A 229,605-nucleotide genomic window follows, 5' to 3' on the forward strand; every position below is an offset into this window, starting at 1 on the left:
TAAAGGCAATATTCTGCACGTTCGGCTCAAGTTCCCGCACAAACAGCGTCAGAATGGGGCTGATCGAGCCATTACACAGCTGGATAGTCAGGGTGGTCAGAAACAGGCTGATAATCAGGCCGGGATTGCCGAGTGACCGGAAGACCATGGTGCCGGAGAGCTTGTCCTCTTTTTTCACCCTCGGCTGGCCGCCCTCTTTGATCAGGAACAGCGTGATCAGAAAACTGGTCAGCAGTAATCCTGAGGTAATCAGGAACACCGCGCGTAGCCCAACCCAGTCCGCCAGGAAACCGCCCATCATCGGCCCCATGATCACGCCGCAAATTTGGGCGGTGGTCACCATACTCATCGCCCAGCCGCTGCGCTCACGCGGCACCTGGGTTGCCACCAGCGCCATGGCATTGGGAATATAGCCGGACGTCAGCCCCATCAACGCACGCAGCAAAAACAGCTGCCAGACATCGGTGACAAATGCTTGCAGAAAAATCACTATCCCCATGCCCAGAGAAGCACGGAGCAGCATCAGCTTGCGGCCTTTACGATCGGCAAGGCTGCCCCACATCGGCGAGACGATGGCCGAGACCATAAAGGTTACGCTAAAGATAAGTCCGGACCAGAGGGTCAGCGAGCTGGGATCGGTAACGCCCAGTTGCTCAACGTAGAGCGGCAAAAAAGGGATGATTTGACTGATCGCGAGGCCGGTAAAGAGGCAGCCGAACCAGACTGAGATGAGGTTAACCTTCCAGGATTCCATCTTGCTGTGCTGAGGGCCTTATAGCAGAAGAGCGAGTTGGCAGTGTAACAAGGACATTTTAGCAATGAGTGGCAAATAACGGGATGGGGTTAACTTTGAAGTTTTACCCTGTTGGCATAGCGTCTCCAGCCGCAAAATGGCGCTGGCGCTGGCATTTCATGCCGGATGCGCAGTATTTCTGACTGGTGAAAACGTGGCGGGAAAGTCCAGCATGTCGCAGCCAGGATTTAAAAGCCCCAGACGCAAAAAACCCGCCGTTAAGCGGGTTTTCGTATTCTCGCCAGCTCTACACGGAGTAAACTCCGGTTCGCCTGCGAAAAGTTCTCTAATTACAGAGCAGTTACGTTAGCAGCTGCTGGGCCTTTCTGGCCGTTTTCGATAGAGAACTCAACTTTCTGACCTTCTTCCAGCGTCTTGAAGCCGCCGTTCTGGATTGCAGAGAAGTGTACGAATACGTCTTTGCTGCCGTCGGTTGGGGAGATGAAGCCGAAACCTTTCTCAGCGTTGAACCATTTTACTAAACCAGTCATTTTGTTAGACATTTGTCTTTCCTTCAATAAGTATTAAGCCGCAAAGGGCACGGGTTTTTCAACAGGGTGGACTTATGAGGCACTTAAGAAGGAAGTCAGGAAGAGATATCAGAGATAACCTTTAACTGAAAACTGCTTTAATAAATTTGCTCGCATACGTTGTCTGTTTCAAAACCGACGATGCATTTACTCATAACGCAGGATGCAGTTCAATACCTGATGATTAAAAAAAACCAAAACCACCATCAAGTCACTGTAAAATAACTAAAAATAGTTTAGTTTTTTTCGTTAAGCGCCGAAATCATCCACTTTACCTTCTCATTTACCGTGGCAAACCCCAGTCAAAACCGGCCTGTGGGTCCGCTCTCCTCTGCGCCAGGGTAAAAAGCATAATGAAAAATATTTCTGATTGTTACTGGCTTTCCTGCGGCTGCCATCTAGAGTAATTAAAATCTTCGCCTGATTATTCGCAGGCTCAGTATCGATTGACCGTCCTGGTGAATCGACGCGTATTTAAAAATGATAATCCTGATCTCATCGGTTCGCCGCTGGGCGATCGGTGGTGCCTTTCTGGAGGTTAATCATGAGACATTCAACGCCTGGCGCTGGCCGCGCAATAACGGAATATTTTAACAGTCCGGCTTTTCATGCGCCGAAAGAGAGTGAACTGCTGGCGGCAATCCTGACCGAACTGATGCGCCGGGGACGGCCTACCCACAGCAAAGTGATTATCGCCACGGTGATTGCCAAGCTGGAAGGGGAAGTCGATGAGGCGCTGCTGCAAGGGTATCGCAATTTACTGACGCAGCTATTGGAAGAGAAAGAAGAGTAATTTCCGGCCTGCCCTCCTGCTTAATGAAAGGTGCCCACCTGCGTGTCGCTGCCTTGATTTCGCCTGCCTGATGCAAAAAAAATCCCGCACGAGGCGGGAATAAGACGAGCATTGCATGTTTCGCAGTGACCAGCAGATCACCTTTGTTAGCCCGATACCCTACAGCGCCCAGATTGCAATTCTGTGACATGCTGAACTTCCTTTTCCTGATATTACGTATGTTTACACGCGACCAGATTGCTAACCCTGACCACCCCGTTATCATTGGCGCACTCTTTTCAAAGGATTCGGCATGAACGCTCAGCGACGGCGCGCAACGGGATTATTAAGTCTGGCCTGTCTGGTTATCCTGCTCTGTCTGGGTGTGCGGATGGTTGGCGCGCCTGCGCCTGCGCCCGCGGTAACCTCCGTTTCAACACTCAGTGACGCTGCTGACTCTGATCTGTCTCCTACCCCTTGTGAACTGGGCGTGAAGTCCCTGCTCTCTGCCTTGCCCGAAATTGCCGCGATGGCGTTGCTGGCATTAGCGGTGGTGATCCTGCTGTTTACGCCATTGCTGATGCGCCTGCCCGTCCGCTACCTGCGTCCGCCACTGGCCCCGCCTGAACGAAGGCTCCATCTCTGCCACTGCGTCTTCCGTGAATAAGTCACCGCCCGATCGGATTGGTGTCTTTTACTTATTTACGGAGAAACAATGCAATATCTTTTCAGGACCTTACTGGTTGTCCTGCTGAGCCTGTGGCTGCCTGCGTTGCAGGCAGCAGACAGCGGCTGGCTGACCACCCCTCAGAACGATCACGCACAGGTTCGCGTTCGTGCCGATAATGCCAGCGAAGGATCCACCCGCGTGCTGCTGGATATCAAACTGCAGGACGGCTGGAAGACCTACTGGCGATCGCCTGGCGAAGGCGGAATTGCGCCCGAAATCCGCTGGGACGGTTCGCCTCCAGCAGCCAGATGGTTCTGGCCGGTGCCGCAACGCTTTGACGTCGCGGGCCTGACCACCCAGGGTTATCACCACCAGGTCGCGCTGCCCATTACGATGGCGGGCAAGGTGCGCGATCGCCTGAGCGGTACGCTGACGCTTTCAACCTGTAGCAACGTCTGTATTCTGACCGATTACCCGTTCAGTCTGGCTATGCAGCGCCCCTCAGACAAACGCTTTGCCCATGATTTTGCCGAGGCGATGGGGCAGGTTCCGGTGGCCAACGTGCTGACCGATACGCTGCAGGCGGGCTATCAGTCCGGCAAACTGCAGATCACCGCGACGCGTGCCGGCGGCTGGCGCCAGCCGGACCTGTTTATTGACGATCGCAGTGACGCCAGCTTTGGCAAACCGGCGCTGACCATCAAGGGTGACACCCTGCAGGCAGTGGTGCCCGTTAGCGATCAATGGGGCGAAGGTGCGCCGGATTTGCAGGGCGAAACGGTCTCTCTGGTGCTTGCCGACGGCGGTCTGGCCCAGCAGAGCGAATTAAAAATTGGCCCGCCCGTGGCGTCAATCGGCGGCGGCATTGCGCTGTGGCAAGTGGTGTTAATGGCGCTGGCGGGCGGCTTTATCCTCAATCTGATGCCCTGCGTGCTGCCGGTGCTGGGCATGAAGTTAGGTTCGATCCTGCAGGTAGAACAGCGCAATAAACGCACGGTGAGGCTGCAATTTATCGCTTCCAGCGCCGGTATTATCGCGTCCTTTATGGCGCTGGCGCTGCTGATGACCGTCCTTCGTCTGAGCAACCACGCGTTAGGCTGGGGAATTCAGTTCCAGAATCCGTGGTTTATCGGCTTTATGGTGCTGATTACGCTGCTGTTCAGCGCCAATCTGTTCGGCCTGTTCTATTTCCGTCTGCCCTCTTCTCTCTCCACGCGTCTGGCCACGCACAACGGCGACGGCATCGCCGGGCATTTCTGGCAGGGCGCCTTTGCCACGTTGCTGGCAACGCCGTGCTCTGCGCCGTTCCTCGGTACGGCGGTGGCCTTTGCGCTGGCGGCTTCCCTGCCGATGTTATGGGGAATTTTCATCGCGCTGGGGATCGGTATGAGCCTGCCGTGGTTGTTAATCGCCCTGTTCCCCGCACTGGCGCTGAAGTTACCAAAAGCCGGTCGCTGGATGAACGGCGTGCGTATTGCCATGGGCGTGATGATGCTGGCTTCCTGCCTGTGGCTGGTCAGCCTGCTGTTCAGTCATCAGGGCGTCAGCTTCACGCTGATGGATGACCACATCAACTGGCAACCGCTGAGCGAGCAAGCCATTACTGATGCCCTCGCCACCGACAAACGGGTGTTCATCGATGTCACGGCCGACTGGTGCATTACCTGCAAGGCCAACAAATTCAACGTGCTGATGCGGCCAGACGTCCAGCAGGCCTTACAGTCCGAGGACGTGGTGGCACTTCGCGGCGACTGGAGCCGTCCCTCTGCGGCCATCAACACCTTTCTGAAACGTCGCGGCAGCGTGGCTGTCCCGTTCAATCAGGTTTATGGCCCAGGCAATCCACAGGGAACCGTGCTGTCACCGCTGCTTGATCGTCAACAATTATTAACCGCGTTATCTGACGCAAAAGGAAAGGCGAAATGAAAAAGTTACTGATAACTCTGCTGCTGGCCAGTTCTCCGGTACTGGCTGCGCCACCGTTTACGCCCGAGCAGGAAGTGCGTATCCGGGAACTGATCCGCGAAACGCTGGTTGAGAACCCTAAAATCCTGGCGGAAGCGGCAGATGCTTATGATAAGCAGGCGCAAAAAGAGCAAGGCGCGGTGATTGCTCAGGTGATTGAACAAAATAAAGCGGCGCTGTTCGAGGATGAGAGCAGCCCACGGCTGGGATCGAAACAGGCCAAAGTGACGCTGGTTAACTTTACCGATTACAACTGCGTTTACTGCAAACAGTTCGATCCCGAGCTGGAGAAATTAGTCAAAAATTACCCGGATGTTGCGGTGGTGATCAAACCGTTGCCGTACCGCTCGGAAACCTCCCTGACCGCCGCACGCCAGGCACTGATGTTCTGGCGTGAAAAGCCGACGCAGTTTTGGGCACTCCACCAGCGGCTGATGGCGAAAAAAGGCTATCACGATGAGGCCAGCATCAAAGCGGCGGAGAAAAAAGTGGGGCTGAGCTTCATCGAACCCGATCGGCGCAGCACGGAAACCATCAACAGCAACCTGCAACTGGCTCAGCATCTCGGCGTTTCCGGTACGCCCGCCACGCTGATTGGCGAGCAGATGGTTTCAGGCGCGATCCCTTATGAACAGCTGGAAGCGGTGGTTAAAGCGCAGCTAGAGCAGGTGAAATAATGGCTAAGGGGCGACGCATTCTTCGCGATCTGCTGCTGATGATGATGATGATGGCGGTGCTGTTTACGGTGATTGATTTCTTCCGTGCCCCGCAGGCGCCGACAGGTTTTGCAGACATCCCGCTTCACACCATTGATGGCCGGGACGTGACGCTGGCCGAGCTGAGCATGAAAAAACCGCTGCTGGTTTACTTCTGGGCGAGCTGGTGTGGCATCTGCCGTTACACCACGCCGGACGTGGTGAAACTCAGCGATAACGGCAGCAACGTGCTGACCGTGGCCATTCGCTCGGGTGACGACAGTCGCGTGGTGCGCTATTTGAATGGCAAACATCTGACGCTGCCGGTGGTCAACGATCCGCAGGGAAGCATGGCGGCTAACTGGGATGTCAGCGTAACGCCGACGCTGCTGGTCGTCTCGAAAGGTCAGGTGGTGCAAAGCACTACCGGCTGGACCAGCTACTGGGGAATGAAGTTGCGCCTCTGGTGGGCGCAAAAAAAACATTAATACTGAACGGGCCGGAAATTCGGCCCTTTTTTTTAGCCGCAATAAACCCGGCTGATGTTGCTTTTGGCATCGCCCATAAAGTTCAGACGATTGAGGTTGAAGTCCATTGTCACCGCAGAATTATACGGAATCGCGCGAACAGGATGTTCGAAACGCAATCCATCTATGGCTGACAAGGGTTTGCCCACGTACTGCTGATATTCAGAGGCACCACAACGATCCATTTCCGGATCGACCGCAGCGGAACTGTTCCCATTCTTCGTCGCCGTCTGGCAACCGGATAACGCCAGCAGCGCTGCGATAGCGGCAATTTTTCCATAAAACTTCATAACTTCTCTCCTGTGCTTTTATCTTCGGCAATCAACAGGAAGCCTACCAGACCCGACGCCGTGATGATAATCGCTTTTCGTAACGCTGTTTGTTTCTGTGATCCGGGATAACGCGGCACAAAATGCCTCAGCGAGATGCCGTAGCCAGCGCTATAATTTAAGAATTATCTGAGATAGGAGGTTCTTATGGAACTGGTTGTGTTTGTGCTGTTCGCCGTCATCATGACGTTTGTTGCGGTTCGTGTCCGCTAACGTAAAAAGCCCGCTTAAGCGGGCTTTTTTGTGTCGGCGATCGTCATGCTACCGGTGAAACCTCCGTGTCCAGCAGCAGGCGGAACCGGTCCAGCGGCATCGGCCGGCCAAGGTAATAACCCTGGCCTTCCTGACAGGCAATCGCCTGCAACTCCTGCAGCTGCTCGCGGGTTTCAATCCCTTCTGCCGTCACCGTCAGGGCAAATGCCCTGCCGAGGCCAATGATGCCTTCGACGATCGACAGCGCCTGTGGCGAGTTCGGGAAGTCATTCATATAGGAACGGTCCATCTTCATGCCATCGAACGGGAAGGTTTTCAAATACCCCAGCGAGGCATAGCCTGCGCCGAAGTCATCCACCGTTAACCGTACGCCAAGGGTCTTCAGCGCCTGCATCACTTCCAGCGCGCTTTGGGGATTCTCCAGCGTGATATTTTCGGTGATTTCCAGTTCAAGGCGCTCCGGCGGCAGCCCGCTGCTGTGCAGGGCATTCGCCACGCGCTTCGCCAGATGGCCGCTGCGGAACTCAACCGGGGAAATATTCACCGAGACGTACATCGGCGACGGCCAGCTCATCGCGTCGGTGCAGGCGCGGTGCAACACCCAGGTACTGATATCGATGATTAAACCGGTTTCTTCCGCCAGCGGGATAAAGCTGTCCGGCATGATCATCCCGCTGGCCGGATGCTGCCAGCGGATCAGCGCTTCCGCCCCTTCCAGCCGCTCTTTTTTCAGGTCATAGCGTGGCTGATAGTACAACCGCAGTTCATCACCGCCGATGGCTTTACGCAGGTTGCGCTCCATCTCACGGCGTTTGACCAACAGTTCGGCCATTTCTGGCGTGTACCAGGTCCAGCGATTGCGCCCTTCCTGCTTCGATTTATACAGGGCAATATCCGCCAGCCGCAGCAGTTCTTCGGCCTGCATCGCATCGCGCGGTGCCAGCGCAATCCCCAGGCTTGCCCCAAGGAAAACTTCATGCTGGCCGAGCATAAACGGACGACGGAGTTCATCGATCAGCGATTTACAGCAGGCGGCAATTTCCGCTTCATCGGCCAGATTAGAGACGATCAGCACAAACTCATCGCCGCCCTGCCGTGACACCAGATCGCCCGCCTTCAACACGCTGCGCAGTCGGTGAGAGACCTCATTCAGCACACAATCCCCGGCCGCATGTCCCCAAGTATCATTGATCGGTTTGAAGTTATCCAGATCCAGGCTGATCAGCACCAGCGGCCGCTCCAGCGTCGGTTGCGCCTGCAGGCGACCGAGCAGAAACTCGCTCATATAGACGCGATTTGGCAGGCCGGTCAGCGCATCGTGCTGAGATAAATAGTGGATGCGCGCCTGGGCTTCCACTTCCTGGGTGATATCCGACACCGTGCCGCGATAACCGGCGATCTGCCCATTCACCGTCACCGGATTGGCAATCAGGCTACAGATGCGCTTCGCGCCCAGCGCAGTCACCGAGTAGCAGCGCAACGCATGGCGCAGACCGTCGGCACGCTGCTGGATGATCCAGTCAGAGACCAGATGCTCGTCGTGCTGCAATACGTCATCCAGCGAACGTCCCAGCATCTTCGCCACGTCGTAGTGGGTGACGGCGGCAAAGCGTTTGGAGAGGTAGGTCAGCGCGCCCTGGGCATTGGTTTCCCAAATCCAGTCCGAGGCGGTTTCTGCCACGTCGCGAAAACGGGATTCACTGTCCGCCAGTTCGCGCTGGCTGTGCATCAGCTGGGTAAAGCGATCGTCAGACAGCACGGCGTTATGCATGGCGTGATTAATCACTCTGCGCGCCACCAGCGCCAGGATCAGCGCGGTAATCAGCAGCATCGGCAATACAATAAACAGCAGGGTGCCGCCGGGCGCTAACGAATCCCAACGGATCACAATCGGCGGTTCATCAGCAATCTCTTCATTGAGCAGCGGCGGGACAAAGCTGTCATGTGCGCTGTCAGGGACCCGGGCGTTGATGACGCCAATACTGTCGCCAAACGCTTTCAGTTTTTCCGGCGTGAAGCGATTCACAAACACCATCACCGACGGCGGGCCGGGCATCGTTTTCAGGCCAGGGACTTTGCCGGTGGTGATCGGCGCAGCGGCAACAATTGCCGGTGTGGTGCCAATCATCGCATTGATGGTCAGCGCATTATCCTCGGCGGCGAGCGCGCGGGCGCTTTTGATCAGCGGCGCAGCATGAATGCCCAGCCAGCTTTCCAGCTTCAGGTCGGACAGCTTGCCGTTGATCACCGCATAACTTGTCCGCCCGTTTCCGTCCACCACAAACACCCCTTCGTAGTGATATTCGGTGAAAAGCCCCGGACCAAAGTTCTGCTGATCGTAAGCCCAGACCGGATCCACGGTCAGATGCAGATGGTTCCAGGCTTCGCCCCAGAAGGCATAGTCACGGATATCGGTCAGAATGTTCTGGCGGTTTTCCTTCCAGGCGTTGTGCAGCAAGAACGTCTCTTGCTTTACCGCGTCGGCATTCTGTCGCCAGGCAATGCCGACCACCAACAGCATCGCCAGCAGCATCACGATACTGAGCAACAGGGACAGCGACATCAGTAAGCGCCGGGTGAAAAACGTCGTTTTATGACCCTCGGCGGTAAGGTGTAGATTCAGGGTCGGTGGAAATTTCATGTACTCGGACCTTTTCAAGCAGGCTGACTTACTTCGCCTGTCGTTTATTGCCTGCATGGCGTAGTGGAATCGCTGGTCCTCTCGTCCTCAAGACGCGATCGTTAATGCACTATCGGCCTGGCGGGCAAACTGTTTAGCGGGTTTTTCCAGAAATGCGGGCGCCTCGACAGCCCCCAAACCGCTTGCTACCATCCTTTCACCCCGGACCGAGAGACCTTGCAATGAACAATCATGCCGACAGAGTGACCTGTACGCTGCTGTGCATGGGGATGTGCCTGGTCTGGTATTCGATCACCGTGATGATCAGCGCCCTGCCGGCCTATCCGGCGTTAAGGGAAACGGGCCTGTTGATGCCGGTGCTCTGTGCACTGGAGTTTTCCGCGCTGGTGCCGCTTTATCGCTGGTATGCCAGGCACTACAGCAATATCCCGTTCGGTAAAATCACCGTCCGCCAGGGGCTGATATTCAGCGGACTGCTGCTGTGCCTGATCCTGTCTCAGTCGTTATATCTGCAGCAGGAGAGCTGGACCGGCGGGCAGTTTGGCGAAGGGAAAAGCAAAATCCTGCTGTTCTCGCTGGCGGTGGTGCTGCTGGCACCGGTGTTTGAAGAGATCCTGTTTCGGGGATTTGTGCTGCAAGGTTTGCTGCTGTGGGCTCCCCGGCAACGGCTGGCGTGCGCCCTGCTGACCTCGATCGGTTTTGCCGCCATGCACACGCAGTACACCCATCCGCAAACGATGATTGCGTTGATCGCCCTCTCGCTGCTGCTGTGCTATGCGCGCTTAATCTCGGGTGGTTTAAAACTGCCGATTTTTCTGCATATGCTCAACAACCTGATTGGCGTGTCGCCGTGGCTGTGGCTGGCTCTGGCGGGATAACCTGCAGACGGTTTATAACCAATTCCCGCGCGTTATAACAATTTCATCTATCGATAGCCGATAATCTACTATTTGTCTTACCGGCGGGTACCTTACACTCGCCAGCAACTCACAGGTAAGGAAACGTCATGAAATCGTTTTACCCGTCAATTATTGCCCTTGCACTGACCGCCTCCTGGGCTGCTCACGCTGCAACCCCGCCAGATACGCTGGTGATTGCTCAGTCCATTGATGATGCCAGCAGCTTCGATCCGGCCGAAGGATTTGAGCTGACGTCGGTCCAGGCGTTTACCAACCTGTATCAGCGCCTGGTGCAATCCGATCCGCAGAATCCGACCGATCTGAAACCGACGCTGGCCACATCCTGGCAGCCGGGTAGCGATAACCGCAGCCTGACCTTTGCCCTGCGCGATGGCGCGAAATTTGCCTCCGGCAATCCGGTGCGTCCGGAAGATGTGATCTTCTCGCTGGGTCGCGTGGTGAAGCTGAACCTCGATCCCTCTTTCATCCTGACCCAACTGGGCTGGACCAAAGACAATGTGGATGCGCAGCTGAAGAAGGTCGATGCAACGCATGTGCAGATTAGCTGGACCGCTGACGTCAGCCCGACTTACGTGCTGAGCCTGCTGGCCGCCCCGGTTTCATCCATCGTTGATGAAAAAACCGCGATGGCCAATGCCAAAAACAACGATTTCGGCAACAAGTGGCTGGCGGTGCATTCTGCCGGCAGCGGCCCGTTCCAGATCCGCAAATACATTCCGCATGAAGTGGTGCTGCTGTCCGCCAACCCAACCTCACCGGGTGGCGCGCCGAAGCTGAAAAACGTGCTGATCAAAAACGTCCCGGAACCGGCAACCCGCCGCCTGCTGCTTGAGCAGGGCGATGTGGATATTGCCCGTAATCTGGGCGCCGATCAGATGGCCGGGCTGAAGGGCAAACCGGGCGTGAAGCCAATGGCGATCCCGATGGCGTCGCTCTACTACATGCAGTTCAACATTGATGCCAATCCGGCGTTGAAAAACCCGGCGTTATGGGAAGCCTCGCGCTACCTGTTTGACTACAAAGGCATTGCCGACGATCTGCTGAAAGGCCAGTTCCAGGTGCATCAGTCGTTCCTGCCGGAAGGCTTCCTCGGCGCGCTGAACGACAATCCATTCAGCTACGATCCGGAGAAGGCGAAAGCCATCCTCAAGAAAGCCGGTCTGAACAACTTCAGCTTTAAGCTGAGCGTCAGCAACCAGCCGCCGTATCTGGACATTGCCCAGGCCTTGCAGGCCAGCTTTGCCAAAGGGGGCATTAGGGTGGAGCTGATCCCTGGCCTGAGCAGCGAGATCGCCACCTCGGTTAAAGCCCACAAATATGAAGCCACCCTGAACGCCTGGGGCGCGGATTACTTTGACCCGAACACCAACGCCGCCGCCTTCGCCTATAACCCGGAAGATGGCAGCAAAACGCTGGCCTGGCGTTCAAACTGGCATATCCCGGAGCTGAACAAGCAGACGCTGGCCGCCACCGCGGAAAGCGATAAGGCTAAGCGCGTCGAGCTGTACCAGAATATGCAGCGCGAAATCCAGAAGAACTCCCCGTACGTGGTGGGTCTGCAGGCGCGTAACCTGATCGCCCTGCGCGATAATCTTAAAGGCTACGTCCAGGGCATTAACCCGGATATGGTTTACTACAGCCAGGTCACCAAGTAATGACGGTCACTGTTGCACAAGCCGGGTCCTCCCGGCTTTTCTGGTTAAAGAGCGGACGCCTGCTGACCGGGTTAGCCTCACTGCTGGTGACGCTGCTCGGTCTGCTGGCCTTCACCTTTATGCTTTCTCATCTGTCGCCGGTCGATCCGGCGTTGCAGATTGCCGGCGATCACGCCAGTGAATCGACCTACGCCCAGGTTCGTCACGATTTAGGGCTGGATAAGCCGCTGCCGGTGCAGTTCTGGCACTATCTGACGCACCTCGCGCATGGCGATTTGGGCATTTCCAGCCTGACCAATCAGGCCGTATCCAGCGATCTCTTGCGCACCTTCCCGGCCACCATTGAACTCGCCACCTGCGCGATGATCTTTGGTGCGTTCTTCGGCATTGTGCTGGCACTGCTGGCCGCGTGGAAGCCCGGTAGCCTGCTCGATAACCTTGCGCGGATGATTTCCCTGCTTGGTTACTCGGTGCCGGTATTCTGGCTGGGCCTGCTGGGTCTGCTGCTGTTTTATGCGGTGCTGCACTGGTCGGCCGGTCCCGGACGACTGGACGATATCTGGATTTACACGCTGGAGCCAAAAACCGGGCTGGTGCTGGTTGATAGCTGGCTGTCCGGCGATCCCGAGATGTTCCGCAATGCTGTCGCGCATTTATGGTTACCGGTGGTGGTACTGGGCCTGCTGGCGATGGCCGGCATAACCCGCTTGCTGCGCGCGGCGCTGCTGGAAGAGAGCAGCAAAGAATACGTCACGCTGGCGCGGGCCAAAGGGGCCAGCCGTGGGCGGATTTTACTGCTGCACGTATTCCCTAACGTTCGTGGCACGCTGATTACCGTGCTGGCCCTCTCCTACGCCACGCTGCTGGAAGGATCGGTTCTGACCGAAACGGTGTTTGCCTGGCCCGGCGTGGGACGCTATATGACCACCGCGCTGTTCGCCTCCGATACCCCGGCGATTCTGGGCTCGACGCTGCTGATCGGCAGCTGCTTTATCATCCTCAATGCGCTGGCAGATGCGTTAACCTGGCTAACCGACCCGAGAACCCGATGACGCAAAATCTTACCGACCTCGACAACGTGGCACCATCGCGCCGTCGCCGTCCCCGCCTGACGTCGCTGGTGATTGGCGGCACGCTGGTGGCGATCCTGCTGCTGGCGGCGCTGTTTGCGCCGTTACTGGCGCCGTTCGACCCGAATGCGCAGGAGATGTCCGCGCGCCTGCTGCCGCCTTCCTCCCTGCACTGGCTGGGAACCGATGGCTTTGGCCGCGACCTGCTTTCACGGGTGATTTATGGCTCGCGCCCGACCCTGCTGCTGGTGTCGCTGATCCTGGTACTGACCATTCCGGTGGGCATGCTGATCGGCATCTGTGCCGGCTACCTCGGTGGCTGGACGGAGCGCGTGCTGATGCGCGTCACCGATATTTTCCTGTCCCTGCCGAATCTGGTGATCGCGCTGGCGCTGGTCGCCATGCTCGGCCCCGGCCTGATGAACGGTGCGCTGGCGCTGGCGCTGACCAGCTGGCCGCCGTTTGCCCGTCAGGCGCGTGCTGAAACCCTGGCGCTGCGTCGCAGTGATTATCTGGCGGCGGCGCGGATGCAGGGCATCAACGGCTTACGCCTGATGTTTGGCCATATTCTGCCGCTGTGTATGCCGAGTGCCGTGGTGCGTGCCGCGCTGAGCCTCGGCGGCATCATTCTGTCTGCGGCCGGCCTCGGTTTCCTCGGGATGGGCGTTCAACCGCCGACCGCGGAATGGGGATCGATGGTGGCCGAAGGCAGTAAAGTGATATTCGATCAGTGGTGGGTAGCCGCCGCACCAGGCGGGGCGATTTTGTTTGCCAGCCTGGCGTTTAACCTGACGGGCGATGGCCTGCGTGACCGACTGGATACCCGAAATGGCAATTGAAACCTCTGACCTGATCGTCGCGGATAAGCTGAAAATCGCCAGTCCGGACGGCACGCCGCTGGTGAAAGAAATCAGCTTTACCCTGGGCCGCGAACGTCTGGCGCTGGTGGGTGAATCCGGCTCCGGTAAGTCACTGACTGCCCGCAGCCTGATGGGCCTGCTGGCACCGGGTTTGCAGCTGCAGGCGAAAACGCTGCAGGTGGCCGGGGAAAACGCCCTGCCCCTTAGCGAGCGCCGCTGGAGCCAGCTGCGCGGCAGCAAGCTGGCAATGGTGATGCAGGATCCGAAATATGCCTTAAACCCGATGCGCACCATCGGCTGGCAGGTGGCGGAGCCGCTGAAGCTGCACAGCAAGCTGGGCCGGGCGGAAATCAACGAGAAAGTCTGTGAGATGCTGGATGCGGTCGGCTTGCCCGATCCTAAGCAGTTGATGCAGCGCTATCCGCATCAGCTTTCCGGCGGGATGGGCCAGCGTGTGATGCTGGCGATGGCGCTGATTGCCGATCCCCACTGCCTGATTGCTGATGAGCCAACGTCCGCACTGGATCACGCGATGCGCGATCAGGTGCTGGCATTAATCCGCCGTCTGGTGGAAGAACGTAATATGGGCCTGCTGCTGATCAGCCATGATTTACAGCAGGTTTCCGAGCATTGCGATCGGGTGATGGTGATGTATCAGGGAAACATTCTCGATACGCTGCCCGCCGCTGAACTGCCCAATGCCACCCATCCTTATACCCGCACGCTGTGGTCCTGTCGCCCGAGTAAAGCCACTCAGGGCCAGGCACTGCCGGTACTGGATCGTGCTGCGCTGGAGGCCTGGCGTGAACATGATTGAACTGAACAAATTAAGCGTTTCCCATCGACAGGGTTATGAGCAGCGCACCGTGGTGCATGATGTCAGCCTGCAGGTGAAGGCCGGTGAATGCTTCGGACTGGTCGGCCCGTCCGGCTGCGGTAAGTCGTCGCTGCTGTGGGTGCTGGCGGGACTGAATCCCAACTGGCAGGGCGAAATGTCGCTGGCACAGCATCAGGTGAAGCCCGGTAAATCCTTTACCGGCCAGCTGCGTCAGGATGTGCAGATGGTGTTCCAGGATCCTTATGCCTCGCTGCATCCGCGTCATCGTCTGCGCCGCACGCTGGCGGAGCCGTTGGCGTTGCTGAAGAAGAGTGACATCAACGATCGTATCGATCGCGGCTTCCGTCACGTGGGATTGGATCCGGCGATGGCCGATCGCTATCCGCACCAGCTTTCAGGCGGACAGCGCCAGCGCGTGGCGATCGTGCGTGCCCTGCTGCTGGAGCCGAAAATCCTGTTGCTGGATGAGCCGACCTCGGCGCTGGATATGTCGGTGCAGGCTGAAATCCTTAACCTGCTTAACAGTCTGAAGCGTCAGGACCATCTGACCATGGTGCTGGTCAGTCACGATCCGGACGTGATCGATCATATGTGCGATCGCGCGGTGCATATGGAACGTGGCTACATCGTCAGCTGAACCTCAGGGGCCGGCCTGCAGGTCGGCCCCAATCTGCCTTTCCGGCTATGCTGTTAATCAGATTACGCTTGCCGGAATTGGCATTTCTCCCTCCTGCGCTTTCCCTCTATAGTCCTGAAATCACTCATTTTACAGGACCTGTTGATGCGTAAATTGTTGCCCGTAGCCCTTGCCTGCGCGTTAAGTCTGACGGCTGCTGCCCATGCTGCCACCCCAGCCGATACGCTGATTGTCGCCATCCCGCTGGACGGTATCATCAGCTTTGATCCGGCCGAAAGCTTCGAAACCGTCAGTACCAGCAGCCTGCTGAACGTCTATCAAAAGCTGGTTGATTCGGACCGTACCGATCCGCGCAAGCTGGTGCCGCAGCTGGCATCAAGCTGGCAGCCGGGAAGTAGCGAACATAGCCTGCTGTTTACGCTGAAGTCGGGGGCGAAGTTTGCCAGCGGCAATCCGCTGACGGTAGACGATGTGATCTACTCGCTGACGCGCGGCGTGAAGCTCAACAAAACGCCGGCATTTATCCTCAATGAATTTGGCTGGTCGGCCGACAATATTGACGCGCAGTTCACCCGCCACGGCAACAACCAACTGGAGATCCGCTGGACCTCGGCCATCGGTCGGGATTTGGCCTTGCGGCTGTTGAGCGCGCCGGTGGCCTCGATCGTCGACAGCAAACTGGCGGAGCAGCACGCGGTCAATCATGACTTCGGCAACGGCTGGCTGAAAACCCATTCGGCAGGCAGCGCGGCTTACGCCATCAAAACCTATGTGCCGCAGCAGGCGCTGGTGCTTGAGCAAAACCCCAATGCCCAACCTCAGCCAAAACTGAAGCGGGTGATCCTGAAAGGGGTCTCCGATCCCGGTTCACGCCGTCTGCTGCTGGAGCAAGGTGATGCCGACGTCGCTTACGAGCTGGGCGCCGATCAGTTTGATGCGCTGAAGAAAGTCTCTTCGGTGCGGGTTGCCAGCTTCCCTTCCAGCCTGATTTATTACCTCGGCTTTAACACCCAGGATAAAGCGCAGCCGGCGTTAGGCAACCCGGCACTGTGGCAGGCCGCCCGCTGGCTGGTTGACTACCAGAGCATTTCGCATGAGCTGCTGAAGGATCAGTATCAGGTGCATCAGGCCTTTTTACCGCAGGGATTTGACGGCGCGCTGGAGAACCAGCCGTTTAAGTACGATCTGGCTAAGGCGAAGGAGATTTTAAGCAAAGGCGGCATCAAGCCGGGCACGCAATTCTCGCTGACCATCGTTAATCAACCGCCGTATACCGATGTGGCGCAGGCTTTACAGGCCAGCTTCGCCAAGGCCGATATTCAGATCGCCATCAAGCCGGTTGCCGAGGCGGAGCTGTGGGCCAAGATGCGCAGCAGAAACTTCCAGTCGATCTTTATTTACTGGGGCGCTGATTACGTCGATCCCAACACCAATGCCAGCACCTTTGCCTATAACGTGCCAAACGGGCCGAAAACCCTGGCGTGGCGCGTCGGTTGGTCGATTCCCAAACTGAGTGCCGAGACGAAGGCCGCCGCCGCAGAGAGCGACGTGAAGACGCGCAACGCGCTGTATCAGCAGTTGCAGACCGAGGTTCAGCAAAATTCGCCTTACGTGGTGACGTTGCAGGGACAAAAACTGGTGGGATTACGCAGTAATATTACCGGAGCCAATCAGGGTATTGGTAACAGCATGCTGTATTACGATCAGGTCAGCAAATAGGGTTAAAGGGCGGCCTCAGGCCGCCTTTTTGCTATCAGGAGATAGCCGAGTCCGTGGAGTGCTTGTGCTTATCCGCTTCAAAGTGATCTTTAAACTGCTCGTAGATGGAGATCATATTGGCGGCATCGCCCTGCATTGGGCTCAGCTTACCGGCACGCACCAGTTCAATAACCAGTTGTAACGCGGCCTGCTTTGGGCTGCTGGCAGGATGGGAGATTTCAGTAGTCATCTTGGCTTCCATGAAAAAGGACGAAAGAGTAATTTTAACAACTTTCCCGCGCTGTGGTGAATTTTTTCCCAAGCCGCCCGACCGCCACCGAACCGCCCTTTTTCCGCCTAAGCCAAATTATCCTGCGCGTTGAAAACTTGATAAAAGAACTGGCCCTGAATTATGGCGCGCCCTGATAACTGAAAAAATAAATCCCTTTTCACTCAATTATCTCCAAACGGACTGCTTAACCGTCGCCAGATCACAGCCGTGGAATATAGACCAGGTAAAATAAGAAAACTCTGCTGGCTTACCCCCAGGCTTCGTCCGATATTGCATGCCGACGCTTGCAGTCGGCCAGGCACTGATGCGAGGGTCATGTTTTCTGACACCCTTTGCGGAGGGATTGCCAGAGCGGAACCCTTCTTTTCACTTTTTCTGGCTGTCTGATATGAATGGAATAATGAAAGTCATCTCACTGGTGGTGACGCTGGGCGTTAGCACCTTGTGGTCCTGTTTTGTGCCCGCTGAGCAAGTGGTCCTGACGCTGTCCCAGGAACAGGATGGCGGTGACGCTGGCCGGGCCTGCATGTACATCCATCAGGGGAAAGCGGAATACCGCGTTGTTCAGCCTCAGCAGGCCTGTCCCGCCACGCTGACGGTAGACGCAACGCGCCATTCGAGCTGAAAGCGCCCGGCCTTTTTCTTAGCAGAAGCTACATCGGCAACAGCGAAATATGATACCTTTAGCCAGGTGGCGACAGTCTGTTCCTTTCCGGCAGAGTGTGCTTTATGACAAGGAACCTGGCATTGAAAACGATTAATATAAAGCTGCTCACACTTGTGGCAACGTTTTTAGTTATTTTGTTGCATACGGCTGCTATCCCTTTTAGCTATTTCCATCTGGCCTGGTCGGTCTCGGTAATGTATGAAGCGCTTGGGCGCATCGCATTTCCGCTGTTCCTGCTGGTCGCCGGTTATGTTTCCCTCAATAAAAATGAGTCGCTACTCAGTACGCTGAAAACCCGCGTGCTGGATTTAGTGATCCCGCTGATTGCCTGGTCGGTGATTTATATTGTCTACGGGCAACAGGTGAAAATGAACCACTCGTCGGTCAGCGTGCTGGAGCTGCTGAGTACCCCGGCGTGGCCGCATATGTGGTTTATCTACACCATGATCCTGCTGTATCTGGTGACGCCACTGCTGAATACCTTTATCACCTATGGCAGCCAGCAGCGGGTTAACTACACGCTGACCATCTGGTTTGTGCTGGCCTCGGTGTATATGTTATTTGATAACGTGAAGGCCAATTTACTGGAAAACCGTCCGCTGCCGGATCCGAGTAATATCGATATGGTGGTGTATTTGTCCGGGTTTTATATTCTCGGTGGGGTGGTTCGCCGCTTTAAAATAAATCCGAAGGTGATCATTGCGGGCGTTATTTTTATTCTGTCCGTGGTGTTAACGGCGGTCATGACTTACTCCCTGTCGATCAGTACCTTCAAGCCTAACCAAATCTTCCTGTTTTACGCCGCGCCAACCATGGTTGTGGTGTCCCTGTCGTTCTTCTTTATGCTGCTGAATGCCCCGTTACGCTTCGGCAAATCGGCTATTGGGGTGATCCGCGCGCTGTCCAATCTCAGCCTCGGCATCTTCTTTGTGCATGCAATGGTGCTGGAAGTGCTGCTGAACCTGCTGCAGCTTAATTTCGAAGGCTACTATTCGATTCTGACCATTCCGCTGGTGGCGATCGCCTGCTTTGCCATCTCTGCACTGATTGTCTGGCTGATCAGACTGATCCCCTTCGTGCGCCGCATTACCTGAGCGCAATAAAAACGGCCACTCTGTGAGGAGCGGCCGTCTTTCCGACAATGTGCCGGTATGCCACGCGAGATTAGAAGGCTGCAGCAGCAAACCTGTGTGGCTGGTTGATTGCCTTCCGGGCAATCCAGTACAGTAAAATGCGTTCTTCATCGCCATCCTGATCTGCCATCGCCAACAGCTTGTGTGCCAGCGTAGCCTTATTGACAGGTTGCCCGGTGATACTCAGGTCAACCACTGCTTTGCCAATGATAGTACAGACTTCTTCATCACTTGAGGTGGGTAGGTCACTTTCAATACTCATTATTTCCTCCTGTTGTGGGTAAAGGTTAAGCCTGGCAGACCATACGGAGATTGCCATCTCTAAGTCACATTCCCTTCATCAGGGTGTGCTAACTCCCGCATTCTCCTGCGGTAAATTATCCAGCGAATGGCAGCGATACACCCATGCTGGCGGCAGATTGCACAGCACGCGGCTGCGGTTCCACGCAAAGTATTCGGATAGCAGCGGCTCAGAGAGCGAGGTGTACTGGAACTGCACAAAGACGCCCTGCGGGCTCAGCAGCGACGCGGCGCGCTCCAGAATGCCGTGACGGACCTCTTTCGGCAGCGACAGCAACGGCAAGCCTGAGAAGATCGCGTCGTATTCACCGCTCAGGGTTTCAGCGGATGCGCCGGTGACCCGCAGGCGGGGATCGTCAATGGTGGCCAGCTTGGGATGGAAGCGGCTGTTGGTCTCGAAGGCCAGCAGCTCGGCATCGGGCCGCATGCGCGTCAGCAGATGGCGGGTGACCACGCCGTCACCGGCCCCCAGCTCAGCAATACGCTGACACTGGTTCCAGTCGACGGCATCAGACATGGTTTTGCACAGAGACAAAGAGGAAGGAGCGATAGTGCCTGTTTTCCGTGGATCGGAGATGAATTCCTGTAAATACCCGGTTTTATCTTTGATATAGGAAAACGCAGATAACAACATAGTTGAGCCCCTGGCAAAAATGATTACGCCCAGTAAGCCACAAGACACTTAACAATTTCTTAAAACCTTTCAGCCCTGGGTTAAAACCAGGATTAATCGCATAAATGCCGCCGTATTTCGGGGTAATCATTTATATTTCGCAACAGATATCAATATAGCCTCACACTCAATTCGCTCCCGAGAAATTTGCTTTAGGGAGAAAAATCGAAAAAAAGGCGCCGGTATTTATTCTTAAAACGCAGGGTAAACTACAGCGCAGATTGGCTCATATTTATGGCCAGCATGAGCAATTTGTCCTATGAGATAAATTCCCGACCGTTTTAAGGATAATCTGGCTTTAATCACCTCGCTCTCAATCCCGACAGCCCTTCCGCCAGTCAAGCAACCCTAATCGGTCATTTTTACTGTGGTAATTACTGGCGCTAAACCGGTAACACCTTAATCAGAATAACAATAATTCCCTCCCGGGCGGCCACTATTCAATCCTGAACTTTGAAATTATGCTCTCAAGCGTTGTCTGGTTACCCCTTCCTGAGGAACGATAAAAATGAAAAAAATAACGACGCTTGCTCTGATTTTGACTCTGGCTACCAGCGCCAGCGTCTATGCCGCACCGACTACCGGAGCAGCAGCAGGAAGTGAAGCCACTGCGATGTCTGACGGCAACTCAAATGCTGTGGGTATCGGTGCTGTCGCTGCGCTGTTAGGTGTTGCCCTGGCGACTATGGGCGGCGGCGGTGGTGGTAGCGATGGCTCCAACACCGGCACCACCACGACCACAACCGGCACCATGGCGCATTAATTCGCGTTATCAGCACTGACTGGCAGGATGCGTAATGCGGATTGCAGAGGCCTTTCCTCACGGGAAGGCCTTTTTCATTGGCTAGTCCAGTTGTAAATCCCGCAGCACCATTTCCACTTTTTTATAATCCTCAGGCCGCAGCGGCAGTAGCGGACGTGGCAATACCGGCTGACAAATCCCCAGAATTTCCGCCGCGCTGACCATCACGCGCAGGCTGGTGAGGGTCTTGAATAAGGTCCACATTGGCTGAAGTTCAGCGTTGAGCTGGGCCAGCTGTTCGCCATCCTTGCGTAATGCGGCCTCAGTCAGCGCCATCGCCTGTTTTGGCAGCAATCCGCCCAACACGCTGAACCAGACGTCGCCACCGGCGTACAGGGCTTCTGGCGCATGCCAGTCGACGCTAAAGCCAAGGGCAAAATCGTCCGCGAAGCGTCCACGCAGATCGGCCACCAGATCCTTATCGGTTTTGTCGGATGACGGCTGCTTCAGCGCTTTCACCGTCGGCAGCGTGCCCAGGCGAGCCAGCAGGGTCGGTGTAAAGGTGAAGTGCGTGGTGCCCGGATTGTTATAGATGCAGATCGGCAGCGATGTGCTCTGGGCCACCGCCGCGTAGTGCTGGAACACTTCCTCTTCCGTCAGCGGCGTATAGGACACCGGCGCCAGCAGGATCCCATCTGCGCCCGCCGCCTGTGCATCCTCAGCCAGCTGGATGGCGTCATCCGTGCGCAGCGCACCGGCGCTGACGATAATCGGGATCTCGCCTTGCAGGCAGTCAACGGCGGCTTCAATCGCGCGGCGCTTCTCTTCCCGCCGCAGAAACGCATACAGCCCGGTGCTGCCGAGCAGGCCAACGGAATTGACCTTCGCCTGCTTCAGGCGCAGCAGAACCTTTTCCAGTGCAACAACATCAACCACACCCTGTTCACTGGCGGGTGTGATGGGGAAAGCGGAAAGACCGGTGAATTGCATCAGAAATCTCCCTGAAAGGATTACGCATGGTTGCCCTTTTTTATATCACCTCAGCACACAGGGTGATACCACAGCCGTCTCGCTGCTGGACTATACTGAACATTGGGTCTGATTCATCAAAGGAGTGAGCTATGTTAATTGGCTTCGTTTTACTGGTCAGCGCCTGTGGCCATGATGCCTGTGATGCATTGCCGGTTTCTGAGCACATTTTCCCCACGCAGGTCGCCTGTGAACAGATGGCCGGCCGTATTCACCAGCGTCGGCCGGATGCGGTGTTGCTGTGTGGTGAGGTCCACCGCAATGAAGGGACGACGATTACCCGCGTCAACGGAGAAAAATGACCGTCGGGTTCGGCGGTCAAGCAGTCAGTCAGCGTGCCATCAGAAGGCCAGCCTGCGGGGGAAATGCCAGGCTGACAGTGTCAGGAAGGGAGTTAATTAGCGACCCAAATTGGCGTCAAAGGTGTTCCAGCAGTCCGTCAGATCGATAACCGTCCGCGACTTACGCGCCTCATCGATTTTTATCGCCGTCAGTCCCGCCTCCAGCGCATCAATCACCGACACCTTCAGCAGCGAACCGGTTTTAATGTGCTTCACAATCTCCGCAGCCATCAACGCATCCGCGCCGTAATGGCCATCGTAAGCATTGCCTTCATACTCTGTTGCAACGGTTTTCTCGCCGGTGCGCGCGTCATGGACGCGGAAGTAGTTGCGTACAAAGTCACCTTCGGCCATGCCATCGGTGCCCATCACGCAGAAACGGCGGAACTCATCCGGCACGTTGAGGTTGGCGTGAAATGCCATGGTGGCACCGCCGGCGTACTCCACAATCGCCGTCTGATAATCAACAATATCCGCATCACTTTCGAACACCGCTTCGGTGCTCGACCAGCCGCTGGGCTTGATATGGTACAGCTCGGAATCGGCGGTAATCGCGCCCTGCGGTGCATGTTCCGGGGTGAAGGATTTGCGGCCACCGAAGCTGGCAACCCGCACCGGTCGTTCTCCCATTAATCCCTGATAAAGATCGATGTCGTGGCAGCATTTTTCCAGAATGTAGGGACCGGCATAGCGCTCGTAGCGACGCCAGTCGCGCATAAAGAACGCCCCGTGATACGGCTTGATGTGCTCGGTGGCTTCGATAGAGGTAATTTCACCCAGCCGGTTTTCCGCCTTGGCCTGCAACAGATCGTGGTAAAGCGGTGAGTAGCGCAGCACCAGCCCAACCAGAATATTCTCCTGACCGTACTGGCTGATCAGTTTTGCCAGCGCCATGGTCTGCGCTTCGTTGATCACCACCGGTTTTTCCGTGAACACCCGCTTGCCGGCCTTCAGTCCGGCTTCAATATGCTCAAGGTGCAGATAGTTAGGTGAGCCGACCATCAGCAGATCAAACCCGCCTGCTGCCAGCATTTCGTCCAGCGTGGCAAACGCTTTTCCGGCAGGAATACCAAACTTCTCAAGGTTAGGTATGCCCGCAGGTGCCGGATCGACATACCCGACAATACTGAAATCCGGGTCAGCTTTGTTGAACTCATTTACTACGTTCGACAGCCGAAAGCCCAGTCCGATGATCGCTACTTTCATATTGACCCCTGCCCATCTTGGTCACGGAAAAAGAAAAGCGTCCCTGATGCGGTGTGATCGGCATCCGGAATCGCGCAATTGTTGGACACCAACTTAGTACGACAGAAAAACTAATGTCAACAATGAAAGCTCAAACAAAAAACGCATTTTTTATTAAACACTTGATTTAAATCATTATAATATTAACAAACCCATCCATATTTATTTGTTATTGCGATTTAAGTTTTTTTATTTTATCGTTTCGAGCAAAATAGCCAGTAGTTTTTCGCCACACTGTGGGTCAACGCCGGTCACGGGAGGATCATGCAATCAGAATTTTTGATCGGAGTAGATGGCGGCGGCACGCATTGCCGGACCAGACTCACGACGCCTGACGGCAGGATCCTCGCGGAGTGCACCGGCGGATCGGCCAACGTCTATTCTGATTTCACCGGCGCGCTGGACCGCGTCAACACGCTGATCGAACAGACCTTTATCGCCGCTGACCTGCCTTTATCGGCGCGTAAAAACACCCACGCGGTATGGGGACTGGCAGGGGCGAATGTGCCGTCGGTCGACCAGCGTTTGCAGCAACATCCGTCTTCTTTCGCCCGACTTTCGTTATTCTCTGACGTCGATATCGCCTGCGCGGGCGCCCATCAGGGGCAACCGGGCGCGGTGCTGATTGCCGGTACCGGCAGCCAGGGCGCGGCCTGGGACGGCACGCGTTTTCACCGGGTCGGCGGCTGGGGATTTGCGCTTGCCGATCACGGCTCTGGCGCATTGCTGGGCCAGCGCGCGCTGCGAAAAGCCTTACAGGCTCATGATGGCATTATTGCCGTCACTCCGCTGACTGAGGCCGTGATGCGCCATTTTTCGCACTCACCGGATGCGCTGCTCAGCTGGACCCGGCACGCCACGCCCGGCGACTGGGGACATTTCTCGCCCTGGGTGTTTGCCGCCGCTCAGCAGGGTGATGAACTTGCCGCTGCGCTGATCGCCGAAAGCGCCGCAGAAGTGACGGTGATGCTGGATGCGCTGGCGCATGCCAGCCACGGCCCGCTGGCGCTGATGGGCGGAATGGCCGCCCCGCTTCTCCCCTGGCTGGCTGAAGCCACGCGCAATAAGATTGTGCCTGCACAGGAAGATGCACTGTCAGGTGCTTTGCGTCTGGCCAGCCTCTGTTGAGCCGGTCAACCGCTGACAGCCAGCCACTTACTTTTTGAGACCCGCACCTTTTATGATCGCACCGAACGTTACCTCCCGCATTTTGCGGCTGATTGTTGAGAACTCCCCGATCAGCCAGTCCGATCTGAAAGTCCGCAGCGGGCTGAGCATGTCGACCGTGTCCCAGGCGGCAAACCGCCTGCTGAGCCGGGGGATCATCATTGAAAAAGGGCTGCGCCGCGTCTCGATGGGCAGACCCAAAACCCTGCTCGGCCTGAATCCGGATTACGCCACGGTGGTCGGCATCCAGCTCAATGCGGAACGTAACCTGATTGTGCTGACCGATCTGACCGGCAACCTGATTGGCGAGCAGCAGATGCCCTCAGGCGAGCTGACGCCCAAGCAGCTCAGTGATGCGCTGGCAAAGTTCCTCAAAACCGTTGAGGACAAGCGCGTGGCGGCGATTGGTCTGGCGCTGGCGGGGCTGGTCGATCCGGTCAGCGGCCACTGCATCCGTTCGACGGTGCTGGACTGGACTCACGTGGCGATTGCCTCATTGCTGGAAGAGCGCTTTGCCATTCCGGTGTATATCGAGAACGATGCCAATGCGCTGGCCCTCGCCACGCTGGTCTTTGGTCAGCTTGGCGCAGCGCAGACGGCGATTATCGCTACCTACGGTAAAGGGATTGGCGCCGGGATTATTCTGGATCGGGCGCTGTATCGCGGCCGCACCGGCACCGCAGGCGAGATTGGCAATGCACTGCTGAACGATGGCTCAAAGTGCACGCTGGAAGAGATCGCCTCGTCCAAAGCCATTCTGAAGACCCTGCAGCAGGCCGGTGAAGCGGTGCCGGCCAATCTTCTGGCCCTGGATAAACACCCGTCGCCGCTGGCGCTGCAAACGCTGGCGACGGCCGGACAGCATCTCGGCCTGTCGCTGGCAAACCTGGCCGTGGCCTACGATCCCGATGTGATCTATCTGGCGATGGAGCCACAAATGGCTTCGCGCATTTTACTCGATCAAATCAGCCAGAGTTTCCAGGAGTATCGCCTGAAGCTGACACCGCAGCTGACGCCGCTGCAGTTCCTCACCGAATCCAGCCGCATGTGGGCTCTGGGCGCAGCAGGATTCACCGTAAACCGGCTGATTGACGTGCTGTCGGCGCAGGCAGATGAAGAAGGGTAACGGGGTTCGGGCAGGTTCTGGCGGCGGGATTAACCGACGCCAGGCTGAAATCTAGCGGATGCGCATGCCCTGCTCATCGAACAGCAAACAGTGCTGCGGGTTAAGCGCCAGCTGCACCTCTTCTCCCAACTCAACCTCCTCCATTTTCCGCGCTTCAATCACCAGCAAACTCTCGCGGCCAATATCCAGGTAGAGATAGTTGGTGTGGCCAAGCCGCTCGGCAAATGACAGCGTACCGGGGAATGACCAGTCACGGTTATCCTGTTCGGCGCTGACGAAATGCTCAGGTCGGATGCCCAGCGTCACCTTCTGCCCTTCCTCCAGCGCCGCGTGCACCGGCAATTCAATCGACGTCAGCTTCAGCTCCGGTACCGCCAGCCGCACCTTACCCGCTTCGACAGACAGCACGCGGGCGCTGACGAAGTTCATTTTCGGGGAGCCGATAAATCCGGCGACAAACAGGTTGTCCGGGTCGTGGTAGAGATCCAGCGGCGCGCCAACCTGCTCAATTTTGCCCTGCCGCAGCACCACGATGCGATCCGCCAGCGTCATCGCCTCCAGCTGATCATGGGTGACATAAATCATGGTGTTACCCAGCGATTCATGCAGTTTGGCAATCTCGATACGCATCTGTAAGCGCAGCTCGGCATCAAGGTTGGAGAGCGGCTCATCAAACAGGAAAATTCGTGGCTGACGAATGATCGCCCGGCCAATCGCCACACGCTGGCGCTGGCCGCCTGAAAGCGCGCGCGGATGGCGATCCAGCAGTTCGGTCAGGTGCAGTTTTTCGGCGGTGATCGCAATCTGTTCGGCAATTTCCGCCTTCGGCCGCTTGGCGACTTCCAGCGGATAGGCCAGATTGCCTTTGACCGTCATATTGGGATAGAGCGCGTATGACTGGAAGACCATCGCAATGCCGCGTTCGGTAGCCGACTGGTGGGTCATATCCTGTTCATCGATAAACAGTTCGCCGCTGCTGATCTCTTCCAGTCCGGCGATCATCCGCAGCAGCGTGGACTTGCCGCAGCCGGATGGACCCACGAACACGATAAATTCCCCGTTATCGATTTTCAGATCGATGCCGTGGATCACATTGACGTGCTCGTAAGACTTTTTGACGTTTTTTAAGTGCAGAGTAGCCATAGCGTCCTCAGTTCAGATCCTGGCCCATATAAATGGCATTGCTGCGGAAGAGCGGCTGAAAACCGAGTTGCTGATAGAAACAGGCAACCGCTTCATTTTGCAGACTAATACCGAGATAAACGCCGCTGACACCTGCGGCTTTTAATGCGGCAAGTTCATGTTCAATCAGCCGTTTCCCCCAGCCGCCGCGCTGGCCTTCTGGCAAAATATTGATATGCAGATGCGCGGGATAGCGGCGGGTCAGCGTCTCAGAGGCGGTTTCAGGCTGGCGAACCGCGTCGAGGATTTTACTGTCCAGCGGTTTAACCGGCTGACGGTCGGCAAAGCGTTCCACCTGCAGTGGCCACCACTCTTTCAGCAACTGCTGCTCAAACGCCACGGTATCGGGCGTTGCCACCACATAGCCGATCACCTTGCCTGCTTTCTCCAGAACAAAGGCGAAATCAGGGGCAAACAGCGCATAGGGCACGGCAAAGCGGGTGCCCGGATAATGAGGATCGGCATACAGATCGCTGGCATCTTTGCCTGCATCCGCGGTTTTTAGGCAGATCTCATAAAGGGCGTCGGTATCATCGGCGGTTGCCGGGCGGATCTTTCCTTCAAGCAAAGTCATCGTCCACGCTCATACAGTCGGTGAAGAAGAGATCACCAACTTAAATAAAGCCGACTTTGTTTTCAAGAAAAAATAATACCCCTGTGCCGCACCTGAGCTGCTGAGATTATGCAGTCGATCACAGTCTTGAACTTTAGTCTGGCGTAAGAACCCCCGCAGACGGCAATCTGACGGCAAAATCGCGCCATAATGCAGGCGCGGTGCCCTTCCCTGATAATATAGCCCCTGACGACATACTATTTTCATATGACCATTCAGTGGATTAGCTCACCCCAACGCCCACCAGACAGAACACCTGATCGAACCAGGCAACCCGGCGTTTAAGCAGGAAAAGCGCGATTCTGCAGTTTTTCACCCTGAGAAATGAAAAATTATCAGTTTTTCTGCTCTGCATCACCTTTCAGCAATGCGGAGGTGGGGATGTTTGACTTTATTTAATCATTAAAGTAAGTATGAACTAAGGCTACGTGATCATCTATAAACGCCCTCATGCAACCAGCGGGAAAGTCGGTTGCCATCATGAAAGGATGCTCTCTTGATGTTGGAGAAACAGATCCATGTTCACTGCTTCCAGGGTTACCCGTTCTTCCCGCACTGTCACTGCCCGCCCGGCGCTGTCGTTGCTGGCGGTTGGCTTACTTACCGCACTGTTCCAGCTGCCCGCGCAGGCGGACACCAAGCTGTCCGAGTGGGATATCTATAACTATCCGTCTCAGACCTCGGCCATCGATGAAGCGATCAAAGAGTTTACCGCGCAGAATCCGGGCGTCAGCATTGACCGTTCCGTTCACTCCTTTGACGATACCCGCATCCCGCTGAAACTGTCGCTGAACTCCGGTGACGGCCCGCAGGTTGCCCAGGTGAATCAGGGCGGCGGTGATATGGGTGCGCTGGTGAAAGAGAAGCTGCTGATCCCGCTGGACGGCTACGCCAAACAGTATGGCTGGACCACACGCTTCCCGGATTCGATGCTGAAGCGCAACCGCTGGTCTGATAGCCAGCAGTTCGGTAGCGGAAGTCTGTATGGCGTTGCCAGCCTCGGTGAAATGGTCGGGCTCTATTACAACAAGCAGCTGCTGGATAAGGCCGGGATTGCCGTGCCGAAAACCATGGCTGAGTTTGAAGCCGCGATGGCGAAGCTGAAAGAACAGGGCACGGCGCCACTGATGTTAGGCATCCTCGACGGCTCTGCCGGCCAGCAGATGCTGACCACGCTGTGGCAGGATCAGATCAGCAGCAGCGATCGCAAAGCGATGGATGACCTGATTTACGACGTCGGTGGCACCTTTAAAGATGCGAAACTGCAGAAAGCTGCCGCACTGATGCAGGAGTGGAATAAGAAAGGCTACTTCTTCCCGGGCTTCCAGGGCATTGGTAAAGACGATGCGGCCACGCTGTTCCAGAGTGGGCAGGCCGCATTCTTTGTCAGCGGCACCTGGTACATGGGGCAGTTCAAAGATAATAAAGATATTCACTTCGCTGCCTTCCCGCAGTTTGACGGCGTCAGCAAACCGCTGATGGTCGGCGGAACCGATTTGCCGTTCTCCATCACCCTGACGGCGAAAACCAAAGAACAGCAGGATGCGGCGGCCAAATACATTGATTACATCGTTTCCGACAAGATGGCTGAAAAATGGCTGAAGGCCGGCTTCCTGCCCGCCAGCGCCAACAAGGATGCCAAACTTCCGGCGGACAACCCGTTGCTGGCCGATGTGTATAACGTCTGGACCACGGTTAACGGCCACGATGGCCTTGGCCACTACGTGGACTGGGCAACACCGACCATGGGCAATGCGCTGAATGAAAATGTGCAGCTGCTGCTGGCCGACAAGCTTACGCCGCAACAGATGACCGACAAACTGGATACCAATTACCAGCAGTACCTCTCCAGCCTGAAAAAGTAATCCCTCTGCCCGGCGCTGAGACAGGCCGGGCCGTTATTCAGTTTGACGCGCGAGAACACCGTTATGCTTAATAAGTCACGACTGCAAAATGCGCTGTATATTTTGCCCTCAATGCTTATCTATTCGCTATTTTTGCTGTTCCCTTTGCTGGTCTCGGTCGGCGTCAGCTTTACCTCGTGGGACGGTGCGACCCGGCCGATTTTTATCGGGCTGAATAACTTTATCCAGATGTTTAGCGATCCGGTGTTCTGGGTGGCAATCAAAAATAACGCCGTACTGATGCTGTTCTACACGCTGTTCCCGCTCTGTATTGGCCTGGTGTTGTGCAGCTTCCTCAACGATACCCGCAATAACAAAGAGCGCAGCCTGCTGCGTATTCTGTTCTTCCTGCCTTATATCATGCCGATGGCGGTGCTCGGCGTGGTCTGGCGCTGGTTATATAACCCGGCCTTTGGGCCGATCGATCACTTCTTCCGCGCGATTGGATTGCCGCAGCTGGCGCTGTCCTGGCTGGGGGATTTTGACTGGGCGTTACCGGCGGTCGGCTTTGTCGCCACCTGGTACTTCTTCGGCTTCTGTCTGGTGCTGTTTATGTCCGGCCTGCAACGTATGGATCCGTCATTGCTGGAAGCCGCCGATCTGGATGGCTCGTCGCGCCGGCAGAAGTTTATGCGCATTACCTTGCCTGGCCTGCGGCCTGAAATTCGCGTCGCGCTGCTGCTGACGGTGATCTCCAGCCTGAAAGCCTTTGACCTGGTGTACGTGATGACCCATGGCGGACCAGGCACCTCCACGCTGGTGACCAACCTGTATATGTATCAACAGGGCTTTGATTTACGCCACTACGGTTACGCTTCGGCGGTGGCCATCGTCGGGATGATCATTGTGTTTGCGATCAACAGTATTATTCATTTTGCCATCCGGGAGCGTCACTGATGCGCGCTACGCCTGTTGTTTCACGTGCGGTTATCTGGCTGATCGCCATTGTCACCATTTTGCCTTTCCTGATGGCGTTGATGACCTCGTTCAAAACGCAAAGCGAGCTGTTTGCCGGGGTATTTGCCCTGCCCTCGCACTTCAGTTTTGCTAACTACGTTTCCGCCTGGCGGGAAGGCCATTTCAGCACCTATTTCCTTAACTCAGTGCTGGTGGTGTTTCCGGTGGTGATTATCAGTATCCTGGTCGGCATTCTGTCCGGGTTTGGTTTCGCCTTCCTGCGTATTCCGGGTAAAACGGTGTTTGCGGCGCTGATGGCGTTAGGCATGGTGCTGCCCAGCGAAGCCTTTATTATCCCGCTGTATCACGAATTGCACTGGATGGGACTCACCAACACCTACCTGGCGCTGATCCTGCCGCAGGTGGCGCTGTCGCTGCCGTTTACCACGCTGATGATTGCCACCGCTTTCCAGCAGGTGCCGAAAGAGCTGGTGGAAGCAGCGGTAATGGATGGCTCGAAACGCACGCGCATATTGTGGGGGATCCTGGTGCCGGCGATCGTGCCGACGCTGACCACTCTGGCGCTGCTGCTGTTTATCTGGACGTGGAATGAATTCCTGATCCCGCTGATTCTGGTCAACAAGGATGAACTGAGGACGCTACCGATCGGCATGATGTTCTTCCAGAACAAAAACACCATCAACATTCCGGTGCTGATGGCCGGCGCGATGATCGTGATTTTACCGCTGGTGGCGGTATTCCTGGTGTTCCAGCGTAAGTTTATCAGCGGCGTGACGGAAGGGGCGGTGAAATAATCGTCGCGCGTATGCGGCCTGGGGGAATGCACCGGTGCATTGTCCCAGGCACAGGCGCTTAGCTTTGCTCTTCAGTATCGGATTTCTCGTCAACGTAGCGGGTAACGGCCAGCAGGCGGTTAACGTGGGTCAACAGCAAATCAACATCCGACTGCATAAAACCCTGACCTGAACTTGAGGCGGTGACAATCGCATTCTGGATGTTTTCAGAAATGTTATTGGCCCCTTCTTTACCTGCAGTCAGCAACAGAGCAGCAATCAGCAGAGATTGGGCTTCGACTTGCGCGGTCAGTTCCTTCGCGTCTACATCGATTTTTGCAATCTTCATTAAGATATCAATAACTAACTGTTTCATGGCCTGCTCCTGAAATAATATGCCCCCGAAATTACCACCACCTCTGGTCACGAGTAAACAGGATTTCGCTGACTCTTATTCAGAACTGTTGGGATATTTCTGGCGGCATTACCCGCTGTATCAAACGCTTGCCGCGCTGCGTCCCTGCTTCTGAATGCGTAATTTTCCTAAAATCTCTTCATGCGGTGGCGAACAGGCCGATTTCGACTAGATTTAAGCTGCCAACCGGCTATCCCGCCGGGTTTGGCGCATTCCCTCTACTAATTACACGAATAACCCTGTTATTCCGCCCTCTGTCCAGGGCGTTTTTTTGATTACACACACAGAGAAAAAACGGAGAGGTTAATCCGTCATGGATAAAAATCATTTTTATGAGCGACTGACGCGCTGGCAGCATCTGCGCTTTAATGACGTCACCCTGCGTGAACGTCCCGACACACAAGCCTGGAATAAAAAGTACGAGATTTATATTCAGGACAAGAGCAAAACATCCGCGCAGCTTTACATCCGCACCACCCAGCCGGGTGAGGATATTGCGCAGGTGTTGGGCGAATACCTGAAGTGGTTGCAGGAGTACAACGGCAGCGACATCGCCGTGGCGGCACCACAGGAAATGCCGGTTGTTGCGCGTGGCATCACCAAAGAAAGCTGTCGGCCACTGACCGGCAACCACCAGCCCAGGCTGCATACCACTACCCCCGCTTCAAGGCTGACACGAAGCCTTTCCTAGCAGGCATCAGGCTGCCGGCATTATCCCGGTAGCCTGTCTGTCACTTCCCGCCCCGCCTGATTACCTCGCAAAAAATTAAAAATCGTCATTTCGCTGGCAAATTCGCATATCTGTCTTAAATTTAAGGGTCGTGTGATCTGCATCACACTACTAAAAACAGAATAATAACGTTTTTCCAGGGAGTGACTTGTGACTGACTCATCAAACAGTGGGACGACGGCGGCAAAAGCACCGCAGCCGACCGAACCGCTGGTAAAAGTAATTGCGTTTATTGCCACGCTGGGCGGCCTGCTTTTTGGCTACGATACCGGCGTGATTGCCGGTGCTTTGCTGTTTATGAAGCACGACCTGCATCTGACCTCACTGACCACCGGGATGGTCACCAGCTTCCTGATCCTCGGATCGGCGATTGGGGCGATCTGTGCCGGCCGCGTGGCCGATCGGTTTGGCCGCAAAAAGGTCATTCTGGTGATGGCGGTGATCTTTATGTGCGGCTCGCTGGGCTGTGCGCTGGCACCGAACGTGGTGCTGATGATCCTGTTCCGCTTTATCCTCGGCCTGGCGGTCGGTGGCGCAGCGGCTATCGTGCCAATCTATATTGCGGAAATTGTCCCGGCTAACCGCCGCTGGCAGTTTGTCACCCTGCAGGAACTGATGATTGTTTCCGGTCAGCTGATTGCCTACACCAGCAACGCGGCAATCAATGAAGTCTGGGGCGGCGAAACCACCTGGCGCTGGATGCTCGGCGTGGCCTGCGTGCCGGCGGTGATCCTGTGGGTCGGCATGCTGTTCCTGCCGGATACGCCGCGTTGGTATGCGATGCATGGCCGCTACCGCGAAGCGCGTGACGTGCTGGAGCGCACCCGCCATTCTGGCAGAGTCGAAAAAGAGATGAGCGAAATCCGCAAATCGATGGATTCGAAAAGCCAGAAAAATGCCCGCCGTCAGAAAACCATCTCGGTATGGATGAAGCGGCTGGTGGCGCTGGGGATCGGTATTGCGATGCTGCAACAGCTATCCGGCGTTAACACCATCATGTTTTATGCGCCGACGATGCTGCAGGCGACCGGCCTCGGTACCAATGCCTCGCTGCTGGCAACCATCGCCAACGGCGTGATTTCGGTGATCATGACCTTTGTCGGCATCATGTTACTGAGCCGCTTTGGCCGCCGTCCGCTGCTGCTGGTGGGTCAGATCGGCTGCACCTGCTCACTGCTGGCGATCGGTCTGGTGACCTGGCTGATGCCGGAAACGGTGCACGGGCAGCCTGACGTGCTGCGCAGTTACCTGGTGCTGGGCGGCATGTTGATTTTCCTCAGCTTCCAGCAGGGCGCGCTCTCTCCGGTGACCTGGCTGCTGCTGTCGGAAATTTTCCCGATGCGCATCCGTGGTATGGCCAACGGCATCTCGGTATTTGCCATGCAGATGACCAACTTCTCCATCGCCTTTATGTTCCCAATCCTGCTGGAAGCCTTCGGTCTGACCACCTGCTTCTTTGCCTTTGCGGTGATTGGCGTCGCGGGCGGGATTTTCGCGCTGATTTTTGCGCCGGAAACCCAGGGCAAAACGCTGGAACAGATTGAAGTCCACTTCAAAAAACACCTGCAGGACGATCCGGCGCCGCAAACCGGTAGCTGATAATGCGTGCCAGGGACGGCACATCAGGTCTAATTGTTGCATTTCATACTAATCTTATGGAGAGACGTCGGTTTGCCGACCAGGCTTAGTGCTTATTCTTAAGAAAGGATCGTCATGTTCAGGTTTTTATGTTCCCTGTTTTCCAGCCCCGAATTGCTGCTGCAAGTCATGAGCCAGCAAGATATTGAAGAATCCATTGAAGAAGGTGAGCGCATCCTGATTGATGAGGATGGCAGCGCAACCGTGAATATCTTCAGCCCGGATGTGCGTGAGGATTTTGCCCGGCACGTCAACGCGCTGAAGAGGGCTTAACATGGGAACGGCAATATTTATGGTGCTGATGGTGTGCGGCTACTGGTACACCAGTCGCGACCTCTCCACCCGGTTTAAGGTAAAACGCTCTTTCGGCTGGGATGTTTACTTCCTGGTGGCCCTTTACGGCTGTATTTTCGTGCTGCAAGGGGTGATCGCTACCGGAATTATCTGGCTAATCCTGCTGATTGTTTCCGCCGGGCTCAACGCCTTACCGCAGCTGAATGAAGGCTTACACCATCACTGGCAGGTCGAGTTTATGACCTGGAGCTTCCTGGGTATTCAGGCACCGGTGGTGATCATGCTGGCCTTTGCCGTGGCGTTCTGTCTGTATCGCTCCAGCTGGTCTGGCAGTGCCAAACTGAACAGCTCGGGCCGTAAAAAACTCTATAAGAAACTGTCGCGTTCGAACGGTGTTGAAGGGCTAATGTTCCAGTGCATGGAAGAAGGTGAGCTGGCCTGGGTAACGCTGAAATCCCGCCGCATCTATATCGGCATGATCCACACCGCCACCTATGACAATGCCACCACCGCCAATATCGTGCTGATCCCGATGCTCAGCGGCTATCGCGATGGCAAAACCCTCAGCCTGTGCATCGAGCACAACTACAGCAAATGGTATGACGAGCATGGGATCACGCTGGATTCAGAACCTAAATCCGCGATGGCGTTCCGTAAAGTGATCATGCTTGATCAGATTGAAAGCCTGTCGTTGTTTGATGCCGCCAGCGCCAGCGCGTTGGCAATGAAAAGCGACGAAGAACCGGCCTGAGGATCGCGGGCAGCAGCAGCGCGTTGCCGCCCGGTCAGTAAGTTGCGGGTCAGAACAGCAGAGAAATCAGCCAGAAGCCGGCAAAGGTCATCAGCAATGAGCCAATGACGTGGGTGAAGACCGAAATCATCGCCCACAGATAATTGCCGGACTGCATCAATCCGACGATCTCCATCGAGAAGGTGGAGAACGTGGTTAACCCCCCGCAAAACCCGGTAATAATCAGCAATTTCCACGCCGGATCGAGTTCAGGATTACGCAAGAAGTAGGCCATTGCCCCGCCGATGATAAAACCGCCCACCAGATTGACCGTCAGCGTTCCCGGCGGAAGGGACGGAAAAATCGCGTTCAGACGCACCGACAGCAACCATCGCAGGATACTGCCTGCGGAACCGCCCACTGCAATTGCCACTAACGTCTTAAGCATAACTCTCTCATTGTTGACCCATCACCCGGAACGTTAGCCTACTGAGCAGGCTCATTTTTTGCAATAAGCAAAGGTCAGCGGCGCCGGTGATGATCTGCCGGCGGTGGGCTGCTAAGCTTCAACGTTTCGTTAACCTTATTGTCAGCCCAGAGAGCCCGAATCCCGATGCGTCTTTCCGCCGTTTTAAAACACGATATGCTGCTTGGCCTGTGCTGCCTGCCCGCCATTGGGGTAATTTTTCTGGTCGGCTTCCTGTTTCAGCAGGTGCCTGCAGCCAGCATCATGGCCAGCGGTGCGCTGACCTTAGCCTTCGGTGCCAACAAAACCTGGGAAGGATCGTCGTTTTCACTGTTGCTGACCACCAGCCTTGGCCTCGCCTTCTCTTCCTGGCTCGGCTGTCTGACCGGCAACGTGATGCCGCTGTATATCGCCGTGGCGATGCTGTATGCCGGTGTCTATGTCGCGATGGCGAATATCGACAGCAGCGCCTGGTGGATGCTGTTGCAGTGGTCGATTGCCTATCTGGTCTCCGGCTATTATGCCGGCAACATGGCATACGCCGCCGAGCGCGCGGCGTTAACCGGCGCAGGCGGCCTGTTGCAAATGGCCTTTCTCTATCTGGTGTTCCGCCGCTTTCCCTTCCATTTACAGGACATCAGTCCGCGCTCCTGGCTGATGTTCTTCCGCGTCACGCTGAGAAAATACAAACACAAAATCCATCTGCAATGGTCGGTGTTTTATGCCCTGCTCACCATGTGCCTGGCGCTGAGTACGGTGGAAATTTTCCAGATGAAGAACGGTTACTGGGCGGGCATGACGCTGCTGTTCTGCCTGCGGAATAACTACAAGGATACCTTTTCCCGCGTTCAGGCCAGGGTGTTGGGCACGCTGATGGCCAGCATTCTGGCCGCAACCCTGGTGCGCTATTGGCACAGCCCGTTGTTCCTGGTGTGCAGCTTTATCCTATGCGGCTATATCGCCTTCACCTTCTCCTATTCACTGATTTCCAAATCCTATTTCGTCTTTACCTTCTTTGTAACGCTGATGGTGATCTTTATGATTTCAAGCCTGGGCGTGACGCAGACCGATGCGGTTGCCACTCACCGGCTGGAAGCCACCGCCATGGGCGGCGCATTTGCGCTGTTTGCCATCCTGATGACCCGCCTGTTTACCCGCAGGCAGATCGTCAGAAAATCGTCAAAGCCGTAAGCGCTAACGGGAAAGCGGATCCCAACGGTCACAAAACGCGTTGATGTCGGTGGCTTTAAAATCGGCCAGATGCGCCATGATCTCGCTCATCGGCCAGTCCCACCAGGCAATCCGCGCCAGCCGTTCCGCCACCTCGGGCGAAAAGCGCGCTTTGATCACTCTGGCCGGCACGCCGCCGACAATGGTGTAGGGCGCGACATCTTTGGTCACCACCGCACCCGCGGCAAGCACCGCGCCAACCCCCACCGTCACCCCGGGCAATACCGTCACCGCATGGCCGATCCACACATCGTGGCCAATCACCACCTTGTCCGCCCGTCGGGCGGCGAAAAAGTCACGGTCACGCTCGGCGGTGGCGCTGTAATATTCCGCGCAGTAGGTAAAGCGATGCTGTGAAGGCCGATCGATCGGATGGTTGGGTGCCCCTAAGCGGACGTTAGAGGCGATGGCGGTGAATTTGCCGATCTCGCTGTCAGCCACCGTGCAATACGGGCCAAGATAGCTGTAATCGCCGAGGCTGGCATACTCCAGGTGGCTATGGGCGAGGATTTCACAGCTGCGCCCAATCTCCACTTCACGCAGCGTGACGCTCTCATCGATAAAGGTGTCGGCTAACTTAGGCTGATGCAATTCAATGACGGTCATAAAGCCTCATCTGGTCGGATATCTGGATGAGTGCAGCGCGCACAAAAAGCACAACTGCCCTGCATCGGGTTAACTTCAGCAGAGACTACTCTGGCACAGCCAGATGACAGATTGGTGGAGCGGAGATGACAGACAGCCCTAAGTTAACATTTTGCTGAAAATTCATTTTTCAGCGGCGGATCTTGCGTGATAACGTCTTGCAATCAATCCCTTACTTGCGAACGATTATGCACAGCAGCCCACGACTGACGCTTCGCCCGGTCACCTCCGCAGATGCCCAGGCCCTGTTTGCTATCTATGGCGATCCGGCGACCAACCTGTTCAATCCCGCCGGCCCGTTTTCCAGCCAACAGGTTGCCGATGAGGTGCTGGATAAGTGGCTGGCACACTGGCAGCAATTTGGCTTTGGTAACTGGGCGCTGACGCTGACAGGCAGTGACGAGGTGATTGGCTTTGGCGGCCTGACGGTGCGCCAGGTGAATCAGCAGGATTTCATTAATTTGGGCTATCGCTTCAGCACGGTGGCGTGGGGAAAAGGGCTGGCCACGGAGTTTGCCCGGTGGGCTGTCGATTTTGGCTTTCGGCAGCTCGGCATGACCGAGATTTCCGCCACCGTCAGGGAGAATCACCTGGCATCGCAAAAGGTGCTGATCAAAGCCGGGATGCGCTGCACCGGGATGATCCTCGACGTGGAGGGCTTTCAGCCCAGCTTATTTTTTACGGTTCGTCAGGAGGCTGGGTAGCCTCTGGCTCCTCCGGCACATCGTCCGGGAGGAGCGCCTGTAAAAAGGATTTTTGCTTGCGGGTTAACGCCCAGCCGGCTAACGGCCCATCTTCTTCAACTTCCCGGTTGTCATCGTCCTTCCCTGCAGTCATGCCGCCATTCCCCACAGCAGGAGGAGTGCCCAGAAGGCAATACACCCGATGATAATCACCAGCCAAACCTTTCCTCTGGTCGACATTAGGATCCCTTATACTTGGCAATCAGTTTTAGACTGGTAGCCAGTATAAACAATCAGCACTGGTGATCAACTTTCGGATTATCCTTAACGGAATAATCACATTTTTAAACCTTATCTGATTTCGCTTTCACTATTTTCTAACTCCCCTTCCTCTTCGCTATTATGCTCAACATCGGTTTCTTCGGTATCGAACATCGCGGTCTGGATGTCTTCTTCGGCGATTGTCGGGTTAAGTGCCACCGCCAGCGGTGAGCTGGTCAGGCTGGCAGGCAACACCACGTGTGGGATCGGCGCGTCGGTAATAATCTGACGCTGTCTGCTGGCCAGCCAGCTGATCACCGCAATCACACAGCCACACAGGCAGAAGAAGACGTAAAGCATATTGCCGCCCAACGGCTGCATAATCGCGCCGGTGACCAACGGCCCGATACAGGCACCGACGCCGTAAGCCATCAGCAGACAGGCGGTCAGCGAGACCCGGCGTTCAGGCGCAACGATATCGTTAGCCATCGCCACAATCAGCGGATAGAGCGAGAACTGCATCATACTGGTGACAAACGCCACCACCACGATGGCGAAGAAACTGAAGTGGAAAGGCATGGTCAACGGCAGCGCCGCGAGGATATAGAACAGTGCGGTAAACAGCAGCAGGCGGCTGCGGTCGATGCGGTCAGACAGCCAGCTTAGCGGGAACTGAGAAACCAGCCCGGCAAAGATGGTGATGGCCATAAACAGGCCGGTTTGCTGGGTGCTGAAGCCCAACTGGCTGGTGTACACCGGGGCCATCGCGTAGAACGCACCGATGGCCATGCCGGTCGCCAGCGTCACCAGCAGAATGCGGGGAATGGCGCGGAAAAAGTAGCCCAGTTCCATTGGCGCAGGCGTCATTGGGTGCGGATTGGTGCGGGTGGTCAGGGCCATCGGCACCAGGCAGAGCGCAAAGCACAACGCGACAATCAGCAGGCTTGAGGGCCCGGAGCCAATCTGCGTCATCAGGATGATCTGCCCGGCGGAGAGGCCAAGGTAGGTGGCGACCATATAGAAGCCAAAAATCAGCCCGCGCTGCCCGGTTTCCGCCCCATCATTCAGCCAACTCTCCAGCACCATGTACTGGCACATCATGCACAGACCGATTACCAGCCGCAGGAAGATCCACATCGGCAGATAATCGGTCAGCCCGTGCCCCAGCACCGAAGCGGTAATGATCCCCGCACAGGATACGTAGGCCCGAATATGGCCGACGCGGGCAATCAGGTTGTGGCCGACTTTGCCACCCAGCACCAGACCAAAGTAGTTGGCGGCGGTGATGGCACCGATCATGCTGCCGCTGACCGCTTCATGGGCCAGCCGCAGCGAGACATAGGTGGTTAACAGGCCGGAGCCCAACAGCATCAGTAACGTGGTGGTGTAAAGCGGTAAAAAAGTGCCGAGGACTTTTTTCATGACGGCTCCCTGTCTTAATCGTTCCGGGAAAAACCCAACCTGAGCCGTCAACAGTAGTCGCTATTCCGCCCGACAGGCAAGTTAGCTAGCGATCTTGCGGAGGATTCCCACCGCGAGAGGGGAAAAAGAGCGAAAAATGGGTTTCTCCCGACTGACTCTGCACCGCATAACGTCCCTGATGCAGTTGCATAATGCCGCGCACGATCGACAGCCCCAGGCCGCTGCCCGTTGACGAGTTATGACGTGACGCGTCAGCACGATAGAAACGATCGAACAGCCGCGCCTGTTGCGCCGTTGAAATGGTTGCGCCCTGGTTCTCCACCGCTATCGTCACGCCGCCCGGCTCGCTCCGATGGCTAATGGCGATGGTGCTCCCCACATCGGCATAGCGGATGGCGTTGGCCACCAGATTCGCCACCGCGCGGCGCAGTAAATCGGCGTCGGCGTAAACCGTCCCCTGTTGCGGAAACACCAGCTGGATCTCGCGCTCTTCCGCCGGACCTTCAAAATAGTCGGCCAGCGGCTGCAGCACCTCAGATAAAGGCTGCTCCACGCGGTGGATCGCCTGGCTGGCATCCTCTGCCCGCGCCAGAAACAGCATGTTGTCGATCATCCTTGCCAGCCGCTGCAACTCCTCAAAATTGGAGCCGAGCAGCCCAAGGTAATAGTCATTGCTGCGTTTTTGCGTCAGCGCGACTTCCGTCTGGCCGAGCAGATTGGCGATTGGGGTGCGCAGATCGTGCGCCATATCGGCCGACACCTGGCTCAGCTGCTGAAAGCTGGTTTCCAGCCGATCCAGCATCTGGTTAAAGGCCGCCACCAGCGATAGCAGTTCATGCGGCACGTTGGTCAGCGTGATGCGCCGCGACAGATGGCGAACATCGATGGCGGCGGTTTCCTGCGCCAGCCGGTGCAAGGGCCGCAGGCTGCGGCGCGTCAGGAACCAGACCATCAGCGCCGCAATCAGCGTCGCCAGCACAATCAGCACGCCAATTTGCTGGCGATAGTCGCTGAGCGTGGCGGTGCGCTCGGTCATCAGCCTGCCGGTAATAATCTCCAGCTGGCCGGGGCCGTCACGGGTTTGCGCCAGCGCCGCCGCCGAGATAAACGGCGTCCCGTCATGGGTTAGCTGGTGATGCACGCTGGCCAGGCCAAGCGACTGGCCCTGCGGCACCGGCGTCAGATCCGGGATAGCCGCATGGCCAGGGTTGACTTCGATTAACGGCGGCTGACCGGGAAAACGCAGCACCAGCAGCGACTCGGTATTGCCCAGCATATTGGCAAACAGTTTGGGCTTGTCGCGGATCAGTTGCAGCGCGTCTTCGTTACGTAACAGCGTGCGGATCTGCTCCATCCGCGACAGCAAGGCGCCATCATCGCGTACGCTGATTTGCCGGGCCAGCGAGTGATACAGCGCCATACCGACGAGGATCATCACCAGCAGCACCATGCCTGAAATCAGCAGCGACAGGCGCGTGGTCAGCGAGAGCGGTTTCATCAGCATCCGTCACCTTCACAGCGATAACCGACGCCGTGCACGGTGTGGATCAGCGGCGTGGCAAAGGGCTCATCCACCTTCTGCCGCAGCCGGCGAACGGCCACGTCGACCACGTTGGTATCACTGTCGAAATTCATATCCCACACCCGCGAGGCAATCAGCGTGCGGCTCATCACCTGGCCGGGGTTCAGCATAAACAGCTGCAGCAAATTGAACTCTTTGTTGGTCAGGTCGATGCGTAACCCGGCCCGTTCGACGCGGCGTTTCGCCCTGTCCAGCTGCAAATCACCGACCTGCAGCAGCTCATCACGCTTGACGTTAGCGCCGCGCCGCAGTGCCGTGCGGATCCGCGCCAGCAGCTCGGCAAACGAGAAAGGCTTGACCAGATAGTCGTCGGCACCCAGTTCCAGCCCTTTGATCCGGTCTTCGACGGTGCTTTTCGCGGTGAGGAAAATAACCGGGATATTCTGCGCATCCAGCGTTTTCATCACTTCCCAGCCATCCAGCTCCGGCATCATCACGTCCAGCAGGATCAGGTCGTAATGATATTCCTGCGCCATGAACAGCCCTTCGCGGCCGTTTTCAGCCACATCAACCACATAGCCAGATTCGGTTAAGCCGCTGCGCATGTATTCCCGGGCTTTGGGCTCATCATCAATCACCAGAATTTTCATCGTCTTCTCCAGGATAGCGGGCGCAGCGGACAGGATTACTTCAGCGCGTGTTGTGCAGCCTGCTCGATCAGTGCGGCAACCTCTTTCGGGTGCGACTCATAGACCGAATGGCTGGCCCCGGCCACTTCCACCGTGGTGCTGTGGGCGCGTTTGGCGTACATGCGTTCTAAATCAGGATTAATGATCCTGTCGGCTTTTGCCACCATGTACCAACTTGGTTTGGTTTTCCATGCCGGATCGGGAATATTTGCGGTAAACACCGAGGCTGAGGTCGGCATTTGCGCCTGAGCTTCAAAATCCGCCTGCTTTGCTGAAAGGTCGGCGGCAAAGTCACTGTGGAAGTTTTGTGGCGCAATCATCAGGAAGCCGTCCGGCGTTTTCATAAATGGATGGGCGGCATTAGGAAATTTCTTGCCGTTGATTGCTTCGGTTTCGCCATTATCCAGCGCATGGGCAGCGATATAAACCAGACCCGCCACGTGCGAATTATTGCCTGCCTCAGTAATGATCGCGCCGCCATAGCTGTGTCCCACCAGGATTGCCGGACCCGTTTGCCGATCGAGAATGCGTTTAGTGGCGGCCACATCCTCCGGGAAGGAAGTCAGCGGCTCCTGCACCAGCGTCACCTTGTAGCCATCATGCTTAAGGATGTCGTACACCGGACGCCAGCCCGAGCCGCCAACAAATGCGCCGTGGACCAGCACGATATTGTTAACCGGTTGCGCCATCGCGGCGCTGCTTGCGCCTGCCAGCAGAAAAGCACTGGCGATCGCGGCCGATTTTACGTTTTTTTTCAGTGATGCGTTCATGTTGCGTTCCTCAGGAGAATGTTGGGTTTACGCTGAGGAGTTTACGGCCCGGCAACTGACGACGGCATGAGCGAGTTATGACAAAAGAATGACATTGGGAGGCAAGGGGCTGAGGTAATGGGGGTTGGAGGAATTCGGGACGGTAATGAGCAAAAAACCAGCCTCCAAGGCTGGTTTTTTGTGGGGCTCAGGAAGGGTCTGAGGGCGGAGATTTTCTGGCTTTGCGTTCATCTATTTTTGCGAAAACCCATATCCTTGCCCCTGAGGCTATACCTATTATTAAACTCACAACGCATAGGTAGCTCAATGATTTTTCTGAAAAATCGACTACTCCTGAAGTAATTAACTCAATAATTACGTTATTAACCAAAAAAATAAATGTAAAAAAACAAATGCCATAGTAGATTGCGGTTGAAATAAAAAGACTAAATGTTGCTCGCCTCTGGACAGTTTTAATTATCATTAACTTTATCCTTAAATTTATTACTAATTACTTCCCCTCCAATGCCACCAAATAGATCATTCATTTCTCCAGGAAAAGGAGCTAACTCTCCAAAAAAACCTCCTGCCAAAGCCCCTAAAGCAGCACCACCTACAGCCCCTACATCAGGCCCATCTGTGAACACTGCCCCACCTGCCGCTATGCCTACGTTTTTCCAGACACCACGTCCCGGAGCCAGTGCGCCAGTTATACCTGCTGATGCACTTCCCCAGTAATCCCAACCTTTACTCTCATTGCCCGGCTGATTTAAGTCAAACCATTGGTAAGAACCATTAGCAATTTCCGCGATGATAGCACCGCCCACGGCTTTACCTATCGATGCAGCAGGTCCTAAGTAAGCTGCGCCCGCTATTAGCACGCCATCCTTATATCCGTTTATTATCACTTTGGGAATATTGGCACCTTCGGGTAGGTCACCAGTAGCCAGCTTATGCAGCCCCGCCTCTTTTTGTTCCAACGTCAGGCCATTCGCCTCTACGTATCGGTTCCAAGAGCCTGCAGCGTCAATGGAACTCATCATCCCACCCGGTAAGCTCAGGTCATTATTCTCAATCGCATTCTTACCCGCAACCTGCGCCGTGGCATTAGCCGCAACGGAATTCCCTTCAAGTCCGCCAAGGATCCCTGATGAAATCTGGCTCAGGGCACTGACGATATGCTTCTGTTCTTCCGTAAGATTTTGCGCCTCAACACCGGGATACAACGTGGCGACAATGCTTCTTGCGATCAGCTCTCCACCCGCCGATCCTACTGCGCCTGCCGTTGCGCTGTTGCCCGCCATTTGGGCAAGTACCGCCCCCTCCACCGCATGCGCCATCGCGTTGGCAATCACGTTATCACCGGTGGCCGCTTTTATCTGCCGGGCGATATAAGGTGCCATTGCGCCACTGGCCGCCGCGCCAAGGTTGCCGGCAGTGATCCCGCTGAAGGCAGCCGTCACCGCAGTAATCGCCATTGGGACGGTACCGCCCACTCCCCAGGTTTTTATCTGTTCGTGATAGGTGGCATCGTCTGCCAGCATTGATGCCCGCTCAGCTGGCTTTGCCTGGCGGTATTTATCGCTGGTCAGCATCAGGCGATTTTCAGCCTCAGCTTTAGCATCCTGCACTTTATTCCTGCTCAAAACACTGCTGAACTGCCCGACCGGTTTTGCTTACGGTCCTTGCGCTGCCTGGTCTGAAGCTGCTTTTTCACTGACCGACCGCCTCCCGACCTGACCCCGACCGGGGGGCCGGCTGAGGCTCTGCCATATCCGACCGGTAAGCCTCTGACCCCGACCGGTACGCGCCGCCTTCGTTATCCTCCACGTCCAGCAGCCCGCACAGATGCGCCTCTTCACCGCTGCCCCCGTCCCACAACTGCTGATATTCATACGTTAAGCCGCGCCGGAACAGTATCAGGTATTCCATTTCAACCAGCCGCGCCAGATGGATTTTCAGCTGCGTGTCTCCCCATCCCAGCGCTGCCCGCATATCGCGCCGCGTGAAGTGCAGCTCGTCCGGCTTCACCGCCTGCGCCTCTGCCCATGCCTTCACCTGGTCACCCAGCAGCACCAGTAACTTACGCGTCTGTGGCGGCATTTCATCCAGCGTGCGCCCTAACACCTCATGCGCCAGCTGGTTCGCCAGCGCGATATCGGACGGCTGCACCTCGATATACTCAATGACCTGCCCGCGATGCTCTGCCCGCTTCACCGCCCCCGGATACTGGTGCAGCAGCGCTACCGCCTGGATAAGGGTAAGGTACTTCATATGGTCGCGCCGGGTGCGCGTTTTGTCGCTCAGGAACGTCAGCTGTTCAGCATACGGATTGAGCACTTTCAGCGGGCGAAGCAGCCGCTGCACGTTCTGGTGCAGGCGGGTCAGATACTGCTTCTCACTGGAGGCCAGCAGTACGGCCACCGTCTGCGCCTTACGCTGCATCGCATGTATCGCCTCGGTTTGGTCACGTGACTCGTTCACCCTCAGCACAAGGCAGCGGTTCAGCAGCTCTTCGTCCAGGTCCGATGCGGTAGTGGTTAACATCAGCATCACCGGACCCTGGACGCTGTACTCACGGGTGACCAGGTCGCCGCTGGATTCGTCCTTGCCGGTTGACGCTATCTTCAGCTCACCGTCCGACTGCAACAGTTTCAGCGCATACGCCGCCTGGTGCACGTAAGTCAGGGACAGGTATATCCACAACAACAAGGGCTTATACTGTGGGATACGTCCGGGATTCACGGACATTTGAACCGGCACCGGCAGTCACGCTAAAGGGGCACTGGCTGGAAAAGGCAGGCTTTGAGACCGGGACGCCGCTGGAGGTCAGGGTAATGGACGGCTGTATGATACTGACCGTTAAGCCGCCCTCGCCAGAGCCGGAAGTCATACAGACCCTGCGCCAGCTCGGCCCGTAAACAGCGCGAACTATTGGGGATGATTGAGATGATGGCGAAGCCGAAAAAGCGCGGGATAAGTGACTGAGTAACAGACAAAAAATCCCAGCAGTTCAGGGCTGGGATTGACTGGAGTTACTCAGGATTGGATGGGGTCGATTTACGGGCTTTGCGTTCATCTATTTTGGCGAAGAGCCACGATCTAAATGCTGCAGCTATTCCTGCAATGGCACTGACCACTAAAACATGCTCAATATCTGACTGTTTAATATGCACTTCATGGCTAATAACAAGCTTCACAGTTACCAGAGCCAAGGAGAAAAATATTAAGCAGCAGAAAAACATATATGCAACGCTCAGGAACAGTAAACTTACAGTAACTTTATTTTTGCGTTCCATTTATTTCATCCTTAACTGCATTGCTGATAAATTCACCACCTATGGCACCAATAATATCACCAGCAGGAGCTGCCCCAGAACCTAAAACAGGACCAAATACAGGCGGTGCAACTACTCCCACTACGGTACCAAACGCCCAACCAGCTCCTGTACCAGTTAAAGCTCCTTTATCAGATCCATCAGTAAAGAGCGTTCCACCTGCCGCGATCCCTGCGTTCTGCCATATATTTCGGCCTGGTGCCAGTGCCCCAGTAATGCCTGCCGAGGCGCTTCCCCAATAATCCCAGCCTTTATTTTCGTTGCCTGGTTTGCTCAGGTCGAACCACTGATACGTGCCATTAGCGATTTCCGCTATTACTGCTCCGCCCACCACTTTACCCACCGATGCCGCTGGCCCTATATAAGCTGCTCCTGCGATCAACACGCCGTCCTTATACCCATTCACGATAACTTTGGTGATATTGGCACCCTCCGGTAATTCACCCGTCACCAGCTTGTCAGTGGCATACTTAATTTGCTCTGGTGTTGCCGGATTCAGTACTTTCCCATTTTCATCAGTGAGATTGGTATTATTTACCAGCGATCCCTGGGCCTGGACATTATTCTGGAAGCCGGTACCGAAGCCTTCCAGACCACTCAGCGCATTATTCTCAACCGCATTCTTACCCGCAACCTGTGCCGTGGCAATAGCCGCAACCGAACTACCTTCAAGTCCGCCAAGGATCCCTGATGAAATCTGGCTCAGGGCACTGACGATATGCTTCTGTTCTTCCGTGAGATTTTGCGCCTCAACACCCGGATACAACGTGGCGACAATGCTTCTTGCGATCAGCTCTCCACCCGCCGATCCTACTGCGCCAGCCGTTGCGCTGTTGCCCGCCATTTGGGCAAGTACCGCCCCTTCCACAGCATGCGCCATCGCGTTGGCAATCACGTTATCACCGGTGGCCGCTTTTATCTGCCGGGCGATATAAGGTGCCATTGCGCCGCTGGCCGCCGCGCCAAGGTTGCCGGCAGTGATCCCGCTGAAGGCTGCCGTCACCGCAGTAATCGCCATTGGGACGGTACCGCCCACTCCCCAGGTTTTTATCTGCTCGTGATAGGTGGCATCGTCTGCCAGCATTGATGCCCGCTCAGCTGGCGTTGCCTGGCGGTATTTATCGCTGGTCAGCATCAGGCGATTTTCAGCCTCAGCTTTAGCACCCTGGACTTTATTCCTGCTCAAATCACTGCTGAACTGCCCGGCCAGTTCCGTGATGCCTTTTGCCTGATATTGAGGTTAAGCTACCCATGCAAGAGCAGGAGGTGTTACGGGCCCTGCGCCATCTCTGCCCGAAGCTCTCCATCCGTAAGCAGCGTGGGCTGATGGACGTGATTTAGGTGATGGCGGAGCCGAAGAAGCGCGGCGGTAGCTGACCGTTAAAGTAAAAATCCCGGCTCGACGGCCGGGATGGGTGAGGTTACTCAGGTTAGAGTGCGTTTTTTATGGGCTTTGCGTTCTTCACTAATTATTCACCCTGATCTTATTTACAGCATCTAATAACTCTTCAAGTTCTTTTCCATAATCATTTGGTTCAAAACTTTCAGTAATACCATTTAACATAAATTCATTGGATATCAAGCTGCACAACACCTCGACCTCGTTTGATGTAAGTATTCCTACAATTGCTTTTTCAGCGAGTGATTGTGTAGAAGCATCACTATCATTACATAAACTGACGATCAAATTCTGCTGGGAAGGATTTAGTAGATTATTCATTTTGCTGTCCCCGATGACGATTTGGCCCAACCTGTAACTACTTTTCCATCCTGATTTATAACAATAACTGCATCTTTTCCAGTATATCTAAACGTTGGACCATATTTTGACGGTACATATTCTATTTTCAGCGGACTCGACCAGGCATTATCTATTGCACTTTTACTTACCCCTATACCTCCATCTCTCCCAGCTATTTGCTCTAATGCATGTTGAGAATAACTGGTTATTTTAGTTGGAGCTCTGGTTCCGGCAGCCTGTTCAGCAGCAAGTTGCATATTCAATCGAGCACCGCTAGCTACGCTTTCTGCACCATTCATAGTTTCAGTAGCTGCAGCTTTCACCGCCGTTGCTTCAGCAGCTGCCTTTTCTGCACCTACCGCACCACCTGTACCATTAACAATATCATCAATAACAGAGGCAGGTTTACTTGCACTATTCGCCCCCACTATTGGCGTTTTCTCTCCACTTTTCGCGGGTTGATCTAACGTCAAAGCGATAATTGTTGAAGCCAGCACTGCTTTGGTCAGGTTATCCTTATGAAGTTGGGTATTATTCGCTATTGGCTCAAGCTGCGATATTGAGTAATTTGCCAACTTCCGGCATTGATCTACGCAATCAGAAGAAGCAGCGAGCTGCTTCAGTTTCGCAAGCTCTGATTTCTGGTCATTAACAGAAATACCTGTCGCCAGCGCCTTTGCCTGCTGTGCTGCGTCCAGCTTTTTCAGGTCAGACCGTAACTGTTCTTTCTCAGCATCTGTCTTCGCCTTCTCGTACTTTTCGGTGAAAGTGATGATGTCCCTATCACTCAGATAGTTATTCTCAACCGCATTCTTACCCGCAACCTGCGCCGTGGCAATAGCCGCAACGGAATTCCCCTCAAGTCCGCCAAGGATCCCTGATGAAATCTGGCTCAGAGCACTGACGATATGCTTCTGTTCTTCCGTGAGATTTTGCGCCTCAACACCCGGGTACAACGTGGCGACAATGCTTCTTGCGATCAGCTCTCCACCCGCCGATCCTACTGCGCCTGCCGTTGCGCTGTTGCCCGCCATTTGGGCAAGTACCGCCCCTTCCACAGCATGCGCCATCGCGTTGGCAATCACGTTATCACCGGTGGCCGCTTTTATCTGCCGGGCGATATAAGGTGCCATTGCGCCGCTGGCCGCCGCGCCAAGGTTGCCGGCAGTGATCCCGCTGAAGGCTGCCGTCACCGCAGTAATCGCCATTGGGACGGTACCGCCCACTCCCCAGGTTTTTATCTGCCCGTGATAGGTGGCATCGTCTGCCAGCATTGATGCCCGCTCAGCTGGCGTTGCCTGACGGTATTTATCGCTGGTCAGCATCAGGCGATTTTCAGCCTCAGCTTTAGCATCCTGGACTTTATTCCTGCTCAAATCACTGCTGAACTGCCCGGCCAGTTCCGTGATGCCTTTTGCCAGTTCCATGTCACTGGCGACCTTATCCTTGTCGAAAATCTTGCCGATGCTGCCGTTGGCATTGTCAGTATCGCGGCTGAGTTCAGAAACGTTTTGCTGCTGGGCGTTGCCATTTCTTATGGTAATTGTTCCGGCTGAAACGGCCGAGTTGGTGGTGCCCGAAGCGCTCCCGGAAGAAGACATCGCGAATGGCATGGTTGGAGAAGCATCGGTATCTTTGAGGCTGTTACCGTTTTTATCTTTCTTAACGTTGCCCTGATCGTCCCTTTGTTCGGTAACGCTGAATCCCCCCCCGGCAGAATACGAACTCGCCTTATAACTGGCCGCGTTCTCGATAGCCGACCAACCCAGCGTGCCGGTGGATAACGCATTATTCGCCGCCCCGGCAGTGGAAGCGATTACGGCACCATTAAGTTGAGTGTGATTACCGACGTACACGTCATATCCTGCGTCACCGGCAAACAGCCCGCTCTGGTCTCCGACGCTGGCATATTCACTTTTCGTTTTTGACTTGCTGACACTCAGATTCGCAGAGCCCGTCATTGTGCCAAAGGTAAAGCTGAAACCACCGCTCACGCTGGTTTGTTTGCTCTGGTAATTATCAATATCCTGCAGACTGGTTAAGGTCAGATTATTGCCCACATCCGCCACAATACGATTTCCCAGCGCCTGTGCACCGGAAAGAACGGTGTCATTGCCGCTGCTTAAGGTCAGCGTGTCTTTTGCGTTTACGCGGGTATTGACGTATTCCGTCGTGTTGCCATTTTCCTTACCGTCCATCATGTAGCCATTAGCCTGGACGCCAATACCCGTTTCCTGACCTATGGCAATGTGAACACCGGCATTCCAGCCGCTGGCTTTATTACTGCTTTTTTGCTCGGCATCATTGCTGGCGGCAACCAGATTCAGGTTATTTTGTGCCGCAAGAGTGACATTGTTGCCGGTAATTCCACTGCCACTTACATTGATGTCACCACTCTGGCCATTCGCCCCTGTCGCAACCACAGCGATATTTCCGCCCGCGTTAAGCGTGCTGCCGCTGACGGTATTTTGGGAATATTGCGAGGTGGATTTACTTTTATTGGCTCCCACGCTCAGCTGAATCTGAATACCGGCGTCCAACACCGGGCTGTGTGGAGGGACATGTCAAGCCCAGTTTAACTAAGGGATTAAACTGGCTCAGATGCTTGAGGTCTCGATAAACTAACTGGTGTTTGGTGAACAAGGGCGGAATGAGTCTGTTTTTAGCATTAAAAACAATAGGTTAAAGGAATTCAGAAAACAGGCAGATTTGTTAAAGCCTGAAGACCAGGCAGTGAAATGTCGTCTTATGGATATGGCAATCAAGCAGGATAGATTAAAACAGATTATCAGCTAGCCGGCTGATTATTAGCGCGTAACTAAGGTGCTGACACACCCCAGCCCGCTGACCACAGACAATTAAAAGGTCTGGTTACTATGGCTGCGCAACATCATAAGTCAGAACACGTTTCAACCAAAGCCCGGCGTTATACCGTGGGCTATACACGGGATCAGCGGAAGTTTCAGCCGTCGCCGTCCATCACCCTGAAGGGGCACTGGATGGGGAATCTGGGGTTTAAGACGGGGCAGAAGGTTGAAGTGCTTTGGGAGCACGGCGAGTTGATCATCCGGCTGGCTGAGAAGTAATCGGCAGGTAAAAATATCCCGGCCCAATGGCCGGGATATTTATTTAAATTATGCCGAGAGATTCAGGTAGTTCTCTAACATATTCACTTTTATCTCCCGTATATTCTTTAGATATACTCCGAAAAGTATTAGCCAGATCATTTCTATCCTGTACATCCATGAGTTGAAGCTCAGAAGCCATTTGCTCTAAGGCTTCCACTGCCAGATCAGGATCAAGCAGATCTTCATTTGTGAACTCTAAAAACACAGCAAGATCTGCAATGACTTTAACGAGTTTAATATTGTTATTCATTGACGACTTTCACCTCAATATTTTTAATACCTAACTCATCGAACATTTTTTGTTCCCGATTGGCTTGGGCTTGGTTAGGAACTTCCCATCGGCCGGTCATCCCATTATTTTTAAGGGCTTCCGACTGGCGAACTGCTTGATCTTTAGCTTTCTGAGTAGTTACAACAGATACTTTCCGATCAATCATTACATTGCCATTAACCCCATCAAAGCGAACTGGTTTATTAACACCATTTGCGTCAACTCGATCAATACTTGGAGCCTGTCCTTTCTGAGTTTCAATATTGGAACGAGCACCTGAAGCAGAGTCATTGTAGTCTCTGGCTCGCTGACTCATGCTTGCATTTTCATCGACCCATTTAACCTTAATTTCATCGCTGGCTTTATTGATTAACTTGGATGCTTCTGCAATATCGCCTTTAGCGAGCGCTTTTTCAGCCAGTTTAAGCGTTTTGCCTGCCACAACCCCCAAAACTGGTACGAGGCCGATTGTTGCGGCAAGATAATCAAGCGCGGATTCTGCCTCAGCAAAACTTTTGACATCACCGTAAACAGGAATGAAGTCGCTGCCAAAATCCGCGCCCGTAGAAAGGATTTCCTTCAGCTGCTCACGCCGCTCTGTGTACATTTTCACCGAGCAGGCTTCTGCGCTCATGCCCGCACAGTTTTCCTGAATATATTTTTCGTTTTGTTCCTGGACGCGCTCTTCAGCAACCTTTTGGGGAGTCTTGTTTGCCGCTAATGCATCGGTTAAATCACTCAGCGAGTTATTCTCAACCGCATTCTTACCCGCAACCTGTGCCGTGGCAATAGCCGCAACGGAATTCCCCTCAAGCCCGCCAAGGATCCCTGATGAAATCTGGCTCAGGGCACTGACGATATGCTTCTGTTCTTCCGTAAGATTTTGCGCCTCAACACCCGGGTACAACGTGGCGACAATGCTTCTTGCGATCAGCTCTCCACCCGCCGATCCTACTGCGCCTGCCGTTGCGCTGTTGCCCGCCATTTGGGCAAGTACCGCCCCTTCCACAGCATGCGCCATCGCGTTGGCAATCACGTTATCACCGGTCGCCGCTTTTATCTGCCGGGCGATGTAAGGTGCAATTGCGCCGCTGGCCGCCGCGCCAAGGTTGCCGGCAGTGATCCCGCTGAAGGCTGCCGTCACCGCAGTAATCGCCATTGGGACGGTACCGCCCACTCCCCAGGTTTTTATCTGCTCGTGATAGGTGGCATCGTCTGCCAGCATTGATGCCCGCTCAGCTGGCGTTGCCTGACGGTATTTATCGCTGGTCAGCATCAGGCGATTTTCAGCCTCAGCTTTAGCATCCTGCACTTTATTCCTGCTCAAATCACTGCTATCAAGGAGTTGATTATGGCTGAGCACGATACTAAGCAAGCACGGTGGATTAGCGCAACAGACCTTTTCCGATGCTACAGGCATCCACGTACAGCAGATTAAGCGCTACGAGGAAGGTAGCTCTTTGCCTACTGATGACGCAGTCAAGAAGTTGGCGATTGTGCCGCGCGTCACCTCGGATTTTTTGCTGTTCGAACCCGGAGAACGTGAGCCGGGAGATGATATGAAGTTGCGTTTTGTAGCGCTGGCGACCATGTGGGCTAAAGATCACGAAGTGGCTAAAGCGGTTCTGGATGCGATGATTGTAAAGAGTCAGATCTCGCAGGCCGTGGAGGGGATCGGTAAAACGCCGGTTAAAAAGAAGGATTAACATGGGCGCGGGCGGAAGGAGATGGGGTTTGATACCGGGACGGCGCTGGAGGTAAAGGTTTTGCCAGGCTGTCTGATACTGGCCGCGCAGGAGGAGCCGCCGGAACCGCCCACCGAACCGGAGGTGGTGACTACGCTGAAGCGGGCCTGTAAGAAGCTCTCTGACCGCAAGCAGCGGGAGATAGCGGCATTTATTGAGCTGGTTGTCACGCCGCAGAGACGGCTGAGAAGTGGCGGTAACTGACTAGTTATAAAGTAAAATCCCAGCCGATAGGGCTGGGATTGGTAAGTTTATTCGGTTAGCTCTTTTTTATCTTTTCGGGCTTGTAGCCAGGCTTTTATCCAGAGTCCAACCCCAAGAATAATTCCACCGGGTATTGCCTTTCGCAGTGCATATACTGATTCTTTTAATAAATTAAAATAAAAATCATTATCATTTTTTAAGTTAAAAATAAGAGCAATACTTAAGCTTAATAAAAAAATTATTAAAAATATCGCAGTTACCCAATAAAAAATGAGAAAAATAAGCATTGGAAACCCAACTTTTTTAAATCTCATTATTTTTTTCCTTCACTATGATCCAGCTGATCTTTAACTTTGTTACCAGCAACTTCAGATGTAAGGGAACCAATAGCTGCTTCAGCTACGTCAGAAGTCGTTTCTTTGACCGCCGGCTTCATTATCTCTGATGCAATTTTTCCAGCAGCACCGCCAGCCACACTACCAAAACCAGCACCAATGGTAGAGTTCGTCGGATCTTCCCCTTTAATTCCGCTGCCAATTGCTGCGCCACCCATGTTGATCGCCGCTGATCCCACGATACCTTTTCCGGTTGTTGCCACTGAGGTTATCCCGGCCATAATTGCATCAACATAACTGAACGGATCATTTCCGCTAAGCTGCACACCGGTATTTACGCCCACGCCAACCGCCGCATTCAGGGCCATCCCTTCTTTTATCGTGGTGCCAAGCACACTGCCGCCAAACATCAGCGGCGCATCACCGATACTGGCGTTGGATTTATGATAACCCCAGGTATTCATAATGCTTTGAGCTTTGCTCATCGCCTCCGAATCAGGATTCCGTTTCACATAATCCTGACCCGACAGCAGCCCTTTCACCAGCTCCTGCGACACTGCCGGACCATATTCTTTCTCCATTTCACTGGCATAAACGCGCAGATAACCCGCCAGTTCAGCCCGTTCTGTGCTGTTCATCTGCGACGGGTCTTTGGTGAACTTGCTGACCAGCACATCACTGTGTTTGTTAGCATTTTCGAGTTTTATCAGCTCATTAGCCGCCGCCAGTGATTTATCTCCCTGTTTTATCTTCTCTATGACTTTATCCAGCTTGTCGGAGGAGGTCACGCCCAGAAGATTATTCTCAACCGCATTCTTACCCGCAACCTGCGCCGTGGCAATAGCCGCAACCGAATTCCCTTCAAGTCCGCCAAGGATCCCTGATGAAATCTGGCTCAGGGCACTGACGATATGCTTCTGTTCTTCCGTAAGATTTTGCGCCTCAACACCCGGATACAACGTGGCGACAATGCTTCTTGCGATCAGCTCTCCACCCGCCGCTCCTACTGCGCCTGCCGTTGCGCTGTTGCCCGCCATTTGGGCAAGTACCGCCCCTTCCACCGCATGCGCCATCGCGTTGGCAATCACGTTATCACCGGTGGCCGCTTTTATCTGCCGGGCGATATAAGGTGCCATGGCGCCACTGGCCGCCGCGCCAAGGTTGCCGGCAGTGATCCCGCTGAAGGCTGCCGTCACCGCAGTAATCGCCATTGGGACGGTACCGCCCACTCCCCAGGTTTTTATCTGCTCGTGATAGGTGGCATCGTCTGCCAGCATTGATGCCCGCTCAGCTGGCGTTGCCTGGCGGTATTGATCGCTAGACAACTTCAAATCGTCCTTGCTGCGTATCGAGAGCATAAAGGTTTCCGTCCTGTCCACGATACAGGTCGCGCCTACCATTATTTAATTAGTTGATTATCTTAACCATGCGGTTGTCTGCGGCTCTTTTCAGGGCTCTCTGCTTTATGATAGCCACACGTTCCCCAGGAGGGAGGTTTGCCAGGTTTTTCTCAAAGGCACCGACGGCTTGCCCTGTTGCGATCTTGATGGTCGGGTCAACGGCTTTCAGACCACCGGGTATTTTCTTACTTGGTAATATAATCCCGGCAAGCATCCCGCCCGTGGCTTCCAGCGCCACCTGATTACCCTCAGATGCCTGTTTTAGCGTATCAGCTACCGATGACCACGTTTCATTATTTCTCAGCGCCTTAACATGCCCGCGACCGCCTGATTTTTCCCAGAAAAATCACCCAGTGCCTTATCGCAGTAGCCGCCTCTCGTTGTACATGACGCCAGCGCCATTGCTGTATCGGCAATGTAGTCCACTTATCCTAGTGCCGCATCACCGGTATCAGCAAGAGCATTGATAATACCGTTCGCGATGGAAGATGTTGTAACGTTGCCCAGCTTATGCGCGACCTGATCTTTCCAGAGTTCAGCACTTTTCTTCACCGACTCACGGGCTTTGTCACCAGCCAGCGAGTTATTCTCAACGTATAGGAACCCCATCCAGTAAACCAAGGTTCTGATCTCAGTTCAAAATACCCGCGGACACATTGCCAGTATCATAAAACTCTTTGAATGCCCTAACGACAAGATTAAAATCATTTGTTAGTTGCTGTTCAGGCCAGTAATCCCCATAAATCTGGATTTTTTTATTCTTACCAGATTTTGATTTATCCCAATAGGAACGGACCGCTAAATCAGATTCCGAACACTCTAGTAACGTCAGGAGATAGAAACCATCATCAGTAGCCATATCTAGCTTCATTGGTCCAATATCAGGTTCAGGTATGATACGGAGACTTACACCACCTGAACCTCCCTTTAACTTCATTAGAAATTCTTCTACATCACTCCATTTTGGAGTAAGAACCCGCTTAAAAGAGTTTCTACCGTAGAGATAGAAATCAACTTCGAACTTATTATTCATAAATTTATTTCCTAGTGAATTTTTTCATCCCTTTTTCCCAATACAAGGTGTCGCCGCTTTTCTCTTCAAAAATAGTAAGCGATTTCAAGCCAGATTTCTCAGCCATGCTTTTTATATCACTGAGACAGTAACCGCAAACTGGCTTACCAGACACACTCATTTCCATGCTACGACCGGCAGTCATACCTTGCTCATAGGCTTGTTGAATAGTACCTACTTCAGCATGAGCTGTAGCCATATTCCCATTTGGAAAGTTTTTATCCGGTTGATTAATTATCTTTGCCTGTACAACATCATTAATAAGAGTTGGCTTGCTAGCATCTCCCAAGAAGAAATCAGGTCTGTTCCCCTGATTTGTATCCGTAAAGACTTTCCCAGTTGTAGGGTCTGTCAATTCAGCAGTAACTTTCGGGATAGAAGAATGTGCATTCTTATCAAGAGACTGAGAATTCTCTGTCCACCCAGCTCCTTTATTTGGAGAAACTATAGCTGTTTCAGTTTTCGTGATTACGCTATTTCCAGCCACACCACCAAAGATAGCTGCTGTACCCAAGCCGATATTAAGTGCGCCTTCCCCGTATTTACCATCAACGACCTGACCAATTCCTATCCCCGTCTGATAACCACCACCGACTGCCAGAGTAGAACGAGCAATAATCCCTGGAGCGCCTGGCAATGCCAGTAAAGCATCAGTTCCTAATGCGGCCTGTCCAGACTGCACGCTGTACCCTTTCAGATAACTCAGTGCCTCATTATATGCTTGAGTATTATTGGTGGATGCCACAAATGCTGTACCAGACAGAAGTCCTTTTATAGCCTCCTCAGCCTTCTGCGGGGTATACCCATACATTGTCTGTAACTCGTACCCATATTGATTGAGTAAATCTGCCAGCTTCTGTTTCTGATCATCACTGAGCTGCTGGCCTTGCTGGTATTTTTCCAGCAAAAGGTTACTGGCCCGATCTTCATTCGTCAGTCTTAGGATAGTCTGCGAGGCTTCAACCAAGTTCTTACCGGCTTTCTGGTCTTCGATTGCTTTATTCAGCGTTTCAGCTTTGTATGGGCTAAGTAAGTTATTTTCAACCGCATTCTTACCCGCAACCTGTGCCGTGGCAATAGCCGCAACGGAATTCCCCTCAAGCCCGCCAAGGATCCCTGATGAAATCTGGCTCAGGGCACTGACGATATGCTTCTGTTCTTCCGTGAGATTTTGCGCCTCAACACCCGGGTACAACGTGGCGACAATGCTTCTTGCGATCAGCTCTCCACCCGCCGATCCTACTGCGCCTGCCGTTGCGCTGTTGCCCGCCATTTGGGCAAGTACCGCCCCTTCCACAGCATGCGCCATCGCGTTGGCAATCACGTTATCACCGGTGGCCGCTTTTATCTGCCGGGCGATATAAGGTGCCATTGCGCCGCTGGCCGCCGCGCCAAGGTTGCCGGCAGTGATCCCGCTGAAGGCTGCCGTCACCGCAGTAATCGCCATTGGGACGGTACCGCCCACTCCCCAGGTTTTTATCTGCCCGTGATAGGTGGCATCGTCTGCCAGCATTGATGCCCGCTCAGCTGGCGTTGCCTGACGGTATTTATCGCTGGTCAGCATCAGGCGATTTTCAGCCTCAGCTTTAGCATCCTGGACTTTATTCCTGCTCAAATCACTGCTGAACTGCCCGGCCAGTTCCGTGATGCCTTTTGCCAGTTCCATGTCACTGGCGACCTTATCCTTGTCGAAAATCTTGCCGATGCTGCCGTTGGCATTGTCAGTATCGCGGCTGAGTTCAGAAACGTTTTGCTGCTGGGCGTTGCCATTTCTTACGGTAATTGTCCCGGCTGAAACGGCCGAGTTGGTGGTGCCCGAAGCGCTCCCGGAAGAAGACATCGCGAATGGCATGGTTGGAGAAGCATCGGTATCTTTGAGGCTGTTACCGTTTTTATCTTTCTTAACGTTGCCCTGATCGTCCTTTTGTTCGGTAACGCTGAATCCACCCCCGGCAGAATACGAACTCGCCTTATAACTGGCTGCGTTCTCGATAGCCGACCAACCCAGCGTGCCGGTGGATAACGCATTATTCGCCGCCCCGGCAGTGGAAGCGATTACGGCACCATTAAGTTGCGTGTGATTACCGACGTACACGTCATATCCCGCGTCACCGGCAAACAGCCCGCTCTGGTCTCCGACGCTGGCATATTCACTTTTCGTTTTTGACTTGCTGACACTCAGATTCGCAGAACCCGTCATTGTGCCAAAGGTAAAGCTGAAACCACCGCTCACGCTGGTTTGTTTGCTCTGGTAATTATCAATATCCTGCAGACTGGTTAAGGTCAGATTATTGCCCACATCCGCCACAATACGATTTCCCAGCGCCTGTGCGCCGGAAAGAACGGTGTCATTGCCGCTGCTTAAGGTCAGCGTGTCTTTTGCGTTTACGCGGGTATTGACGTATTCCGTCGTGTTGCCATTTTCCTTACCGTCCATCATGTAGCCATTAGCCTGGACGCCAATACCCGTTTCCTGACCTATGGAAATGTGAACACCGGCATTCCAGCCGCTGGCTTTATTACTGCTTTTTTGCTCGGCATCATTGCTGGCGGCAACCAGATTCAGGTTATTTTGTGCCGCCAGAGTGACATTGTTGCCGGTAATTCCACTGCCACTTACATTGATGTCACCACTCTGGGCATTCGCCCCTGTCGCAACCACAGCGATATTTCCGCCCGCGTTAAGCGTGCTGCCGCTGACGGTATTTTGGGAATATTGCGAGGTGGATTTACTTTTACTGGCTCCCACGCTCAGCTGAATCTGAATACCGGCGTCCTGTAGATCGCCTTTGGCAAGAGAACTAACCGCGCTTTGGGTGCCCGTAGAGGTTGCTGATGCCCAACCACTTTCAAGTGCCTTCACGGCATACAACGCCTTTAGCCGATCGTCACCCGCATCCGAAGATTGTTTTAAGGTATCACCCAGTGCCAGTAGCGCATCGGTTACCGGGCTGGTCAGCTGCAAGGTCAAACCGCTCTGTTTTTGCTCAATAATCTGTTTGCGCGTCAAAGCGTCATTGCCCGCATCAATCGTGACGGATCCTCCTACAACGTTCAGATCCTGGCTGGCAATAACATCAGAGCCGCCAATATGCGCGTTTCCACCCGCAATCAGATTAACGTTTCCACCCGTACTGCCCACCGCACTGGCACTCTGGCTTTGCGTCGTCCCATCCAGATTAAGCTGCTGCTTCATTGACTTGCTACCGAAGGTGACGCCGATACCGCCGCCACTAAACATGCCGCCAGTTTTCTTCTCGGTCAGTCGGTAACTGGACTGCTCTTCAGTTGCTGCAGCGATCGCAAGATCTTTCCCTGCCTTGAGGGTGACATCCCCTTCACCGACCACCCTTGAACCCGTAACGCCCAGGTTTTGGCCAGCCACCATCGTCACGTTATCGCCACTGAGCGAAGAGGCACTCTGCGTTGTGGCGTAATCCTCCTTGACGGTGTGAGTGGTGGTTTTTGAGAACATCCCTTTCTTAACTTTGGTCTTCTCATCAAAGCGGTAATCGCTTTCGGCGGCCGTGCCAATATTGATATCACGGTCGGCCTGCAGAGCCAGATCGCCGAGGGCATTCACCGTTGCTGCAGCGGTGTTGATATCACGACCGGCCTTGATAGAGGTGCTGCCAGCGCTTCCCAATTCGGTCCCCTGCTGACGTACGCTCTCGGTGATATTGTGGCTCTGGCGGCCTTTGCGTTCGGTATTGCTGTCTGATTCGGCGGCATTGAGGTTCACATCTCTGCCGGCGTTCAGCGCCAGCTCAGATTTTGATTCAATAGCGGTGCCCTCGCTGGTGAGATCGCGCCCTGCGCGGAGAGCCATATCGCCACCACTGCTTAGTTGACTGTTAGCAACAGTCGTCGTGCTTGAAGATGTGCTGTTTTTGCCATTTTTACTGCTGCTGGCGTTCAGATTTTGCTCAGCCTTGAGCGTTAAATCATTCCCTGCTACCAGCGACAGCGCTCCGCCAGAAGCAATGGTACTGGCCCCTACGGTCAGGTCATGACCGGCTGTGGCGTTCACTGCACCGCCTGCGCTAACCTCGCTTCCCTGCCAGTGAGTGGACTCGCTGCTGCTCGCTTTACCCGCGCGTTTCCCCAAGTCCATGCTGCTGCTTTCAGTCACTTTATTGGCAGAGATCACCACGTCATTTGCGGCCGTCAGATTAAGGTCTTGTGTCGCTTTCAGGGTGGCGCCCTGGTTCACAATATTATTTCCCGCGCTGATGCTGACCGTATTACCACTGATTTCCGCACGCTGGGAAAGCAGCGTTTTAGTAAAGGTCTGGTCGTTTTTCCCCCACCAGTCAGTCAGGAGTTTTCCACTGACCGAGGATTCCATGCTGTCAGTTTTGTTGATTATGCTGCCGTTAGCGCTGTTTAGGGCAACGGTATTGCCCTGGATCGTTGCGCTGGTATTAGTGATATCGCTGAGCGCGGTAAGATTCAGGCTGCCGTCTGATTTCAGCAAGCCGTTGCTCTGATTCGCAAGCGTACCCGCATTAATATCAAGTAACTCTACGGCCTTAATGGCTCCGCTGTTGGTCACTGCACCGCTGCTGCTAAGGTTGACGCTGTTGGCGACAATAGCGCTTCCCTGCAAATCGCCGCTGTCGGCTTTCGCCAAATAGATTTTAGGCGCCAACACGGTTTGACCATCGAGGGTGACGCTCTCCCACCAGACGATACTGTGGTCGAGTCCAGCAATCTGATCCGCGTTCAGGCTGACACCCAGCGTCAGATTGAGAGATTTCTGTGCCGAAGCGGCGTTATCCATCAAATACTGCATTTGATCCAGATCGGAACCGATACCTTTCAGGTAGCGCTGTCCGGTCTGGTTGAGTACCGCATTACTGATATATCGGGTATCAAATGCCGCATCGCCGAGGAATCGGTAATCACTGTCGGCATTGAGGTTCAACTTGTCTAACAGATAGCTGGAGCCAAGGAATTGATCCACGTTGGTGTACTGAGATCGGGTCTCTACGGTCGCATTGCTGGCGGGTTTGGCTCCGGTCATCGCCTGAAGCTGACTGAACAGGCTGTTGTCGATCTGTCCGAGGGAATCCAGCTGTGGGTTAGTGCGGATCAGATAGCGGCTGCTCTTATCGCCATCCAACACAAATAAACCACTGTTGCCGGTAGGTAAAGGGTAATCAGAGAGTTGGGCTGGGGTAAAATTGCCTTTACTGGTCGTGAAGTTCGCACTCAGCTGATCGCGCAGATTACCGACTGAAACAGGCTGCTGCTGAACCAACTCGCTGGCTTTGATCGCCGCAGGATTGGTGAAATCAGCGCTGTTAATAGTCTGGCGATCGCTAACGCCATTCTGCAGCATCGCCTCACCATTCCCGACTAACTGGCGCGTGTTCTGTACTTTTAATGTCCCGGCACCGTTCAGCGCAGAGATCGTCGGAGTATTAACCAGTTGGGTAGCATAACCGGCATTGGGGCGAACGCTGGTATTACTGATATCTGAGTTAAAAGCCGCATTAATCGATCCACCCGCCTGGATAACAGCAGAATAGACCGTACCGCCGACCGTTTCATATTCGGGTGCGCCAGAAACCACGTAGGTGATACTGTCGATTTTACCTTTTATATAAGTTGATGTCGTATTTGGTCGAGTAACATGTTGCCCTTCAGCGCCGTAGTGGAAAGTCTGATATTCAGTCGTTGTCCCTTCGGTGTACGACGTGTTTTTTAACGAATCCCCTCGTAACGCTATGTTTCCGTTCGCCAGAATCGAGGATGCATTATTTTCCAGGTCATAGGTAACCCCTGAGATATTCCTCCCGGATGAAATCCTTGAGGCATTGCCGCCAGGATTGATAATCATCGATGTGGATTTAATGGCGACCTTTTGTATATCAGCAGTTTCATAAGGCGCATATCTGTATTCAGTGCGATATAAGTCATCGCCGTGACCATGTCCTTGCTGAACCTGATATTTGTATAATCCATAATCATCAGGATTTAACCATGATACCGGTATGTTGACGTAAGAATACTTCAGATCTCCAAGCTCATAATTCGCCACCTCGTTCGCCCAAGATGGAGAATTGAGAACTGCATCCTGTTGCGTAACTGCAAAGCCGTCGCGATCGTTCAGCAGATGGGCGGTATTGAGCGTAATATCGCCGTTGCGGGTTTCGATATTTCCTGAGCGGTTGAGTATTTCGCTGTTGGTGTTCCCCTGCGCATCGCGCTGCATCCACAGGCTATTTCCAGCCAACACATCGCCATGAAGGTTAGTGATACGGTCCGCATAAATTCGTAGGTTGCTTCCTGCATATAACAGGCTGGTATTTTGGAGTAACGAGCCAGCCTGAAGAGTCAAATCACCCAGCGTGCCAACAAAGCCATTGTTGGTCAGTTCACCGCTGCTGGTCAGGTTGAAGCTGCCCCCGCCCTGCACAGATCCGCTATCAGCCAGCTGGATATTTGCCGCACGCAGAGAGGAAGCACCGTTGCCGCTGGTGATTTTCCCCTGATTAGTCAGCGTGCCGCCACTGGTAATGTTGACGCTGTTACCCTGTAAAGTGCCCTGCTGATTCATATCGCCATCGACATGTAACGTCAGGGAATTGCCTGCGGCAATGGCGGTGTTAACGGTAAATGGACCTTTCACCGTCCCGGTAAGATTGCCCATCGCCAGCAGTTGGCCATTCTGCTGCAAACTGTTGGTGGTGAAAGTCAGGTCATTACTGCCCCAGAGCTTACCGTTGGTGTTATTGACAATCTGATTAGCTTGCAGAGCCAGTGAGGCCAGCCCCAACAGCGTGCCATCATTGCTAAGCGTATCACCCGTCCAGCGGGCAATATTTCCCTGGGTGATGCCCTGGTTATTCAGACGCGTGGTGTTGATTACCAGCGCGCCAGTTGCCAGCAGGGTATTATTTTGATCAAGCTGATTGCCATTAATGGTCAGGTTGCCACTTTGCAGCCAGCCATCATTTCTCAGCGAACTGGCGTGGAGTACTGAACTCCCCGTCGAAAGAAGCTGACCGGAGGATTGGTTAACCAGGCTATTGCCCGCCTCGACATTGACGCCATCCTTCCCCTGAATAATCCCGCTGTTATTCAATGAGGATCCAGTCAGAGCAACGTTACCTCCGGTAATATTCCCCTGATTGGTAATATTGCCTGCGTTGAGGGTCAGACCTCCATCACCCTGAAGATTTCCCTGATTGGTGAAGTCCTGGCTCAAGGTCAGCGTTAATGGCCCTGTCGCCTGTACAGAACCTTGATTGATAAAGCTGCCGGTATTCAATGAAGCAGAACTGCCGCTGAGAAGTCGGGCAGCCGAACGATTGGTGATTTGTTGAGTAAGGCCTAACTCCAGCCCTTGCTGCCCAAGCAATGTGCCGTCGTTATCGAACCTGTCGCCTGTCAGCGTCACTTTTTTTGCCAACAGACTTCCCGTGTTAACGATCGTCGGCGCATTGAGCGAACTGTTTCCTTCACCTTGCAGTTTGCCGCTGTTATCAATTTTTTGCGTGGCGTTGACGGTGAGCGACCTCAGGCCGGTGGTTGTCCCGTTATTAGTAAAATTCTCACCGGCAAAAGCCACGTCACCTGCCTGTAAAATCCCGCTATTGATAAAGGAGGGTGAAGAAATCGTCCATTGGTTTTGTGCCAGAAGCTGTCCGCTGTTATTAAGCTGCTGGGTTAGATGACTGTCGGCTGAATCCTTTGCGGTTACGCGTGCACGGTTCTGCCAGTTTGTACCCTGCCAGTCGAGGGTGTTGGCGGTAATCTCGCCGTCAGTATCAGCATCAGGTGCCGTAACGCTTAATTGCTCACCCGCTAACAGACGACCATTTTGCTGCTGGTGAAGTGACTCTGCCACCGTGAGCGACAGGTCGTGATCGGCTTGCAGGGTGCCATTATTGTTTAAGGTATTCAGGCTGGCGCTGAGCCTGTCACTCAACACAGAGCCGGTGTTTGCCAGCGTGAGGCCAATCATCGTGAGTGCCTGTCCCTGAATCAGACCGCTGTTTGTCAGCTCCGGCCCCTGCAACTTCAGCGCATTTATCGCCTGAAGTTGCCCCTCATTTTCAATCTTTGCCTGCAATTCGGCTTGCATACTGTCCAGTGCCGCCACCTTGCCACTGTTCTTCCAGCTGTTTCCCTGCCAGCTAATCTGGTTGCCCTGAACTTCACCCGCGGTATCACTCTTTGCAGAGGTCACACTTAGCTGGTTTCCAGCTAAAAGCTGTCCGCCCTCATGCTGAATAAACGTCTTTCCGACGGCGAGATTCAGGCTGTCGCTACCCTGTAACAGACCGCTGTTCTGCAATTCTGACGCTGTAAGAGCAATATTATTTGCCAGCAGCGATCCGGTGTTGGCGATATCGCCTGCCAGAAGAGAAATCTCATCGCCCTGTAACGATCCACCGTTCGTTAATGAGCCGACAGAAACATCCCAACGATGGTTGGCCAGCAACTGACCACTGTTATCCAGCGCGCCGGACAGAGTGATATCAGAGGCATCCAATACACTGACGTCAGCGGCATTTCGCCAGTTGTTACCCTGCCAGTTGAGCGTATCTGCCTGTAATTCGCCTGCGCTGTCAGCTTCATCTGCGTTAACCGTCAGGCCGCCTCCTGCCTGCAGCTTACCGTCCTTAGACTGAGTGAACTGTTTGGCCTGTAACGCCAGGGTATTGCTAACCTCAACCACCCCACTGTTGCTGAACATCTGACCGGCAGAACTCAGATCGCCTGCCAGCAACGTGCCCCGATTGGTCATTTGCCTGACGTTAGTACGAATATTTTCGGCCTGTAGCGTTCCTGCACTGTCGAGGCTGTCACTGTCGACAAGCAGTTGGTTGCCCGCGAACAGGGAACCGTCGTTGAGGAATTGTCCGGCGACAGAGACCGATGCATCCCCCTTGAGCGAAGCTTTTGCACCGTTATGCCAGCTGTTTCCCTGCCACGTCAGTGCGTTGGCCTGCAGATTTCCGTCAGTGTCAGCCTTAGCAGCGTCTATGCGCAAAGCGTTGCCAGCCGTTAACGAGCCGGAGGCTGACTGATTCAAATCCTGGTTGAGCTTTAGCGCCAGGTCCTGCTGTGCCTGAATCAGTCCGCTGTTATCAAGCCGGTCACCGGTCAGGGAAAGCTGATCCCCCATCATCGACCCGCTGTTAACCGCGCTGGCGCCGCTGAGTGAAAGGGTGCCGTCGGCAAGCAGCGATCCGCTGTTATTCAGGGTAAGGCTGTTTATTGTTAAATCCTGGCCGGAAAGCAGCGTTCCACTATTTTCCAGCTGCTGCGCACTCACCTTCATCTGCCGATCGGCCAGCATTTTCCCTTGGTTGGTAAACGTAGTTGTATCCACCGCAAGCTGCTGAGCCGCCACCATCCCTCTTTGAGTTAACGTCCCTGCGTTCAGATCAATGCTCTGACCGGCGGTCAATGTCCCTCGGGTGTCAGCCTCGCTCGCCACATTTAATCGCAGCGCGTTGTCAGCTTGCAGCGTGGCACTCTCCTGAGTGGCGAGTTGTTGCGCGTTCAGCACTATATCTGCGGCACCTGAGGTCCCGGCCAGCGACAGCTGATTACCCTGAAGTGATATTTTATTGGTCGCCTTCAAGGTATTGCTTTGATCCTGAGACAGCTTTTTCGCAGCCGCCAACGCAAGGCTGTCCGCCGACAGACTGCCGCCTGTGATATCGATCGAATTTGCCTGTAGTTCTACCCCCTGATTAGCACGGAGGGCGGCATGGTCGATAGCAAGCGTGCCCGTCGACGACATTTTCATTGCGTTAGCCTGCTGATCCCCGGCTAATGTGATGGCAGCAGCGGTTGCCTGCAGACCCGCTTTGGCGGAAGTGTCTTTTAGCGACAGCTGGCCGTTAACATCAAGTGTGATATCCCCTTCTCGTGCAGCCAAATTGCCAAGGTTGACGCCGACGCCCTTGTCACTGGCCACCAGCGAGATGCGGTTAGCATACATGCCGCCCAGCGAGCCGGTATCAATGGCCACCGCGGGATTATTTCCTGCATCATTGAGGGCTGTTACGCTGCCATCTGCAGCCACATGGTTCGCCCCAACAATTACCTTAAGGTCTTTAGCATGAATGCCGGCATTCACCTGCGAGGTACGCGAAATCAGGCTGAAATAATCGGACTGCGAGGCATCCAGCCCCTGACCATCAACCAGGATGTCACCGGATCGAACGTCCAGGCCATTCATCCTCCCCTGGGCATCAAACTGGGGTTTACCCGTCGTCAATGTGGCATTGGGGGTGTTTAAAAATCCGCATCCGCTGCAGGTTATGCCATAGGGATTCGCGACCATGACATTGGCAGATTTACCCGCGACTTCCATATACCCTTGCAGCTGGCTTCGGTTGGGAGAAACAACCTCATTGATGATGCTACTGGCGGCATTGCCTTTAAGGTTGCTATTGTTCTGGATTAACCCGCCCAACTGAGTTTGCGTTAATTGGGCAGTGCTATTGTTGAGGATGAGTCCCTCTTTACCCACGTTAAACTGTTGATAAGTATTATGCGAAACCCCCGCTCCATTGGGCTGGGCGATGTTGACGACCGGCACACCGTTGCCCGCATTATCCAGCGAGGTGTTACTTCCGGCGACCTGTACACCCGCAGCCATAGCGCTGACGAAAGGCTGTACGGTGAGCGTCCAGACCAACGTCCAGGTCAGCGCACGTTGGGCAACAGTAGTGGGTTTCATCTTTTCTCTCCCTGAAAATTAAAAGTTCAAGCCAACACGGTAATAAAACACCAGATGATCCGGTGCCAGGCTATCGGGGTAAGCCAATGGCAGACCGATGGTGAACTGATTGCTGAGCCAGCGGTTAGCACTGGCTACACCAACACTGGTTCCCCATAACGTGCCGTTGCTGTAAGGCTGCCGTTTGTCATGGGGCAGCCAGCCACCGTCCAGTGCAAGAGTGAAGCTGACATTGCCCGGTACGGATGCCGAGAAAGCTTGCCAGCTGACTTCGTTACGCCAATAGCCACCCCGATTGCCGGAAAGATATTGCTCCTTGAATCCCCGTACCGAACTTTCGCCACCCAGCGTCATCTGCTCGCTGCCGTACAACACGTCCTCGCTATACTGCCCATAAAGGCTGGTGAGGTAGCTAACGCTGCTGGTGATCGGATGGTAGTAGCTTGACGCCAGACTCCATTTCACAAATTCAGCACGTGGCGCATCATCGCTTTTACCGCGATCGCTTTCCGCGCCAAACCAGGTGGTGCCACGTGTCCATGCTGGGTTGAAAGTGGCAAGGCCGCCTAATAATTTCTGGCTTTGGTTAATACCCAGCGTAAAGCTACTGACTTGACGGCTGCTGGCGTCAAGTCGCGTCTCATTGAGCTGATTTTCACCCTCCCGATGAGTTACTCCCATCAGTAGCGCCGTTTTCATCTGACCATTGCGAAATAACACCCGCTGTACGCCAAGCCGTTGAGTCACCGTGCTCCCGGTCGATCGCCACTGATAAGAGCGGTTCCAGAAATAATTGCGGTAGTCGTTGTAGCTGTAGTCGTAATTAATCGTCCAGTAGCCATAAGGCACCGATACACCCGCCATAAAACTATTGGCATCGTGACTGGTACCGTAATTGAGACTGTTAGTCCCTCCGATATACCACTGGTCGGCAATACGCAGGAGGTTATCTGCAGTGAGGTTGGCAAAGAGCTGATTTTCACCGGTGCTTTTTTGTCCGCTGTTATCAATGCCGACTGAAGCCAGTAATGGAAAGCGTTTTTGCCGTGTCAATTGCACGATTGAATAACCGGTTTGACTACCAGGTTGAATATCAATCTGAACCTGATATGCGGATAAACGATTAATCTGTTCCATTCCCTGCTCTATATCCCGCAGGTTCAGAATCTCTCCCTGAAGATGAGGAAAGACTGTTTTCAGCATCAATGGCTGCTGGTGATCTAACTCGATTTTTTCCAACTTTCCCTCAAGGATGTCCAGCACCAGGACGCCTTTGGATAAATCCTGCGGCTGAATAAATGCCCGGCTGGTAATAAATCCACGTGAGATATATTCGTTACTGACAGCATGAATAAGCTGATTGATATCGGCCAATGTCATACAGCGTCCTGACCAGGGTTCGGTCAATGACTGCTGGACAGAACGAGAAAGAACCGTCGTACCTCTTAGCGTAATTGTTCGAATAGTAAAACAAGGGCCACTGGTATCTGACGGCTTACTGGCAGAAGCTTTGGTATCAGGCGTGAGTCGACGAAGCGCATCGCGCTGCTGGTCTGATTGTTGTAATAATAAATTCTGCTGCTGTTGTATTTCATTCCTGTCAACCGGAGAGACTTCCGCTAAGGCAATTACGGGGAAACAAAATAAAACAGAACAGAGGATGCTGATACCAACACGCATTATCTATTCCATTGATAAGAAGGATTCACGCTAAGAATAATCTCATTAATAAATCATCACAATACTTACAATTAACAAACAAACTTAACACCATAAATTTGAGTTAGCACCCTAAAACCACTCATCTTAAGACAGGAAACGTCATTAAAGCCGTCAAAAATTGCGACGCGCATGATAACAACATGTGAATTTATTTACACAGATAGCACGCAAAGTGCTACTTTCTCGTCACATTCCCCGCGTGTTAAAGATAAATCCTCACGACCAGCGCAAGCATATTCCTAAAATACAATCGATTTAAAATCACATGGCAAACAGTTTTATTAAAGTTATTCATTGTCATGCCGATAACAGAAGGTTTCAATAGAAAAATCATTCACTTTTTATACCGATCACATATTTAAACGAAAAAAAGCCGTCACCTAAATACAGGTAACGGCTTTCTGTTAATACAGTCGCTTACAGCCCGTAAGCCGTTAAATTCGGCCCGGCAGGTACAATGCCATTGGGGTTTAATGCCTTAATCGAGTAATAGCCCTGTTTAATATGATCGATATTGACCGTTTCACGCACACCGGGAATATCCAGCATTCGTTTGGTGTAAGCATCCAGTCCGGCATATTCGTTGAGCTTGCGCTGATTGCATTTGAACAGGCCATGATAGGCCGCGTCAAAACGGATCAGCGTGACGAACAGGCGGATATCCGCTTCGGTAAGCTGGTTGCCGGTCAAAAATGCCCGGCCATCGCTCAACCGCTGTTCCAGCTTATCCAGCATGGCGAAGACGTCATCGCTGGCTTCCTGATAACTGATCTGCGTGGTTGCAAAACCGGCGCGATATACGCCGTTATTCAGGCGTGGGTAGATTTCCGCGTTTAATGCCTCAATCTCACTCTGCCAGTCCGCAGGATAGAGGTCGAAACTGTGACTCGCCAGCTCGCCAAAGCCGCTGTTAAACATGCGCACAATATCGGCTGACTCGTTATTGACGATGGTGCGGGTTTTCTTATCCCACAGCACCGGCACCGTTGCCCGACCGGTAAACGTGGCATCAGCCTGGGTGTAAAGCTGATGCACCCACTCGGCCTGATTCAGTTCGTCCTTATTTGCGCCAGGATAGTCACCAAAGTGCCAGCCTTCATCCAGCAACCATGGCTCGACTACCGACAGGCTGACCACTTTCTCCAGCCCTTTCAGCTTGCGGGCAATCAGCGTGCGGGATGCCCACGGACAAATCAGCGCCACATACAGGTGATAGCGATCCACTTCGGCCTTGAAGCCCGCTTCGCCGGTCGGTCCGGCGGCGCCGTCTGGGGTGACCCAGTGACGAAAGCTTGAGGTCTGACGGACGAAACCGCCCTTCTCATCGGTAGCCTGCACCGGGTGCCATTCGGCCGTCCATTTTCCATTAACCAGCATAAATCCTCCCTTATCCTTTCAGCGGTGTTGGCTTCAGGGCATAGGGTGCGCTACGGGTATCAGTCATGGTGGTGTCCTCTCAGTAGTTGATGAGAGGACTCTATCTTATTTCCGGAATGATGATTATCCAGCGGTTCTGAGGATGTTTTATTCCATTATGGAAACAATCACCAGCCCTGCTCCCAAACGGGCTCGCCGGCAAAGGCTTCAACCAGATAATCGATAAAGGTGCGGGATTTATGGGCCAGGTATTTGGCCGGTGGATAGAGGGCGAACAGCCCGAGCGGCACAATCTCGCTGGCGGCGAGCACCGGCACTACCTCTTTATTCTTCAGGGCTTCGCCAGCGACAAAAGAGGGCAAGCGGGCAATGCCCAGTCCGGCAATGGCGGCTTTTAAGCACACCTCGGCATTGGAGAACTTCAGGCGTCCGTTAACCGGCTGCCCCTGCAGCGCCAGCTTCTCGTCCTGAAACGGCCAGCGCCAGGGATCGCGGAAGTTGGTATCAATAATGCAGTCATGGCTGGCCAGGGCTTCCCAGTGCTCGGGCGTGCCACGCTCTGCCAGATAGCCCGGCGAGGCAACGGTGATAATGCGGATATCGCACAGCTTTCTCGCCATCAGGCTGCTGTCCGCCAGCTTGCCGATGCGCAACGCCAGATCAAAGCCTTCATCCACCACGTTCACCGCACGGTCGGCAAAGCTGACGTCCAGTTCGATACCGGGATAGCGCCGCGCGAAGTCGATCAGATGCGGAGTCAGCTGGGTGGTGCCGAAGGTCACGGGCGCAGAGATACGCACTTTTCCGGCCGGGGCATCCGATGAATTGCGCACCGAGTCATTCAGCGCATCGTAATCCGCCAGCAGCACCCGGATTTTTTCATAATAGGCGCGACCCACGTCGGTGGCGGCCAGCGCCCGGGTGCTGCGGCGAAACAGCTGCACGCCGAGATGCTGCTCAAGGCGGGAGATAAGTTTAGATGCCTGGCCGTGGCTGGTGCCCAGACGCTGAGCGGCGGCGGTAAAGCTGCCGGTTTCCATTACCGCGATAAACATCCGGTCGCAATCCAGTCTCTCCATCTCTCGTCTCCTGACGCGAACATCAACCCCTAAAATAGCGGCTTAGCCGACTATTCCCAACATTTACCTGAACATCCACGCGCGTTGCGGCGGCAGGGGGGAATTCCCTCTTTTTGCTAGCAAAAGTAATCCCGAATTTGGCCTAAAGTTTCTGCCGTAATTACCGATGTATTGAGTACTTAACCTAAACACCTGCCAACATCATGACCTACTTTAAACCTGTCGAACTTATTTTATTATCCGTAACAATAGCTTACTGCTTTACCATGTCGTCATGGTTCTGGTAGTTGCGGATCACCGCACGCCGACGTAACGCAGCAGCGCGGTAACCACCGCCGCCGCCAGAATCACGCCGATTAACGGCACTTTTCGCCAGGCCAGAATCACTGCCACCGCCACGCCCGCCACGCGCGCGGTTCCGGCAAAATGCACGCCTTCATAAAACGTATTCCCTAACGCCACGGCCAGCAACAGCGTGGTGGCGGCATCGGACAGTAATGCCCGCGTGCGCTCCGACAGCGCCATACGGTTGCCCAGCTTCACCCCGGCAAAACGCATCAGGTAAGTGCCGACAGACAGTAAGGCGATCCCGGCAATAATTAATTCATTCGACGGCATTATTTTTTCCTCGTCAGTAAGCCCAGCATCGAGATCAGCACCGGCATCCCCACGGCGACAAACGGCGTCACCGCTAATGACAGTAGCGCCCCGGACGACGCCCTGATCAGCGTGGTTTTCGATTTCAGTGACGGGATCACCAGCGCCAGCAGGATCGCCGGAAAGACCGCATCCAGGCCGATCGCATTGATATCCGGCAGCAGTTTACCCACCACGCTTCCCGCCATCGCCCCAACCGGCCAGACGATCGCCACGCCCAGCCCACAGAGCCAGTACGCGTCTTTACGCTGTTTCGGAGTGGATTGCGACAGACCAAACACCACGCTTTCGTCATTCATAATGTGGCATCCCAACAGTCCCTTAAGACGGGTGCCGGCCAGATCCCGCACCGCGATGCCGAAAGGAAAGTGCCGGGCGTTAACCAGTAATCCCGCCACCGCCGCCGCCAGCGGATTGCCGCCGCTGGCGATGATGGCAACAAACATAAATTCCGATGCCCCCGCCAGCACAAACAACGTGGAGAACAGCGGCACCCATAACGGGAAGCCGTAGGCCGTGGCCAGCGAACCGTAGGAAGCGCCCACCACGCCGACGGCAAGGCACACCAGATAAATGGCTTTTTTAGTCTGAGAGTTCAGGCTGGAAAATGCGTGCATAAGCATAAAGTTTTACCATATCGAACGAAATCGCCATTATAATGAACGCAACAAACAGCGAGATCAAGCGAACGATTCGTTCGATTAAATGAACAAAGAGGTACACCATGACCCAGCCGATCAGCGTCATTGCCGCAAGCCTGGCACGGGAACGCACGCGTGCCGGGTTGTCGCTGGCCGAGGTCGCCCGTCGGGCGGGGATCGCCAAATCCACGTTATCGCAACTGGAATCCGCTAACGGCAACCCGAGCATTGAAACGCTGTGGGCCTTATGCGGCGCGTTGAATATCCCATTTGCCAAATTACTTGAGCCGGTCAGCGCCAGCACTCAGGTGATCCGCCGTGGTGAAGGCAGCAAGGTGGTGGCTGAAAAGGCCGATTATCAGGCGATTTTGCTGGCAACCTGCCCGCCGGGCGCGCGTCGGGATATCTACCTGCTGATGGCGCAGCCGGGATCGGAGCGTCAGTCTCACCCCCATCCGTCGGGATCGGTGGAGCACATTATTGTGACTCAGGGCCGCGCGCTGTTGGGGCTGAAGGCCGCGCCAGAAGAGTTAGGCGTCGGGGATTACATCTGTTACCCCGGCGATCAGGAACATATTTTTGTCGCACTGGAACCCGATACGCTGGCGATCCTGGTGGCCGAACAGAGCTAAACCCCCTTCCAGTAACTGCCCTGCTCACCCGCAGGGCAGCCCGCAGGCGTCTTATTACCGACCCAACCCGGCGAAAGCGCCAAGCGGTCCGGCGAGTTTTGTGATCCAGATCGGACTGCGCTGACGGCAGCAGATTTCTTTATGTTGACGACAGTCAGCTACCGCTTCGGCTGATTGTTCTCCGCTAAGTTAGCAGCACACTTACAGAGACTGCATTGAGGCTGAAATGGATAAGATCTGGTTTGGTACGGCGTATTACCGCGAATATATGCCAGAGGAGCGGCTGGAAAAAGATATCGCCATGATGAAAGCCGCCGGTATCAACTATGTCCGCATTGCCGAAAGTACCTGGAGCACTTTTGAACCTCAGGAAGGGGAATTTGATTTCACTTCGGTGATCACCGTGCTCGATCAGATGCAGGCCAACGATATTCGCGTGATTATCGGTACGCCGACCTACGCTATTCCTGGCTGGCTGGCAAAGAAATATCCTGAGGTGATGGCCGTGACGCCGCAGGGGCTGAATAAATATGGTCCCCGGCAGAAGATGGATATTACCAGTCCAGTCTATCGCTATTATTCCGAGCGTATTATCCGCAAGCTGTTAACGGCCACCGCGTCCCATCCCGCCGTGATTGGTTTCCAGGTCGACAACGAAACCAAATATTATGAAACCAGTGGCCCGGCGGTGCAGATCGCCTTTGTTAAATATCTGCGGAAAAAATTCAACGACGATCTGCAGGCGTTAAATCAGGCGTTTGGTCTGGATTACTGGAGTAATCGCGTGGATGCCTGGGAAGATTTCCCGTCGGTCCAGGGCACCATTAATGCCAGCCTCGGCGCTGAGTTTCAGGCCTTTCAACGCCAGCTGGTGATCGATTTTCTGCGCTGGCAGGTCGATCTGGTCGGCGAATATAAATCGGCCGATCGCTTCGTCACCCATAACTTCGATTTTGACTGGCGAAACTGGTCGTTTGGTTTGCGAAGCGAGGTCGATCACTTCGCGGCGTCTGAGGTCGTCGATATCACCGGCGTGGACGTTTATCATCCCGGCCAGTCGCGGCTGACCGGCGCCGAAATTGCCTTCACCGGGGATATTGCCCGCACCACCAAGGATAAGAATTACTTTGTGCTGGAAACCCAGGCTCAGGCCTTTAAGGACTGGACGCCTTACCCTGGCCAGCTGCGTCTGCAGGCGTTTAGCCATATCGCCAACGGTGCCAGCCTGGTGGGCTACTGGCACTGGCATTCGATTCATAATTCGTGGGAAACCTACTGGAAAGGCCTGCTCAGCCACGACCTTCTGCCTAATCCGGTGTATGACGAGGCCTGCGACATTGGCAAAACGCTGCAGCGCTTAACGCCCGAACTGAGCGGCTTAAGCAAAAGTAACCGCGTGGCGATGCTGGTCAGTAACCGTGGGCTGACCGCCATTGACTGGCATCCGTGGCGCGGACATCAGTTCGGCGGCGACAAAAATCACCAGTACAACGATCTGTTCCGCAGTTGGTACGATGCCCTGTACCGACAAAATATCGAGATGGATATTCTTGATGCCGACGATCCGCGTATCGAACGTTATGACGTGCTGATCGTCCCCTTGCTCTATGCGGCATCCGATGCGCTGCTTCAGCGACTCAATGCCTTCGTCGGGCAAGGCGGCCATATCATTTACTCCTTTAAATCCGGCTTTGCCAATCAGGATCTGAAGGTGCGCACGGCTATCCAGCCGGGCATTATCAGCGAAGCCTGCGGCGTGACCTATCAGCTGTTCGTTGAGCCAGATGAGGTGCAGCTGTCCACTGAGACCTTTGCGCTGACGGAGGAAACAGGTCAGGTGACCGACTGGATGGAGCTGCTGGAACCGGTATCGTCACAGACCGAAATTTTGGCCCGCTATCAGCATCCGCAGTGGGGAAAATATGCCGCCATCACCCGCAATCAGTTTGGCAAAGGGACGGCGACCTATATTGGCTGCAACCTGTCATCCGCCGGAATGGAGCAGGTTTTCTCGACCCTGTTCAGCACGCCAGCATTGAGCGCATTAAGGTCGGAGGTGAGTTTCCCGCTGATAATTCGACGGGCGCAAAGTAAAGCGCAAAAGGACCTGTGCTTTATCTTTAACTACTCTCAGACGCCTCAGCAGCTGCGAAACCCGTTGGGGCAAGCCACTTCGCTGATTGATAACCGGCAGGTTGAACCGGGCGAAACGCTGGAAATAGCCGGTTGGGATTTTGTCATTTTATCTGGCGGAGAAGCGGTATGAAGAGTGATGGCGTGGCAACCCAGCCGATTGGGCTGAAAGAGCGTCTTTCTTTTGGCCTCGGCGATTACGGCACTAACCTCACCTACACCACGATGGTGACCTTTCTCGCCTATTACTATACCGACGTGGTGGGCGTGTCAGCATTACTGGTGGGCTCGTTAATGTTCCTTGCCAGGGTGCTCGATGGCCTGCTGTGCATCTGGGTGGGTGTGCGTATCGATATGACGCAAACCCGGATGGGGAAAGCCCGGCCGTGGGTTCTCTGGACCGCCATCCCGTTCGGACTTTCCACCTTTCTGCTGGCCTGCGTACCGGACAGCAGCTATGCGGTTAAAGTCACCCGGGTGTGCGTAACCTATTTGCTGGCTAACATTCTTTTTACCGCCAATAACATCGCTTATGGCTCGTTGCTGGCGTTGATTACCCGCGATACCGTAGAACGCGGCGTGTTAAGCGTATTCCGCAAAGGCCTGTCGACCTGCGGATCGCTGACGGTCGGCGTCATTACGCTGCCGTTGGTGGCGTGGTTTGGTAACAGCAGCGGTGCGTGGATGACCATCTTCGCCATTTATGGCTTTTTCACCGCGCTGTTTCTTACCCTTACCGCACTGGGCACCCGTGAACGTATTAAGCCGGTACGGCAAGACAACCGCGAAAATATTGAGCTTAAGAAAGTGCTGCCGGCAATACGGGCGAATAAATACTGGCTGATGATCTTTATGTATTTAATGATCACCTTTACCAGCCTGACCGCGCTCAGCACCGTCAGTGTTTATTACACCAAATACATTCTGAAAGACCTGTCGATGATGTCGTGGGTCAGCGTGGCGCAATATTTACCGGGATTACTGACGCTGACAGTGATCCCTTTTTTAATTAAACGACTGGGCAAACGTAAGCTGGCGCTGAGCGGATTACTGGTCTGCTGTATTGGCTATCTTCTGCCGCTGTTTGATCGTCAGGATGCCTTCTTTGTGATTGCGGCGACGGTGGTCAGAAGCATTGGCTTCTGCGGTATTGGTGCCACTATGTTCGCCTTCCTTGCCGACACCATCGATTACGGCGAGTGGGTCTCCGGCTTACGTATTGAAGGGATTTTATTCAGTGCGGGCACGCTGGGCCAGACGGTTGGTATGGGGTTAGGAACGGCAAGCGTCGGGTGGTTGTTAAGCCTGGCCGGATTTACCAGCGGAGGCGGCATGCAACCCGCCAGCGCCATTCAGATGATCCAGTTCCTGTTTATATTCTTCCCGGTGATCCTCGCGGTAGCCAATATCGTCCTGCTCTATTTCTACAAGCTGGATGCTATTTATCCTCAGGTTGCCGCAGACCTGGCAGAAGGAAAGTTTGCGCAGCCGGTTGATTCCGGGTTATCCGCCACCTCACTGCAAAATTAGGCTGTGCTGAGCGCAGGTTTTCTGAATGTTGAGAAGATGTGAGCCGCATCGCGGCAGGGTTAATTCTCTGCGCTATGCTGCTCAACTCTTTATTCTGTCGGCAGGAAGCGCAGCGATGGCGCATAGTGAAGATACCGAGATGCTGAATTTTTCACCTCTCTACAGGCGCTTTACCTTCACAGCATGGATGGTGGCAGGATTCACCCCAATATCCCGCGGAAGTAAGCTCGACTTTTATATTAACCGGGCTGCCGGCATGAAGGGCCACGTGTTAAATATCACCCTAAAAGGTGAAGGGAAAATTCATACGTCTCAGGGCAGCTTTATCTGCAAGCCGGGCGAAGTGCTGCATTTTCCGGCTGGCGTACCGCATCATTATGGCCGCAGCGAACACAGCGAGTGCTGGGACCATTTGTGGATCTATTTTATTCCGCGAACCTACTGGATTGACTGGCTGCAGTGGGACAATGTTCGCGATGGCATCGGCCGCCTGACCTTTGCCGCCGCAGAAGACACCAGTCAGATGCAGGCGCGATTTATGGAAGTGATCCAGCTGAGCGTCAGTCAGGAACCGTTATCCGAAGCGCTGGCAATGAATGCCGTTGAACGGGTGATTCTGGAGTGCTTCCGCGCGCAGCCCAATTTGCACCGCCACAAGTGCGATCCCCGCATTGAAGCACTTTGCCAGTATCTGAACGAACATATGGCTGAAGAAACCACCATCGAACAGCTGTCCCGCCGCGCCTGCCTTTCCCCGTCACGTCTGGCCCACTTATTTAAAGAAGAGACCGGCCAAACTGTCTTTGCCTGGCGTGAGAAACAGCGTATTGCCCGTGCCTGCCTGTTGCTAAGCAAAACCAGTTTTGCCATCACCCATATTGCGTTAACGGTCGGCTACACCGATCCGCTTTATTTCTCCCGCCTGTTTCGAAATCATATGGGAATCAGCCCACGGGAATTCCGTAAGAAATAAGGTCTTTGCCGGGAGCTGCCGAACATGACTATCGCCGGCGCGGCCTGTCACGCTGGCCGAAAACGGCGGGAAAGGATCATCAGCAACACAATTCCGCCGCTCATTAACATCCATGCCGTATTCAGTGACGCCGTGCTGTCCAGCACCATGCCAGCGATCAATGGCATGGTTGCGGCGATGATATAGCCTCCGCCCTGAACAAAAGAGAGGAGTTTACCTGCTTCTTCCGGCGTTTTGGCGTGGTCAAAGGTCACGATCAGCGAAAGAGGAAACAGTGCGCCAATTCCCAGCCCCAGCAGCAACGTCGACAGGATCGCGGCCTTTCCTCCGAAGAACACCAGACAGAGCAGCCCGACCAAAATCATCAGCAACACCAGCAGTAAAGGCGCGCGTCTGTCGGTGAAACGGTGGATCACTGCCGAAACGATAAAGCCAGAAACCACTTCGGTTAAGGTCAGCGCGGCGAGCAGAAAGCCGCTGTTACGTGCGCTCCAGCCGTGCTCAATATAAAACGGCGGCAGCCAGACCAGCACCAGCGTGTAAGCGCCGGTCCCGATGCCAAAAAAAGCCAGCAGCAGCCAGGCGCGCGAGGTCGAATACGTTGACTGAACCGGTTGAGTCGCCGCCTGCGGCTGATTCTTTTCGGCGGCGAACCAGATGATAAAGGCCAGCGCTGCTGGCAACGCCGCCAGGCCGAGGGCATAATTCAGCCCCAACGAGACCGACAGCGGTTCTGCTGTTGCCGCCGCCACCGCCGCGCCGCCCATAATCCCGGTTGAAAACAGCGCCATCAGCGTACCGGTATGTCGGGCGCTGCGTCGCTTGATCAGGGCAGGCATCGCCGCCTGCACCAGGCCAATGCCCATTCCGCCCGCCAGCGCAGTTGCCATTAACACCCCGCCAGACGTATAAAATCCTCTGAACACGCAGGCAAATGTAATAATGCCCAGGCCAGTGGCGATGCCCCGCACGTAACCGATTCGGCGCAACACCTTACCGCTGGCCAGCGCGATGATGCCCATCATCAGCACCGGCAGGGTCGTTAACAGGCTGATAGTGGTGCCCGTCAGCTGCTCCTGGCGTTGTAACAGGGGCAAAAGCGGCCCGACAGCGGCCATCAGTGGCCGCAGATTAAGGCCGACCAACAGAACAAGCAGGGCAAACAGCGTAATGGCTGAGAATGCAGATTTCATAACCGACTCCTTCGGATAAGGTGTTGCTCAGCAGAGGTGTGCTGGCAGTGTGAACTGATTTATCTTAACGTTAAGATAAATTTCGCCTTGCCGATAGTCGGTGCGCACTAATGAACATGTTAACCACAAAGAATTAAGGGAAATGATGCCAGATCATGTTGATTTCGTTATCGCTCAATGGGCTGACGCCATGCCGGATCTGGATGCGTCGTCGATGGCGGTGTTCGGCAGAATGTTGAGGATTATGAAGCAGCTGAGTAAAGCTCGTGCCAGCGCACTGGCGCCGTTTGGCTTTCGTGAAGGTGAGTTTGATGTGCTGGCCACGCTGCGCCGTGCCGGAGAACCCTTCCGCCTGACGCCCACCCAGCTTTTCACTTCGCTGCTGGTGACGTCCGGGGCGATGACCAACCGGTTAAGTCGGCTGGAAGCCAGTGGGCTGATTGCGCGGATCCCGGACCCGGCGGACAAGCGCAGCATGATGGTGGGCTTAACGCCAAAGGGATTATCGCTGATTGAGCAGGCGCTGGTAGTGCATACGCAAACCCAGGACAGGATGCTGCAAGGGCTCAGTCAGCCCCAGCAGATCGCGTTGCAGGATCTGCTGCGCCAGATGCTGGCGGAAGAAGAGAGTGCGTCGAGGATTTAACGAGGCGCCGATCGATGAGTTCGATCGGCCGCGACGCTATTTTCTGCCATCCATCACCATGCGCAGGGCCAGTCCGGTCAGCACCATGCCCATCAGCCAGCGCTGGATTTTTTGCCAGGTTGGGCGCTGAGCAAGGAAGTTAGCGATAGTGCCTGCGGCGAAAATAATCAGGCCATTGACCAGCATACTGGTGACGATCTGCGTGATGCCTAAGGTCAGAGACTGGGCCAGTACGTGCCCCTGTTCAGGCCGGATAAACTGCGGCAGCAGAGTCAGATAAATCACCGCGGTTTTAGGGTTAAGCAGGTTGGTCAGCAGCCCCATGGTGAACAGCTTACGCGAACTGTCGGGCGGCAAATCGCGGACCTGGAACGGCGATTTGCCGCCGAAAACAGCCTGCCATGCCATGTACAGCAGATACGCTGCACCGGCGATGCGCAGCGCATCGTAGGCCAGCGGCACGGCCATAATCAGCGCGGTAATCCCCAGCGCGGCACAGACCATATAAAACATAAAACCCAGCGCCACGCCGGCCAGCGAAATAACTCCCGCTTTTCGTCCCTGACAGAGCGAACGGGAAATCAGGTAAATCATATTTGGACCGGGCGTCAGCACCAGACCGAGCGCGATGGCAGCGAAGGGAAGAATTTGCGACAGGGTAACCATGCAGAATGTCCTTACGATGTTGAGCAGCAACAGGCGACAACTTCTCCCTGGATACGACCAGAGCCCCTTCCCTGTGGCTCTGCTTGCCCGATAAATTCAGGCTTCAACGTCGGACTTTTGCTTACGCACGCACCGTGTCATTGCCGAAGGCCACCCACTTATAGGTGGTCAGCGCTTCAAGGCCCATCGGGCCACGGGCATGCAGCTTCTGCGTGCTGACCGCGACTTCAGCGCCCAGACCAAACTGACCGCCATCGGTGAAGCGCGTGCTGGCATTAACATACACCGCCGAGGAGTCGACCTCATTCACAAAGCGATCGGCATTGTGAATGCTGCGGGTCAGGATCGCATCGGAATGCTGAGTGCCATACTCACGGATATGGGCGATGGCCTGGTCAAGATCGTCCACCAGCTTAACGTTCAGATCCAACGCTAACCACTCGTCACGGTACTGCTCTTCAGTGACCGCGCTGACTTCAGCCGGGCCTTGTTGCAGCAGCGGCAGCGAACGCGGATCGGCATGCAGCGTGATGCCCTCTTCCGCCATGCTGCGGCTCAGTTCCGGCAGGAAGCTGTCGGCGATAGCCGCATGCACCAGCAGCGTTTCCACCGAGTTACAGGCGCTCGGACGCTGTTTCTTGGCGTTGATAATCACCGTCATGGCCGCTTCCAGCTCGCTCTGCTGGTCGACAAAGATATGGCAAACGCCAATGCCGCCGGTGATCACCGGAATGGTCGACTGTTCGCGGCACAGCTTGTGCAGACCGGCGCCACCGCGAGGGATCAGCATGTCGACATAGCGATCCAGTTTCAGCAGCTGATTAACCAGCTCACGATCCGGGCTTTCAATCGCCTGCACCGCACCCGCAGGCAGGCCGTGTTCTTTTAACGCGCCCTGGATAACCCGCACGGTTGCGCCGTTGGTGCGGTAGGTTTCCTTGCCGCCGCGCAGGATCACCGCGTTGCCGGTTTTCAGGCACAGGCTGGCGACGTCTACCGTGACGTTCGGGCGGGCTTCATAAATCACCCCCACCACACCCAGCGGCACGCGGCGGCGTTCAATGCGCAGACCGTTGTCCAGCACGCCACCGTCGATCACCACGCCCACCGGATCCGCCAGACGGCAGACCTGACGCACATCATCGGCAATGCCTTTCAGCCTCGCCGGATTGAGCATCAGGCGATCCATCAGCGCGGCACTCATGCCGTTCTGCCGCGCATCGGCCAGATCCAACGCGTTAGCCGCGAGGATCTCCGCGCTTTGCGCTTCAAGGCGATCGGCAATGGTCATCAAGACCTGATTTTTCTGCACGGTGGACAGCACCGACAGCTGGTAAGACGCGGCTTTCGCGGCTTTGCCCATTTCTTCAAGCATGTCTTACTCCTTAACTGACGATCATATCGTCGCGGTGAACGGCAACCGGACCATATTCATAACCGAGAATGTCGCTGATCTGCTGGGAATGGTGCCCGGCAATCATCCGCATCGCATCGCTGTTGTAGCGGCAGACGCCGTGCGCCACATCGCGCCCTTGCAGGCTGCGAATGCGGATCACTTCGCCACGCGAGAAGTTGCCGCTCACCTCGCGAATGCCTTTCGGCAACAGCGAGCTGCCGCGTTCCAGAATGGCGGAAAGCGCACCGTCATCAACGGTAATTTCACCCGCAGGCGGCGCACCGAAGATCCAGCGTTTACGGTTTTCCAGCGGGGTTTCCAGCGCATGGAAACGCGTGCCGACCGGCTTGCTGTCGATCACGTCAGCAATCACGCCAGCGCGATTGCCGGCAGCAATAATGGTGTCGATGCCCGCGCGGCAGGCCACGTCGGCCGCCTGCAGCTTGGTCGCCATGCCGCCGGTGCCCAGTCCGGAAACGCTGTCGCCGGCTAATGCCCGCAGCGCATCGTCGATCAGATGCACATCACCAATCAGTTCCGCTTCGGGATTATTGCGCGGATCGGCGGTGAACAAACCCGGCTGATCGGTCAGCAGCAGCAGCTTATCTGCGCCAGCCAGGATCGCCGCCAGCGCCGACAGATTGTCGTTGTCGCCGACTTTGATTTCAGCGGTGGCGACCGCGTCGTTTTCATTAATTACCGGCACGATATGGTTATCCAACAACGCGCGCAGGGTGTCACGGGCGTTAAGGAAACGTTCACGATCTTCCAGATCCGCGCGGGTTAATAACATCTGGCCGATATGGATACCGTAAATCGAGAACAGCTGCTCCCACAGTTGAATCAACCGGCTCTGCCCCACCGCAGCGAGCAGCTGCTTTGAGGCGATGGTCGGCGGCAGTTCCGGGTAGCCAAGGTGCTCACGTCCGGCCGCCATGGCGCCCGAGGTGACAATCACAATCCGATGGCCTGCCGCATGTTGCTGCGCACACTGGCGCACCAACTCGACGATATGTGCCCGATTCAGCCGACGCGATCCGCCGGTTAATACGCTGGTCCCCAGTTTCACTACCAGGGTCTGGCTGCTGCTCATTATTTCCTGCCGTTACGTAAAAAAAAGCGTGAACTGACTTTTTAACAGGTGTGGTGCTGGAAGCCAACAGGCGGCGGGAGAAAAGCCGGAATTTAGCCTGACAATCAGCTAGTTCAAAAGTTCGCAAATAACAAGAAGTGAGTCGAAATGTAATAAAACTTTAATCTCCTCAGGGTAAAACGTTCCTGCCTTCAGAGAAGTCTTAAGGCCACTTGAAAACTTACTCATTCGGGATTGATAGCAAAATGAAGAAAAGCGCACTGGCAATCTTAACCGCCGCACTGGCTCTGTCCACCGCTGCACAAGCCGCAGAAATCTATAATAAAGACGGCAACAAGCTGGATCTGTACGGTAAAATTAAAGGCCTGCACTATTTCAGCGACAACGACGGCAGCAACGGCGATAAGTCCTACATGCGTATGGGCTTCAAAGGTCAGACCCAAATCAACGATCTGATGAGCGGTTACGGCCAGTGGGAATATCAGTTCAACACCAACAACTCTGAAGGCAGCGATGCCAATACCGGTAACAAAACCCGTCTGGGCTTTGCCGGTCTGAAATTTGGCGACTACGGCTCAATCGATTATGGCCGTAACTACGGCGTGCTGTATGACGTGGAAGCCTGGACGGATATGTTCCCGGAATTCGGCGGTGACGGTACGGCGCGTGGGGATAACTATATGACCCAGCGTACCACTGGCGTGGCGACCTACCGCAACTCAAACTTCTTCGGTCTGGTTGATGGCCTGAAGTTCTCCTTACAGTATCAGGGCAAGAACGATGCGGGTTCTTCTAACGCGCGTACTGACGTCAGCAAGCAGAATGGCGACGGCTACGGTCTGTCTGCGGTATATGCGCTGGGCGACAGCGGCGTGAGCCTGAGCGGTGCTTATACCTCTTCAGACCGCACCAACGCACAGCAAGCGCGTGTCTGGGGCCAGGGCGACAAAGCCGATTCCTGGGGCACCGGTCTGAAATATGATGCGAACAGCGTTTACCTGGCCGCCATCTACACCGAAACCCGCAACATGACGCCAATCAGCGGCACGGCCGTGATCAACGGTGCCACCACCGCGGTCGCGGGTGCAGCCAACAAAGCACAGAACATTGAATTGGTGGCACAGTACCAGTTCGATAACGGCCTGCGTCCATCCGTGGGCTACGTGCAGACCAAAGGCAAAGACATCGAAGGACTGGGTGATGTTGACCTGGTGAAATACATCGACGTGGGCGCGACGTACTACTTTAACAAGAACATGAACACCTACGTTGATTACAAAATCAACCAGCTGGACGACGACAACAAACTTGGTCTGAACAACGACGACGTGGTTGCTGTTGGCCTGACGTACCAGTTCTAATCCGTTTTTTTATTCCCCGTAACACGCCACTGCTACGGTTGTTCCACCCTCGTTATGTGTCTAAAACAAAGGCTGGCAATTGCCAGCCTTTTTTAATGCTCAGGTTATGACTTACGCCGGGATCAGGCGGTCAGTTTGACCGGCGCATCCGCAAAGTCTGCAGCGGGTTTCAGCCCCAGCTCCATCTCTTCCAGCAGCGCTTTCAGCCGCACGTGGAAGTTGCGTAAGGTCTCTTCCAGCCGTTCGTTATTCTCTTTCCCTTTCACGGTCGACGGCTTCCAGTTGCCTTCTTTATCGAACAGACCGAAGTGGTACTCGTAGGTGAAGTGATCGCTTTGCGCTTCCAGCTCCATCCACCAGCCCCAGAACTCACGCAGCTCAGGTGAGGGTTTCACATTGACGCAGACCGCCAGGCAGTCAAAGAAAAAACGGTCGTCTTCACATTTCGCTTCGCGAATATAAGGCCCCAGCGATCCAAAGCGCTTCATTAAGCGGCTTTTGGGATGCCCACTCGGTAACGTCATCAGTAAACCTCCATCGTTGAGCCTGTTAATTAATCCTCTATGGCGCTTAAACGCGGCAACACAGCGGTTTAAGGCTTAAAGGTTATAGCAAAGGATTGAATTTTAGCAACTCATCGCGTCAGCCGTTTCGCTAACCAGTCGACAATATCACGTAATGCTTTATCAAAGTTGAGCATTGCAGGCGAGAGCGGGATCGGCATCAACTTCCCGTCAGCGGACGAGTTGACGATAAGCCGGGATTCCTCTTCCGGGCTGAACGGGTCGTTTGGCCAGTAGCCGGACAGCATCGGCGTTGGGCATCGACGTCCCAGCAAGCCCTGCATCTTCAGCGAATAACGATTAAGCTCAACGCGCAGTGCAGAGTCAGACGCGGTGGCCATGCCCAACCGGCTGGCCAGCACATCCATATACATCTCGGGAACGCTGTCCTGCTTCGCCTGATCGCACAGCAGGCTGTGCACCACCGGCCCCAGGCAGGCCACGGCCCGCAGGCGCGGCGCTTCCAGATAGGCCAGCCTGACGGCGACGTTCGCACCAAAGCGGTAGCCAAACGCGCCGACGCGCTGATGATCGACCCAGGGCACGTTCTCCAGCTGACGCAGAACATGCTGATGCAGGAAGCTGGCATCCTGCGTCAGCTTCCATTTGGCCGAGAAGCCTACCGACGGCATATCGATGGTCAGCATGGCGATGCCGCGCGGCGCCAGGTAGTCGTGGAACAGGCGATAATGGTCGGTTTGCAGCGAGTCGAGGCTGCCGCACAGCAGCACGGTAGGATAAGGCGCGCTGACGCCGGGCGGCATATGCAGGAAGCCAAAGATCGGGCTGCCGCCGGGAATGGCAAATTCCAGCTCCTTCAGTTCACCGGACAGGCGCGGCGTGGCTTCTTCATACGCGCGGTTCGCCAGTACCTGCGCCTGCTCGGCCAGCTCATCGCCTTTCAGATGCGGATAACCGGCAATGCCATACAGATTGGCGGCATGCAGCCAGCACTGGCCAGCCTCCGCATCGGTTTCAGCCTCACCGGCTTTCTTCTGCCACAGCGCCGCCTGTTTCGACCACTCATAAATCCAGTTCCCGCCCCGATAACCGACCACGGTATCCAGCAGCTGGTCGTCGGTGTGCTCAACGCGACTGACGGCGATGCGGGCCAGCACTTCACTGATTTCCTGCGGGGTGATGCCGCGCCACGTCCACAGCAGGCGGTTGATCATCCGATACCAACCGGCATTACTATCCCCTTCCAACGCGGAGTGGATGGGCAGCGGTTTATGGTGATGGAGACGGCGAACTAACGATGACGTTTCAGGATGCTTGAAGCGAGGTTTGAACAGCTCTTCGCTCAGATTTTTAGGTGACATGACGTAACGATCCTCCAGCACGGGGCATGGGATGAGTCTATCCCAGCCTCAGCCCTGACGCTCGTAAAAACGACAACGCCCGGCATAACCGGGCGTTGCTTTGACGTGCGTCAATCAGCCTTTAACAATTGGCGGCAGATAGACCACGCCCATGTCCCACGGCTGCTCAATCCAGGTGTTCTGCGGGATATCGACCACATAGTCGTCCACCAGCGGGCGACCGGCTGGCTTAGCGAAAATGGTGACGAAGTGCGCTTTTGGATACATATCACGGATGGCCTGAGCGGTGCCGCCAGTATCTACCAGATCGTCAATGACGATAAAGCCTTCACCATCGCCTTCTGCACGCTTCAGCACGGTCATTTCGCGCTGGTTGTCGTGATCGTAGCTGGAGATGCACACGGTATCGACGTAGCGGATGCACAGCTCACGAGCCAGCAAAGAGGCGGGAACCAGACCACCGCGGCTGACCGCGATAATGCCTTTCCACTGTTCAACAGGAAGCAGGCGCTGGGCCAGTTTACGGGCATGAATTTGCAGCATGTCCCAGGTGACGACGTATTTTTCACTCATAAAGGAGTCCCGACCAATGGTGTTGGCTTAAAAATGTACAATGGGAGAGGTTGCGCGGAATTATAGTGATCTGAGCCGCTAAAAACCAGCGCCGTGACCCTTTTTTCCTTCCGCGAAGTAAGCACGGCTGCGGAAACGATGATATTCTTTGCCCATCGCGTCAGAGCATCTGACGGGAGTCATCCACTCGCTAAACATCCTCGCCATCCGCAGCCCAGCTGGCCGATGGTGATGACACAGGAGATTTGTCGTGTCTGAATTATCTCAACTTTCCCCCCAGCCGTTGTGGGATATTTTTGCCAAAATCTGCTCGATTCCGCACCCGTCTTATCACGAAGAAGCACTGGCAGAACACATTCTGTCGTGGGCGAAAGAGCAAGGTTTAACGACCGACCGCGATGCAGTGGGTAACATTCTGATCCGCAAGCCTGCCACTGCCGGTCTGGAAAATCTGAAGCCGGTTGCCCTGCAGGCGCACCTCGATATGGTGCCGCAGAAAAATAACGACACCGTGCATGACTTCACGAAAGATCCGATTCAGCCATGGATTGACGGCGAATGGGTAAAAGCGCGCGGCACCACGCTGGGCGCCGATAACGGCATTGGCATGGCGTCCGCGCTGGCGGTGCTGGCCGACCCGAGCGTTGAGCACGGTCCGCTGGAAGTGCTGCTGACCATGACCGAAGAGACCGGCATGGTCGGCGCCTTTGGTCTTCAGCCGAACTGGCTGCAGGCCGATATCCTGATCAACACCGACTCCGAAGAAGAAGGTGAGATCTATATGGGTTGCGCCGGTGGCATTGATTTCACCTCGACGCTGGCCATCAGCCGTGAAGCCGTTCCGGCTGGCTACGAGCCGCTGAAGCTGACCCTGAAAGGTCTGAAAGGCGGCCACTCTGGCTGTGATATTCACGTCGGTCTGGGTAACGCTAACAAACTGCTATCCCGCTTCCTGTTCGCGCACGCTAAGGCGCTGGATCTGCGTCTGGTGGACTTCACCGGCGGCACGCTGCGCAACGCCATCCCGCGTGAAGCGGTGGCCACGCTGGCGGTACCGTCAGACAACGTCGACGCGCTGAAAAGCCTGGCACTGAGCTATCTGGAAACGCTTAAGTCCGAGCTGAGCCTGAAAGAGAAGAACATCAACATCGTGGTTGAGAACGTGGCGGCTGGCGACCAGGCGCTGACGGCGGCAAGCCGCGATACCTTTATTGCCCTGATGAACAGCACGCCAAACGGCGTGATCCGTAATTCAGACGTGATGAAAGGCGTGGTCGAAACCTCGCTGAACCTTGGCGTGGTGTCGTTGAAAGAGGATGAAGCGAAGATCAACTGCCTGATCCGTTCGCTGATCGACAGCGGGAAAGACTACGTGGTGGAAATGCTGACCGCGTTAGGCGAGCTGGCGGGCGCGAAAACCGTGGCCAAAGGCAATTACCCTGGCTGGCAGCCGGACGCGTCCTCGCCGGTGATGGCGCTGGTTGGTGAGACCTATAAAAAACTGTTTGGCAAAACGCCGAACATTCAGGTGATCCACGCGGGTCTGGAATGTGGTCTGTTTAAGAAGCCGTATCCGGACATGGATATGGTGTCTATCGGACCGACCATTACCGGCCCACACTCACCGGATGAGCAAGTGCATATCGAAAGCGTTGGCCTGTACTGGAAACTGCTGACCGCGCTGCTGAAGGCGATCCCGGCCAAGTCATAAGCCGGCTGACGGGCGGATGAGATTCCGCCCGTTTTCTTTCATCCCCCGGCAACCTCTGTCGATCACAACTCCGCCGTCTTACAGCCCCAGCAATAACTGCCTTTCCAGCTGCGGATTCAGCAGCGTAACGTGCAATCCCACCAGCCTGACGCCTCTTCCACCGCGTCGCTCTTCCCAGGTTTTGCGCGCCACCTCGATCAAATCCGCCTTATTCAGCATCGGCCAGATGTGCTCCTGAGTGGTTTGCTGGAAATCGGAGAACTTCAGCTTCACGCCCTGACGCGCAATCTGCCGGTCAGGTTTGATTTTGATCAGCCGACGCTCCAGCTCGTCATACAGGAAATCGATGATCTCCAGGCAGGCTTCCCAGCTGTGAATATCTTCCGACAGCGTGCGTTCCACGCCGAGTGATTTGCGTAAGCGCTCGGTCACCACTTCCCGCTCGTCGATGCCGTTGCTGCGTTCCCAGATCACCCGGCCAAACTTGCCAAAGCGTTTTAACAGCGCGGAGAGATCGGTGCTCTGCACGTCAGCGCAGGTTTGCAGCCCCATTTCCTCCAGCTTTTTGGCGGTGACTTTACCGACGCCGGGAATTTTCGCCAGCGGCAGCGTCAGCAGAAACTGCGGTAGCGAGTCGGGCGTAATCACATACTGCCCGTCAGGCTTGTTTAAATCGGAGGCGATTTTGGCGGCGAACTTGATCGGCGCAATGCCGGCGGAAGCGGTGAGATTGAGTTCGCGGGCGATGGTCTGGCGGATGTCGCGCGCCATCAGCGTGGCAGAGCCGTGACAGTGCGGGCTGTCGGTGACGTCGAGATAGGCTTCGTCCAGCGACAGCGGTTCAATCAGCGAGGTGTAGCGCGAGAAGATTTCACGAATATGCTGGCTGGCTTCTTTATAGGCTTCGAAGCGGCCAGGGATCACTTTCAGATGCGGGCAGAGCTTCAGCGCCATCGCGGTGGACATGGCGCTGTGCACACCAAACTTCCGCGCGGGGTAGTTGGCCGTGCTGATAACCCCGCGCTTCAGATGGCTGCCGCCAATGGCGATCGGGATATCACGCAGGCTGGGATCGTCGCGCATTTCTACCGCCGCGAAAAAGCAGTCCATATCAACGTGAATGATCTTACGCATATCCCCCCCAGATGCACTGGATAAGTATACAGTTAATCAGCCGGGTTTCAACATGCCGTTCGCCCGGTAAAGCGCAGCGGCATAGGCTTCCGGCAATTTTTTCTTTCTCAATTTGTTCACTGGCGACTTGATAAAAAAATAGACAATGCTAATGTGACGCAGCGATAGCGGATTTCTCCGATATTGCAAGTGACACTGCCCTCGGGCATAGCATCCAACCCTCTTTTTCAAGGGAACCAGAATGGGCAAAATCGCACTGCTGTTTGCGATGATTTTTCTGCCAGCCGTCGTCTTCGCCAGCGTACCAACGTCCCCGGTACTTCCGCTCGCGCCGGTAAGCAAAGAGTTAAAGAAACAATTACTCGGCACCCCCGTGTATATCCAGATTTTCAAAGAAGAACGTACGCTGGAACTGTATGGCAAAATCGGTAACGACTACCGCTTGCTGGACAGCTACCGCATCTGTAACTTTTCGGGCGGTTTAGGCCCAAAACGTCGTCAGGGCGATTTTAAAAGTCCGGAAGGATTTTACAGCGTGGGACTTTCCCAGCTGAAGCCTGACAGCCGGTTCTACCGCGCCATTAACGTCGGCTTCCCCAACGAATACGATCGCCAGCAGGGTTATGAAGGGAAATACCTGATGATCCACGGCAGCTGCGTGTCGATTGGCTGCTATGCGATGACCGATGCCAACATTGCCGATATCTATCAGTTTGTTGATGCGGCGCTGCGTAACGGCCAGCCGCGAGTGGAAGTGAGCATTTACCCGTTCCGCATGACCGACAGCAATCTGCAGCGTCATCGCAATTCGGTGTATTACAGCTTCTGGAAACAGCTGCAGCCTGGCTATGCCCAATTTGTGCAAAACCGCCTGCCGCCGTCAGTGAGTGTTAATGAAGGTCATTACGTGCTGAACCAGCCAGGTTCCCTGATCAGCGCGCCGGTTTCCGGATCAGCGCTCGCGCTCACCGAGGCAAAATAACGCCCAGTCACCTGGTTCAATCTTGTTCCAGGTTTCATTCCCCGTCAGGGGCTGAGTGGCGATCACCGTGACCACGTCGTTCGGCGTGGTCTGCTTTTGAAAATCAATCTCGACATCCTGATCCAGCAACGTGGCTTTGCCAAACGGTGCCCGTCGGGTGATCCAGAAAAGATTGGTCGAACAGAACGCCATTAAATACCGCCCGTCCGACAGCAGCATATTAAACACGCCCTTCTCACGCAGCTCCGCCGCCAGTTCAGCAATATAACGGAATACCGCAGGCCAGTTCCCCGGCGTACGCGGATAACGGGTGGTCAGCTTATGCAGCAGCCAGCAAAATGCCTGCTCGCTGTCCGTTTCACCGATCGGCCTGAACGGCCCGGTATCCATCCCTTTATAGCCTTTCAGCTGCCCGTTGTGCGCATAGGTCCAGTTGCGGCCCCACAGTTCACGGGTGAACGGATGGGTATTTTCCAGCGACACTTCGCCCCGGTTGGCCTGGCGGATATGCGCCACCACCGAACGGGACTTGATCGGGTATTCCTGCACCAGCCGCGCGATAGGCGAATTAAAGCTGGGCTCGGGATCTTTAAAGGTGCGGCAGCCTTTTCCCTCGTAAAAGGTAATGCCCCAGCCATCTTTGTGCGGGCCCGTTCCCCCACCGCGCTGCACCAGCCCGGTAAAGCTAAAACAGATATCCGTCGGAACATTCGCGCTCATCCCGAGCAATTCGCACATAGAAAATCCTCACGTAGCGGCCAGCCGCAGCTGGCCAGAAAAACTACTCGGCCATCTCTTTTTCAATCAGCAGGATCAGGATGTGGATCACTTTGATGTGGATCTCCTGAATGCGGTCGGCGTAACCAAAGTGCGGTACACGGATTTCCACATCGGCCATGCCGTCCATCTTGCCGCCATCTTTGCCGGTCAGGGTGATCACCTTCATGCCCTGAGCGCGAGCGGCTTCAACCGCTTTGAACACGTTGGCGGAGTTGCCGGAGGTGGAGATTCCGAACAGCACATCACCGGCTTTACCGACCGCTTCAAGGTAACGCGAAAAGACGAAATCATAGCCAAAATCGTTGCTGACGCAGGACAGGTGGCTGACATCAGAGATAGCAATGGCCGGATAGCCTGGACGGTTCTCACGGTAGCGCCCGGTCAGCTCTTCGGCGAAGTGCATGGCGTCACAATGGGAGCCGCCGTTGCCGCAGGAAAGCACTTTGCCACCGGCTTTGAAGGCGTCTGCCAGCAGCACCGCAGCGCGCTGGATAGCGTGAATATTGGCATCGTCACTGAGGAATTTATTGAGCGTTTCCGCTGCTTCGTTGAGCTCGGCGCGAATGATGTCCTGATACATAGGGAAAGTCCTTTAGAGGTGAGGTCGCCACCAGTTTACCAAGTTGGGAGAGGGGCGAAAAGCGCCCTGCACCTCAAGCTTGGGCTTTGACTTTTGGTGCGGCCGGTTTGTGAGCCAGGTTGTAATTATTATGTAAACAGATTGCTAACGCGCAGCTTCTCCATTAAACCTGTATTCAACAGGTCAGACCTCTTACAACTTACGGAGCGTTAGTTATGATGGTTCTCAGTATCGTGGCCACGATCGTGTTGATCGGCGCACTCTTTTATCACCGCGTTAACCTGCTGCTGAGCAGTGCGATCATGCTCGCCTGGACAGCTGCGTGGTCATTCGCGCATCTCTGGACGCCGTGGCTGTTGATCCCGCTGGCGATTATTCTGCTGCCGTTCAACCTTTTGCCACTGCGTCGGGCGATGTTCTCTAAATCCATGCTGCGCACCTTCCAGAAGGTGATGCCACCGATGTCGCGCACCGAAAAAGAAGCGATCGAGGCCGGCACCACCTGGTGGGAAGGCGACCTTTTCCGCGGGACGCCGGACTGGCAGAAACTGCACAACTACCCGCAGCCCCGGCTGAGCGAAGAGGAACAGGCATTCCTCGAAGGCCCGGTTGAGGAAGCCTGCCGGATGGCCAATGATTTCCAGATCACCCACGAAATGGCCGATCTGCCGCCGGAGCTGTGGGCCTATCTGAAAGAGCACCGCTTCTTTGCGATGATCATTAAGAAAGAGTACGGCGGGCTGGCCTTCTCGGCTTACGCCCAGGCACGGGTGCTGCAGAAACTGGCTGGCGTCTCCGGGATCCTGGCGATCACCGTTGGCGTGCCGAACTCACTCGGCCCTGGCGAACTGTTGCAGCATTACGGCACCGATGAGCAAAAAGATCATTATCTGCCGCGCCTGGCGCGCGGTGACGAAATTCCGTGCTTTGCCCTGACCAGCCCGGAAGCGGGTTCGGATGCGGGTGCTATTCCGGATACGGGCGTGGTGTGCATGGGCAACTGGCAGGGTCAGCAGGTGCTGGGCATGCGCTTAACCTGGAATAAACGCTACATCACTCTCGCGCCGGTCGCTACCGTGCTGGGCCTGGCCTTTAAGCTGTCGGATCCTGAGCATCTGCTGGGTCAGACCGAAGAGCTGGGCATCACCTGCGCGCTGATCCCGACCGATACCGCCGGCGTGGAAATCGGTACCCGCCACTTCCCGCTTAACGTGCCGTTCCAGAACGGGCCGACGCGCGGAAACGATATCTTTGTGCCGATTGATTACATCATTGGCGGGCCGAAAATGGCCGGTCAGGGCTGGCGGATGCTGGTCGAATGTCTGTCCGTGGGACGCGGCATCACCCTGCCATCCAACTCTACCGGCAGCCTGAAAAGTATTGCGCTGGCGATTGGCGCCTATGCGCATATCCGTCGTCAGTTCCGCCTGCCGATTGGCAAGATGGAAGGGATTGAAGAGCCATTAGCGCGCATTGCCGGCAATGCCTATGTGATGGATGCCGCCGCCACGCTGATCACCTCCGGCATTATGCTCGGTGAAAAACCGGCGGTACTGTCCGCCATCGTCAAATATCACTGTACCCACCGTGGGCAGCGCGCCATTGTCGATGCGATGGATATCGCCGGCGGGAAGGGCATTATGTTAGGTAAAAGCAACTTCCTGGCGCGGGCTTATCAGGGCGCGCCGATTGCCATTACCGTTGAAGGGGCCAACATCCTTACCCGCAGCATGATCATCTTTGGTCAGGGCGCGATCCGGTGCCATCCTTATGTGCTGGAAGAGATGGCCGCCGCACAAAGCAACGACGTGGTGAAGTTTGATAAAGCCCTGTTCAGCCATGTTGGTCACGTGGGCAGCAACCAGATGCGCAGCCTGTGGCTGGGTCTGACCGGCGGACGCACCAGCGTCTCGCCAACCCGCGATGCCACGCGCCGTTACTATCAGCATCTGAATCGCCTGAGCGCCAATATGGCCCTGCTGTCGGACATTTCGATGTCGGTGCTGGGCGGCAGCCTGAAACGTCGCGAGCGCATTTCGGCCCGTCTGGGCGATGTGTTAAGCCAGCTGTACCTGGCCTCGGCGGCGTTGAAGCGTTATGAAGATGAAGGCCGTAACGAAGCCGATCTGCCGCTGGTGCATTGGGGCGTTCAGGATGCGTTGAATCAGGCGGAAATCGCCATTGACGATCTGCTGCGTAACTTCCCTAATCGTCTGGTGGCGGGTGTGTTACGCCTGACCGTGTTCCCGCTGGGCCGTCACTGCCGTGCGCCTTCAGACCGTCTGGATCATCAGCTGGCGCGTATTCTGCAAATTCCATCGGCCACCCGCACCCGTGTGGGCCGTGGCATGTACCTGAAGCCGACCGAGCATAACCCTGCCGGTCAGCTTGAAGAGGCGCTGGCCGATGTGATGGCCGCCGAAACCATCCACGATCGCCTGTGTAAACAGCAGAAGAAACACCTGCCGTTTACCCGTCTGGATGAGCTGGCGAAGCAAGGCTTGCAGGAGAAATGGCTGAGCGAGGAGGAAGCGAGCGTGCTGATCCGTGCGGAAGCCAGCCGTCTGCGCTCCATCAACGTTGATGAGTTTGAACCTGAAGCGTTGGCGACCCAGCCGGTAAAAAAGGCGCTGCCGGTGGTGCAGGCTGAGCCACAGCAACCGCGCAAAACCGAAGCGGCCTGACCGCTAACATAATAAAAAAGGCCGGAAACTTTCCGGCCTTTTTTGATCCTGTCATTCTGTGGATATCATGACGACAGGGGGAATCCTCTGGCTCAGCCGTTCTGACGCACGCGGGCAATCAGCGCATCGCTGTCGGCGATATGATCGGCCGCCAGGATCAGTGTCCGGCCCAGCGTGATGCACTGGCGAACGCACTCAACGCGCATGGTGTCGTCTTTGATGGTTTTAATGTCGGCGATCTGCGAAATGCCCACGGTACGGCGGATCATTTCCACGCCACAGAAGCCCAGCGTATCCCGCCAGATTTTCTGCAAAAACGCCGCCGCATAGCCCGGATAAGCCAGCGCGCGATCGGTGGTTTTTTCCGCCGCCAGCGCGAGGAATCCTTCGGCAAAACTTTTCCACGCGGCACTGACGTCACGCAGACGCTTTTCGCGCACGTCTGCCGCTTCACGCGGTGCCAGCAGCCCCGGCAAGGCGCAGTAGTTCAACAACAGGTTGCCGAGCGCGCTGCCGACATCAAAGCCAATCGGACCGTAATAACCAAACTCCGCATCAATGACTTTCAGGCTGCCTTCGGCGACAAAAATTGACCCGCTGTGCACGTCACCATGCAGCAAGGCTTCAGCGTTCGACAGGAAGCGATGCTTCAGTGCCGCCACTTTCAGACGCAGCTCGTCGTCGGTCCGCAAGGAGGCGACCAACGGCTCAAGTGCCGGGGCATAGGCGTTACGCTCGTGAATTTCGTAAGGCTCATCGAAGAACAGGTCTTCGGTCATCTGGCACAGTTCAGGGTTAGTGAAGCGGATGACATCGGCTTTTTTCTGATGAGGATGCTGATGGAAATCAGAGGTATGGAACAGGGTCTGCGCCAGATATTCCCCGAGCTGCGAGGCGGCCTGAGGATAGTCCACGCCTTTAACCTGCTCACCGCGCCAGATGGCATGGCTGGAGAGATCCTCCATCACCATCACCGCCAGCACCGGATCGTAATGCAGGATTTTTACCGTATGCGCCGGGCAGAATGTGCCGTGCACCTTCAGCACTTCGGCTTCAATACGCGCACGGTCTAAGGTCAGCGGCCAGGACTCGCCGACGCAACGCACATACGGCAACGCCTGCTTGACGATCACCCGGCTGACGCCTTCGCTGTCGAAGATTTTAAAGACGAGGTTCAGGTTACCATCACCGATTTCCTGTGACTCCACCAGACTCTCTGGATTTTCAACGCCGCCGAACTGGCGGGCATAGTCCACGGCATCCGCTGCAGTGAAGGTACGGTATTGCGACATTAACTCATCCTCATCAAAACGTTCCAGTCTGCCCATCGCTTTTCGTGCGAGCCTTTTTCGCGCAAATTTGTTGCGCAAGCCGTTCAGACGTCTATACATCCGTTCCGCATGTTGGCACAATATGCCCTGATTACGCAACCAGGATTTAACCTTCATGCAGACACTGAGCACAACCAGCTTACAAGTTCGTGATAACCAGCTTTGGATCCTCGATCAGCAGGCGCTACCGCAAAAAAAAATCTGGTGCCCAACGCCAGACGTCGCTGAACTGGTTGGTCACATTAAAGCCTTGAGAGTGCGCGGTGCGCCGCTGATTGGCCTCTCCGCCAGCCTGCTGCTGGCCCTGTTAGCTGAAAACGGGCTGAGCAAAACGGAACTGGCCGAGGCGCTGGAGGTGTTGCGCGCATCACGGCCAACCGCCGTCAACCTGATGAACAATCTGGATCGCATGAAGCAGGCGTTAGCGCAGGAGAATTTTGTGACCGCGCTGACCTTTGAAGCCCTGCGCCTGGTGGAAGAAGACAAAGCCTTGTGTGACAACATTGCCACGGCTGGCGCGAAGTTGATTACGCCGGGTAGCCGCCTGCTGACCCACTGTAATACCGGTGGTCTGGCAACCGCAGGCGTGGGCACCGCGCTGGGGGTGATTTCGCGCGGCTGGCAGGAAGGCAACGTGGCGAACGTCTGGGTGGATGAAACCCGTCCGTTGTTGCAGGGCGGACGCCTGACCGCCTGGGAGCTGGGTGAGCTGGGCGTGCCGTACCGCCTGATTTGCGACAGCATGGCGGCCAGCCTGATGGCGCAGAAACAGGTTGATGCGATTTGGGTGGGTGCAGACCGCATTGCCGCCAATGGCGATGTGGCGAATAAAATCGGCACTTACAGCCTGGCGGTACTGGCGAACTATCACGGCATCCCGTTCTATGTTGCCGCGCCACATACCACGCTGGATCCCGCCTGCCCGGATGGCAGCGCAATACCTATCGAGCAGCGCGCGGCCAGTGAAGTGACCGGCGTTGCGGGCAGTTTTGGTGACGTGCAGTGGGCACCGGAAGATGCGCAGGTTTACAACCCGGCATTCGATGTGACGCCTGCGGCGTTGATCAGCGGTTGGGTGCTGGATACGGGTGTGGTCACGCCTGCACAGGTTGAGGCGGGCATTTTCCAGCCTTCCCGCCCGACCGCGTAACATTGCCCCTTTGCCATCCGCTGCTGGCAAAGGGGATTTCTCTGCGTGGCGATTAGCCAAACACCCCCACCACCACGGCGGCCAACAGGCAGTAGCCGCCAAACAGGTGCCATCTGCCGTGTTCAAGCCAGCGTGAAAGCCAACGCAGCGCCAGCAAACCGGACAGGAAGCTGAACACCATCCCCACCAGCGACGGCACCAGGATCCCGCTCATCGCCCCATGACCACCGGCAGCAGCGGCCTGCCCACCGTGCTGATAGACCCTGACCACTTCCTTAATAATCACCGGCGGCGTTAACGCTACCGCCAGCGCAAAGCTGAACTCTTCCGCCCGTTTGCGGGACACGCCAGACGCCATCCCGGCCGAAATCGTCGCACCGGAACGCGAAAAACCGCGAAACGGCAGGCAGAGTCCCTGAACAATGCCGACGATCATCGCACTCTTTGGGCTCAGCTCGCCGTCTTTATTCTCTTTCTGTCTGGACGAATAGAGGATCAACAGCCCCGCCGCCGCCAGTCCTCCCGCAATCAGTTTGGTATTACTGAACAGCTGTTCGATTTCAAAGTCCGGCGCATTTTTGGCATACAGCGCGGTAATCACTTTTAATAACACCAGCCCGACAATGCCGGTACACAGGCTGGCTAAAAATATCAGCAGCATATTCTTTTTAAATGCCCGAACTGAGCTGAAATAGGTTTCTACCCAACTCTTCCAGAAATAAACAATCACCGCAAACATGGTTCCGGCGTGAAGCATCACCAGGAGCAGCGTCATATCCGGGGCGGAAGGATCCAGCCCCAATAACTTCTCGGTCATGATCACGTGAGCCGAGCTGGACACCGGCAGCAGTTCTGCCAGCCCCTGCACGACGGCCAGCAGCAGTACATGGAATAAGCTCAAGACATTCTCCCTCTGTGAAATAAAGATGACGTTTTCATGGCAGGCAAATGCCCACAAAAAATAAACAACGACCCTTAAATTATCACAGCGGTTTTTTTCTGCTCCTGAGCTAAATCTTATTCACCCGGCACGTTTAACTCCCGGCTAGGTTGGCGGCCCGAATTAAGAAACGACCTGGGCGAAGTCCCAATGGCATGGTGAAATGATAGTAAGAATAAAGCGGGCGAAAGCCGCTTTCGCCCCTTTTATTTACCGCGAGTTAAGGCAGACGCGGATAGGCATCCGCGATGGTGTCGCCGGTGAAATTGGCGATCCACCCTTCCTGATTATCGAAAATACGGATGGCGGTGAAATGCGGGGATGACCCCATATCAAACCAGTGCGGCGTGCCGGCGGGCACGGAAATCAGATCGTTCTTCTCACATAGGATCTGATAAATGTGGCCATCCAGATGCAGACAGAACAAGCCCGCGCCTTCAACAAAGAAACGCACTTCATCTTCGCCATGCGTATGCTCGGACAGAAACTTGCCGCGCAGAACCTCTTTCTGTGGATTGTCGGCACGCATGCTGATCACGTCCCAGCTCTGATAGCCCTTTTCAGCCACCAGCTTGTCGATGGCGTGTTGATAGGCGTTAATCACCGTTTCCGCTGCCGGGTTTTCGCCCAGATCGCGGTCGGCTTCCCAGCGCTCGAAACGCACGTCTTTAGCGTTCAGCCGCTGGCGGATCTCTTCAGCATCGGTGCTGTGCCACACGGGGGTGGTCGCTTCGCTGTCAGTAAAAATAGTCAGTGCACTCATGAGGAAAACAGCTCCAGGTTGATCTGATCAAAACGGTTTACCTGACGATGGCGGCTTTCGGCATCCGCTTCGCCGCGTAGTAACTGCACGGTGTTCCAGCCCGCGTCCTGTGCGGCATCCAGCTCCTGGTGTATATCGGACAAAAACAGCAGCTCATGCGCTGGCAGGCCAATCTCTGCCGCGATATTGCGGTAAGACTGCACGTCACGCTTGGCGCCAACATGGGTATCAAAATAGCCGCTGAATAAGCTAGTGATATCACCCTCATCGCTGTAGCCAAATAATAATTTCTGCGCGGCAACCGAGCCTGAGGAATAAATATAGAGATCAACGTCTTGCTGCTTCCATTTTTCCAGGGCGGGCAATACGTCCGGGTACAGGTGGCCAGTGAAGCTGCCGCTGACGTAGCCATCGTGCCAGACCATGCCCTGGAGGGCCTTCAACGCCGTGGACTTCCGGTCTTCATCCATAAAGCCAAACAGCGCGGCGATCAGTTCATCGACCGTGGCCTGCGGCTGAGCCAGTTCGGCACGCAGATCGGTTAAGGCTTGCGCCACGTCTTCGCGGTGCTGGAACGCGGTGATAAATGCCGGCAGATTCTCGCGGGCATAGGGGAACAAGACGTTATGAACAAAGCGAATATCGCTGGTCGTTCCTTCAATATCGGTGATAATCGCGCGGATCATTTGGCCTCCAGCACACGACGTTGTAATTCACACTGGAACAGGAATTCCAGACCTTCAAGATGGCGACGTGCTTCATTGACATCCTTTCCCCAGCAGGTCAGCCCGTGGCCACGCAGTAAAAAGCCGTAACGCAGCGGCGTCTGTTCGGCAAACTGCGCAATCCGCACCGCCAGAGCATCAATATCCTGATCGTTATCGAACAGCGCAATCGGCACGGCATCAAGGTGCGAGGTCTGCCCGGCGAGGGTTTTCTGCATTTCATAGCCCTGCAACACTAATGCGGTGCCCTTCTCAACCCGGGAAAGTACCGTGGCGTTGACGGTATGGGTATGCAGCACGGCGCCGGCCTCAGGAAACAGGCGATAGATTAAGGTATGAAGCCCGGTTTCCGCCGACGGTTTACGCCCTGATGGCACCTGATTGCTGGCGATATCCACCTGGATAAAGTCGTCACGCGTCAACGCGCCTTTATCTTTGCCCGATTCACTCAGCAGGCAGTATTCACGGTCCTGACGCACCGACATATTGCCGCCGGTTGCCGGTGCCCACCCTTTTGCACCGATCCAGTGGCAGGCTGCCACCAACTGATCCAACTGCGGGGTTATGCTCATACCTTTCCTTATAGAGCCGGTTATTTTCCGGCCTTTTAGTGGCATTTAGACGTCTAAGCGTCTCGATTGCCAAATAGTAGCATCGACGCTATAGTGGCAGCAACACAGGGTTAACACATCATAAAAACCGTTATTCAAGGGTTAACATTCATGAGCCAGACACCACGCGTTCCCGAGAGCAAACTGCCTGCTCTGGGCACCACCATCTTCACGCAAATGAGCGCCCTGGCGCAGCAGCATAACGCCATCAATCTGTCGCAGGGTTTCCCTGATTTCGACGGCCCGGACTATCTGAAAGCCCGCCTGGCGCACCATGTCAGCCAGGGTGCGAATCAGTATGCGCCGATGAGCGGCGTCCAGCCGCTGCGTGATGCCATTGCGGCCAAAACCGCCGAGCTGTATGGCTACCAGCCTGACAGCAACAGCGAAGTGACGGTGACCTCTGGCGCAACCGAAGCGCTGTATGCGGCGATCACCGCGCTGGTGCGTCCGGGTGATGAAGTGATCTGTTTCGACCCAAGTTATGACAGCTATGCCCCGGCGGTGACGCTGGCCGGTGGCGTGATGAAACGCATTGCGCTGCAGCCGCCGGCATTCCGCGTCGACTGGCAGGCGTTCTCTGCCCTGCTGTCACCGCGCACCCGACTGGTGATCCTGAATACGCCGCACAATCCTTCCGCCACCGTCTGGCAGAAAAGCGATTTTGAGTCGCTGTGGCAGGCGGTAAAAGCGCAGGAAATCTATGTGCTGAGTGACGAAGTGTATGAGCACATCTGCTTTGATCCTGAGGGTCATGCCAGCGTGCTGGCGCATGCCGAGCTGCGCGAGCGGGCGATTGCCGTGTCGTCATTCGGTAAGACCTTCCATATGACCGGCTGGAAAGTGGGTTACTGCGTGGCCCCGGCGGCGCTGACCGCGGAAGTGCGTAAGGTGCATCAGTATCTGACGTTCTCGGTAAACACCCCGGCGCAGCTGGCGATCGCCGATATGCTGACCGCAGAGCCTGAGCATTACCGCGAGCTGCCGGATTTCTATCGTGCCCGCCGCGATGTGTTCGTGCAGGCGCTGGCCAAAAGCCGCCTGGAAGTGCTGCCGTGTGAAGGCACCTATTTCTTACTGGCCGATTACAGTGCGGTCTCAGACCTCAACGACGTCGAATTCTGTCAGTGGCTGACCAAGGAAGTGGGCGTCGCCGCCATTCCGCTGTCGGTGTTCTGTGCGGATGCCTTCCCCCATAAACTGATCCGCCTGTGCTTCGCCAAACAGGAAGCCACGCTGATTGCTGCTGCGGAGCGCCTGTGTCAACTTTAAACCTGACGGTATTACAGCAACCGCTGGTGTGGATGGATGGCGAAGCGAACCTCGCCTTTTTCGACACCTTGTTAGCGGATCTGCATGGCAAGGATCTGATAATCCTGCCGGAAATGTTCACCACCGGCTTCGCGATGGAAGCGGCCAAAAGCTCGCTGCCACAGGCGCGGGTGATCGAATGGCTGCAGGCGAAGGCGAAAGCCACTAAGGCGATGGTCGGCGGCAGCGCGGCGATTCAGACCGAAAAAGGCGCGGTGAATCGCTTCCTGCTGGTTGAGCCGGAAGGCAAGGTTCACCACTACGATAAACGCCACCTGTTCCGCATGGCCGATGAACATCATCACTATCTGGCCGGCGATCGCCGTGAAATCATTGAATGGCGCGGCTGGCGTATTCTGCCGCAGGTTTGCTACGACCTGCGTTTCCCGGTATTTTCCCGCAACAGCAACGATTATGACCTGGCGCTGTACGTCGCCAACTGGCCTGCTCCGCGTGCCGCGCACTGGCAGGCGTTGCTGCTGGCGCGCGCAATTGAAAACCAGGCGTATATCGCCGGATGCAATCGCGTCGGCACCGATGGCAATAACCAGCAGTACAGCGGCGACAGCCGGATTATCAACCCGCAGGGTGAAATCCTGTCAGCCGGCGAAGCTCATCAGCCAGCCATTCTGAATGCCGAGCTGTCGCTGGAGAACCTGCGCGAATACCGCGAGAGATTCCCCGCGTGGCGCGATGCCGATGCCTTTAGCCTGTAAGCGGTACGCGGGAAAGGCGTGCTGAATCAGCTCCCGCGGTAAGTGGACCACGACCAGGGTGAAATCAGGAACGGCAGATGGTAATGCCCACCCTGTTCGGGCAATACGAAGTCAATTTGCGCGCTGGCATACAGCGTTTCGCGCCCGCTGGCGGCAAAGAAGCTGGCGAGGTCGGCCACCAGCCGATACTGACCCGCACCCAGACCTTGCGGGGTTAAATCCTTGATACGGCCGTCAGCATCGGTAATGCCTTTGCTGACCGGCTGCCAGCCGTTGCTGCCGTGCTGCTCCAGTGAAATCGACACGCCGGTGGCCGGTTTGCCTACTGCGGTGTCCAGCACATGCGTGGTAATGGTGTTCATGCAAAAGTCTCCTTCAAACGCAGCAGCGTAATTTCTCGCAGCTGCTGCAGGGCTTCCTGCTGCTCCTGCTGCGGATCGTTCGTCAGCCGCCGGACCAGCTCTGAAAGCATCTCTTCGCCGCTACGGCCTTTCGCGCGGATCAAAAACACCCGGCCAAAGTGTTCTTCATAGGCGGTATTGCCCGCCTGAAGGGCCTGTTTAAGCGCCAGATCGTCTGCGTTAACGCTCGACTGCTCGCCACGGGAAAGCGTGGCTTCTTTACCTGTTCCCTGCGCTTTTTCACCAATGCGGGGATGGGCTGACAGCGCCTGGTTGAGCGCCTGCGCGTCCCACTCTCCGGCCAGTGCGTTAGCGGTGGTCAGCAGCGATGCCAGTGACGCGAACGGTCTGGCGGCCACCAGTGCCTCAGACCAGTCGGCAATCGCCACGCAGTGCGCAATCTGCTGCTTCGCGTCCGCTGCCGGGGCCTGATTAAACTGTTCAAGGCTCATTTCACGCCTCCGGATGCCACGTCAAACACCACCCGGGTATACGCCTGGATCGCCTGCGCCACATCCTTTTCCATTACCGCCTCGGCAGGATGATGGCTGATGCCGCGATCGTTACGCACGAACAGCATGCCGACCGGCCAGCGTTCGGCAATGGCGATGGCGTCGTGTCCTGCACCGCTCGGCAATGAGACGCTGCGACCCTGCACGCCGGAAACGGCGCGGCTTAACGCCGCCTGCAGGCCGTCATCACAGCGCGTCGCCGGGATATGATAATACTCTTCGGCGCTGAAGGTCAGCCCACGGCGCAGCGCAATGGCTTCGGCCTGAGTCAGCAGATCGGACAGCAGTTCCGCCAGCGGCAGATCTTCCGGCCCACGCACATCCAGCGTCAGGGCAACGTCGCCCGGAATCACGTTTACCGCGCCAGGTGAACACTGAAGCGTGCCCACCGTCGCCACCAGCTGAGGACTGTGTTTCGGCGTGGTCTGCTCGATAAACACCATCCATTCGGCCGCCGCCGCCAGCGCGTCTTTGCGGTGCGACATCGGCACCGTGCCAGCATGACCGGCTTCGCCGACAAACTGGCAGTTCAGACGGCGGGCACCGTTGATCGCCGTCACCACGCCCAGCGCCAGGTCTTCCTGCTCCAGACAGGGTCCCTGTTCAATATGCAGTTCCAGATAGGCGACAATCTCGCTGACATCGCGGGCCGCCTGCTGGATTTTTTCACCGTCCAGCCCGATATCGGCCATCGCCTGGGCGACGGTAATGCTGTTGCCATCCGGATGGGTGACCCAGCTTTCCGGCCAGGTGCCGGTAATGCCACGGCTGCCGAGCAGGGTGATACCGAAACGGGTGCCTTCTTCATCGCCAAAGCCGACGATTTCAATCGCCAGCGGCAGGCGTTGCTGCTGTTGATGCAGCGCCTGCACGGTTTCGATGGCGGTCAGGACGCCCAGCATGCCGTCATAGCGGCCCGCATTGCGTACGGTATCGAGGTGCGATCCCAGCAGCAGCGCCTGCGCCCCGGTTTCCAGCCCTTCGTAGCGTCCGCAGATATTGCCGACGCTATCCTGCCAGACGCGCATCCCGGCTTCGCGCATCCACTCGCCCACCAGCGCATTGGCCTGCATATGCTCAGGTGACAGGTAAACGCGCGTCAGCATGCCGGGCGTTTCGCTGATCTCCGCCAGCCGATCGCAACGCGCCATCACCCGGGCGGCCGCCTGCGCCGCACTGGCGGCATTCATCAGGCCGTCGCTCATCAGTTGCTCCCGTTGGCGTAATGATCCCAGGCGGACTGCATCGCCGCGCCCTGCGGGGTTTTGTAGCCCAGATGGGTCAGCACCGATTCCAGCGCGCTGAGGGTTTGCATCACGCAGTCTTTACGCGCGTTGTAGCCCATGGTGCCAATGCGCCAGACTTTGCCGTGCAGCGGACCAAACGAGGTGCCGATCTCAATGCCGAAGTCTTCCAGCATCAGCTTACGCGCCTGGTCGCCGTTGATACCTTCCGGGATCACCACGCCCAGCACGTTGTTCATTTTGTGTTTCAGGTTGCCGAAGGTGGCGAGGCCCATCCCCTGAATGCCTTTCAGCATCGCATCGCCATGCAGCTTGTGGCGGGCGATGCCGTTATCGAGGCCTTCCTGCAGGATCAGACGCGCGCACTCACGCGCACCGAACAGCGCGCTGGTGGCTTCGGTGTGGTGGTTTAACCGCTCCGGTCCCCAGTAATCCATGATCATCCCGAGATCGAAATAGTTTGAGTAGATCATCTCGTCATCGCCGTCCTGATGGGCCGCGGTACGAATGCCTTCCTCAACGCATTTGCGCTTGCGGATCGCCGCTTCCATCTCCGCGCTTAAGGTCACTGGCGAGGTGCCCGAAGGGCCGCCAAGACACTTCTGCATGCCCGCAGAGACCGCATCCAGTCCCCAGGCATCGGTTTCCAGCGCGTTACCGGCAAACGACGCCGTGGCATCGGTGTAGAACAGCACGCCGTATTTTTTACAGATCGCGCCCAGCTCTTCCAGCGGTTGCAGCATGGTGGTCGAGGTATCGCCCTGCACGGTGAGCAGCAGGCGCGGTTTCACTTTTTTGATCGCGTCTTCGATCTGATCCGGCGTGAAGACTTCACCCCATGGCACTTCAATGGTGTGCACTTCTGCCCGGCAGCGACGGGCGATCTCACACAGCAGATGGCCAAAGCGGCCAAACACCGGCACCAGCACCTTATCGCCAGGGCGGATCGCCGACAGCAGGATCGCTTCGATCCCGGCGCGTGAGGTGCCGTCGATCAGCAGGGTCCATTTGTTTTCGGTACGAAATACGCCGCGATACAGTTCCATCACTTCATTCATGTAATGGGTCATCGCCGGATCGTACTGTCCCAGCAGCTGGCTGGACATCGCGCGCAGCACGCGCGGATCGGCATTGATCGGTCCCGGCCCCATCAACAGGCGTTGTGGCGGGTTAATCTGTGGGTATTTGGTGATATCCATCTGCTCTTTCCTTTTTGGTCTGAACCGGCGCGGTTAACTTAAGCCACGCACCGAGGAGATAAATTGTTTAAGTTCCTGCGTCTGCGGATTGGCGAACAGGCTTTTGCTGTCGCCCTGCTCCCAGACCCGCCCCTGATGCATAAACACCACGCGGTCGCCCACTTCACGGGCAAAGTTCATTTCGTGGGTCACCAGGATTAAGGTCATGCCTTCTTTGGCTAACTGCTCCAGTACCTTCAGCACTTCGCCCACCAGCTCCGGATCCAGCGCCGAGGTGATTTCATCACACAGCAGCACTTTCGGCGTCATGGCCAGCGCACGGGCAATCGCCACGCGCTGCTGCTGTCCGCCGGACAGGTTGGCCGGGAAGTAATCCATACGGTCGCCCAGGCCGACTTTTTCCAGCATCTGGGCGGCCAGCGCGCGGCATTCCGCTTCGCTCTTTTTCAATACGCGGCGCGGGGCCAGCATCACGTTTTCCAGCGCGGTCATATGCGGGAACAGGTTGAAGTTCTGGAACACCATGCCGATTGAACTGCTGATTTCACGCGCCTGTGAATCGCGGTTGGTGATGGTCATGCCACCCAGCTTGATGCTGCCTTCCTGATAGCCTTCCAGTCCGTTCATACAGCGCAGCAAGGTACTTTTGCCCGAGCCGCTGCGGCCGATAATGGAGATCACTTGCCCCATATCGATATCGAGATCCACGCCTTTCAGCACGTGGTTCTCGCCATAATATTTCTGCACCTGATTAATGGTGATGAGCGGCATTGAATTTCTTCTCCAGGTACTGGCTGTAACGGGACAGCGGATAACACATCAGGAAGTAGCCCAGCGCTACCAGCCCGAAAACTTTGAACGGTTGATAGGTGACGTTATTCAGGATGGTGCCGGCTTTGGTCAGCTCGATAAAACCGATAATCGAGGCCAGCGCGGTGCCTTTAATCACCTGAACGGCAAAGCCGACGGTGGGCGCAATGCCAATCCGCAACGCCTGCGGTAATACCACGCGAAATAAGGTCTGACCAAAGTTCAGGCCCAGACAGCGTGAGGCTTCCCATTGCCCTTTTGGCAGCGCCAGAATGCTGCCGTGCCAGATATCCACCAGAAACGCGCTGGTGTAAAAGGTTAACGCCAGCGAGGCCGCGGTCCATGGGGACACATCAATGCCAAATAACGCCACGCCAAAGAACGCCAGGAACAGCTGCATCAGCAGCGGCGTGCCCTGAAACAGTTCGATGTAGCCGCGGATCAGGCGGTTCGGCCAGCGGCGGCGGGTTAACCGCACCATCACCAGCGGCAACGCGACCACCGTGCCGCCAAAGAACGCGGTCAGCGACAGTAAAATCGTCCAGCGGGCAGCCAGCAGCAAATTGCGCAGAATGTCCCAATCGGTAAAGGTATTCATCCCTGGGCGCTCCCTAACCATTTACGGCCTGCGGCCAGCAACAGCTGACGCATCACAATCGACAACGCCAGATAGATCAGCGTGGTCACCAGATAGACTTCAAAACTTAAAAACGTGCGCGACTGGATCAGGTTGGCGGCAAAGGTCAGCTCTTCATAAGAGACCTGCGACACCACCGACGAGCCGAGCATCACGATAATGCACTGGCTGACCAGCGCCGGGTAAATGCGCTTCAGCGACGGCGGCAGCACCACCCGCATAAAGGTTTGCAGTCGGGTTAAGCCCAACACGCGGCCGGCTTCCCACTGCCCTTTCGGCGTTACCTGAATGCCGGCGCGGATAATCTCGGTGCTGTATGCGCCGAGGTTAATCAGCATCGCCAGCAGCGCCGCCTCGCCAGCGGTCAGCTTCAGCCCCAGATTTGGCAGGCCAAAGACGATAAAGAACAGCTGAACCACAAACGGAGTGTTGCGGATCAGCTCGACATAGACGCCCCACAGGCGACTCACCAGCGAGGGCTTGCCGCTACGCAGCGCGGCGCCGAGGATCCCCAGCGAGACGCCACCCACGGTAGCCAGTACGGTCAGCTGGATGGTGACCCACAGGCCGGAAAGCAGTTCCGGCCAGTAGGGCCAAAGAGCGGGAAAGTTCAGTTGCCCAATCATTGCCTGCCCTTACGCGCCCAGATCTGCAGGCAGTGGCGCTTTCAACCACTCTTCAGACAGACCGTTCAGCGTTTTGTCTTTGATCGCCTGCTCAATCAGCGCGTCGACTTTGGTTTTCAGTGCCGGCTCATCTTTACGCATGCCGATAAAGCACGGTGAATCTTTCAGCATAAATTTCGCCACCGGCGCTTTGTCGGCATTCTGGCGGGCAATCGCCGCCACCACCAGGTTGCCGGTCGCCACGTACTGCACCTGACCCGACAGGTAGGCAGACAGCGTGGTGTTGTTATCTTCATAACGCTTCAGCTGGGTGTCTTTCGGTGCCACATCGGTCAGCACCATGTCTTCCACCGCACCGCGCGTCACGCCAATGGTTTTGCCGCTCAACGCCGCGGCATCTTTCAGCTGCGCGTCTTTCGGTCCAAACACCCCGAGGAAGAACGGTGCATAGGCCCGGCTGAAGGCGATAACTTTCTCACGCTCCGGGTTTTTACCCATGCTGGAGATCACCAGATCCACCTTGTCGGTCTGCAGATAAGGCACGCGGTTGGCGCTGGTCACCGGCACCAGCTGCAACTTAAGTTTCATCTGCTTCGCCAGGTATTTCGCCATATCAATGTCGTAGCCCTGCGGCTGCAAATCGGTGCCGACTGAGCCAAATGGCGGGAAGTCCTGAGGAACGGCCACGCGCAGAACGCCACGTTTTTCAATGTCCTGCAGCTGATCGGCCATTGCCTGCGTCACCTGCGTCAACATCAGTGCCGCGCCAACCATTGCCAGTAATGCTTTCTTCATTAGGTGTTCCCCGAGTAATAAAACATGAAACGAAAGATTCTTGAAGAATTTATTTGCAACTAATGTGCCAGCGAGAATAAAAGGCGGAGAATTTTTTGCGGCGGCGAGCCGCGTGCGGGATCGCGGGGAAAATCGGGCGATAAAAACCGCGTTGAAACCGGAAGTTAAGGTTTTAGTGGCAGTAACTTGCCAGGCAATCGTTTGCTATTGCGCCAGAAGCCCGCGTGAATCGGGCGGGTATGATGAAAGGGTTTAGCGATCGGCCAGCGCCCTATAAACAGGCAAAGCACCAAAATGGTGCCCCATTAGCGCTGTTCCAGCTCGTCCAGATGGCTGTAAAGGTCGGCGATTTGATGAATGCGCTGGCGTCCTTCGGTTAAAAGTTCATGCAGCACGGCATTGGCCAGCAGGTTGATTAAGCTGTTGGCCGAGGCGTAGCTGTCAAAGGCGGAGACGCTGTCCAGCGGAGCACAAAGCTGCCAGCGGGCCAGCGCAATAATGGCCTGCGCCTGCGGTTCACAGATCACCAGCGTGGGGATGCCGTCATGCTGCAGCTGTTGCAGTAACGGCTTGATAATACGGGGACGGCGACGGAAGGCCAGCACCACCACCATATCCTCCTGCGTCACTTCCACCAGCTCTTCAGACAGCGTCTGGCCTGGCTGCGGCAGCACCTGAATGCCGCCCCGCGCCTGCAGTAACTGCTGGCGGAAGTGCAGCGCCACCGGATAGGCGTTACGCAGCCCGACGACAAATACGCGCTTGCTGTTGGCCAGATGCTGAACCACTTCACCAAACTGAGCGGTATCCACCTCGTTAACCCACTGGGTGAGATTGGCCATCTCCTGCTTGTAGTGGCGGGCCAGCAGCGTGTTGCCCTGCACGGCGTCACGGTTGTCGGTTAACGGCATCCCGCTTTGACGCAGCGTGCGCAGTTCGTCGCGCATATCCTTATATTTTTCATAGCCTAAGCGCTTGAACAGGCGGCTGACCGTCGCCTTGGATACGCCGCTCAGGCGGGCCAGCTCGGCGCTGTTATAGCTGATCAAATCATCAAAGTGATCGAAAACAAAATCCCCTACCCGTTGCTCCTGCGGCGAGAGCTGCGGATAGTGACTTCTGAGACGTTCATCGAGCTGCTTCATGGTATTGACCTTGTAACTTTTGTTTCAGAGAACCTAACATATACAAATAACGTGCCCATCCGGGGAAGTCATTCTGCCGTCAGACGAGAAATTTGTCTCTCTCTTCCGCGCCGGCCGGCAGTTTTCCACGCTTAAGCGCCCTGATCCTGAAAAACTGGAACATCTCTTGCTTCCTTGTTCCCCTGTAACCCTAAAAAAAGAGACTGGAATGATTCAGAGTAATATCGCCCCGCTGGGCATGGCCGTGGCACCGCACCATCTGGCAAGTGAAAGCGCGCTGGCCGTCTTACGCGAAGGCGGCAATGCCATTGAAGCGATGGTGGCCGCCGCCGCGACCATTGCCGTGGTCTACCCGCATATGAATGGATTGGGCGGAGACGGCTTCTGGTTGATCGTGCCGCCAAAGGGTGACCCGATTGCCATCGACGCCAGCGGCGCTGCCGGTTCGCTCGCCGATCGCGCCTTCTACGAGGGCCTCGCGTCGATTCCGCATCGTGGTCCTAAAGCGGCGCTGACCGTGGCCGGCACCGTCAGCGGTTGGGCTGAAGCGTTAACGATTTCAGCTGAGTTTGGCGGCACGCCCACCCCGGTTGCCCGGTTACTGGCCGATGCCATCCGGTATGCTGCCGATGGCATTCCCGTCACCCAGTCACAGTCTGCCGCCACCGAAAGCAAATACCATGAGCTGGCGAAGCAGCCTGGCTTCGCTCACACCTACCTGCCGGATGGCGAAGTGCCGAAAGCGGGCAGCCGCTTCACCCAGCCGGAGCTGGCGAATACCCTCAGTCTGCTGACGGAAGACGGGCTGGAGAGTTTTTATCGCGGTCCGCTGGCCAATAAGCTGGCCAGCGAGATGTCGCGCCTGGGGATGCCGGTCACGCTGGAAGATCTGAATAATCACCGCGCTAAGCGCCGGGTGCCGCTGCGTATTCAGCATGAGTATGGCGAGGTCTACAATATGACGCCGCCAACCCAGGGGCTGGTGTCTCTGGCGATCCTTGGCATTACCGACCGCTTAAATATGGCGGAAGCCGATGAAGCCCAGACCGTGCACCGCATTGTCGAAGCGACCAAACTCGCCTTCAGCCTGCGCGATCGCTACATCACCGACCCGCTGCATATGCGCGAAGAGATGCAGGCGCTGCTGGATTCCGACGTGCTGGCCACCCTGGCGAACCAGGTCGATGAGCAGAAAGCCACGCCCTGGGGAACGGGCAAAGGTCCGGGCGACACCGTGTGGATGGGCGTGATGGACAGCAGCGGCATGGCCGTGTCATTTATACAGAGCATTTATCACGAGTTTGGCAGCGGCGTGGTGCTGCCCGACACCGGCATTACCTGGCAGAACCGCGGCGCGGCATTCAGCCTCGATCCTGACCATCTGTTAACGCTGGTGCCCGGCAAACAGCCGTTCCATACGCTGAATCCTGCCGCCGCGCGCCTGAATGATGGCCGCACCATGGTGTATGGGTCGATGGGCGGAGATGGACAGCCGCAAACGCAGGCCGCCATTTTCACCCGTCACGTGGTTCAGGGGATGCCGCTTCAGCAGTGCATCAGCGCGCCGCGCTGGCTGCTCGGCCGCACCTGGGGCCAGGCCTCCGATTCACTGAAGCTGGAAAGCCGTTTTTCTGAACACACCTTTGCACAACTTCGCGCATTGGGTCACGACGTTGAAGCGCTGCCCGATTACAGCGAGGCCGTTGGTCACGCCGGCGCCATCGTCCGTCATACCAACGGCATGTTGGAAGGGGCATGTGACCCAAGAAGCAACGGCAGCGCTGCCGGTTTTTAACAGGAGAGGATCATGAAGCAAACTTCGCCCGACTGGGCAGCCTACGTGGCACAAATGGAACAGGTTCTAGGCGTGCCGCTGGACGAGCAGCGACGTGCCGAACTGTTAGTGCAGTTTACCCGCATCGCCGGAATGGCCGCCCCGTTGATGGCGTTCCCGCTGGATGACCGTCTGGAAGTGGCAGGAGTGTATAAAGCATGAATCCGGCCTCATTATCCATTACCGACATTCAGGGCGCGCTGGCGAAAGGCGAGCTCAGCGCCCGCGAAATCGCGCAGCAGACGCTGAGTCATATTGAAGCCGCCAACCCGGCGATCAACGCCTGGACGGAAGTGACGCAGGATCGCATGCTGAACGAAGCCGATCGCCTCGATCGTCTGCGTAAAGAAGGCCGTGCGCTGCCGCCGCTGGCCGCGGTGCCGTATGCGGTGAAAAATCTGTTTGATGTTGCCGGGCACGCCACCCTCGCCGGTGCCAGCCTGTTCAGCGATCGTCAGCCGGCAAAGCAGGATGGCTTTGCGGTGAATAAACTGAGCGAATCGGGCGCCCTGCTCTCCGGCATGCTGAATATGGATGCCTATGCCTACGGTTTCACCACCGAGAACACCCATTATGGCGCGACCAAAAATCCCCGCGATCTGCAGCGGATCGCAGGCGGATCGTCCGGTGGTTCCGCTGCCGCCGTTGCGGCAGGTCTGGTTAACTTTTCGCTGGGCACCGACACCAACGGTTCGATCCGCGTACCGGCTTCGCTGTGTGGCATTTTTGGCCTGAAACCGACCTTTGGTCGCCTGTCCCGCAGCGGCAGCCATCCGTTTGTCGCCAGTCTGGATCACATCGGTCCGTTTGCCCGCTCGGTGGAAGACCTGGCGGTCGTCTACGATGTGCTGCAGGGACGCGATGTGCAGGACAGCTTCCAGGCGGAGAAAGCCATTCATCCCGCCCATCGCCTGCTTGAGCATGGCCCTGAAGGCCTGCGCTGCGGCGTGCTGGGCGGCTATTTCCAGACCTGGTGCAGTGAAGACGCCCGCGCAGCGGTCGCAATTGCGGCTAACGCATTGAACGCGCAGGATGAAGTGCTGTTCCCGGAAGCGGAGCTGGCGCGCACTGCCGCGTTTATCATTACCGCCTCTGAGGGCGGCAACCACTATCTCCCGGCGCTGCGTACCCAGCCTGAACGCTTTGAACCGCTGTCGCGCGAGCGTTTACTGGCGGGTGCGATGATCCCGTCAGCCTGGTATGTGCAGGCACAGCGGTTCCGTCATCACTTTAAGCAGCAGATCCTGCCGCTGTTTGAGCAGTTCGACGTGCTGATCGCGCCCGCGACGCCGAGTACCGCAACGCTTATCGGCCAGGAAACTATGCACATCAATGGCACCGATCTGCCGATCCGCGCCAGCATGGGTATGCTGACGCAGCCGATCTCGTTCCTCGGCTTGCCGGTGACCACCGTGCCGCTGCAAACGCCGGGCGGTTTACCGATCGGTCTGCAGCTGATTGCGGCACCGTTCAAAGAAGAGGCCTGTCTGCGTGCCGCATGGGCACTGGAAAAAATGGGCATTGCGCAAGCAGCCCCCGTCAACGTGAGCGCAAACTAATGAAGAGTGAATATATCGATCGCCCGGCGATTCTGGCTGAAGTCACCACCGCGTTTTACCGCTATGAAGAAGCCCTGATCAGCAATGATACTGGGGTGCTGGATGAGCTGTTCTGGCATGACGATCGCACCGTGCGTTTGGGTGCCGGTGAGAATCTGTATGGCATTGAGGAGATCAGAGAATATCGCGCGTCACGCCCGTCAGCCGGCTTGAACCGCGATCTGCGCAATACGGTGATCACCACCTTTGGCGAAGATTATGCGGTGTGTAGCACCGAATTCACCCGCGAAGGAACGGATAAAATTGGCCGTCAGCAACAGACCTGGGTCAAGCTGCCGTGCGGCTGGCGCATCGTGGCCGCGCAGGTCAGTTTGATGGTATAAAGCAGGCGAATCCGGGCCGGATGTAACCATCTGGCCCGGATAGCCGATCCCGGTGGCCCGATTTCTCAGGCCACCCGCTTGCAGACTCACTCCGTCGGCGCGGGATGGGTTTTGACCCAATGCTCGGCGATTTGCTGACGCGTACAAATCCACACGTTTTCGTGCTGCTGAATATGATCCAGGAAGCGCAACAAGGCCTTGAAGCGACCCGGACGGCCCAACAGGCGGCAGTGCATGCCAATCGACAGCATCTTCGGTGCGGTTTCGCCCTCTTCATACAGCACATCAAAGCTGTCTTTCAGATAGGTATAAAACTGCTCTGCGGTGTTGAAGCCCTGCGGCGTGGCGAAGCGCATATCGTTGGTTTCAAGCGTGTATGGGATGATCAGATGCGGCTTCACCGTGCCATCCTGACAGGTGACCTGCGTCCAGAACGGCAGGTCGTCGCCATAATAGTCGCTGTCGTAAGTGAATCCGCCCTGCTCAACCACCAGCCTGCGGGTGTTCGGGCTGTCGCGTCCGGTGTACCAACCCGTCGGCGCTTTGCCAAACAGATCTTTTAAGGTATCCACCGCCTGCTGCATATGCTGACGTTCCGCTTTCGGATCCATCGACTGGTAGTGGATCCACCGCCAGCCATGGCTGACCACGTCGTAATCGGCAGCCTTAATAGCATCAACAATCTCGGGATGACGCGCCAGCGCCATCGCCACGCCGAACACCGTTAGCGGCAATCCGCGCTTTTGGAACTCATTATGGATGCGCCAGAAACCGGCACGAGAACCGTATTCATACAGCGAGTCCATCGACATATGACGCTCGGGATAGCTTGCCGCGCCGATAATATCGGACAGGAACTGTTCGGAACCCGCATCGCCATGCAGCACGTTGTTCTCTGCACCCTCTTCATAGTTCAGCACAAACTGCACGGCGATCCGCGCGTTGCCCGGCCAGGCCGCATGGGGTGGATTGCCGGCATAGCCACGCAGATCGCGTGGGTAGTTTTTGTTAAAGCTGTACTCTTTTTTCTCTACGGCATCATTCATGGTCAAAGTCCTTGTGTCGGGACGACTTAATCCAGTTTAAGAGAGGCAAACTGACCCGACAGGGTTTTTCTTACAGGATAGTCCAGGTCACCGTGTTTACTGGTCGATAACCCCAGCGCCACCAGCGACTCCACCATTTTTACTGCGGCTCCCACGCCATCAATGACCGGGATACCCAGTTCCAGCGTTAACTCACGCGCCAGCGTGGCCATGCCACCACAGCCGAGCACAATGGCACCGCTGCCGTCTCGCTTCATCGCTTGTATACAGCCTTCGCGCACTTTCTCCTGCGCCAGACCGGTGCCATCTTCCAGTGCCAGCACCGGCAAATCGATGGCATGCAACGCGGCGCAATGCTGTTCAAAGCCATACTGCTGTAGCAAATGCCGTGCAATGATTAAGGTACGCGGCAAGGTGGTGACGATAGAGAAGCGGGTCGCCACCATCGTCGCCATATGCATCGCCGCTTCGGCAATACCAATCACCGGTCCCTGAGCCAGTTCGCGGGCGGCTAGCAGCCCCGGATCGCCAAAGCAGGCAATCACGTGCCCACTGACGCCCAACTCACGGCCCGCCTTGATCTGTTCCAGCACGCCGATGGCGGCGATAGCCTCGTCAAAATGCCCTTCGATAGACGGCACGCCCTGCGACGGGCACACCGCGAGGATCTCGGTTCCCGGCGCGGCCACGGCGCGTGCTGCGGCTCCGATTGTCGCGGTCATCGCCTGGCTGGTGTTCGGGTTAATCACCTGAACGATCTGCTTCGCGCTCATGCTTTCGCTCCAAAGCCGGCAAACAGGCGGCCAAAGTCAGGCAGCTGCTCGCCGCTGCGTTCAAAGTGCAGACTGTCTACGATATGCGCGAAATGTTGCTGCATTGCGTCAGTTAGCGGTTGCAGCGCTTTTTGTCGCAACAGTTCAATCAGCCGATCGTGATCGTCACAGCGGCAGCCCTGCTGCCACGGCGCGCCATACGCCGCAATCACCAGCGACGATCGCTGCGTTAATCGCGTCACCATTTCGGTCAGTACCTGATTGCCTGAGATAGCCTGCAGCTGAATATGAAAAGCGGCGGAAAGGCGGATAGCGGCCGGGCCATCGTGCGCCTCGTGCGCCTGTTGTTCCTGGCGATTGAGTTTCTCCAGCGCCACCAGGTGCGTCGACTGGCAACGTGCGAGGATCGCCGGCAGATTGGCACATTCAAGTAAGGCTCGGGTGCGGAAAATATCCTGAGCCTCTTCCACTGAGGGTGTCGCTACCTGTGCACCACGTTTGGGCGTCAGGACGATCATTTGCACCGCGGCGAGGCGCTGAAGCACTTTGCGGATCCCGGTGCGGCTGATGCCAAACACCTCCGCCAGCGCTTCTTCCGGCAGCTTACTGCCCGGTGGCAGCTGGTGCTCCACAATGGCCGACATCAACGCCTGATAGATCGGCTCGTCCTTGTCGTTCAGGTCAGAGGCCGTTTTCAGGCCGGTTTCACTCTTCATTACCCACTCCGGTAAACATCAGTTCCGTAAAGAATCGTACACATGAATCTCAAGTTTTGTATACAAAAAAACGATTCTGGCCTGATTCCTGCAATGTCTTCCTAAACCGATTTGCGTTTAGTGACCTACACAGGAGCAGGTTTCATGCCAAATAGTCAGAATGTCAGCCAGGCGTCGGCGGTTGAAGCCCACGCAAACTACAGCCCACGGCTGTGTAACAAAGACCTGGCGCCGACTCGCGACCAGAACTGGAGCTGGTACAACATCTTTTCTTTCTGGATGTCGGATGTACACAGTATGGGTGGCTATGTGGTCGCCGCGAGCTTCTTTACGCTCGGGCTGGCAAGCTGGCAGGTGCTGCTTTGCCTGCTGGTGGGCATCTGCATCGTGCAGATTTGTGCCAACCTGGTCGCCAAACCGAGCCAGATGGCCGGCGTACCCTATGCGGTGATTTGTCGTCAGGCCTTTGGTGTGTTTGGTGCCAATATCCCGGCGGTGATCCGCGGGCTGATTGCGTTTGCCTGGTACGGTATCCAGACCTATCTCGCCGCCAATGCGCTCATGCTGGTGTCGCTGAAGTTCTGGCCGTCGCTGGCCGCCATGACCCACGCGTCCTGGCTGGGTCTGTCTCAGCTGGGCTGGATTTGCTTCGGCATTATGTGGCTGGCGCAGGCCATGGTGTTCTGGCACGGCATGAGCGCCATTAAGCGCTTTATCGATATCGCCGGTCCGGCGGTGTATGTGGTGATGGTGGCGCTGGCCGGTTGGATTGTGTACAAGACGGGCTTTGACGGTATTTCGCTGACGCTGGCCAGCAAGCAGCTCACCGGTGGCCAGCAGGTGTGGGAAATGATTACCGCGACCGCGCTGGTGGTCTCCTACTTCTCTGGCCCACTGCTGAACTTCGGTGACTTCTCGCGCTACGGTAAGAGCATGAATGAAATCCGTCGCGGCAACCGCTGGGGCTTACCGTTCAACTTCCTGCTGTTTTCCGTGGTAACGGTGGTGATTGTTTCCGGGACTCAGTCGCTGTTCGGCCATATGATCACCGATCCGATTGAAACGGTGAGCCGCGTCGGCAACGATCTGGCGGTCGCCATTGGTCTGCTGACGATGATCACCGCCACGATCGGCATCAATATCGTCGCGAACTTTGTTTCCCCGGCGTTCGACTTTTCCAACTGTTCGCCGCAGAAAATCAGCTTCCGCACCGGCGGCATGATCGCGGCGGTCGGTTCGGTGCTGTTAACGCCGTGGAACCTGTTCCAGTCCCCTGAGCTGATCCACTACACGCTGGACGTACTGGGTGCCTTTATTGGTCCGCTGTTCGGTATCCTGCTGTGCGACTTCTATCTGATTAAACGCAGCCAGATTTCCGTGAAGGATCTGTTTGATGATACGCCTCAGGGCCAGTACTGGTATCGCGGTGGATTCAACCCGAAAGCCATCGTCGCCCTCGTCCCGTCGGTGTTGATTGGGTTGGTGATCAGCTTTATTCCTTCGCTGCATGACGTGGCAAACTTTAGCTGGTTTATTGGCGTGGCGTTGGCTGGCGGGTTCTATCGCTGGATTGCGCGTGAAGATCGGGTGGTCAGCAGCCAGAGCTATGGCCGTAAGGTGGCGGTAGAGAAGCGTTAATAAAAGAGGGGACGGCGTTTTACCGTCTCCAAAAACGACAAAAGCCTGATTCATTGCTGAATCAGGCTTTCTGAATACTTGGCGGAACGGACGGGGCTCGAACCCGCGACCCCCTGCGTGACAGGCAGGTATTCTAACCAACTGAACTACCGCTCCACCGATGTTCCCCGTCGGGAACGGGGCGAATATTACGGCCAGCCCTTCCCCCCGTCAACGCTTTTTATCGGGGTTTTCAACCGACTGCCTGTTTTTTCGCCTTTTCGCTGATTTAATCCGTGATTTTCAGCACTTATGCGCGCCAGAGGCAGCTTCCGCCCTTCTTCATCACCAGATCCAGCCGCTCTTCGTGGGCCATATTTTCCGCCTCACTCGCCGATAACACCACCAGCCCCGAGGCCGGACGCGTAATGCGATGAATGGTGTCGCCGTTGCTTTGCTGCTGCTGATCGCCTTCCATCGAAAACTTCAGCAGCGTCTGGCCACCGGTCATCGCCAGGAACACTTCCGCCAGAATTTCGGAGTCCAGCAGTGCGCCGTGCAGGGTTCGCTTGGTGTTATCTATCTCGTAGCGTGAGCAGAGCGCATCAAGGCTGTTACGCTTGCCGGGAAACATTTTGCGCGCCATCGCCAGGCTGTCGGTAATGCGGCAGAAGGTTTCGGTCTTCGGAATATTGCGCCCAAGCTTGGCAAACTCGTAGTCCATAAAGCCGATATCAAACGACGCGTTATGGATCACCAGCTCAGCGCCATCGATGTATTCGAGGAACCCGTCGGCGATGTCGGCAAAGGTGGGTTTGTCGGCGAGGAATTCATCAGCAATACCGTGAACGCCAAAAGCTTCCGGATCCACCAGCCGATCGGGCTTCAGATAAACATGGTAGTTATTGCCGGTCAGACGGCGGTTTATGACCTCAACGGCACCGATTTCAATGATGCGATGCCCTTCATAGTGCACCCCAATCATATTCATACCGGTGGTTTCAGTATCGAGTACGATCTGACGCGTTGTATTTACTGTGCTCATAGGACCCGTTTATGTCAGACTTGGCGTTTTTCAGCAGGGAGTCTACCAGAGATGACTAAGCAGGTAGAAATTTTCACCGACGGTTCTTGCCTTGGCAACCCCGGACCGGGCGGTTATGGCGCTATCTTACGCTATGGTAAGCACGAAAAAACCTTCAGCGAAGGCTATTTTTTAACCACCAATAATCGCATGGAGTTGATGGCTGCTATCGTCGCGCTGGAAGCCTTAACGCAGAAGTGTGAAGTGGTGCTCAGCACCGACAGCCAGTATGTTCGCCAGGGCATCACCAGTTGGATCCATAACTGGAAAAAACGCGGCTGGAAAACCACCGATAAGAAACCGGTCAAGAATGTCGATCTGTGGAAGCGGCTGGACAGCGCCCTGAGCCACCATGAGATCAAATGGGAATGGGTTAAAGGTCATGCGGGACACGTCGAGAACGAACAGTGTGACGAGTTAGCCCGCGCGGCCGCAGGCAACCCGACTCAGCAAGATGTGGGCTACACGTCAGAATCCTGATGTCCCTGCCGCGAGCGAAACTGGCTGGTTGCGCCAACCGCCGAGGTGATCCTTCTTTTCGCCGCGGCCCGTTTGGCCGGATTCATGATCAGCGGGAAGGTGCGCTTACGCGCGACAATGATGCTCAGGCAGCCCAGCGCCGGAAAATGCGTGCTGATGACCTTGCCGCCCTGCCGGTTCCACGGCACGACCTGGAACCGCGTCCGCTGAACCACTTCGTAATTCAGCAGGCTCAGCCAATCCATTAACCTCATCTGCGTAAACATCCGACTGTTCCACGGCACGCGCTTGTGGATGCCCGGTATCAGTTTGCCGATCCCCAGCACGCTAAATGGGTTAAAGCCGCTGATAATGATCCAGCCATCGTCGATCAGTACCCGATCCACTTCCCGCAGAATGCGGTGCGGATCGCTGCTCCAGGCCAGACAATGTGCCAGCAGACAGGCATCAACGGATTTCGATTCAAACGGCAGGCTCATCGGATCCGCCTTGACCTGCAGCCCTTCGCCGCTTAATCCCACGTTAACCTGATGAGAGATGGCGCAGCTTTCGGTGTCGATTTCGGCGCTAAGATGGCCCACTTTTAACAGATGAAAACCGTAGAGTTTGGCGAGGCAAGGCTGGAGATGCTTGTTGAGGGCATCACGATAAAACTCTCCCCATGGGATCTCTGCCCACGAGTCTGGCACCTGACGAATTTGGCGTGTTTTAGCGGGCTTCATGCTTTACCATTCTCTTTCCATTTCAGCCAATAAAAGAGGCGATGATGAATCTTACCAGCATTCCGGCACTTCAGGACAACTACATCTGGACATTAAATAATGAACAGGGCCAGTGCCTGATCGTTGACCCAGGCGAAGCGGCGCCGGTGCTCTCCGTTCTGGCAAAAAACCAGTGGCAGCCCGTGGCGATCTTGCTTACTCATCATCATCACGATCATGTTGGCGGCGTGAAAGAATTGCTGGAGAAATATCCGGGAATGACGGTCTATGGGCCGAATGAAACCGCCGATAAAGGGGCGACATCGATCGTCAGTGAAGGGGATAGAGTTACCGTGCTGGATACCGAATTCAGCGTGATCTACACACCCGGTCACACTTTAGGACACATCTCATATTTCAGTCACCCTTACCTTTTCTGCGGCGATACGATGTTCTCTGGTGGTTGCGGTCGATTATTCGAAGGCACGCCGGAACAAATGTTTGAATCATTTCAGAAGCTTAACGAGCTACCCGCCGATACACTGATATGTTGCGCGCATGAGTATACTTTATCGAATTTAACCTTTGCGCATGCCGTTTTACCGCAGGATGCGAAGATAGAGAGCTATTACCGTGAAATTAAGGAGTTACGCGCGAAAAACGGCGTTTCCGTGCCGACAAAGCTGGAATTAGAGCGACAAATTAATGTTTTTTTAAGAACGCAAGAACCTGATTTACAAAGACTTATAGGGTATGAAACATCTCCACAACATGAGTGGCAAGTATTTGCAACTCTACGCGAGAAGAAAGACCGTTTTTGATTTTTCGGGTTGTGTTGCTATGGGCGAGCAAGTATAGTTGCTCGTCTTTTAAGCGAAGAATGACACACACATGAAGGCTAAAGCGATATTACTCGCCTCGGTCTTGCTGGTGGGTTGCCAGGCGTCAAAGCATGACACCAACATCCCGGAACAGCATGCACAGAGTTTGTCTTCGGCAGGTCAGAATGAAGCAGAGCAGGACACAGATCGGTTGTTATCCCCGCGTTGGCAGGATGATGGAACCCGCGTTACGCAGGATAAAGATTTGTGGAATCTCATCAGTACCGAGCTGAAGATGAAGGTTCCGGATAATGCCCGGATACGCGAACAAAAACAGAAATACTTAAGCAACAAGAGCTATCTCCACGATGTAACATTACGGGCAGAGCCGTATATGTACTGGATTGTCGAGCAGATTAAAGAACGTAAAATGCCGATGGAACTGGTACTACTACCCATAGTGGAGAGCGCTTTTGACCCCCATGCGACCTCAGCCGCCAATGCCGCAGGCATCTGGCAGATTGTACCGCAGACGGGGCGAAACTACGGTCTGAAGCAGAGCCAGTGGTATGACGGACGCCGCGATGTTGTGGCTTCCACCAAGGTTGCGCTGGACATGATGGAACGTCTGAACAAGATGTTTGACGGTGACTGGTTACTGACCATCGCCGCCTATAACAGCGGTGAAGGACGCGTCATGAAAGCGGTAAAAGCCAACAAAGCCCGAGGGAAACCGACGGACTTCTGGCATTTATCTCTGCCACGCGAAACCACGGTCTACGTGCCAAAAATGTTGGCTTTGGGAGATATCCTGAAGAACAACAAGCGTTACGGTTTACGTCTGCCGGCGCCTAACGAAACCCGTGCTCTGGCACGTGTCGATGTGGGCCAACAGATTGAACTGACGCAGGCGGCAGAAATGTCGGGCATGTCACTGAGCAAGCTGAAAAGTTTTAACGCGGGCTACAAACGCGGCACTACGGCACCGAAAGGTGGACCTCAGTACATTATGGTACCGAAGTCGAACGTAGCGCAGCTGCGTAACTCGCTGGCAACAGGCGATATTGCTGCCGTGCAGCCAACAGCGTTGGCGAATAACACGACAGCCGGTTCTTACAAGGTGCGCAATGGCGATACCCTGTCAGGAATTGCTAAACGTCTGAACGTCTCGGTGAAAGACCTGCAGCGCGCAAATAACCTGCGTGGCGCAAGTATCAAACCAGGGCAGACCCTGAGCACGGGCGGTAGCGGCAACGCCACCAAACTGGCCGATAATGGCAACAGCATCACCTATAAAGTTCGTAAAGGTGATTCTCTGGCCAGCATTGCTAAAGGGCACGGTGTTGAGATTAAAGATGTGATGCGCTGGAACACCAGTGGCTCACAGAACATCCAGCCAGGCGACAAGCTGACGCTGTTTGTAAGCAACACCAGTACGCCAGACAGTTAAGACTGAGACCGATAAAAAGCCAATCTGCGGATTGGCTTTTTTTATGCCCTGAATTTCCCCTTACTCCCCTTCGCTCCACGTTGTGATCGCCTCGCGGCTTCACGCATCCTTGCTGGTACAACTGTGATCAAGATCCAGTAACCGTCAATCAGCGCTTGTATGGTAGTAATCTCAGTGTCTATGTTATCAACTTGTTTATTTTTTGTTCTCCTATTTTCGGCATACATAACAAGAAACAGCGTAAAACAGGGCGCGGACCGTTTACTGACGGCCGCAGACAACGATGACATTGAAAGGCACGAGATATGACACTCCCTTCTTCTGAACTGGCTGAACATCAAACGACTCAGGATAGCGCTGCCGCTGGCGCGCAGGCACCCCGGCGTGGGCTTTTACGCTTCCTGCCGAGAGCCCACCCGCTTTCCTGGTGGATGCTGGTGATCACCACGCTGGCGATCCTGATGAACTCCATCGACAGGATTATTCTGCCGACCCTGCTACCGGCGATCATGAAATCCTTCAACCTGACCGAAGTGCAGGCTGGCTGGCTCAACTCGTTAAGTTTTGTCGGCACCTTAACCGGCGCCGTGCTTTTCGGGCTGTTCTCGGATTGGGTCGGCACCGGTCACAAGCGCTGTTACAGCTGGTGTGTCGCGGTGTTGGTTGAGATTGTCTCGGGTGTCGCTACGGCGTTCTGCAAGTCTCTCGGGGCGTTTCAGGCGCTGAGAGTGGCGATGGGGATGGGCACCGGCGGCTCAGAACCGATTAACGTCGCGCTGCTGGGCGAATGGTGGCAGAAAGAGAACCGTGGATTTGCTATCGGCGTGCACCATACCGGCTTCCCGCTGGGACAGTTTATCGGCCCAATCCTGATCGCTGCCATTCTGGCTTTTGCCACCTGGCGCGAAGCCTTTCTGTTTATCCCGCTGATTGGTCTGGTGATCCTGATTGCCCAGCTGATTATCGGCACCCGCAAAAATCATCAGAAAGTGAATGACTGGATTGTTGAAAACAAACTGACGCCGCCGGTCACCGAATCTCTGCAAAAAACGGTAGAGAACGCCTCTCTCTGGTCCAACGCGGTCTCCTGCCTGAAAAACCGCAACTGCCAGCTGGCAATCCTGCTGATTTTTGGCTTTACCTGGGCCGAGATGGGCATTGCTAACTTCCTGACGTTGCAACTGACCCGCGAAGTGGGACTGGACCTTTCCACCGCAGCGATTATTTCGGGTGCCTCTGGCTTAACCGGATGGATTGGCCAGATCCTGTGGGGCAGCTTCTCAGACGTTAAAGGACGCAAACGCTCGCTGACTTTTATTATTGCTGGCTGGATCCTGGCGGCGGCACTGTGCATGTTTATCCACTCTGCCGCGCTGGGTTGGGCGATCCTGATTTTCTGGGGGCTGTTCCGCAACTCTCCCTATCCCGTTGCCTACGCTTTACTGATTGACTCCTCGCCGCGTGCCGCCGCATCCAGCATGGGACTGATGATTGGCCTCGCCGTCGGCATTGCCGGCATTCTGGTTGCGCCCGTTAGCGGCTGGATCATTCACAGTTATGGCTTCACCGTTCACTATCTGGTGATTGTCGGCGTGCTGCTGCTCTCCTGCGCCCCACTGTGGTTTATCAAAGAAACCGTCAACCTGAATAAGGCCTGATATGACTCACGATCTGCTTAGCGTATTGCGTCAACACCGTTTCATCGAGCTGAACCACCAGTATGAGGAATTCATGCCCGTCTGGCCGACCCACGGCAAGTTTTTCTGTAGCCGCGCGGAGGATTACGCTGCCGGAGACGGCAACTATAACTGCCAGCTAAGCCTGGGAGATCACTGCGGTACGCACGTTGATGCGCCGGTGCATTTTATTGAGGGTGGCAAGACGATTGAACAGGTGGACGTGCAGCAACTGACGGGACGCGGACGCTGCCTGGATATGTCCCATCTGGCGGAAAACGCCGATATCACCCGCGAGATGATCGCCGCATGGGAGGCAGAGCATGGCGAGATTCTGGCTCAGGATATTGTGATTTTTCGCACCGGTTATGATGAGAAATGGCGTTGCCGACCGCATCAGGCGGCGTTTTTGCAGAACTGGCCAGGACTGTCAGGAGAAGGCGCGCAGTATCTGATAGATAAAGGCGTGACGGTGTTCGGAACGGATGCGATGTCGCTCGATCGCTACAGTAATGAAGCGCATCCCGCGCACCTTGCCGTGTTGGGTGCCGATTGCCTGATTATTGAGAATCTGGCCAATCTGCGAAGCCTGCCGACAGCCTTTATCTTTATGGCGTTGCCGCTACGAATTAAGGGCGCTTCCGCCTCGCCGATTCGGGCCGTGGCACTGGTTGAGTAACAGCCCCTTGCGGGGCCGTTTTGATTCAGGGCTTAAACGCTTCGATAAAGATCACGTCGGTACTGAAGCTGCCATCCGGCTGTTGAGCATAGTAGCGCTGCACTTCTTCAGAAGCAGACTGCTGATAAGCCCGGATGGCATCCGCCATCACCTTCGGCGTGCGCATGCGTTCAATCCAGCTGCTGAACTCCAAATCCAGGCGGTCATGACTGACGGCCGTGATTGCCAGTCCGGCTTCCGTGAACATCGTCAGCCACTCACCAGGATTGTAATCGCGGACGTGGGAGGTATCGCGCAGCGCCTCAACGGTCTGTAACCAGATATCCAGCACGGCATTGCCCGGCGCGTTCACATCCATAAAGATCACTTTACCGCCTGGCTTCAGGATGCGCTTCACTTCGCGCAGCGCCCGTCCGACATCGTGCCAGTGGTGGGCTGAATAACGGCTGATGACGATATCAAAGGATTCGTCGGCAAATGGCAGGTATTCCGCATAGCCCTGCACTGTCGACAGATGCTCATAGCCACGCTCTTTTGCCGCTTCAGCCACCACAGCCAGCATTTTCGCCGAGAGATCGTATGCCACCACGCGCTTAACATGCTGAGCCGCAATATAGCTGGCGTGCCCACCACCACACCCTAAATCGAGTAAATGCGCATCCTTTTCCGCAAACAGACGTTCACCCAGACGCACTAAGTCGCGGCCGCTGGCGTGCACGGCACTGCTCAGGTAGGCGCTTGCCTGGTCACCAAACTGTTTGTCGACGTTATCATGATGATGTGTAGCCATATCTCTGTGTTCCTTACTGATTTTTTTGGAGTTATGGGCAGAACGTGAGGTCGACCTGCCCGTGACGGCAGGCCGAACATTCCCTAGAGAAGCGCAGGCTTGCCGGGATGGAATTCAACGAGTAGGGGATTGTGATCGGAGGCGCGGGTGACCAGCACGGAGGCTTCAGCCACGCCCAGACCGCGGTAAAACACGAAATCTAAAGGACGACCAAAGGCTTTGCGCCGGTGATCGTCGGTAAAACTCACTTCTTCCAGCCCCATATCGCGGGCGAAGGTATATAACGCATTGATGCGCTGACGGCTCCAGGCGTTAAAGTCACCCGCCATAATCACCGGGCCGCGATGATGAATTATCTGCTCGCCAATCGGCCCCAGCTGTTTGCTGTAGACATCAATCCCCAGACTGAAGTTAACGGCATGGATGTTCACCACCATCAGCATCTGATCGTTTGGCAGGGCGTAAGCCGTCACCAGCGCCGATTTAGACAGCCTTAATAAAGGCTCGCGTTCGCGTAACGGGCAGCAATAGACGGGATGCGCAGAAGCCAGCGTCATCACCCCAGATGGATGTTGAGGCAAAGCAAAGGCCGGAACCTGATCGGCAGCCAGATAGTTGGAGGTAGCAAAGCGCACCAGCTCCGGCGTGGTTTGCGCTTCCTGTAACAGCACCAGGTGCGCATCCTTACCAAAATTCTGCAGGACGGAGAGCCAGTCAGCACGCTGCTGTTTGAAGATGTTCCACACCAGCACCCGCAGCGTGGACTCTGTCGTCAGCGGCGTTCCCGGCGGCAAGGCTTTGCCAACGTGCAGCATGGCACCGGGCGGAAAAATGCGTTCCGCTGGCTGTCCCGCTACATATCTCATGGCATACGTCTTTCTTCGCACTCTACCGCCTGGCCTTAGTTACTGCTGAATGAATCATTGTGTCATTCAGTTATAGGGGCTTTGGTAGTGAGTTTCAATCGGATCAGACTAATAACTGCTGTTAGTCGGTAAACAAATGATAACAAGGGCCGAGCGTTAACGGGCTTGCTTGCGGTAACGGTTTCCATAGCGCTCGGGATCGGCACATGATTAAATAACAAAATAATTCAAAGTCTCAACAGAATTTTGCTCAAGGAGCAATAATGAAGGCCAATTCAGAAGAACTGGCAATTTTTGTCGCAGTGGTCGAGAGCGGCAGTTTTAGCCGGGCAGCAGAGCAGCTGGAGATGGCTAACTCTGCCGTCAGTCGGGCTGTCAAAAAGCTGGAAACCAAGCTGGGTGTGGAGTTACTGACCCGAACCACAAGACAGGTCAATCTCACTCAGGAAGGCGACGTCTATTTTCGCCGGGTCCAGTCGGTGCTACAGGAGATGGCTGCGGCTGAAAACGAGCTGATGGAAAGCCGACAGATACCGCAAGGACTGTTGCGGATTGATGCGGCCACGCCGGTTGTGCTGCATCTGCTGATGCCGATGATCAAGCCTTATCGGGAGCGCTATCCGGAAGTTAAGCTTTCGCTGGTGTCTTCTGAGACCTTTATTAATTTGATTGAGCGGAAGGTAGATATCGCCATCCGGGCAGGTAACCTGACTGACTCCAGCCTGCGGGCTCGCCCTCTTTTTACCAGCTACCGTAAAATTGTTGCCAGTCCTGACTACCTGCAGCAGCACGGTATCCCGCACTCTTGTCAGGATCTCGCCGGGCATGTCTGCATGGGATTTGTCGAACCTCTGAGTCTGAACCGCTGGCCGATAGCAAAAGCCGACGGGCAGCTTTACGACATCACGGCGGATCCCACCTCTAATAGCGGCGAAACCATCAAGCAGCTCTGCTTAAGTGGTAACGGTATTGCCTGCCTGTCAGACTATATGATTGACCGTGAGATCAGAGAGGGAACCCTGGTGGAATTACTGGCTGATAAGATCCTGCCCATCGAAATGCCGTTTAACGCGGTGTACTACAGCGATCGAGCGGTGAGTACACGCATCCGCTCGTTTATCGATTTTCTCGATGAGTGGGTGAAAGCAGCGCTTCCAGGGACACGGGAAGCGCCTTAAAGCCAGAGTGAAAGATTAATCCCAGTCAGGTGCCAGACCTTCAGGGCTGACCAGACGTTCAGCACGATCCAGTTTGGCGATCTTCGCCCGATCCTCAGTATCCAGCTTCAGATCCCTTGCTGCCATGTTGCTTTGCAGATTCGCACGTTGAGTGGAGGAAGGGATCACCGCATACCCTTCCTGCATAGCCCATGCCAGCACTACCTGAGCGGCTGTCGCCTGATGCTTAGCGGCAATCTCAATAATCACCGGTTCCTGCAAGGCTTTACCATACGCCAGCGTCATATAGGAGGTGATGTGGATCCCCTTCTCACGGGCAAAATCCACCACCTTGCGGTTCTGCAGGAAAGGATGGAGTTCGATTTGGTTGGTAGCAATCTGCTCAACCCCGACCGCATCAATCGCCTGCTGCATCAGCTCTGTGGTGAAATTGGAGATACCAATCTGGCGGGTCAGACCGGCTTCTCTCGCCGCAACCAGCGCCTTCATGGTTTCCGCGACCCTTACCGCGGCACCTGGCGATGGCCAGTGAATCAAGGTCAGATCGACGTAATCCGTGCGTAACTTGCTCAGGCTCTCTTTCAGGCTGGGGATCAAGGCGTCGGCACTGAGGTTTTCTACCCAAATCTTGGTAGTGATAAACAGCTGGTCGCGCGCCACACCGCTTTCTGCGATCGCCTGCCCTACTGCAGCTTCATTACCATAAATCTGGGCGGTATCAATGACGCGATAGCCGAGATCCAGTGCGTTTTTCACTGATGCGATTACCACGTCATCTTGCAGGCGAAATGTGCCCAAACCGAATGCTGGAAGTGTCATAAATCCTCTGTTGTTACTGTTATTGGTTAAGTTGCGAGGAGTATGACAGAGGAATTATTGACGAAAAAGCCGCTAACAATCACAACACTTTTGCTTTGTGAGCAACAATAGCCAAATAACAGACACAAAAAAGCCCTGAGTCTTATGACTCAGGGCTTCATGTTTAAGTGGCGGAACGGACGGGGCTCGAACCCGCGACCCCCTGCGTGACAGGCAGGTATTCTAACCAACTGAACTACCGCTCCACCGATTCTGTACTGAATTCAGAATGTTGCTTCTGATATCAGGTGTTTCGCCCTTTCCGTGTCACTGGAAAGGTCATGACCATAAATGGTCTGAATTGATGCCTGGCAGTTCCCTACTCTCGCATGGGGAGACCCCACACTACCATCGGCGCTACGGCGTTTCACTTCTGAGTTCGGCATGGGGTCAGGTGGGACCACCGCGCTAAAGCCGCCAGGCAAATCTGTTACCGAGTTATCGGTTAATTACTGGTGCTGATACCCAGAGTCGAACTGGGGACCTCACCCTTACCAAGGGTGCGCTCTACCAACTGAGCCATATCAGCACGCTTATTTCTTGCAACAAGCGGGTTACTCACGCTTATTGGTCTAAATTGATGCCTGGCAGTTCCCTACTCTCGCATGGGGAGACCCCACACTACCATCGGCGCTACGGCGTTTCACTTCTGAGTTCGGCATGGGGTCAGGTGGGACCACCGCGCTAAAGCCGCCAGGCAAATTCTTGTGCTCTGTCCTGTGTATTTCGCTCCGTGGCCGCGTTGGCCGCGCTTGTAAACTCAGTCACATACTTCAGTATGCTCCTTCCTTCACGGCGCTTGCCGCCTTGCCACAAAGCAAAATCCCACGGACCGGGGTCCGCAGAACAGATAATTCTTTATCCGGTTCAAGCTGAAAATATCTGTTCGTGTCTCTCAGACACCCACCAGAACGCTTCTGGTGTTGTAAGGTTAAGCCTCACGGGTCATTAGTACCGGTTAGCTCAACGCATCGCTGCGCTTACACACCCGGCCTATCAACGTCGTAGTCTTCAACGTCCCTTCAGGGGCCTTAAAGGCCCAGGGAAGATTCATCTCGAGGCAAGTTTCGCGCTTAGATGCTTTCAGCGCTTATCTTTTCCGCACTTAGCTACCGGGCAATGCCATTGGCATGACAACCCGAACACCAGTGGTGCGTTCACTCCGGTCCTCTCGTACTAGGAGCAACCCCTCTCAATCTTCCAGCGCCCACGGCAGATAGGGACCGAACTGTCTCACGACGTTCTAAACCCAGCTCGCGTACCACTTTAAACGGCGAACAGCCGTACCCTTGGGACCTACTTCAGCCCCAGGATGTGATGAGCCGACATCGAGGTGCCAAACACCGCCGTCGATATGAACTCTTGGGCGGTATCAGCCTGTTATCCCCGGAGTACCTTTTATCCGTTGAGCGATGGCCCTTCCATTCAGAACCACCGGATCACTATGACCTGCTTTCGCACCTGCTCGAGCCGTCACTCTCGCAGTCAAGCTAGCTTATGCCATTGCACTAACCTCACGATGTCCGACCGTGATTAGCTAACCTTCGTGCTCCTCCGTTACTCTTTAGGAGGAGACCGCCCCAGTCAAACTACCCACCAGACACTGTCCCCACGCCGGATCACGGCGCCAGGTTAGAACATCAAACGTTAAAGGGTGGTATTTCAAGGTTGGCTCCACGCAGACTGGCGTCCACGCTTCAAAGCCTCCCACCTATCCTACACATCAAGGTTCAATATTCAGTGTCAAGCTATAGTAAAGGTTCACGGGGTCTTTCCGTCTTGCCGCGGGTACACTGCATCTTCACAGCGAGTTCAATTTCACTGAGTCTCGGGTGGAGACAGCCTGGCCATCATTACGCCATTCGTGCAGGTCGGAACTTACCCGACAAGGAATTTCGCTACCTTAGGACCGTTATAGTTACGGCCGCCGTTTACCGGGGCTTCGATCAAGAGCTTCTCCTTGCGGATAACCCCATCAATTAACCTTCCGGCACCGGGCAGGCGTCACACCGTATACGTCCACTTTCGTGTTTGCACAGTGCTGTGTTTTTAATAAACAGTTGCAGCCAGCTGGTATCTTCGACTGGCTTCAGCTCCGGGAGCAAGTCCCTTCACCTACGCGCCAGCGTGCCTTCTCCCGAAGTTACGGCACCATTTTGCCTAGTTCCTTCACCCGAGTTCTCTCAAGCGCCTTGGTATTCTCTACCTGACCACCTGTGTCGGTTTGGGGTACGATTCCGTGTTACCTGATGCTTAGAGGCTTTTCCTGGAAGCAGGGCATTTGTTACTTCAGCACCGTAGTGCCTCGTCATCACACCTCAGCGTTAAAAAGAGTCCGGATTTACCTAAACTCTCCGCCTACATGCTTAAACCGGGACAACCGTCGCCCGGCTAACATAGCCTTCTCCGTCCCCCCTTCGCAGTAACACCGAGTACAGGAATATTAACCTGTTTCCCATCGACTACGCCTTTCGGCCTCGCCTTAGGGGTCGACTCACCCTGCCCCGATTAACGTTGGACAGGAACCCTTGGTCTTCCGGCGAGCGGGCTTTTCACCCGCTTTATCGTTACTTATGTCAGCATTCGCACTTCTGATACCTCCAGCAGACCTCACAGTCCACCTTCGACGGCTTACAGAACGCTCCCCTACCCAACAACGCATAAGCGTCGCTGCCGCAGCTTCGGTGCATGGTTTAGCCCCGTTACATCTTCCGCGCAGGCCGACTCGACCAGTGAGCTATTACGCTTTCTTTAAATGATGGCTGCTTCTAAGCCAACATCCTGGCTGTCTGTGCCTTCCCACATCGTTTCCCACTTAACCATGACTTTGGGACCTTAGCTGGCGGTCTGGGTTGTTTCCCTCTTCACGACGGACGTTAGCACCCGCCGTGTGTCTCCCGTGATAACATTCTTCGGTATTCGCAGTTTGCATCGGGTTGGTAAGCCGGGATGGCCCCCTAGCCGAAACAGTGCTCTACCCCCGAAGATGAGTTCACGAGGCGCTACCTAAATAGCTTTCGGGGAGAACCAGCTATCTCCCGGTTTGATTGGCCTTTCACCCCCAGCCACAAGTCATCCGCTAATTTTTCAACATTAGTCGGTTCGGTCCTCCAGTTAGTGTTACCCAACCTTCAACCTGCCCATGGCTAGATCACCGGGTTTCGGGTCTATACCCTGCAACTTAACGCCCAGTTAAGACTCGGTTTCCCTTCGGCTCCCCTATACGGTTAACCTTGCTACAGAATATAAGTCGCTGACCCATTATACAAAAGGTACGCAGTCACACCACGAAGGTGCTCCCACTGCTTGTACGTACACGGTTTCAGGTTCTGTTTCACTCCCCTCGCCGGGGTTCTTTTCGCCTTTCCCTCACGGTACTGGTTCACTATCGGTCAGTCAGGAGTATTTAGCCTTGGAGGATGGTCCCCCCATATTCAGACAGGATGTCACGTGTCCCGCCCTACTCATCGAACTCACAGCAAGTGCATTTTTGTGTACGGGAGTATCACCCTGTACCCTGCGACTTTCCAGACGCTTCCACTAATGCACAAACTGATTCAGGTTCTGGGCTGTTCCCCGTTCGCTCGCCGCTACTGGGGGAATCTCGGTTGATTTCTTTTCCTCTGGGTACTTAGATGTTTCAGTTCCCCAGGTTCGCCTTGCAACACTATGTATTCATGTTGCAATGATGCACCAAAGTGCACCGGGTTTCCCCATTCGGGTATCGTCGGTTATTGCGGTTCATATCACCTTACCGACGCTTATCGCAGATTAGCACGCCCTTCATCGCCTCTGACTGCCTAGGCATCCACCGTGTACGCTTAGTCACTTAACCTCACAACCCACAAGCGTCCCGAAAGACACATTGCTGTTGTAAGCATTTGAGAGACTCGAACATATCGTTGATTTCATTCTTATTACGGAGAATGAAAACGACATGTCGTTTCAATTTTCAGCTTGTTCCGGATTGTTAAAGAGCATAATACTTCGCAGCACACCGTTGCCGGTACGCTCTGAAGTATTGTCAGAAAACTGCATGGTGGAGCTAAGCGGGATCGAACCGCTGACCTCCTGCGTGCAAGGCAGGCGCTCTCCCAGCTGAGCTATAGCCCCATACAGTTACTGCAGAGACCATCTACTACCACTTACGTTCTTTTCTTTCGAAGAGGACGTTGAGGACATAACTCTTTGGGAGAAATGTAATTTTTGCTCAGGCAAGGCATGCGGAAGGGAAGTTTACCTGAGGTAAACGACCGCGCGCATAACGCAGCATGAGTGAAAATTTGGTAGGCCTGAGTGGACTTGAACCACCGACCTCACCCTTATCAGGGGTGCGCTCTAACCACCTGAGCTACAAGCCTGTAGAGGTTTTTTCTGCTCGTTACTTTTCTATCAGACAATCTGTTGTGGACACTACGCGGGAGAGTATCTTCAGGTAAGGAGGTGATCCAACCGCAGGTTCCCCTACGGTTACCTTGTTACGACTTCACCCCAGTCATGAATCACAAAGTGGTAAGCGCCCTCCCGAAGGTTAAGCTACCTACTTCTTTTGCAACCCACTCCCATGGTGTGACGGGCGGTGTGTACAAGGCCCGGGAACGTATTCACCGTAGCATTCTGATCTACGATTACTAGCGATTCCGACTTCACGGAGTCGAGTTGCAGACTCCGATCCGGACTACGACGCACTTTGTGAGGTCCGCTTGCTCTCGCGAGTTCGCTTCTCTTTGTATGCGCCATTGTAGCACGTGTGTAGCCCTGGCCGTAAGGGCCATGATGACTTGACGTCATCCCCACCTTCCTCCGGTTTGTCACCGGCAGTCTCCTTTGAGTTCCCGACATTACTCGCTGGCAACAAAGGATAAGGGTTGCGCTCGTTGCGGGACTTAACCCAACATTTCACAACACGAGCTGACGACAGCCATGCAGCACCTGTCTCACGGTTCCCGAAGGCACTAAGGCATCTCTGCCGAATTCCGTGGATGTCAAGGCCAGGTAAGGTTCTTCGCGTTGCATCGAATTAAACCACATGCTCCACCGCTTGTGCGGGCCCCCGTCAATTCATTTGAGTTTTAACCTTGCGGCCGTACTCCCCAGGCGGTCGACTTAACGCGTTAGCTCCGGAAGCCACGCCTCAAGGGCACAACCTCCAAGTCGACATCGTTTACGGCGTGGACTACCAGGGTATCTAATCCTGTTTGCTCCCCACGCTTTCGCACCTGAGCGTCAGTCTTTGTCCAGGGGGCCGCCTTCGCCACCGGTATTCCTCCAGATCTCTACGCATTTCACCGCTACACCTGGAATTCTACCCCCCTCTACAAGACTCTAGCCTGCCAGTTTCAAATGCAGTTCCCAGGTTAAGCCCGGGGATTTCACATCTGACTTGACAGACCGCCTGCGTGCGCTTTACGCCCAGTAATTCCGATTAACGCTTGCACCCTCCGTATTACCGCGGCTGCTGGCACGGAGTTAGCCGGTGCTTCTTCTGCGGGTAACGTCAATCGATAAGGTTATTAACCTTACCGCCTTCCTCCCCGCTGAAAGTACTTTACAACCCGAAGGCCTTCTTCATACACGCGGCATGGCTGCATCAGGCTTGCGCCCATTGTGCAATATTCCCCACTGCTGCCTCCCGTAGGAGTCTGGACCGTGTCTCAGTTCCAGTGTGGCTGGTCATCCTCTCAGACCAGCTAGGGATCGTCGCCTAGGTGAGCCATTACCCCACCTACTAGCTAATCCCATCTGGGCACATCCGATGGTGTGAGGCCCGAAGGTCCCCCACTTTGGTCCGAAGACGTTATGCGGTATTAGCTACCGTTTCCAGTAGTTATCCCCCTCCATCAGGCAGTTTCCCAGACATTACTCACCCGTCCGCCACTCGTCACCCGAGAGCAAGCTCTCTGTGCTACCGTTCGACTTGCATGTGTTAGGCCTGCCGCCAGCGTTCAATCTGAGCCATGATCAAACTCTTCAATTAAAAGTTCGATTTGCTGAAACAAGTTCAGCGATGCTCAAGTGTAAAACGTCATAATGAATTTCATTATGTGTTCACTCTTAAGGCTTGATATTTTTTTGCGCCTTGCGGCGCTGATATCAATCCTGCGAGTGCCCACACAGATTGTCTGATAAATTGTTAAAGAGCGTTGCGGTAAGTGCCTTAGCGCCTTACTGCGAGGTGGCGTATATTACGCTTTCCTCTTTCAGAGTCAACCCCTTAAAACAGGATTTTTCTCTTCATCTTTCAGCACACTGAGCGTTTGCTCGTTGCCGTTCGATGGAGGCGCATTATAGGGATACGCCGCGGGAAGGCAAGCGTAAATCTGAACTTTTTTACCGTTCGATGAAACTTCACTCAGAACGCTGCTTTTTAGCCCTGTTTGATGCGTGCAGGCAGGTCTGCAAGGCTATTAATCACCCAGTCAGCTGCTTTTTCACCCTCTTCGGTAATCGGCTTGCCGCTACGAACTAATACCTTTATTCCTACACCGGCGGCTTTACCTGCCAGCATGTCATCAATTTTGTCGCCAACCATATAAGAAGCGGCCATATCGATGTTCAGTTCTTTCTGCGCGGATAACAGCATGCCGGGTTCTGGCTTACGGCAATCACACTGCTGGCGATACTCTTCTATTACACCTTCCGGATGATGCGGGCAGAAATAGATGCCATCCAGGTCAACGTCACGATCGGCGAGCGACCAGTCCATCCATTCAGTGAGCTGCATAAAGGTGTCTTCGGAAAAGATGCCGCGCGCAATACCGGACTGGTTCGTCACCATTACCAACGCGTAACCCATCTTCTTCAGTTCCTGCATGGCCTCAATGGCACCGTCTATAAACTGAAAGTTGTCGATCTCATGGACGTAGCCATGATCCTCATTCATCGTGCCATCACGATCGAGAAATATGGCGGGGACTTTGTCTGTCACGTAGAAACTCCTGCTACTAAAGTTGCCGTAGAGTATCGCATGATTGCGCTAACGGTGAGAATGGCAGATTGAATGACTTTGATTGATTTAGACGTCTGGATGCCTTAACATCCACTCGCATTTCGCCCAAGGGCGATGCACTCAATACACGCCACGGATAACTGCACTACGATAATAAAATGATAAAACTTAACTCTATCACCAAAGTGTTCCAGCAGGGCACACGCACCATTACAGCGCTGTCTGATGTCAGCCTGCACGTGCCGGCCGGACAAATTTATGGCGTTATTGGCGCATCGGGCGCAGGGAAAAGTACCCTGATCCGCTGCGTGAATCTGCTTGAACGCCCAACGTCCGGCACTGTGCTGGTCGACGGTCAGGACCTTACCGGCCTTTCTGAAACTCAGCTGACCCAGGCCCGTCGCCAGATTGGCATGATCTTCCAGCACTTCAACCTGATGAACTCCCGTACCGTTGCAGGGAACGTTGCCCTGCCGCTGGAGTTAGGCAAGCTTTCCCGCAGCGAAATCAACGCCCGCGTAAAAGAGCTGCTGGAGCTGGTTGGCCTGGCGGACAAACACGATTCCTGGCCGGCTAACCTGTCTGGCGGGCAGAAGCAGCGCGTGGCGATTGCCCGTGCGCTGGCCACCGATCCGAAGGTTCTGTTGTGTGATGAAGCCACCAGCGCACTGGACCCGGCAACCACGCGTTCAATCCTCGAATTGTTGAAGGACATTAACCGCCGTCTGGGGATCACCATTTTGCTGATCACCCATGAGATGGATGTCGTGAAGCGCATCTGCGATCAGGTTGCGGTGATCAGTAACGGTGAACTGATTGAGCAGGACACGGTAAGTGAAGTGTTCTCTCATCCGAAGACGCCGCTGGCACAGCAATTTATCCAGTCGACGCTGCATCTGGATATCCCGGAAGACTACAGCGCCCGTCTGTCCGCAGACAACACTCCTGAGAGCGTGCCTTTATTACGCCTGGAATTCACCGGTCAGTCTGTCGATGCGCCACTGCTTTCCGAGTCGGCCCGCCGCTTCAACGTGAATAACAATATTATCAGTGCCCAGATGGATTACGCCGGTGGTGTGAAGTTTGGCATCATGCTGACCGAAATGCATGGCACCGAAGCCGATACTCAGGCGGCTATTACGTTCCTGAAAGAGCATCATGTAAAGGTAGAGGTATTAGGTTATGTCTGAAGCGATGATTATGCTTCTTTGCCGGGGCGTCTGGGAGACGCTGGTCATGACGTTTGTCTCTGGCTTCTTCGGTTTTGTTATTGGCCTGCCGCTTGGCGTTCTTTTATATGTCACTCGCCCAGGTCAGATTATTGAAAGCCGTTCACTGTATCGCTCACTGTCAGCGCTGGTGAATATCTTCCGTGCGATACCCTTCATTATCCTGCTGGTTTGGATGATCCCGTTCACCCGAATGATTGTCGGCACCTCTATTGGCCTGCAGGCGGCGATTGTGCCACTGACGATTGGCGCGGCACCCTTTATTGCCCGTATGGTTGAGAACACGCTGCTGGAACTGCCTACCGGCTTGATCGAGGCTTCCCGCGCGATGGGCGCCACGCCGTTCCAGATCGTGAAGAAAGTTCTGCTACCTGAAGCACTGCCCGGCTTAATTAATGCCGCTACCATTACGCTGATTACTCTGGTTGGCTATTCCGCAATGGGCGGTGCCGTTGGCGCCGGCGGTCTGGGCCAGATTGGTATTCAGTACGGTTATATCGGCTATAACGCTACGGTGATGAACACGGTATTAGTGTTGTTAGTTGTTCTTGTGTATTTGATTCAGTTCTGTGGCGACCGCATTGCACGTGTAGTCACCCATAAATAACCAACTGTTCTTAGATTAAGGAAGGGATATGTCTTTTAACTTTAAAACATTTGCCGCTGTGGGCGCGCTGATTGGTACATTGGCGCTGGTTGGTTGCGATCAGAAAGCGAAAGATCCAAACCACATTAAGGTCGGCGTGATTGTTGGCGCAGAACAGCAGGTTGCCGAAGTGGCCAAGCAGGTCGCGAAAGATAAATACGGCCTGGATGTTGAGCTGGTGACCTTTAACGATTACGTGCTGCCGAACGAAGCGCTGAGCAAAGGCGACATTGATGTTAACGCCTTCCAGCACAAACCTTACCTGGATCAGCAGATCAAGGATCGTGGTTACAAGCTGACGCCGGTTGGCAATACCTTCGTTTACCCAATCGCGGGCTACTCCAAGAAGATCAAATCTCTGGATGAGCTGCAGAACGGTGCGCAGGTTGCTATCCCTAACGATCCAACCAACCTGGGCCGTTCACTGCTGCTGCTGCAGAAAGTGGGCCTGATCAAACTAAAAGAAGGCACCGGCTTGCTGCCAACCTCTCTGGATGTGGTTGAGAATCCTAAGAACATCAAACTGGTTGAACTGGAAGCTCCACAGCTGCCACGTTCACTGGACGATCAGCAGATCGCGCTGGCGGTGATTAACACCACTTACGCCAGCCAGATCAACCTGACCCCGGAAAAAGACGGCATCTTCGTAGAAGATAAAGACTCTCCTTACGTGAACATGATTGTGGCGCGTGAAGATAATAAAGACGCAGAAAACGTGAAGAAATTCGTTCAGGCTTACCAGTCTGACGAAGTGAGCGCTGCGGCTAACAAGATTTTCAATGGTGGTGCAGTTAAAGGCTGGTAAGCCGGGCGGTGGCGGAGATCGCCGCCGATCCAGCGTGACTCAGTACAAAGCGGGCTTTTGCCCGCTTTTTGCCTTTTTAAGCGCTTGTTATTTCCCTGAAGGCTTGTTTCAATAACGCCACTTTTACCGAACCTGAGGATAATCCCATGCGTGTTTTACCGCTCTGTTTGTTAGCCCTTTCGCTGACAGGGTGTTCGTTGATGCATAAACCTTATAAGCCCGTCGAACCCTTTAAGCAGACTACGCAGACTCAGCCTGAACGCAGCAAACCGCAAACGCGGCCCGCGCCGGTAAAACTCTATACCAATGCCAGCGACCTGGTGAGTAAACCATTCCGCGATCTTGGTGAAGTTTATGGCGATGATTGTCAGGCAACGATGCAAAGCTCGCCACCGAACCTCAACACCGCGCGCAAAAGAATGCAGATCCGTGCTTCTGCGATGAAAGCCAATGCGGTGCTGGTCCATCAGTGTGAAATCGTCAGCAATGCACCAGGCTGCTACCGCCAGGCCGTTTGCCAGGGTTCAGCGTTGAAAGTCTCCAATCAATGAGTGCATTTTCCTTCCAGCAAATCGCAACGGTTCATTCCCCCTGGAAGGAGAAGTTTGCCGTTCCCCGCCAGCCCGGCCTGATTGAGGATGGCGGCGGAGAACTTCATCTGCACGCGCCTTATAATCAGCCCGAAGCCGTGCGCGGCCTGGAAGCCTTCAGCCATCTGTGGCTGCTGTTTGTCTTTCACCAGACGATGGAAGGCGGCTGGCGACCGACGGTTCGCCCTCCCCGGCTTGGCGGGAATGCGCGTATGGGAGTCTTTGCGACCCGTTCCACCTTCCGGCCCAATCCTATCGGCATGTCGCTGGTTGAGTTAAAAGGCATTCGTACCGATAAAGGCCAGGTGATTCTCGAACTGGGCAGTCTGGATCTGGTTGATGGCACGCCTGTCGTCGATATCAAGCCCTACCTTCCTTTTGCCGAGTCGATTCCTGATGCCCAGGCCGGATTTGCGCAAATGGCCCCTGAAGCCGCCATGCCAGTGACCTTTTCGCCGCTGGCGCAGCAACAGCTTGCTTTGCACCGCGCGCAGTATCCTCATCTGGAACGCTTTATTCAGCAGGTTCTGGCACAGGATCCGCGTCCGGCTTACCGTAAAGGTGAAGAGCCCGAACGTGAATACGCGGCCTGGCTGCTGGATTTCAACGTTCGCTGGTGCGTAAACGCAGCGGGAACCGTGGTGATTGCGCTCGATCCTCGTTAATTTATTCCCCTGCATCTTTTGAGTCATCGGCCACGCTGGTACACTAGCCGCCAGAATTTTTTTGGCTCTGCTTACTTCGAATAGCTTTCCGCTTAATGGAATCGTAACTCATGCGTACTACTCAATATCTGCTCTCCACCTTAAAGGAGACGCCAGCCGACGCCGAAGTGATCAGCCACCAGCTGATGCTGCGTGCCGGGATGATCCGCAAACTGGCCTCAGGTTTATACACCTGGCTGCCAACCGGTCTGCGCGTACTGAAAAAAGTTGAAAACATCGTGCGTGAAGAGATGAACAACGCCGGTGCGATTGAGATCTCCATGCCGGTCGTTCAGCCCGCTGATTTATGGCAGGAGAGTGGACGCTGGGAGCAATATGGTCCTGAGCTGCTGCGCTTTGTCGATCGTGGCGATCGTCCGTTCGTTCTCGGTCCAACGCATGAAGAAGTGGTCACCGATCTGATCCGTAACGAGCTGAGCTCTTACAAGCAGCTGCCGCTGAACGTGTTCCAGATCCAGACCAAATTCCGTGACGAAGTTCGCCCACGTTTTGGCGTGATGCGCTCCCGTGAGTTCATCATGAAAGATGCTTACTCTTTCCACGCGTCACAGGAATCGTTGCAGGCCACCTACGATGATATGTACCGCGCCTACAGCCAGAGCTTCAAGCGTATGGGTCTGGACTTCCGTGCCGTGCAGGCGGACACCGGTTCTATCGGCGGCAGCGCTTCGCATGAATTCCAGGTGCTGGCGCAGAGCGGTGAAGATGATGTGATCTTCTCGACCGAATCTGACTATGCGGCCAACATTGAGTTTGCCGAAGCCGTGGCGCCAGCGGGCGGGCGTGCTGATGCTAAACAGGCGATGCAGGAAATCGACACGCCAAACGCGAAAACCATCGCCGAGCTGGTTGAGCAGTTCAACCTGCCGGTCGAGAAAACCGTGAAAACGCTGATGGTGAAAGCGACCAAAGAGAGTGGCCATACGCTGGTTGCTCTGCTGGTTCGTGGCGACCACGCGCTGAACGAAATCAAAGCCGAGAAGCTGGATATCATTGACGCGCCGCTGACTTTCGCCACCGAAGAAGAGATCCGTGCGCTGGTTGGTGCCGGACCGGGTTCACTGGGTCCTGTTGGTCTGAACATGCCAATCATCATTGACCGCACGGTCGCGGCGATGAGTGACTTCTCTGCCGGTGCCAACGTTGATGGCAAGCACTTTACCGGCATCAACTGGCAGCGCGATCTGCCACTGCCACGGGTGGAAGACATCCGCAACGTGGTGGAAGGCGATGCCAGCCCGGACGGGAAAGGCACGCTGCAGATCAAACGCGGCATTGAAGTGGGCCATATCTTCCAGCTGGGAACCAAGTACTCCGAAGCGATGAAGGCATCCGTGCAGGGTGAAGATGGACGTAATCAGATCCTGACCATGGGCTGCTACGGTATTGGTATTACCCGTATTGTGGCGGCGTCCATTGAGCAGAACCACGATGAACGCGGCATTATCTGGCCTGCAGCGCTGGCACCTTTCCAGGTCGCCATCCTGCCAATGAACATGCACAAATCCTTCCGGGTGAAAGAGCTGGCAGAAGAGCTGTATGCTCAGTTACGCGCGAAAGGCATTGACGTGATTCTGGACGACCGTAAAGAGCGTCCTGGCGTGATGTTTGCGGATATGGAGCTGATTGGTGTGCCACATACGATCGTGATTGGCGACCGTAACCTCGATAGCGAAGAAGTTGAGTACAAATCCCGCCGTGAAGGCGAGAAGCGGATGATCAAAACCGGCGAAATCCTTGATTTCCTGGTCAGCGAGATCAACGGCTAGTAAGACCGCGGGCCGGATAATCCCTTATCCGGCCCGCAATGCGTTTCACCTTAATTCCTGCCACATCGTTGCCTTGTACAACGCGCGTTCAAAACCAGGCTTATTCTGCTCCACGCATTTTTCCACGCAGCGATTTGGTGGTCGCCTTACGCGACTTGCCTTCCAGCCGGCGTTTCTTCGATGCCAGCGTAGGCCGCGTCGCTCGCCGGGTCTTTTCGACCACCGTCAGCTCCTGAATCAAATTCTCCAGTCGCTTCAGCGCCGCTTCGCGGTTCATTTCCTGGCTGCGGTATTCCTGCGCCTTGATGATCACTACGCCTTCCGGGGTAATCAGATGGTGGCTGACCGCCATCAGTCGCTCCTTATAAAACTCAGGCAGGCTTGAGGCACGGATATCAAAACGCAGATGGATCGCCGTCGAACTCTTATTGACGTTTTGTCCGCCGTTTCCCTGAGCCCTGATCGCCGTTAGTTCCAGCTCACTGTCAGGGATGGTGACGTTGCGTGACAGAATAATCATGCGCGTTTGCCGTTAACCAACCAGTCAGTGAAGCGCAGCTCCAGGTGGTTTTGGTCGTCAGAAAGCCAGATCGTGCCGTCCTGAATCGTTGCCTGCAGCGTCATCGAGCGTGATGCCAGTTTGATCAACGCACTCAGCTGCTCATCGTCGATAAAACGAATGGTCAGATTATCCTGCTGTGCCAGTTTGCTCTGGTTTTGTTGCCACCAGATCTGTGCTGCACGTCCGTTATAGGTATACAACACCACGCTGGCAGAACGATTACAGGCTCTTTTCACCCTTCTCTCTTCCGGCAGGCCCAAATCAACCCACAGCTCAATGCCGTTGTGGTCGTTCATCAGCCAGATTTCTGGCTCATCTTCCGCGCTCAAGCCGCGGGTAAAGACCAGACGTTCGTGCGCGTTCACCAGCCAGGCAAGCAGCCGCAGCATCAAACGCTCTTCGGTTTCCGAAGGATGACGAGCCAGCGTGAGGTTGCTGTCGATAAAAACATTTCTGTCCATATCCGCAACGTTGACCGTTGCTTTATAAATGGTCGCTTTAAGTGCCATGGGGTTCCTTATCGTTATTGGCTGCTATTGTAACCCGTTGACACAGCAAATCACTCGCCGGTGGGCTGATTTCACGCAAAAGCCTGTGTTATAGTCGTGAAATAGCCAGAGAAAACTCTGAGTGAGGTGCAAATGCAAAAGTATTGTGAATTAGTTCGCCGCAAGTATGCCCAGATAGGCAGCGGCGATCTGGGATACGTGCCAGACGCATTAGGTTGCGTACTGAAAGCACTTGACGAGGTAGCGGCAAATACTGAGCTACACTCTTCCATCAGGGAACAGGCAGCTTTTGCTGCTGCAAACTTATTGGTGAGCGATTATGTTGACGAATGAAGCCTACAAACCGATAAACTGCGACGATTACGACAACCTTGAACTCGCCTGCCAGAACAGCTGGACGCTGGCGCTGGAAATGAAAGATGGTGAAAAGCTGAAGGCGAAAGCCACAGATATGGTGTCACGAAAGAATGTGGAATATCTGGCTATCGATCTTTCTGGTGAAGTCCGCGAGCTGAGACTGGATCACATTTCCAGCTTCAGTCATCCCGATTTGGGCACTGTAGTGGTCAGCGAATCTGATTAAACCGCCGGGCGGGGTTGCTCCCGCCCATGCTCCTCAGTATCACGTCTGTTTTATCCAGCTCACCTGCCCGTAAACGTCTTCATCAGGCTTACCTTCCCGCGTGACAAACACCCCAACCGCTGCAATCAGCGTCTCGCCATAAAACAGCAGTGGCGTGCGATCGCGTTGCCAGGGGGGAATGCCCTTTTCCTGCCAGATTTTTTTCAGCGCGCGGCTGCCGGCCCGATCGGTGAGATGGAATTTCCCCTGCGCCTGAAAACGTACGCTGACGATCTCCTCCGGCAAAGGTGGCCGAATCTTTATGCCGGCATCATCGCGCAGCAGGTGTCCCAGACCGTCGGGCAAGCGGAGGGATGCATCGCCTGCAGGCCAGCGGAGGATCACATCGGTGACCGGCTCGGTCAGCGCCAGCCAGTAAAGCCGATCGCGATATCGCCTGACGTCAAACCGACCCAGCCGCAAACGCGGTTCGGCATCTTCACGGCTACACGCCACTTCCTGCCACAGCCGCTGCAGCGACGCTTTCGACGGCATCAGTCCGCCCTGTGAGGCAATCCAGCGACGCAGCAGCGCCGCCCGCCTGACGTCGCTCATGGCCAGCAACGGTGCCCATGCCAGACCACCCGCCTCATCCACCAGCGTGCCCAATGATTCAGCCAGCAGCTCATCCAGCAGTTGCTCCTGCTCACCACAAAGCGTCGCGCTGCGGGCAACTGACTGAGCAAAATGGGGCCAGCGGGACGTCAGCTCGGGGATCACCTTCTGCCGCAGAAAGTTACGGTCAAAACGGGTGTCCTGATTGCTGTCATCCTCAATCCAGCTTAACGCATGCTCCGCTGCCCAGGCTTCGAGCTGCCCCCGGGTTTGTAAGAGCAGAGGACGAAGCAGGGTATGCGTGCCCAACAGCGACTGAACCGGCATGCCTGCCAGCCCGGCGGGTCCGCTGCCGCGCTTTAACGCCAACAGGAAGGTTTCGCACTGATCGTCCAGATGCTGGGCGGTGAGCAGGCATTCGGCAGGTCGAAGATGCTCAGCAAACGCCTGATAGCGCGCATCTCTGGCCGCCGCTTCCACCCCTTTTTCACGGCTATCCAGCGTGACGTACACCACCGCCAGCTCAACCTGCCATCGCTGGCACAGCTGCTGACAATGCTCCACCCAGTCATCGGCCAGCGGATTCAAACCATGATGAATATGGATAGCCCGCAGGTGCAGATCGTCCCGCTGTGCACGCAGGGTAACCAGCTGATGCAGCAGAACCGTTGAATCCAGCCCACCGCTGAAGCCCACCAGCAGATGCTGGTGTCCGGCGAGGTGCTGAGCAAGTGCATGCAGTGCCATGAGCATTCCGTTACGGGAAGTGGTAACCCGGCCAGAGCTGGCCGGGTTTGAATGGCGCTATATTACGCCTGATACAGCTCCAGCGGCAAACCATCCGGATCGTTGAAGAAGGTAAAGCGCTTATCGGTGATCGGATCGATACGGATGTCTTCGCAAATTACGCCCTTTGATTCCAGATGCGCTTTGGCGGCATCAATATCGTCAACGCTGAAGGCCAGATGGCGCAGGCCACAGGATTCAGGTTGAGTAGGCCGCGAAGGCGGGAAAGGGAAAGAGAACAGTTCAATGGTGTACTGACCGTTGAGCGCCAGATCCCCTTTCCAGGAGTCGCGTGCTTCGCGGTACACTTCGCCGATTAAGGTAAACCCCAGAATGTCGCAATAAAAGTCCTTACTGACCTGATACCGGCTGGCAATAATGGCGATATGGTGCACCTGCTTAATACCTAACATAATAACTCCTTAATAATGGCTTCTATCCCTTACTGTACGCAGGCCTTCAACGACCGACAATGGCACTAATCTGGAATTAATCGACCGGGTTTTTTAATACCCGCACCAGATACTGCCCTTCCTCCGTCAGCTTCGCGCCGTGAATGTCCGTTTCGAATCCCGGGTAATGTTTGCCGATGGTGCAGAGCATCAGCAGGAAGTCGAGCACCGCACGGCTTTGCTCGGTGATCATTTCACCCGGCATCACCACGGGAACGCCCGGCGGATAAGGCAGGATCATATTGGCCGAAACGCGCCCAACCATCTGCGAAATATCGACCGTCTCAACATTGCCCTTCACCTGCTGCTGGAACATCTGATGCGGCGTCATTTTCATTTCTGGCAAGGTGGCGAAGGCTTGCAGCATCAACCGTGGCAGATCGTGTTCGCGGATCAGCCGGTGGATCCCCTGCGCCAGATCCTGAATGCGCATATTGCGGTAGAAATCAGGATCCTCCGCGTAGAGATCCGGCAGCATGTTTTTGACCCGCAGATTCAGATCGTAAGCACGTTTAAACTCGGTCAGGCCACGTAGCACGCTCATCGCTTTGGTCTTGTCGATGCCAATACTGAACAGGAACAGCAGATTATAGGGCCCGGTTTTTTCGACCACTACGCCGCGCTCATCGAGGAATTTAGCCACCAGCGCCGCCGGGATCCCTTCCTCCGCCATCACGCCCAGTTCGCTCATCCCCGGCGTCAGGATGGTGACTTTGATCGGATCGAGGTACATATGATCCGCATCCGCCTCTTTGAAGCCGTGCCAGTCCTCTTCGCCTGGCTGGATTGGCCAGCATTCTGGTTCATCAACCCCTTCCGGCTGCCAGATATCGAAGAACCAGCCTTCTGACTCTTCGCGCAGTCGCTGGACTTCCCGGCGGAAGTGCAGCGCACGCTCAACAGAACGGTTAATCAGCCGTTTACCCGGATTGCCACGCAGCATTGCCGCCGCCGTCTCGATGGACGCGACGATCGAATAGTTTGGCGAGGTGGTGGTGTGCATCATATAGGCTTCATTAAAGGTTTCTTCGTCGTAATCGCCTTTAATGTGGATCAGTGAAGCCTGAGAAAACGCCGCCAGCAGCTTATGCGTCGACTGCGTCTCGTAGATCACTTTCCCCGGCGTACGATCGCCGCTCATCCCGCTCAGCCCTTGATAGATCGGATGGAAATTGGTGTAAGGCACCCAGGCAGAATCAAAGTGGATCGACGGCACGTCCAGCGTCTCTTTGATGTACTGGGTGTTATACAGCAGCCCGTCATAGGTTGAGTTGGTGATCACCGCATGCACCGGCCAGGTGGCGCGTTCAGTCTGCGCCACTTTCAGCGCAATACTCTCTTTGGTGAATTCGCGTTTGGGAATACCGCCCAGAATGCCGAGCGCATTTCGGGTTGGCTTCAGCCAGAGGGGAATGATATCGCTCATCATCAGCAGGTGAGTCAGCGATTTGTGGCAGTTACGGTCGATTAATACCGTGCTCCCTGCCGCGGCAGCATACATGCCGACGATCTTATTTGAGGTCGAGGTGCCATTGGTCACCATGTAGCTCTGTTCAGCACCAAAGGTGCGGGCGACATACTCTTCCGCTTCCAGATGCGGACCGGTGTGGTCCAGCAGCGATCCCAGCTCAGTCACCGAAATGGAGATATCGGCCTTCAGCGTGTTGGCACCAAAGAAATCATAAAACAGCGTACCGACCGGACTCTTCTGGAAGGCGGTGCCGGCCATATGCCCAGGCGTGCAGAAGGTGTATTTGCCCTCTTTCACATAGTTGAACAGCGCCTTGGTCAGCGGTGGCGTAATCGTATCGATGTATTCATTGGTGTACTGGCGGATACGCTGGGCAATCTCTTCGGAAACGCCGAGGCCGTATTCAAAGAACCACATCGCCATGCGCATCTCGTTGATGCTGACGTCCATGCTGGAGTGGGTGTTGATAAAGGCGTAAAGCGGAAGGTATTCGTTCAGCAGCTGGATTTCGCTGCACAGATCCTGGCTGTATTCATCCCAGTCAAAGATGACGCCGCAGATCCGGGGATTGTGTTCAATCAGCTTGAGCAGGTCGTTCGCATCTTTCGGGTAGATAGTCTGGAATCCCTGGGCGTTGAGCGCCCCGTCCAGCTCACGGATGGGTTCATCTTTATAGAATGCGTTATGCGGTCCCATGATCGCGATGATATTCAATGCGTACCTCCTGGTATTGTGCAGCAGGGGTAAGCATAGCGAAGATGGCGGGCAGAAGGGAAAAAATTGGGGAATGAACCACCCACAACATGACGTTGTGAGTGGATCATGAACTGTCAGGCGTAGCCGTAGTTCATCAAACGCTGGTAACGACGGTCCAGCAGTTCTTCAGTACTCAGCACGTCCAGATCGGCCAGGTCGGCCAGCAGCTGAGCTTTCAGTGTGGCACCAATCACCAGCGGCTCGCGATGCGCTCCGCCTAATGGCTCTGGGATCACCGTGTCGATCAGCTTCAGTTCTTTCAGACGCGAAGCAATAATGCCCATCGCTTCTGCGGCCAGCGGCGCTTTATCAGCGCTTTTCCACAGAATTGAGGCACAGCCTTCCGGTGAAATCACCGAATAGGTGCTGTACTGCAGCATGTTTACTTTGTCGCCAACGCCGATAGCCAGCGCGCCACCGGAACCACCCTCACCGATAACGGTACAGATGACCGGCACTTTCAGACCGGACATCTCACGCAGGTTGCGTGCGATGGCTTCGGACTGACCGCGCTCTTCTGCGCCAACACCCGGATACGCACCCGGGGTGTCGATAAAGGTGATGATCGGCATTTTGAAGCGCTCGGCCATCTCCATCAGACGCAGTGCTTTACGGTAGCCTTCTGGTGCCGGCATACCGAAGTTACGACGGATCTTCTCTTTGGTTTCGCGGCCTTTCTGATGACCAATGATCATCACCGGGCGACCATCCAGACGAGCGATGCCGCCAACAATGGCTTTATCATCCGCATAGGCGCGATCGCCTGCCAGCTCGTCAAAGTCAGTAAACACGTTGCGGACATAGTCCAGCGTGTAAGGACGCAAAGGGTGACGCGCTAATTTCGCGATCTGCCATGCGCCCAAATCGGAGAAGATCTTACGGGTCAGCTCTACGCTTTTCTCACGCAGACGCTGAACTTCTTCATCCAGATTAATATCCAGTTTTTCATCCTGACGGCCAACCGATTTGAGCGAATCAATCTTCGCTTCAAGTTCTGCGATTGGCTGTTCGAAATCCAGGTAATTAAGACTCATAATATTCCTGTTTTAGTCAAACTCCAGTTCCACCTGCTCCGACCCTATCAGCGACCGCAATTCGTTGAGTAAACGATCGCTGGGCGACACACGCCAGGCTGCGCCAAAGCGCAACTTCGCCCGTGCATCCTCTCTCTGATAGTAGAGATGTACCGGAATGGTCCCCGAACGATGGGGTTCCAGGGATTGACGGAGACGGTTCAAAAGCTGGTCATCAATTTGCCTGTCCGTCAGCGAGATAGCAAGCCCACGAGCATATTTTTCACGGGCTTCATCAATGTCCATCACATCGCGGGCGGTCATTTTAAGCCCCCCGCTGAAGTCATCGAAGCTGACCTGTCCGCTGACGATCAGGATACGGTCTTTTTCCAACAAATGCTGGAACTTCTCTAACGCATCTGTGAATAACATCACTTCCAGACGACCAGAACGGTCGTCCAGCGTGCAGATGCCAATCCGGTTACCGCGTTTTGTTACCATTACGCGGGCCGCCACCACCAGACCAACTGCCATGGTCATTTTGCCACGATCGGTCGGGTGCATGTCTTTCAGGCGCATTCCCCCCACATAGCGCTCGATCTCTTTCAGATACTGATTGATCGGGTGCCCGGTGAGGTAAAGCCCCAGGGTTTCTCTTTCGCCATCCAGCTGGACCTGTTCAGGCCAGCGCTTGATGTCCGCATAGGATTTTTCGATGTGTGCCGGCTCTTCCGCCAGCACGCCGAACATATCGGCCTGGCCGATCGCTTCCGCTTTCGCATGCTGATCGGCGGCTTTCAACGCTTCTGGCAGCGCGCTCATCAGGGCCGCACGGTGCGGCCCCAGACGGTCAAACGCGCCGGACATCACCAGCTTTTCCAGCACGCGGCGGTTAAGCTTTTTGGTGTCGGTACGGGCGCACAGGTCGAACAGCTCGCGGAAGTAGCCGCCTTCATTACGCGCTTCGATGATCGCTTCAATCGGGCCTTCGCCCACGCCTTTAATGGCGCCGATGCCGTAAACAATTTCGCCGTCATCGTTGACGTGGAACTGATACTGACCGGAGTTGATATCCGGTGGTAACACCTTCAGCCCCATGCGCCAGCATTCATCAACCAGACCGACCACCTTCTCGGTGTTATCCATATCGGCGGTCATTACCGCGGCCATAAATTCGGCCGGGTAGTGCGCTTTCAGCCACAGCGTCTGATAAGAGACCAGCGCATAGGCGGCGGAGTGGGATTTGTTAAAACCATAACCGGCAAATTTCTCTACCAGGTCAAAGATTTTAACCGCCAGCTCACCTTCAATACCCCGCGATTTGGCGCCATCTTCAAAGCCGCCGCGCTGTTTGGCCATCTCGACCGGGTTCTTTTTACCCATCGCACGACGCAGCATGTCCGCGCCGCCCAGGCTGTAACCTGCCAGCACCTGAGCAATCTGCATGACCTGTTCCTGGTACAGGATAATGCCGTAGGTTGGCTCCAGTACCGGCTTCAGGGATTCATGCTGCCACTGGATATCCGGGTAGGAGATCGCTTCACGGCCGTGCTTACGGTCGATAAAGTTATCTACCATGCCTGACTGCAGCGGACCCGGACGGAACAGCGCCACCAGGGCGATCATATCTTCAAAGCTGTCGGGCTTCAGACGTTTGATCAGATCTTTCATGCCGCGCGATTCAAGCTGGAACACCGCGGTGGTTTCAGATCGCTGCAGCATATCAAAGCTTTTTTTATCGTCCAGCGGGATCGCGGCGATATCGATTGGCGGTTCGCCCTGCTTCTTGCGCCGGGCGTTGATCATCGCCAGTGCCCAGTCGATGATGGTCAATGTGCGCAGACCGAGGAAGTCGAACTTCACCAGCCCGGCATATTCCACATCGTTCTTATCAAACTGGGTTACCGGGAAGTTGCCGTTTTCATCGCAATACAGCGGCGCAAAATCGGTGATTTGCGTCGGTGCGATCACCACACCACCGGCGTGCTTACCGGCGTTACGCGTGACGCCTTCCAGCTTGCGCGCCATATCGATCAGCGCTTTAACTTCTTCGTCAGCTTCGTAGATTTCTGGCAGCTGCGGCTCGGCCGCAAAGGCTTTTTCCAGCGTCATGCCGGGCTCTGGCGGGATCAGCTTGGAAATACGATCGACGAAGCCATACGGATGCCCCAGCACGCGCCCAACGTCACGCACCACGGCTTTCGCCGCCATGGTACCGAAGGTGATGATCTGAGATACCGCTTTACGGCCATACATCTCGGCCACGTGCTCAATCACCAGATCGCGTTTTTCCATGCAGAAGTCGACGTCGAAGTCGGGCATCGATACACGTTCCGGGTTCAGGAAACGTTCGAACAGCAGGTCAAACTCAAGCGGATCGAGGTCGGTAATTTTCAGCGCATAGGCCACCAGCGATCCGGCACCGGAACCACGACCTGGCCCTACCGGCACGTCGTTATCCTTCGACCACTGGATAAACTCCATCACGATCAGGAAGTAGCCCGGGAAGCCCATCTGGTTGATCACGTTCAGCTCGATTTCGAGGCGTTCGTCATATTCAGGCCGTTTTTCTGCCCGCACTGCGGCGTCCGGGAACAGGAATTCCAGACGCTCTTCCAGCCCTTCCCGGGATTTCATCACCAGGAAGTCTTCGGTGGTCATTTCGCCCGTCGGGAACTGTGGCAGGAAGTACTCACCCAGGCGGATGGTGACGTTACAACGCTTAGCAATTTCTACGCTGTTAGCCAGCGCTTCGGGGATGTCCGAGAACAGCTCGCACATCTCCTCTTCGGTTCGCAGATATTGCTGAGGGCTGTAGTTTTTCGGTCTTTTGGGATCGTCGAGGGTGAAACCATCGTGGATCGCTACGCGGATTTCATGCGCATCAAAATCGCCGGCTTCCAGGAAGCACACTTCATTGGTGGCGACCACGGGAATGCTGTTGGCAATGGCCAGCTCGACGGCAGCATGAACCCAGGTCTCTTCATCCTGGCGTCCGGTGCGGATCAGCTCAAGATAGTAGCGCTCAGGGAAGTATTGCTGATAGAACGCCAGGCACTCGGCAACCTGGGCATGGTTACCGCGCAGCAGCATCTGGCCAACATCGCCACGACGCCCGCCGGAAAGCAGGATCAGCCCTTCGCCCAGCTCGATCAGCCAGTCACGATCGATGATCGGACCGGCGGCACCATAACCACGCTGGTATGCTTTTGAGATCAACAGGGTGAGGTTCTGATAACCGGTGTTGTTCGCTGCGAGGATCGTCAGCTGACCCAGATCGTCGCCCATCGCGTCACTGCTGACCTTAAAGTCCGCACCGATGATCGGCTTAACGCCCTGACCGTGGGCACCGCCGTAGAATTTCACCAGGCCGCACAGGTTGAGGTAGTCGGTGATCCCAATGGCCGGCATGCCCAGAGAGGCAGCTTTTTTCACCAACGGGCCCGTCTTGGCTAATCCATCAACCATGGAATAGTCACTGTGAACGCGTAAATGAATAAAACGAGGTTCGGCCATCTTGGATCCCACTTAAGGCTGAGGGGTGAAAATTACAGGGTCTGTCCGGCTGAAGCCGCGACGTCGGCATCCAGTATCGCATTACGCACCGGTGCAAAACTGCGACGGTGATGCGGTGTTACGCCATGCTGCGCCAGTTTTTCCATATGCAGTGCGGTCGGGTAGCCTTTATGCTGAGCAAAACCATACTGCGGGAACAGCACATCCAGCTCGCTCATTTCCCGGTCACGCGTGACCTTGGCAATAATAGACGCCGCGCTGATTTCACGCACCAGGCTGTCGCCCTTTACCACCGCCAGAGAAGGCATCGCCAGCGCCGGGCAACGGTTTCCGTCAATCAATACAAAGTCTGGACAGATATGCAGTCCGGCAACAGCACGCTGCATCGCCAGCATGGTGGCATGCAGGATGTTCAGCCGATCGATCTCTTCCGGCTCAGCCCGACCTAAACTCCAGCTTAACGCCTTCTCGACTATCTCATCGTACAACGCCAGGCGGCGTTTTTCAGACAGCTTTTTGGAATCGGCCAGACCCACTATCGGACGGGCTGGATCGAGAATAACCGCCGCGGTCACCACAGCGCCGACTAACGGGCCACGCCCTACTTCGTCCACGCCGGCAATGCAGGTCGCGTCAGGATAGATAAAGTCGCTCATGGACAGAGTTCCAGTACGGCAGCCGCGGCCTGCTCATCGGCATTCCAGCGGATTTGATGATGAAGTTCGGTAAAGGTTGCCAGCAACTGATCGCGGGTGTCGCCTTCTGCCAGTAAAGGTTCCAGCGCAGCAGCCAGCAGATCGGGCTGACACTCTTCCTGCAGCAGCTCTTTCACCAGTTCACGACCCGCCAGCAGGTTAGGTAACGACACATAGTCCGTTTTCACCAGCCGCTTGGCCAGCCAGAAGGTGAAGGGCTTCATGCGGTAACCGACCACCATCGGGCATTTAGCCAGCATACACTCCAGTGCTGCGGTACCGGACGCCAGCAATGCCGCATCGCTGGCAACCATTGCCTGACGCCCTTTGCCATCCAGCAAATGCATTTTCAGGTCTGGCGCCACTTCGGCTTTAATTCGTTCGAACTGTTCACGGCGGCGCGGGTTAACCAGCGGCACCACGATTTCCAGCTCTGGCCATTTCTGGCGCAATAACACCGCCGTTCTCAGGAAGTCAGCGCTGAGCATCTCAACTTCCGCATTACGGCTGCCCGGCAGCAAGGCCAGGCACGGCGTTCCCTCTGCAATCCCCAGCTCCAGACGCGCAGCGCGTTTGTCTGGCTGGATCGGCATCGCATCAGCCATGGTATGGCCGATAAAGCGGCAGGGAACATTGAAACGATCGTAGAACGCTTTTTCAAACGGCAAAAAGGCCAATACCAGATCGGTAGAGCGGCCAATTTTGAACACGCGTTTCTGACGCCAGGCCCAGACAGACGGGCTGACGTAATGAATCGTGCGAATACCGTTCTGCTTAAGACGCCCTTCAAGCGTAATGTTGAAGTCAGGCGCATCAATACCGACGAAGACATCGGGCTGCAGTGCAGTGAAGCGTTTGGTCAGATCGCGACGGATTTTCAGCAGGCGAGGCAGACGTTCAAGCACCTCAACAATCCCCATCACCGCCAGCTCTTCCATTTCGTACCAGGCTTCACAACCCTCGGCCTGCATCAGCGGTCCGGCAACGCCGACAAAGCGGGTTTCCGGGTGCTTTTCTTTGAGTGCACGGATAAGACCGGCACCAAGAATATCGCCGGAGGTTTCTCCGGCGACAAGGGCAATCGTTAAAGGATGCTTTGGCATGAGTTAACGAATCAAACCCCGCGTAGAGCGAGCGAAGAAATCGTAGAACGGCTGCACTTCTGGATGCTTGCTGGCAATCTCAGCGATTTCTGGCTTCGCTTCTTCCAGCGTTTTGTTGCTGCGGTAAAGGATCTTGTACGCATTGCGGATCGCGTGTAAGGCCTCTTTACTGAAGCCACGACGCTGTAGCCCTACCAGATTGATACCAAACGGCGTGGCATGGTTACCCTGGGCAATGACGAATGGCGGAACATCCTGGACGACGCCAGAACAGCCGCCAATCATCACGTGCGCGCCGATAACGCAGAATTGATGAATCGCTGTCATCCCACCAATAATGGCAAAGTCATCCACAACCACATGGCCGCCCAGCGTTGCATTGTTGGCGAGGATACAACGATCGCCAATAATGCAGTCATGAGCGATGTGCGCGTTAACCATAAACAGGTTATCGCTGCCCACTTTGGTCAGGCCGTCAGCCTGAGAAGTGCCACGGTGAATAGTGACGCTCTCACGGATGCTGTTACGGTCGCCCACTTCCACTCGGGTTGGCTCGCCAGCGTACTTCAGATCCTGGTTAGCTTCACCGATGGTGGTGAACTGATAAATGGTATTGTCTTTGCCAATACGGGTGTGACCATTGACCACCACATGAGATTTGAGGACAGTGCCTTCACCAATCTCAACATTCGCCCCAATAAAACAGAATGGGCCGATATGGACGCGAGCGCCAATGACGGCGCCCTCTTCAATGACGGAACTTGGATGGATTACAGCAGTTTCATCAATCACGAATTATCCCTCCCGGCTGCGGGCACACATCATCGTTGCTTCACAGACAATTTTACCGTCTACGGTTGCCACGCCTTTAAAGCGCGTCAGACCACGGCGGGTTTTCTCGAAGGTGACTTCCATGATCATCTGATCGCCAGGCACGACAGGGCGCTTGAAGCGCGCGTCATCAATCCCTGCGAAGTAGTACAGCTCGCCAGGTTCCAGTTTGCCCACGCTTTTAAACGCCAGAATACCGGTTGCCTGAGCCATAGCTTCTAAAATCAGCACGCCTGGGAAAATCGGCTTACCAGGGAAATGGCCCTGGAAAAACGGTTCGTTGACCGAGACATTCTTCACTGCGCGCAGGAACTTGTGCTCTTCGAACTCAAGGACGCGGTCTACCAATAAAAACGGGTAGCGGTGAGGCAGCAGTTCAATAATCTCTTCAATCTTCAGAGTATGAGTTTCAGTAGTCAAAATACTCTTCCTGTCCTAAAAAATTCTGATGGCATCAATAACACGGCCTGCAAAGATCATCCGCAGGCCGCAAATCAGGTTCTGTGCGCCGGGCTTCCTTGCTTAGCATTCTAATTCTACCCTGTGGGGTAATGTCAGCTGGTCAAGGTGCTGGGAAGGCGTTTAGTCTTTGTCGACTTTACGCTCGATGGCTTTTAAGCGTTTGCTTATTTCATCGATATTCATCACCAGCGCTGCCGTTTTGCGCCAGGTTTTGTTGGGTTGCAGTGGAATCCCGGAGGAGTATACCCCAGGTTGGGTGATTGGTCGCATGACCATTCCCATTCCGGTGACCGTAACTTTGTCACAAATTTCCATGTGACCGTTAATTACGCTTGCACCACCAATCATGCAATAGCGGCCGATTTTCAGGCTGCCTGCCATGATGACGCCACCCGCAACCGCGGTATTGTCGCCAATCACAACGTTGTGTGCAATCTGGCACTGGTTATCAATGATAACACCATTCCCGATCTGAGTGTTATCCAACGCGCCGCGATCGATGGTGGTACAGGCACCAATCTCAACACGATCGCCGATAATCACCGTTCCGAGCTGCGGGATTTTCACCCAATTGCCACGATCGTTAGCGTAACCAAAACCATCCGCACCGATAACGGTGCCAGACTGGATCAGGCAACGCTCGCCGATCTGAATTTCATGATAAATAGAGACGTTGGCCCACAAACGGGTTCCGGCGCCAATGCGGGTATTTTTCCCGACGAAACAACCGGCACCAATAACCACGTTATCGCCCAGCTCAACGCCAGATTCGATAACGGCATTTGCGCCAATAGAGACATATTGACCCAGCTTAGCGCTGGCATCGATCACCGCGCTCGGCGCGATGTCTTTGGCAGGCTGCGGCGTGCTGTCCAGAATCTGAGCCATGCGGGCATAAGTCAGATAAGGATCTTTCACCACCAGAGCGGCGCCTTGAACGCAGTCCAGATCCGCTTCCGTCAGCACCACGGCGGAGGCCTTACAGGTGACGAGCTGCTCGCGGTAACGGCTGTTAGAGAGAAAAGTGATTTGACCGGATTGGGCGGATTGCATAGAAGCAATGCCGGAGATGACGAGTTCGCCATCTCCGTGCAAATCTGCATCCAACTGCTGGGCTAAATCAGCCAGTCGAATTGAAGACATCGATTATTTAACCTGTTTCAGAACATCAGCAGTGATGTCTTTAGATTTAGCTGCATACGCAACAGCGTTAGCATCAACAACGACGTCGTAACCTTCATCATCAGCAACTTTCTGCACAGCATCCTGAATACGGCTCAGGATTTTGTTACGTTCTTCTGCCTGGCGACGACGGTTATCCTGCTCGAAAGCCTGAGCTTTAGTTGAGAAGGCTTCACGCTGAGCCATAACGTCTTTTTCCATACGGCTGCGATCGCTAGCCTTCATGGTAGAGCCGTCACGCTGCAACTTCTGCATTTTAGTCTGCAGATCGCGTTCCATACCCTGCAGCTCAGTTGCACGGCCTTTGAACTCGTTTTCAAGCTGTTTCGCAACTGTCGCACGCGCCGGTAACTGTTGGAAAATGCTGGAAACGTTCACCACTGCAATTTTATCTGCAGCCTGGGCACCAGCGGAAACCGCCAGAGCGATAGAGAGGCCTGCGGCACACAACAACTTTTTCACTATAAACTCCTTACCATCAACGTTTGTGTCTTCGACACATGTGTTGCGCGTTAAGGCAACCACGCAGGTTGCCATTAAACGTCGCGATACTCACTTACACGCTTCCGTGCGAAACCGCCGTTACCAGGTTTTACCAATGTTAAACTGGAACTGCTCGGCCTTATCTCCATCATACTTTTTGAACGGCTGGGCGTAAGAGAACACCAGTGGACCCAGTGGAGACATCCACTGCAGTGCCAGACCCGCCGACATACGGATGTTGCCCGGATCGCTGTAATCAGGAATACCCGCGGCACGTGTTTCGGCCGTGTTTTCCCAATTGGTATCCCACACTGTACCGGCATCGACAAACAGCGATGTACGGACAGAGTTGGCATACTTCTCGCTCAGGAACGGTGTTGGGGTGATCAACTCCGCGCTGGCCGTAGCCAATGCGTTACCACCAACCGCATCGCTGGAATCACACAGCGTGCCCGTAGAACATGTATCCGAACCATTATTGTAGTAGGCCGCTTTAGGACCGATGGTATTAGAACGGAAACCACGCACGGTGCTGGAACCACCGGCATAGAAGTTCTCGTAGAACGGCAGTTCTTTGCCGCTCAGACCATCGCCGTAACCGACTTTACCGCGACCCAACAGAACCCAGGTACGATCCTGATTGAGCGGAACATACTGCTGAGTATCCAGCGTCGCTTTGTAGAAGGCGTTATCCGATCCCGGGATCGTCACTTTACCGTTCAGGTTGGTACGGTTACCGGACGTTGGGAAGAACCCACGGTCCAGGTTGTTGTATGTCCAACCATAGTTGAAGGTGAAGTCATCTGCGGCATAATCTGCATCTTCCGACAGGCTAGGATCCTGACCGACCGAACGCAGATAACGGAACATCGATACCTGAGGCTGCATGTTGGACAGGTCGTTGTGCACGTAACCCAGACCGACACGCAAGGTGTTGTTTTCGTTAACCGGGAAGCCCAGCGTACCGTCTAAACCATAGCTCTTGTTGGTATAGTCAGACAGGTCAGCATCATCCGCTTTGAAGTCGTTATAGAACACACGACCGCCCAGGCTGACACCGTCGACCGTGAAGTACGGGTCGGTCAGTGAGAATTCAGCATAGGTCTGATAATCGTTTTTGGTGCCGCTGATACCGACGGTATTACCCGTACCTAACCAGTTTTCCTGCGTCACGCCAACCTGGAAGCTGACGCCACTCTCGGTGCCGTAACCGACGCCGAAGTTGAAGGTACCGGTGTTACGTTCTTTCACCTTGTACACCACGTCAACCTGGTCTGGTGAGCCTGGCACGCGCTGCGTGTCGGTATCAACCGTCTCAAAGTAACCGGTACGGTTCAGACGCTCTTTCCCCTGCTCAACCAGGTCGCTGCCCAGCCATGCACCTTCCATCTGGCGCATTTCGCGACGCAGAACGGAATCTTTAGAGGTGTCGTTACCTTCAAAGCGCACTTTACGCACGGAGTAACGGTTGCCCGCATCAACGTTGACGTGCAGCTTCACGGTTTTATCCGCATCATTGATTTCTGGCTGCGTCGATACGCGTGGATACGCGTAACCATAACGGCCCAGCATCTTCTTGATGTCATCTTCCATTTTGGTCACTTTGGCGCCGTTATACAGCTCGCCTGGCTTGACCTTCGACAGCTGCTCAACTTCAGCTGAATGGCCGGCCATGCTGCCGTTAACCACTACGCCAGAAAGCTTGTACTGATCGCCTTCGGTGATGTTGATGGTGATGTAGATGCCTTTTTTGTCCGGCGTCAGGCTGACCTGAGTCGAATCAATGTTGAAACGGGCATAACCACGATCGAGGTAGAAGCTGCGCAGGGTTTCAAGGTCACCCGCCAGTTTCTGCTTCTGGTATTTGCGATCGCCAACGACGTTCCACCATGGCACTTCATCACGCAGTGAGAAGCGGGAGATCAGTTCATCAGACGAGAAGGCTTTGTTGCCGACCACGTTGATTTGCTGGATCTTGGCAGAAACACCTTCGGTAAAGACCAGTTTCAGATCGACACGGTTACGCGGCAGCGGTGTGACCACAGCTTTTACGCTGGCGCTGTACTTACCGACGCTGTAGTAGAAGTCTTCAAGCCCTTTCTCAATGGATGAGATGGTGGTGCGGTCAAGGGCTTCACCCACGCGCACGCCAGAGGCTTCAAGGTTCTGCTTCAGCATGTCATCTTTCACCGCTTTGTTACCGGAGAAGGTGATGCTGGCAATCGTTGGGCGTTCTTTCACCTGGACGATCAGCGTAGTGCCGTCGCGCAGGACCTGTACGTCTTCGAAGTTCCCGGTCGCGAAGAGAGCACGGATAGTATTACTGATATCATCATCGGAGACGGTGTCTCCCACGCGGACAGGCATACTCAGCAATGCCGCGCCGACGGCGACTCGCTGCAGGCCTTCGAAATGAATATCCTTCACTACGAAGCCGTCTGCCGCGTATACGGTAGCGCTGCTAAACAGCAGCGACGCTATGAGCAACTTTTTCATCGCCATCGTTGTTATGCATTCTTCCTAACTGGTTCTCACGGGTAGTTTGCCTGTTGGCAGACTAAAGACGTGAGAAATCATTGAATAGTGCAAGCCCCATTAACAGCACCAGCAAAATAGAGCCAATGCGATAACTGAAGTCCTGAACTCGCTCAGACACCGGCCCACCTTTGATCTTTTCGATCGCCAGGAACAGCAAATGTCCACCATCTAATACCGGCAACGGGAACAGATTGATAATCCCGAGGTTCACGCTGATCAAAGCCAGGAACATCAGGTAGTAGATCAAACCATATTCCGCCGACATCCCAGCACCCTGGGCGATAGAAATCGGCCCGCTGAGATTGTTCAACTTCACTTCGCCGACAATCAGTTTGCCCAGCATATTGACCGTCAGTTTCATCAGCTGCCAGGTTTTGGCGCTAGCCTCACCGATCGCTGCAAACGGACCATACTGGCGTACCGTTTTAAATTCATCCGGCAGAGGAACAATGCGCGGGATCACCCCGGCAAACCCTTCTGCTTTACTGCCTGGCTTCACGTCTGGCGTCAGTGTCACTGTGACTGGACTGCCCTGTCGCTCAATGTCTACCGCCAACGCTTTACCCGGATTATCGCGAACCAGAGTGACAAAACGCTGCCACTGGTCCACCGGCTGACCATCGACTTTAACGATCCTGTCGCCCGCTTGCAAACCCGCCTTACTTGCCGCCGAGTTCGCCTGGACTTCTGCCAGCACCGTTTCGATCTGTGGTCCACGCGGCTTAATGCCGAGTGAAACAACAGGATCCTGCTTATCCGGTTCGAACTGCCAGTTGCGCAGATCGAGCCGCTTGTCACTGACCTGAGAAGAGCCAAATGGCGCCACGCTTAACGTGGTTTGCTGGTCGCCAATTTTCGACACCAGCGCCATACGCACAGCATCCCAGTCAGGCGTTTCGATACCGTCAACGGCTTTAAGTTCCATCCCAGGCGTAATTTGAGCCTCAGCAGCCTGCGAACCGCTCACTATTTCGCCAACAACCGGGCGAACACCAGGCACACCGATGATAAACACCAGCCAGTAAGCGAAAATGGCAAAGATGAAATTGGCGATGGGACCGGCACTAATAATCGCCGCGCGTTGCAGCACGGTTTTATTATTAAACGCCTGGTTACGCAGCTCAGGCGGCACGCTTTCAACACGCTCATCGAGCATCTTGACGTAACCACCCAAGGGGATCAGAGCAATGACGTATTCCGTTCCCTGTTTATCGGTCCGGCGCCACAGCGCTTTACCGAAACCAACAGAGAAGCGTTCAACCTTGACACCACAACGACGGGCCACCCAGAAGTGGCCAAACTCGTGCACGGTGATCAATACGCCGAGGGCAACGATAAATGCCCCAAGGCTCCAGAGAATGCTTAGCATAGGGTCCCTTATAGCGTCCCGAAAACCAGCAACAACAGGCAGGCGAACACAGGTACGGCTGCAGTCAGGCTGTCGATACGGTCAAGGATGCCCCCATGTCCGGGGATCAAATTACCACTGTCTTTAATGCCGGCTTCGCGCTTGAACATGCTCTCGGTTAAATCCCCTAACACCGAGGCCAGTGCGGCGACCAGTGAACAAACCAACAGGGTAACAGGCGAGATAGTCAGCGGCGCCCAAAGGCCAAACAGCCAGGCAATCAGTGCAGACGTCAGCAGGCCACCAAAGAACCCTTCCCAGGTTTTTCCCGGTGAGACTTTAGGTGACAGCTTGTGTTTACCAAACAGGCGGCCAAACATGTAGGCACCAGAATCAGCGCCCCAAACCAGCAGCATCACGTACAGCAGCCACCAGGCACCGGCAAAATGGTCGGTATCGTAGTGATACTGGCGTAACGTCAGCATGCCCCAGAAGAACGGCACAATGGTCAGGACACCGAACAGCAGGCGAAGCGCTTTAGACGAGCGCCAAAACGAGGCCGAGCCGGGATAAGAGAGCACCAGCAGCAAGGCTACGATCCACCAACAAAGGGCGGCCCATAGCGAACCGGCAACCTGTGGCAGGTGTACCGAGTGCTGATAAGCAGGAAGAGTGAACATCATAAAGGCGAGCAGCAGTCCACACAGGACTGCCAGCCAGATGCGTTGCGAGCGGGTCGCGAAGCCCGCAAACTGTCCCCATTCCCAGGCGGCAAGCATGCATACCACCAGGGTCACAATGGCAAATCCAGGAGGCGGAAGCAGGAACAGCGCTGCAATCACAATCGGGATAAGTATAAACGCGGTAATCAGGCGAGACTTCAGCAAAGATTACCCCCAGTGCGCTTAAGCGCCGCCGGGTGCTGCACCGCCGAAGCGACGCTCTCGTTGTGCAAACGCATTCAGTGCACCTTCAAAGACTTGTTCATCAAAATCAGGCCAGAGAACATCGGTAAAAAAGAACTCTGCATAGGCAACCTGCCACAGCAAGAAGTTACTGATTCGATGCTCTCCCCCTGTCCTTATTACCAGATCCACGGGAGCCAGTTCATTGAGGCAGAGATACTGACCAAGGGTTTCTTCCTCGATCTGATCAGGACGGATAAGACCTTCCTGAACCTGCTCTGCTATTTTTCTGACGCCATGGATGATATCCCAACGTCCGCCATAATTCGCGGCAATGTTGAGGGTTAGTCCATTATTTTGTTGAGTAAGTTCCTCAGCGCGACGAATACGCTCCTGCAGACGGTCACTGAATCGGCCGATGTCGCCAATAATCCGCAGACGAACATTGTGCTTGTGCAGACTTTTCACTTCGCTGTCGAGTGCCCAGACGAACAGCTCCATCAAGGCCATGACTTCTTGCGGAGGACGGTTCCAGTTTTCGCTGCTGAATGCATAAAGCGTCAGCGCAGTGAGATTGTTGCTGACAGCAAAGCTCACCGCACGACGAACAGACTTCACTCCGGCTTTGTGGCCAGAGATACGCAATTTTCCACGGGTTTTGGCCCAACGGCCATTGCCATCCATGATGATGGCTACGTGACGGGGATTCTCCCCTTCTTGCAAGTCATCGGTTTTTAGTTGATTTTCGGACGACATAACGCGTAATTATTTCCTTTAATCAGAAATACAACGGCTTCTGAAATATCTTACCCGCTCGACGTAAGAAAACCGTGCTAAACACGGTTTGTATCCCCGCTACATCGCAACGAATTACTGAATTAGCGGCCGAAGACTATACCATCTCCGCCCTCGCCTCACAAATAGCGGCGCGCTAATTGGCTGAATTATCGGGCTTCAGAGAAGCGCGACAGCTGGGCCTGAGCAACCGCTCGTGCCTGTCTGTCAATCTCCAGCACCGCTTCAACGCTGTCCGGTTCTGCACAGGAAAGCGCCTCCAGCACGGCCAAATTGACCGCAGCAATATCGGTAAAGCGAATTTGCGAATCCAGAAACGCGGCAACCGCAATTTCATTGGCCGCATTCAGCGTGGTGGTCGCCGCCTGTCCGGCAGAACAGGCGTCTATTGCCAGCTTCAGGCAGGGATAGCGAGCATAATCCGGCTCGGCGAAAGTCATCGCCCCCATGCGGGTGAAATCCAGTGGCTTCGCCCCGGACGGCACGCGCTGTGGCCAGGCCATCACATGCGCAATCGGTGTGCGCATGTCCGGCGATCCCAGCTGAGCCAGCACGCTGCCATCACGGTAACGCACCATCGAGTGGATCACCGACTGCGGATGCAGGATGACCTCCATCTGGGCATCGGTCGCATTAAACAGCCAGCGGGCTTCGATATATTCCAAACCTTTGTTCATCATGGTGGCGGAATCAACGGAGATTTTGCGCCCCATTGACCAGTTCGGATGCGCGCAGGCCTGATCGGGAGTCATACTCTTGAGCAGGTCCAACGGCGTGTCACGAAAAGGGCCACCCGACCCCGTGAGGATAATGCTATCAATGCCATTATCTTCCAGAGAAGCGTATCCTAACTGTTGCTGGAGGGAAGCAGGCAAACTCTGAAAAATGGCGTTGTGCTCGCTGTCGACGGGTAACAGCTGCGCTTTTGAGGCGCTGACCGCCTCCAGAAAAAGCTGGCCGCAGGTAACGAGCGACTCTTTATTCGCCAGAAGAACCTGTTTTCCGGCACGAATTGCGGCTAACGTAGGCAATAATCCTGCCGCACCGACGATTGCCGCCATAACCTGATCGACATCATCCAGCGCGGCCAGATCGCAGGCAGCCTGTTCGCCACTGAACACCTCGGTCGCCACATTCAAACTTTTCAGACGAAGTCGCAGGGCCGCTGCCGAGTGTTCATCGGACATTGAGGCATAGGCCGGACGGAAGGCCAGACACTGTTCAGCCATCAGCTCAACATTGTGGCCTGCGACCAGCGCCTTAACGGCAAACAGCTCTGGATTAGCCTGAACGACTGCCAGCGTGCTGGTGCCAATAGAGCCCGTTGAACCGAGGATGGTCAATTGCTTCATGAGGTTGCTCTGTGTCAACTCCGCCGCCAGGGAAAGCCTTTCCCTGCACGCCAGATAAGAGAATAAATGCAAAACGCCGCAAGACTGACCACTCCAAAGAACGGCAATCTGTACGGCGTTTCATCGGAACCATGACAGACTTAGAAGTCCATCAGCTCCGCTTCTTTTTCTGCCAGCGCAGTATCAATTTTCTTGATAAAGACGTCGGTCATTTTCTGAATGTCATCCTGTGAACGATGTTCATCATCTTCACTGATTTCTTTGTCTTTCAGCAGCGCTTTCACTTTGTCGTTCGCATCACGGCGAACGTTACGCACGGACACACGGCCCTGCTCTGCTTCACCACGAACGACTTTGATCAGGTCTTTACGACGCTCTTCAGTCAGGGCTGGCAGAGGAACACGGATATCGCTGCCCGCTGAACTTGGGTTAAGCCCCAGGTCAGAAGTCATGATTGCCTTTTCAACAGCAGCACTGATAGAACGGTCAAACACGTTGATTTTCAGTGTGCGTGAATCTTCAACGGTCACGCTGGCCAGCTGGCGCAGAGGCGTTGAAGAACCGTAATAGTCGACCATAATGCCGTCAAGAATGCTCGGCGAGGCGCGGCCAGTACGGATTTTGCTGATGTGGTTTTTGAATGCTTCGACGCATTTTTCCATGCGCGTTTCAGCATCTTTTCTGATTTCGTTAATCACGTTGGAACCCTTGGATTCTGGTTACCAGGCAGGCTCTGAATACAGAGCCCGTTTCAAAATAATCTATGACGATCCTGAGTGTAGCGTGCAACACGCCACAAAGGCAGAATATACCTTATTTTACGCAGCGACTGATATTATTGCGTGATCAGGGTGCCTTCTTTTTCGCCCATCACTACGCGGCGCAGCGCACCAGGTTTGTTCATGTTGAACACACGGATCGGCAGTTTATGGTCACGGGCCAGCGTAAAGGCCGCAAGATCCATGACTTTCAGTTCTTTATCGAGCACGTCGGTGTAGCTGATCTGGTCGTACAGGGTCGCATCTGGATTCTTCACCGGATCGGCCGAGTAAACGCCATCCACTTTGGTGGCTTTCAGCACCACGTCAGCTTCAATTTCGATACCACGCAGGCAGGCTGCGGAGTCGGTGGTGAAGAACGGGTTACCGGTACCGGCGGAGAAGATCACCACGCGGTTGTTACGCAGCAGGCTGATGGCTTCTGCCCAGCTGTAATTATCGCACACGCCATTCAATGGGATTGCGGACATCAGGCGGGCATTCACATAGGCACGATGCAGAGCATCACGCATTGCCAGACCATTCATCACGGTCGCCAGCATGCCCATATGGTCGCCCACTACGCGGTTCATTCCAGCCTGCGCAAGACCCGCGCCACGGAACAGATTACCACCACCGATAACCACACCCACCTGAATGCCCAGTTCTACCAGTTCTTTCACTTCCTGAGCCATACGATCCAGCACGCTGGCATCAATGCCGAAGCCTTCGGCACCTTGCAGCGCTTCGCCACTCAGTTTAAGCAGAATACGTTGATATACAGGTTTTGCATTGGTCGCCATGGTGTATTTTCCCGAATGGTTTAATCGATGTGAGGAGTAAAATCTGGGCTATCATCCTCTTAGCATCGGAGAAATGCTATTGGGATGAGACTGAAAATGGGTGGAACGAAAGACAGATAAAAAAGAACCGCCGATTGGCGGTTCTTATCGTTCATTAAGACTGCTTGGACATCGCCGCAACTTCTGCTGCGAAATCTGTTTCAGCTTTCTCAATGCCTTCGCCCACTTCAAAGCGGATGAAGTTAACAACGTCTGCGTTTTTCTCTTTCAGCAACTGGCCCACAGTTTTAGATGGGTCAATAACGAAAGGCTGGCCAGTCAGAGAAACTTCGCCGGTGAATTTCTTCATGCGGCCTTCAACCATTTTCTCTGCGATTTCTTTCGGCTTGCCAGACTGCATGGCGATGTCCAGCTGAACCTGGAACTCTTTCTCAACCACTTCAGCAGACACATCTTCAGGCTTAACGAATTCTGGCTTGCTGGCAGCAACGTGCATTGCCAGCTGCTTAACCAGCTCTTCGTCAGCGCCGGTAGCGGCGATCAGAACACCGATGCGAGCACCGTGCAGGTAGCTACCCAGCACATCGCCTTCCAGGATGGAAACGCGACGGATGTTGATGTTTTCACCGATTTTAGCAACCAGTGCAACGCGCTCTTCTTCGAACTGGGCTTTCAGCACTTCAACGTCAGTGATTTTGCCCGCAGCAGCAGCGTCCAGCACTTTGTCAGCAAAGGCCTGGAAACCACCGTCTTTAGCAACGAAGTCAGTCTGGCAGTTTACTTCCAGAATCACGCCGAAGTTGCCTTCGATTTTGGTTTTGATCACGCCATCAGCAGCAACGTTGCCTGCTTTCTTAGCAGCTTTGATCGCGCCAGATTTACGCATGTTCTCGATCGCCAGCTCGATGTCGCCGTCAGCTTCAGTCAACGCTTTTTTGCAATCCATCATGCCAGCAGCAGTACGCTCGCGCAGTTCTTTTACCAGAGCAGCGGTAATAGCAGCCATTCTATAATCCTCGGTTAGCTTGCATCGGTCAGCGAGAGCCTGAGAGGTTCGCCACTGATGCCTGGTCTCGGGAGAAACATTCTGCCCCGCCGTAATCATAACCGGCAAAGCGAATTCGAATAAAATAAAGGGGCCAATGCAGGCCCCTTACAGATTAACATCTGACGTCTAAGGGCTCTCGGGAGAGCGATCCTTATTACTCAGCTTCGGCGAATTTTTCTTCAGCCTGCTGAGCCAGGTCCTGAGAGCGACCTTCACGTACAGTAGTCGCTACTGCAGTCAGGTACAGGCTCACAGCACGGATTGCATCGTCATTACCAGGAATGATGAAGTCAACGCCGTCTGGATCAGAGTTGGTATCAACGATAGCAAAGACTGGGATACCCAGGTTGTTTGCTTCTTTGATAGCGATGTGTTCGTGGTCAGCGTCAACAACGAACAGTGCGTCAGGCAGGCCGCCCATGTCTTTGATACCGCCCAGGCTATTTTCCAGCTTGGCCAGTTCGCGAGTACGCATCAGCGCTTCTTTCTTGGTCAGTTTATCGAAGGTACCGTCCTGAGACTGGATTTCCAGGTCTTTCAGACGTTTGATGGACTGACGAACGGTTTTCCAGTTAGTCAGCATGCCACCCAACCAGCGATGGTTTACGAAGAACTGATCGCAGCTCAACGCAGACTCTTTTACTGATTCGCTTGCAGCGCGCTTAGTACCAACGATCAGGATCTTACCTTTACGGGAAGCGATCTTGTTCAGTTCAGCCAGAGCTTCGTTGAACATTGGTACAGTTTTCTCAAGGTTGATGATGTGAACCTTGTTACGAGCACCGAAGATGAATGGCTTCATTTTCGGGTTCCAGTAACGGGTCTGGTGACCGAAGTGTACACCGGCCTTGAGCATGTCGCGCATGGAAACAGTTGCCATGATTACCTCTATAGAATGATTTGGGGTTAAGCCTCCATGTATCCCATACAACCGACCCGGCAGACTGCTTACGCAGGCGTTCAGGCACCCCGGAGTATGTGTCGATACATGTGTGTTATTTACACATAATGAGAGTTATGCGTTTCCCTGTAGAACTTCCCTACAGAGAATCGTCGGCGCGCTTTATACCACAAAGCGCCCTGTGAAGCCAAGTTTTGTTAGCAACAGCCCACCCTGACACAAACTGCAATTGGCAGAGCAAGGGTGGGCTGCTACCATTGCTGCACTTCCTTTATTATTGTCGAAAATAGCGACAACTGCGGACAAAATTGATGGCAATTACAATTAAAACCCCTGAAGAAATCGAAAAAATGCGCGTGGCGGGCCGCCTGGCTGCTGAAGTGCTGGAAATGATTGAAGAACACGTGAAGCCGGGCATCAGCACCGGTGAACTGGATCGCATTTGTAACGATTACATCGTCAATACGCAGAAAGCGGTCTCAGCCAGCCTGGGCTATCACGGCTTCCCAAAATCTGTCTGTATCTCGATTAATGAAGTGGTTTGCCACGGCATCCCTAGCGACGAGCGCATTCTGAAAGATGGCGATATCGTCAATATCGACGTCACGGTGATCAAAGATGAGTATCACGGCGACACCTCAAAGATGTTTATCGCCGGCAAGCCAACCATCCAGGGTGAGCGCCTGTGCCGCATCACTCAGGAGAGCCTGTATCTGGCGCTGCGGATGGTAAAACCGGGCATTCGCCTGCGGACCATTGGCCGTGAAATCCAGAAGTTTGTCGAAGCTCAGGACTTCTCCGTGGTGCGCGAATATTGCGGTCACGGCATCGGTAAAGGCTTCCATGAAGAGCCACAGGTACTGCATTACGATGCGGATGACGGCGGCGTGGTGCTTCAGGCCGGTATGGCGTTTACCATCGAACCGATGGTTAATGCCGGTGATTACCGCATTCGCAGCATGAAAGATGGCTGGACGGTAAAAACCAAAGATCGCAGCCTGTCGGCGCAGTACGAGCACACCATTGTGGTGACAGAAAACGGCTGTGAAATTATGACACTGCGCAAAGATGACACCATCCCGGCCATCCTGACGCACGACGAGTAACCGCTCGTTAAATAAAAAAACCGGCTGAGGCCGGTTTTTTTTGATCTCAGGCTGGTGCTGGCGCTATTGTCAGTGTTGATTTTTCCTATTCTGACTCGCAGAGCATTTAGCAGGAGCACTGGCGTGACCAAAACCCTCAAGGATTACAAGAAGTCTGGCTCCCCTGCCCACTGGGCTGATGCGGAGTTGACCCGCGAATCCCTCAAACAACACCTTGAGCAATTTCATCAGCTGCTGGCCATCGAGTTTGATGCTGGCGCAGAGGTGGAAGCGCTGATTGATGCACGCACACTGTTTATTGACCGCCTGTTGCGACGCCTGTGGCGCTTTTATGGCTTCCCGGAAAAGGACGGCATCGCGTTAGTGGCAGTAGGTGGCTATGGTCGTGGTGAACTGCACCCGCTTTCCGATATTGATGTGTTGATCCTCAGCCGCCTGCCGCTCTCCGAACAGGATGCCCAACGCACCAGCGAATTACTGACGCTGATGTGGGATTTGAAGCTGGAAGTCGGCCACAGCGTGCGCACGCTGGAAGAGTGTCTGCTGGAAGGTCTGTCCGATCTGACGGTGGCCACTAACCTGATTGAGTCCCGCATGTTGACTGGCGACGTGGCGCTGTTCCTCGAGCTGCAAAAGAACGTCTTCAGCGATGGCTTCTGGCCGTCTGACCGCTTCTTTGCCGCCAAAATTGAGGAGCAGCAGGAGCGCCACCTGCGCTATCACGGCACCAGCTATAACCTCGAACCCGACATCAAAAGCAGCCCCGGTGGCCTGCGCGACATTCATACCCTGCTGTGGGTGGCCCGCCGCCATTTCGGCGCCACCTCGCTGGATGAGATGGTCGGTTTTGGCTTCCTGACCGACGTGGAGCGTAATGAGCTTAACGAGTGCCAGACGTTCCTGTGGCGCATCCGTTTTGCCCTGCATCTGACGCTGCCGCGCTACGACAACCGCCTGTTGTTCGATCGTCAGCTGACCGTGGCTCAACGCCTGAATTATCAGGGCGAGGTGAATGAGCCGGTCGAACGGATGATGAAGGATTTTTACCGCGTCACCCGCCGCATCAGCGAGCTCAACCATATGCTGTTGCAGCTGTTTGATGAGGCGATTCTGGCGCTGGGCACCGATGAAAAACCCCGCGCCATTGACCATGAGTTCCAGGTCCGTGGATCGCTGATCGATTTGATTGATGAAACGCTGTTCGCCCGCGAGCCGGAAGCAATCATGCGGATGTTCTACGTCATGGTGCGTACGCAAAGTATCACCGGCATCTATTCAACGACGCTGCGCCAGCTCAGGCATGCGCGTCGCCATTTGAAGGAGCCGCTGTGTAACATTCCGGAAGCGCGTCAGCTGTTCCTTGCCATCCTGCGTCATCCGGGAGCCGTCAGCCGGGCGCTGGTGCCGATGCATCGCCACAGCGTGCTGTGGGCGTATATGCCGCAGTGGGCCAACATTGTCGGACAGATGCAATTCGATCTGTTCCATGCCTATACCGTTGATGAACACACCATTCGCGTGCTGCAAAAGCTGGAAAGTTTCGCCAGTGAAGCCACGCGTCCTCGTCATCCGCTGTGTGTTGAGATTTGGCCGCGCCTGCCACAGGTTGAACTGCTGCTGATGGCCGCGCTGTTCCACGATATTGCGAAAGGACGTGGCGGCGATCACTCCATTCTCGGGGCGCAGGATGCGCTGGAATTTGCCGAACTCCACGGGCTTAATTCCCGTGAAACCCAGCTGGTCGCCTGGCTGGTTCGCCATCATCTGCTGATGTCCGTCACCGCTCAGCGTCGGGATATTCAGGATCCGACCGAGATCCAGCAATTTGCCGAAGTGATGCAGAATGAGAATCGCCTGCGTTACCTGGCTTGCCTGACCGTTGCCGATATTTGCGCCACTAACGAAAACCTGTGGAACAGCTGGAAACAGAGCCTGCTGCGCGAACTGTTTTTCGCCACCGAGAAACAGCTGCGTCGGGGTATGGAGAACAGCCCTGACCTGCGTGAACGGGTACGTCATCACCGGTTGCAGGCGCTGGCGCTGCTGCGGATGGACAATATCGATGAGCAGGCGTTAAACCATATCTGGGGACGCTGCCGTGCCGACTATTTCCTGCGTCACACGCCAAACCAGCTGGCGTGGCACGCGCGCCATCTGATGAATCACGATCTGACCAAACCGCTGGTGCTGGTCAGCCCGCAGGCAACCCGAGGCGGCACGGAGATCTTTATCTGGAGTCCGGATCGCCCATACCTGTTTGCCACGGTAGCCGGAGAACTGGACCGACGGAACCTCAGCGTGCATGACGCGCAGATCTTCACCAGCCGTGATGGCATGGCGATGGACACCTTTATCGTTCTGGAACCGGATGGCAGTCCGCTGGCTGCCGATCGCCATGAAATGATCCGCCAGGCGCTGGAGCAATCCATCAGTCAGACCAGCTGGCAGTCACCGCGTCCGCGCCGCCAGTCATCCCGGCTCAAGCATTTCAGTGTCGATACTGAAGCCAAATTTTTACCGACCCATACCGATCGCCGAACCTATATGGAACTGATCGCGCTGGATCAACCTGGGCTGCTTGCCAGAGTGGGTGAAGTGTTCGCCGATCTCGGTGTTTCGCTGCACGGCGCACGCATCAGCACCATTGGCGAACGCGTCGAGGATTTGTTTATTCTGGCGAACAGCGAACGTCGTGCCCTGAGTCCGGAATTGCGTGAAGTGTTGCAACAACGGTTGACAGAGGCCCTTAATCCAAACGATAAAGTGTGACCCAGATTTAATTTTTAACACGCCTTGTGGGGCAGAGTGAGCGGATTCGGCCAGCCGAAAACCGCGCAACCTTCCCGCACCTGGAACACGATTTGACACAGGAAATCTGAATTAATGCAACAATTACAGAATGTTATTGAGAGCGCTTTCGAGCGTCGCGCTGAGATCACCCCCGCTAACGCCGACACCGTCACCCGCGAAGCGGTCAGCCAGGTTATCGCCCTGCTGGACAGCGGTGCCTTGCGTGTCGCAGAAAAGATCGACGGTCAGTGGGTGACGCATCAGTGGCTGAAGAAAGCCGTGCTGCTCTCGTTCCGCATCAATGACAATCAGGTGATTGACGGTGCAGAAAGCCGTTTCTACGACAAAGTTCCGATGAAGTTTGCTGACTACGATGAAGCGCGCTTCAAGAAAGAAGGTTTCCGCGTTGTGCCACCCGCCGCCGTGCGTCAGGGTGCCTATATCGCCCGTAACACCGTGCTGATGCCGTCTTACGTCAATATCGGTGCGTATGTTGATGAAGGCTCAATGGTGGATACCTGGGCGACCGTGGGTTCTTGTGCGCAGATTGGTAAAAACGTTCACCTGTCTGGCGGCGTGGGCATCGGTGGCGTACTAGAGCCACTGCAGGCTAACCCAACCATCATCGAAGATAACTGCTTTATCGGCGCACGCTCAGAAGTGGTTGAAGGCGTGATCGTTGAAGAAGGCGCGGTGATCTCCATGGGCGTGTACCTCGGCCAGAGCACCAAAATCTACGATCGCGAAACCGGCGAAGTGACCTATGGCCGCGTGCCAGCAGGTTCTGTTGTCGTTTCAGGTAACCTGCCTTCGAAAGACGGCAGCTACAGCCTGTACTGTGCGGTTATCGTGAAGAAAGTGGACGCGAAAACCCGCGCGAAAGTCGGCATCAACGAGCTGCTGCGCACTATCGACTAACGTCATCCGGGCCACCTTCAGTGGCCCGTAATCTTTTCTTTACACTTCCCCCAGCAACTACCTGTTTCGCGCATCGAAATAACTGATGCTATTGCGCAACAACTGAGCGATAATCCGCGCCGTTAAGCGCACAGACGCTCCCCCATCGCCTCCAGATTTCACAGTTTTCACCTTGAGTACGGGATGAGCGAGCTCAGCAAAGACATCGCGACCAGGCACTGCCACCGCAGCGTACATGCATTACGCAAGCACAGGCATGCAGGGTTAACGCCGGATTTGTAACGCGCAGCCGAATCGACAATCTCCCGCAAAGGAACACGACATTATGTATGACAATCTGAAAGGTCTGGGCATCTCTTCTCCTGACGACATCGACCGTTACAGCCTGCGTCAGGAAGCCAGCAACGACATCCTGAAAATCTATTTCCGTAAGGATAAAGGCGAGTTCTTTGCCAAGAGCGTGAAGTTTAAATACCCACGTCAGCGCAAAACCGTGGTGGCCGATAACGCCAGCCAGGGTTACAAAGAAATTCAGGAAATCAGCCCGAACCTGCGTTATGTGATTGATGAGCTGGACCAGATTTGCCAGCGCGACCAGGTTGAAGTGGATCTGAAACGTAAAATTCTGGAAGACCTGCGCCATCTGGAGCACGTGGTTTCCAACAAAATCAGCGAGATCGAATCCGATCTGGAAAAGCTGACCCGCAGCGGCCGTTAATTACCGGCAATCTGCAACAGAAAGGCGGAGATCACTCCGCCTTTTGTTATGCCTGAAATATTCCCTTCCGCAGTATCCCTACGCGTCACGTCGCAACGTCTTTCGCTAAAGCCTTCCCTGCCCTTCCCTCACTCAAGGCTGTTCATCAAGCTGCAGCGCAACATACAACAGCAACCGGTCGTCAAAATTACTCAGGTTAAGCCCGGTCAGCTCAGAGATGCGGTTCAGACGGTATTCCAGCGTATTACGGTGGATATACAACGCTTTAGCGGTCGCCGACGGCTGGACGTTATTGCTGAACCAGGAAATCAGCGTTCTTCGCAGCAATCCGTTGTTGTCCATCGACTTGAGTTTCGCCAGCGGCAAAGATAGCTCATTGGCCTGCCAGCCTCCACGCAGGCTGTCGAGCAGTACCGGTAACACCAGGTCCTGATAGAAATAGCTGCGTTGCTCGGGCATCCGCTGCTTGCCCACCACCATGGTGGTATGCGCGGTACGGTACGAACGGGCGATACTGCCCGGCCCGGTGAAGAAATTCCCTAAGGCGATACGCATCCGCAGATGGCCACTTTCGGTCATGCGTGACTGTAGCAGCTCCACCCGCTTGCGGTGATCGTCGGCATCATAGCGGCCATGGGCGTTAAACGCCGGTTTGAGCACTACCATTTCGGTCAGGGAAACTATGGCAATCAGATTGTCCCTTTCGGGCGTGGTCAGCAGCGTTTGCAGCTGCTGCAGTTCCGACATTGCGCTGTCTACGCCCAGCTGGCCACTGTCCACTTCAACGACCGCCACAACCCGGGGTTGGTTAAGGTCGATGCGAAGACGCTGCGCCCATTCCACCAGCGCGGGCGACAGCGTGTCGCTGCGGATCAGGTTCAGCACCAGCTCTTCTCGCAGACGGCTGTCCTGCGCCAGCATATGCAGCAGGCGGGCCTGTTCCAGCATCATTTCCGCGGTCATGCAGACCAGCTCGCCATAATGCCTTAAGGTTTCTGGCGCGCCGGTGAGACCGATGACGCCAACAATATCGCCGTCGATGCGCATCGGCAGATTGATGCCGGGCCGAACGCCGTGCAGATGTTTCGCCACGCCTTCGTCGATATCCACCACGCGCGCCTGCGATAACGCCAGCAGCGCGCCTTCGTGCATTTCACCAATACGTTCGCGGTCACCGCTGCCGATGATCCGGCCACGCGCATCCATCACATTGACATTGCTGTCAATAATTTGCATGGTGCGGGCGACAATGTCCTGTGCCAGGCGGGCATCGAGATGATAGGTAGCCATTCACTGCTCCTGAAAAGCGTTATTCAGTCAGCATACCTGTGCAATACCGACGGTACATTGTGCATCTGCACTAAGCGGCGTTTGGTCTGTGAAAATTGCGGGGAGCATCACAAAGAGAAGGGATTAACGCGGGCATAAAGCGGTGCCGGCGACGGTCGCCGGCACCTGAGGGTTTACTGCATCAGCAGGTAGATTGTGCTGTCACCACGCTGAATATTCAGCGCCAGTACTGAAGGTTTGGTATCGAGGATCTTGCGCAGTTCGCCAAGATTCGCAATCGCCTGTTGGTTAACGCCGAGGATCACATCGTCCTTCTTCAGACCAATGCGTGCAGCGGCAGAGCCGGCCTTCACGTTATCGACCTTAACGCCTTTGGTGCCCTTCTCGTCAAAGTTGCTCAGATCGGCGCCTTCAATGCCGGTGTAGATCGTTGCCGATTCCACTTTGGTCTGAGTACTTTGCTGAAGCTCAACGTTCACCGTCACCGGCTTACCGTCACGGATCAAGCCCAGCGACATTTTGGTGCCCACCGGCAGCGATCCAATCTGCGCACGCAGTGCGGAGAAGCTGGAGATCTGCTTACCGTTGATCGACGTCACCACGTCACCCGCCTTCACGCCCGCTTTAGAAGCGGAAGAGTTCGGCAGAACCTGGCTGACAAACGCCCCACGCTGGGCATCGACATTCATCGCCTTCGCCAGCTCGGAGTTCAGCTCGGTACCCATGATGCCCAGCTCGCCGCGTTTCACCTGGCCATATTCAACCATCTGCGCGGTCAGGTTTTTCACCATGGTACTTGGGATAGCGAAGCCAATGCCGATGTTGCCGCCGTCCGGTGCGAGGATCGCGGTATTGATACCGATCAGTTCACCGTTAAGGTTGACCAGCGCGCCGCCGGAGTTACCCCGGTTGATTGCGGCATCGGTCTGAATAAAGTTTTCGTAGTTTTCAACGTTAAGGCCGCTGCGTCCTAATGCAGAAACGATCCCGGAGGTGACCGTTTCACCCAGTCCATACGGGTTACCGATCGCCACGGTGTAGTCGCCCACACGCAGATCGTCAGAATCAGCAATCTTAATGGCCGTCAGGTTTTTGGCATCTTTTAGCTGGATTAACGCAATATCTGAACTTGGATCTTTGCCGATGACTTTCGCATCATATTTGCGGCCGTCGCTCAGCTGAACCTGGATTTTGGTAGCATTGTTGACCACATGATTATTGGTCACGACATAGCCTTTCGCGGCATCAATCACCACTCCCGAGCCCAGCGCACGGAATTTCTCCTGCTGGGTTCCGGCTCCGCCCTGATCCTGGCCCTGGTCTTGTCCCTGGCCCTGCGCACCGCCGCCCTGACACATCGGAGAGCTCTGGAATGGCGAGCCGTCCTGACAGAATGGCGAGTTATCACCGAAGAACTGCTGGAACTGTTGTGGCATACGCGGCGTTTTCACCGTGGTACTGCCTTCAACATTGATGCTCACAACGGAGGGCATCACTTTTTCGAGCATCGGAGCCAGGCTTGGCAGCTGCTGGCTGGAGGAAGAAGCGGTTTCGGCTGCGGAAGCAACCAGCGGGGTCATCGCCATTCCCAGGCTCAGAGCCAACGCGCTTGCTAAAAGTGTTTTTTTCATGCGTCTGTTTCTCTAGTGTCCAATTATGCAACCATTGCTGTGGTCGTGATGATGAGATTCACGTTTTAACGCTAAGTTCATGAAAAAGTTTCAGCCAAAGGTAAATATTTATTCTCTGGCTTTACAATTCAACCGGGCGTAAACGTTATTCCACCGCCATCAGGCGGCGATACTCATCCCATGCATATAAATCCGTCATTCCGCTGACGTAATCCTGCAGCATTCTCGCCCGGTAATAATATTCCCAGATAGCGATATCGCCCGCGCGATTATCCAGACGACCCACGGCCTCACTATATGCCAGACGAAAGCGCGTCGACAATTTATGGAAAAGGCGTGTCTCAATCGGATAGCCTTTTAAGTAATCTTTTTCGATCAGTTCGGAAAATTCGTCCTGACTCAGCATCAGTAAAGGGTGATAAATATCCAACAGCCCTTTGATCACACGATAGCCTTGCAGCTCGAGCTGTTCAACGTCAGGATGGTTAAACACATGACGAAAGGCAACTTTTTTGAAAATTTCCAGTAACTGACTCTGGGCATTCCCATCTTCCAGCAGTGCGCCATTGAATTTCCCGTCAAAGACTTCCGGCAAATTATCAATAAAGCGGCTGGCCGCATGTGGCACCAGGCGGGAAACCGTATTCACCCGCAAATACATAAAGAACTGATCTTCACTGCTGCGGCTGGTTTGGGAACTTCTGGATTTATCCAGCGCGTTGGTTACCACTAAATTGAATAAATCATTCGGCTTGTGGCTCGGCCATAATGCATATAAGTGCTCGTAAAGTTGCTCAACGCTGAAAATGTTTTTTTCAACCGCATCCTCAAGATCGGCCACGCAATAAGAGATATCGTCCGCGGCTTCCATGATATAGGTCAATGGAAAGCGACAGTGCGGTTGAAGATCCAGTTCTTTGCGTAATCTGGCGACGTATTCTGCTTCCGCCAGATAATATCCCGGCTTTTTCATCAGATAATCGTGGCCTGGCGGAATTTTTCCTCTGTGCCACGCCGGACGGGTATATTTCAAAATACAGCCCACCTGTGCCCAGGTCAGGTTCATTCTTAACAGCGAATGCACCATGCGGATCGCCTGCGCATTTCCCTCAAACTGGGATAAATCTTGACGAATCTTTGCACGAAGATCGTTAAAGCCATCGGTTTGATAGCGCAGGACTTCCGGCTCACAACGGTCTGCGCGATCGTCTGGCGGGAGAAAATCGTTATCCATCCGCTGACGGAACCAGTCATTGATCGCCGATTCACCAAAATGGCCGAAAGGCGGATTGCCGATATCGTGCATCAGGCAGGCCATTTCAACGATGCTTTCAAACGGACCGGTTAGCTGATCCAGACCGTAATTTTCCAGCTGTCCTGACTCTTTCAGACGGGTCAGGATCTCTTTGGCGATATAACGTCCAACCTGTTGCACTTCAAGGGAATGAGTCAACCTTGAGCGAACGGCGGCATTGCGTTCAAGTGGGAAAACCTGGGTCTTCTGCTGCAAGCGGCGGATAGCCGCCGAATTGATAATGCGCCCGCGGTCGCTCTCAAAAATACGCAGAATCTCATGCTCGTCTTTCATTCCCTGCATCGGGCGATAACGGCGCTGATAATTGATCTTTTTTCTGAAGTCGATTTCGGTCATGCCTGCTTCCCGTTGTCCGGCACCAGATTCAAGCCTGGTACGCGTGATGCCTTTCATCCTGCCATGATAGACTATGCGCCGAAACCACAGATTAATTCCACAACATTAGCGAGTATCCCTATGAAAGCAGGCATTATTGGTGCAATGGAGCAGGAAGTGACTCTGCTGCGCGACAAGATTGAAAACCGTCAAACGCTGACGCTGGCAGGCTGCGAAATTTATACCGGGACGCTCAATGGCGTTGAGGTTGCGCTGCTCAAGTCGGGCATCGGTAAAGTCTCTGCCGCGCTCGGAACGACCTTGCTGCTGCAACTCTGCAAACCCGATTTTATTATCAACACCGGCTCTGCGGGTGGGCTGGCGCCTTCACTGAAAGTGGGCGACATCGTGGTGTCGGATGAAGTGCGTTATCACGATGCGGATGTGACTGCCTTTGGCTATGCGCCAGGTCAGATGGCGGGTTGCCCGGCGGCCTTCACTGCGGATGCAAAACTGATTGAAGCGGCTGAAGCCTGTATTAAACAACTCGGCCTGCACGCGGTTCGTGGTCTGGTGGTCAGTGGTGATGCGTTCATTAATGGTGCTGAACCGCTGGCGCGCATTCGCTCTACCTTCCCAGATGCTATCGGTGTCGAAATGGAAGCCACGGCGATTGCCCATGTCTGCCATCAGTTCGACGTGCCGTTTGTAGTGGTTCGTGCCATTTCCGACGTGGCCGATCAAGAATCGCACCTGAGCTTTGATGAATTCCTGGTGGTCGCGGCAAAACAATCCTCTCTGATGGTAGAAACCCTGCTGACCAATTTGTCACGTGGCTAAGCGTTTCTTCGCCTGTCTGCTGCTGCTGGCCTGTTTTGCCACAGCAGCGGCATCGCCCCGGGTGGTCACCCTGGCCCCCAACCTGACAGAACTGGCGTTCGCTGCCGGGATTACCCCAGTTGGCGTCAGCGCCTGGTCCGATTATCCGCCTGCCGCGACGCACATTGAGCAAGTGGCAAACTGGCAGGGCATTAATACCGAACGCATTCTGGCCCTCAAGCCTGATGTGGTGCTGGCCTGGCGCAGCGGCAACCCCAGCCGTCAGGTGGATCAACTCAGCGCCTTTGGCGTCAAAGTCGTGTGGATTGACGCCACCCGGGTTTCTGAAGTGATAGCCAACCTGCGGCAGCTTAAGAACTGGAGCCCCGATCCGGCGAAGGCCAATGCGGCCGCGGATAGTTTGCTTCAGCAGCAGCAAACCCTGAGCCGTCGCTATGCCGGCCTGCCAAAGAAGAAGGTGTTTTTACAGTTTGGTCAGCATCCTCTGTTCACCGCCTCGGGCAGAACGGTGCAGAATGAGATTTTGCAGCTGTGTGGTGGGGAGAATATCTTTGCTGACAGTCGGGTCGCCTGGCCGCAGGTGAGCCGCGAGCAGGTGCTGATGCGTAAACCCGACGTCATTGTGACGGGAGGAGAGGCAACGCCCGCAGAAGTCGAAAACTTCTGGCATCCGCAATTAACGGTACCGGTGATTATTGTCAATGATGACTGGTTCAGTCGCCCCGGACCCCGTATTATGCTGGCAGCTCAACAATTGTGCAGCCAACTGCATTCAGAGCAAAAACCCTGAAACCTTAAAAACCGCATCAAAGCCGGTTAAAGTTTCAACAAAATTTGTCGTTAATCAAATAACGAGGCGGCGAAATATTTTATTCTCGCTGCCCAATTTTTAGGCGAAAGCCCTGATTTTTCTCCACCAGGAAAGAACATACAATGAAAGCCGTTTATCTGGCCCTTGGCCTTATGATGGCTGGTCATGCCTGTGCTGCGTCCATAACGGGCAGCATTGGGGTCAAACTGACCATTTACTCGCAATGTCACATTGACGGGCAAAGCACGACACCAGCAAACTCACCCTCAGTAAACTGCGGCCAGCAGCTATCGGCCCAGCCAAAAGTGACTGAAACGGTACTCTCTGCAAAGAGTCGGGATCGGGAAGCGTCGAAGTTGATTACGGTAGAATGGTAGGAACCCCGGCTTAAGCCGCCGGGGCAACATCATCAGATGCTGAACGAAGAACCACAGCCGCAGGTGGTTTTCGCGTTCGGGTTGGTCACAATAAACCGGGAGCCTTCAAGGCCTTCGGTATAATCGACTGCGCCGCCAACCAGATACTGCAGGCTCATCGGGTCTACAACCAGCGACACGCCCGCTTTCTCAATGGTCATATCGCCATCGTTGATCTTATCATCGAAGGTAAAGCCGTACTGGAAACCGCTGCAGCCACCACCGGTGATATACACACGCAGTTTCAGATCCGGGTTCTCTTCGTCTGAAATCAGATTTTTGACTTTACTGGCCGCTGCTTCAGTAAACTGCAGGGGCAGAGCTATATCGTCACTCATTTAATACTCCAGTATGCATTCAGGCGGTTGCCTGCCAGGTCATAAATCGACCATCTATCGCATCATTATCTTATACACAAGTATAGCAATCAAGTATCCGCCGTTTTCACTGCCGCCTGCGTGGCACTCTGTGCTGCCACTTTGTCATCATCTTTCTGCTGCTGTTTTGCCAGTGTCCGCGCCAGAAGTGAGGAATAGAGCGGTTTGCCGCCAAGAAACTGTGCCAGTAAGGTTGCCCCTAAACAGGTAATAATCATCGGCAGAATAAGCTGATAATTGTCGGTCATTTCTAAAACCAGCACGATCCCGGTCAACGGCGCCCTCACCGAAGCGGCGAACAGCGCTCCCATTCCGGCAATGGCAAACGTACCGGCCTGCAGATGATAGGCCGGAAACAGAGAGGCGCTGGCCATGCCATACGCCGTGCCGAGCAGCGTGCCCAGCGCCAGCATCGGGGCAAAAATACCGCCCGGCGCGCCGGAGCCGAAACAAAGCAGCGTGGTGACTACGCGGGTGATAAAGATAAACAGCAGCATGCCGACGGTATAATTTCCGGCTGCGGCAATCGGGATCAGGTTAAAGCCCCCGCCCGCCGCTTCTGGCTCAATCACGCCCAACACGCCACAGATACCGCCCAGCACGCCGCCGATAATCAGGACTTTGCGCATGTTGCCGCCATGCAGGCGCTGAAACATATCCTGGGTGCGGAAAATCAGCGTGTTAAACAGCACGCCGACCACACCGAACAGCATTCCCAGCAGCAGATAGAGCCAGAGCGTATTCACCGGTGCATTCGCCAGTTTGCCGACTTCAATTACCGCGCCTTCACCGTTGAAGATGCGGAAAACAATGCTCGACATGATGACGCCAATAAAAACGGCCTTGATCGAGATAACGCTGTAGCGAAACTGCAGCCGCATCTCTTCGATAATAAACAGGATGCCGGCCAGTGGCGCGTTGAACGCGGCGGACAGTCCGGCAGCCGCGCCCGTGGCCAGTAACGAGTGGCGGGCTTCGGTGCTTTTCATGCGGAAAATATCCAGCACCATGCGGCCGATATTCCCGCCCAGCTGAACGGTCGGCCCTTCCCGCCCCAGCACCATGCCCGCACCCAGCGCGCCCATGCCGCCGACAAACTTAACCGGGATCACGCGCCACCAGCGAACCGGACGTAACTCTTCCAGCGCGCCTTCAATTTCCGGGATGCCAGAACCTGAGGCTTCCGGCGCAAAGCGCCTGACCAGGTAGTAACCCACCATCGCCAGCAGCGCAGAGAGAATGAACGCTAACGGGAACACCAGCACCCAGTGCTTCTCCACCGTGGCCAGCATCGACAGGCGTTGGCTGACCACCGCGTTGACGGCCTTTTCGAACGCCACCCCGACCAGGCCCGCCAGGGTGCCAACAATACCCGCCACAATCAACACCGCAGCGGGTGTCTTATCCTTGCGCAGCAGCAGGCGTAAAAAGTCGCCCCGCCGCGCCGGTACGGTGTTCAACTGCTCAGTAGATGACGTCGTTTCGTTCATATCCTGTTCATTGTTCAGTAAAGGCAGGCCAATATCTTACTCCGCTGCGTGGCGATGTCCCGGGGAAAATTCCTCTCTAATCGTGTCAAAAGCGCGACTTGCCTTTTATCCGCCCCCCATGTTCCCTTAGAATGGTCGGGTTTTTCTTAATGCATCCTCAGGAGCGGAACCATGAGTAAGTCTGAAAATCTGTATGCTCAGGCGCAGCAACTAATTCCCGGTGGCGTGAATTCCCCGGTGCGCGCGTTTAGCGGCGTTGGCGGCGTACCGCTCTTTATTGAACGCGCTGACGGCGCTTACTTATATGATGCCGATGGCAAAGAGTACGTCGACTACGTCGGCTCCTGGGGCCCGATGGTGCTGGGTCATAACCATCCTGCCATCCGTGATGCGGTGATTGAAGCGGCCCAACGCGGCCTGAGCTTCGGTGCGCCGACCGAGATGGAAGTGAAGATGGCGAAGCTGGTCACCGACCTGGTGCCCACCATGGACATGGTGCGTATGGTGAACTCAGGGACCGAAGCGACCATGAGCGCGATCCGTCTGGCGCGTGGCTTCACTCACCGTGACAAGATCATCAAGTTCGAAGGCTGCTATCACGGCCATGCTGACTGCCTGCTGGTAAAAGCCGGTTCAGGTGCGTTAACCCTCGGCCAGCCGAATTCTCCGGGCGTGCCTGCGGATTTCGCCAAGCATACGCTGACCTGTACCTACAACGATCTGGATTCGGTGCGCGCGGCCTTTGAGCAATACCCGCACGAAATCGCCTGTATCATCGTTGAGCCGGTTGCCGGCAACATGAACTGCATTCCACCACATGCTGACTTCCTGCCAGGCCTGCGTGCGCTGTGCGACGAATTTGGTGCGCTGTTTATCATTGATGAAGTGATGACCGGCTTCCGTGTGGCGCTGGCTGGCGCTCAGGCGCATTACGGCGTGAAGCCCGATCTGACCTGCCTCGGAAAAATTATCGGTGGCGGCATGCCGGTAGGCGCCTTTGGTGGCCGCCGTGACGTGATGGAAGCGCTGGCGCCGACTGGCCCGGTGTATCAGGCGGGAACGCTGTCCGGCAACCCGATTGCCATGGCGGCGGGTTTTGCCTGCCTGAGCGAAATTGCCAAGCCTGGCAGCCACGACAAGCTGACCGCGCTGACCACGCAACTGGCGGACGGCCTGCTGGCGGCAGCGAAAGGGACCGGGATCCCGCTGGTGATGAACCACGTTGGCGGCATGTTCGGTCTGTTCTTCACGTCGGCGAAAGAAGTGACCAGCTACCAGGACGTGACTGAGTGTGACGTCGAGCGCTTCAAGAAGTTCTTCCATCTGATGCTGGAAGAAGGCGTGTATCTGGCACCGTCGGCCTTCGAAGCGGGCTTTATGTCTCTGGCGCACAGCCAGCAGGATATCGAACGCACAGTAGATGCGGCACGCCGGTGCTTCGCTAAACTGGCCTGATCGTATTCGCGCTGACCAACGTGCTTCCGCCCAGCGGATAGCACGTTACCCATAAAAAACGCCAGACGGTGACTCGTCTGGCGTTTTTTTTAGCGGCGGGATTTGCCCTCACACCTTACGCAACAGATAAACAAAGTAAGGTGCGCCGATAAACGTCGCCAGCAGCCCTGCCGGGATCTGGTTCGGGAAGGCCACAATCCGACCACTCCAGTCCGCTATCGCCATTAACCCCCCGCCCATCAGCGCGGCCATGACCACCTGCGGCACCGCGCGGCGGAAGCCCAGCATTCTGACAATATGCGGCGCCATCAAACCGATAAAGCTCAGCGGACCAATGGTCAGCGTCGCCGCCGCGGTTAATCCGGCCGCCAGCAGCAGCAGAGCAAAGCGCGAGGGTTTCAACGCCACACCCAGCGCACGGGCGGTCTCTCCGCCTAGTGGCAGCAGCGTCAGCCAGCGGCGGCAGAGTGGCACCAGGGCCAACAACACCACGGTGATTATCACCGTGCGCCACGCCTGCGCCGCATCAACGCTGTAGGTCGACCCGGAGATCCAGGTCATCAGGTTCGCCATGCGCGGATCGCCACTGGCTAACAGCATCAGCAGCAGCGTGGCAAAAGCGGTACTCAGCGCCATTCCCGCCAGCAGCATCCGCTCGGGCGAGAATCCGCCGCGTCCGCCAACCACCGTAATGATCAGCAGCGTCACCGCCGCACCCAGGCTTCCCGCCGGCAGAAGCCAGCCGAAGGCATCACCAGGCACCAGGAACAGCATTACCACCACGCCAAAAGCCGCGCCGGAACTGATCCCCAGAACTTCCGGGCTGGCCATTGGGTTGCCGGTCAGACGCTGGACAATGCATCCCGCCACGCCCAGCATCATGCCAGTGGCGATGGCGGCGACCAGACGCGGCATTCTCCACGGCAGCAGCTGTTGCCAGAGATCGCCGGACACCCAGCTCCAGCCCTGAGCATCGCGACCGAAGCTTAACGCCACAATCGACAGAACCAGCAGCACGCCGCCGCCGATGGCCGCCCACAGCCAGACATTATTGCGCTCGGCCGGAACGCGGTCGCCATAACTGGTCGATGGCGGTGTCCCCGCCGTCTTCAGACGAGGCAGTAACCACAGCAACAGCGGCGCGCCAATCAGCGCAGTTGCGGTGCCGGTAGAGACTTCCTGCCAGTTATCGGTCAGCCAGATCACGATCTGATCGGCCAGCCACAGCAGCAACATGCCAATCAGCGGTGCCAGTAACAGCCGACTCAACAGGCGCCGGGCACCGAGCATTTTTGCCAACAGGGGCGCGAAAAGGCCAATAAAGCCGATGATCCCTGCGGCGTTGACCAGTTGTGCGCTCAGCACAATCGCCAGTGCCAGCACGCCAAGCCGGGCAGCCGATAAGGCCAGTCCCAGATTTTTGGCGACGCCGTCATCCAGTCCCATCAACGCCATTGGGCGCAGCAGCAGCAGCGAAAGCACAAAGCCCACCAGCAGCTTCGGCCAGATAAAGCTGACGCTGTGCCAGTCCATCTGATTCAGCGTGCCGGTACTCCACAGAAACATGCTTTGTAGCCGTTCGTGATTGAACAGCCCGAGGATCTGATTCACCGCGCCGCAATAGAGCGACATCACCAGTCCGGCGAGGATCAGCGTCACCGGCGAGAGGCGTTTGCCCCAGGCGATACCAAACACGATCAGTCCGACGGCAATCGCGCCGACCATCGCGGCGATCTGCTGGGTAAACAGGCCACCGGGCAGGCTCCAGAGGGTAACCACCGTCAGGCCCAGCTGTGCGCCGGTCGCCACGCCCAGCGTGGTGGGTTCGGCCAGTGGGTTGCGCAGCACCTGCTGGAACAGCAAACCGACCAGCCCCAACCCCGCGCCAACCAGCAGAGACAGCGTCAGCCGTGGCAGCAGGCTGAAGTGAAACACCATCTGATCCACGCGATCGGGATCCGCTGAATAGAACGCCTCGCGCCATTGCGCGACGGGTAAATGCTGGTTCAGGTTGTAAAAGGTCAGTCCGGCGGTCACCAGCAACAGGGCGGTCAGCAGGAGGAATGGGAAACGCAGTGTGGTTTTCATGCGGTCACCAGTGCACTGCTCAACAGCCGGCTAAAGCGCATCGCAGACAGCGTGCCGCCGTAGAACCACACCTGAGGAACGCGGTGGAAACGATTTTTGCGCACGAAAGGCATCGACTGCCACAGCGGCGTCGACGTCACCTGCGCCATCATCAGATCCTCGCCATGATCGAAGCAGACCACGTCCACATCTTCAGCAATCGACGCCAGGCGTTCAATACCAATCACCGCACTGCCCCAGAAGTTAGTTTCGCCTTGCCAGGCATTTTCCAGCCCCAGATCGCCCATGACCTGCAGGAACAAACTGCCTTTGCCAAACACCAACGTGTGGCGGGGATCCAGTACCGACATCAACAGCACCGGGCGTTTTGGCCGATAGGACAGCTGATTTTTCATCTGCGCGGTAAAGTCGTCATATTCCGCGAGGTGCTTCTGTGCCACAGGCACCCGATCTAACCGCCTGGCGAGCTGCATCAGCGACTCACGGGCGACGGTCAACGGCTTGCCGCGATCGTCACTGAAGGCAAACCCCATGCTTGGGGCAATCTTGTTGAGGGTGTCGACAGAAGGACCATAGCCAGAGGAGTAAAGCAGCAACGAGGGCTTCATCTGAATCATCAGTTCGATGTTCGGTTCGGTTCGCAGCCCGACATCCACCGTCGAAGCCGGCAGCGCAGGCTCACCCACCCAAAGACCGTAGTTGTAGAGTTCAGCGGCACCCATCGGCGGCACGCCGAGGGCCATCAGCAGCTCCGTCGGCCGCCACTCCAGCGAGATAATGCGCTGCGTGTCGACAGAGGCGGCAGCCTGCGTTCGCAAGGCTGGCAACAACGGGGAAAGTGCCATCGCCATCAGCAGGCGTCGGCGAATTAAGTCCGGCATGGAAACCCTTAGTAAACGAAGCTCACCGGCGCACCGCCGTTAGGGTGAGGCAGGATCCCCATCGGGATACCATAAATTTTGTTCAGCACATCGGCCTGCATAATCTCAATGGCATCGCCCTGGGCAATCACCCGACCACTGTGCAACGCCACCAGATGGTCGCAGTAACGAGCGGCAACATTGATATCGTGCAGGACGGCAATCACCGTCAGTCCGCGCTCACGGCTCAGACGTTGGATCAGCGCCAGCACCTCAATCTGATGGGCGATATCAAGCGCCGAGGTCGGCTCATCCAGCAACAGGCAGCGGCTGTTTTGTGCCACCAGCATCGCTATCCAGGCACGTTGACGCTCCCCGCCGGAGAGGCTGTCTACCAGGCGTTGAGCAAAAGGCTTAAGTCCAACCAGCGTAATCGCTTCCTCGACCCGCTCACGATCTTCTGCGCCATACCGGCCCAGCGCGCCATGCCAGGGATAACGCCCCATCGACACCAGCTCGCGCACCGTCATACCTTCAGCCGGCGGAAGCTGCTGCGGCAAATAGGCCACCTCACGGGCGAACGCTTTACTTTGCCACTCTGAAATCGTTTTACCGTTCAGCAGAACCTGGCCTTCTGTGGCCGGATGGTGTCTGCCAAGCAGCTTTAACAGCGTCGATTTCCCGGAGCCGTTGTGGCCAATCAAGCCACAGACTTTCCCGGCAGGAAAGGTCAGTGACAGCGGCTGCAACAGCGTTCTGCCCGGGACGGTAAACGAGGCATTATTAAGCGAGAAGATTGTTTCTGTAGCGTGCGGATGAGACATAGCGGTCTTCTGATTGGTGGGCGCGGCGAACCGCGCCCGATTTAAAGATTAGAAACGGAAGGTCGCTGTTCCAACGACCTGGCGTTCCGCGCCCCAATAGCAGGCATAGTCGCGATAACAGCTGGCAACGTAATCACGGTCAAACAGGTTATTCACGTTAACCGCCAGGGAAGAGCCCGGCAGACCAAAGCGGCCGAGATCGTATTTCACTAACGCATCAACCGTGGTGTAGCTGGCGACGTTAAAGTTCTGATTCGCCTTGTCACCGCTGCTGTACAACCCTTTACTTTCACCAACATAACGTACGCCGGCACCAACGGTCAGGCCTGAGAGCGAGGTTTCATTGAAGGTATAATCGGTCCACAGTGACGCCATGTTCTTAGGCACCTGCACCGGCGTTTTACCCTGCAGCAGCGTGTCGTGCGTATATTCCGCATCGGTGTAGGTGTAAGCGGCCGTGACGTTAACATTGGCATTAACCGCGGCTTTCGCTTCCAGCTCAACACCACGAGAACGGATCTCGCCACCCTGATTACTGAATAAGACGTTGTCTGGATCGGCCGTCAGGTTCTTGGTTTTGGTCAGCTGATAAACCGCACCGGTGATCACGATTGGGCGATCTTTCGGAACGTACTTCACACCGGCTTCATACTGTTTAGCCCGTGAAGGATCAAACGGTTGGCCGTCGGCAGTGGTTCCAGAGGTCGGAATAAAGGATTCGCTGTAGCTGAAATACGGCGCCACACCGTTGTCGAACACATAGTTCAAACCACCACGCCAGGTAAACGCCTGATCGTGATTTTTGGTTTCAGTATTGCCGTTACGGTTAAGGGCTGAGGTCATGGCGTAGTCGTAGCGGCCACCCAGCGTCATTACCCAACGATCCCACTCCATCTGATCCTGCGCATACAGGCCGGTTTGTTCCTGCTTATTCAGATACTGGTAAGGGAAATTCAGGGCGTAAGCATCATTGCCGTATTGCGGGTTCAGAGCGCTCAGCGGCGCGGCGGAACCAAAGTTGCCGTCAATGTCGTTACGGGTACGCTGGTAATCCACGCCCAGTAACAGGGTATGGTCGACATCGCCGGTGCCAAATTTGGCCTGCGCCTGGTTATCCACAGCAAACTGATTCAAGGTTTCTTCAGAAAGCGCCACACCACGGGTAATGGTGTTGTTGGTTGCGTCAAAGCCGTTGCCATAGATGCTGCGATAGTCGGTACGCAGGTCGGCATAGCGCAGGTTCTGACGCACGGTCCAGGTATCGTTAAAGCTGTGCGAGAAGTTATAGCCAATCATTTTGGTGTTACGGGAGATCTTGTTGCTGGCCTCGCCTTCATCAAAATCAGTTGGCAACTTCTGCGAGCGGCCGTTGGCGTCGGTAATCGGCACCACGGTGCCTTCACGAGGCAACCAGCCGTAGTAGCCCGTTTGCGGCTCGTTCTGGAAATAGGTTAACAGGGTGAAGTTGGTGTTGGCATCCGGCTGCCAGCTAAAGGAAGGCGCGATGGTATAGCGTTTTTCCTTCTGCATATCCTGCTGCGCATCCTGGCTCCATGCCTGGCCGGTCAGACGATAGGAGTAAACACCCGCGTCATCAATGGCGCCGCCGAAGTCAAACCCGGTAGAGAACAGGTTATCGGTGCCCATCTTGAACTGGACTTCGCGCAGGGTTTCGGTCGTTGGGCGTTTGCTGACCAGGGCAACCACGCCGCCTGGGTTACTTTTGCCATACAACACAGACGCCGGGCCGCGCAGCAACTCAGCGCGCTCCAGGAAGTAAGGGTCGATGGCAAACTCAGAGTAGTTATCACCCTGCAGTTTCAAACCGTCGAGATACTGGTTGGTATTGGTTTCGCTGAAGCCACGGATCGACAGCGCATCAATCACATTGGAGCTACCGCGGTTACCGGTCAGCACGCCAGGCGTATAGTTGAACGCCCCTTTGACGGTACTCACACCGTGCAATGCCATCTCTTCGCTGGTCACTACGGAGACAGACTGAGGATTCTTTTCGATCGGCGTATCGGTTTTGGTGCCGGTGGCACTGTGCTTAGCCGCGATGGTTGGGGCGGGTCCCCAGGCACTTTCTTGCGGCGCGGTGCTGTTCGCATCGGCGCTAACCGTCAAGGTTTGTTCATTGGCAGCATAAGCAGAAGAGGAAATCGTCATTGAAACAAGGAGAGCCAGACGACGTTTTGAGGTATTCACTGGCAAAGATAAACGATCAAAAGACAAAGTAGCCATTTAGCATTTCTCTGAATGAGATTGATTGAATGTAAACGTAAACGAGAATTATTATTATAACGATTGGATAATATGCGAACTGGCGGCGTTTCTGCAAGAAGAAATGCCCGGTTGACAGGCCGTTTGGCTGAGGAATAACCGCATGTTAAGTGTGGGAAATGACGCGTTGAACACGATGTTGCGTCTAAGAGCCGAGTTATGATCTTTTACCGGTGATCATTCAGGCCCCGCGCAATCTGACAGGCATAAAAAAAGCCGGCTCATCATGAGCCGGCTTCTTCAGGTCAGACGGATTACTTGCCGAACATATCCTTAATCCAACCCGCCACACCGTTACTGTCTTTCTGCTCGCTCTGCTGCTGTTGCTGCAACTGTTGTTGCTGCTGAACCTGCTGCTGTTGCTGCTGACACAGCGCACTGGCATCGGTGGTCCAGACTGGCAGCGTTCGCCAGGTGCTGCTGCCGGTGCCACAGACAAAGTTACCGGCTGAATCCACCGTCATCGGCGCAATGTCTTCCGGCGGCGTTGGCGTCAGCGGCATCGGTGCCTGGTTATCCAGATAGCGGCGATAAATCTGCATCGCACCGCTGGCGCCGTAAAGCTTGGTCGGCTGGTTGTTATCACGCCCAACCCAGGTCACCGTCACCTCTTTGCCATCGACACCGGTAAACCAGCTGTCGACCAGATTATTGGTGGTCCCGGTTTTCCCGGCCAGATGAGCCTTCGGATAACGGGCACCCAGCGCACGTGCCGTACCGTGATCCGCAACCTGCTGCATGGCATACAGCGTCAGGTAAGCGGCCTGAGCCGGAACCGCGCGTTCAGCCTGCGGGAAGCTCTGATACAGCACGGTACCGTCTTCAGCGATCACCGAACGCAGCGCGGATAGCGAGGCACGGTTACCGCCGCTGGCGATGGTCTGGAAGGCCTGCGCGACTTCAATAGGCGTCAGGTTCAACGCACCCAGCAGCATTGAAGGCACCGGCTGCAGCTGATCTTTGTTCACGCCCAGTTTGGTCCAGGTATCAATGACCTGTGGCAGCCCAAGCGTCATCCCCAGGTTGACCGTCGGAACGTTCATCGAGTTGGTTAATGCATCCACCAGCATCACCTGACCACTAAAGCGATGGTCATCGTTCTCCGGTTTCCACACCTGGCCATTAGGCTGTTTCAGCGCAATCGGGTTATCGGCAATCCAGGTATTCAGGCGGTACTTATCTGGCTGGCTTAACGCCGTCAGATAGGTGGCCGGTTTTGCCAGGGAGCCGATAGAACGGCGCGCCTGCAGCGCACGGTTATAACCGGCAAACTGCGGATCGGCACCGCCAACCATCGCACGTACTTCGCCACTGAAGCGGTCAACCACCACCATCGCGGTTTCCAGATCCTTCAGCCCACGCTGTTTACGCAGCGCCGGAATGCCGTCTTCCACCGATTTCTCGGCCGCATCCTGTGAGACCGGATCCAGCGTGGTGAAGATTTTCACCCCGGAGAGATCTTTGACTTTATCGCCCAGCTTGGCCTGCAGTTCGTTACGCACCATCTGCATAAAGGCTGGCTGAGGGGTGATCACGCCGCCTTTAGGCTGCACGCCTAACGGACGGGCGCTGAGCATGTCATACAGCTCCTGGTCGATCACTTTCTGCTGCTGCAACAGACGCAGCACCAGGTTGCGGCGCTCGAGGGCCAGTTTCGGGTTACGCCACGGGTTATACAGTGACGCGCCTTTTACCATGCCAACCAGCAATGCCTGCTGATCGAGGCTCAGCTCATCCACCGGACGGCCGAAGTAGTAAAGGCTGGCCAGCGGGAAGCCGCGGATCTGATCGTTGCCGGCCTGGCCGAGGTACACCTCATTCAGATAGAGCTCAAGAATGCGGTCTTTGCTGTAACGCGCATCCATGATCAGCGCCATATAGGCTTCGTTGGCTTTACGCCACAGCGAGCGCTCGTTGGTCAGGAACAGGTTTTTCACCAGCTGCTGCGTCAAGGTACTGCCACCCTGCACGGCTTTACCGGCAGTGATGTTGGCAAGGAACGCACGGCCAATCGAGTACAGGCTGATACCGTCATGCTGATAGAAATGACGGTCTTCTGTTGCCACCAGGGTGTCGACCAACAGGTCCGGGAAGCCGGCACGCGGGACGAACAGACGCTGCTCGCCGTTTGGCGATTGCAGCATGGTGATCAGACGCGGATCGAGGCGGAAGAAGCCGAAATCACGGCCGCTGTCGAGGTTCTTGATCTCGCTTAAGGTGTCGCCGCTAAAGCTTAACTGCGCGCGGATCTGCCCTTCTTTGCTGTCCGGGAAGTCAAACGGACGGCGGATCATCTCAATGCTGTTGGCCTGCACGGTAAACTCGCCAGGACGCGTCATCTTCGTCACTTCACGATACTGCGTGCCTTCCAGCAGGGCGACCATCTCTTTCTTGCTGTAGGACATGCCCGGCTCAAGGTTGACCATACGGCCATACACGGTGGCCGGCAGCTGCCAGACTTTGCCATCAATACGACTGCGAATTTGTGAATCGAGGTAAACCCCGTACACGGCCATCACCACGATAAAGACCAGCAATAGCTTAATCAATAAGCTCAGCCAGCCTCTTTTCTTACCGGGTGGACGCCCTTTTCCTTTACGTGGCACCGGTTCTACCTCCTCGTTTTCATGGTCATCATCCTGAAAATCATCATAATCATCGTGCTCATCATCCCTGCGGCGACCTTTGCCCGCCACCTTGCGCGGGGGTTTGGGCTGTTTTCCCTTGCGCCCAATCGGTTCGCGATCGTCAGACATTCGTTTTTCTTCTCCGGGAACTGCCGTCGGCAAAGCCGACTACTGTGTTCTTACTCAATAAGCTTCGGAACTGGAACCTTCCGAAATGCGTACTCCAGCCGCTTCCTTCAGGAAGGTGCCGAGAATTTTTTGGTGCGCCGCGTCGGCAGCGCGGTTGCCGGGTTATCGGGCCAGGCATGTTTTGGATAGCGTCCTTTCATCTCTTTTTGTACCTCGCGGTACGCACCCTGCCAGAACCCGGCGAGATCGCGGGTAATTTGCAGCGGGCGCTGAGCCGGTGAAAGCAGCTCAAGCACCAGAGGGACTCGCCCACCCGCGACCGCGGGATTTTGCGCTTCGCCAAACATTTCCTGCAGGCGAACGGCCAGCGCCGGGGGCTTCTCTTCATCATATCGGATCGGAAGCCGGCTTCCGGTCGGCACAGTGTAATGAGTTGGCAGGACAGTATCCAGTTGCTGACGCTGTGACCATGTGAGCAATTGTAATAAAGCCCCGACAATATCCAGCTGCTTCAAGCCCCGGCCATCACGCACGCTCCCCATCGCCGGCAACAACCAGTGCTCCAGCGACGCCAGCAGGTCCGCCTCTGTGGCCGCAGGCCAGGCTTCTTCCGCTAACCACTGGCGGGCGCAAACCAGCCTGATCCGCAGCTGTTCCGCCTGCGGGGTCCAGTTCAGTACAGATAACCCTTTGCTGCGGATCCAGCGCAGCATCGCCAGATGCAGTTCGGCCTCGTCGGGTTTAGCCAGCGGTTGCGAGCTAATGACCAGCTCGCCGATCTGCTGCCGTTGCCAGGTCCGCAGCGTACCGCGCTCTTCATCCCATTCCACTTCCGTGCGGCGATCCAGCAACTGTGGGCATTCGCTGGTCAGGCTGTCAATGTCGAACGGCATGGCCTGAAGCATTCTCGCGTCAGGTTGTGAGCTGCCTTGTAAAAGTGCCGGTGCAATCAGCCATTCGTAGCGGGTCAGCGCCGCGTCATTATCCAGCATGGCGCCCATCCCGTTCGCCAGCTGATAGCGTCCTTCTGAACCGCGCCGACGGGCAATGCGGTCGGGAAACGCACCGGCAAGCAGTGGCACGATAAGGTCGCTGTCCGCAGTGCCGCCGGTCACCTGCAACCGCCGCTGCAACTGGGTGGCGCGCTTCAGCCAGTTGGACTGTCGGCGGTGAAAACTGTCGCGAAGGTCGGCGCTTCCCCGCGCAGGCTCTTCCAGAATAGCCACCAGCAGGGCCGCGGTGGCGGCTCGGTCCGCATCGCGGCCGGCATCCACTAACAGCGCAGAATTACGGGGATCGCTGCCCAGATTGGCCATGCTTCTGCCTTTCGCGGTCAGCATACCCGTTTTATCCGTCGCGCCTAACTGCTGTAATAATTTTCGGGCCTGAATCAGATTATTCTCCGGCGGGGTATCCAGCCACTGCAACTGGCTGACGTCATGACAGCCCCACTGCAGCAGGTCCAGCCACAGCGAGGCCAGATCGCTGTGCAGGATCTCCGCTTCGGCATGCGTCGCTGCCCGCTCGGCCTGCTCTTTCGCCGTCAGATGCAGGCAAATTCCGGGCTCCAGTCGTCCGGCGCGTCCGGCACGCTGGGTCATCGACGCCTGGCTGACGCGTTGCGTCTGCAAACGCGTTAATCCGCTGCGAGGATCAAACTGGCCGGTGCGTTCTAACGCACTGTCCACCACCAGGCGGATGCCTTCAATGGTCAGGCTGGTCTCGGCGATATTGGTGGCCAGTACCACTTTGCGCCGCCCTGCTGGCGCCGGCAGGATGGCTTTTCGCTGCTCGCTCAGCGGCAGCGCGCCATATAAGGGACAGAGATCGACATCGTTGCCGATCAGTGAGGCAAGCTGGGTCTGGATGCGCTGGATCTCGCCAACGCCCGGCAGGAAAAGTAACAGCGATCCGGACTCTTCCCGCAGCAGCTGGCTGACCTGCTTTGCCACCGCGTCATCAAAACGCAGGTGGGTGGCCAGCGAGGTATAGCGCCGGTCGACGGGAAAAGAACGGCCTTCAGAGGCGATCATCGGCGCGTCAGGCAGCAACTGCTGCAGCCGCTGATTATCCAGCGTGGCGGACATCAGCAGGATTTTGAGGTCATCACGCAGGCCTTGCTGCACGTCCAGCAGCAGCGCCAGGGCAAGATCTGCCTGCAGACTGCGCTCATGGAATTCATCGAGGATCACCAGCGAAACACCGTCCAGCATCGGGTCCTGCTGCAACATGCGCGTGAGGATCCCTTCGGTCACCACTTCTATCCGCGTAGTGGGCCCGACACGGCTTTCAGAGCGCATGCGGTAGCCAACGGTGTCGCCGGGCTGCTGCCCGAGCAATTCGGCCAGTCGTTGTGCAACATTCCGCGCCGCCAGCCGACGGGGTTCCAGCAGCAAAATACGTCCGCTAAAATCCGCCTGCTGCAGGATTTGCAGCGGCAGCCAGGTGGATTTGCCTGCGCCGGTAGGTGCCGCCAGCAGCACTTGCGAAGAGGTCCGCAGCGCCGAAAGCAGTTCGGGTAATACTGCACTCACCGGTAATGAACTCACGTTTTTGCTCCATAACGTCATGGTCATAAATAGCCGGGCATTGTAGCATCCCTGTTTCTGGAAAACCGGAGAGCCCCATGAGTGAGCAAAAAAGGCTGTTTTTCGGCATCGCATTGCCGGATGAAATCAGTCAGAGCGTCATTCAGTGGCGTGCTGACACCTTCCCCGCCGGGGCCGGTCGTCCGGTCGCCGCGGCGAATTTACATCTGACGCTGGCGTTCCTCGGTGAAATCAGTGATGAAAAGGCCGGTGCGTTAACGCAGCTGGCGGGCCGCATCCAACAGCGTCAGTTTACGCTGACGCTGGATGATGCCGGGCACTGGCCGCGCTCCGGCGTGGTCTGGCTGGGGCCAAAACAGTCGCCGCGTGGATTGCTGCAACTGGCGGAACTGTTGCGATCGCAGGCAGCCAGAAGTGGGTGTTATCAAAGCCCGATGCCCTTTCATCCACATGTCACATTACTGCGCAACGCTACGCAGCCCGTCTCGTTGCCGCCACGCAATTTTAGCTGGCCGTTTCGCGTCGAGCGCTTCGCGCTGTTTCAGTCCGTTTACGCCGGTGGCCGAACCCGCTATCAGCAGCTCGCAGAATGGGCATTAACACAGGAAGTGATATGAGATTTAGCCCTGCGCTACAGTCGGCAACGCTGATAAAGCGTTACAAACGTTTTCTGGCCGATGTTGTCACACCCGACGGCGAAACGCTGACAATACACTGTGCCAACACCGGTGCGATGACCGGTTGCGCCACACCAGGCGACACCGTGTGGTACTCCACGTCCGACAGTTTGACGCGGAAATACCCTCACAGCTGGGAACTGACCGAGACACAGCAAGGCGACTGGATATGTGTGAACACGCTGAGAGCCAACAGCTTAGTAAAAGAAGCGTTCGCGCTCGGCGCGATTCCAGAATTTTCCAGTTACACCGACATCCGCGCTGAGGTGAAATACGGCGCAGAAAAGAGCCGCATCGACTTTCTGTTACAGGCGGAGGATCGGGTAAACTGCTATATTGAAGTCAAATCCGTGACGCTACTCCAGCAAGGTAAAGGGTATTTTCCGGATGCGGTTACCGAACGCGGCCAAAAGCACCTTCGCGAACTGGCGAAGATTTCTGAAAATGGTCAGCGTGCGGTTCTGTTTTTTGCCGTTTTGCACTCGGGGATTGAGGACGTTTCCCCGGCGCGTCATATTGATGCGCGCTACGCAGAACTACTGGCACAGGCTCAGCAGAGCGGGGTTGAAGTGCTTTGTTATAAAGCGCAGTTATCATCCGATGGCATGTCATTGAAAAAGCCACTGGCTGTGGAGTTGTAAAGTAAGGCGCAATTTGCTGTTATAGGAAAGCTCTTAGCTGGCGCCCAAATACGCTTTTCCTCACAGGCTTGTCAAGGCATGTTGAGGAATAATTGCCAACCTTGATCGCTTCTGCTATTTATAGCGACCTGTTTTTATCCCCATTGGGGATCGATAGTGCGTGTTATCCAGGAGAAACAACATGCAAGAAGGGCAAACCCGTAAAACCTCGTCCCTGAGTATTCTCGCCATCGCTGGGGTGGAGCCATACCAAGAGAAGCCGGGCGAAGAGTACATGAACAAAGCCCAGCTGGTGCATTTCAAGAAGATCCTTGAAGCCTGGCGCAACCAGCTCCGGGATGAAGTTGATCGCACGGTAACTCATATGCAAGATGAAGCCGCCAACTTCCCCGATCCGGTTGACCGCGCTGCACAGGAAGAGGAATTTAGCCTTGAACTGCGTAACCGCGACCGTGAGCGCAAGCTGATCAAGAAGATTGAGAAGACGTTGAAGAAAGTCGAAGACGACGATTTTGGCTACTGCGATTCCTGTGGCGTTGAAATCGGTATCCGTCGCCTTGAAGCACGTCCTACTGCCGATCTTTGCATCGACTGTAAAACGCTGGCGGAAATCCGCGAAAAACAAATGGCCGGTTAATGGCTAATGGATTGTGCAGTGAGGCTGGTACGTTACCCGCTTCACTGCCTGTCTCTACTACCATGCTCACTTCCTGCATCGGGCGTTTTGCCCCCTCTCCCTCTGGTGAATTGCATTTTGGCTCCCTGATTGCTGCGGTTGGCAGCTACCTGCAGGCCCGCGCTCAGCACGGCCAGTGGCGGGTGCGCATTGAAGATATCGATCCGCCCCGTGAAGTCCCCGGCGCGGCAAACAGGATCCTGCAACAGCTGGAACAGCACGGTCTTGGGTGGGATGGCGACGTGCTCTGGCAGTCAGCGCGTCATCAGGCCTACCGCGACGCGCTGGCCTGGCTGGAAGAACATCAGCGCAGTTACTACTGCACCTGTACGCGAAGCCGCATTCAACAACTTGGCGGCCTGTACGATCGGCACTGCCGCGATTTGCATCTGGGTGCGGAAAACGCCGCGATCCGTTTGCGAGTAGACCATCCTGTTAGTCAGTTTCAGGACGCGCTGCGCGGTGAAATAGTGGCGAATGCCGGCATGGCAGGCGAGGATTTTATTATTCATCGCCGTGACGGCCTGTTTGCTTATAACCTGGCGGTGGTGGTCGACGATCATTTCCAGGGCATTACTCACGTGGTCCGTGGAGCCGATTTGATTGACCCGACGGTCAGACAGATTGCCCTGTATCAGCAGTTTGGCTGGCAGGTGCCTGACTATCTGCACCTGCCGCTGGCCATCGGTGCGGATGGCAATAAGTTGTCGAAACAGAATTACGCCACGCCGCTGCCCACGGGTGATGCGCGCCCGGCGGTGGTCCAGGCATTACGTTTTCTGGGCCAGCCGGTCAGTGAAGGCTGGCAGGATCTGCCTCTGTCAGCGACGTTGCAGCAGGCAATTGTTCACTGGAATGTGGCTAAGATCCCCTCAGAAAACGCTGTTTATAATCGTGCGCAGACCTGACAAAAACCCGGTTACTATCGGGAAGATGTCCGGGATGTCAGATGAGCATTCTCAAATGCGCTTCTCTGAGCTATGATTAGCCGCTGTTTTTTATCGCCCAGATTTTAATGTCACTATCGAGGTGTCCCATTTTTACCCGAGTTGCTAATTTTTGCCGAAAAGTTTTGAGTCGCGAAGACGAAGCGCCAGCTGCTGAGGTCGGTGTAGTGCATCAGATGACCGTGATCCCTCGCGATCGTCATACTATTTCGCGCAAAGACATCAGTGAAAATGCCCTCAAGGTCTTGTATCGCCTGAATAAAGCAGGGTACGAAGCCTATCTGGTCGGTGGCGGCGTCCGCGACTTATTGCTGGGTAAAAAACCGAAAGATTTCGATGTCACCACCAACGCCACGCCGGATCAGATGCGTAAACTGTTCCGCAACTGCCGTCTGGTTGGCCGTCGTTTCCGCCTGGCCCACGTGATGTTTGGCCCGGAAATTATCGAAGTGGCGACCTTCCGTGGTCATCACGAAGCCGAGCAGGTCGCTGAAGATCGCAACACCTCTCAGCGCGGCCAGAACGGCATGCTGCTGCGCGACAACATTTTCGGCACTATCGAAGACGATGCTCAGCGCCGTGACTTAACCATCAACAGCCTTTATTACAGCGTCTCTGACTTCTCAGTCCGTGACTATGTTGGTGGCCTGAACGACCTGCAGCAGGGCATTGTCCGTCTGATTGGCGATCCTGAAACCCGCTACCGTGAAGATCCGGTGCGGATGCTGCGCGTGGTGCGTTTCGCCGCCAAGCTTGATATGTCGGTTGCCGCTGAAACCGCCGAGCCGATCCCCCGTCTGGCGACGCTGCTGCATGACATTCCGCCGGCCCGTCTGTTTGAAGAAACCCTCAAGCTGCTGCAGGCGGGTTACGGCTACAGCACCTATCTGCAACTGCGTGAATACCAGCTGTTCCAGCCACTGTTCCCGACCATTACCCGTTACTTTACGGAAAAGGGCGACAGCAATATGGAGCGGATGATTGTGCAGGTGCTGAAAAACACCGATCACCGTATTCACAATCAGATGCGCGTTAACCCGGCATTCCTGTTCTCCGCCATGTTCTGGTATCCGCAATTAGAAGCGGCCCAGAAGATTGCTCAGGAAAGCGGCCTGGCCTACTACGATGCCTTCGCGCTGGCGATGAATGACGTGCTGGATGAAGCCTGCCGTTCGCTGGCAATTCCAAAGCGCATCACCACGCTGGTTCGTGATATCTGGCAGCTGCAGCTGCGTCTGTCCCGTCGTCACGGCAAACGCGCCTGGAAGCTGATGGAGCATCCTAAGTTCCGTGCCGCCTATGACCTGCTGGCGCTGCGTGCTGAAGTGGAAAACAATCAGGAACTGCTGAAGCTGACCGCCTGGTGGAACGATTTCCAGGTTTCCGCGCCGCCGCAGCAGAAAACCATGCTGAATACCCTGGGTGACGATCCGGTGCCACGTCGCCGCACCCGTCGTCCGCGCAAGCGCGTGCCTGGCCCGCGTCGTGACGGTAACAACAGCAACGCATGATGCGCGTCTACTTAGCGCTGGGCAGTAATCTTGCCGATCCAATGCATCAGGTGCAGGCTGCACTTGATGCATTGGCTGCTATCCCCCACACCACGCTGGTTGTCACCTCCGCTTTCTACCGCACGCCACCTTATGGTCCACCCGACCAGCCTGACTACCTTAATGCCGCCGTTTTGCTGAACACTTCACTGTCGCCGGAAGCCTTGCTCGATCACACCCAGCGTATTGAGCTGGAACAGGGACGCGTGCGCAAAGATGAACGCTGGGGACCGCGCACGCTGGACCTGGACATCATGCTGTTTGGCGACCTGACGCTGAATACCCCCCGTCTGACCGTGCCGCATTACGATATTGCCAATCGCGCCTTTATGCTGGTTCCCCTGCTTGAGATCGCCCCCAATCTGACCTTCCCGGATGGAACCGCCGCCGAACGCATGCTGGCTAAACTGGATGCGAGCGCCATTCAGCGCTGGTAGTGCAAACCCCCTTCCCTTCCATTAAGATACGCCCACCAGAACACGCTTACAGAGGTTGCGATGAAACCGACCACGGTCTCTACCCTTCGCCAGTGGAAAAAGAGCGGACGCAAGTTTGCCTCCATTACTGCCTATGATTTCAGCTTTGCCCGACTGTTCGCCGATGAAGGCCTGCAGGTCATGTTGGTGGGCGATTCGCTGGGCATGGTGGTTCAGGGACATGATTCAACGCTGCCGGTGACCCTTGCCGACATCGTTTACCATACTCAGGCCGTGCGCCGCGGTGCGCCTGCTGCGTTGCTGCTCTCCGACCTGCCGTTTATGACCTATGCCACGCCTGAGCAAACCTTTGACAGCGCCGCACAGCTGATGCGCGCCGGGGCCAACATGGTCAAGCTGGAAGGCGGAAAATGGCTGGCAGAGACGGTCAGGCAGTTAACCGAACGTGCCGTGCCGGTTTGCGGACATCTCGGCCTTACGCCACAGTCAGTGAATATCTTTGGTGGCTATAAGGTTCAGGGACGCGAAAGCGAGGCGGCCGATGCCCTGCTGGCCGATGCGCTGGCGCTGGAAGCAGCCGGTGCGCAGCTGCTGGTGCTGGAGTGTGTGCCGGTGGCGCTGGCGCAGCGCATCACCGACGCGCTGAGCATCCCGGTGATCGGCATTGGTGCCGGCAACGTCACCGATGGTCAAATCCTGGTGATGCATGACGCCTTTGGCATTACTGGTGGCCACATTCCCAAGTTTGCTAAAAATTTCCTCGCGGAAACCGGCGATATCCGCGCCGCCATCAGGCAGTATGTTGCGGACGTCGAAACGGGTACTTACCCTGCCGAAGAACACAGCTTTCACTAACACAGGAGACGATCTGTGCTGATTATTGAAACCTTGCCGATGCTGCGCCGTGAAATCCGGCGCTGGCGGCAGGACGGTAAGCGCATCGCGCTGGTGCCGACCATGGGCAACCTGCATGACGGTCATATGACGCTGGTCGATGAAGCGCGCGAGCAGGCAGACATTGTGGTTGTCTCGATCTTTGTTAACCCGATGCAGTTTGAACGTCCGGACGATTTGGCCCGCTATCCGCGCACCTTGCAGGAAGACTGCGAGAAGCTGAACCGCCGCAAAGTCGATTTGGTCTTCTCCCCGGCACCGGGCGAAGTCTATCCAAAGGGACTGAGCGATCAGACCTTTGTCGATGTACCAGGCCTTTCAACGCTGCTGGAAGGCGCCAGCCGTCCCGGCCATTTCCGTGGCGTGTCGACCATTGTCAGTAAGCTTTTCAACCTGGTGCAGCCCGATATGGCGCTGTTCGGCGAGAAGGATTACCAGCAGCTGGCGTTAATCCGCAAGATGGTGGCGGATATGGGCTACGACATCGATATCATCGGTGTGCCGACGGTCAGAGCCAAAGATGGTCTGGCGCTCAGTTCACGGAACGGCTATCTGACCGCGGATGAGCGTAAAATCGCCCCGGTGGTCAGCAAAGTGATGAACAGCATGGCCGAGCGGCTGTCCAACGGTGAGCGGCATATCGAAGAGATCATTGCCGCCGCGGAAGAGGCGCTGGCAGAAAAAGGCTTACGGGCTGATGGACTGGCGATTTGCGATGCCGATACGCTGCTGCCGCTGAATGTCGACAGCCAGCGCGCGGTGATCCTGATGGCCGCCTGGTTAGGTAAAGCGCGTCTGATTGACAATCAACAGGTCGATCTGACGCAGTAACAGTCACTGGCGCTCAGGGGTTCCTGGCGTTCGTTTTTGTGATTTCCGAGAAAGGTAACAAGGTTATGAACCGTACTATGCTGCAGGGCAAGCTTCACCGGGTGACCGTCACTCAGGCGGATCTGAATTATGAAGGCTCCTGTGCCATCGATCAGGATTTCCTCGACGCTTCCGGCATTCTGCAATACGAAGCGATCGACATTTACAACGTGACTAACGGCCAGCGTTTCTCGACCTATGCCATTGCGGCTGAGCGCGGCTCAAAGATTATCTCTGTTAACGGTGCCGCAGCGCGTTGTGCCTGTGAAGGGGATATTTTGATTATCTGCTCTTATGTGGATATGCCGGATGCAGAGGCACGCGAATGGCAGCCGAAAGTGGCCTATTTTGAAGGCGCAAACGTCATGAAGCGTCTGGCGAAAGCGGTTCCGGTTCAGGTTGCCTGATCCCCTACCCCGTCCGAACGTGCAAAGGGCCGACCGCGGTCGGCCCTTTTTTATTGCCTGCTAATCTGAATAGCTTGGTCTTAATGCACCAGCGTGGCGGTGACCTTGGGCTTTTTCTTCAGGGTGAACAAGAAGTTCAGCATCCCGTGCTTGCGTATCCAGCAGATAGCCAGCGGCAGCAGCAGTGCGGAGAGGAAAGCCGCGATAAATTTCAGATCGCTGATCAGGATATTGCTGCTGTTGATTTTCACCGCTTTGGCAAACACCTGCACGGCCAGATAGTGCGACAGGTAAAAGACTATCGAGTTAACGCCAACAAAATGCACCAGCTTCACGTTGGTGTGCAGCGCCAGGAAGATAAAGATCGGGATCGAGCACAGGGCCAGTGGCGCCAGCAGCTGCCAGGAAATGCCTTCCTCAATCAACAGATTCATCGAAGAGAGCGCGATAAAACATAACAGTGAAGGTAATAAAATGGATTTTTTGCTGATGACGGTGGGAATATCGACCTGCTTACGTACCAGCATATCCCCGAGGAAAAAGAACGGGAACAGGTAAAACATTCGATTAACGTGGCTGTTATCAAAGCCAGAAAATACGCTGTCTGTGGGGATTTCTGGCAGGATATAACTGATAAACAGCGACACCGGAATGACAATATAAAATGGAACGCGCCGCACTAAGGGAATGATCATGAAGAAAATGAATAACGAATGCAGAAACCAGGTAATATCGCCGCCGCCGGTCAAATGCGAAAGCAGGATATTCATGGGCGACTGTGGTTTATTGGAGACCGAGTTAAACAGGAGTTTCAGCCCGCCATAAATCGCCACCCAGACGATAAACGGGTAAAGAATGCTTTTGACCTTATTTTTCGCAAAGCTATCAAAGCCTTTCTTCAATCCACTGTCCACAAACAGCCCTGAGACAAAAAACATCAGGCCCAGTCTGACGGGCTCCAGCAGATGGTTAACGGTGTTCGTTACGATGGTAAGGTGCCCGGCATCGCCATTTACGGCGATAGTGCTATGTAGAAAAATAACGGCAAGCACACTCATCCCACGCAGGTTATCAACCCATGTTAGTCTGTTCATATTTATCCCGTGCCAATAGTTATTATTGTAATAGCAATAACAAGCCTGCCTGATGGCGAATCATATTTTGGCCATAAGAAACGTCAGGCGTTGATTGTGAAACGCTAGTATACATAAACTGACATTTGAGAAAACAGCCTGAAACAGATCTAAGGGTAAAATGAGAATATGCTTAAAGTACCGTAACGGTATTTATAAAGTTATTGCCTGTATTTATTACTGGAGGAAGGAGGTTGCTTTATTAGCGCAATAATCATTAATGGTTCTTCATAATGACTTGAATAAATAATGGACTTAGATTAATTAAAATTATGTGATAACGCGGAGGTGAATCCGATCGACAGGCAGCGGGAGAAAGAGAAGATTATCAATAAAGACAATGGGTAGTCACAAGGGGGAAGAATTCAGGATCTCTCCCCGACGGGAAGAGATCCTGAAATACATCAGGTGCGCAGGCCTCTGCCACGTTGGATCAGTACCCAAACCAGCAAATAGAACACCGCAATAAAGGCAAGCAGCACCGCTAAAGTGAACACCACCGGCACGTCAGAAATGCCCAGGAAACCAAAACGGAAGCCGCTGATCATGTAAACAATCGGGTTCAATTTGGAAATCATCTGCCAAACCGGTGGTAGTAAAGTTAGCGAATAAAACACGCCGCCCAGGTAGGTCAGCGGGGTCAGCACGAAGGTAGGGATCAGGCTGATATCGTCAAACGTCCGGGCAAACACCGCATTCAGCAGACCTGCCAGCGAGAACAGGATCGCGGTCAGCAGCAGCGTCACCGCCACCATCAGCCACGAGTGAACCTGGAACGGCACGAAGAACAGCGAAATAGCCGTGACCAGCACGCCCACGCAGATACCGCGTGCAACGCCGCCGCCAACATAGCCGGCGATGATGACGTGAGTCGGCACCGGTGCCACCAGCAGCTCTTCAATATTGCGCTGGAATTTGGCACTAAAGAACGACGACGCCACGTTGGCATAGGCGTTGGTGATTACCGCCATCATGATCAGGCCCGGCACAATAAACTGCATATAGCTGAAGCCGTGCATCTCACCGATACGGGAACCGATTAAGTTACCGAAGATGATGAAATACAGCGTCATGGTGATCACTGGCGGCACCAGCGTCTGGATCCAGATACGGGCAAAGCGGTTAACTTCTTTGCCCCAGATGCTCTTCAGAGCGACCCAATAAAGGTGTGTCATGATTTCTCTCCTTTGCGACCGTTGACCAGGTCGACAAACAGCTCCTCAAGACGGTTAGCCTTGTTGCGCATACTTAATACCTGCACGCCCTGATGGCTGAGCTGGCTGAACACGCTGTTCAAGCCCTGCTCGCGAAGCACTTCCACTTCCAGCGTCGAGGTGTCCGTCAGGCGATACTGGAAACCTTCCAGTTGTGGCAACGGACTTTTCGCCGCCAAATCGAGGATGAAGGTTTCGGATTTCAGCTTCGACAACAGCCCTTTCATCGAGGTGTTTTCCACCAGCTCACCGCGCTGAATGATGCCGATATTGCGGCACAGCATTTCAGCTTCTTCCAGATAGTGGGTGGTGAGGATGATGGTGGTGCCTTTGGCATTCAAATCCTGCAGGAAGGTCCACATCGAACGACGCAGCTCAATGTCGACACCGGCGGTCGGTTCATCAAGGATCAGCAGTTTTGGCTCGTGCATCAGGGCACGGGCAATCATCAGACGACGCTTCATGCCGCCGGAGAGCATGCGCGCACGCTCGTTGCGCTTCTCCCACAGATCGAGCTGCTTCAGGTATTTTTCAGCACGCTTCAGCGCTTCCGGCTTTTCCACGCCGTACAGACCAGCCTGGCTGACCACGATTTGCATCACGGTCTCAAACTGGTTGAAGTTGAACTCCTGTGGCACCAGGCCCAGCTGGCGTTTGGCATTGACCACATCCTGCTGCAGGTCATAACCAAAGACGCGCACCTTACCGGCCGTTTTGTTAACCAGCGAGCTGATAATGCCAATCGTGGTGGACTTGCCGGCTCCGTTCGGACCCAGCAGCGCATAGAAGTCACCGGCTTCTACATTGAGATCAATTCCCTTGAGGGCCTGAACGCCGCCTGCATAGGTTTTGGTCAGTTTTTCAAGTTCCAGTGCATAAGTCATAGGTAAAAGAGTGCCCTGTTTTGTGTGGTTTTCTTGTTTGCCGTTTTAAATCACGCCGCGTTGGCCTATATTATTGCAACGCATTTCGAGTATTGGTCGACACTAACATGAAAGATATTGATACCCTTATCAGCAACAACCGCGAGTGGTCCAAGCTGCTCAAAGAGGAAGACCCAGGCTTCTTCGAGCGTCTCTCACTGGCGCAGAAGCCGCGTTTTCTGTGGATTGGCTGCTCTGACAGCCGCGTTCCCGCCGAGCGCCTGACCGGCCTGGAGCCGGGCGAACTGTTTGTTCATCGCAACGTGGCCAACCTGGTCATTCACACGGACCTGAACTGTCTGTCCGTGGTGCAGTACGCCGTTGAAGTGTTAGAAGTGGAACACATCATCATCTGCGGTCACTATGGCTGCGGCGGTGTCCAGGCGGCGGTTGAGAATCCAGAACTGGGTCTGATCAACAACTGGCTGCTGCATATCCGTGATTTGTGGTACAAGCATAGCGCGATACTGGGTGAACTGCCGCCGGAAAAACGCTTTGACAAACTGTGTGAAATCAACGTGATTGAGCAGGTGTATAACCTGGGTCATTCCACCGTGATGCAGTCTGCGTGGAAACGCGGTCAGAATGTGACTATCCACGGTTGGGTTTACGGTATTCAGGACGGCTATCTGCGCGATCTGGAAGTGGCTGCCACAAACCGTGAAATCCTTGAGCAACGTTACCGCCATGGTATCGCCAACTTGCTGAACGACGTGCAAAGCCCGGATTAACGGGTTCGCATCTTATATCAGGCCGGAAAAACCGGCCTTAGTCGTTTGTGCTGTAACCCTGCCTGCGTAATTACTCTTCCAGCATCACCACTTTGCCGACGTACGGCAGATGACGATAACGTTGGGCATAATCAATGCCGTATCCCACCACGAACTCGTCAGGAATGGTGAAGCCGACGTATTCAACCGGCACCTCCACTTCACGGCGATCGGGCTTATCCAGCAGCGTACAAATGGCCAGAGATTTTGGCTGACGCAGGCTGAGGATCTCACGCACTTTGCTCAGCGTATTGCCGGAATCGATGATGTCTTCAACGATCAGCACGTCCTTGCCGCGAATATCTTCATCCAGATCTTTCAGGATGCGCACGTCGCGGGTGCTGGACATGCCGCTGCCGTAGCTGGATGCCGTCATAAAATCGACTTCATGGGACACCTCAATTTTACGGCACAGATCGGCCATAAACATAAAGGAGCCGCGCAACAGGCCCACCAGCACCATGTCGCTGCCACTGTCTTTATACTGCTCGGTAATCTGCTGGCCGAGCTCGGCAATGCGTTTCGCGATCTCGTCTTCGGGGATCATCACTTCTACGGTATGTTTCATAACTTTTGTCGTTCTTGATGGCTTAAGGGAAGCAGCGAAGTCTATCACAGATCCGCCGTCGTTTTCCCGTTGTTGCGCAAACCGCGCAGCGGAATTCGCCGCAGACGTATAGACTTCTATCTGTCGGGAAAGCCATATTTAATCATGCAAAAGGTTTTAACCATAGAACGATAATTCATTTATCAGCGCGATTGGGCCCATGATAACGTATGCTCACTTTAACCCCCTCAGCATGCCTCAGCGGCAGGAGTTTGCATGGCCTCTCCCCATTCTAAGAAGACCCATATTGGCAGTCGTGAGCTTCAGCCCGAAACCCAAATGCTTAATTATGGCTACGATCCGGCGCTGTCTGAAGGCGCGGTCAAACCGCCGGTGTTTCTTACCTCAACCTTCGTCTTTAATACCGCAGAAGAAGGCCGGGATTTCTTTGATTACGTCTCGGGACGCAAAGAGCCACCGGCGGGCGGCGCCAATGGTCTGGTCTATTCACGTTTTAATCACCCTAACAGTGAGATTGTTGAAGACCGGCTGGCAATATATGAACGCACCGAGAGCGCTGCACTCTTTTCCTCCGGCATGTCCGCCATCTCCACCACGCTGCTGGCATTGGTCGAACCTGGCGATGCGATCCTCCATTCTCAGCCGCTGTACGGCGGCACCGAGACGCTGTTAAGCAAAACCTTCAGCAAGCTGAAAGTGGCGGCGGTAGGGTTTTCTGATGGGTTAGATGAGGCGATCGTACAGGCCGCCGCTGAAGACGCGATGAAGCTGGGCCGCGTGTCGGTGATCCTGATTGAATCACCGGCCAACCCGACCAACAGTCTGGTGGATATCGCCCTGATTAAACGGGTGGCCGACGCCATTGAGCAGCAGCAGCAGCATCGCCCAATCATTGCCTGCGATAACACCCTGCTCGGCCCGGTTTTCCAGCGCCCTATTGAGCACGGCGCGGATCTGTCGCTCTATTCGCTGACCAAGTATGTTGGCGGCCATTCAGATTTGATTGCCGGTGCGGTGATGGGCAGCAAAGCGCTGGTCAGGCAGATTAAAGCGCTACGAAGCGCGATTGGCACCCAGCTTGATCCGCATTCCAGCTGGATGATTGGCCGTTCGCTGGAAACGCTGGCGTTACGAATGGAGCGGGCCAATGACAATGCCGTCGCCGTTGCGGGCTTCCTGCGCGGGCACGAGAAAATCGCCAAGCTGCATTCACTGTCGTTCCTTGAGCCGGATTCACCGGCGGGCAAGACATTCAGCAAGCAATGCAGCGGCGCAGGCTCGACCTTCTCCTTTGATGTGGTTGGCGGACAGCCCGCCGCGTTTAAGCTGCTGAATACGCTGCAGCTGTTTAAACTGGCGGTCAGCCTGGGCGGTACAGAATCACTGGCCAGCCATCCGGCCAGCACCACCCACTCCGGCGTCCCTGCTGATGTCCGGGCAAGAATTGGCATCAGCGAGGCAACCGTGCGGGTCTCAATCGGCATCGAAAACAAAGATGACCTGATTGAGGATCTCAAGATCGCGCTGTCAGCCCTTTAACCTGCGGCCTTGCTGCGCAATTTTTTGGCGGTGAATTGAAACGTCGAGACGGTCAGCCAATACGCTGCCTGAATCAGACGTTTCTTCATCAGCAGCTTTTTCGCGTAGTGATAGGATTCAAAGGCTTTTTTCGGCAACTCCAGCGGGACGTCTTTCCACGGTGAGCGGTTATACATATCAATGTATTTTTTATTATAACCCGACTCATCGATGGAAACGCTCCAGGGTTTAGTCTGCCCGGCATAATGAATAAACACCGGCGCTTTATTGGTGCTTTTATTTTTAGGAATAAAGTTAAATTCTGGCTCTATAAAATACACTTCATTATCCAGGATGATATTCAGGCAATCCTGATCCGGGAAAGTGTATTTTTTATCTTTGATTTTAACGAAGAATTCCGTCGTCACATCATGATCAACCCAGGCCTGCGTGTTAATTAACATCACGCCAGAATTGAAGTATTTTTTCTCTTTGCTTAACCCCAGATAGGTCAAATAGTCGCTGTTCATTCCCTTATCCTGCACGGCAGCGATGGTGTAGTCCGCCATGTCGATGGCTAATAACGGAGCAATGTTGCCATCACAGACGATATCGCAGTCGAGGTACAGCAGTTGGCTCACCTGCTCATGCAGGATGTTGGAGGCCACTATGCGGTAGTAGATTGATTTGGGATAGAAATCATACACCTGCAGTCCATCGAATACCGCATTATTCAGCAGATACACCACCACGCTGACATTGGGATAACGGGTAAAGAACGACGCCGGGAAAAGGTCGTTATACTCATCGGTGAACAGGTGGAAGGTAATATTCAGTGCCGGATTTTTATCAATGATTGAAAAAATACAAACGCCACAATACGTCAGATAGCGTTTATCCGTGGTAAACAGAATATGAATATCGGCATTAAGATTGCCATCTGCCGTATAAGTTACTTTTTCTTTCACCAGGTCATGCGCATTCATCAGAGTGTCAGCTTTGTGTAAGGGGAAGTTATTTCAACTTATTGCCGCAATGAATATCAGTCAAGAAAGCATTAACGTTCCAACACTGCTACGGGCAGGCATATTTTCGCTTAATATCACCAAGACCAGCCAATAACAGAGTTCAGCCGGGCTGGGATTTTAATTTCAGAAAACAGCTAAGGCAGGAAAAAACAGATCTTACAGCAGGTTAAAATAAGAACTAATACCATGTAATATTCAGGTCGACTCGGTTAAATCTCATTAAATAAATGCTGGTCTTATTTTCCAATCGCAAATAACTTAAGCCAAATTCAGATTATTCACAGAAGGCGTGCGGGCAAGTCAGGCAGGAAATTCACCCGTGGAAGGCGTCACTGTTCCACGGGTGAGGGATTTTACGGGCGTTACTCGCTCACCGTAAAGCCGAGCATCATGCCGGTATCTTCATGTTCCAGCAGATGACAGTGCGCCATATAGGCCTGATCTTTCGCCGCCAGGTTGTCAAAACGCACCAACACTTCGCTGCGCCAGCCCTCAACCCTGACAATATCCTTCCAGCCGCTGCGATGCGCTGCCGGAGGTTTGCCATTTTCTGACAGGATACGGAACTGGGTGCCATGAATATGGAACGGGTGCAGCATCTCGTCACCTTCACCCGAAATCGTCCACTTCTCGACAACACCACGCTTCACGTCAAAGGACGGCGTGTTCATATCAAAGGCTTTTCCATTGATTCGGTTGCCGCTGTGGAAATCACGGGCAGCCTTATCGCCGCCGTGATCCATACCGGGCATCGCGCCATTATCCATGCCCGCCATCTTGCTGTGGTCGGTGCCGGCCACAGGCTCCTGTTCCATCCCGGCCATTTTGCTGTGATCCATGCCGGCCATGCCCGCATCATCCCTGTCGTTATCGTGTGCATCGCCGCTCATGCCGGCCATGGCCGCATGGCCATATTTCTCCATCAGGGCGAGCATGCCACGGCGATCGAGCTCCGGATCCATGGTCAGTTTAAGCTGTCGTTCAGCAATCCCTTCAGTGGAAGGTAAAGCCGGCATCTCGACCAGGCTGTCCGGCAGCGTACCGCTGGCCATAATTTGTAGCGGCACAATGTGCAGTATCGGCAACGGCTGGTTAAACGGTGCCAGCGACATGCCCATCTGCCGCACGGGAAGCGTTTGCAGATCGAACTCTTTGCCATCGCGGGTATCAACCATGATTTCAAAGCGTTCACCCGGCATCATCGGCAGCTCTGTCAGCTCAACCGGCTCGGCCAGCAATCCGCCATCGCTGGCGATAACGTACAACGAACGACGATCGCAGGCGGTCAGGTTCAGCGTGCGCGCATTACAGCCGTTCAGCACGCGCAGACGTAACCAGCCGCGCGGCACGGCGTGCTGAGGGTAAATGGCGCCATTGGTCAGCATAGTATCGCCAAACCAGCCCACCGCCGCGCTCATGATATCCAGCTGATAATCGATTTTACTGCCGTCGCTGCTTAATCGTTTGTCTTGCAGGATCAGCGGAATATCATCCACGCCCCAGATTTTTGGCAGCAGCAGCTTCTCGCCAGCGATGTCTTTCACAATCACCAGCCCAGCCAGCCCCTGAGCGACCTGATAACCGGTTCTGCCATGCAGATGAGGGTGGAACCAGCAGGTGGCAGAGCGCTGGTCAGGCGTGAAGCTGACGGTCCGGGTTTGTCCCGGTGCGATCTGCGCCTGCGGGCCGCCATCCACGGAACCGGGGATGTCCAGACCGTGCCAGTGAACGGTGGTCGCTTCCGGCAACTGGTTACGCACGTTGATGGTCACCGGCTTGCCGCGTTCCAGCTGGATCGCCGGACCGAGCAGATCGCCGTTATAACCCCAGGTTGGCACGGTTTTTCCCTGCCAGACCTTAGAACCGGTCTTCGCCGTAATATTCATCACGCCGCGCGGATCGGGCGTTAACAGCGCCGGGATCGGCAATTCAGGACGGCGTTCAGCCGCCATGGCGCTGCGGCTCCATAATGGTAAGGCACTGGCCGCGCCCATTGCCGCGGTTAGCTTAATAAAATCACGACGTTGCATTGATTCAGTTCGCCCTGGCAGAAAATTCTTGTTGGGAAGCATAAACCCTTCCCTACCGGGAAGGTCAAGCTTTGCCACCCCAGGGCCAGTAAAATAGCCGGATCCGGAGTTTTCTGCCGCAAAATTGTCTGAAGCCTGCGAATAACTGTGCTAACGTCAGACTATTGCAATCGATTGAGATCAATTATGAAGAAAAGCATCAAGGCTCTGTTGTTACTGAGTCTCTTTGGCTTCTCGTCGACCAGTTTCGCACTGAGCGAATCTGAAGCGGAAGATTTAGCCGATTTAACGGCTGTGTTTGTCTATTTGAAAAATGACTGCGGATATCAGGATCTGCCGGACGGGCAAATTCGCCGGGCGCTGGTGTTCTTTGCCCAGCAGAACCGCTGGGATTTAGCCAATTACAGCAGCTTTAATATGAAAGCGCTGGGCGAAGACAGTTATCGTGATTTGAGCGGTATCGCCGTTCCGAACGACATGAAGTGCAAATCCCTGGCACGTGACTCCCTGAGCCTGCTCGCGTACGTGAAATAATCCCCTCCCTTTTTCCAATTCTTGCTGATAATTTGACCGTGCAACCACGGTCAGAGTTAGCTATTATGTCGCGCCCATTTTTCGTGGCTGTTATGAGGAGAATCCCAGCATGGCCGAAAAAGAAATGTGGTATGAAACGCTTCATACCGGGTTTGGACAGTACTTTTCTGTCGATAAGATCCTGTACCGTGAACAGACCGGTCATCAGGATTTAGTCATCTTTGAGAATGCCGCGTTAGGTCGCGTTATGGCGCTGGACGGTGTGGTACAAACGACCGAGCGCGATGAGTTCATTTATCACGAGATGATGACCCACGTTCCCCTTCTCGCGCATGGCGCAGCAAAACGCGTATTGATTATTGGCGGTGGCGATGGCGCCATGCTGCGTGAAGTCAGCCGTCATAAAAATATCGAACAGATCACCATGGTGGAGATCGATGCGGGCGTGGTGACGTTCTGCCAGCAGTATCTGCCAAATCACAGCGCCGGTGCGTACGACGATCCGCGTTTTAAGCTGGTGATTGACGATGGCGTGAACTTTGTCGCTCAGTGCAGCGAAAAGTTTGATGTGATCATTTCTGACTGTACCGACCCGATCGGTCCGGGAGAAAGCCTGTTCACCTCAGAATTTTACGAAGGTTGCCAGCGTTGCCTTAATGAAAATGGCATCTTCGTGGCGCAGAATGGCGTTTGCTTCCTGCAGCAGGAGGAAGCGGTTAACAGTCACCGCAAACTGAGCCACTACTTTAGCGACGTCAGCTTCTATCAGGCGGCGATCCCAACCTATTACGGTGGCATTATGACGTTCGCCTGGGCCAGCAACAATCCCGCGCTGCGCCAGCTTGACAGCGCCACGCTTCAGGCCCGTTTTACCGCGGCAAACCTGACCTGTCGCTACTATAATCCGGCGATCCACACGGGCAGCTTTGCCCTGCCACAATATTTGTTGAATGCGCTGGCCGACCAGCCGGGCGTTTAAGGGGGTGAACGAAATTGCAAAAGCTTAAACTACACGGCTTCAATAACCTGACAAAGAGCCTGAGTTTTTGTATCTACGATATCTGTTACGCCAACACAGATGCTGAGCGTGACGGATACATTGCGTACATTGATGAGCAGTACAACGCCAACCGCCTGACGGAGATCCTCAGCGAGACCTGTTCGATTATTGGCGCAAACGTGCTGAATATCGCGCGCCAGGACTACGAGCCTCAAGGGGCCAGCGTGACCATTTTGGTCAGCGAAGAGCCGATCGACCCGAAAGATATTGATACCTCGGAACATCCGGGCCCGTTACCTAACTCGGTGGTGGCGCATCTGGATAAGAGCCATATCTGCGTGCACACCTACCCGGAGAGCCACCCGGAAGGCGGACTCTGCACCTTCCGCGCGGATATTGAAGTCTCCACCTGTGGGGTGATTTCGCCGCTGAAGGCGTTGAACTACTTAATTCACCAGCTGGAATCCGACATTGTCACCATCGACTATCGCGTGCGCGGCTTTACCCGCGATGTGAATGGCCTGAAGCACTACATCGATCACCAGATCAATTCGATTCAGAACTTTATGTCTGAAGACATGAAATCGATGTACGACATGCTGGATGTGAACGTCTATCAGGAGAACATCTTCCATACCAAGATGCTGCTGAAAGAGTTTGATTTGAAACACTATCTGTTTAACACCCGACCGGAAGACCTGAGCCCGCAAGAGCACAAGCGTATTACCGATCTGCTGTGGAAAGAGATGCGTGAAATTTACTACGGGCGCAATATTCCGGCCGTGGGATCAAAATCGCTGTAAGGGTTATGGCGTTAAGAAGCGGGTGGCCTCAGGGCCGCCCGTTTTTTTTGGCGTCAGGCGCTGGTCAGGGTCAGGGTGAACGCCTGATCGCGCAGCGCGCTCTGCCCTTCTTCACTGAGATGGGAATCGGTGATGATGTCGGTGAGGTTTTGCAACGGTGATACGCAGAACAATGACCATGACCCGTACTTACTGCTGTCTGCCAGCAGCACACGACGGCGCGCATTGCCCAGCAGATCCTCTTTTAGTCCGGCTTTCTCTTCCGTTGGCGTGGTAATGCCTTTTTCCATACTCCATGAATTACAGCTGACGAACGCCACGTCCGGATAGATGTTTTTCAATAATCTGCGGCCGTGGTCGCCAACGCAAGACTGGCTGGAGTCGTCGATCCGCCCGCCGATAATGGTCACTTCAATCTGCTTAAATTCTGAGAGAAACAGCGCGATATGCAAATCTGAGGTGATCACCCGCAGTTGCAGGTGCGTCAGGTGACGCGCCAGCTCCAACATGGTGGTACCGGCGTCCAGTACCACTGAATCACCGGACTTCACCAGGCTGGCCGCCGCCTGCGCAATGGCCTGCTTTTCGACCAGATTACGCTGCATTTTTTCCAGCGTGGTCGGCTGAGCGGGGATGAAGCGGTTCAGGGTGACACCGCCGTGCGTGCGGCTAATCACGCCTTCCTGGTCGAGCTTGATTAAATCCCGTCGGATCGTGGCTGGCGACGTGGAAATAGCCGCCACCAGTTGATCGACAGTCACCAGATTATGGCTTTTCAGATAGTCCATAATCTGATCGAGGCGGCTTTGTCCCTTCATATGTCCTTATGCGAGCTGCATCGCTAACTGGATGGAGATCGCCATGCTCTCAGACTTCGCTTTACCTGTCCAGGCAATATCAAATGCCGTTCCATGGTCAGCCGAGGTCCTGATAAACGGCAGCCCGGCGGTGATATTTACACCATCATAGAAGCCCAAAAGCTTCAGCGGAATGTGCCCCTGGTCATGATACATCGCTACCACGATATCGTACTGGCCTTCGTAGCATTGCAGGAAAACCGTGTCCGGCGGGCAAGGCCCGGTTACCGTCAGGCCTTTGGCCTTCATCGCCTCAACCGCAGGGCCGACCAGGGTGATCTCTTCATCGCCAAACAGACCATTTTCCCCGGCGTGCGGGTTGACGCCCGCCACTGCAATACGCGGATTCTCAAAGCCAACACGCTTAAGGAAGGTATCCGCCATGGTAATCACCGTTTCCACGCGGTCACGGTTCAGCGTGTCGAGGAACTTGCGCAGCGCAATATGGGTGGTGACATGAATCACCTTCAAACGGTCGGTGAACAGCACCATGCCATAATCTTTGGTGTCGGTTAGCTTAGCCAGCAGTTCGGTGTGCCCGGGATAAAGATGCCCGGCTGAATGCAACGCCTCTTTATTCAACGGCGCGGTAGCAATGGCCTGCACTTCACCGGCCATCGCCAGCTCGGTGGCTCGCTTCACACAACGATAAGCCAGATCGCCTGCGGCAACCTGCACCACCCCGGCTTGCAACGCATCCGGATCGGCAAGCGGTTCGTCGATAACATTGATGATGCCCGGCGCAAAGTGCGCATCGGCGACCTTATCCAGCACCCGCAGCTCCGCCTGGGGCGTAATGCCCATCGCCATAATGCGGCGCAGCGTACTGGCACAGCCGATCACCACCGCGGGTGCCCCGGAAAGCTCGCCTTCGGCCAGTGATTTGATGATAATTTCCGGACCAATACCCGCCGGGTCGCCCATGGTAATCGCAATAATTTTACTCACTCGCCTTCTCCTCAATAAAACGAAAAACTTCTACCAGGGTGGTGTCATCACCAAAGCCGCCGGCCTTGGTAAGCACCAGCAGGTCATTTTTTACTTTCAGCAGATGGCCGTAAGGCACGCAGCCCGCCACCTGTCCGTGAATCTGGAAGCCTTCAGCGCCCAATCCCTGCGCCACCGCAATCGCCACATCGCCACCCGAGAGATACAGACCTGCCGGCGTCACTTCATCGAGCACTTGCCGCGTTAATGTCGCCAGAAAGCCGCAAATCGTATCGCCCAACTGCTGGCGACTCAGGCTATAACGCTGGCACAGTCCGGCAATCGCCTGCCGCTGAGTGGACTGCTGACAGGTGCGGATCATGCAGTGCTGCCCCGCCCGCATCGCCTCAATCGCCATCTGCCTTAAGGCAGTCAAATCCGTGTGGCCGGTAAAAATCGCCTCAATATCGACATCAATCAGTTGCAGCACATGATGTTTTTGCAACTGCTCAAGCTGCTGCTGGGCGACTTCACTCATCGAACCGACAACCGCCAGAACCGGGCCTGCATTCCCCATGCCCGTAACAGCAGGTGCGACAGGAACGCCAGCCAGATGCCTGCTTAGCGCATCGCTCAGTCCAGCGGCGCCCGCCAGTAACGGGCGCGGTTCAAGCAGTGAGGCAGCCTGCATAATGCGCTGCAGGTCCTCATCGGTCTCGGCATCAACCACCAGCAACTGATGCCCCTGAGCAATGGCACGGGCCAGCACGGCCTGAAGATCGGGCTGGCGAACGTCCCGCAAAGCAATCTCTTCGCAGGCCAGTGTGCTTTGCTCCAGCAATCTTGCCTGCACGCTCGCTTGATTCAGCGGCGTTTTAGGATCGCTGGCATATTCGGTGTCAGTCAGCAACACGCCATGGATATAGCAGCTTCCCTGCCGTGTGGTTCGTCCAAGCCTGGGCACCGCAGGCACCACTAACCCCACGGCCGCGCCGCTTGCCCGAAAAGCCGCGTCAATTTCGGCGCCAGGATTTCCGCGCAGGGTGGAATCGATCTTCTTAAATACCCAACCCTCGCGGGCGATATCGGCCCAACGCTCCACGGCTGCTCTGGTGCGGCCGGCAGCCAGCCCGGGACTGGCGGCACGGCTATCGGTGTTGATCACCCAGACATCGGCACTGTGCGCTTCAGCCTGCGCTTCAACAGCAAACAGCACGTTGACCCTGGCACCCGCTATCGCCAACCCGCTTCCCGCATCGTTGGCTCCGGTAAAGTCATCGGCGACCACCAGCACGGGTGTCTTCCACAGACGCTGAGTCATCTCTTCTCCTGAATGCGAGGGAAAGCCCATTGCTCTCGCTGATAATGATTATATTCAATCATGATTGATTATATGTGAGCAAGATCAAATTAATCAAAATCAATTTGTCCTATAAAATTAGGCACTGCTCGTGAGGCTCAGACGAGTAAATGACGAAATAAAATCACCCTTAGCGGAAAGCAAGGGCAGAGACAAGGTATGACAATGAATATTAACAGCACAATAATCAGTGGCTATCAGACACTCAATGATATTGGCTATCTGCTAAAGAACCGACAGCACGTCCTGTTGGTGACTGACAAGAACATCGGCGGCATCCCTTTAGTGCAGACGTTGATTAAGCAGATTTGCGACACCGTGCCGACGGTAAAAATGATCGACAGCGTGCCGCCGGAGCCGAGTCAGCATGATGTGGCGGCCATTGTGGCGACGCTGGATATCCAGGGCATTGATTTAGTCATTGGTGTGGGCGGCGGCAGCGTGCTGGACGTGGCTAAGCTGCTTTCGGTGTTGTGCGTGGAAAATGCACCGACGCTTGCGGCGTTGCTAAACGGTGAAAAACCGCAGAACCGCACGGCGTCGTTACTGATCCCCACTACTGCCGGCACCGGCTCTGAAGCCACGCCGAATGCCATATTAGCTATCCCTGAAAAAGAGACCAAGGTCGGCATCATCTCCCCGGTGATGCTACCGGATTATGTCGTGCTGGCACCTGAACTAACCACCAGCATGCCCGCGCATATCGCCTCCTCGACCGGCATTGATGCGCTTTGCCATCTGATTGAATGTTTTACCGCCACCGTCTCCAACCCGGTCAGCGATAACTACGCGCTGATCGGCCTGAAAAAGCTGTTTACCAGCCTGGAAACCGCCGTGGCCGAACCGGAAAATCTGGTAGCAAGGCTGGATATGCTGTGGGCGTCTTACTACGGCGGCGCGGCGATTGCCCATGCCGGTACGCATCTGGTTCATGCCATGTCCTACCCGCTGGGCGGCAAATATCACATTCCTCACGGCGTGGCGAACGCCATTCTGCTGGCACCCTGTATGCGCTTCGTGCGCCCGGCCGCTGTAACCAAATTTGCCCAGGCCTACGACCTACTGCCGGATGCCAACCTTTCGCTGAGCGATGAACAGAAATCACTGGCGTTGGTCGACTACTTCTCCGCGCTGGTGAAGCGGCTGAAGCTGCCTGCCAGCCTGGATGAACTGGGCATTGGTTCCGATCACCTGCCTTACCTGGTTGAGGCCGCGCTGGACGTCCAGCGTCTGATGAAAAATGTGCCTGCCCCGGTCAGTGCCAATGACGTGCGAGACGTCTACCTGACGCTGTTCCCGACCCAGAATCGCTAACACTTTACGAGGACACCATGAGTAAAAAAATTACCGGCGTACTGACCGCCATCGTCACCCCTTTTACCGCTGCAGGCGACTACAACGAAGCGGCAATGCGCGTGCAGATCCAGCGTCAACTGGCGGCTGGCAACGGTATTTTCTGCGGCGGCACCAATGGCGAATTCTTTGTGCTGAACGAGCAGGAGAAGCTGGCCGTGACCAAAACCTGCGTGGATGAAGTGGCGGGCACAGCCTCTGTAGTGGCACATGTTGGTGAGATCTCCACCCGTGAAACCATTCGTCTCGGTCAGCAGGTTGCTGCGCTGGGTGTCGATGCTGTTTCAGTGATCACGCCGTACTTCGTGCCGCTCAAGCAGGAAGAGCTGATTGCCCATTACCGAGCGGTAGCCGATGCGTTGGATGTGCCCGTGTTCCTCTACAACATCCCGGCCCGCACCGGCAATACGCTTGAGCCCGCCACCGTGCGCACGCTCGCCGCGCACCCGAATATTATCGGCATTAAAGACAGCGCGGGCAGCTATGAAAGCCTGAAAGGCTTCTTGCAGGCGGCGGAAGGCATTGAGAATTTCAACGTGCTTAACGGACCGGATTCACTGATCCATCAGGGCTTTATTGAAGGATGCTCCGCCTGTATTTCCGGGCTGGCCAACGTCGCACCAAAAGAAATTAACGCGATCTGGGCGCGCTTCAACGCCGGGGATATCGACGGTTCCCGCAAGGCGCAGGAAAACGTCACCGGGTTGCGCACCGATCTCTATAGCGTCGGGTTCTCCCCTGCGGCGGTGAAAAAAGCCGTCGCGCTAATGGGCCATGATGTCGGTGAAAGCCGCTATGCCGTGTGCTTCAGCGCAGAAGAAGAGCAGCGTATTCGCCAGATCGTCACCCAGTACACGCAATAATTTTGAGCGGCACCGCGTAGGCGTTGCCCGCATTCACACCAAGGAAACCATGATGAAAGTGATTTGTACCTCACCCTCATTTGCCAAATACGATGCGCAGCCGATCCGCGATTTGCAGGCCCAGGGTTTTGAGCTGATTACTCTGCCAGCAGATGCCCCGCTGAGCGCGCTCGAACCGCACCTCACCGACACCGTCGCAATGATCGTGGCCTTTACCGAAGTCAATGACGCGCTGCTGGATCGCGCGCCGCAGTTAAAGATCGTCTGCAAGCACGGTGTTGGCGTCGATAACATTAACCTGAAGGCCACGCAAGCCAGAGGCATTTATGTCACTAACGTGCCTGATGCCAATAAGCATGCGGTAGCGGACTTCGCTTTTGCGCTGATCCTGAATGCCGCACGTCAGGTGACGACGGCGGCGGTAGAAACCCGTGCAGGCCACTGGCCGCGCATTTTCGCCACCGATGTCTACGGCAAAACGCTGGGCATTATCGGCCTGGGCAATATCGGTAAGCAGGTTGCACTCAGGGCAAGCGGTTTCAATATGCGCGTGCTGGCCTTTGATTTTTATCCGGATAAGACCTTTGCTGCCGAACACAACATCGCGTTTGTTTCGATGGATCGGCTGACCGAAGAGAGCGATTTCATCACGCTGCATACGCCGCTCACCGATGAAACCCGCAACCTGTTTGATGCTGAGCGTCTGCGCAAGATGAAAAAGTCCGCCTTTCTGTTCAACGTCTCACGCGGTGGCGTAGTCAGCGAAACGGATCTGTATCAGGCCCTGGCAGACAACGTGATTGCTGGCGCGGCTGCCGATGTCTTTGATCACGAGCCTCTGAGCGAACATCCCCTTTTTTCTCTGGCGAACTTTATCCCCACGTCGCATATCGCAGGTTATACCGACGGGGCGATCAGCGCGATTGGCGAACGCTGCGTGCAGCAAATCGTGCAGTGTGTCAAAGAGCAGTCAAGACCTGTCAACATCATGAACTCGTTATAAAAAAAACCGGGCATCGCGTTCGTCCCGACCCAAGAAGCCGAACCCTGATTCGGCCATTAATCACCTCTGTACCGGGCTATCACTATGAAGACTCAAGCAGGTAACACCCGTATTCGCTGGTGGATTGCAGGCCTGATGTGGCTGGCAATCGCCATTAACTATATTGACCGCACCGTGCTATCGGCTGCGGCACCGCATCTGATCGATGAGCTCAGTCTGGATCCGGAAATGATGGGCTTTATTATGGCCGCATTTTTCTGGTCGTATTCGCTGCTGCAAATCCCGGCGGGCTGGTTTGCCGATCGCTACGGCCAGAAAAAAGGGCTGGGGATTGCCGTTGCCTGGTGGTCCATCGCCACCTCGGTGATGGGGTTGGCAACCGGCTTTAAATCACTGCTCGCCTTACGTCTGGCACTGGGGGTTGGTGAAGCGGCGGCTTACCCAAGTAATGCCGGTATCACCGCACGCTGGTTCCCGGATAAGGAGCGCGCCACGGTTTCAGGTCTGTTCGACAGCGCCTCAAAGTTCGGCGGTGCCGTTGCCATGCCGCTGATCGTCTGGATGATCTATGCCGTGGACTGGCGTCTGACCTTTATGATCATCGGTGCTGTGGGCCTGCTGTGGGTGATTGCCTGGTACTTTATCTATTCGGAAAACCCGGAAGATCATAAGCATATTAGCCGGCAGGAGATCAGCCTGATCCGCGATGGACAACTGCGTAAGCATGGCGATAAAAATGTCCGACCGATGAAATGGTACAAATTGCTGCGCTACCGCAATATTTGGGCGATGTGTATTGGCTTCTTCACCATCAACTATACCTCTTACTTCTTTATTACCTGGCTGCCAACCTACCTGGTGAAAGAGAAAGGCATGGATTTCATCAAGATGGGTATGGTCGCCGCGCTGCCGCTGCTATGCGGTATGGTGATTGAGGTGCTGGCTGGCTGGGCGTCAGATCGCATCGTGCACAAGAAGATCCTGTCCCTGACCGCCACCCGTAAACTGTTCCTGACCATCGGCCTGTTAATGGCGCTCTGTATCGGCTTCGCCCCGTTTACCGACTCGGTGTTTATGACGGTGCTACTGCTGTGCATCGCCAAATCGGGCACCACCGTCGCCGCATCTCAGGTCTGGGCGCTGCCTGGTGATGTCGCGCCCGAAAACAGCGTTTCAATTGTCGCTGGCTTGCAAAACACCGTCTCAAATATGGGCGGCGCCATTGGTCCGATTGTCACCGGTGCCATTGTTGCCGCCACCGGTTCCTTCACCTGGGCGCTGGTGTTTTCCGCTGCCCTGGTGGTGATCGGCATCATTAACTACCTGTTCCTGATGGGTAACGTTGAGCCCATTGAGGACAACGAGACCGCAAATTCCCCTCAGCTGTCTGCGGGAAGAGTCTGACCCGAGGCCCGTTCCCTCCTCCCTCAGCCATGAGGGGAGAGGGAACCGTCGTTAAAAAACAATAAAAATATCCTGTACCGGAGCCGATCATGTCGATTAATTCTCATGAGAATGCTGTTCTTGATAAGGCAAGTGCAACCCAATCTACCGGGAAAATGCGGTTCGTTATTCTGACCGTGCTCTCTGTTGGCATCGCCATCAACTACATTGACCGCGCGGCAATGAGCGTGGCCATCCCTTTTATGTCCCATGACCTGCAGCTTTCCAGCACCGACAGCGGCCTGCTGCTCTCCGCTTTTTTCTGGAGCTATGTCCTTTTCCAACTGCCGGGAGGCTGGCTGGTCGATAAGCTTGGACCAAGGATCACCTTTGCGGTGAGTAGCCTCGGCTGGGGCTTAGCCACGGCAGCTTGCGGTCTGGCCAGCGGTCTCGCGTCATTGGTAGGCTTTCGCTTTGTGTTGGGTGCCGTAGAAGCCCCAAGCTATCCGGCCAGTTCCTCAACCGTCACCCGCTGGTTCCCTCGCCAGGAACGGAGCTTCGCCGCCGCGACCTTTAACAATGGCAGCAAGATCGGCGGCACGCTGGCGATCCCGATCATCTCCTTCCTGATCGCCCTGGTCGGCTGGCGCATGACCTTTGTTATCTCCGGTTTGATCGCGATGGTCTGGGCCGCGGGCTGGTATTACTGGTATCGCGATCCGCAGGATCACAAAACCGTCAGCAGAGCGGAAGTTGAGTATATTGAGGCCAATCAGGATCCGCAGACCGGTGCGCCGATGAGCATTCGCCAACTGCTAAGCCAGCGCACCGTGCAGGCGATGATGGCCGGGTTCTTTTGTATCAACTTTGTCTCCTACTTCTTTTTCACCTGGTTCCCTACTTATCTGGTGGAAACCTTCCATCTGTCGCTGATGAAGTTTGGCCTGCTGGGAATGCTGCCAGGGATTGCCGCAATCATCGGCGGCTGGTGTGGCGGTTTATTGTCTGATGGCCTGGTAAAACGTGGCGTGTCATTAACCACCGCGCGGAAAATACCGCTGGTCGGCGGGATGTTGGGGAGCGCGGTCATTGGCCTTGCGGCCTTCTCTCCTACCGTCACCCTCGCACTTAGCGCACTGTGCTTTGCTAACTTTGCCGCGACCTTTGCTTCTGCCGCTTTATGGGCGCTGCCTTCCGATGTCGCTCCCAACCGGGCGAACGTAGCCACCATCGGCGGCATTCAAAATATGGCAGCCAATCTGGCGGGGATCATTTCACCGATCCTGATTGGCGTACTGATGCAGTTCACCCACTCATTTGTTATACCGCTGGTGCTGGCCGGGATAGTTGGCCTGTTCGGTGCGCTGATTTACGGATTCTGGTTGCCGTCAGTGCAACCGATGCAGCTGAACAACGTTGAAGGAAGCCCTGTATGAAACCGTCATCACGCTGGAAAAAACGTCCTGAGCACTCGACCTGGGGAGATTTCGGTCCCGACGATCAGCTGGGACGTCTCAACCTGCTGACCGCAGAAAAGGTACTGGAAGGCATCCGTGAAGTGCAGACCGGGCAGACCTTTTGTCTGAGTCTGCCGCTGGACTTGCCTGGCGGAACCGGGATGAATCCGCGTCGTCCGGCACCGACACTTGCCGCCACCCGCCGGGGCGAGCATGCCAATATGACCTATCCGCTATCGCGGGATGACGCGCGGCTGACGGATATCATCTGCGACGATACGGTGACGTTGGCGCTACAGTATTCGACCCAGTGGGATAGCCTGGCCCATATGGGGCAGTGGTTTGATGTCGAGGGCAACGGCGAGCCGGAGATGGTGTTTTATAACGGCTATCGGGCCGGCAGCGATATCGTCGGCGAGACGGATTATCGCATCGGCTGTGGCTGCGCGCAGGGTTGCCATTTGGGCGCTAAGGCGCTCGGCATCGAGAATATGGCAAAACACGGACTTCAGGGCCGGGCTGTGATGATTGATATCAAAAAGCATTTTGGTATCGGACGCTTTGCCTTTGGCTATCAGCATCTGGCACAGATCCTTGAAGCCGATCGGATCGCCATCAGACAGGGCGATATGGTCTGCTTCCGCACGGGCATGGATGATGCGATATATCAGATGGCCGGTAAACCGGATATGGACTACCTAAACAGCCACTTCGCCGGACTGGACGGCAGCGATCCTGCCCTTCGCCAATGGGTTGAAGAAAGTGGTGTGGTGGCGTTGCTGGCAGACAATCCGGCCGTTGAAATTTTGCCTTCACGTCCGCTTAACGACAGCTTCTATCCCTCTCATCCTTTACACGACTTATGCCTGTTCCGCCTGGGTGTGTATCTGGGTGAGCTCTGGCACATGAGCGAGCTGGCGGACTGGCTGAGTGTACATCAGCGCCACGCCTTCTTATTAACCGCACCTCCGCTGAGATTACCTGGCGCTGTCGGCTCACCGGCCACGCCAATCGCCACCGTTTAAATTCTTCCTCAATCCTACCTGAGCGCGAGAACGAACCTCAAGGTCGCCGCGCGAAACCCTACAGTGAGGCAGTTCAATGAGTAGTACATCGCAACAGGAAGTGAACATCCCCCAGGTCGATCATAAGCTACCGACTACCGTGCGCGGCTACGTCCGCAGTTTTGGTCCGGGCCTGGTGTTAGCTATGACCTTTCTCGGTACCGGGGATCTGGTCGCCTCGACCGTTGCCGGTGCCAACTATGGTTATGACCTGCTATGGACGCTGGTTATTGCACTGGTGGCACGCGGTTTTATGATCTCCTATATCGCCAAATACACCCTGATGAACCGCTTTGGTGACAATGATATCGTGCAGGGATATAAGCGCGTCTGGCGCGGTTTCCCGCTGTTTTTTGGCATTTTGATTGCGATAGTGGCGTTGGTGGTGCAGATGAGTTTTCTGCGGGCGGGTGCGGTGGGCCTTTATCAACTGTTCAATAAAACCGGTGGCGAAACCTGGGGCGTGTTTCTCTGGAGTATCGTTATTGTCGCCATCACCTTGTTGATGATGGTGACGCGGAACCAGTATCGCCATCTGGAAACGCTGGCACGCGTGGCCTCGGTGATCATGGTCGGCTCTTTTCTGTATGCGATGATTAAGGTCGGTCACTTCGACTTCAGCGGCTTTATGAAAGGGCTGACCTTCGGCCTGCCTGAAAATGCCGGACCATTCTTTGCCGTGTTTATTGCGGTCTCCACCATCGGGGCGATTGGCGGCTCCACCAGCAACCTGCTGTATCCGGGTTTTATGCGTGACAAAGGCTGGATTGGCCCGAAATACCGTAAGCTTCAGCAACTGGATTTGCTGTTTGGCATGCTGCCAATGCTGGTGATCAACGTGCTGTTTTGGAGCGTGGCAGCTGAAGTGGTGCACGGTTCCGGCAACACCATTGCTGACGAGAACGACTTGTCGGCGATGATGACCCGTGTGGTTGGCCCGGCCGGCCCCTATCTGCTGTGGATCTGTATTTTCCTTGCCAGCTTTACCAGCTTCCCTTCCCAGTCTCGCGGCTTTTGTTCACTGATTTTCAGCTGTGTGCATCATGCAGGCAAGCTGAATGAGCGTTATGCCACGCCGGATGATAATCCATGGTTTAAGCGCGTGCAGATTGCGGTGTATATCGTCCTGCCGATTATCGTTACCATGCCCGGCGCGCCGGATCTGGTGATGTTGAATATTTTGGGGACCAGCGTGGCAACCTCTTTGGTGTTGCCGCCGCTGCTGATTGGGCTGTTCCTGATGACCAGCCGCAAAAGCTTTATGCTGCCAGGCCAGGCAAATCGTCTGTGGGAACAGGCATTGCTGGGAGTGATATCACTGATTGGCATCTGGTCGACGTTTGAAATTGTGCGCAACTTCTTCCGTCAGGTGCTGCACATTCTCTGAAGATCCCCGGGATGACGATCGTCCGTATTTAGCCGGCGCTGATAACAGCGCCCGGTTTACCGACCCTGCAGAAACGCCCGGTAAGCGGCGATCACCGCGAGGAAATCCTCCACGCCACAGAAGCACAGGCTCTCTTCGTCGTAGTAGTTCATGCCCTCTTCCATCTCATCGCCTTCAACGCTCAGCAGGTTCGCGCGGACAATCACCTCTTCCTCATCCAGCCACAGCGTGTATTCATGGCCAATGCGCTGCCACTGGCGCTCGCTGCCTTTTACGCTCTCTACCGCGGCTTCCACTTCATCCAGCAACGCCAGATTGCCTTCCACCTCTTCATTAAACCAGTGGCCAACGGCTTCATGTCCCATCGACATGCGCACTTTCACCCCGCCGGTGAGGTCACGTAAAAATTCGTATTCCATACTGCTGTCCTCTGACTGCCTGTTTTGCACTGATAACGTGCATTTTCCGCGCATTGTGCGCTTTTAATGGGGGATAGCCCGCATTATCGCAGTCTGTCAGACGAAAAACAGCGATTTCAGGGCCAATTTTCACAGTGGCGCGTTTTTTGCGTGTGTATGACGTCAGTTGAAAACGCCTTCCCTTTTCGTCCAGAACGAGGCTTTGCTATGGAATTGAAATGGTTTGAAGATTTCCTGAGTGTCGCACGCTGCTGTACCTTTACCCGCGCCGCCGACGAGCGGCATATCACCCAGTCCGCCCTCAGTCGGCGCATTCGTCAGTTGGAAGTGTGGTTGGGCGTACCATTGTTCGATCGTAAAACCTATCCGGTTACGTTAACACCTGAAGGTCAGGCTTTCCTGATCACCGCCAGTGAAACGGTATTCGCCATGAGCCATTTGCGCAGCGATCTGCATCAGCGCTTTGAGAAGCGCACCTCGATCCTGCGTTTTGCCATGTTGAATACCCTCTCGCTGACCTTCTTCCCCGACTGGATTGAGCAGCTCAAGCAACAACAGCAGGTCGGCTATATTCGGCTGTGCGATCAAAAGCCGACCTTTGTGGAACATATCGCCCAATTGCACTCTGATGAAACCGACTTTCTGTTGACCTATGCCCACGACTCCGTAGCATTGATTCAGCAACTCAAACACTATCCGATGCTGCAACTCGGCACGGAACGCGCCATCGCGGTCTGTCGCCCGGACAGCGACGGTAAACCGCTCTATCCGGTTGGCGTCAGCCACGATCCAATCCCATTCCTCAGCTATGGCCATCACTCGTTCTTTGCTCATGCGCTGGCAAAATCGGAACCGATCCGCTCTCTGCCACTGGTGGCGATCTATGAAAACAGCATGTCGATCAATCTTAAAGCGATGACCATGGCGGGCAGCGGAGTGGCCTGGCTACCAGAAAGCCTGTTGAAACTTGAGCTGGAAAGTGGTGCGCTGGTTCGTGCTGGAAGCGCCTGTTGGGATATGCCGTTGGATATTCGTCTTTATCGCCAGCCGGTGCTGCGTGCGGAATCAGCCGAATTGTTCTGGCGCTGTGCTTCTGAATGTGGGGAAACCGCCTCAGCAGCCTGACCTTTTACCCTGAAAGCACGCCAGTCTGGCGCATCGGCCACCTTTAACTTTCCTTCCGCGCGGGCAGAGCCCGCGCGGCCCCTCTGTTCACCGCAAACTATGCAATTTTGGAATGGGCCAGCCAAATTGCTCATTGGTATTTCTGCGCCGCTCTCTTGCATGCTGAAACCAGCCGGGCCACAGCGGCCCCGTATGTTAACCGTCATGTTCTCTGGGGACAGCCATGCAAAACAAAGCGTTAGTCTGGAAGTTAGTCGATGAACACCGCGCCGAATTTTGCGATCTAAGCGATCGCGTTTGGGGGATGCCTGAGATTTGCTATACCGAATACCGCTCGGTAGCGGAACATACAGCAATGCTGAAACAGCAGGGCTTTCGCGTCACGGAAAATGTGGCTGGAATCCCCACAGCAGTGATGGGCGAAACCGGAGAAGGTGGGCCCATTATTGCCATTCTCGGTGAGTACGATGCCCTGCCGGGTTTGAGCCAGGAATCAGGCGTCGCTCGTCCATCGCCGTTGCCTGGTAACGGTCATGGCCATGGTTGTGGGCATAATCTGCTGGGTTCCGCTGCGATGTTGGCAGCAACCGCATTAAAGGAATGGCTGGCTGAGACTGGCATGCCAGGCCGCGTGCGCTATTACGGTTGCCCTGCTGAAGAAGGCGGCGCAGCAAAATCCTTTATGGCACGTGCCGGTGCATTTGACGGCGTGGATGTGGCCATCACCTGGCACCCAAGCGGCCATCATGAAGTAGCAAAAGCGCTGTCGCTGGCTAATACCCGCATGGACTTCGCCTTCACCGGCCGATCTTCTCATGCTGCGGCGTCTCCTCACCTCGGGCGCAGCGCGCTGGATGGCGTCGAGTTGATGAACGTAGGCGTACAGTTCCTGCGTGAACATGTCCCGCAGGACTCACGCATTCACTATGCGATGTTGGACTCCGGCGGCATTGCACCAAACGTGGTGCAGGCCAAAGCAACGGTGCGGTATGCCATCCGTTCGCGTGATGTCCACGCCATGTTTGATCTCAACGAGCGTGTCAAGCGTGTGGCACAAGGTGCCGCGCTGATGACCGACACTAAAGTGGATATCAGCATCATGAGCGCCGTATCAAACTTGCTGGGTAACCGCCCACTGGAAGAAGCGATGCAGCGCAATTTTGAAGCACTGGGCACGGTGCCATTTGATGAGGCCGATTTAGCCTTTGCCGCCGAAATTCAGTCAACGCTTAGCCCGGAAGAGATTGCCAGCGATTACCGTAAAGCAGGCGTGAAACCCACTAATCCTAAACCCTTAAGCGACTTCATTATCCCGCTGGATACTCACGGCGAAACCATGATCGGCTCAACCGACGTTGGTGACGTCAGCTGGGTACTACCGACGGTTCAGGCACATGTACCCACCATGGCACTTGGCACGCCAGGTCACTCATGGCAGCTGACCGCGCAGGGAAAAATGCCTGCCGCACACAAAGGGCTGACCCATGTGGCCAAAATCATGGCGGCAACGGCTATCGATGTGCTGACTGACAAGATGCTACTGGCACAGGTGAAAAAGGCCCACTTTGAGCAAACCAGTGAAACCCCTTATCACTGCCCAATTCCTGAAGAGGTTAGCCCGCCGCTACAGCCGCGTCCTGAAACCCTGTAATTCGCTTGTTCTCTGGGAGTTATCGTTAATGCTAAAACTAAAAACGCTTACCGCAGCCCTGATCGTAGCGGGGGGGTACAGTGGGGCCTCCCCAGCTGCAACGCCGCAAGATTCGCTGGTGATGGCATGGAATATCGATGCCATCAGCACCTGGGACCCGGCGCAAATTGGCGAAGTGGTCACCAATGAAATCGTGATGAACACCTGCGACACGCTGACGTCGTTCGATATCAAAGACGAGAAGAAAGTGGTGCCGGAACTGGCTAAAAGCTGGGAGGTGACGGAAGACCGCAAACAGATCACCTTTCACCTTCAGCCAAACCTGAAATTCCCGGACGGTTCAGCCGCCAGCGCCGGTGATTTAGCCTGGTCGTTACAGCGAGTGGTGAAGCTGGGCTACGGCAACGCCGCGACGCTGAAAGAGTATGGTTTCAGCAAAGAGAATGTCGATCGGATGATCACCGCGCCGGATGACAACACGCTGGTGATGAAGTTTGACCAGGCCTACCCGACCAATCTGGTGTTACAGGCGATTGCGGCCAATAACGTCGCTACATTGCTGGATCGTAAGCTACTGGAGAAACAGGCGGTCAATGACGATCTGGGCCATAAATATTTGTCCACCCACACCGCCTGCGTCGGCCCTTATCAGTTGATGCGCTGGAATGCAGGTGAAGGCGTAGTGCTGCAAGCCACGAATCACTACTGGGGTACCACACCGAAGCTGAAGCGCATTCTGATCCGTCATGTTGCTGAAACCGGGACTCAGCGCTTACTGCTCACCCAGGGCGATGTCGATATTGCCCGCGATCTGTCTGCAGATGACCTGAAAACGCTGGATGAAGGCGGCAAGGTTAAGGTCGAAAAGGTGTTGAAGCCACAGCTGTTCTTCTGGACCTTTAATAACGAAGATCCGATTTTCAAAAATGAAAAAGTCCGTCTGGCGATGCGTTATCTGATCGATTATGACGGGCTGGCCAAAAGCGTGATGCCGTATCTTGGCGTCCCGCGGGCCAGCTTCGCTCAGCAAGGGGCATTTGGCGCGCTGGATGCCAAAGAGGGACAGCCTTTCAAACTGGATCTGGTGAAGGCCAAACAGTTGCTGACCGAAGCCGGTTATCCAGAGGGCTTCTCGGCATCGGTGATTTTCGGCACCCTGCCTCACTCAGCACCTATCGCCCAGAGCATTCAACAGAATGCCGCCAAAGTCGGCGTGAAACTGTCGCTGGAACGGATGGCCAATGCTCAGCTGTTCAGCCGTGCTCGCGGACGTGAGTTTCAGAGCGCGATGATGGCCTGGCAAACTTCCGTGCCGGATGCCTATGGCAATGCATCGCGTCTGGTTTATAACCCGGATAACCGCAAAGAAGCCCGCGCCACGCAGTACCCAAGCTGGCGGGCGGCCTATTACGACGAGTCAATGAACAAAGCGGTCAATGCCGCACTGCTGGAACCCGACGACGGCAAACGTATGGCAATGTATGCCGATTTGCAACGTGAACAAATGCAGAAAGGGCCAATGGCTATCATGTTCCAGATGTATAACTCCGCAGGCATCAGCCCGGCGGTGAAAGACTGGACCTGGAACGGTTTCCGCGTGTGGTACGGCGCTGCAACAAAATAAAGGGGCGGTCATGTCGCAAGTCATCACTGAAATTGCAGGCCCATCACCGATGTTTCGCTATCTGAAACGGCTGTTAAAAGGCACGTTTTCCATTTTCTGTACGCTAATGGGACTGGCGGCACTGACCTTCTTTATTGGCCGTTTGTTGCCGATCGACCCTGTTGTGGCAGTGATCGGCGATAACGCCAGTCAGGAAGCCTATAACCAGATGTTCCACCAGCTTGGTCTCGACCAGCCGTTGTGGAAACAATTTATCGACTATCTCTGGCAACTGGCCCATCTCGACTTTGGTATCGCACTGACCACCAGCCAGCCGGTAGCACAGGATATTGCCCGCGTCTTTCCGGCGACGCTGGAGCTGGCAACGGTCGCGGCTATCATCGGTGTCGGGCTGGGTATTCCGGCAGGCGTGCTGTCAGCGATGTATCGTAATTCGTGGTTTGACCATCTGATCCGGTTTATCGGCTTGCTTAGCTACTCCACACCGCATTTCTGGCTGGGCTTAATGGGATTACTGCTGTTCTACGCCTCACTGGGCTGGATTGGCGGGCCCGGACGGATTGATTTTATGTACGAGTTCGATTTGAAACCGGTCACCGGTTTCTGGCTGATTGACAGTTTACTCAGTGGTAACTGGGCAGTATTCAAAAACGTCTTCGGCCATATCATCCTTCCTGCGTCGATTCTGGGGCTGAGTTCGCTGGCCTATATCAGCCGCATGGTGCGCAGCTTTATGATCGAGCAACTCTCGCAGGAGTACATCATCACCGCCCGCGTGAAAGGCTTGTCCTGGGCACGCTGCGTGTGGGTGCATGCACTGCGCAATATCGCCGTTCCTACGCTGACGGTCGTCGCGCTCTCATGGGCATGGCTGCTGGAAGGCGCCGTCCTGACTGAAACGGTCTTCGCCTGGCCAGGGTTTGGCCGCTATCTCACCAACGCATTGCTGGCAGGTGATATGAATGCCGTGGTCGGCTGTACGCTACTGACCGGGGCGATTTTTGTGGCCATCAATCTGCTGTGCGATTTGCTCTACCGTATATTCGATCCACGAACGCGTCAGGAGGATCAATGACCGATTCCGTTAACCGATCGCTGCCCGCGCCTTCCCGCTCGGCGCTGCGTAGCTGGCTGAGCGCACCGGCACCACGCTCCCCTTTCCAGGCCAGGATGCAACAGATGTGGATCCAGTGGCGGCGCTTTTGTGCCAACCACTCCGCGCTGTTTGGCCTGATCGTTCTACTGGTAATTATCTTTGCCGCGCTATTTGCGCCGCTGTTAAGCAATCACGATATCTTTACTCAGGATTTGGCCCATCGACTGAAACCACCCAGCGCCAGCTTCTGGTTGGGCACCGATGAGCTGGGCCGCGATATCTATAGCCGTTTGCTCTATGGCGCACGCATCACGCTGTATATCGCCTGTCTGACCGCAGTGATCATCACGCCACTGGGTTTACTGATTGGCACCAGTGCCGGTTATCTTGGCGGCTGGGTAGATACGGTGCTGATGCGCCTGGTGGATATTTTTCTCGCCTTCCCGAGTCTGATCCTGGCGCTGGCTTTCGTTGCCGCATTAGGTCCTGGCATTGAGAATGCAATCATTGCCATTTCACTGTCTTCCTGGCCACCGATTGCCCGTCTGGCCCGCGCTGAAACCTTGTCGATCCGCAAGATGGATTACATCGCGGCGGTGCGTTTGCAGGGTGCAAGTTCGCTGCATATCATCCTGCGTCACATCATCCCGATGTGTCTGCCATCCGTGGTGGTCCGCGTCACGTTGAATATGGCTGCAATCATTCTGACGGCAGCCGGTCTGGGTTTCCTTGGCCTTGGCGCGCAGGCTCCCAGCCCGGAATGGGGGGCAATGCTCGCATCAGGCCGCGAATTTATGCTGAACAATGGCTGGATTGCCGCCATTCCCGGTTTAGCCATCCTTTTCACCAGTCTGGCTTTTAACCTGTTAGGTGATGGCCTGCGTGACGTGATGGACCTTCGCCATGACTGATACTCTGCTGCAGGTTAAAAACCTGAACATTATTTTCACCGGCGCGCATGAAGATCAGCATGCGGTACGCGATGTGTCCTTCAGCGTTGGGCGCGAGAAGTTAGCGATCGTCGGCGAATCAGGCTCCGGCAAATCACAAACCTGCCGCGCATTGCTCAAGCTGACCCCAAAAATCGGCCGTATTAGTGCAGACGAGATGCGCTTTGGCGATGTGGATCTGCTGAATGCCAGTGAGAAGCAGATGCGCACGATCCGAGGTAACCGTATATCGATGATCCTGCAGGACCCGAAATTCTCCCTCAATCCGCTGATGCGTATCGGC

Annotated in this window: 208 protein-coding genes, 5 tRNA genes, 4 rRNA genes and 2 pseudogenes (2 of these 219 cut by a window edge); 96 read left to right on the forward strand and 123 right to left on the reverse strand. The window is 55.2% G+C overall.

Annotation, left to right across the window (positions count from 1 at the left end):
- Both AC0IXH_RS12510 and cspE read right to left on the reverse strand, forming a co-directional pair.
- Positions 1–754, reverse strand: the 5' portion of a protein-coding gene (locus AC0IXH_RS12510; RefSeq protein WP_013200977.1) for a multidrug efflux MFS transporter. The gene continues 455 nt to the left of window position 1, outside the view; the window shows 754 of its 1,209 coding nt (coding positions 1–754); its start codon is at positions 752–754; its stop codon lies off the left edge, out of view.
- A gap of 329 nt (positions 755–1,083) precedes the next feature.
- Positions 1,084–1,296, reverse strand: a complete 213-nt coding sequence (cspE, locus tag AC0IXH_RS12515; RefSeq protein ID WP_013200976.1) for a transcription antiterminator/RNA stability regulator CspE — start codon at positions 1,294–1,296, stop codon at positions 1,084–1,086.
- Between the two features lie 571 nt (positions 1,297–1,867).
- Here cspE and AC0IXH_RS12520 point away from each other — a divergent pair.
- The 5 genes from AC0IXH_RS12520 to AC0IXH_RS12540 all read left to right on the forward strand — a co-directional run bounded on the left by AC0IXH_RS12520 (position 1,868) and on the right by AC0IXH_RS12540 (position 5,913).
- A complete protein-coding gene (locus AC0IXH_RS12520) occupies positions 1,868–2,116 on the forward strand; it encodes a biofilm development regulator YmgB/AriR family protein (protein ID WP_013200975.1) in 249 nt (82 codons plus the stop codon).
- 292 nt (positions 2,117–2,408) lie between these two features.
- A complete protein-coding gene (locus AC0IXH_RS12525; RefSeq protein WP_471720507.1) occupies positions 2,409–2,762 on the forward strand; it encodes a hypothetical protein in 354 nt (117 codons plus the stop codon).
- Positions 2,763–2,810: 48 nt separating this feature from the next.
- The gene (locus AC0IXH_RS12530) at positions 2,811–4,691 is read left to right on the forward strand and encodes a cytochrome c biogenesis protein CcdA (protein WP_471720508.1); all 1,881 of its coding nucleotides are present in this window, start codon (positions 2,811–2,813) and stop codon (positions 4,689–4,691) included.
- Positions 4,688–5,407 (forward strand): DsbA family protein, encoded by a 720-nt coding sequence (locus AC0IXH_RS12535; protein ID WP_471720509.1) that lies wholly within the window; start codon positions 4,688–4,690, stop codon positions 5,405–5,407. The genes AC0IXH_RS12530 and AC0IXH_RS12535 overlap by 4 nt, the downstream gene beginning before the upstream one ends.
- Complete coding sequence (locus tag AC0IXH_RS12540; protein WP_346599619.1) at positions 5,407–5,913, forward strand: protein disulfide oxidoreductase; 507 nt, start codon at positions 5,407–5,409, stop codon at positions 5,911–5,913. Before AC0IXH_RS12535 ends, AC0IXH_RS12540 begins: the two co-directional genes overlap by 1 nt.
- A 32-nt stretch (positions 5,914–5,945) precedes the next feature.
- On the opposite strand, the gene AC0IXH_RS12545 is transcribed toward AC0IXH_RS12540, so the two are convergent.
- Complete coding sequence (locus tag AC0IXH_RS12545) at positions 5,946–6,242, reverse strand: I78 family peptidase inhibitor (protein WP_013200970.1); 297 nt, start codon at positions 6,240–6,242, stop codon at positions 5,946–5,948.
- Positions 6,243–6,537: 295 nt separating this feature from the next.
- Positions 6,538–9,057, reverse strand: a complete 2,520-nt coding sequence (locus tag AC0IXH_RS12550; protein ID WP_471720510.1) for a bifunctional diguanylate cyclase/phosphodiesterase — start codon at positions 9,055–9,057, stop codon at positions 6,538–6,540.
- A 299-nt stretch (positions 9,058–9,356) separates the two neighbouring features.
- Here AC0IXH_RS12550 and AC0IXH_RS12555 point away from each other — a divergent pair, with 299 nt between their 5' ends.
- The 7 genes from AC0IXH_RS12555 (at position 9,357) to AC0IXH_RS12585 (ending at position 16,834) form a co-directional block, all read left to right on the forward strand.
- Positions 9,357–10,013 carry a CPBP family intramembrane glutamic endopeptidase gene (locus AC0IXH_RS12555; protein WP_265909864.1) on the forward strand — a complete coding sequence of 219 codons (657 nt, stop codon included), beginning with the start codon at positions 9,357–9,359 and terminating at the stop codon, positions 10,011–10,013.
- 128 nt (positions 10,014–10,141) lie between these two features.
- On the forward strand, positions 10,142–11,710 hold the full coding sequence (locus AC0IXH_RS12560) for an ABC transporter substrate-binding protein (protein ID WP_471720511.1): 1,569 nt from the start codon (positions 10,142–10,144) through the stop codon (positions 11,708–11,710).
- Positions 11,710–12,762: an ABC transporter permease gene (locus AC0IXH_RS12565; protein ID WP_013200966.1), complete on the forward strand. Its 1,053-nt coding sequence runs from the start codon at positions 11,710–11,712 to the stop codon at positions 12,760–12,762. The genes AC0IXH_RS12560 and AC0IXH_RS12565 overlap by 1 nt, the downstream gene beginning before the upstream one ends.
- Positions 12,759–13,619 (forward strand): ABC transporter permease, encoded by an 861-nt coding sequence (locus AC0IXH_RS12570; protein ID WP_471720512.1) that lies wholly within the window; start codon positions 12,759–12,761, stop codon positions 13,617–13,619. The genes AC0IXH_RS12565 and AC0IXH_RS12570 overlap by 4 nt, the downstream gene beginning before the upstream one ends.
- Positions 13,579–14,457 (forward strand): ABC transporter ATP-binding protein, encoded by an 879-nt coding sequence (locus AC0IXH_RS12575; protein WP_471720513.1) that lies wholly within the window; start codon positions 13,579–13,581, stop codon positions 14,455–14,457. The genes AC0IXH_RS12570 and AC0IXH_RS12575 overlap by 41 nt, the downstream gene beginning before the upstream one ends.
- On the forward strand, positions 14,450–15,115 hold the full coding sequence (locus AC0IXH_RS12580) for an ABC transporter ATP-binding protein (RefSeq protein WP_471721150.1): 666 nt from the start codon (positions 14,450–14,452) through the stop codon (positions 15,113–15,115). Before AC0IXH_RS12575 ends, AC0IXH_RS12580 begins: the two co-directional genes overlap by 8 nt.
- Before the next feature lie 144 nt (positions 15,116–15,259).
- Positions 15,260–16,834 carry an ABC transporter substrate-binding protein gene (locus AC0IXH_RS12585; protein WP_105759652.1) on the forward strand — a complete coding sequence of 525 codons (1,575 nt, stop codon included), beginning with the start codon at positions 15,260–15,262 and terminating at the stop codon, positions 16,832–16,834.
- 34 nt (positions 16,835–16,868) lie between these two features.
- Here the strand turns inward: AC0IXH_RS12585 and AC0IXH_RS12590 are convergent, their stop codons facing one another.
- Entirely contained in the window at positions 16,869–17,063 is a 195-nt protein-coding gene (locus AC0IXH_RS12590) for a hypothetical protein (protein ID WP_013200961.1), read from the reverse strand.
- Between the two features lie 442 nt (positions 17,064–17,505).
- Here AC0IXH_RS12590 and AC0IXH_RS12595 point away from each other — a divergent pair, with 442 nt between their 5' ends.
- Together AC0IXH_RS12595 and AC0IXH_RS12600 are read left to right on the forward strand one after the other, a co-directional pair.
- On the forward strand, positions 17,506–17,730 hold the full coding sequence (locus AC0IXH_RS12595) for a hypothetical protein (protein WP_013200960.1): 225 nt from the start codon (positions 17,506–17,508) through the stop codon (positions 17,728–17,730).
- 104 nt (positions 17,731–17,834) lie between these two features.
- Positions 17,835–18,866: an acyltransferase gene (locus tag AC0IXH_RS12600; protein WP_041691919.1), complete on the forward strand. Its 1,032-nt coding sequence runs from the start codon at positions 17,835–17,837 to the stop codon at positions 18,864–18,866.
- A gap of 70 nt (positions 18,867–18,936) precedes the next feature.
- On the opposite strand, the gene AC0IXH_RS12605 is transcribed toward AC0IXH_RS12600, so the two are convergent.
- Complete coding sequence (locus AC0IXH_RS12605) at positions 18,937–19,167, reverse strand: hypothetical protein (RefSeq protein ID WP_013200958.1); 231 nt, start codon at positions 19,165–19,167, stop codon at positions 18,937–18,939.
- A gap of 78 nt (positions 19,168–19,245) precedes the next feature.
- Positions 19,246–19,839, reverse strand: coding sequence for a class I SAM-dependent methyltransferase (locus tag AC0IXH_RS12610; protein WP_013200957.1), 594 nt, complete (start codon positions 19,837–19,839; stop codon positions 19,246–19,248).
- A gap of 547 nt (positions 19,840–20,386) precedes the next feature.
- Between AC0IXH_RS12610 and yjbE the strand changes: the two genes are divergently transcribed.
- Positions 20,387–20,641: an exopolysaccharide production protein YjbE gene (yjbE, locus tag AC0IXH_RS12615; protein ID WP_013200956.1), complete on the forward strand. Its 255-nt coding sequence runs from the start codon at positions 20,387–20,389 to the stop codon at positions 20,639–20,641.
- An 81-nt stretch (positions 20,642–20,722) separates the two neighbouring features.
- On the opposite strand, the gene AC0IXH_RS12620 is transcribed toward yjbE, so the two are convergent.
- Positions 20,723–21,610: a dihydrodipicolinate synthase family protein gene (locus AC0IXH_RS12620; RefSeq protein ID WP_471720514.1), complete on the reverse strand. Its 888-nt coding sequence runs from the start codon at positions 21,608–21,610 to the stop codon at positions 20,723–20,725.
- A gap of 131 nt (positions 21,611–21,741) precedes the next feature.
- On the opposite strand from AC0IXH_RS12620, the gene AC0IXH_RS12625 reads away from it, so the two are divergent.
- Positions 21,742–21,951: a hypothetical protein gene (locus AC0IXH_RS12625; RefSeq protein ID WP_013200954.1), complete on the forward strand. Its 210-nt coding sequence runs from the start codon at positions 21,742–21,744 to the stop codon at positions 21,949–21,951.
- A 96-nt stretch (positions 21,952–22,047) separates the two neighbouring features.
- On the opposite strand, the gene AC0IXH_RS12630 is transcribed toward AC0IXH_RS12625, so the two are convergent.
- Positions 22,048–23,196, reverse strand: coding sequence for a Gfo/Idh/MocA family protein (locus AC0IXH_RS12630; RefSeq protein ID WP_013200953.1), 1,149 nt, complete (start codon positions 23,194–23,196; stop codon positions 22,048–22,050).
- Positions 23,197–23,499: 303 nt separating this feature from the next.
- Here AC0IXH_RS12630 and AC0IXH_RS12635 point away from each other — a divergent pair, with 303 nt between their 5' ends.
- Positions 23,500–24,363 (forward strand): glucosamine kinase nucleotide-binding domain-containing protein, encoded by an 864-nt coding sequence (locus AC0IXH_RS12635; RefSeq protein WP_346565651.1) that lies wholly within the window; start codon positions 23,500–23,502, stop codon positions 24,361–24,363.
- 52 nt (positions 24,364–24,415) lie between these two features.
- Positions 24,416–25,528, forward strand: coding sequence for an ROK family transcriptional regulator (locus AC0IXH_RS12640; protein WP_013200951.1), 1,113 nt, complete (start codon positions 24,416–24,418; stop codon positions 25,526–25,528).
- A 51-nt stretch (positions 25,529–25,579) separates the two neighbouring features.
- On the opposite strand, the gene AC0IXH_RS12645 is transcribed toward AC0IXH_RS12640, so the two are convergent.
- Both AC0IXH_RS12645 and AC0IXH_RS12650 read right to left on the reverse strand, forming a co-directional pair.
- Positions 25,580–26,671, reverse strand: a complete 1,092-nt coding sequence (locus AC0IXH_RS12645) for an ABC transporter ATP-binding protein (RefSeq protein WP_346565649.1) — start codon at positions 26,669–26,671, stop codon at positions 25,580–25,582.
- A 7-nt stretch (positions 26,672–26,678) separates the two neighbouring features.
- Complete coding sequence (locus tag AC0IXH_RS12650) at positions 26,679–27,284, reverse strand: GNAT family N-acetyltransferase (protein ID WP_013200949.1); 606 nt, start codon at positions 27,282–27,284, stop codon at positions 26,679–26,681.
- A 557-nt stretch (positions 27,285–27,841) separates the two neighbouring features.
- Here AC0IXH_RS12650 and AC0IXH_RS12655 point away from each other — a divergent pair.
- The 3 genes from AC0IXH_RS12655 (at position 27,842) to AC0IXH_RS12665 (ending at position 30,939) form a co-directional block, all read left to right on the forward strand.
- Positions 27,842–29,188: an extracellular solute-binding protein gene (locus tag AC0IXH_RS12655; RefSeq protein WP_013200948.1), complete on the forward strand. Its 1,347-nt coding sequence runs from the start codon at positions 27,842–27,844 to the stop codon at positions 29,186–29,188.
- 63 nt (positions 29,189–29,251) lie between these two features.
- Positions 29,252–30,124 (forward strand): carbohydrate ABC transporter permease, encoded by an 873-nt coding sequence (locus AC0IXH_RS12660; protein ID WP_013200947.1) that lies wholly within the window; start codon positions 29,252–29,254, stop codon positions 30,122–30,124.
- A complete protein-coding gene (locus AC0IXH_RS12665; protein WP_013200946.1) occupies positions 30,124–30,939 on the forward strand; it encodes a carbohydrate ABC transporter permease in 816 nt (271 codons plus the stop codon). The genes AC0IXH_RS12660 and AC0IXH_RS12665 overlap by 1 nt, the downstream gene beginning before the upstream one ends.
- A gap of 58 nt (positions 30,940–30,997) precedes the next feature.
- On the opposite strand, the gene iraP is transcribed toward AC0IXH_RS12665, so the two are convergent.
- Positions 30,998–31,294 (reverse strand): anti-adapter protein IraP, encoded by a 297-nt coding sequence (iraP, locus tag AC0IXH_RS12670; RefSeq protein WP_013200945.1) that lies wholly within the window; start codon positions 31,292–31,294, stop codon positions 30,998–31,000.
- A gap of 352 nt (positions 31,295–31,646) precedes the next feature.
- On the opposite strand from iraP, the gene AC0IXH_RS12675 reads away from it, so the two are divergent.
- From AC0IXH_RS12675 to AC0IXH_RS12690, 4 genes are all read left to right on the forward strand, one after another.
- Positions 31,647–32,024: a hypothetical protein gene (locus AC0IXH_RS12675; RefSeq protein WP_151038154.1), complete on the forward strand. Its 378-nt coding sequence runs from the start codon at positions 31,647–31,649 to the stop codon at positions 32,022–32,024.
- Between the two features lie 189 nt (positions 32,025–32,213).
- Entirely contained in the window at positions 32,214–33,662 is a 1,449-nt protein-coding gene (locus AC0IXH_RS12680) for a sugar porter family MFS transporter (protein WP_013200943.1), read from the forward strand.
- Positions 33,663–33,776: 114 nt separating this feature from the next.
- Positions 33,777–33,974, forward strand: coding sequence for a hypothetical protein (locus AC0IXH_RS12685; RefSeq protein ID WP_013200942.1), 198 nt, complete (start codon positions 33,777–33,779; stop codon positions 33,972–33,974).
- A 1-nt stretch (position 33,975) separates the two neighbouring features.
- Positions 33,976–34,746, forward strand: a complete 771-nt coding sequence (locus AC0IXH_RS12690; RefSeq protein ID WP_013200941.1) for a hypothetical protein — start codon at positions 33,976–33,978, stop codon at positions 34,744–34,746.
- A gap of 49 nt (positions 34,747–34,795) precedes the next feature.
- Here the strand turns inward: AC0IXH_RS12690 and crcB are convergent, their stop codons facing one another.
- Positions 34,796–35,173, reverse strand: coding sequence for a fluoride efflux transporter CrcB (gene crcB / locus AC0IXH_RS12695; RefSeq protein WP_053141732.1), 378 nt, complete (start codon positions 35,171–35,173; stop codon positions 34,796–34,798).
- 165 nt (positions 35,174–35,338) lie between these two features.
- Here crcB and AC0IXH_RS12700 point away from each other — a divergent pair, with 165 nt between their 5' ends.
- The gene (locus tag AC0IXH_RS12700) at positions 35,339–36,382 is read left to right on the forward strand and encodes an FUSC family protein (protein ID WP_013200939.1); all 1,044 of its coding nucleotides are present in this window, start codon (positions 35,339–35,341) and stop codon (positions 36,380–36,382) included.
- Positions 36,383–36,385: 3 nt separating this feature from the next.
- On the opposite strand, the gene AC0IXH_RS12705 is transcribed toward AC0IXH_RS12700, so the two are convergent.
- Complete coding sequence (locus AC0IXH_RS12705) at positions 36,386–37,027, reverse strand: LbetaH domain-containing protein (RefSeq protein WP_346565643.1); 642 nt, start codon at positions 37,025–37,027, stop codon at positions 36,386–36,388.
- Positions 37,028–37,254: 227 nt separating this feature from the next.
- On the opposite strand from AC0IXH_RS12705, the gene AC0IXH_RS12710 reads away from it, so the two are divergent.
- Positions 37,255–37,770, forward strand: a complete 516-nt coding sequence (locus AC0IXH_RS12710; RefSeq protein ID WP_428980668.1) for a GNAT family N-acetyltransferase — start codon at positions 37,255–37,257, stop codon at positions 37,768–37,770.
- Here AC0IXH_RS12710 and AC0IXH_RS12715 read toward each other — a convergent pair.
- From AC0IXH_RS12715 to AC0IXH_RS12745, 7 genes and pseudogenes are all read right to left on the reverse strand, one after another.
- Positions 37,745–37,903: a hypothetical protein gene (locus AC0IXH_RS12715; protein WP_157868006.1), complete on the reverse strand. Its 159-nt coding sequence runs from the start codon at positions 37,901–37,903 to the stop codon at positions 37,745–37,747. The two genes, AC0IXH_RS12710 and AC0IXH_RS12715, sit on opposite strands and share 26 nt — an antisense overlap.
- Positions 37,904–38,100: 197 nt before the next feature.
- Positions 38,101–39,432 (reverse strand): MFS transporter, encoded by a 1,332-nt coding sequence (locus AC0IXH_RS12720; protein WP_471720515.1) that lies wholly within the window; start codon positions 39,430–39,432, stop codon positions 38,101–38,103.
- 85 nt (positions 39,433–39,517) lie between these two features.
- Positions 39,518–40,936 carry a heavy metal sensor histidine kinase gene (locus AC0IXH_RS12725; protein WP_471720516.1) on the reverse strand — a complete coding sequence of 473 codons (1,419 nt, stop codon included), beginning with the start codon at positions 40,934–40,936 and terminating at the stop codon, positions 39,518–39,520.
- Entirely contained in the window at positions 40,930–41,604 is a 675-nt protein-coding gene (locus AC0IXH_RS12730; protein WP_346565638.1) for a heavy metal response regulator transcription factor, read from the reverse strand. The genes AC0IXH_RS12725 and AC0IXH_RS12730 overlap by 7 nt, the downstream gene beginning before the upstream one ends.
- Before the next feature lie 35 nt (positions 41,605–41,639).
- Positions 41,640–42,413 (reverse strand): alpha/beta hydrolase, encoded by a 774-nt coding sequence (locus tag AC0IXH_RS12735; protein WP_346565636.1) that lies wholly within the window; start codon positions 42,411–42,413, stop codon positions 41,640–41,642.
- 452 nt (positions 42,414–42,865) lie between these two features.
- The gene (locus AC0IXH_RS12740) at positions 42,866–44,023 is read right to left on the reverse strand and encodes a VENN motif pre-toxin domain-containing protein (RefSeq protein ID WP_471720517.1); all 1,158 of its coding nucleotides are present in this window, start codon (positions 44,021–44,023) and stop codon (positions 42,866–42,868) included.
- Between the two features lie 48 nt (positions 44,024–44,071).
- Positions 44,072–45,071 (reverse strand): annotated as a pseudogene (locus tag AC0IXH_RS12745) (DNA primase); the annotation flags it as partial.
- Positions 45,072–45,115: 44 nt separating this feature from the next.
- On the opposite strand from AC0IXH_RS12745, the gene AC0IXH_RS12750 reads away from it, so the two are divergent.
- Entirely contained in the window at positions 45,116–45,313 is a 198-nt protein-coding gene (locus AC0IXH_RS12750; protein WP_471720518.1) for a SymE family type I addiction module toxin, read from the forward strand.
- Positions 45,314–45,427: 114 nt separating this feature from the next.
- Here the strand turns inward: AC0IXH_RS12750 and AC0IXH_RS12755 are convergent, their stop codons facing one another.
- The 4 genes from AC0IXH_RS12755 to AC0IXH_RS12770 all read right to left on the reverse strand — a co-directional run bounded on the left by AC0IXH_RS12755 (position 45,428) and on the right by AC0IXH_RS12770 (position 49,981).
- On the reverse strand, positions 45,428–45,691 hold the full coding sequence (locus tag AC0IXH_RS12755; protein ID WP_471720519.1) for a hypothetical protein: 264 nt from the start codon (positions 45,689–45,691) through the stop codon (positions 45,428–45,430).
- Positions 45,675–46,748 (reverse strand): VENN motif pre-toxin domain-containing protein, encoded by a 1,074-nt coding sequence (locus tag AC0IXH_RS12760; RefSeq protein ID WP_471720520.1) that lies wholly within the window; start codon positions 46,746–46,748, stop codon positions 45,675–45,677. The genes AC0IXH_RS12755 and AC0IXH_RS12760 overlap by 17 nt, the downstream gene beginning before the upstream one ends.
- A 447-nt stretch (positions 46,749–47,195) precedes the next feature.
- Complete coding sequence (locus AC0IXH_RS12765) at positions 47,196–47,450, reverse strand: hypothetical protein (protein ID WP_471720521.1); 255 nt, start codon at positions 47,448–47,450, stop codon at positions 47,196–47,198.
- A complete protein-coding gene (locus AC0IXH_RS12770; RefSeq protein WP_471720522.1) occupies positions 47,447–49,981 on the reverse strand; it encodes a hemagglutinin repeat-containing protein in 2,535 nt (844 codons plus the stop codon). Before AC0IXH_RS12770 ends, AC0IXH_RS12765 begins: the two co-directional genes overlap by 4 nt.
- 366 nt (positions 49,982–50,347) lie before the next feature.
- On the opposite strand from AC0IXH_RS12770, the gene AC0IXH_RS12775 reads away from it, so the two are divergent.
- Positions 50,348–50,557 (forward strand): SymE family type I addiction module toxin, encoded by a 210-nt coding sequence (locus AC0IXH_RS12775; RefSeq protein ID WP_471720523.1) that lies wholly within the window; start codon positions 50,348–50,350, stop codon positions 50,555–50,557.
- A 43-nt stretch (positions 50,558–50,600) separates the two neighbouring features.
- On the opposite strand, the gene AC0IXH_RS12780 is transcribed toward AC0IXH_RS12775, so the two are convergent.
- Positions 50,601–50,849 carry a hypothetical protein gene (locus AC0IXH_RS12780; protein WP_471720524.1) on the reverse strand — a complete coding sequence of 83 codons (249 nt, stop codon included), beginning with the start codon at positions 50,847–50,849 and terminating at the stop codon, positions 50,601–50,603.
- Entirely contained in the window at positions 50,842–52,182 is a 1,341-nt protein-coding gene (locus AC0IXH_RS12785; protein WP_471720525.1) for a VENN motif pre-toxin domain-containing protein, read from the reverse strand. Before AC0IXH_RS12785 ends, AC0IXH_RS12780 begins: the two co-directional genes overlap by 8 nt.
- Before the next feature lie 52 nt (positions 52,183–52,234).
- Here AC0IXH_RS12785 and AC0IXH_RS12790 point away from each other — a divergent pair, with 52 nt between their 5' ends.
- Both AC0IXH_RS12790 and AC0IXH_RS12795 read left to right on the forward strand, forming a co-directional pair.
- Positions 52,235–52,576 carry a helix-turn-helix domain-containing protein gene (locus AC0IXH_RS12790; RefSeq protein ID WP_471721151.1) on the forward strand — a complete coding sequence of 114 codons (342 nt, stop codon included), beginning with the start codon at positions 52,235–52,237 and terminating at the stop codon, positions 52,574–52,576.
- Positions 52,577–52,597: 21 nt separating this feature from the next.
- On the forward strand, positions 52,598–52,819 hold the full coding sequence (locus tag AC0IXH_RS12795) for a SymE family type I addiction module toxin (protein ID WP_471720526.1): 222 nt from the start codon (positions 52,598–52,600) through the stop codon (positions 52,817–52,819).
- 47 nt (positions 52,820–52,866) lie between these two features.
- Here the strand turns inward: AC0IXH_RS12795 and AC0IXH_RS12800 are convergent, their stop codons facing one another.
- The 10 genes and pseudogenes from AC0IXH_RS12800 to AC0IXH_RS12845 all read right to left on the reverse strand — a co-directional run bounded on the left by AC0IXH_RS12800 (position 52,867) and on the right by AC0IXH_RS12845 (position 71,795).
- Positions 52,867–53,133 carry a hypothetical protein gene (locus AC0IXH_RS12800; RefSeq protein ID WP_471720527.1) on the reverse strand — a complete coding sequence of 89 codons (267 nt, stop codon included), beginning with the start codon at positions 53,131–53,133 and terminating at the stop codon, positions 52,867–52,869.
- On the reverse strand, positions 53,133–54,479 hold the full coding sequence (locus tag AC0IXH_RS12805; protein ID WP_471720528.1) for a VENN motif pre-toxin domain-containing protein: 1,347 nt from the start codon (positions 54,477–54,479) through the stop codon (positions 53,133–53,135). Before AC0IXH_RS12805 ends, AC0IXH_RS12800 begins: the two co-directional genes overlap by 1 nt.
- Positions 54,475–55,148, reverse strand: a pseudogene (locus tag AC0IXH_RS12810) (hypothetical protein); the annotation flags it as partial. The pseudogene AC0IXH_RS12810 and the gene AC0IXH_RS12805, both read right to left, overlap by 5 nt.
- A gap of 37 nt (positions 55,149–55,185) precedes the next feature.
- On the reverse strand, positions 55,186–55,587 hold the full coding sequence (locus AC0IXH_RS12815) for a DUF6911 family protein (RefSeq protein WP_471720529.1): 402 nt from the start codon (positions 55,585–55,587) through the stop codon (positions 55,186–55,188).
- Positions 55,588–55,591: 4 nt separating this feature from the next.
- Positions 55,592–66,337, reverse strand: coding sequence for a hemagglutinin repeat-containing protein (locus AC0IXH_RS12820; protein WP_471720530.1), 10,746 nt, complete (start codon positions 66,335–66,337; stop codon positions 55,592–55,594).
- Between the two features lie 18 nt (positions 66,338–66,355).
- Positions 66,356–68,017: a ShlB/FhaC/HecB family hemolysin secretion/activation protein gene (locus tag AC0IXH_RS12825; RefSeq protein WP_471720531.1), complete on the reverse strand. Its 1,662-nt coding sequence runs from the start codon at positions 68,015–68,017 to the stop codon at positions 66,356–66,358.
- A 459-nt stretch (positions 68,018–68,476) separates the two neighbouring features.
- A complete protein-coding gene (locus AC0IXH_RS12830; protein WP_471720532.1) occupies positions 68,477–69,436 on the reverse strand; it encodes a glutathione S-transferase family protein in 960 nt (319 codons plus the stop codon).
- A 167-nt stretch (positions 69,437–69,603) separates the two neighbouring features.
- Positions 69,604–70,515 carry a LysR family transcriptional regulator gene (locus AC0IXH_RS12835; protein ID WP_013200931.1) on the reverse strand — a complete coding sequence of 304 codons (912 nt, stop codon included), beginning with the start codon at positions 70,513–70,515 and terminating at the stop codon, positions 69,604–69,606.
- A gap of 294 nt (positions 70,516–70,809) precedes the next feature.
- Positions 70,810–71,133: an AzlD domain-containing protein gene (locus tag AC0IXH_RS12840; RefSeq protein WP_346565629.1), complete on the reverse strand. Its 324-nt coding sequence runs from the start codon at positions 71,131–71,133 to the stop codon at positions 70,810–70,812.
- Positions 71,133–71,795, reverse strand: coding sequence for an AzlC family ABC transporter permease (locus tag AC0IXH_RS12845; protein WP_041691918.1), 663 nt, complete (start codon positions 71,793–71,795; stop codon positions 71,133–71,135). Before AC0IXH_RS12845 ends, AC0IXH_RS12840 begins: the two co-directional genes overlap by 1 nt.
- Before the next feature lie 101 nt (positions 71,796–71,896).
- Here AC0IXH_RS12845 and AC0IXH_RS12850 point away from each other — a divergent pair, with 101 nt between their 5' ends.
- The 4 genes from AC0IXH_RS12850 to araC all read left to right on the forward strand — a co-directional run bounded on the left by AC0IXH_RS12850 (position 71,897) and on the right by araC (position 77,081).
- Complete coding sequence (locus tag AC0IXH_RS12850; RefSeq protein ID WP_013200928.1) at positions 71,897–72,445, forward strand: helix-turn-helix domain-containing protein; 549 nt, start codon at positions 71,897–71,899, stop codon at positions 72,443–72,445.
- A 226-nt stretch (positions 72,446–72,671) separates the two neighbouring features.
- Positions 72,672–74,711, forward strand: coding sequence for a beta-galactosidase (locus AC0IXH_RS12855; protein WP_471720533.1), 2,040 nt, complete (start codon positions 72,672–72,674; stop codon positions 74,709–74,711).
- On the forward strand, positions 74,708–76,108 hold the full coding sequence (locus AC0IXH_RS12860) for an MFS transporter (protein ID WP_471720534.1): 1,401 nt from the start codon (positions 74,708–74,710) through the stop codon (positions 76,106–76,108). The genes AC0IXH_RS12855 and AC0IXH_RS12860 overlap by 4 nt, the downstream gene beginning before the upstream one ends.
- A gap of 115 nt (positions 76,109–76,223) precedes the next feature.
- On the forward strand, positions 76,224–77,081 hold the full coding sequence (gene araC / locus AC0IXH_RS12865; protein ID WP_105759671.1) for an arabinose operon transcriptional regulator AraC: 858 nt from the start codon (positions 76,224–76,226) through the stop codon (positions 77,079–77,081).
- Between the two features lie 47 nt (positions 77,082–77,128).
- On the opposite strand, the gene AC0IXH_RS12870 is transcribed toward araC, so the two are convergent.
- Positions 77,129–78,274 (reverse strand): MFS transporter, encoded by a 1,146-nt coding sequence (locus AC0IXH_RS12870; RefSeq protein WP_471720535.1) that lies wholly within the window; start codon positions 78,272–78,274, stop codon positions 77,129–77,131.
- Between the two features lie 145 nt (positions 78,275–78,419).
- Here AC0IXH_RS12870 and AC0IXH_RS12875 point away from each other — a divergent pair, with 145 nt between their 5' ends.
- The gene (locus tag AC0IXH_RS12875) at positions 78,420–78,920 is read left to right on the forward strand and encodes a MarR family winged helix-turn-helix transcriptional regulator (RefSeq protein WP_471721152.1); all 501 of its coding nucleotides are present in this window, start codon (positions 78,420–78,422) and stop codon (positions 78,918–78,920) included.
- 36 nt (positions 78,921–78,956) lie between these two features.
- On the opposite strand, the gene AC0IXH_RS12880 is transcribed toward AC0IXH_RS12875, so the two are convergent.
- The 3 genes from AC0IXH_RS12880 to proB all read right to left on the reverse strand — a co-directional run bounded on the left by AC0IXH_RS12880 (position 78,957) and on the right by proB (position 82,075).
- A complete protein-coding gene (locus AC0IXH_RS12880) occupies positions 78,957–79,586 on the reverse strand; it encodes a LysE family translocator (protein ID WP_471720536.1) in 630 nt (209 codons plus the stop codon).
- A 121-nt stretch (positions 79,587–79,707) separates the two neighbouring features.
- Complete coding sequence (gene proA, locus AC0IXH_RS12885) at positions 79,708–80,961, reverse strand: glutamate-5-semialdehyde dehydrogenase (protein ID WP_471720537.1); 1,254 nt, start codon at positions 80,959–80,961, stop codon at positions 79,708–79,710.
- 10 nt (positions 80,962–80,971) lie between these two features.
- On the reverse strand, positions 80,972–82,075 hold the full coding sequence (gene proB / locus AC0IXH_RS12890) for a glutamate 5-kinase (protein WP_013200920.1): 1,104 nt from the start codon (positions 82,073–82,075) through the stop codon (positions 80,972–80,974).
- Between the two features lie 245 nt (positions 82,076–82,320).
- Between proB and ompC the strand changes: the two genes are divergently transcribed.
- A complete protein-coding gene (ompC, locus tag AC0IXH_RS12895; RefSeq protein WP_471720538.1) occupies positions 82,321–83,436 on the forward strand; it encodes a porin OmpC in 1,116 nt (371 codons plus the stop codon).
- 122 nt (positions 83,437–83,558) lie between these two features.
- Here ompC and crl read toward each other — a convergent pair whose 3' ends face one another.
- The 3 genes from crl to gpt all read right to left on the reverse strand — a co-directional run bounded on the left by crl (position 83,559) and on the right by gpt (position 85,894).
- A complete protein-coding gene (crl, locus tag AC0IXH_RS12900) occupies positions 83,559–83,960 on the reverse strand; it encodes a sigma factor-binding protein Crl (protein WP_013200918.1) in 402 nt (133 codons plus the stop codon).
- Between the two features lie 110 nt (positions 83,961–84,070).
- Positions 84,071–85,321: an esterase FrsA gene (gene frsA / locus AC0IXH_RS12905; protein ID WP_013200917.1), complete on the reverse strand. Its 1,251-nt coding sequence runs from the start codon at positions 85,319–85,321 to the stop codon at positions 84,071–84,073.
- Between the two features lie 114 nt (positions 85,322–85,435).
- Positions 85,436–85,894 carry a xanthine phosphoribosyltransferase gene (gpt, locus tag AC0IXH_RS12910; RefSeq protein WP_013200916.1) on the reverse strand — a complete coding sequence of 153 codons (459 nt, stop codon included), beginning with the start codon at positions 85,892–85,894 and terminating at the stop codon, positions 85,436–85,438.
- Positions 85,895–86,144: 250 nt separating this feature from the next.
- Between gpt and pepD the strand changes: the two genes are divergently transcribed.
- Positions 86,145–87,605, forward strand: coding sequence for a beta-Ala-His dipeptidase (gene pepD, locus AC0IXH_RS12915; protein WP_346565621.1), 1,461 nt, complete (start codon positions 86,145–86,147; stop codon positions 87,603–87,605).
- A 78-nt stretch (positions 87,606–87,683) separates the two neighbouring features.
- Here pepD and dinB read toward each other — a convergent pair whose 3' ends face one another.
- Complete coding sequence (dinB, locus tag AC0IXH_RS12920) at positions 87,684–88,739, reverse strand: DNA polymerase IV (RefSeq protein WP_013200914.1); 1,056 nt, start codon at positions 88,737–88,739, stop codon at positions 87,684–87,686.
- 241 nt (positions 88,740–88,980) lie between these two features.
- Between dinB and dpaA the strand changes: the two genes are divergently transcribed.
- Positions 88,981–89,721, forward strand: coding sequence for a peptidoglycan meso-diaminopimelic acid protein amidase (gene dpaA, locus AC0IXH_RS12925; protein WP_013200913.1), 741 nt, complete (start codon positions 88,981–88,983; stop codon positions 89,719–89,721).
- Here dpaA and AC0IXH_RS12930 read toward each other — a convergent pair.
- Together AC0IXH_RS12930 and lpcA are read right to left on the reverse strand one after the other, a co-directional pair.
- Positions 89,692–90,459 (reverse strand): class II glutamine amidotransferase, encoded by a 768-nt coding sequence (locus AC0IXH_RS12930; RefSeq protein ID WP_013200912.1) that lies wholly within the window; start codon positions 90,457–90,459, stop codon positions 89,692–89,694. The genes dpaA and AC0IXH_RS12930 overlap by 30 nt on opposite strands.
- Before the next feature lie 43 nt (positions 90,460–90,502).
- Positions 90,503–91,081, reverse strand: a complete 579-nt coding sequence (lpcA, locus tag AC0IXH_RS12935) for a D-sedoheptulose 7-phosphate isomerase (RefSeq protein WP_471720539.1) — start codon at positions 91,079–91,081, stop codon at positions 90,503–90,505.
- 215 nt (positions 91,082–91,296) lie between these two features.
- Here lpcA and fadE point away from each other — a divergent pair, with 215 nt between their 5' ends.
- Complete coding sequence (gene fadE / locus AC0IXH_RS12940; protein WP_471720540.1) at positions 91,297–93,765, forward strand: acyl-CoA dehydrogenase FadE; 2,469 nt, start codon at positions 91,297–91,299, stop codon at positions 93,763–93,765.
- A gap of 92 nt (positions 93,766–93,857) precedes the next feature.
- Here fadE and mtnK read toward each other — a convergent pair whose 3' ends face one another.
- Positions 93,858–95,057, reverse strand: coding sequence for an S-methyl-5-thioribose kinase (gene mtnK, locus AC0IXH_RS12945; RefSeq protein WP_013200909.1), 1,200 nt, complete (start codon positions 95,055–95,057; stop codon positions 93,858–93,860).
- 154 nt (positions 95,058–95,211) lie between these two features.
- On the opposite strand from mtnK, the gene mtnA reads away from it, so the two are divergent.
- Positions 95,212–96,246, forward strand: a complete 1,035-nt coding sequence (gene mtnA / locus AC0IXH_RS12950; RefSeq protein WP_013200908.1) for an S-methyl-5-thioribose-1-phosphate isomerase — start codon at positions 95,212–95,214, stop codon at positions 96,244–96,246.
- Positions 96,247–96,298: 52 nt separating this feature from the next.
- On the opposite strand, the gene AC0IXH_RS12955 is transcribed toward mtnA, so the two are convergent.
- The 4 genes from AC0IXH_RS12955 to AC0IXH_RS12970 all read right to left on the reverse strand — a co-directional run bounded on the left by AC0IXH_RS12955 (position 96,299) and on the right by AC0IXH_RS12970 (position 99,246).
- Positions 96,299–97,147, reverse strand: coding sequence for an undecaprenyl-diphosphate phosphatase (locus tag AC0IXH_RS12955; RefSeq protein WP_346596414.1), 849 nt, complete (start codon positions 97,145–97,147; stop codon positions 96,299–96,301).
- 259 nt (positions 97,148–97,406) lie between these two features.
- On the reverse strand, positions 97,407–97,949 hold the full coding sequence (locus AC0IXH_RS12960) for a 1,2-dihydroxy-3-keto-5-methylthiopentene dioxygenase (RefSeq protein WP_013200905.1): 543 nt from the start codon (positions 97,947–97,949) through the stop codon (positions 97,407–97,409).
- A complete protein-coding gene (mtnC, locus tag AC0IXH_RS12965; protein WP_013200904.1) occupies positions 97,946–98,635 on the reverse strand; it encodes an acireductone synthase in 690 nt (229 codons plus the stop codon). The genes AC0IXH_RS12960 and mtnC overlap by 4 nt, the downstream gene beginning before the upstream one ends.
- Positions 98,632–99,246, reverse strand: coding sequence for a methylthioribulose 1-phosphate dehydratase (locus AC0IXH_RS12970; RefSeq protein ID WP_013200903.1), 615 nt, complete (start codon positions 99,244–99,246; stop codon positions 98,632–98,634). Before AC0IXH_RS12970 ends, mtnC begins: the two co-directional genes overlap by 4 nt.
- 150 nt (positions 99,247–99,396) lie before the next feature.
- On the opposite strand from AC0IXH_RS12970, the gene AC0IXH_RS12975 reads away from it, so the two are divergent.
- Together AC0IXH_RS12975 and AC0IXH_RS12980 are read left to right on the forward strand one after the other, a co-directional pair.
- Positions 99,397–100,557 carry a pyridoxal phosphate-dependent aminotransferase gene (locus AC0IXH_RS12975; RefSeq protein WP_471720541.1) on the forward strand — a complete coding sequence of 387 codons (1,161 nt, stop codon included), beginning with the start codon at positions 99,397–99,399 and terminating at the stop codon, positions 100,555–100,557.
- The gene (locus AC0IXH_RS12980) at positions 100,545–101,312 is read left to right on the forward strand and encodes an amidohydrolase (RefSeq protein ID WP_471720542.1); all 768 of its coding nucleotides are present in this window, start codon (positions 100,545–100,547) and stop codon (positions 101,310–101,312) included. The genes AC0IXH_RS12975 and AC0IXH_RS12980 overlap by 13 nt, the downstream gene beginning before the upstream one ends.
- 26 nt (positions 101,313–101,338) lie before the next feature.
- Here the strand turns inward: AC0IXH_RS12980 and uraH are convergent, their stop codons facing one another.
- The 9 genes from uraH to hpxU form a co-directional block, all read right to left on the reverse strand.
- Positions 101,339–101,674: a hydroxyisourate hydrolase gene (uraH, locus tag AC0IXH_RS12985; RefSeq protein ID WP_471720543.1), complete on the reverse strand. Its 336-nt coding sequence runs from the start codon at positions 101,672–101,674 to the stop codon at positions 101,339–101,341.
- Positions 101,671–102,165: a 2-oxo-4-hydroxy-4-carboxy-5-ureidoimidazoline decarboxylase gene (uraD, locus tag AC0IXH_RS12990; protein WP_471720544.1), complete on the reverse strand. Its 495-nt coding sequence runs from the start codon at positions 102,163–102,165 to the stop codon at positions 101,671–101,673. Before uraD ends, uraH begins: the two co-directional genes overlap by 4 nt.
- Positions 102,162–103,430, reverse strand: a complete 1,269-nt coding sequence (hpxK, locus tag AC0IXH_RS12995; RefSeq protein ID WP_471720545.1) for an allantoate amidohydrolase — start codon at positions 103,428–103,430, stop codon at positions 102,162–102,164. The genes uraD and hpxK overlap by 4 nt, the downstream gene beginning before the upstream one ends.
- Positions 103,430–104,668: a pyridoxal-phosphate-dependent aminotransferase family protein gene (locus tag AC0IXH_RS13000; protein WP_013200897.1), complete on the reverse strand. Its 1,239-nt coding sequence runs from the start codon at positions 104,666–104,668 to the stop codon at positions 103,430–103,432. Before AC0IXH_RS13000 ends, hpxK begins: the two co-directional genes overlap by 1 nt.
- Before the next feature lie 33 nt (positions 104,669–104,701).
- Positions 104,702–105,439, reverse strand: a complete 738-nt coding sequence (locus AC0IXH_RS13005; protein ID WP_041691915.1) for an amino acid ABC transporter ATP-binding protein — start codon at positions 105,437–105,439, stop codon at positions 104,702–104,704.
- Positions 105,420–106,076 carry an amino acid ABC transporter permease gene (locus AC0IXH_RS13010; protein ID WP_013200895.1) on the reverse strand — a complete coding sequence of 219 codons (657 nt, stop codon included), beginning with the start codon at positions 106,074–106,076 and terminating at the stop codon, positions 105,420–105,422. The genes AC0IXH_RS13005 and AC0IXH_RS13010 overlap by 20 nt, the downstream gene beginning before the upstream one ends.
- On the reverse strand, positions 106,073–106,741 hold the full coding sequence (locus AC0IXH_RS13015; RefSeq protein ID WP_134823530.1) for an amino acid ABC transporter permease: 669 nt from the start codon (positions 106,739–106,741) through the stop codon (positions 106,073–106,075). Before AC0IXH_RS13015 ends, AC0IXH_RS13010 begins: the two co-directional genes overlap by 4 nt.
- A gap of 9 nt (positions 106,742–106,750) precedes the next feature.
- A complete protein-coding gene (locus tag AC0IXH_RS13020; protein WP_013200893.1) occupies positions 106,751–107,536 on the reverse strand; it encodes a transporter substrate-binding domain-containing protein in 786 nt (261 codons plus the stop codon).
- A gap of 305 nt (positions 107,537–107,841) precedes the next feature.
- Positions 107,842–108,681 (reverse strand): MurR/RpiR family transcriptional regulator HpxU, encoded by an 840-nt coding sequence (gene hpxU, locus AC0IXH_RS13025; protein ID WP_013200892.1) that lies wholly within the window; start codon positions 108,679–108,681, stop codon positions 107,842–107,844.
- A gap of 208 nt (positions 108,682–108,889) precedes the next feature.
- On the opposite strand from hpxU, the gene AC0IXH_RS13030 reads away from it, so the two are divergent.
- The 4 genes from AC0IXH_RS13030 to hpxZ are packed head-to-tail and all read left to right on the forward strand — an operon-like array spanning position 108,890 to position 112,457.
- Positions 108,890–110,476: a gamma-glutamyltransferase family protein gene (locus AC0IXH_RS13030; protein WP_471720546.1), complete on the forward strand. Its 1,587-nt coding sequence runs from the start codon at positions 108,890–108,892 to the stop codon at positions 110,474–110,476.
- A 12-nt stretch (positions 110,477–110,488) separates the two neighbouring features.
- Positions 110,489–110,677: an oxalurate catabolism protein HpxX gene (gene hpxX / locus AC0IXH_RS13035; protein ID WP_013200890.1), complete on the forward strand. Its 189-nt coding sequence runs from the start codon at positions 110,489–110,491 to the stop codon at positions 110,675–110,677.
- The gene (locus AC0IXH_RS13040) at positions 110,674–112,074 is read left to right on the forward strand and encodes an AtzE family amidohydrolase (protein ID WP_471720547.1); all 1,401 of its coding nucleotides are present in this window, start codon (positions 110,674–110,676) and stop codon (positions 112,072–112,074) included. Before hpxX ends, AC0IXH_RS13040 begins: the two co-directional genes overlap by 4 nt.
- Complete coding sequence (gene hpxZ / locus AC0IXH_RS13045) at positions 112,074–112,457, forward strand: oxalurate catabolism protein HpxZ (protein WP_134823525.1); 384 nt, start codon at positions 112,074–112,076, stop codon at positions 112,455–112,457. Before AC0IXH_RS13040 ends, hpxZ begins: the two co-directional genes overlap by 1 nt.
- 86 nt (positions 112,458–112,543) lie before the next feature.
- On the opposite strand, the gene puuE is transcribed toward hpxZ, so the two are convergent.
- From puuE to AC0IXH_RS13060, 3 genes are read right to left on the reverse strand one after another with little or no spacing between them, the layout of a single operon-like run.
- Positions 112,544–113,503 (reverse strand): allantoinase PuuE, encoded by a 960-nt coding sequence (puuE, locus tag AC0IXH_RS13050; RefSeq protein WP_338571027.1) that lies wholly within the window; start codon positions 113,501–113,503, stop codon positions 112,544–112,546.
- 26 nt (positions 113,504–113,529) lie between these two features.
- Entirely contained in the window at positions 113,530–114,276 is a 747-nt protein-coding gene (gene hpxA / locus AC0IXH_RS13055; protein ID WP_471720548.1) for an allantoin racemase, read from the reverse strand.
- On the reverse strand, positions 114,273–114,992 hold the full coding sequence (locus AC0IXH_RS13060) for a GntR family transcriptional regulator (protein ID WP_053141653.1): 720 nt from the start codon (positions 114,990–114,992) through the stop codon (positions 114,273–114,275). The genes hpxA and AC0IXH_RS13060 overlap by 4 nt, the downstream gene beginning before the upstream one ends.
- Before the next feature lie 144 nt (positions 114,993–115,136).
- Here AC0IXH_RS13060 and AC0IXH_RS13065 point away from each other — a divergent pair, with 144 nt between their 5' ends.
- The gene (locus AC0IXH_RS13065; RefSeq protein WP_151038192.1) at positions 115,137–116,630 is read left to right on the forward strand and encodes an NCS1 family nucleobase:cation symporter-1; all 1,494 of its coding nucleotides are present in this window, start codon (positions 115,137–115,139) and stop codon (positions 116,628–116,630) included.
- Between the two features lie 79 nt (positions 116,631–116,709).
- Here AC0IXH_RS13065 and AC0IXH_RS13070 read toward each other — a convergent pair.
- Both AC0IXH_RS13070 and dnaQ read right to left on the reverse strand, forming a co-directional pair.
- Positions 116,710–116,786, reverse strand: a tRNA-Asp gene (locus AC0IXH_RS13070).
- A gap of 133 nt (positions 116,787–116,919) precedes the next feature.
- Positions 116,920–117,654, reverse strand: coding sequence for a DNA polymerase III subunit epsilon (gene dnaQ / locus AC0IXH_RS13075; RefSeq protein ID WP_013200883.1), 735 nt, complete (start codon positions 117,652–117,654; stop codon positions 116,920–116,922).
- 51 nt (positions 117,655–117,705) lie between these two features.
- On the opposite strand from dnaQ, the gene rnhA reads away from it, so the two are divergent.
- Entirely contained in the window at positions 117,706–118,173 is a 468-nt protein-coding gene (rnhA, locus tag AC0IXH_RS13080; RefSeq protein ID WP_041691914.1) for a ribonuclease HI, read from the forward strand.
- Here rnhA and AC0IXH_RS13085 read toward each other — a convergent pair.
- Entirely contained in the window at positions 118,155–118,895 is a 741-nt protein-coding gene (locus AC0IXH_RS13085) for a class I SAM-dependent methyltransferase (protein ID WP_013200882.1), read from the reverse strand. The two genes, rnhA and AC0IXH_RS13085, sit on opposite strands and share 19 nt — an antisense overlap.
- A 44-nt stretch (positions 118,896–118,939) precedes the next feature.
- Here AC0IXH_RS13085 and gloB point away from each other — a divergent pair, with 44 nt between their 5' ends.
- The 4 genes from gloB (at position 118,940) to AC0IXH_RS13105 (ending at position 123,500) form a co-directional block, all read left to right on the forward strand.
- Positions 118,940–119,695: a hydroxyacylglutathione hydrolase gene (gloB, locus tag AC0IXH_RS13090; RefSeq protein WP_338575409.1), complete on the forward strand. Its 756-nt coding sequence runs from the start codon at positions 118,940–118,942 to the stop codon at positions 119,693–119,695.
- Between the two features lie 70 nt (positions 119,696–119,765).
- Positions 119,766–121,145: a murein transglycosylase D gene (mltD, locus tag AC0IXH_RS13095; protein WP_013200880.1), complete on the forward strand. Its 1,380-nt coding sequence runs from the start codon at positions 119,766–119,768 to the stop codon at positions 121,143–121,145.
- Between the two features lie 305 nt (positions 121,146–121,450).
- Positions 121,451–122,803 carry an MFS transporter gene (locus tag AC0IXH_RS13100; protein WP_346596403.1) on the forward strand — a complete coding sequence of 451 codons (1,353 nt, stop codon included), beginning with the start codon at positions 121,451–121,453 and terminating at the stop codon, positions 122,801–122,803.
- 1 nt (position 122,804) lies between these two features.
- Complete coding sequence (locus AC0IXH_RS13105; RefSeq protein ID WP_471720549.1) at positions 122,805–123,500, forward strand: cyclase family protein; 696 nt, start codon at positions 122,805–122,807, stop codon at positions 123,498–123,500.
- Positions 123,501–123,525: 25 nt separating this feature from the next.
- On the opposite strand, the gene AC0IXH_RS13110 is transcribed toward AC0IXH_RS13105, so the two are convergent.
- Together AC0IXH_RS13110 and AC0IXH_RS13115 are read right to left on the reverse strand one after the other, a co-directional pair.
- Complete coding sequence (locus tag AC0IXH_RS13110; protein WP_471720550.1) at positions 123,526–124,290, reverse strand: class I SAM-dependent methyltransferase; 765 nt, start codon at positions 124,288–124,290, stop codon at positions 123,526–123,528.
- Positions 124,291–124,373: 83 nt separating this feature from the next.
- On the reverse strand, positions 124,374–125,177 hold the full coding sequence (locus tag AC0IXH_RS13115) for an endonuclease/exonuclease/phosphatase family protein (RefSeq protein WP_013200876.1): 804 nt from the start codon (positions 125,175–125,177) through the stop codon (positions 124,374–124,376).
- Positions 125,178–125,419: 242 nt separating this feature from the next.
- Here AC0IXH_RS13115 and yafC point away from each other — a divergent pair, with 242 nt between their 5' ends.
- Positions 125,420–126,334, forward strand: a complete 915-nt coding sequence (gene yafC, locus AC0IXH_RS13120; RefSeq protein ID WP_471720551.1) for a DNA-binding transcriptional regulator YafC — start codon at positions 125,420–125,422, stop codon at positions 126,332–126,334.
- 15 nt (positions 126,335–126,349) lie between these two features.
- Here yafC and dkgB read toward each other — a convergent pair whose 3' ends face one another.
- From dkgB to gmhB, 10 genes are all read right to left on the reverse strand, one after another.
- On the reverse strand, positions 126,350–127,153 hold the full coding sequence (gene dkgB, locus AC0IXH_RS13125) for a 2,5-didehydrogluconate reductase DkgB (protein WP_471720552.1): 804 nt from the start codon (positions 127,151–127,153) through the stop codon (positions 126,350–126,352).
- A 168-nt stretch (positions 127,154–127,321) separates the two neighbouring features.
- Positions 127,322–127,398: transfer RNA gene (locus AC0IXH_RS13130), tRNA-Asp, on the reverse strand.
- A gap of 100 nt (positions 127,399–127,498) precedes the next feature.
- Positions 127,499–127,614 (reverse strand): 5S ribosomal RNA (rrf, locus tag AC0IXH_RS13135).
- A 31-nt stretch (positions 127,615–127,645) separates the two neighbouring features.
- Positions 127,646–127,721 (reverse strand) — tRNA-Thr (locus AC0IXH_RS13140).
- A gap of 53 nt (positions 127,722–127,774) precedes the next feature.
- A 5S ribosomal RNA gene (rrf, locus tag AC0IXH_RS13145) occupies positions 127,775–127,890 on the reverse strand.
- A 229-nt stretch (positions 127,891–128,119) separates the two neighbouring features.
- Positions 128,120–131,027: ribosomal RNA gene (locus tag AC0IXH_RS13150) — 23S ribosomal RNA — on the reverse strand.
- Between the two features lie 202 nt (positions 131,028–131,229).
- Positions 131,230–131,305: transfer RNA gene (locus AC0IXH_RS13155), tRNA-Ala, on the reverse strand.
- Positions 131,306–131,476: 171 nt separating this feature from the next.
- Positions 131,477–131,553: transfer RNA gene (locus AC0IXH_RS13160), tRNA-Ile, on the reverse strand.
- 75 nt (positions 131,554–131,628) lie between these two features.
- Positions 131,629–133,169: ribosomal RNA gene (locus AC0IXH_RS13165) — 16S ribosomal RNA — on the reverse strand.
- The 16S, 23S and 5S rRNA genes sit together here with 4 tRNA genes alongside, the layout of an rRNA operon.
- 390 nt (positions 133,170–133,559) lie before the next feature.
- Positions 133,560–134,120: a D-glycero-beta-D-manno-heptose 1,7-bisphosphate 7-phosphatase gene (gene gmhB, locus AC0IXH_RS13170; RefSeq protein ID WP_013200873.1), complete on the reverse strand. Its 561-nt coding sequence runs from the start codon at positions 134,118–134,120 to the stop codon at positions 133,560–133,562.
- 179 nt (positions 134,121–134,299) lie between these two features.
- Here gmhB and metN point away from each other — a divergent pair, with 179 nt between their 5' ends.
- From metN to proS, 6 genes are all read left to right on the forward strand, one after another.
- Entirely contained in the window at positions 134,300–135,331 is a 1,032-nt protein-coding gene (metN, locus tag AC0IXH_RS13175; RefSeq protein ID WP_471720553.1) for a methionine ABC transporter ATP-binding protein MetN, read from the forward strand.
- Positions 135,324–135,977: a methionine ABC transporter permease MetI gene (locus tag AC0IXH_RS13180; protein WP_013200871.1), complete on the forward strand. Its 654-nt coding sequence runs from the start codon at positions 135,324–135,326 to the stop codon at positions 135,975–135,977. Before metN ends, AC0IXH_RS13180 begins: the two co-directional genes overlap by 8 nt.
- A gap of 28 nt (positions 135,978–136,005) precedes the next feature.
- Positions 136,006–136,821, forward strand: a complete 816-nt coding sequence (locus tag AC0IXH_RS13185) for a MetQ/NlpA family lipoprotein (RefSeq protein ID WP_013200870.1) — start codon at positions 136,006–136,008, stop codon at positions 136,819–136,821.
- A 146-nt stretch (positions 136,822–136,967) separates the two neighbouring features.
- Complete coding sequence (gene rcsF, locus AC0IXH_RS13190; protein WP_013200869.1) at positions 136,968–137,372, forward strand: Rcs stress response system protein RcsF; 405 nt, start codon at positions 136,968–136,970, stop codon at positions 137,370–137,372.
- Positions 137,369–138,076 (forward strand): tRNA (N6-threonylcarbamoyladenosine(37)-N6)-methyltransferase TrmO, encoded by a 708-nt coding sequence (gene tsaA / locus AC0IXH_RS13195; protein WP_013200868.1) that lies wholly within the window; start codon positions 137,369–137,371, stop codon positions 138,074–138,076. Before rcsF ends, tsaA begins: the two co-directional genes overlap by 4 nt.
- 110 nt (positions 138,077–138,186) lie before the next feature.
- Positions 138,187–139,905: a proline--tRNA ligase gene (gene proS / locus AC0IXH_RS13200; protein ID WP_471720554.1), complete on the forward strand. Its 1,719-nt coding sequence runs from the start codon at positions 138,187–138,189 to the stop codon at positions 139,903–139,905.
- A gap of 100 nt (positions 139,906–140,005) precedes the next feature.
- On the opposite strand, the gene arfB is transcribed toward proS, so the two are convergent.
- Together arfB and AC0IXH_RS13210 are read right to left on the reverse strand one after the other, a co-directional pair.
- Positions 140,006–140,425 (reverse strand): alternative ribosome rescue aminoacyl-tRNA hydrolase ArfB, encoded by a 420-nt coding sequence (arfB, locus tag AC0IXH_RS13205; protein WP_105760833.1) that lies wholly within the window; start codon positions 140,423–140,425, stop codon positions 140,006–140,008.
- Positions 140,422–140,976: a YaeQ family protein gene (locus AC0IXH_RS13210; protein WP_013200865.1), complete on the reverse strand. Its 555-nt coding sequence runs from the start codon at positions 140,974–140,976 to the stop codon at positions 140,422–140,424. The genes arfB and AC0IXH_RS13210 overlap by 4 nt, the downstream gene beginning before the upstream one ends.
- A gap of 132 nt (positions 140,977–141,108) precedes the next feature.
- Between AC0IXH_RS13210 and AC0IXH_RS13215 the strand changes: the two genes are divergently transcribed.
- Both AC0IXH_RS13215 and rof read left to right on the forward strand, forming a co-directional pair.
- Positions 141,109–141,309, forward strand: a complete 201-nt coding sequence (locus AC0IXH_RS13215) for a YaeP family protein (protein ID WP_071822098.1) — start codon at positions 141,109–141,111, stop codon at positions 141,307–141,309.
- On the forward strand, positions 141,296–141,559 hold the full coding sequence (gene rof / locus AC0IXH_RS13220) for a Rho-binding antiterminator (RefSeq protein ID WP_013200864.1): 264 nt from the start codon (positions 141,296–141,298) through the stop codon (positions 141,557–141,559). Before AC0IXH_RS13215 ends, rof begins: the two co-directional genes overlap by 14 nt.
- A gap of 39 nt (positions 141,560–141,598) precedes the next feature.
- Here rof and tilS read toward each other — a convergent pair whose 3' ends face one another.
- The 20 genes from tilS to rpsB all read right to left on the reverse strand — a co-directional run bounded on the left by tilS (position 141,599) and on the right by rpsB (position 165,330).
- The gene (gene tilS / locus AC0IXH_RS13225; protein WP_471720555.1) at positions 141,599–142,900 is read right to left on the reverse strand and encodes a tRNA lysidine(34) synthetase TilS; all 1,302 of its coding nucleotides are present in this window, start codon (positions 142,898–142,900) and stop codon (positions 141,599–141,601) included.
- 62 nt (positions 142,901–142,962) lie between these two features.
- The gene (locus tag AC0IXH_RS13230) at positions 142,963–143,352 is read right to left on the reverse strand and encodes a VOC family protein (protein WP_013200862.1); all 390 of its coding nucleotides are present in this window, start codon (positions 143,350–143,352) and stop codon (positions 142,963–142,965) included.
- A 76-nt stretch (positions 143,353–143,428) separates the two neighbouring features.
- Positions 143,429–145,576, reverse strand: a complete 2,148-nt coding sequence (locus tag AC0IXH_RS13235) for a lysine decarboxylase LdcC (protein WP_471720556.1) — start codon at positions 145,574–145,576, stop codon at positions 143,429–143,431.
- Between the two features lie 116 nt (positions 145,577–145,692).
- Complete coding sequence (gene accA / locus AC0IXH_RS13240; RefSeq protein WP_013200860.1) at positions 145,693–146,652, reverse strand: acetyl-CoA carboxylase carboxyl transferase subunit alpha; 960 nt, start codon at positions 146,650–146,652, stop codon at positions 145,693–145,695.
- A 12-nt stretch (positions 146,653–146,664) separates the two neighbouring features.
- A complete protein-coding gene (gene dnaE, locus AC0IXH_RS13245) occupies positions 146,665–150,147 on the reverse strand; it encodes a DNA polymerase III subunit alpha (protein WP_206404393.1) in 3,483 nt (1,160 codons plus the stop codon).
- Positions 150,148–150,179: 32 nt separating this feature from the next.
- A complete protein-coding gene (gene rnhB / locus AC0IXH_RS13250) occupies positions 150,180–150,803 on the reverse strand; it encodes a ribonuclease HII (RefSeq protein WP_013200858.1) in 624 nt (207 codons plus the stop codon).
- Entirely contained in the window at positions 150,800–151,945 is a 1,146-nt protein-coding gene (lpxB, locus tag AC0IXH_RS13255; protein WP_013200857.1) for a lipid-A-disaccharide synthase, read from the reverse strand. The genes rnhB and lpxB overlap by 4 nt, the downstream gene beginning before the upstream one ends.
- Before the next feature lie 3 nt (positions 151,946–151,948).
- Positions 151,949–152,737 (reverse strand): acyl-ACP--UDP-N-acetylglucosamine O-acyltransferase, encoded by a 789-nt coding sequence (gene lpxA / locus AC0IXH_RS13260; RefSeq protein WP_013200856.1) that lies wholly within the window; start codon positions 152,735–152,737, stop codon positions 151,949–151,951.
- Positions 152,738–152,740: 3 nt separating this feature from the next.
- On the reverse strand, positions 152,741–153,196 hold the full coding sequence (gene fabZ, locus AC0IXH_RS13265; RefSeq protein ID WP_013200855.1) for a 3-hydroxyacyl-ACP dehydratase FabZ: 456 nt from the start codon (positions 153,194–153,196) through the stop codon (positions 152,741–152,743).
- Between the two features lie 162 nt (positions 153,197–153,358).
- Entirely contained in the window at positions 153,359–154,381 is a 1,023-nt protein-coding gene (gene lpxD, locus AC0IXH_RS13270; RefSeq protein ID WP_134823506.1) for a UDP-3-O-(3-hydroxymyristoyl)glucosamine N-acyltransferase, read from the reverse strand.
- Between the two features lie 3 nt (positions 154,382–154,384).
- Positions 154,385–154,882, reverse strand: coding sequence for a molecular chaperone Skp (skp, locus tag AC0IXH_RS13275; protein ID WP_013200853.1), 498 nt, complete (start codon positions 154,880–154,882; stop codon positions 154,385–154,387).
- A gap of 120 nt (positions 154,883–155,002) precedes the next feature.
- Complete coding sequence (gene bamA / locus AC0IXH_RS13280; protein ID WP_013200852.1) at positions 155,003–157,405, reverse strand: outer membrane protein assembly factor BamA; 2,403 nt, start codon at positions 157,403–157,405, stop codon at positions 155,003–155,005.
- A gap of 55 nt (positions 157,406–157,460) precedes the next feature.
- Positions 157,461–158,810, reverse strand: a complete 1,350-nt coding sequence (gene rseP / locus AC0IXH_RS13285; protein WP_013200851.1) for a sigma E protease regulator RseP — start codon at positions 158,808–158,810, stop codon at positions 157,461–157,463.
- An 8-nt stretch (positions 158,811–158,818) separates the two neighbouring features.
- On the reverse strand, positions 158,819–159,676 hold the full coding sequence (gene cdsA / locus AC0IXH_RS13290) for a phosphatidate cytidylyltransferase (RefSeq protein WP_013200850.1): 858 nt from the start codon (positions 159,674–159,676) through the stop codon (positions 158,819–158,821).
- Between the two features lie 18 nt (positions 159,677–159,694).
- Positions 159,695–160,450, reverse strand: coding sequence for a (2E,6E)-farnesyl-diphosphate-specific ditrans,polycis-undecaprenyl-diphosphate synthase (ispU, locus tag AC0IXH_RS13295; RefSeq protein ID WP_013200849.1), 756 nt, complete (start codon positions 160,448–160,450; stop codon positions 159,695–159,697).
- Between the two features lie 188 nt (positions 160,451–160,638).
- Positions 160,639–161,841 carry a 1-deoxy-D-xylulose-5-phosphate reductoisomerase gene (ispC, locus tag AC0IXH_RS13300; protein ID WP_013200848.1) on the reverse strand — a complete coding sequence of 401 codons (1,203 nt, stop codon included), beginning with the start codon at positions 161,839–161,841 and terminating at the stop codon, positions 160,639–160,641.
- Positions 161,842–161,981: 140 nt separating this feature from the next.
- Positions 161,982–162,539: a ribosome recycling factor gene (frr, locus tag AC0IXH_RS13305; RefSeq protein ID WP_013200847.1), complete on the reverse strand. Its 558-nt coding sequence runs from the start codon at positions 162,537–162,539 to the stop codon at positions 161,982–161,984.
- A gap of 137 nt (positions 162,540–162,676) precedes the next feature.
- Positions 162,677–163,402: a UMP kinase gene (pyrH, locus tag AC0IXH_RS13310; protein WP_013200846.1), complete on the reverse strand. Its 726-nt coding sequence runs from the start codon at positions 163,400–163,402 to the stop codon at positions 162,677–162,679.
- A gap of 154 nt (positions 163,403–163,556) precedes the next feature.
- Complete coding sequence (gene tsf, locus AC0IXH_RS13315; RefSeq protein WP_013200845.1) at positions 163,557–164,408, reverse strand: translation elongation factor Ts; 852 nt, start codon at positions 164,406–164,408, stop codon at positions 163,557–163,559.
- A 196-nt stretch (positions 164,409–164,604) separates the two neighbouring features.
- Positions 164,605–165,330, reverse strand: a complete 726-nt coding sequence (gene rpsB, locus AC0IXH_RS13320; RefSeq protein WP_013200844.1) for a 30S ribosomal protein S2 — start codon at positions 165,328–165,330, stop codon at positions 164,605–164,607.
- A 332-nt stretch (positions 165,331–165,662) separates the two neighbouring features.
- Here rpsB and map point away from each other — a divergent pair, with 332 nt between their 5' ends.
- The 4 genes from map (at position 165,663) to AC0IXH_RS13340 (ending at position 170,883) form a co-directional block, all read left to right on the forward strand.
- Positions 165,663–166,457: a type I methionyl aminopeptidase gene (gene map / locus AC0IXH_RS13325; protein WP_013200843.1), complete on the forward strand. Its 795-nt coding sequence runs from the start codon at positions 165,663–165,665 to the stop codon at positions 166,455–166,457.
- A gap of 123 nt (positions 166,458–166,580) precedes the next feature.
- Entirely contained in the window at positions 166,581–169,226 is a 2,646-nt protein-coding gene (glnD, locus tag AC0IXH_RS13330; protein ID WP_013200842.1) for a bifunctional uridylyltransferase/uridylyl-removing protein GlnD, read from the forward strand.
- 114 nt (positions 169,227–169,340) lie between these two features.
- Positions 169,341–170,165, forward strand: coding sequence for a 2,3,4,5-tetrahydropyridine-2,6-dicarboxylate N-succinyltransferase (dapD, locus tag AC0IXH_RS13335; RefSeq protein WP_013200841.1), 825 nt, complete (start codon positions 169,341–169,343; stop codon positions 170,163–170,165).
- Positions 170,166–170,490: 325 nt separating this feature from the next.
- Positions 170,491–170,883 carry a DUF3461 family protein gene (locus AC0IXH_RS13340; protein ID WP_013200840.1) on the forward strand — a complete coding sequence of 131 codons (393 nt, stop codon included), beginning with the start codon at positions 170,491–170,493 and terminating at the stop codon, positions 170,881–170,883.
- A 132-nt stretch (positions 170,884–171,015) separates the two neighbouring features.
- Here the strand turns inward: AC0IXH_RS13340 and AC0IXH_RS13345 are convergent, their stop codons facing one another.
- The 3 genes from AC0IXH_RS13345 to dgt all read right to left on the reverse strand — a co-directional run bounded on the left by AC0IXH_RS13345 (position 171,016) and on the right by dgt (position 175,455).
- Positions 171,016–172,173, reverse strand: coding sequence for a CdaR family transcriptional regulator (locus AC0IXH_RS13345; protein ID WP_013200839.1), 1,158 nt, complete (start codon positions 172,171–172,173; stop codon positions 171,016–171,018).
- A gap of 173 nt (positions 172,174–172,346) precedes the next feature.
- The gene (gene degP / locus AC0IXH_RS13350) at positions 172,347–173,804 is read right to left on the reverse strand and encodes a serine endoprotease DegP (protein WP_013200838.1); all 1,458 of its coding nucleotides are present in this window, start codon (positions 173,802–173,804) and stop codon (positions 172,347–172,349) included.
- Positions 173,805–173,949: 145 nt separating this feature from the next.
- Positions 173,950–175,455: a dGTPase gene (gene dgt, locus AC0IXH_RS13355; protein ID WP_013200837.1), complete on the reverse strand. Its 1,506-nt coding sequence runs from the start codon at positions 175,453–175,455 to the stop codon at positions 173,950–173,952.
- A 120-nt stretch (positions 175,456–175,575) separates the two neighbouring features.
- Here dgt and mtnN point away from each other — a divergent pair, with 120 nt between their 5' ends.
- Positions 175,576–176,274, forward strand: a complete 699-nt coding sequence (mtnN, locus tag AC0IXH_RS13360) for a 5'-methylthioadenosine/S-adenosylhomocysteine nucleosidase (protein ID WP_013200836.1) — start codon at positions 175,576–175,578, stop codon at positions 176,272–176,274.
- A complete protein-coding gene (btuF, locus tag AC0IXH_RS13365) occupies positions 176,267–177,064 on the forward strand; it encodes a vitamin B12 ABC transporter substrate-binding protein BtuF (RefSeq protein ID WP_346567001.1) in 798 nt (265 codons plus the stop codon). The genes mtnN and btuF overlap by 8 nt, the downstream gene beginning before the upstream one ends.
- A 50-nt stretch (positions 177,065–177,114) precedes the next feature.
- On the opposite strand, the gene AC0IXH_RS13370 is transcribed toward btuF, so the two are convergent.
- The 3 genes from AC0IXH_RS13370 to clcA all read right to left on the reverse strand — a co-directional run bounded on the left by AC0IXH_RS13370 (position 177,115) and on the right by clcA (position 179,368).
- Positions 177,115–177,327, reverse strand: a complete 213-nt coding sequence (locus AC0IXH_RS13370) for a hypothetical protein (protein WP_346567021.1) — start codon at positions 177,325–177,327, stop codon at positions 177,115–177,117.
- Between the two features lie 167 nt (positions 177,328–177,494).
- The gene (erpA, locus tag AC0IXH_RS13375) at positions 177,495–177,839 is read right to left on the reverse strand and encodes an iron-sulfur cluster insertion protein ErpA (protein WP_041691911.1); all 345 of its coding nucleotides are present in this window, start codon (positions 177,837–177,839) and stop codon (positions 177,495–177,497) included.
- Between the two features lie 89 nt (positions 177,840–177,928).
- Positions 177,929–179,368, reverse strand: a complete 1,440-nt coding sequence (gene clcA, locus AC0IXH_RS13380; RefSeq protein ID WP_134823503.1) for a H(+)/Cl(-) exchange transporter ClcA — start codon at positions 179,366–179,368, stop codon at positions 177,929–177,931.
- A gap of 171 nt (positions 179,369–179,539) precedes the next feature.
- Between clcA and hemL the strand changes: the two genes are divergently transcribed.
- On the forward strand, positions 179,540–180,823 hold the full coding sequence (gene hemL / locus AC0IXH_RS13385; protein WP_471720557.1) for a glutamate-1-semialdehyde 2,1-aminomutase: 1,284 nt from the start codon (positions 179,540–179,542) through the stop codon (positions 180,821–180,823).
- Between the two features lie 108 nt (positions 180,824–180,931).
- Here hemL and fhuB read toward each other — a convergent pair whose 3' ends face one another.
- From fhuB to hrpB, 6 genes are all read right to left on the reverse strand, one after another.
- Positions 180,932–182,911, reverse strand: a complete 1,980-nt coding sequence (gene fhuB, locus AC0IXH_RS13390) for a Fe(3+)-hydroxamate ABC transporter permease FhuB (RefSeq protein ID WP_013200831.1) — start codon at positions 182,909–182,911, stop codon at positions 180,932–180,934.
- Entirely contained in the window at positions 182,908–183,792 is an 885-nt protein-coding gene (fhuD, locus tag AC0IXH_RS13395) for a Fe(3+)-hydroxamate ABC transporter substrate-binding protein FhuD (protein ID WP_013200830.1), read from the reverse strand. The genes fhuB and fhuD overlap by 4 nt, the downstream gene beginning before the upstream one ends.
- An 8-nt stretch (positions 183,793–183,800) precedes the next feature.
- Positions 183,801–184,595 (reverse strand): Fe3+-hydroxamate ABC transporter ATP-binding protein FhuC, encoded by a 795-nt coding sequence (gene fhuC, locus AC0IXH_RS13400; RefSeq protein ID WP_013200829.1) that lies wholly within the window; start codon positions 184,593–184,595, stop codon positions 183,801–183,803.
- 48 nt (positions 184,596–184,643) lie between these two features.
- The gene (gene fhuA / locus AC0IXH_RS13405; protein WP_471720558.1) at positions 184,644–186,839 is read right to left on the reverse strand and encodes a ferrichrome porin FhuA; all 2,196 of its coding nucleotides are present in this window, start codon (positions 186,837–186,839) and stop codon (positions 184,644–184,646) included.
- 293 nt (positions 186,840–187,132) lie between these two features.
- A complete protein-coding gene (gene mrcB / locus AC0IXH_RS13410) occupies positions 187,133–189,634 on the reverse strand; it encodes a bifunctional glycosyl transferase/transpeptidase (RefSeq protein WP_013200827.1) in 2,502 nt (833 codons plus the stop codon).
- Positions 189,635–189,741: 107 nt separating this feature from the next.
- Positions 189,742–192,204: an ATP-dependent helicase HrpB gene (hrpB, locus tag AC0IXH_RS13415; protein WP_013200826.1), complete on the reverse strand. Its 2,463-nt coding sequence runs from the start codon at positions 192,202–192,204 to the stop codon at positions 189,742–189,744.
- 56 nt (positions 192,205–192,260) lie between these two features.
- Between hrpB and thpR the strand changes: the two genes are divergently transcribed.
- From thpR to panD, 9 genes are all read left to right on the forward strand, one after another.
- Positions 192,261–192,800, forward strand: a complete 540-nt coding sequence (gene thpR, locus AC0IXH_RS13420) for an RNA 2',3'-cyclic phosphodiesterase (RefSeq protein ID WP_471720559.1) — start codon at positions 192,261–192,263, stop codon at positions 192,798–192,800.
- Entirely contained in the window at positions 192,797–193,501 is a 705-nt protein-coding gene (gene sfsA / locus AC0IXH_RS13425; protein WP_013200824.1) for a DNA/RNA nuclease SfsA, read from the forward strand. Before thpR ends, sfsA begins: the two co-directional genes overlap by 4 nt.
- A 181-nt stretch (positions 193,502–193,682) precedes the next feature.
- Positions 193,683–194,138: an RNA polymerase-binding protein DksA gene (dksA, locus tag AC0IXH_RS13430; protein WP_013200823.1), complete on the forward strand. Its 456-nt coding sequence runs from the start codon at positions 193,683–193,685 to the stop codon at positions 194,136–194,138.
- Between the two features lie 62 nt (positions 194,139–194,200).
- On the forward strand, positions 194,201–195,085 hold the full coding sequence (gluQRS, locus tag AC0IXH_RS13435) for a tRNA glutamyl-Q(34) synthetase GluQRS (RefSeq protein ID WP_471721153.1): 885 nt from the start codon (positions 194,201–194,203) through the stop codon (positions 195,083–195,085).
- Between the two features lie 128 nt (positions 195,086–195,213).
- Entirely contained in the window at positions 195,214–196,635 is a 1,422-nt protein-coding gene (gene pcnB / locus AC0IXH_RS13440) for a polynucleotide adenylyltransferase PcnB (RefSeq protein WP_206404491.1), read from the forward strand.
- Complete coding sequence (gene folK / locus AC0IXH_RS13445; RefSeq protein ID WP_471720560.1) at positions 196,632–197,111, forward strand: 2-amino-4-hydroxy-6-hydroxymethyldihydropteridine diphosphokinase; 480 nt, start codon at positions 196,632–196,634, stop codon at positions 197,109–197,111. Before pcnB ends, folK begins: the two co-directional genes overlap by 4 nt.
- Positions 197,112–197,171: 60 nt before the next feature.
- Entirely contained in the window at positions 197,172–197,966 is a 795-nt protein-coding gene (panB, locus tag AC0IXH_RS13450) for a 3-methyl-2-oxobutanoate hydroxymethyltransferase (protein ID WP_105760816.1), read from the forward strand.
- 15 nt (positions 197,967–197,981) lie between these two features.
- Positions 197,982–198,836: a pantoate--beta-alanine ligase gene (panC, locus tag AC0IXH_RS13455; RefSeq protein ID WP_013200818.1), complete on the forward strand. Its 855-nt coding sequence runs from the start codon at positions 197,982–197,984 to the stop codon at positions 198,834–198,836.
- Positions 198,837–198,901: 65 nt separating this feature from the next.
- Complete coding sequence (gene panD, locus AC0IXH_RS13460) at positions 198,902–199,282, forward strand: aspartate 1-decarboxylase (protein WP_013200817.1); 381 nt, start codon at positions 198,902–198,904, stop codon at positions 199,280–199,282.
- A gap of 80 nt (positions 199,283–199,362) precedes the next feature.
- Here the strand turns inward: panD and AC0IXH_RS13465 are convergent, their stop codons facing one another.
- The 3 genes from AC0IXH_RS13465 to AC0IXH_RS13475 form a co-directional block, all read right to left on the reverse strand.
- Positions 199,363–200,376: an acyltransferase family protein gene (locus AC0IXH_RS13465; protein WP_471720561.1), complete on the reverse strand. Its 1,014-nt coding sequence runs from the start codon at positions 200,374–200,376 to the stop codon at positions 199,363–199,365.
- A 443-nt stretch (positions 200,377–200,819) separates the two neighbouring features.
- Complete coding sequence (locus AC0IXH_RS13470) at positions 200,820–201,590, reverse strand: ABC transporter permease (protein WP_053140176.1); 771 nt, start codon at positions 201,588–201,590, stop codon at positions 200,820–200,822.
- Positions 201,587–202,513 (reverse strand): ABC transporter ATP-binding protein, encoded by a 927-nt coding sequence (locus AC0IXH_RS13475; protein ID WP_013200814.1) that lies wholly within the window; start codon positions 202,511–202,513, stop codon positions 201,587–201,589. The genes AC0IXH_RS13470 and AC0IXH_RS13475 overlap by 4 nt, the downstream gene beginning before the upstream one ends.
- Positions 202,514–202,620: 107 nt before the next feature.
- Here AC0IXH_RS13475 and can point away from each other — a divergent pair, with 107 nt between their 5' ends.
- Positions 202,621–203,283: a carbonate dehydratase gene (gene can / locus AC0IXH_RS13480; RefSeq protein WP_013200813.1), complete on the forward strand. Its 663-nt coding sequence runs from the start codon at positions 202,621–202,623 to the stop codon at positions 203,281–203,283.
- A gap of 70 nt (positions 203,284–203,353) precedes the next feature.
- On the opposite strand, the gene hpt is transcribed toward can, so the two are convergent.
- A complete protein-coding gene (gene hpt, locus AC0IXH_RS13485) occupies positions 203,354–203,890 on the reverse strand; it encodes a hypoxanthine phosphoribosyltransferase (protein WP_013200812.1) in 537 nt (178 codons plus the stop codon).
- A 255-nt stretch (positions 203,891–204,145) separates the two neighbouring features.
- Between hpt and AC0IXH_RS13490 the strand changes: the two genes are divergently transcribed.
- Positions 204,146–205,429 carry a cystathionine gamma-synthase family protein gene (locus AC0IXH_RS13490; protein ID WP_013200811.1) on the forward strand — a complete coding sequence of 428 codons (1,284 nt, stop codon included), beginning with the start codon at positions 204,146–204,148 and terminating at the stop codon, positions 205,427–205,429.
- On the opposite strand, the gene AC0IXH_RS13495 is transcribed toward AC0IXH_RS13490, so the two are convergent.
- Complete coding sequence (locus AC0IXH_RS13495) at positions 205,426–206,394, reverse strand: glycosyltransferase family 8 protein (protein ID WP_471720562.1); 969 nt, start codon at positions 206,392–206,394, stop codon at positions 205,426–205,428. The genes AC0IXH_RS13490 and AC0IXH_RS13495 overlap by 4 nt on opposite strands.
- A gap of 404 nt (positions 206,395–206,798) precedes the next feature.
- Positions 206,799–208,466: a multicopper oxidase CueO gene (gene cueO, locus AC0IXH_RS13500; protein ID WP_471720563.1), complete on the reverse strand. Its 1,668-nt coding sequence runs from the start codon at positions 208,464–208,466 to the stop codon at positions 206,799–206,801.
- A gap of 186 nt (positions 208,467–208,652) precedes the next feature.
- Here cueO and AC0IXH_RS13505 point away from each other — a divergent pair, with 186 nt between their 5' ends.
- The 3 genes from AC0IXH_RS13505 to speD all read left to right on the forward strand — a co-directional run bounded on the left by AC0IXH_RS13505 (position 208,653) and on the right by speD (position 210,803).
- Complete coding sequence (locus tag AC0IXH_RS13505) at positions 208,653–209,000, forward strand: YacC family pilotin-like protein (protein ID WP_013200808.1); 348 nt, start codon at positions 208,653–208,655, stop codon at positions 208,998–209,000.
- 109 nt (positions 209,001–209,109) lie between these two features.
- Positions 209,110–209,979, forward strand: a complete 870-nt coding sequence (speE, locus tag AC0IXH_RS13510) for a polyamine aminopropyltransferase (RefSeq protein ID WP_013200807.1) — start codon at positions 209,110–209,112, stop codon at positions 209,977–209,979.
- 14 nt (positions 209,980–209,993) lie between these two features.
- Positions 209,994–210,803 (forward strand): adenosylmethionine decarboxylase, encoded by an 810-nt coding sequence (gene speD, locus AC0IXH_RS13515; protein WP_013200806.1) that lies wholly within the window; start codon positions 209,994–209,996, stop codon positions 210,801–210,803.
- Between the two features lie 53 nt (positions 210,804–210,856).
- Here the strand turns inward: speD and AC0IXH_RS13520 are convergent, their stop codons facing one another.
- The 3 genes from AC0IXH_RS13520 to dtnK are packed head-to-tail and all read right to left on the reverse strand — an operon-like array spanning position 210,857 to position 213,908.
- Positions 210,857–211,621: a DeoR/GlpR family DNA-binding transcription regulator gene (locus tag AC0IXH_RS13520; protein ID WP_013200805.1), complete on the reverse strand. Its 765-nt coding sequence runs from the start codon at positions 211,619–211,621 to the stop codon at positions 210,857–210,859.
- A 6-nt stretch (positions 211,622–211,627) separates the two neighbouring features.
- Positions 211,628–212,608 (reverse strand): D-threonate 4-phosphate dehydrogenase, encoded by a 981-nt coding sequence (locus tag AC0IXH_RS13525; protein WP_013200804.1) that lies wholly within the window; start codon positions 212,606–212,608, stop codon positions 211,628–211,630.
- Positions 212,601–213,908 carry a D-threonate kinase gene (gene dtnK / locus AC0IXH_RS13530; RefSeq protein ID WP_346566995.1) on the reverse strand — a complete coding sequence of 436 codons (1,308 nt, stop codon included), beginning with the start codon at positions 213,906–213,908 and terminating at the stop codon, positions 212,601–212,603. Before dtnK ends, AC0IXH_RS13525 begins: the two co-directional genes overlap by 8 nt.
- Before the next feature lie 204 nt (positions 213,909–214,112).
- On the opposite strand from dtnK, the gene AC0IXH_RS13535 reads away from it, so the two are divergent.
- The 7 genes from AC0IXH_RS13535 to AC0IXH_RS13565 all read left to right on the forward strand — a co-directional run bounded on the left by AC0IXH_RS13535 (position 214,113) and on the right by AC0IXH_RS13565 (position 222,457).
- A complete protein-coding gene (locus AC0IXH_RS13535; protein ID WP_013200802.1) occupies positions 214,113–215,261 on the forward strand; it encodes an iron-containing alcohol dehydrogenase in 1,149 nt (382 codons plus the stop codon).
- A gap of 17 nt (positions 215,262–215,278) precedes the next feature.
- On the forward strand, positions 215,279–216,163 hold the full coding sequence (locus AC0IXH_RS13540; protein ID WP_013200801.1) for a dihydrodipicolinate synthase family protein: 885 nt from the start codon (positions 215,279–215,281) through the stop codon (positions 216,161–216,163).
- A gap of 52 nt (positions 216,164–216,215) precedes the next feature.
- Positions 216,216–217,166: a phosphoglycerate dehydrogenase gene (locus tag AC0IXH_RS13545; RefSeq protein WP_013200800.1), complete on the forward strand. Its 951-nt coding sequence runs from the start codon at positions 216,216–216,218 to the stop codon at positions 217,164–217,166.
- A gap of 84 nt (positions 217,167–217,250) precedes the next feature.
- Entirely contained in the window at positions 217,251–218,570 is a 1,320-nt protein-coding gene (locus AC0IXH_RS13550) for an MFS transporter (protein WP_041691909.1), read from the forward strand.
- Between the two features lie 89 nt (positions 218,571–218,659).
- On the forward strand, positions 218,660–219,985 hold the full coding sequence (locus AC0IXH_RS13555; protein WP_346566994.1) for an MFS transporter: 1,326 nt from the start codon (positions 218,660–218,662) through the stop codon (positions 219,983–219,985).
- Positions 219,982–221,031 (forward strand): cyclase family protein, encoded by a 1,050-nt coding sequence (locus AC0IXH_RS13560; protein WP_013200797.1) that lies wholly within the window; start codon positions 219,982–219,984, stop codon positions 221,029–221,031. Before AC0IXH_RS13555 ends, AC0IXH_RS13560 begins: the two co-directional genes overlap by 4 nt.
- Before the next feature lie 76 nt (positions 221,032–221,107).
- The gene (locus AC0IXH_RS13565; RefSeq protein ID WP_346566993.1) at positions 221,108–222,457 is read left to right on the forward strand and encodes an Nramp family divalent metal transporter; all 1,350 of its coding nucleotides are present in this window, start codon (positions 221,108–221,110) and stop codon (positions 222,455–222,457) included.
- A gap of 56 nt (positions 222,458–222,513) precedes the next feature.
- On the opposite strand, the gene yacL is transcribed toward AC0IXH_RS13565, so the two are convergent.
- Positions 222,514–222,876 (reverse strand): protein YacL, encoded by a 363-nt coding sequence (gene yacL / locus AC0IXH_RS13570; protein WP_013200795.1) that lies wholly within the window; start codon positions 222,874–222,876, stop codon positions 222,514–222,516.
- Between the two features lie 207 nt (positions 222,877–223,083).
- Here yacL and AC0IXH_RS13575 point away from each other — a divergent pair, with 207 nt between their 5' ends.
- The 6 genes from AC0IXH_RS13575 to AC0IXH_RS13600 form a co-directional block, all read left to right on the forward strand.
- Entirely contained in the window at positions 223,084–224,001 is a 918-nt protein-coding gene (locus tag AC0IXH_RS13575; RefSeq protein WP_346566992.1) for a LysR family transcriptional regulator, read from the forward strand.
- 223 nt (positions 224,002–224,224) lie between these two features.
- A complete protein-coding gene (locus tag AC0IXH_RS13580) occupies positions 224,225–225,652 on the forward strand; it encodes a M20 family metallopeptidase (RefSeq protein WP_013200793.1) in 1,428 nt (475 codons plus the stop codon).
- Between the two features lie 28 nt (positions 225,653–225,680).
- The gene (locus tag AC0IXH_RS13585) at positions 225,681–227,276 is read left to right on the forward strand and encodes an ABC transporter substrate-binding protein (RefSeq protein ID WP_013200792.1); all 1,596 of its coding nucleotides are present in this window, start codon (positions 225,681–225,683) and stop codon (positions 227,274–227,276) included.
- 10 nt (positions 227,277–227,286) lie between these two features.
- Positions 227,287–228,351: an ABC transporter permease gene (locus tag AC0IXH_RS13590; protein WP_471720564.1), complete on the forward strand. Its 1,065-nt coding sequence runs from the start codon at positions 227,287–227,289 to the stop codon at positions 228,349–228,351.
- Positions 228,348–229,283: an ABC transporter permease gene (locus AC0IXH_RS13595; RefSeq protein WP_013200790.1), complete on the forward strand. Its 936-nt coding sequence runs from the start codon at positions 228,348–228,350 to the stop codon at positions 229,281–229,283. The genes AC0IXH_RS13590 and AC0IXH_RS13595 overlap by 4 nt, the downstream gene beginning before the upstream one ends.
- A protein-coding gene (locus AC0IXH_RS13600; protein WP_471720565.1) for an ABC transporter ATP-binding protein crosses the window boundary here: on the forward strand, positions 229,276–229,605 show its 5' end (the start). Its footprint extends 537 nt past the window's final position; the window shows 330 of its 867 coding nt (coding positions 1–330); its start codon is at positions 229,276–229,278; its stop codon lies off the right edge, out of view. Before AC0IXH_RS13595 ends, AC0IXH_RS13600 begins: the two co-directional genes overlap by 8 nt.

The sequence above is a fragment of the Erwinia sp. AC075 genome, assembly GCF_979253995.1.

Excerpts from the sequence above, each read along its gene's own strand:
- AC0IXH_RS12660 (WP_013200947.1), top strand. The coding sequence starts at position 29,252 with ATGCTTAATAAGTCACGACTGCAAAATGCGCTGTATATTTTGCCCTCA.
- gluQRS (WP_471721153.1), top strand. The coding sequence starts at position 194,201 with ATGCTCACTTCCTGCATCGGGCGTTTTGCCCCCTCTCCCTCTGGTGAA.
- dpaA (WP_013200913.1), top strand. The coding sequence starts at position 88,981 with ATGGGCAAAATCGCACTGCTGTTTGCGATGATTTTTCTGCCAGCCGTC.
- AC0IXH_RS12630 (WP_013200953.1), bottom strand. The coding sequence starts at position 23,196 with ATGAAAGTAGCGATCATCGGACTGGGCTTTCGGCTGTCGAACGTAGTA.
- AC0IXH_RS12665 (WP_013200946.1), top strand. The coding sequence starts at position 30,124 with ATGCGCGCTACGCCTGTTGTTTCACGTGCGGTTATCTGGCTGATCGCC.
- AC0IXH_RS12840 (WP_346565629.1), bottom strand. The coding sequence starts at position 71,133 with ATGCCGTCGAATGAATTAATTATTGCCGGGATCGCCTTACTGTCTGTC.
- degP (WP_013200838.1), bottom strand. The coding sequence starts at position 173,804 with ATGAAAAAAACACTTTTAGCAAGCGCGTTGGCTCTGAGCCTGGGAATG.
- AC0IXH_RS12725 (WP_471720516.1), bottom strand. The coding sequence starts at position 40,936 with ATGCTGATGAAACCGCTCTCGCTGACCACGCGCCTGTCGCTGCTGATT.
- yacL (WP_013200795.1), bottom strand. The coding sequence starts at position 222,876 with ATGGAATACGAATTTTTACGTGACCTCACCGGCGGGGTGAAAGTGCGC.
- uraD (WP_471720544.1), bottom strand. The coding sequence starts at position 102,165 with ATGAGCCTTGAACAGTTTAATCAGGCCCCGGCAGCGGACGCGAAGCAG.
- AC0IXH_RS12655 (WP_013200948.1), top strand. The coding sequence starts at position 27,842 with ATGTTCACTGCTTCCAGGGTTACCCGTTCTTCCCGCACTGTCACTGCC.
- AC0IXH_RS13520 (WP_013200805.1), bottom strand. The coding sequence starts at position 211,621 with ATGAAGGGACAAAGCCGCCTCGATCAGATTATGGACTATCTGAAAAGC.
- rnhB (WP_013200858.1), bottom strand. The coding sequence starts at position 150,803 with ATGAGCGACTTTATCTATCCTGACGCGACCTGCATTGCCGGCGTGGAC.
- rof (WP_013200864.1), top strand. The coding sequence starts at position 141,296 with ATGTTGACGAATGAAGCCTACAAACCGATAAACTGCGACGATTACGAC.
- AC0IXH_RS13110 (WP_471720550.1), bottom strand. The coding sequence starts at position 124,290 with ATGGCTACACATCATCATGATAACGTCGACAAACAGTTTGGTGACCAG.
- AC0IXH_RS13085 (WP_013200882.1), bottom strand. The coding sequence starts at position 118,895 with ATGAAGCCCGCTAAAACACGCCAAATTCGTCAGGTGCCAGACTCGTGG.
- AC0IXH_RS12780 (WP_471720524.1), bottom strand. The coding sequence starts at position 50,849 with ATGAATAACAATATTAAACTCGTTAAAGTCATTGCAGATCTTGCTGTG.
- AC0IXH_RS13065 (WP_151038192.1), top strand. The coding sequence starts at position 115,137 with ATGCCAAATAGTCAGAATGTCAGCCAGGCGTCGGCGGTTGAAGCCCAC.
- AC0IXH_RS12720 (WP_471720515.1), bottom strand. The coding sequence starts at position 39,432 with ATGAAAAAAGTCCTCGGCACTTTTTTACCGCTTTACACCACCACGTTA.
- AC0IXH_RS12830 (WP_471720532.1), bottom strand. The coding sequence starts at position 69,436 with ATGCTGGTTAATGGAAAATGGACGGCCGAATGGCACCCGGTGCAGGCT.
- AC0IXH_RS13560 (WP_013200797.1), top strand. The coding sequence starts at position 219,982 with ATGAAACCGTCATCACGCTGGAAAAAACGTCCTGAGCACTCGACCTGG.
- AC0IXH_RS12575 (WP_471720513.1), top strand. The coding sequence starts at position 13,579 with ATGGCCTGCGTGACCGACTGGATACCCGAAATGGCAATTGAAACCTCT.
- mltD (WP_013200880.1), top strand. The coding sequence starts at position 119,766 with ATGAAGGCTAAAGCGATATTACTCGCCTCGGTCTTGCTGGTGGGTTGC.
- speE (WP_013200807.1), top strand. The coding sequence starts at position 209,110 with ATGGCCGAAAAAGAAATGTGGTATGAAACGCTTCATACCGGGTTTGGA.
- cueO (WP_471720563.1), bottom strand. The coding sequence starts at position 208,466 with ATGCAACGTCGTGATTTTATTAAGCTAACCGCGGCAATGGGCGCGGCC.
- AC0IXH_RS13585 (WP_013200792.1), top strand. The coding sequence starts at position 225,681 with ATGCTAAAACTAAAAACGCTTACCGCAGCCCTGATCGTAGCGGGGGGG.
- dnaQ (WP_013200883.1), bottom strand. The coding sequence starts at position 117,654 with ATGAGCACAGTAAATACAACGCGTCAGATCGTACTCGATACTGAAACC.
- mtnC (WP_013200904.1), bottom strand. The coding sequence starts at position 98,635 with ATGATCCGCGCGATTATCACCGATATTGAAGGAACGACCAGCGATATT.
- dinB (WP_013200914.1), bottom strand. The coding sequence starts at position 88,739 with ATGCGTAAGATCATTCACGTTGATATGGACTGCTTTTTCGCGGCGGTA.
- AC0IXH_RS13185 (WP_013200870.1), top strand. The coding sequence starts at position 136,006 with ATGTCTTTTAACTTTAAAACATTTGCCGCTGTGGGCGCGCTGATTGGT.
- AC0IXH_RS12540 (WP_346599619.1), top strand. The coding sequence starts at position 5,407 with ATGGCTAAGGGGCGACGCATTCTTCGCGATCTGCTGCTGATGATGATG.
- AC0IXH_RS13565 (WP_346566993.1), top strand. The coding sequence starts at position 221,108 with ATGAGTAGTACATCGCAACAGGAAGTGAACATCCCCCAGGTCGATCAT.
- AC0IXH_RS12610 (WP_013200957.1), bottom strand. The coding sequence starts at position 19,839 with ATGTTGTTATCTGCGTTTTCCTATATCAAAGATAAAACCGGGTATTTA.
- fhuC (WP_013200829.1), bottom strand. The coding sequence starts at position 184,595 with ATGTCTCATCCGCACGCTACAGAAACAATCTTCTCGCTTAATAATGCC.
- AC0IXH_RS12705 (WP_346565643.1), bottom strand. The coding sequence starts at position 37,027 with ATGACCGTCATTGAATTGCATCAGCCTAAGTTAGCCGACACCTTTATC.
- AC0IXH_RS13470 (WP_053140176.1), bottom strand. The coding sequence starts at position 201,590 with ATGACACACCTTTATTGGGTCGCTCTGAAGAGCATCTGGGGCAAAGAA.
- mtnA (WP_013200908.1), top strand. The coding sequence starts at position 95,212 with ATGCAGACACTGAGCACAACCAGCTTACAAGTTCGTGATAACCAGCTT.
- AC0IXH_RS13340 (WP_013200840.1), top strand. The coding sequence starts at position 170,491 with ATGTATGACAATCTGAAAGGTCTGGGCATCTCTTCTCCTGACGACATC.
- hpt (WP_013200812.1), bottom strand. The coding sequence starts at position 203,890 with ATGAAACATACCGTAGAAGTGATGATCCCCGAAGACGAGATCGCGAAA.
- AC0IXH_RS12710 (WP_428980668.1), top strand. The coding sequence starts at position 37,255 with ATGCACAGCAGCCCACGACTGACGCTTCGCCCGGTCACCTCCGCAGAT.
- hpxX (WP_013200890.1), top strand. The coding sequence starts at position 110,489 with ATGAAGCAAACTTCGCCCGACTGGGCAGCCTACGTGGCACAAATGGAA.
- crl (WP_013200918.1), bottom strand. The coding sequence starts at position 83,960 with ATGACGTTACCGAGTGGGCATCCCAAAAGCCGCTTAATGAAGCGCTTT.
- AC0IXH_RS13465 (WP_471720561.1), bottom strand. The coding sequence starts at position 200,376 with ATGAACAGACTAACATGGGTTGATAACCTGCGTGGGATGAGTGTGCTT.
- AC0IXH_RS13505 (WP_013200808.1), top strand. The coding sequence starts at position 208,653 with ATGAAGAAAAGCATCAAGGCTCTGTTGTTACTGAGTCTCTTTGGCTTC.
- AC0IXH_RS13030 (WP_471720546.1), top strand. The coding sequence starts at position 108,890 with ATGATTCAGAGTAATATCGCCCCGCTGGGCATGGCCGTGGCACCGCAC.
- AC0IXH_RS13495 (WP_471720562.1), bottom strand. The coding sequence starts at position 206,394 with ATGAATGCGCATGACCTGGTGAAAGAAAAAGTAACTTATACGGCAGAT.
- AC0IXH_RS12635 (WP_346565651.1), top strand. The coding sequence starts at position 23,500 with ATGCAATCAGAATTTTTGATCGGAGTAGATGGCGGCGGCACGCATTGC.
- AC0IXH_RS13595 (WP_013200790.1), top strand. The coding sequence starts at position 228,348 with ATGACCGATTCCGTTAACCGATCGCTGCCCGCGCCTTCCCGCTCGGCG.
- AC0IXH_RS12930 (WP_013200912.1), bottom strand. The coding sequence starts at position 90,459 with ATGTGCGAATTGCTCGGGATGAGCGCGAATGTTCCGACGGATATCTGT.
- rseP (WP_013200851.1), bottom strand. The coding sequence starts at position 158,810 with ATGCTAAGCATTCTCTGGAGCCTTGGGGCATTTATCGTTGCCCTCGGC.
- AC0IXH_RS12835 (WP_013200931.1), bottom strand. The coding sequence starts at position 70,515 with ATGGAGAGACTGGATTGCGACCGGATGTTTATCGCGGTAATGGAAACC.
- AC0IXH_RS13000 (WP_013200897.1), bottom strand. The coding sequence starts at position 104,668 with ATGGATATCACCAAATACCCACAGATTAACCCGCCACAACGCCTGTTG.
- hpxZ (WP_134823525.1), top strand. The coding sequence starts at position 112,074 with ATGAAGAGTGAATATATCGATCGCCCGGCGATTCTGGCTGAAGTCACC.
- rpsB (WP_013200844.1), bottom strand. The coding sequence starts at position 165,330 with ATGGCAACTGTTTCCATGCGCGACATGCTCAAGGCCGGTGTACACTTC.
- dapD (WP_013200841.1), top strand. The coding sequence starts at position 169,341 with ATGCAACAATTACAGAATGTTATTGAGAGCGCTTTCGAGCGTCGCGCT.
- lpcA (WP_471720539.1), bottom strand. The coding sequence starts at position 91,081 with ATGTATCAGGACATCATTCGCGCCGAGCTCAACGAAGCAGCGGAAACG.
- AC0IXH_RS12860 (WP_471720534.1), top strand. The coding sequence starts at position 74,708 with ATGAAGAGTGATGGCGTGGCAACCCAGCCGATTGGGCTGAAAGAGCGT.
- mtnK (WP_013200909.1), bottom strand. The coding sequence starts at position 95,057 with ATGTCGCAATACCGTACCTTCACTGCAGCGGATGCCGTGGACTATGCC.
- panD (WP_013200817.1), top strand. The coding sequence starts at position 198,902 with ATGAACCGTACTATGCTGCAGGGCAAGCTTCACCGGGTGACCGTCACT.
- dnaE (WP_206404393.1), bottom strand. The coding sequence starts at position 150,147 with ATGGCCGAACCTCGTTTTATTCATTTACGCGTTCACAGTGACTATTCC.
- AC0IXH_RS13490 (WP_013200811.1), top strand. The coding sequence starts at position 204,146 with ATGGCCTCTCCCCATTCTAAGAAGACCCATATTGGCAGTCGTGAGCTT.
- AC0IXH_RS13555 (WP_346566994.1), top strand. The coding sequence starts at position 218,660 with ATGTCGATTAATTCTCATGAGAATGCTGTTCTTGATAAGGCAAGTGCA.
- AC0IXH_RS12855 (WP_471720533.1), top strand. The coding sequence starts at position 72,672 with ATGGATAAGATCTGGTTTGGTACGGCGTATTACCGCGAATATATGCCA.
- yjbE (WP_013200956.1), top strand. The coding sequence starts at position 20,387 with ATGAAAAAAATAACGACGCTTGCTCTGATTTTGACTCTGGCTACCAGC.
- lpxD (WP_134823506.1), bottom strand. The coding sequence starts at position 154,381 with ATGTCTTCAATTCGACTGGCTGATTTAGCCCAGCAGTTGGATGCAGAT.
- bamA (WP_013200852.1), bottom strand. The coding sequence starts at position 157,405 with ATGGCGATGAAAAAGTTGCTCATAGCGTCGCTGCTGTTTAGCAGCGCT.
- metN (WP_471720553.1), top strand. The coding sequence starts at position 134,300 with ATGATAAAACTTAACTCTATCACCAAAGTGTTCCAGCAGGGCACACGC.
- AC0IXH_RS12690 (WP_013200941.1), top strand. The coding sequence starts at position 33,976 with ATGGGAACGGCAATATTTATGGTGCTGATGGTGTGCGGCTACTGGTAC.
- AC0IXH_RS12600 (WP_041691919.1), top strand. The coding sequence starts at position 17,835 with ATGACAAGGAACCTGGCATTGAAAACGATTAATATAAAGCTGCTCACA.
- AC0IXH_RS12715 (WP_157868006.1), bottom strand. The coding sequence starts at position 37,903 with ATGACTGCAGGGAAGGACGATGACAACCGGGAAGTTGAAGAAGATGGG.
- mtnN (WP_013200836.1), top strand. The coding sequence starts at position 175,576 with ATGAAAGCAGGCATTATTGGTGCAATGGAGCAGGAAGTGACTCTGCTG.
- gloB (WP_338575409.1), top strand. The coding sequence starts at position 118,940 with ATGAATCTTACCAGCATTCCGGCACTTCAGGACAACTACATCTGGACA.
- AC0IXH_RS12775 (WP_471720523.1), top strand. The coding sequence starts at position 50,348 with ATGGCTGCGCAACATCATAAGTCAGAACACGTTTCAACCAAAGCCCGG.
- AC0IXH_RS12825 (WP_471720531.1), bottom strand. The coding sequence starts at position 68,017 with ATGCGTGTTGGTATCAGCATCCTCTGTTCTGTTTTATTTTGTTTCCCC.
- AC0IXH_RS12525 (WP_471720507.1), top strand. The coding sequence starts at position 2,409 with ATGAACGCTCAGCGACGGCGCGCAACGGGATTATTAAGTCTGGCCTGT.
- AC0IXH_RS13010 (WP_013200895.1), bottom strand. The coding sequence starts at position 106,076 with ATGAATACCTTTACCGATTGGGACATTCTGCGCAATTTGCTGCTGGCT.
- AC0IXH_RS12555 (WP_265909864.1), top strand. The coding sequence starts at position 9,357 with ATGAACAATCATGCCGACAGAGTGACCTGTACGCTGCTGTGCATGGGG.
- fadE (WP_471720540.1), top strand. The coding sequence starts at position 91,297 with ATGATGGTTCTCAGTATCGTGGCCACGATCGTGTTGATCGGCGCACTC.
- can (WP_013200813.1), top strand. The coding sequence starts at position 202,621 with ATGAAAGATATTGATACCCTTATCAGCAACAACCGCGAGTGGTCCAAG.
- AC0IXH_RS13230 (WP_013200862.1), bottom strand. The coding sequence starts at position 143,352 with ATGTTAGGTATTAAGCAGGTGCACCATATCGCCATTATTGCCAGCCGG.
- AC0IXH_RS12565 (WP_013200966.1), top strand. The coding sequence starts at position 11,710 with ATGACGGTCACTGTTGCACAAGCCGGGTCCTCCCGGCTTTTCTGGTTA.
- AC0IXH_RS13040 (WP_471720547.1), top strand. The coding sequence starts at position 110,674 with ATGAATCCGGCCTCATTATCCATTACCGACATTCAGGGCGCGCTGGCG.
- pyrH (WP_013200846.1), bottom strand. The coding sequence starts at position 163,402 with ATGGCGACCAATGCAAAACCTGTATATCAACGTATTCTGCTTAAACTG.
- AC0IXH_RS12800 (WP_471720527.1), bottom strand. The coding sequence starts at position 53,133 with ATGAGATTTAAAAAAGTTGGGTTTCCAATGCTTATTTTTCTCATTTTT.
- AC0IXH_RS12975 (WP_471720541.1), top strand. The coding sequence starts at position 99,397 with ATGAGCCAGACACCACGCGTTCCCGAGAGCAAACTGCCTGCTCTGGGC.
- panB (WP_105760816.1), top strand. The coding sequence starts at position 197,172 with ATGAAACCGACCACGGTCTCTACCCTTCGCCAGTGGAAAAAGAGCGGA.
- AC0IXH_RS12850 (WP_013200928.1), top strand. The coding sequence starts at position 71,897 with ATGACCCAGCCGATCAGCGTCATTGCCGCAAGCCTGGCACGGGAACGC.
- AC0IXH_RS12960 (WP_013200905.1), bottom strand. The coding sequence starts at position 97,949 with ATGAGTGCACTGACTATTTTTACTGACAGCGAAGCGACCACCCCCGTG.
- AC0IXH_RS13540 (WP_013200801.1), top strand. The coding sequence starts at position 215,279 with ATGAGTAAAAAAATTACCGGCGTACTGACCGCCATCGTCACCCCTTTT.
- uraH (WP_471720543.1), bottom strand. The coding sequence starts at position 101,674 with ATGAACACCATTACCACGCATGTGCTGGACACCGCAGTAGGCAAACCG.
- AC0IXH_RS13060 (WP_053141653.1), bottom strand. The coding sequence starts at position 114,992 with ATGAAGAGTGAAACCGGCCTGAAAACGGCCTCTGACCTGAACGACAAG.
- AC0IXH_RS12545 (WP_013200970.1), bottom strand. The coding sequence starts at position 6,242 with ATGAAGTTTTATGGAAAAATTGCCGCTATCGCAGCGCTGCTGGCGTTA.
- AC0IXH_RS12845 (WP_041691918.1), bottom strand. The coding sequence starts at position 71,795 with ATGCTTATGCACGCATTTTCCAGCCTGAACTCTCAGACTAAAAAAGCC.
- AC0IXH_RS13575 (WP_346566992.1), top strand. The coding sequence starts at position 223,084 with ATGGAATTGAAATGGTTTGAAGATTTCCTGAGTGTCGCACGCTGCTGT.
- AC0IXH_RS13550 (WP_041691909.1), top strand. The coding sequence starts at position 217,251 with ATGAAGACTCAAGCAGGTAACACCCGTATTCGCTGGTGGATTGCAGGC.
- AC0IXH_RS13475 (WP_013200814.1), bottom strand. The coding sequence starts at position 202,513 with ATGACTTATGCACTGGAACTTGAAAAACTGACCAAAACCTATGCAGGC.
- AC0IXH_RS12625 (WP_013200954.1), top strand. The coding sequence starts at position 21,742 with ATGTTAATTGGCTTCGTTTTACTGGTCAGCGCCTGTGGCCATGATGCC.
- hpxK (WP_471720545.1), bottom strand. The coding sequence starts at position 103,430 with ATGAGCGACGGCCTGATGAATGCCGCCAGTGCGGCGCAGGCGGCCGCC.
- AC0IXH_RS12595 (WP_013200960.1), top strand. The coding sequence starts at position 17,506 with ATGAAAGTCATCTCACTGGTGGTGACGCTGGGCGTTAGCACCTTGTGG.
- AC0IXH_RS13005 (WP_041691915.1), bottom strand. The coding sequence starts at position 105,439 with ATGCCGCTCATCACCATTAATCAGGTGCAGAAATATTATGGCGAGAAC.
- AC0IXH_RS12620 (WP_471720514.1), bottom strand. The coding sequence starts at position 21,610 with ATGCAATTCACCGGTCTTTCCGCTTTCCCCATCACACCCGCCAGTGAA.
- AC0IXH_RS12585 (WP_105759652.1), top strand. The coding sequence starts at position 15,260 with ATGCGTAAATTGTTGCCCGTAGCCCTTGCCTGCGCGTTAAGTCTGACG.
- AC0IXH_RS12700 (WP_013200939.1), top strand. The coding sequence starts at position 35,339 with ATGCGTCTTTCCGCCGTTTTAAAACACGATATGCTGCTTGGCCTGTGC.
- iraP (WP_013200945.1), bottom strand. The coding sequence starts at position 31,294 with ATGAAACAGTTAGTTATTGATATCTTAATGAAGATTGCAAAAATCGAT.
- tilS (WP_471720555.1), bottom strand. The coding sequence starts at position 142,900 with ATGGCACTGCATGCACTTGCTCAGCACCTCGCCGGACACCAGCATCTG.
- AC0IXH_RS12815 (WP_471720529.1), bottom strand. The coding sequence starts at position 55,587 with ATGAATAATAAGTTCGAAGTTGATTTCTATCTCTACGGTAGAAACTCT.
- lpxB (WP_013200857.1), bottom strand. The coding sequence starts at position 151,945 with ATGCCAAAGCATCCTTTAACGATTGCCCTTGTCGCCGGAGAAACCTCC.
- AC0IXH_RS13590 (WP_471720564.1), top strand. The coding sequence starts at position 227,287 with ATGTCGCAAGTCATCACTGAAATTGCAGGCCCATCACCGATGTTTCGC.
- AC0IXH_RS12820 (WP_471720530.1), bottom strand. The coding sequence starts at position 66,337 with ATGAAACCCACTACTGTTGCCCAACGTGCGCTGACCTGGACGTTGGTC.
- accA (WP_013200860.1), bottom strand. The coding sequence starts at position 146,652 with ATGAGTCTTAATTACCTGGATTTCGAACAGCCAATCGCAGAACTTGAA.
- AC0IXH_RS12755 (WP_471720519.1), bottom strand. The coding sequence starts at position 45,691 with ATGGAACGCAAAAATAAAGTTACTGTAAGTTTACTGTTCCTGAGCGTT.
- arfB (WP_105760833.1), bottom strand. The coding sequence starts at position 140,425 with ATGATTATTCTGTCACGCAACGTCACCATCCCTGACAGTGAGCTGGAA.
- gpt (WP_013200916.1), bottom strand. The coding sequence starts at position 85,894 with ATGAGTGAAAAATACGTCGTCACCTGGGACATGCTGCAAATTCATGCC.
- mrcB (WP_013200827.1), bottom strand. The coding sequence starts at position 189,634 with ATGTCTGACGATCGCGAACCGATTGGGCGCAAGGGAAAACAGCCCAAA.
- AC0IXH_RS13020 (WP_013200893.1), bottom strand. The coding sequence starts at position 107,536 with ATGAAGAAAGCATTACTGGCAATGGTTGGCGCGGCACTGATGTTGACG.
- crcB (WP_053141732.1), bottom strand. The coding sequence starts at position 35,173 with ATGCTTAAGACGTTAGTGGCAATTGCAGTGGGCGGTTCCGCAGGCAGT.
- cspE (WP_013200976.1), bottom strand. The coding sequence starts at position 1,296 with ATGTCTAACAAAATGACTGGTTTAGTAAAATGGTTCAACGCTGAGAAA.
- AC0IXH_RS12870 (WP_471720535.1), bottom strand. The coding sequence starts at position 78,274 with ATGAAATCTGCATTCTCAGCCATTACGCTGTTTGCCCTGCTTGTTCTG.
- AC0IXH_RS13210 (WP_013200865.1), bottom strand. The coding sequence starts at position 140,976 with ATGGCACTTAAAGCGACCATTTATAAAGCAACGGTCAACGTTGCGGAT.
- AC0IXH_RS12605 (WP_013200958.1), bottom strand. The coding sequence starts at position 19,167 with ATGAGTATTGAAAGTGACCTACCCACCTCAAGTGATGAAGAAGTCTGT.
- AC0IXH_RS13215 (WP_071822098.1), top strand. The coding sequence starts at position 141,109 with ATGCAAAAGTATTGTGAATTAGTTCGCCGCAAGTATGCCCAGATAGGC.
- AC0IXH_RS13580 (WP_013200793.1), top strand. The coding sequence starts at position 224,225 with ATGCAAAACAAAGCGTTAGTCTGGAAGTTAGTCGATGAACACCGCGCC.
- proS (WP_471720554.1), top strand. The coding sequence starts at position 138,187 with ATGCGTACTACTCAATATCTGCTCTCCACCTTAAAGGAGACGCCAGCC.
- araC (WP_105759671.1), top strand. The coding sequence starts at position 76,224 with ATGGCGCATAGTGAAGATACCGAGATGCTGAATTTTTCACCTCTCTAC.
- AC0IXH_RS13345 (WP_013200839.1), bottom strand. The coding sequence starts at position 172,173 with ATGGCTACCTATCATCTCGATGCCCGCCTGGCACAGGACATTGTCGCC.
- AC0IXH_RS12970 (WP_013200903.1), bottom strand. The coding sequence starts at position 99,246 with ATGAGCATAACCCCGCAGTTGGATCAGTTGGTGGCAGCCTGCCACTGG.
- AC0IXH_RS12645 (WP_346565649.1), bottom strand. The coding sequence starts at position 26,671 with ATGGCTACTCTGCACTTAAAAAACGTCAAAAAGTCTTACGAGCACGTC.
- fhuA (WP_471720558.1), bottom strand. The coding sequence starts at position 186,839 with ATGGCTACTTTGTCTTTTGATCGTTTATCTTTGCCAGTGAATACCTCA.
- AC0IXH_RS12730 (WP_346565638.1), bottom strand. The coding sequence starts at position 41,604 with ATGAAAATTCTGGTGATTGATGATGAGCCCAAAGCCCGGGAATACATG.
- proB (WP_013200920.1), bottom strand. The coding sequence starts at position 82,075 with ATGAGCAGCAGCCAGACCCTGGTAGTGAAACTGGGGACCAGCGTATTA.
- dksA (WP_013200823.1), top strand. The coding sequence starts at position 193,683 with ATGCAAGAAGGGCAAACCCGTAAAACCTCGTCCCTGAGTATTCTCGCC.
- proA (WP_471720537.1), bottom strand. The coding sequence starts at position 80,961 with ATGCTTGAAGAAATGGGCAAAGCCGCGAAAGCCGCGTCTTACCAGCTG.
- AC0IXH_RS13100 (WP_346596403.1), top strand. The coding sequence starts at position 121,451 with ATGACACTCCCTTCTTCTGAACTGGCTGAACATCAAACGACTCAGGAT.
- fhuB (WP_013200831.1), bottom strand. The coding sequence starts at position 182,911 with ATGAAAACCACACTGCGTTTCCCATTCCTCCTGCTGACCGCCCTGTTG.
- AC0IXH_RS12875 (WP_471721152.1), top strand. The coding sequence starts at position 78,420 with ATGCCAGATCATGTTGATTTCGTTATCGCTCAATGGGCTGACGCCATG.
- AC0IXH_RS13535 (WP_013200802.1), top strand. The coding sequence starts at position 214,113 with ATGAATATTAACAGCACAATAATCAGTGGCTATCAGACACTCAATGAT.
- AC0IXH_RS12685 (WP_013200942.1), top strand. The coding sequence starts at position 33,777 with ATGTTCAGGTTTTTATGTTCCCTGTTTTCCAGCCCCGAATTGCTGCTG.
- dkgB (WP_471720552.1), bottom strand. The coding sequence starts at position 127,153 with ATGACACTTCCAGCATTCGGTTTGGGCACATTTCGCCTGCAAGATGAC.
- AC0IXH_RS12580 (WP_471721150.1), top strand. The coding sequence starts at position 14,450 with ATGATTGAACTGAACAAATTAAGCGTTTCCCATCGACAGGGTTATGAG.
- rnhA (WP_041691914.1), top strand. The coding sequence starts at position 117,706 with ATGACTAAGCAGGTAGAAATTTTCACCGACGGTTCTTGCCTTGGCAAC.
- AC0IXH_RS12530 (WP_471720508.1), top strand. The coding sequence starts at position 2,811 with ATGCAATATCTTTTCAGGACCTTACTGGTTGTCCTGCTGAGCCTGTGG.
- AC0IXH_RS12880 (WP_471720536.1), bottom strand. The coding sequence starts at position 79,586 with ATGGTTACCCTGTCGCAAATTCTTCCCTTCGCTGCCATCGCGCTCGGT.
- erpA (WP_041691911.1), bottom strand. The coding sequence starts at position 177,839 with ATGAGTGACGATATAGCTCTGCCCCTGCAGTTTACTGAAGCAGCGGCC.
- folK (WP_471720560.1), top strand. The coding sequence starts at position 196,632 with ATGATGCGCGTCTACTTAGCGCTGGGCAGTAATCTTGCCGATCCAATG.
- puuE (WP_338571027.1), bottom strand. The coding sequence starts at position 113,503 with ATGAATGATGCCGTAGAGAAAAAAGAGTACAGCTTTAACAAAAACTAC.
- rcsF (WP_013200869.1), top strand. The coding sequence starts at position 136,968 with ATGCGTGTTTTACCGCTCTGTTTGTTAGCCCTTTCGCTGACAGGGTGT.
- thpR (WP_471720559.1), top strand. The coding sequence starts at position 192,261 with ATGAGTGAGCAAAAAAGGCTGTTTTTCGGCATCGCATTGCCGGATGAA.
- AC0IXH_RS13545 (WP_013200800.1), top strand. The coding sequence starts at position 216,216 with ATGAAAGTGATTTGTACCTCACCCTCATTTGCCAAATACGATGCGCAG.
- dgt (WP_013200837.1), bottom strand. The coding sequence starts at position 175,455 with ATGACCGAAATCGACTTCAGAAAAAAGATCAATTATCAGCGCCGTTAT.
- hrpB (WP_013200826.1), bottom strand. The coding sequence starts at position 192,204 with ATGACGTTATGGAGCAAAAACGTGAGTTCATTACCGGTGAGTGCAGTA.
- ispU (WP_013200849.1), bottom strand. The coding sequence starts at position 160,450 with ATGTCGTCCGAAAATCAACTAAAAACCGATGACTTGCAAGAAGGGGAG.
- AC0IXH_RS12590 (WP_013200961.1), bottom strand. The coding sequence starts at position 17,063 with ATGACTACTGAAATCTCCCATCCTGCCAGCAGCCCAAAGCAGGCCGCG.
- AC0IXH_RS12520 (WP_013200975.1), top strand. The coding sequence starts at position 1,868 with ATGAGACATTCAACGCCTGGCGCTGGCCGCGCAATAACGGAATATTTT.
- AC0IXH_RS13105 (WP_471720549.1), top strand. The coding sequence starts at position 122,805 with ATGACTCACGATCTGCTTAGCGTATTGCGTCAACACCGTTTCATCGAG.
- AC0IXH_RS12550 (WP_471720510.1), bottom strand. The coding sequence starts at position 9,057 with ATGTCGCTGTCCCTGTTGCTCAGTATCGTGATGCTGCTGGCGATGCTG.
- AC0IXH_RS12765 (WP_471720521.1), bottom strand. The coding sequence starts at position 47,450 with ATGAATAATCTACTAAATCCTTCCCAGCAGAATTTGATCGTCAGTTTA.
- AC0IXH_RS12560 (WP_471720511.1), top strand. The coding sequence starts at position 10,142 with ATGAAATCGTTTTACCCGTCAATTATTGCCCTTGCACTGACCGCCTCC.
- yafC (WP_471720551.1), top strand. The coding sequence starts at position 125,420 with ATGAAGGCCAATTCAGAAGAACTGGCAATTTTTGTCGCAGTGGTCGAG.
- AC0IXH_RS12760 (WP_471720520.1), bottom strand. The coding sequence starts at position 46,748 with ATGGCGATTACTGCGGTGACGGCAGCCTTCAGCGGGATCACTGCCGGC.
- sfsA (WP_013200824.1), top strand. The coding sequence starts at position 192,797 with ATGAGATTTAGCCCTGCGCTACAGTCGGCAACGCTGATAAAGCGTTAC.
- AC0IXH_RS12640 (WP_013200951.1), top strand. The coding sequence starts at position 24,416 with ATGATCGCACCGAACGTTACCTCCCGCATTTTGCGGCTGATTGTTGAG.
- AC0IXH_RS13180 (WP_013200871.1), top strand. The coding sequence starts at position 135,324 with ATGTCTGAAGCGATGATTATGCTTCTTTGCCGGGGCGTCTGGGAGACG.
- hemL (WP_471720557.1), top strand. The coding sequence starts at position 179,540 with ATGAGTAAGTCTGAAAATCTGTATGCTCAGGCGCAGCAACTAATTCCC.
- AC0IXH_RS13015 (WP_134823530.1), bottom strand. The coding sequence starts at position 106,741 with ATGATTGGGCAACTGAACTTTCCCGCTCTTTGGCCCTACTGGCCGGAA.
- ispC (WP_013200848.1), bottom strand. The coding sequence starts at position 161,841 with ATGAAGCAATTGACCATCCTCGGTTCAACGGGCTCTATTGGCACCAGC.
- hpxA (WP_471720548.1), bottom strand. The coding sequence starts at position 114,276 with ATGAGCGCGAAGCAGATCGTTCAGGTGATTAACCCGAACACCAGCCAG.
- map (WP_013200843.1), top strand. The coding sequence starts at position 165,663 with ATGGCAATTACAATTAAAACCCCTGAAGAAATCGAAAAAATGCGCGTG.
- hpxU (WP_013200892.1), bottom strand. The coding sequence starts at position 108,681 with ATGAAGCAGCTCGATGAACGTCTCAGAAGTCACTATCCGCAGCTCTCG.
- frsA (WP_013200917.1), bottom strand. The coding sequence starts at position 85,321 with ATGTCACCTAAAAATCTGAGCGAAGAGCTGTTCAAACCTCGCTTCAAG.
- tsaA (WP_013200868.1), top strand. The coding sequence starts at position 137,369 with ATGAGTGCATTTTCCTTCCAGCAAATCGCAACGGTTCATTCCCCCTGG.
- AC0IXH_RS12650 (WP_013200949.1), bottom strand. The coding sequence starts at position 27,284 with ATGACTTTGCTTGAAGGAAAGATCCGCCCGGCAACCGCCGATGATACC.
- clcA (WP_134823503.1), bottom strand. The coding sequence starts at position 179,368 with ATGAACGAAACGACGTCATCTACTGAGCAGTTGAACACCGTACCGGCG.
- fhuD (WP_013200830.1), bottom strand. The coding sequence starts at position 183,792 with ATGCCGGACTTAATTCGCCGACGCCTGCTGATGGCGATGGCACTTTCC.
- tsf (WP_013200845.1), bottom strand. The coding sequence starts at position 164,408 with ATGGCTGCTATTACCGCTGCTCTGGTAAAAGAACTGCGCGAGCGTACT.
- AC0IXH_RS12735 (WP_346565636.1), bottom strand. The coding sequence starts at position 42,413 with ATGAACGCATCACTGAAAAAAAACGTAAAATCGGCCGCGATCGCCAGT.
- AC0IXH_RS12570 (WP_471720512.1), top strand. The coding sequence starts at position 12,759 with ATGACGCAAAATCTTACCGACCTCGACAACGTGGCACCATCGCGCCGT.
- dtnK (WP_346566995.1), bottom strand. The coding sequence starts at position 213,908 with ATGACTCAGCGTCTGTGGAAGACACCCGTGCTGGTGGTCGCCGATGAC.
- ompC (WP_471720538.1), top strand. The coding sequence starts at position 82,321 with ATGAAGAAAAGCGCACTGGCAATCTTAACCGCCGCACTGGCTCTGTCC.
- AC0IXH_RS12535 (WP_471720509.1), top strand. The coding sequence starts at position 4,688 with ATGAAAAAGTTACTGATAACTCTGCTGCTGGCCAGTTCTCCGGTACTG.
- AC0IXH_RS12675 (WP_151038154.1), top strand. The coding sequence starts at position 31,647 with ATGGATAAAAATCATTTTTATGAGCGACTGACGCGCTGGCAGCATCTG.
- AC0IXH_RS12795 (WP_471720526.1), top strand. The coding sequence starts at position 52,598 with ATGGGGTTTGATACCGGGACGGCGCTGGAGGTAAAGGTTTTGCCAGGC.